The 230,686-nt window shown below is 73.1% G+C and carries 191 protein-coding genes, 2 tRNA genes and 1 pseudogene (2 of these 194 cut by a window edge); 100 read left to right on the top strand and 94 right to left on the bottom strand.

Going from position 1 to position 230,686, the window contains the following annotated elements:
* The 7 genes from ABZ459_RS20285 to ABZ459_RS20255 all read left to right on the top strand — a co-directional run.
* A protein-coding gene (locus ABZ459_RS20285) for an NAD(P)-dependent oxidoreductase (RefSeq protein ID WP_357972053.1) crosses the window boundary here: on the top strand, positions 1-366 show its 3' portion. The gene continues 558 nt to the left of window position 1, outside the view; 366 of the gene's 924 nt are visible here — the last part of the coding sequence; the start codon falls outside the window, past its left edge; it ends in the stop codon at positions 364-366.
* A gap of 82 nt (positions 367-448) precedes the next feature.
* Complete coding sequence (locus ABZ459_RS20280; protein WP_357972051.1) at positions 449-856, top strand: hypothetical protein; 408 nt, start codon at positions 449-451, stop codon at positions 854-856.
* Between the two features lie 79 nt (positions 857-935).
* The gene (locus ABZ459_RS20275) at positions 936-1,805 is read left to right on the top strand and encodes a hypothetical protein (RefSeq protein WP_357972049.1); all 870 of its coding nucleotides are present in this window, start codon (positions 936-938) and stop codon (positions 1,803-1,805) included.
* A 258-nt stretch (positions 1,806-2,063) separates the two neighbouring features.
* Complete coding sequence (locus ABZ459_RS20270; RefSeq protein WP_357972047.1) at positions 2,064-2,393, top strand: hypothetical protein; 330 nt, start codon at positions 2,064-2,066, stop codon at positions 2,391-2,393.
* A 171-nt stretch (positions 2,394-2,564) separates the two neighbouring features.
* Positions 2,565-3,980, top strand: coding sequence for a hypothetical protein (locus tag ABZ459_RS20265; RefSeq protein WP_357972045.1), 1,416 nt, complete (start codon positions 2,565-2,567; stop codon positions 3,978-3,980).
* 18 nt (positions 3,981-3,998) lie between these two features.
* Positions 3,999-4,072 (top strand) — tRNA-OTHER (locus tag ABZ459_RS20260).
* A gap of 256 nt (positions 4,073-4,328) precedes the next feature.
* Positions 4,329-5,396, top strand: coding sequence for a hypothetical protein (locus tag ABZ459_RS20255; protein ID WP_357972043.1), 1,068 nt, complete (start codon positions 4,329-4,331; stop codon positions 5,394-5,396).
* A gap of 299 nt (positions 5,397-5,695) precedes the next feature.
* On the opposite strand, the gene ABZ459_RS20250 is transcribed toward ABZ459_RS20255, so the two are convergent.
* The 3 genes from ABZ459_RS20250 to ABZ459_RS20240 all read right to left on the bottom strand — a co-directional run bounded on the left by ABZ459_RS20250 (position 5,696) and on the right by ABZ459_RS20240 (position 6,657).
* Positions 5,696-5,773: a hypothetical protein gene (locus ABZ459_RS20250; protein ID WP_357972109.1), complete on the bottom strand. Its 78-nt coding sequence runs from the start codon at positions 5,771-5,773 to the stop codon at positions 5,696-5,698.
* Positions 5,770-6,105, bottom strand: coding sequence for a DUF6461 domain-containing protein (locus ABZ459_RS20245; RefSeq protein ID WP_357972041.1), 336 nt, complete (start codon positions 6,103-6,105; stop codon positions 5,770-5,772). The genes ABZ459_RS20250 and ABZ459_RS20245 overlap by 4 nt, the downstream gene beginning before the upstream one ends.
* 231 nt (positions 6,106-6,336) lie before the next feature.
* Positions 6,337-6,657, bottom strand: coding sequence for a hypothetical protein (locus tag ABZ459_RS20240; RefSeq protein ID WP_357972039.1), 321 nt, complete (start codon positions 6,655-6,657; stop codon positions 6,337-6,339).
* A 181-nt stretch (positions 6,658-6,838) separates the two neighbouring features.
* Between ABZ459_RS20240 and ABZ459_RS20235 the strand changes: the two genes are divergently transcribed.
* From ABZ459_RS20235 to ABZ459_RS20200, 8 genes are all read left to right on the top strand, one after another.
* Positions 6,839-7,459 carry a serine hydrolase domain-containing protein gene (locus ABZ459_RS20235; protein ID WP_357972037.1) on the top strand — a complete coding sequence of 207 codons (621 nt, stop codon included), beginning with the start codon at positions 6,839-6,841 and terminating at the stop codon, positions 7,457-7,459.
* Between the two features lie 221 nt (positions 7,460-7,680).
* Positions 7,681-7,920 carry a hypothetical protein gene (locus ABZ459_RS20230; protein ID WP_357972035.1) on the top strand — a complete coding sequence of 80 codons (240 nt, stop codon included), beginning with the start codon at positions 7,681-7,683 and terminating at the stop codon, positions 7,918-7,920.
* A complete protein-coding gene (locus tag ABZ459_RS20225; protein ID WP_357972033.1) occupies positions 7,910-8,410 on the top strand; it encodes a DUF6879 family protein in 501 nt (166 codons plus the stop codon). The genes ABZ459_RS20230 and ABZ459_RS20225 overlap by 11 nt, the downstream gene beginning before the upstream one ends.
* Before the next feature lie 9 nt (positions 8,411-8,419).
* Positions 8,420-9,268 carry a helix-turn-helix transcriptional regulator gene (locus tag ABZ459_RS20220; protein ID WP_357972031.1) on the top strand — a complete coding sequence of 283 codons (849 nt, stop codon included), beginning with the start codon at positions 8,420-8,422 and terminating at the stop codon, positions 9,266-9,268.
* A gap of 61 nt (positions 9,269-9,329) precedes the next feature.
* Complete coding sequence (locus ABZ459_RS20215) at positions 9,330-9,734, top strand: hypothetical protein (RefSeq protein ID WP_357972029.1); 405 nt, start codon at positions 9,330-9,332, stop codon at positions 9,732-9,734.
* A 55-nt stretch (positions 9,735-9,789) separates the two neighbouring features.
* A complete protein-coding gene (locus tag ABZ459_RS20210) occupies positions 9,790-10,419 on the top strand; it encodes a hypothetical protein (protein ID WP_357972027.1) in 630 nt (209 codons plus the stop codon).
* A 251-nt stretch (positions 10,420-10,670) separates the two neighbouring features.
* On the top strand, positions 10,671-10,886 hold the full coding sequence (locus ABZ459_RS20205) for a DUF397 domain-containing protein (protein WP_357972025.1): 216 nt from the start codon (positions 10,671-10,673) through the stop codon (positions 10,884-10,886).
* Positions 10,887-10,957: 71 nt separating this feature from the next.
* Complete coding sequence (locus tag ABZ459_RS20200) at positions 10,958-11,353, top strand: hypothetical protein (RefSeq protein WP_357972023.1); 396 nt, start codon at positions 10,958-10,960, stop codon at positions 11,351-11,353.
* A 199-nt stretch (positions 11,354-11,552) separates the two neighbouring features.
* Here the strand turns inward: ABZ459_RS20200 and ABZ459_RS20195 are convergent, their stop codons facing one another.
* The 6 genes from ABZ459_RS20195 to ABZ459_RS20170 all read right to left on the bottom strand — a co-directional run bounded on the left by ABZ459_RS20195 (position 11,553) and on the right by ABZ459_RS20170 (position 17,158).
* Entirely contained in the window at positions 11,553-13,253 is a 1,701-nt protein-coding gene (locus tag ABZ459_RS20195) for a hypothetical protein (protein ID WP_357972021.1), read from the bottom strand.
* A 482-nt stretch (positions 13,254-13,735) separates the two neighbouring features.
* Entirely contained in the window at positions 13,736-14,659 is a 924-nt protein-coding gene (locus tag ABZ459_RS20190; RefSeq protein WP_357972019.1) for a hypothetical protein, read from the bottom strand.
* Positions 14,660-14,689: 30 nt separating this feature from the next.
* Positions 14,690-15,187, bottom strand: a complete 498-nt coding sequence (locus ABZ459_RS20185) for a hypothetical protein (RefSeq protein WP_357972017.1) — start codon at positions 15,185-15,187, stop codon at positions 14,690-14,692.
* Between the two features lie 698 nt (positions 15,188-15,885).
* Positions 15,886-16,122, bottom strand: a complete 237-nt coding sequence (locus ABZ459_RS20180; RefSeq protein WP_357972015.1) for an HNH endonuclease signature motif containing protein — start codon at positions 16,120-16,122, stop codon at positions 15,886-15,888.
* 390 nt (positions 16,123-16,512) lie between these two features.
* Positions 16,513-16,929, bottom strand: coding sequence for a hypothetical protein (locus ABZ459_RS20175; protein ID WP_357972013.1), 417 nt, complete (start codon positions 16,927-16,929; stop codon positions 16,513-16,515).
* A gap of 70 nt (positions 16,930-16,999) precedes the next feature.
* A complete protein-coding gene (locus ABZ459_RS20170) occupies positions 17,000-17,158 on the bottom strand; it encodes a helix-turn-helix domain-containing protein (protein WP_357972011.1) in 159 nt (52 codons plus the stop codon).
* A gap of 192 nt (positions 17,159-17,350) precedes the next feature.
* Between ABZ459_RS20170 and ABZ459_RS20165 the strand changes: the two genes are divergently transcribed.
* The 9 genes from ABZ459_RS20165 (at position 17,351) to ABZ459_RS20125 (ending at position 25,894) form a co-directional block, all read left to right on the top strand.
* The gene (locus ABZ459_RS20165) at positions 17,351-17,962 is read left to right on the top strand and encodes a hypothetical protein (protein ID WP_357972009.1); all 612 of its coding nucleotides are present in this window, start codon (positions 17,351-17,353) and stop codon (positions 17,960-17,962) included.
* 1 nt (position 17,963) lies between these two features.
* Positions 17,964-19,166, top strand: a complete 1,203-nt coding sequence (locus ABZ459_RS20160; protein ID WP_357972006.1) for a tyrosine-type recombinase/integrase — start codon at positions 17,964-17,966, stop codon at positions 19,164-19,166.
* A gap of 80 nt (positions 19,167-19,246) precedes the next feature.
* On the top strand, positions 19,247-19,900 hold the full coding sequence (locus tag ABZ459_RS20155) for a serine hydrolase domain-containing protein (protein WP_357972107.1): 654 nt from the start codon (positions 19,247-19,249) through the stop codon (positions 19,898-19,900).
* A 150-nt stretch (positions 19,901-20,050) separates the two neighbouring features.
* Positions 20,051-21,310, top strand: coding sequence for a hypothetical protein (locus ABZ459_RS20150; protein ID WP_357972003.1), 1,260 nt, complete (start codon positions 20,051-20,053; stop codon positions 21,308-21,310).
* 85 nt (positions 21,311-21,395) lie between these two features.
* A complete protein-coding gene (locus tag ABZ459_RS20145) occupies positions 21,396-21,980 on the top strand; it encodes an RNA polymerase sigma factor (RefSeq protein WP_357972001.1) in 585 nt (194 codons plus the stop codon).
* Positions 21,980-23,020 (top strand): CU044_5270 family protein, encoded by a 1,041-nt coding sequence (locus ABZ459_RS20140; RefSeq protein WP_357971999.1) that lies wholly within the window; start codon positions 21,980-21,982, stop codon positions 23,018-23,020. The genes ABZ459_RS20145 and ABZ459_RS20140 overlap by 1 nt, the downstream gene beginning before the upstream one ends.
* Positions 23,021-23,113: 93 nt before the next feature.
* The gene (locus tag ABZ459_RS20135) at positions 23,114-23,947 is read left to right on the top strand and encodes a hypothetical protein (protein WP_357971997.1); all 834 of its coding nucleotides are present in this window, start codon (positions 23,114-23,116) and stop codon (positions 23,945-23,947) included.
* Between the two features lie 140 nt (positions 23,948-24,087).
* Positions 24,088-25,317, top strand: coding sequence for a serine hydrolase domain-containing protein (locus tag ABZ459_RS20130; RefSeq protein ID WP_357971995.1), 1,230 nt, complete (start codon positions 24,088-24,090; stop codon positions 25,315-25,317).
* A 127-nt stretch (positions 25,318-25,444) separates the two neighbouring features.
* Positions 25,445-25,894: a hypothetical protein gene (locus ABZ459_RS20125; RefSeq protein ID WP_357971994.1), complete on the top strand. Its 450-nt coding sequence runs from the start codon at positions 25,445-25,447 to the stop codon at positions 25,892-25,894.
* A 491-nt stretch (positions 25,895-26,385) separates the two neighbouring features.
* Here ABZ459_RS20125 and ABZ459_RS20120 read toward each other — a convergent pair whose 3' ends face one another.
* Positions 26,386-29,352, bottom strand: a complete 2,967-nt coding sequence (locus ABZ459_RS20120) for a BTAD domain-containing putative transcriptional regulator (RefSeq protein ID WP_357971992.1) — start codon at positions 29,350-29,352, stop codon at positions 26,386-26,388.
* A 199-nt stretch (positions 29,353-29,551) separates the two neighbouring features.
* Here ABZ459_RS20120 and ABZ459_RS20115 point away from each other — a divergent pair, with 199 nt between their 5' ends.
* Positions 29,552-32,299: a LuxR family transcriptional regulator gene (locus tag ABZ459_RS20115; RefSeq protein WP_357971990.1), complete on the top strand. Its 2,748-nt coding sequence runs from the start codon at positions 29,552-29,554 to the stop codon at positions 32,297-32,299.
* A gap of 4 nt (positions 32,300-32,303) precedes the next feature.
* Here ABZ459_RS20115 and ABZ459_RS20110 read toward each other — a convergent pair whose 3' ends face one another.
* From ABZ459_RS20110 to ABZ459_RS20095, 4 genes are all read right to left on the bottom strand, one after another.
* Entirely contained in the window at positions 32,304-32,816 is a 513-nt protein-coding gene (locus ABZ459_RS20110) for a hypothetical protein (RefSeq protein WP_357971988.1), read from the bottom strand.
* Positions 32,813-33,463, bottom strand: a complete 651-nt coding sequence (locus ABZ459_RS20105) for a hypothetical protein (RefSeq protein WP_357971986.1) — start codon at positions 33,461-33,463, stop codon at positions 32,813-32,815. Before ABZ459_RS20105 ends, ABZ459_RS20110 begins: the two co-directional genes overlap by 4 nt.
* Positions 33,464-33,483: 20 nt before the next feature.
* Positions 33,484-34,941, bottom strand: a complete 1,458-nt coding sequence (locus tag ABZ459_RS20100; protein ID WP_357971984.1) for a cytosine permease — start codon at positions 34,939-34,941, stop codon at positions 33,484-33,486.
* A gap of 161 nt (positions 34,942-35,102) precedes the next feature.
* The gene (locus tag ABZ459_RS20095) at positions 35,103-36,263 is read right to left on the bottom strand and encodes a helix-turn-helix domain-containing protein (protein ID WP_357971982.1); all 1,161 of its coding nucleotides are present in this window, start codon (positions 36,261-36,263) and stop codon (positions 35,103-35,105) included.
* A gap of 237 nt (positions 36,264-36,500) precedes the next feature.
* On the opposite strand from ABZ459_RS20095, the gene ABZ459_RS20090 reads away from it, so the two are divergent.
* Genes ABZ459_RS20090 through ABZ459_RS20065 form a run of 6 tightly spaced genes read left to right on the top strand, consistent with a single transcriptional unit; the run spans position 36,501 to position 45,350 of the window.
* On the top strand, positions 36,501-37,334 hold the full coding sequence (locus ABZ459_RS20090; protein WP_357971980.1) for an alpha/beta hydrolase: 834 nt from the start codon (positions 36,501-36,503) through the stop codon (positions 37,332-37,334).
* Between the two features lie 25 nt (positions 37,335-37,359).
* Complete coding sequence (locus ABZ459_RS20085; protein WP_357971978.1) at positions 37,360-38,220, top strand: VOC family protein; 861 nt, start codon at positions 37,360-37,362, stop codon at positions 38,218-38,220.
* Positions 38,221-38,246: 26 nt separating this feature from the next.
* A complete protein-coding gene (locus ABZ459_RS20080; RefSeq protein ID WP_357971976.1) occupies positions 38,247-40,016 on the top strand; it encodes an FAD-dependent monooxygenase in 1,770 nt (589 codons plus the stop codon).
* A gap of 6 nt (positions 40,017-40,022) precedes the next feature.
* Positions 40,023-41,579 carry an FAD-dependent monooxygenase gene (locus ABZ459_RS20075; protein WP_357971974.1) on the top strand — a complete coding sequence of 519 codons (1,557 nt, stop codon included), beginning with the start codon at positions 40,023-40,025 and terminating at the stop codon, positions 41,577-41,579.
* 29 nt (positions 41,580-41,608) lie between these two features.
* Entirely contained in the window at positions 41,609-43,681 is a 2,073-nt protein-coding gene (locus ABZ459_RS20070) for an acetate--CoA ligase family protein (protein WP_357971972.1), read from the top strand.
* Positions 43,662-45,350 carry an AMP-binding protein gene (locus ABZ459_RS20065; RefSeq protein WP_357971970.1) on the top strand — a complete coding sequence of 563 codons (1,689 nt, stop codon included), beginning with the start codon at positions 43,662-43,664 and terminating at the stop codon, positions 45,348-45,350. The genes ABZ459_RS20070 and ABZ459_RS20065 overlap by 20 nt, the downstream gene beginning before the upstream one ends.
* 42 nt (positions 45,351-45,392) lie before the next feature.
* Here ABZ459_RS20065 and ABZ459_RS20060 read toward each other — a convergent pair whose 3' ends face one another.
* Entirely contained in the window at positions 45,393-48,527 is a 3,135-nt protein-coding gene (locus tag ABZ459_RS20060) for a BTAD domain-containing putative transcriptional regulator (RefSeq protein WP_357971968.1), read from the bottom strand.
* 124 nt (positions 48,528-48,651) lie between these two features.
* Here ABZ459_RS20060 and ABZ459_RS20055 point away from each other — a divergent pair, with 124 nt between their 5' ends.
* From ABZ459_RS20055 to ABZ459_RS20035, 5 genes are all read left to right on the top strand, one after another.
* A complete protein-coding gene (locus tag ABZ459_RS20055; RefSeq protein ID WP_357971966.1) occupies positions 48,652-49,797 on the top strand; it encodes a serine hydrolase domain-containing protein in 1,146 nt (381 codons plus the stop codon).
* Positions 49,798-50,074: 277 nt separating this feature from the next.
* On the top strand, positions 50,075-50,386 hold the full coding sequence (locus tag ABZ459_RS20050) for an acyl carrier protein (protein ID WP_357971964.1): 312 nt from the start codon (positions 50,075-50,077) through the stop codon (positions 50,384-50,386).
* Complete coding sequence (locus ABZ459_RS20045; protein ID WP_357971962.1) at positions 50,383-54,354, top strand: amino acid adenylation domain-containing protein; 3,972 nt, start codon at positions 50,383-50,385, stop codon at positions 54,352-54,354. The genes ABZ459_RS20050 and ABZ459_RS20045 overlap by 4 nt, the downstream gene beginning before the upstream one ends.
* On the top strand, positions 54,351-55,085 hold the full coding sequence (locus ABZ459_RS20040) for an alpha/beta fold hydrolase (RefSeq protein ID WP_357971960.1): 735 nt from the start codon (positions 54,351-54,353) through the stop codon (positions 55,083-55,085). The genes ABZ459_RS20045 and ABZ459_RS20040 overlap by 4 nt, the downstream gene beginning before the upstream one ends.
* The gene (locus ABZ459_RS20035; protein ID WP_357971958.1) at positions 55,064-56,083 is read left to right on the top strand and encodes an LLM class F420-dependent oxidoreductase; all 1,020 of its coding nucleotides are present in this window, start codon (positions 55,064-55,066) and stop codon (positions 56,081-56,083) included. The genes ABZ459_RS20040 and ABZ459_RS20035 overlap by 22 nt, the downstream gene beginning before the upstream one ends.
* On the opposite strand, the gene ABZ459_RS20030 is transcribed toward ABZ459_RS20035, so the two are convergent.
* The 12 genes from ABZ459_RS20030 to ABZ459_RS19975 form a co-directional block, all read right to left on the bottom strand.
* Positions 56,052-57,320 carry an MFS transporter gene (locus tag ABZ459_RS20030; protein ID WP_357971956.1) on the bottom strand — a complete coding sequence of 423 codons (1,269 nt, stop codon included), beginning with the start codon at positions 57,318-57,320 and terminating at the stop codon, positions 56,052-56,054. The two genes, ABZ459_RS20035 and ABZ459_RS20030, sit on opposite strands and share 32 nt — an antisense overlap.
* Positions 57,301-60,924 (bottom strand): amino acid adenylation domain-containing protein, encoded by a 3,624-nt coding sequence (locus ABZ459_RS20025; protein WP_357971954.1) that lies wholly within the window; start codon positions 60,922-60,924, stop codon positions 57,301-57,303. The genes ABZ459_RS20030 and ABZ459_RS20025 overlap by 20 nt, the downstream gene beginning before the upstream one ends.
* Positions 60,921-63,953: an amino acid adenylation domain-containing protein gene (locus ABZ459_RS20020; protein WP_357971952.1), complete on the bottom strand. Its 3,033-nt coding sequence runs from the start codon at positions 63,951-63,953 to the stop codon at positions 60,921-60,923. The genes ABZ459_RS20025 and ABZ459_RS20020 overlap by 4 nt, the downstream gene beginning before the upstream one ends.
* Positions 63,946-67,074 carry an amino acid adenylation domain-containing protein gene (locus ABZ459_RS20015; RefSeq protein ID WP_357971950.1) on the bottom strand — a complete coding sequence of 1,043 codons (3,129 nt, stop codon included), beginning with the start codon at positions 67,072-67,074 and terminating at the stop codon, positions 63,946-63,948. The genes ABZ459_RS20020 and ABZ459_RS20015 overlap by 8 nt, the downstream gene beginning before the upstream one ends.
* Positions 67,071-70,211 (bottom strand): amino acid adenylation domain-containing protein, encoded by a 3,141-nt coding sequence (locus tag ABZ459_RS20010; protein ID WP_357971948.1) that lies wholly within the window; start codon positions 70,209-70,211, stop codon positions 67,071-67,073. Before ABZ459_RS20010 ends, ABZ459_RS20015 begins: the two co-directional genes overlap by 4 nt.
* Positions 70,204-70,431, bottom strand: coding sequence for an MbtH family NRPS accessory protein (locus ABZ459_RS20005; RefSeq protein WP_357971946.1), 228 nt, complete (start codon positions 70,429-70,431; stop codon positions 70,204-70,206). The genes ABZ459_RS20010 and ABZ459_RS20005 overlap by 8 nt, the downstream gene beginning before the upstream one ends.
* Positions 70,428-75,839: an SDR family NAD(P)-dependent oxidoreductase gene (locus ABZ459_RS20000; RefSeq protein ID WP_357971944.1), complete on the bottom strand. Its 5,412-nt coding sequence runs from the start codon at positions 75,837-75,839 to the stop codon at positions 70,428-70,430. Before ABZ459_RS20000 ends, ABZ459_RS20005 begins: the two co-directional genes overlap by 4 nt.
* Positions 75,836-80,446 carry an amino acid adenylation domain-containing protein gene (locus ABZ459_RS19995; protein WP_357971942.1) on the bottom strand — a complete coding sequence of 1,537 codons (4,611 nt, stop codon included), beginning with the start codon at positions 80,444-80,446 and terminating at the stop codon, positions 75,836-75,838. The genes ABZ459_RS20000 and ABZ459_RS19995 overlap by 4 nt, the downstream gene beginning before the upstream one ends.
* The gene (locus ABZ459_RS19990) at positions 80,443-81,957 is read right to left on the bottom strand and encodes a thioesterase domain-containing protein (protein WP_357971940.1); all 1,515 of its coding nucleotides are present in this window, start codon (positions 81,955-81,957) and stop codon (positions 80,443-80,445) included. The genes ABZ459_RS19995 and ABZ459_RS19990 overlap by 4 nt, the downstream gene beginning before the upstream one ends.
* Before the next feature lie 584 nt (positions 81,958-82,541).
* Complete coding sequence (locus tag ABZ459_RS19985) at positions 82,542-83,831, bottom strand: phosphatase PAP2 family protein (RefSeq protein WP_357971938.1); 1,290 nt, start codon at positions 83,829-83,831, stop codon at positions 82,542-82,544.
* A 164-nt stretch (positions 83,832-83,995) separates the two neighbouring features.
* Entirely contained in the window at positions 83,996-84,442 is a 447-nt protein-coding gene (locus tag ABZ459_RS19980) for a DUF6463 family protein (RefSeq protein WP_357971936.1), read from the bottom strand.
* Between the two features lie 86 nt (positions 84,443-84,528).
* Positions 84,529-86,460, bottom strand: coding sequence for a fumarylacetoacetate hydrolase family protein (locus tag ABZ459_RS19975; RefSeq protein ID WP_357971934.1), 1,932 nt, complete (start codon positions 86,458-86,460; stop codon positions 84,529-84,531).
* A gap of 121 nt (positions 86,461-86,581) precedes the next feature.
* Between ABZ459_RS19975 and ABZ459_RS19970 the strand changes: the two genes are divergently transcribed.
* Both ABZ459_RS19970 and ABZ459_RS19965 read left to right on the top strand, forming a co-directional pair.
* Positions 86,582-87,307, top strand: a complete 726-nt coding sequence (locus tag ABZ459_RS19970) for a helix-turn-helix transcriptional regulator (RefSeq protein ID WP_357971932.1) — start codon at positions 86,582-86,584, stop codon at positions 87,305-87,307.
* A gap of 48 nt (positions 87,308-87,355) precedes the next feature.
* Positions 87,356-88,420: an FAD-dependent oxidoreductase gene (locus ABZ459_RS19965; protein WP_357971930.1), complete on the top strand. Its 1,065-nt coding sequence runs from the start codon at positions 87,356-87,358 to the stop codon at positions 88,418-88,420.
* Here ABZ459_RS19965 and selA read toward each other — a convergent pair.
* Entirely contained in the window at positions 88,398-89,708 is a 1,311-nt protein-coding gene (gene selA / locus ABZ459_RS19960) for an L-seryl-tRNA(Sec) selenium transferase (RefSeq protein ID WP_357971928.1), read from the bottom strand. The genes ABZ459_RS19965 and selA overlap by 23 nt on opposite strands.
* A gap of 126 nt (positions 89,709-89,834) precedes the next feature.
* Between selA and selD the strand changes: the two genes are divergently transcribed.
* The 3 genes from selD to selB all read left to right on the top strand — a co-directional run bounded on the left by selD (position 89,835) and on the right by selB (position 92,776).
* Positions 89,835-90,827 (top strand): selenide, water dikinase SelD, encoded by a 993-nt coding sequence (gene selD, locus ABZ459_RS19955; protein ID WP_357971926.1) that lies wholly within the window; start codon positions 89,835-89,837, stop codon positions 90,825-90,827.
* Positions 90,828-90,890: 63 nt separating this feature from the next.
* Positions 90,891-90,984 (top strand) — tRNA-Sec (locus ABZ459_RS19950).
* Positions 90,985-91,039: 55 nt separating this feature from the next.
* On the top strand, positions 91,040-92,776 hold the full coding sequence (selB, locus tag ABZ459_RS19945) for a selenocysteine-specific translation elongation factor (RefSeq protein ID WP_357971924.1): 1,737 nt from the start codon (positions 91,040-91,042) through the stop codon (positions 92,774-92,776).
* A 24-nt stretch (positions 92,777-92,800) separates the two neighbouring features.
* Here selB and ABZ459_RS19940 read toward each other — a convergent pair whose 3' ends face one another.
* From ABZ459_RS19940 to ABZ459_RS19905, 8 genes are all read right to left on the bottom strand, one after another.
* Positions 92,801-93,895, bottom strand: coding sequence for a hypothetical protein (locus ABZ459_RS19940; protein ID WP_357971922.1), 1,095 nt, complete (start codon positions 93,893-93,895; stop codon positions 92,801-92,803).
* Positions 93,892-94,395, bottom strand: a complete 504-nt coding sequence (locus ABZ459_RS19935; protein ID WP_357971920.1) for a SigE family RNA polymerase sigma factor — start codon at positions 94,393-94,395, stop codon at positions 93,892-93,894. The genes ABZ459_RS19940 and ABZ459_RS19935 overlap by 4 nt, the downstream gene beginning before the upstream one ends.
* Before the next feature lie 73 nt (positions 94,396-94,468).
* Positions 94,469-94,861 (bottom strand): MauE/DoxX family redox-associated membrane protein, encoded by a 393-nt coding sequence (locus ABZ459_RS19930; RefSeq protein ID WP_357971918.1) that lies wholly within the window; start codon positions 94,859-94,861, stop codon positions 94,469-94,471.
* Complete coding sequence (locus ABZ459_RS19925) at positions 94,858-95,400, bottom strand: hypothetical protein (RefSeq protein ID WP_357971916.1); 543 nt, start codon at positions 95,398-95,400, stop codon at positions 94,858-94,860. The genes ABZ459_RS19930 and ABZ459_RS19925 overlap by 4 nt, the downstream gene beginning before the upstream one ends.
* Positions 95,401-95,418: 18 nt before the next feature.
* Positions 95,419-95,592, bottom strand: coding sequence for a hypothetical protein (locus tag ABZ459_RS19920; protein ID WP_357971914.1), 174 nt, complete (start codon positions 95,590-95,592; stop codon positions 95,419-95,421).
* A gap of 9 nt (positions 95,593-95,601) precedes the next feature.
* On the bottom strand, positions 95,602-96,114 hold the full coding sequence (locus ABZ459_RS19915; RefSeq protein WP_357971912.1) for a hypothetical protein: 513 nt from the start codon (positions 96,112-96,114) through the stop codon (positions 95,602-95,604).
* Positions 96,111-96,626 (bottom strand): hypothetical protein, encoded by a 516-nt coding sequence (locus ABZ459_RS19910; RefSeq protein WP_357971910.1) that lies wholly within the window; start codon positions 96,624-96,626, stop codon positions 96,111-96,113. Before ABZ459_RS19910 ends, ABZ459_RS19915 begins: the two co-directional genes overlap by 4 nt.
* A gap of 1 nt (position 96,627) precedes the next feature.
* A complete protein-coding gene (locus tag ABZ459_RS19905; protein ID WP_357971908.1) occupies positions 96,628-97,377 on the bottom strand; it encodes a hypothetical protein in 750 nt (249 codons plus the stop codon).
* A 327-nt stretch (positions 97,378-97,704) separates the two neighbouring features.
* Here ABZ459_RS19905 and ABZ459_RS19900 point away from each other — a divergent pair, with 327 nt between their 5' ends.
* From ABZ459_RS19900 to ABZ459_RS19885, 4 genes are all read left to right on the top strand, one after another.
* Positions 97,705-98,232, top strand: a complete 528-nt coding sequence (locus tag ABZ459_RS19900; RefSeq protein WP_357971906.1) for a hypothetical protein — start codon at positions 97,705-97,707, stop codon at positions 98,230-98,232.
* A gap of 94 nt (positions 98,233-98,326) precedes the next feature.
* Positions 98,327-98,983, top strand: a complete 657-nt coding sequence (locus ABZ459_RS19895) for a CBS domain-containing protein (protein ID WP_357971904.1) — start codon at positions 98,327-98,329, stop codon at positions 98,981-98,983.
* A 75-nt stretch (positions 98,984-99,058) separates the two neighbouring features.
* Positions 99,059-100,753 carry a GAF domain-containing protein gene (locus ABZ459_RS19890; RefSeq protein ID WP_357971902.1) on the top strand — a complete coding sequence of 565 codons (1,695 nt, stop codon included), beginning with the start codon at positions 99,059-99,061 and terminating at the stop codon, positions 100,751-100,753.
* 125 nt (positions 100,754-100,878) lie between these two features.
* A complete protein-coding gene (locus ABZ459_RS19885) occupies positions 100,879-101,118 on the top strand; it encodes a PLD nuclease N-terminal domain-containing protein (protein ID WP_357971900.1) in 240 nt (79 codons plus the stop codon).
* A 24-nt stretch (positions 101,119-101,142) separates the two neighbouring features.
* Here the strand turns inward: ABZ459_RS19885 and ABZ459_RS19880 are convergent, their stop codons facing one another.
* Entirely contained in the window at positions 101,143-101,877 is a 735-nt protein-coding gene (locus ABZ459_RS19880) for an SDR family oxidoreductase (RefSeq protein WP_357971898.1), read from the bottom strand.
* Positions 101,878-101,958: 81 nt separating this feature from the next.
* Between ABZ459_RS19880 and ABZ459_RS19875 the strand changes: the two genes are divergently transcribed.
* Positions 101,959-102,507 (top strand): TetR/AcrR family transcriptional regulator, encoded by a 549-nt coding sequence (locus ABZ459_RS19875; protein WP_357971896.1) that lies wholly within the window; start codon positions 101,959-101,961, stop codon positions 102,505-102,507.
* 28 nt (positions 102,508-102,535) lie between these two features.
* Here ABZ459_RS19875 and ABZ459_RS19870 read toward each other — a convergent pair whose 3' ends face one another.
* The 3 genes from ABZ459_RS19870 to ABZ459_RS19860 all read right to left on the bottom strand — a co-directional run bounded on the left by ABZ459_RS19870 (position 102,536) and on the right by ABZ459_RS19860 (position 105,161).
* Positions 102,536-103,750: a cation:proton antiporter gene (locus ABZ459_RS19870; protein ID WP_357971894.1), complete on the bottom strand. Its 1,215-nt coding sequence runs from the start codon at positions 103,748-103,750 to the stop codon at positions 102,536-102,538.
* A 127-nt stretch (positions 103,751-103,877) separates the two neighbouring features.
* Positions 103,878-104,189 (bottom strand): nucleotide disphospho-sugar-binding domain-containing protein, encoded by a 312-nt coding sequence (locus ABZ459_RS19865; protein ID WP_357972105.1) that lies wholly within the window; start codon positions 104,187-104,189, stop codon positions 103,878-103,880.
* Between the two features lie 3 nt (positions 104,190-104,192).
* Positions 104,193-105,161, bottom strand: coding sequence for a glycosyltransferase (locus ABZ459_RS19860; RefSeq protein WP_357971892.1), 969 nt, complete (start codon positions 105,159-105,161; stop codon positions 104,193-104,195).
* 158 nt (positions 105,162-105,319) lie between these two features.
* Here ABZ459_RS19860 and ABZ459_RS19855 point away from each other — a divergent pair, with 158 nt between their 5' ends.
* Entirely contained in the window at positions 105,320-105,781 is a 462-nt protein-coding gene (locus ABZ459_RS19855) for a helix-turn-helix domain-containing protein (protein ID WP_357971890.1), read from the top strand.
* A gap of 7 nt (positions 105,782-105,788) precedes the next feature.
* On the opposite strand, the gene ABZ459_RS19850 is transcribed toward ABZ459_RS19855, so the two are convergent.
* Positions 105,789-106,121, bottom strand: coding sequence for an STAS domain-containing protein (locus tag ABZ459_RS19850; RefSeq protein WP_357971888.1), 333 nt, complete (start codon positions 106,119-106,121; stop codon positions 105,789-105,791).
* Positions 106,122-106,401: 280 nt separating this feature from the next.
* Between ABZ459_RS19850 and ABZ459_RS19845 the strand changes: the two genes are divergently transcribed.
* Complete coding sequence (locus ABZ459_RS19845) at positions 106,402-106,929, top strand: hypothetical protein (RefSeq protein WP_357971886.1); 528 nt, start codon at positions 106,402-106,404, stop codon at positions 106,927-106,929.
* Positions 106,930-107,019: 90 nt separating this feature from the next.
* Here ABZ459_RS19845 and ABZ459_RS19840 read toward each other — a convergent pair whose 3' ends face one another.
* The 5 genes from ABZ459_RS19840 to ABZ459_RS19820 form a co-directional block, all read right to left on the bottom strand.
* Positions 107,020-108,468, bottom strand: coding sequence for a non-reducing end alpha-L-arabinofuranosidase family hydrolase (locus tag ABZ459_RS19840; protein ID WP_357971884.1), 1,449 nt, complete (start codon positions 108,466-108,468; stop codon positions 107,020-107,022).
* Between the two features lie 31 nt (positions 108,469-108,499).
* Positions 108,500-110,512: an RICIN domain-containing protein gene (locus ABZ459_RS19835; protein ID WP_357971882.1), complete on the bottom strand. Its 2,013-nt coding sequence runs from the start codon at positions 110,510-110,512 to the stop codon at positions 108,500-108,502.
* Entirely contained in the window at positions 110,509-113,229 is a 2,721-nt protein-coding gene (locus ABZ459_RS19830) for a beta-L-arabinofuranosidase domain-containing protein (protein ID WP_357971880.1), read from the bottom strand. The genes ABZ459_RS19835 and ABZ459_RS19830 overlap by 4 nt, the downstream gene beginning before the upstream one ends.
* 505 nt (positions 113,230-113,734) lie before the next feature.
* Positions 113,735-115,195, bottom strand: a complete 1,461-nt coding sequence (locus ABZ459_RS19825) for an endo-1,4-beta-xylanase (RefSeq protein WP_357971878.1) — start codon at positions 115,193-115,195, stop codon at positions 113,735-113,737.
* Positions 115,196-115,460: 265 nt separating this feature from the next.
* The gene (locus ABZ459_RS19820; protein ID WP_357971876.1) at positions 115,461-116,282 is read right to left on the bottom strand and encodes a MerR family transcriptional regulator; all 822 of its coding nucleotides are present in this window, start codon (positions 116,280-116,282) and stop codon (positions 115,461-115,463) included.
* 373 nt (positions 116,283-116,655) lie between these two features.
* On the opposite strand from ABZ459_RS19820, the gene ABZ459_RS19815 reads away from it, so the two are divergent.
* A complete protein-coding gene (locus tag ABZ459_RS19815) occupies positions 116,656-117,822 on the top strand; it encodes a PQQ-binding-like beta-propeller repeat protein (RefSeq protein ID WP_357972103.1) in 1,167 nt (388 codons plus the stop codon).
* 52 nt (positions 117,823-117,874) lie between these two features.
* On the opposite strand, the gene ABZ459_RS19810 is transcribed toward ABZ459_RS19815, so the two are convergent.
* Complete coding sequence (locus ABZ459_RS19810; RefSeq protein WP_357971874.1) at positions 117,875-118,480, bottom strand: CBS domain-containing protein; 606 nt, start codon at positions 118,478-118,480, stop codon at positions 117,875-117,877.
* A gap of 204 nt (positions 118,481-118,684) precedes the next feature.
* Here ABZ459_RS19810 and ABZ459_RS19805 point away from each other — a divergent pair, with 204 nt between their 5' ends.
* Positions 118,685-119,866 carry an acetate kinase gene (locus ABZ459_RS19805; protein ID WP_357971872.1) on the top strand — a complete coding sequence of 394 codons (1,182 nt, stop codon included), beginning with the start codon at positions 118,685-118,687 and terminating at the stop codon, positions 119,864-119,866.
* A gap of 10 nt (positions 119,867-119,876) precedes the next feature.
* Here the strand turns inward: ABZ459_RS19805 and ABZ459_RS19800 are convergent, their stop codons facing one another.
* Positions 119,877-121,130: a hypothetical protein gene (locus ABZ459_RS19800; RefSeq protein ID WP_357971870.1), complete on the bottom strand. Its 1,254-nt coding sequence runs from the start codon at positions 121,128-121,130 to the stop codon at positions 119,877-119,879.
* Between the two features lie 221 nt (positions 121,131-121,351).
* Between ABZ459_RS19800 and ABZ459_RS19795 the strand changes: the two genes are divergently transcribed.
* From ABZ459_RS19795 to ABZ459_RS19785, 3 genes are read left to right on the top strand one after another with little or no spacing between them, the layout of a single operon-like run.
* The gene (locus ABZ459_RS19795; protein WP_357971868.1) at positions 121,352-122,209 is read left to right on the top strand and encodes a universal stress protein; all 858 of its coding nucleotides are present in this window, start codon (positions 121,352-121,354) and stop codon (positions 122,207-122,209) included.
* Positions 122,206-122,676 carry a CBS domain-containing protein gene (locus ABZ459_RS19790; protein WP_357971866.1) on the top strand — a complete coding sequence of 157 codons (471 nt, stop codon included), beginning with the start codon at positions 122,206-122,208 and terminating at the stop codon, positions 122,674-122,676. Before ABZ459_RS19795 ends, ABZ459_RS19790 begins: the two co-directional genes overlap by 4 nt.
* A 1-nt stretch (position 122,677) precedes the next feature.
* Positions 122,678-123,196 (top strand): flavodoxin domain-containing protein, encoded by a 519-nt coding sequence (locus tag ABZ459_RS19785; RefSeq protein ID WP_357971864.1) that lies wholly within the window; start codon positions 122,678-122,680, stop codon positions 123,194-123,196.
* Between the two features lie 45 nt (positions 123,197-123,241).
* Here ABZ459_RS19785 and ABZ459_RS19780 read toward each other — a convergent pair whose 3' ends face one another.
* A complete protein-coding gene (locus ABZ459_RS19780; protein WP_357971862.1) occupies positions 123,242-125,755 on the bottom strand; it encodes a cation-transporting P-type ATPase in 2,514 nt (837 codons plus the stop codon).
* Positions 125,756-125,992: 237 nt separating this feature from the next.
* Between ABZ459_RS19780 and ABZ459_RS19775 the strand changes: the two genes are divergently transcribed.
* The 4 genes and pseudogenes from ABZ459_RS19775 (at position 125,993) to ABZ459_RS19760 (ending at position 130,841) form a co-directional block, all read left to right on the top strand.
* Positions 125,993-126,553 carry a universal stress protein gene (locus ABZ459_RS19775; RefSeq protein ID WP_357971860.1) on the top strand — a complete coding sequence of 187 codons (561 nt, stop codon included), beginning with the start codon at positions 125,993-125,995 and terminating at the stop codon, positions 126,551-126,553.
* A 16-nt stretch (positions 126,554-126,569) separates the two neighbouring features.
* On the top strand, positions 126,570-127,418 hold the full coding sequence (locus ABZ459_RS19770) for a universal stress protein (RefSeq protein WP_357971858.1): 849 nt from the start codon (positions 126,570-126,572) through the stop codon (positions 127,416-127,418).
* Between the two features lie 273 nt (positions 127,419-127,691).
* Positions 127,692-129,987, top strand: a pseudogene (locus ABZ459_RS19765) (phosphoketolase family protein).
* Positions 129,988-130,121: 134 nt separating this feature from the next.
* On the top strand, positions 130,122-130,841 hold the full coding sequence (locus ABZ459_RS19760) for a universal stress protein (RefSeq protein ID WP_357971856.1): 720 nt from the start codon (positions 130,122-130,124) through the stop codon (positions 130,839-130,841).
* 1 nt (position 130,842) lies between these two features.
* Here the strand turns inward: ABZ459_RS19760 and ABZ459_RS19755 are convergent, their stop codons facing one another.
* Positions 130,843-131,754 carry a universal stress protein gene (locus ABZ459_RS19755; protein WP_357971854.1) on the bottom strand — a complete coding sequence of 304 codons (912 nt, stop codon included), beginning with the start codon at positions 131,752-131,754 and terminating at the stop codon, positions 130,843-130,845.
* Between the two features lie 223 nt (positions 131,755-131,977).
* Between ABZ459_RS19755 and ABZ459_RS19750 the strand changes: the two genes are divergently transcribed.
* Genes ABZ459_RS19750 through ABZ459_RS19740 form a run of 3 tightly spaced genes read left to right on the top strand, consistent with a single transcriptional unit; the run spans position 131,978 to position 134,874 of the window.
* Positions 131,978-132,817 (top strand): universal stress protein, encoded by an 840-nt coding sequence (locus ABZ459_RS19750; protein ID WP_357971852.1) that lies wholly within the window; start codon positions 131,978-131,980, stop codon positions 132,815-132,817.
* A gap of 40 nt (positions 132,818-132,857) precedes the next feature.
* Positions 132,858-133,703, top strand: coding sequence for a universal stress protein (locus ABZ459_RS19745; protein WP_357971850.1), 846 nt, complete (start codon positions 132,858-132,860; stop codon positions 133,701-133,703).
* A gap of 46 nt (positions 133,704-133,749) precedes the next feature.
* Positions 133,750-134,874 carry a M50 family metallopeptidase gene (locus ABZ459_RS19740; protein WP_357971848.1) on the top strand — a complete coding sequence of 375 codons (1,125 nt, stop codon included), beginning with the start codon at positions 133,750-133,752 and terminating at the stop codon, positions 134,872-134,874.
* A gap of 25 nt (positions 134,875-134,899) precedes the next feature.
* On the opposite strand, the gene ABZ459_RS19735 is transcribed toward ABZ459_RS19740, so the two are convergent.
* Entirely contained in the window at positions 134,900-137,803 is a 2,904-nt protein-coding gene (locus ABZ459_RS19735) for a pyridoxamine 5'-phosphate oxidase family protein (protein ID WP_357971846.1), read from the bottom strand.
* Positions 137,804-137,962: 159 nt separating this feature from the next.
* Here ABZ459_RS19735 and pta point away from each other — a divergent pair, with 159 nt between their 5' ends.
* Positions 137,963-140,026: a phosphate acetyltransferase gene (gene pta / locus ABZ459_RS19730; RefSeq protein WP_357971844.1), complete on the top strand. Its 2,064-nt coding sequence runs from the start codon at positions 137,963-137,965 to the stop codon at positions 140,024-140,026.
* On the opposite strand, the gene ABZ459_RS19725 is transcribed toward pta, so the two are convergent.
* From ABZ459_RS19725 to ABZ459_RS19715, 3 genes are all read right to left on the bottom strand, one after another.
* Entirely contained in the window at positions 140,015-140,869 is an 855-nt protein-coding gene (locus ABZ459_RS19725) for a sulfite exporter TauE/SafE family protein (RefSeq protein ID WP_357971842.1), read from the bottom strand. The two genes, pta and ABZ459_RS19725, sit on opposite strands and share 12 nt — an antisense overlap.
* Positions 140,866-141,438 carry a rhodanese-like domain-containing protein gene (locus ABZ459_RS19720; RefSeq protein WP_357971840.1) on the bottom strand — a complete coding sequence of 191 codons (573 nt, stop codon included), beginning with the start codon at positions 141,436-141,438 and terminating at the stop codon, positions 140,866-140,868. Before ABZ459_RS19720 ends, ABZ459_RS19725 begins: the two co-directional genes overlap by 4 nt.
* A 68-nt stretch (positions 141,439-141,506) precedes the next feature.
* Positions 141,507-142,895 carry an MBL fold metallo-hydrolase gene (locus ABZ459_RS19715; RefSeq protein WP_357971838.1) on the bottom strand — a complete coding sequence of 463 codons (1,389 nt, stop codon included), beginning with the start codon at positions 142,893-142,895 and terminating at the stop codon, positions 141,507-141,509.
* A gap of 177 nt (positions 142,896-143,072) precedes the next feature.
* Between ABZ459_RS19715 and ABZ459_RS19710 the strand changes: the two genes are divergently transcribed.
* The 3 genes from ABZ459_RS19710 (at position 143,073) to ABZ459_RS19700 (ending at position 147,167) form a co-directional block, all read left to right on the top strand.
* Positions 143,073-144,323: an MFS transporter gene (locus ABZ459_RS19710; protein WP_357971836.1), complete on the top strand. Its 1,251-nt coding sequence runs from the start codon at positions 143,073-143,075 to the stop codon at positions 144,321-144,323.
* Positions 144,324-144,487: 164 nt separating this feature from the next.
* Positions 144,488-146,323 (top strand): vWA domain-containing protein, encoded by a 1,836-nt coding sequence (locus tag ABZ459_RS19705; protein ID WP_357971834.1) that lies wholly within the window; start codon positions 144,488-144,490, stop codon positions 146,321-146,323.
* Positions 146,324-146,417: 94 nt separating this feature from the next.
* Entirely contained in the window at positions 146,418-147,167 is a 750-nt protein-coding gene (locus tag ABZ459_RS19700; RefSeq protein WP_357971832.1) for a hemerythrin domain-containing protein, read from the top strand.
* Positions 147,168-147,180: 13 nt separating this feature from the next.
* On the opposite strand, the gene ABZ459_RS19695 is transcribed toward ABZ459_RS19700, so the two are convergent.
* Positions 147,181-147,870 carry an ABC transporter ATP-binding protein gene (locus ABZ459_RS19695; RefSeq protein ID WP_357971830.1) on the bottom strand — a complete coding sequence of 230 codons (690 nt, stop codon included), beginning with the start codon at positions 147,868-147,870 and terminating at the stop codon, positions 147,181-147,183.
* Entirely contained in the window at positions 147,867-148,946 is a 1,080-nt protein-coding gene (locus ABZ459_RS19690) for an FtsX-like permease family protein (RefSeq protein ID WP_357972101.1), read from the bottom strand. The genes ABZ459_RS19695 and ABZ459_RS19690 overlap by 4 nt, the downstream gene beginning before the upstream one ends.
* Positions 148,947-149,094: 148 nt before the next feature.
* Here ABZ459_RS19690 and ABZ459_RS19685 point away from each other — a divergent pair, with 148 nt between their 5' ends.
* A complete protein-coding gene (locus ABZ459_RS19685) occupies positions 149,095-150,279 on the top strand; it encodes a sensor histidine kinase (RefSeq protein ID WP_357971828.1) in 1,185 nt (394 codons plus the stop codon).
* Positions 150,276-150,899 carry a response regulator transcription factor gene (locus tag ABZ459_RS19680; protein ID WP_357971826.1) on the top strand — a complete coding sequence of 208 codons (624 nt, stop codon included), beginning with the start codon at positions 150,276-150,278 and terminating at the stop codon, positions 150,897-150,899. Before ABZ459_RS19685 ends, ABZ459_RS19680 begins: the two co-directional genes overlap by 4 nt.
* 27 nt (positions 150,900-150,926) lie before the next feature.
* On the opposite strand, the gene ABZ459_RS19675 is transcribed toward ABZ459_RS19680, so the two are convergent.
* Positions 150,927-152,729 carry an alkyl sulfatase dimerization domain-containing protein gene (locus ABZ459_RS19675; RefSeq protein ID WP_357971824.1) on the bottom strand — a complete coding sequence of 601 codons (1,803 nt, stop codon included), beginning with the start codon at positions 152,727-152,729 and terminating at the stop codon, positions 150,927-150,929.
* A gap of 100 nt (positions 152,730-152,829) precedes the next feature.
* Between ABZ459_RS19675 and ABZ459_RS19670 the strand changes: the two genes are divergently transcribed.
* A complete protein-coding gene (locus ABZ459_RS19670; RefSeq protein ID WP_357971822.1) occupies positions 152,830-153,327 on the top strand; it encodes a potassium channel family protein in 498 nt (165 codons plus the stop codon).
* Here the strand turns inward: ABZ459_RS19670 and ABZ459_RS19665 are convergent.
* Positions 153,322-155,457 carry an NACHT domain-containing protein gene (locus ABZ459_RS19665; protein ID WP_357971820.1) on the bottom strand — a complete coding sequence of 712 codons (2,136 nt, stop codon included), beginning with the start codon at positions 155,455-155,457 and terminating at the stop codon, positions 153,322-153,324. The genes ABZ459_RS19670 and ABZ459_RS19665 overlap by 6 nt on opposite strands.
* 121 nt (positions 155,458-155,578) lie before the next feature.
* Between ABZ459_RS19665 and ABZ459_RS19660 the strand changes: the two genes are divergently transcribed.
* From ABZ459_RS19660 to ABZ459_RS19650, 3 genes are read left to right on the top strand one after another with little or no spacing between them, the layout of a single operon-like run.
* Positions 155,579-156,361 (top strand): carotenoid biosynthesis protein, encoded by a 783-nt coding sequence (locus ABZ459_RS19660; protein WP_357971818.1) that lies wholly within the window; start codon positions 155,579-155,581, stop codon positions 156,359-156,361.
* Entirely contained in the window at positions 156,349-157,788 is a 1,440-nt protein-coding gene (crtI, locus tag ABZ459_RS19655; protein WP_357971816.1) for a phytoene desaturase family protein, read from the top strand. Before ABZ459_RS19660 ends, crtI (ABZ459_RS19655) begins: the two co-directional genes overlap by 13 nt.
* The gene (locus ABZ459_RS19650) at positions 157,785-158,936 is read left to right on the top strand and encodes a glycosyltransferase family 2 protein (RefSeq protein ID WP_357971814.1); all 1,152 of its coding nucleotides are present in this window, start codon (positions 157,785-157,787) and stop codon (positions 158,934-158,936) included. Before crtI (ABZ459_RS19655) ends, ABZ459_RS19650 begins: the two co-directional genes overlap by 4 nt.
* Here the strand turns inward: ABZ459_RS19650 and ABZ459_RS19645 are convergent.
* Positions 158,875-159,483 carry a glycerol-3-phosphate acyltransferase gene (locus ABZ459_RS19645; RefSeq protein WP_357971812.1) on the bottom strand — a complete coding sequence of 203 codons (609 nt, stop codon included), beginning with the start codon at positions 159,481-159,483 and terminating at the stop codon, positions 158,875-158,877. The genes ABZ459_RS19650 and ABZ459_RS19645 overlap by 62 nt on opposite strands.
* Between ABZ459_RS19645 and ABZ459_RS19640 the strand changes: the two genes are divergently transcribed.
* A complete protein-coding gene (locus tag ABZ459_RS19640; RefSeq protein ID WP_357971810.1) occupies positions 159,455-160,162 on the top strand; it encodes a spheroidene monooxygenase in 708 nt (235 codons plus the stop codon). The two genes, ABZ459_RS19645 and ABZ459_RS19640, sit on opposite strands and share 29 nt — an antisense overlap.
* 5 nt (positions 160,163-160,167) lie before the next feature.
* On the opposite strand, the gene plsX is transcribed toward ABZ459_RS19640, so the two are convergent.
* Genes plsX through crtI (ABZ459_RS19625) form a run of 3 tightly spaced genes read right to left on the bottom strand, consistent with a single transcriptional unit; the run spans position 160,168 to position 163,489 of the window.
* The gene (gene plsX / locus ABZ459_RS19635) at positions 160,168-161,142 is read right to left on the bottom strand and encodes a phosphate acyltransferase PlsX (RefSeq protein WP_357971808.1); all 975 of its coding nucleotides are present in this window, start codon (positions 161,140-161,142) and stop codon (positions 160,168-160,170) included.
* A complete protein-coding gene (locus tag ABZ459_RS19630; RefSeq protein ID WP_357971806.1) occupies positions 161,139-162,038 on the bottom strand; it encodes a phytoene/squalene synthase family protein in 900 nt (299 codons plus the stop codon). Before ABZ459_RS19630 ends, plsX begins: the two co-directional genes overlap by 4 nt.
* Positions 162,035-163,489, bottom strand: a complete 1,455-nt coding sequence (crtI, locus tag ABZ459_RS19625) for a phytoene desaturase family protein (protein ID WP_357971804.1) — start codon at positions 163,487-163,489, stop codon at positions 162,035-162,037. The genes ABZ459_RS19630 and crtI (ABZ459_RS19625) overlap by 4 nt, the downstream gene beginning before the upstream one ends.
* A gap of 229 nt (positions 163,490-163,718) precedes the next feature.
* On the opposite strand from crtI (ABZ459_RS19625), the gene ABZ459_RS19620 reads away from it, so the two are divergent.
* The 3 genes from ABZ459_RS19620 to ABZ459_RS19610 all read left to right on the top strand — a co-directional run bounded on the left by ABZ459_RS19620 (position 163,719) and on the right by ABZ459_RS19610 (position 166,412).
* Positions 163,719-164,663 carry a MerR family transcriptional regulator gene (locus ABZ459_RS19620; protein WP_357971802.1) on the top strand — a complete coding sequence of 315 codons (945 nt, stop codon included), beginning with the start codon at positions 163,719-163,721 and terminating at the stop codon, positions 164,661-164,663.
* A 90-nt stretch (positions 164,664-164,753) separates the two neighbouring features.
* Positions 164,754-165,266, top strand: coding sequence for an RNA polymerase sigma factor (locus ABZ459_RS19615; protein ID WP_357971800.1), 513 nt, complete (start codon positions 164,754-164,756; stop codon positions 165,264-165,266).
* Positions 165,267-165,290: 24 nt separating this feature from the next.
* Positions 165,291-166,412: a prolyl oligopeptidase family serine peptidase gene (locus ABZ459_RS19610; protein WP_357971798.1), complete on the top strand. Its 1,122-nt coding sequence runs from the start codon at positions 165,291-165,293 to the stop codon at positions 166,410-166,412.
* A gap of 113 nt (positions 166,413-166,525) precedes the next feature.
* Here ABZ459_RS19610 and ABZ459_RS19605 read toward each other — a convergent pair whose 3' ends face one another.
* Entirely contained in the window at positions 166,526-168,145 is a 1,620-nt protein-coding gene (locus ABZ459_RS19605) for a zinc-binding dehydrogenase (protein WP_357971796.1), read from the bottom strand.
* An 89-nt stretch (positions 168,146-168,234) separates the two neighbouring features.
* Here ABZ459_RS19605 and ABZ459_RS19600 point away from each other — a divergent pair, with 89 nt between their 5' ends.
* On the top strand, positions 168,235-169,176 hold the full coding sequence (locus tag ABZ459_RS19600; protein ID WP_357971794.1) for an AraC family transcriptional regulator: 942 nt from the start codon (positions 168,235-168,237) through the stop codon (positions 169,174-169,176).
* A 17-nt stretch (positions 169,177-169,193) separates the two neighbouring features.
* On the opposite strand, the gene ABZ459_RS19595 is transcribed toward ABZ459_RS19600, so the two are convergent.
* Positions 169,194-170,177 carry a winged helix-turn-helix domain-containing protein gene (locus ABZ459_RS19595; RefSeq protein WP_357971792.1) on the bottom strand — a complete coding sequence of 328 codons (984 nt, stop codon included), beginning with the start codon at positions 170,175-170,177 and terminating at the stop codon, positions 169,194-169,196.
* Between the two features lie 147 nt (positions 170,178-170,324).
* On the opposite strand from ABZ459_RS19595, the gene ABZ459_RS19590 reads away from it, so the two are divergent.
* A complete protein-coding gene (locus tag ABZ459_RS19590; protein WP_357971790.1) occupies positions 170,325-171,086 on the top strand; it encodes a hypothetical protein in 762 nt (253 codons plus the stop codon).
* Here the strand turns inward: ABZ459_RS19590 and ABZ459_RS19585 are convergent.
* The 3 genes from ABZ459_RS19585 to ABZ459_RS19575 all read right to left on the bottom strand — a co-directional run bounded on the left by ABZ459_RS19585 (position 171,083) and on the right by ABZ459_RS19575 (position 173,828).
* A complete protein-coding gene (locus ABZ459_RS19585; protein ID WP_357971788.1) occupies positions 171,083-171,730 on the bottom strand; it encodes a hypothetical protein in 648 nt (215 codons plus the stop codon). The two genes, ABZ459_RS19590 and ABZ459_RS19585, sit on opposite strands and share 4 nt — an antisense overlap.
* Before the next feature lie 119 nt (positions 171,731-171,849).
* Positions 171,850-172,452: a cadmium resistance transporter gene (locus ABZ459_RS19580; protein ID WP_357971786.1), complete on the bottom strand. Its 603-nt coding sequence runs from the start codon at positions 172,450-172,452 to the stop codon at positions 171,850-171,852.
* Positions 172,453-172,877: 425 nt separating this feature from the next.
* The gene (locus ABZ459_RS19575; protein ID WP_357971784.1) at positions 172,878-173,828 is read right to left on the bottom strand and encodes a LysR family transcriptional regulator; all 951 of its coding nucleotides are present in this window, start codon (positions 173,826-173,828) and stop codon (positions 172,878-172,880) included.
* Positions 173,829-173,962: 134 nt separating this feature from the next.
* Here ABZ459_RS19575 and ABZ459_RS19570 point away from each other — a divergent pair, with 134 nt between their 5' ends.
* From ABZ459_RS19570 to ABZ459_RS19560, 3 genes are all read left to right on the top strand, one after another.
* A complete protein-coding gene (locus ABZ459_RS19570; protein ID WP_357971782.1) occupies positions 173,963-175,204 on the top strand; it encodes an MFS transporter in 1,242 nt (413 codons plus the stop codon).
* Between the two features lie 26 nt (positions 175,205-175,230).
* On the top strand, positions 175,231-175,836 hold the full coding sequence (locus tag ABZ459_RS19565) for a cysteine hydrolase (protein WP_357971780.1): 606 nt from the start codon (positions 175,231-175,233) through the stop codon (positions 175,834-175,836).
* A 70-nt stretch (positions 175,837-175,906) separates the two neighbouring features.
* Entirely contained in the window at positions 175,907-178,396 is a 2,490-nt protein-coding gene (locus tag ABZ459_RS19560) for a hypothetical protein (RefSeq protein WP_357971778.1), read from the top strand.
* Between the two features lie 28 nt (positions 178,397-178,424).
* Here ABZ459_RS19560 and ABZ459_RS19555 read toward each other — a convergent pair whose 3' ends face one another.
* Positions 178,425-179,201: a hypothetical protein gene (locus ABZ459_RS19555; RefSeq protein ID WP_357971776.1), complete on the bottom strand. Its 777-nt coding sequence runs from the start codon at positions 179,199-179,201 to the stop codon at positions 178,425-178,427.
* Between the two features lie 41 nt (positions 179,202-179,242).
* Entirely contained in the window at positions 179,243-180,067 is an 825-nt protein-coding gene (locus ABZ459_RS19550) for a phytanoyl-CoA dioxygenase family protein (RefSeq protein ID WP_357971774.1), read from the bottom strand.
* A 102-nt stretch (positions 180,068-180,169) separates the two neighbouring features.
* On the opposite strand from ABZ459_RS19550, the gene ABZ459_RS19545 reads away from it, so the two are divergent.
* Positions 180,170-180,991, top strand: coding sequence for a helix-turn-helix domain-containing protein (locus tag ABZ459_RS19545; protein ID WP_357971772.1), 822 nt, complete (start codon positions 180,170-180,172; stop codon positions 180,989-180,991).
* Here the strand turns inward: ABZ459_RS19545 and ABZ459_RS19540 are convergent.
* Together ABZ459_RS19540 and ABZ459_RS19535 are read right to left on the bottom strand one after the other, a co-directional pair.
* The gene (locus ABZ459_RS19540) at positions 180,951-182,066 is read right to left on the bottom strand and encodes a HAMP domain-containing sensor histidine kinase (RefSeq protein ID WP_357971770.1); all 1,116 of its coding nucleotides are present in this window, start codon (positions 182,064-182,066) and stop codon (positions 180,951-180,953) included. The genes ABZ459_RS19545 and ABZ459_RS19540 overlap by 41 nt on opposite strands.
* A complete protein-coding gene (locus ABZ459_RS19535; RefSeq protein WP_357971768.1) occupies positions 182,059-182,754 on the bottom strand; it encodes a response regulator transcription factor in 696 nt (231 codons plus the stop codon). Before ABZ459_RS19535 ends, ABZ459_RS19540 begins: the two co-directional genes overlap by 8 nt.
* A 141-nt stretch (positions 182,755-182,895) precedes the next feature.
* On the opposite strand from ABZ459_RS19535, the gene ABZ459_RS19530 reads away from it, so the two are divergent.
* Positions 182,896-183,432 carry a M15 family metallopeptidase gene (locus tag ABZ459_RS19530; protein ID WP_357971766.1) on the top strand — a complete coding sequence of 179 codons (537 nt, stop codon included), beginning with the start codon at positions 182,896-182,898 and terminating at the stop codon, positions 183,430-183,432.
* A 126-nt stretch (positions 183,433-183,558) separates the two neighbouring features.
* Here ABZ459_RS19530 and ABZ459_RS19525 read toward each other — a convergent pair whose 3' ends face one another.
* The 3 genes from ABZ459_RS19525 to ABZ459_RS19515 are packed head-to-tail and all read right to left on the bottom strand — an operon-like array spanning position 183,559 to position 187,921.
* Complete coding sequence (locus ABZ459_RS19525) at positions 183,559-184,308, bottom strand: class I SAM-dependent methyltransferase (protein ID WP_357971764.1); 750 nt, start codon at positions 184,306-184,308, stop codon at positions 183,559-183,561.
* A gap of 32 nt (positions 184,309-184,340) precedes the next feature.
* Positions 184,341-186,062 (bottom strand): ABC transporter ATP-binding protein, encoded by a 1,722-nt coding sequence (locus ABZ459_RS19520; protein ID WP_357971762.1) that lies wholly within the window; start codon positions 186,060-186,062, stop codon positions 184,341-184,343.
* Complete coding sequence (locus ABZ459_RS19515) at positions 186,059-187,921, bottom strand: ABC transporter ATP-binding protein (protein WP_357971760.1); 1,863 nt, start codon at positions 187,919-187,921, stop codon at positions 186,059-186,061. The genes ABZ459_RS19520 and ABZ459_RS19515 overlap by 4 nt, the downstream gene beginning before the upstream one ends.
* 66 nt (positions 187,922-187,987) lie before the next feature.
* Between ABZ459_RS19515 and ABZ459_RS19510 the strand changes: the two genes are divergently transcribed.
* Positions 187,988-188,575 (top strand): TetR/AcrR family transcriptional regulator, encoded by a 588-nt coding sequence (locus ABZ459_RS19510; RefSeq protein ID WP_357971758.1) that lies wholly within the window; start codon positions 187,988-187,990, stop codon positions 188,573-188,575.
* A gap of 102 nt (positions 188,576-188,677) precedes the next feature.
* Here ABZ459_RS19510 and ABZ459_RS19505 read toward each other — a convergent pair whose 3' ends face one another.
* Positions 188,678-188,920 (bottom strand): hypothetical protein, encoded by a 243-nt coding sequence (locus ABZ459_RS19505; RefSeq protein ID WP_357971756.1) that lies wholly within the window; start codon positions 188,918-188,920, stop codon positions 188,678-188,680.
* A gap of 108 nt (positions 188,921-189,028) precedes the next feature.
* On the opposite strand from ABZ459_RS19505, the gene ABZ459_RS19500 reads away from it, so the two are divergent.
* Positions 189,029-190,264 (top strand): MFS transporter, encoded by a 1,236-nt coding sequence (locus ABZ459_RS19500; protein WP_357971754.1) that lies wholly within the window; start codon positions 189,029-189,031, stop codon positions 190,262-190,264.
* Positions 190,265-190,315: 51 nt separating this feature from the next.
* Here the strand turns inward: ABZ459_RS19500 and ABZ459_RS19495 are convergent, their stop codons facing one another.
* Positions 190,316-191,131 carry an alpha/beta hydrolase gene (locus ABZ459_RS19495; protein WP_357971752.1) on the bottom strand — a complete coding sequence of 272 codons (816 nt, stop codon included), beginning with the start codon at positions 191,129-191,131 and terminating at the stop codon, positions 190,316-190,318.
* Positions 191,128-192,426 carry an MFS transporter gene (locus tag ABZ459_RS19490; protein WP_357971750.1) on the bottom strand — a complete coding sequence of 433 codons (1,299 nt, stop codon included), beginning with the start codon at positions 192,424-192,426 and terminating at the stop codon, positions 191,128-191,130. The genes ABZ459_RS19495 and ABZ459_RS19490 overlap by 4 nt, the downstream gene beginning before the upstream one ends.
* Positions 192,427-192,518: 92 nt before the next feature.
* Here ABZ459_RS19490 and ABZ459_RS19485 point away from each other — a divergent pair, with 92 nt between their 5' ends.
* Positions 192,519-193,547: a LysR family transcriptional regulator gene (locus ABZ459_RS19485; protein ID WP_357971748.1), complete on the top strand. Its 1,029-nt coding sequence runs from the start codon at positions 192,519-192,521 to the stop codon at positions 193,545-193,547.
* Here the strand turns inward: ABZ459_RS19485 and ABZ459_RS19480 are convergent.
* Both ABZ459_RS19480 and ABZ459_RS19475 read right to left on the bottom strand, forming a co-directional pair.
* Positions 193,535-194,593 carry a spore photoproduct lyase family protein gene (locus tag ABZ459_RS19480; protein WP_357971746.1) on the bottom strand — a complete coding sequence of 353 codons (1,059 nt, stop codon included), beginning with the start codon at positions 194,591-194,593 and terminating at the stop codon, positions 193,535-193,537. The genes ABZ459_RS19485 and ABZ459_RS19480 overlap by 13 nt on opposite strands.
* Entirely contained in the window at positions 194,590-195,342 is a 753-nt protein-coding gene (locus ABZ459_RS19475; RefSeq protein ID WP_357971744.1) for a DNA-formamidopyrimidine glycosylase family protein, read from the bottom strand. The genes ABZ459_RS19480 and ABZ459_RS19475 overlap by 4 nt, the downstream gene beginning before the upstream one ends.
* 177 nt (positions 195,343-195,519) lie before the next feature.
* On the opposite strand from ABZ459_RS19475, the gene ABZ459_RS19470 reads away from it, so the two are divergent.
* The 3 genes from ABZ459_RS19470 to ABZ459_RS19460 are packed head-to-tail and all read left to right on the top strand — an operon-like array spanning position 195,520 to position 203,589.
* Positions 195,520-195,804, top strand: coding sequence for a hypothetical protein (locus ABZ459_RS19470; RefSeq protein WP_357971742.1), 285 nt, complete (start codon positions 195,520-195,522; stop codon positions 195,802-195,804).
* A 20-nt stretch (positions 195,805-195,824) separates the two neighbouring features.
* Positions 195,825-199,322 (top strand): hypothetical protein, encoded by a 3,498-nt coding sequence (locus ABZ459_RS19465; RefSeq protein WP_357971740.1) that lies wholly within the window; start codon positions 195,825-195,827, stop codon positions 199,320-199,322.
* A 1-nt stretch (position 199,323) separates the two neighbouring features.
* Complete coding sequence (locus tag ABZ459_RS19460; RefSeq protein WP_357971738.1) at positions 199,324-203,589, top strand: hypothetical protein; 4,266 nt, start codon at positions 199,324-199,326, stop codon at positions 203,587-203,589.
* Positions 203,590-203,695: 106 nt separating this feature from the next.
* Here ABZ459_RS19460 and ABZ459_RS19455 read toward each other — a convergent pair whose 3' ends face one another.
* Complete coding sequence (locus ABZ459_RS19455) at positions 203,696-204,532, bottom strand: helix-turn-helix domain-containing protein (RefSeq protein WP_357971736.1); 837 nt, start codon at positions 204,530-204,532, stop codon at positions 203,696-203,698.
* Positions 204,533-204,875: 343 nt separating this feature from the next.
* On the opposite strand from ABZ459_RS19455, the gene ABZ459_RS19450 reads away from it, so the two are divergent.
* From ABZ459_RS19450 to ABZ459_RS19435, 4 genes are all read left to right on the top strand, one after another.
* Positions 204,876-206,753, top strand: coding sequence for an acyltransferase domain-containing protein (locus tag ABZ459_RS19450; RefSeq protein WP_357971734.1), 1,878 nt, complete (start codon positions 204,876-204,878; stop codon positions 206,751-206,753).
* 130 nt (positions 206,754-206,883) lie between these two features.
* Positions 206,884-207,210: a hypothetical protein gene (locus tag ABZ459_RS19445; protein WP_357971732.1), complete on the top strand. Its 327-nt coding sequence runs from the start codon at positions 206,884-206,886 to the stop codon at positions 207,208-207,210.
* 293 nt (positions 207,211-207,503) lie between these two features.
* The gene (locus tag ABZ459_RS19440; protein WP_357971730.1) at positions 207,504-208,148 is read left to right on the top strand and encodes an RNA polymerase sigma factor; all 645 of its coding nucleotides are present in this window, start codon (positions 207,504-207,506) and stop codon (positions 208,146-208,148) included.
* Positions 208,145-208,714: a hypothetical protein gene (locus ABZ459_RS19435; protein ID WP_357971728.1), complete on the top strand. Its 570-nt coding sequence runs from the start codon at positions 208,145-208,147 to the stop codon at positions 208,712-208,714. Before ABZ459_RS19440 ends, ABZ459_RS19435 begins: the two co-directional genes overlap by 4 nt.
* A 129-nt stretch (positions 208,715-208,843) precedes the next feature.
* Here ABZ459_RS19435 and ABZ459_RS19430 read toward each other — a convergent pair whose 3' ends face one another.
* From ABZ459_RS19430 to ABZ459_RS19420, 3 genes are all read right to left on the bottom strand, one after another.
* Positions 208,844-209,443, bottom strand: a complete 600-nt coding sequence (locus ABZ459_RS19430) for a hypothetical protein (protein WP_357971726.1) — start codon at positions 209,441-209,443, stop codon at positions 208,844-208,846.
* 65 nt (positions 209,444-209,508) lie between these two features.
* Positions 209,509-209,928: a DUF6294 family protein gene (locus tag ABZ459_RS19425; protein WP_357971723.1), complete on the bottom strand. Its 420-nt coding sequence runs from the start codon at positions 209,926-209,928 to the stop codon at positions 209,509-209,511.
* A gap of 74 nt (positions 209,929-210,002) precedes the next feature.
* The gene (locus tag ABZ459_RS19420) at positions 210,003-210,452 is read right to left on the bottom strand and encodes a cupin domain-containing protein (RefSeq protein ID WP_357971721.1); all 450 of its coding nucleotides are present in this window, start codon (positions 210,450-210,452) and stop codon (positions 210,003-210,005) included.
* A 102-nt stretch (positions 210,453-210,554) separates the two neighbouring features.
* Here ABZ459_RS19420 and ABZ459_RS19415 point away from each other — a divergent pair, with 102 nt between their 5' ends.
* The gene (locus tag ABZ459_RS19415; protein WP_357971719.1) at positions 210,555-211,178 is read left to right on the top strand and encodes a TetR/AcrR family transcriptional regulator; all 624 of its coding nucleotides are present in this window, start codon (positions 210,555-210,557) and stop codon (positions 211,176-211,178) included.
* 44 nt (positions 211,179-211,222) lie between these two features.
* Here ABZ459_RS19415 and ABZ459_RS19410 read toward each other — a convergent pair whose 3' ends face one another.
* Positions 211,223-211,459: a hypothetical protein gene (locus ABZ459_RS19410; RefSeq protein WP_357971717.1), complete on the bottom strand. Its 237-nt coding sequence runs from the start codon at positions 211,457-211,459 to the stop codon at positions 211,223-211,225.
* Between the two features lie 319 nt (positions 211,460-211,778).
* Entirely contained in the window at positions 211,779-212,180 is a 402-nt protein-coding gene (locus ABZ459_RS19405) for a DUF6223 family protein (protein WP_357971715.1), read from the bottom strand.
* A 217-nt stretch (positions 212,181-212,397) separates the two neighbouring features.
* Between ABZ459_RS19405 and ABZ459_RS19400 the strand changes: the two genes are divergently transcribed.
* Positions 212,398-213,522: a histidine kinase gene (locus ABZ459_RS19400; RefSeq protein ID WP_357971713.1), complete on the top strand. Its 1,125-nt coding sequence runs from the start codon at positions 212,398-212,400 to the stop codon at positions 213,520-213,522.
* The gene (locus ABZ459_RS19395) at positions 213,519-214,181 is read left to right on the top strand and encodes a response regulator transcription factor (protein WP_357971711.1); all 663 of its coding nucleotides are present in this window, start codon (positions 213,519-213,521) and stop codon (positions 214,179-214,181) included. Before ABZ459_RS19400 ends, ABZ459_RS19395 begins: the two co-directional genes overlap by 4 nt.
* 11 nt (positions 214,182-214,192) lie before the next feature.
* Here ABZ459_RS19395 and ABZ459_RS19390 read toward each other — a convergent pair whose 3' ends face one another.
* The gene (locus tag ABZ459_RS19390) at positions 214,193-214,864 is read right to left on the bottom strand and encodes a CBS domain-containing protein (RefSeq protein ID WP_357971709.1); all 672 of its coding nucleotides are present in this window, start codon (positions 214,862-214,864) and stop codon (positions 214,193-214,195) included.
* Between the two features lie 104 nt (positions 214,865-214,968).
* Complete coding sequence (locus tag ABZ459_RS19385; RefSeq protein WP_357971707.1) at positions 214,969-215,823, bottom strand: universal stress protein; 855 nt, start codon at positions 215,821-215,823, stop codon at positions 214,969-214,971.
* A gap of 201 nt (positions 215,824-216,024) precedes the next feature.
* On the opposite strand from ABZ459_RS19385, the gene ABZ459_RS19380 reads away from it, so the two are divergent.
* Positions 216,025-216,900 carry a universal stress protein gene (locus ABZ459_RS19380; protein WP_357971705.1) on the top strand — a complete coding sequence of 292 codons (876 nt, stop codon included), beginning with the start codon at positions 216,025-216,027 and terminating at the stop codon, positions 216,898-216,900.
* A gap of 16 nt (positions 216,901-216,916) precedes the next feature.
* On the opposite strand, the gene ABZ459_RS19375 is transcribed toward ABZ459_RS19380, so the two are convergent.
* On the bottom strand, positions 216,917-217,522 hold the full coding sequence (locus ABZ459_RS19375; protein ID WP_357971703.1) for a hypothetical protein: 606 nt from the start codon (positions 217,520-217,522) through the stop codon (positions 216,917-216,919).
* Positions 217,523-217,746: 224 nt separating this feature from the next.
* The gene (locus ABZ459_RS19370; RefSeq protein WP_357971701.1) at positions 217,747-218,625 is read right to left on the bottom strand and encodes a GerMN domain-containing protein; all 879 of its coding nucleotides are present in this window, start codon (positions 218,623-218,625) and stop codon (positions 217,747-217,749) included.
* Positions 218,626-218,868: 243 nt separating this feature from the next.
* On the opposite strand from ABZ459_RS19370, the gene ABZ459_RS19365 reads away from it, so the two are divergent.
* The 3 genes from ABZ459_RS19365 to ABZ459_RS19355 all read left to right on the top strand — a co-directional run bounded on the left by ABZ459_RS19365 (position 218,869) and on the right by ABZ459_RS19355 (position 222,030).
* Positions 218,869-219,843 (top strand): nitroreductase family protein, encoded by a 975-nt coding sequence (locus tag ABZ459_RS19365; protein ID WP_357971699.1) that lies wholly within the window; start codon positions 218,869-218,871, stop codon positions 219,841-219,843.
* Between the two features lie 28 nt (positions 219,844-219,871).
* Complete coding sequence (gene ppk2 / locus ABZ459_RS19360) at positions 219,872-220,666, top strand: polyphosphate kinase 2 (protein WP_357971697.1); 795 nt, start codon at positions 219,872-219,874, stop codon at positions 220,664-220,666.
* A gap of 173 nt (positions 220,667-220,839) precedes the next feature.
* The gene (locus ABZ459_RS19355) at positions 220,840-222,030 is read left to right on the top strand and encodes a MarP family serine protease (RefSeq protein WP_357971695.1); all 1,191 of its coding nucleotides are present in this window, start codon (positions 220,840-220,842) and stop codon (positions 222,028-222,030) included.
* A 27-nt stretch (positions 222,031-222,057) separates the two neighbouring features.
* Here the strand turns inward: ABZ459_RS19355 and ABZ459_RS19350 are convergent, their stop codons facing one another.
* Positions 222,058-223,554 (bottom strand): carboxylesterase family protein, encoded by a 1,497-nt coding sequence (locus ABZ459_RS19350; protein WP_357971693.1) that lies wholly within the window; start codon positions 223,552-223,554, stop codon positions 222,058-222,060.
* 167 nt (positions 223,555-223,721) lie between these two features.
* Between ABZ459_RS19350 and ABZ459_RS19345 the strand changes: the two genes are divergently transcribed.
* Positions 223,722-226,052, top strand: coding sequence for a molybdopterin-dependent oxidoreductase (locus ABZ459_RS19345; protein ID WP_357971691.1), 2,331 nt, complete (start codon positions 223,722-223,724; stop codon positions 226,050-226,052).
* Entirely contained in the window at positions 226,049-226,516 is a 468-nt protein-coding gene (locus ABZ459_RS19340; RefSeq protein WP_357971689.1) for a hypothetical protein, read from the top strand. Before ABZ459_RS19345 ends, ABZ459_RS19340 begins: the two co-directional genes overlap by 4 nt.
* A 16-nt stretch (positions 226,517-226,532) precedes the next feature.
* Here the strand turns inward: ABZ459_RS19340 and ABZ459_RS19335 are convergent, their stop codons facing one another.
* The 4 genes in view from ABZ459_RS19335 to ABZ459_RS19320 are tightly spaced (at most 27 nt apart) and all read right to left on the bottom strand, a layout consistent with a single transcriptional unit that may run on beyond the window.
* Positions 226,533-227,633 (bottom strand): alcohol dehydrogenase catalytic domain-containing protein, encoded by a 1,101-nt coding sequence (locus tag ABZ459_RS19335; RefSeq protein ID WP_357971687.1) that lies wholly within the window; start codon positions 227,631-227,633, stop codon positions 226,533-226,535.
* Entirely contained in the window at positions 227,633-228,550 is a 918-nt protein-coding gene (locus tag ABZ459_RS19330; protein ID WP_357971685.1) for a DMT family transporter, read from the bottom strand. Before ABZ459_RS19330 ends, ABZ459_RS19335 begins: the two co-directional genes overlap by 1 nt.
* A gap of 27 nt (positions 228,551-228,577) precedes the next feature.
* Positions 228,578-229,189: a glycerol-3-phosphate responsive antiterminator gene (locus ABZ459_RS19325; RefSeq protein ID WP_357971683.1), complete on the bottom strand. Its 612-nt coding sequence runs from the start codon at positions 229,187-229,189 to the stop codon at positions 228,578-228,580.
* Positions 229,190-229,199: 10 nt separating this feature from the next.
* Positions 229,200-230,686, bottom strand: the 3' portion of a protein-coding gene (locus ABZ459_RS19320; RefSeq protein WP_357971681.1) for an FAD-binding oxidoreductase. Its footprint extends 67 nt past the window's final position; 1,487 of the gene's 1,554 nt are visible here — the last part of the coding sequence; its start codon lies beyond the right edge, outside the window — the gene reads right to left on this strand; it ends in the stop codon at positions 229,200-229,202.

Raw genomic sequence — 230,686 nt, 5'->3', positions numbered from 1 at the left:
GCCGACCTGATGCGCAGGCGGGCGCCGGTGCTGCCGCGCGGCAAAACGGGCACCACCTCCTTCGTCCACGTGGACGACGCCGCGGCGGCCGCGGTCGCGGCCATGGAACGCGGCGGCGCGGGGCAGGCGTACAACATCGTGGACGACCGGCCGATGAGCTGGCGCGACTTCCTGACCGCGGTCGCCCGCGCGCACGGCACGCCGCGCCCCGTCGTGACGCCGAGATGGCTGGTCAGGCTGGCCGTGCCGTACCTGGGCTGCCTGCTGATGGACACCACGCTGCGGGTCTCGCACGCCAGGGCCACCCGCGACCTGGGCTGGACCCCGGTGCACCCGAGCGTGCCCGACGGGCTGAAGGCGCGCTGAGAACCCGCCCGGCCGATCGGTGTCACACGCCGCCGTCGGTGCTCGTCCTCTCACCAGAGCAAGCACAGGAAAGGGACACGACATGATGAACGGCTACAGCAGGCCGGCCAGGATCTTCGTCCAGGTGGCCGTGGCGGTCGGCGCGCTGACGATGCTGGTCTTCGGCGTGTGGATGCGCATCGACCCGGCGGGTTTCGCGGTCTTCGCCCGCTTCCCCAATCACGTGCACTTCCTGCACGACGCCGGGGTCTTCCAGATCGGCATCGGGCTGATGATGCTGAGCGCGCTGGTGTGGCGCGACGTGCTGTCGATCGTGCTGGTCGGGTTCCTCGTCGCCAACACGCTGCACGCGGTGAACCACGCGGCCGACCTGGACCTCGGCGGCAGCCCGGACAACTGGTGGCAGCTCGGTCTCGTCTCACTGCTGACCCTGGCCGGCCTCGTGGTGCACCGCAGACAACTCAGCCGCCGGTCACGGGCTCGCGGGTAGTCGTACGCCTGCCCGGCCCGCCGGGAAGTCCCGATAGTTTGCGACAACCCGCGCGACACGACATGAAGGAGCGTTCATCGTGACACCCGAGACGGTTCCGGCGACTGACCACAGCGAGTGGGAGACCGCGCTGGCCGATGCCTTCGCGATCCTGCTGGACGGACAGGCGGACGTGGACCCCGCCGCCGGGTACGGCGTGTACTACGCCTCGGACCCCTTCGACGAGTTCCTGTTCCCCAACCCCTGGGCCACCCCGGAGGCGCTGTCCGACGGGAAGGCCAGGCACCTGCCGGATCCGGACGGTGAGTACCCCTTCTCTCCGTGGACCTGGCGGTTCGACCTGAGCGAGTCGCTGTTCCGGTTCGACGCCGAACTCGTGGCGGGAACGGGGGCGTGGGGTGACGGCGGGCACAAGGGCCCGCGGCCGTTCGGTGACGCCTTCGTCGCGGACCTGCGGGCCGTCTCCTGGGTCGATGAGGCCGACGGCGTGCTGGTGCGCGGCGCGCAGCTCGGGCCGCTGCTGGGCCGTCATGGCGTCGACCTGACCGGCCAGGAGGCCGAGAAGCTGAACGGCTGGCTGACCGTGCTGCTGCGCGTCGCCACCGACGGCACGCCGGCCGATGCGATGCGGGCCGCCACGTTCACCGAACGTGGCCCCGGACATCTGGTGTCGATCTCCGACATGGGACGCGCCCGCTCCGCCGGCGAGCCCTGGGAAGAGAGGCTGGGCGCGGTCACGCATCCCGCGCTGCGCGACCACCTGCGCATGCTCTGCCTCAGCGAGGACGACGCGCGCAGCGAGGGCGGCTTCTACTGCGGCACCGGCCACTGGCCGTGGTCCGATGTCGTGGAAGCGGCCGGCTGCTCCGTCGTCGCGGGCTGGGGGTTCGGCGAGGCGCAGGCCGGTGCCGCCGTCGTGCGGTTGCCGGATGAGCCGGGAACGCGCTGAGCGGCCGCGTCCGACCCGACCGTGCGGCCCCGAAAGGGGCGCACGGCTCATCCGAGCCGTTCTCTCTTCACGAGGTGTCACGCCGGTCTGTTGCGTTTTTGTGCCAGATTTCGGCAGGACGGACGCCAGGGCCGATAATGAAAAGAGATCACGGGAAATAGGTTGATCTGCTGGAGGAGACCGATGAACGAGCGAATCCTGCCGTTACCCGCCATACTGCGCGCCGCGCGAACCGTCATGTGCGTTCAAGTGGTGCTGATGGCCCTGCCTCTCATCATCATGCTGACGGGCCTCGTGGAGCGGGCACTCGTCGGGATACTGCTGATCCCCATCCTGGTCAATGTCGTGATCGGCGCGGCCATCGGCCTGGTCGTGGCCAGGATGAGATCGCGGCAGCCGTGGGTCCGCTGGACGGGGGTGGCCGTCGAGGTGATCCTGGCGTTCAGCCAGCTCTGGGGACTGATCGGCGGACCGAGCATCCCGGGCCTCCTCGGCCTCGCTCTGGCCGCGGGCGTGATCTACTGCCTCCTGTCGCCACCCTCGACCGCCTGGTTCCAGCCCGCGGCCCCGGCGGCAGTGGCCCGCTGATCGCTGCCGGCCCTCCACGCCTGAGGCGTCCGTGAGCCCACCTGACGGGCCTGCCGTGCCCGGGGACGCCGAGCCGTACGAGGCACTGGACGACGGCGGGCAGCCCCTCCGAGCCCAGCGCCGGTGACACGCCAGGGCTGACCTCCCCATGACGCCTCAGGAGCCCTCACGATGACGGCCACGCCTCTGCTCGACCTGCACCGCTCGCTCGACCGCCGCATGCGCCCCGAAGACGTCGCGGACCTGATCTCGCTCGCCCTCGACGGCTCGCTCTCCGCACCGGAGCGACTCACCCTCGACCGGGCGGCAATGCACTCCTCCCGGCGCCGTGGCTACGTGACCTCCATGACGGAGGAGTTCACGCGGCCGCGGGGCGGCGGGCAGCAGCTCGCCGCGGTGGCACGGCTGTTCGCGCACACGGAGTGGACGGCGAGGAACGCCGACGACCCTGTGTCGCTGGCGGAGGTGGCGCAGCTCGCAGGGCAGGAGATCGGGTGGAGCCCGGACCGGGCCGACTTCAGGCACGGCCGGCTCAACCGGGCGGCCCGGCGGGAAGGCGGCATCGACCTGTCCAAGCGGCAGTACAACCGGAGGTTCCGCGCGCTCGGACGTCTCTCGGCCAAGGCTGCCAAGCTCGGTGACGGCCAGGAGTTGCGGCGGCTGGTGCTGGTCGGCCGCAGCGGCTTCGCCGCCGGCATCCCCCGGGACAGGTTCACGGCGGACACGGACGCTGCCTGCTTCGTGGCCTACTTCACCGCGCGCCGCAACCTGCGCCGCCAGTTCAGCCTGCGCGGCAGGGACAACCCGTTCGACGACATCGCGCAGATGCTCCTGGCCCGCTGCGAGAACAACCCTGACACCGACTGGGCGATGATCGCGGTCGCGTACGCCAAGCCGTCCGTCCTCGCCCGGCTGTCCGACGCCGAACGAGGGGAGATGCTGGGCGCCTGGTACACGGTGATGCGACAGTGCGCGGAGCGGCTGGAGAAGGTGTGGTCGGTCCGTCCGCTCGACCGGGAGTCGATGGTGGTGCGCCGCGGCGACGACTCCTCCACCTGGAACACCGTCGCTCAGGCGTACAACGCCGCCCGCGCCGGCTGGCTGGCCTGCCTCCAGTCGATGGACGCCCTGCCGCTGCTGGACGCCGCCTGTCCCGGCAAGGCGATGCGGCTCATGGCCGCGGACCTGGCCTGGTGGCACCAGCAGACCGGCGGCGACCTTGACCCGAACACGAAGGCGTGGGCGGCGCTGCCCCTGCCGTGGGAGGTGCTGTCCGGGCGGGTGACGTGCACCCGCGCGGATGTGGAACGGGCGTGCGGCGAGGCGGGGCTTGACCCGGCGGAGAGCGGCTGGACCGCCGGTCCCGCCGAGCACCGGGTGGTGCGGTTCAACCCCACGCCGGAGCTGGTGCACGGGGTGACGATCGCCGATCCGGTATGGGCGTCGCTGCTGCGCCGGGCCGGGGTGTTCGGCGGCAGGCGGATCAAGCCCGACATGGCCGATGACGCCGCTCACGGCCTGGCCGCCGGCGTGGTCGTGTCGGATCTCCCCTCGCGCCCGATTCCGGGTGACGGGCAGGAGCCCTGATACGCGATGATCGGAAGACTCGCTGTAGCTCAGTGGTAGAGCGCCCGGCTCTTCAGACCGGGTGGACGCTGGTTCGAGCCCAGTCAGCGAGACGTCAACGACCTGGACTGCCAGGGCGAGCACGTCCAGCAGGCTGTGGCTCGGCGCGCCCCGCACGTCAGGCTCGCACCAGCGGCACGGGCCACCGCGGCGACGGCGTCGCCTCTGCCCGTCGCCCGGGAGCTCGGCTGACGGCTTCCGAGGTCGCCCACGGACGGATGGTGACGTTCCCCTTCATGTCTTGGCGGCCGGCGATCGCGCTCGTATGTTGGTGATCGTTTTGCTGGCTCTTCGAACAGTGAGGTGATCATGAGTTCCACGCGCATGAACCTGACCATTCTGGCGAGCATCCTCCTCATGGCCGGACAGGCGGCGGGCGCGGGCCCGGCCGCGGCGGACGGCTGCCCGGCGATCACCGACCAGTGGGAGGTCACCGACCTGGGCGTCACCGGGAACGCACTCGACATCAACGACCTGGGACAGATCGCCGGCTCCAGCGTGAGCGCGACCGGCGAGCAGCGGGCGACCGTCTGGGACGGCGCGCAGGTGGTCGATCTGGGCAGTCTCGGCGGCGGCCACGCATACGCCGGCGCGCTCGACGAGGACGGCAACGTCGTCGGCAGCAGCTACACGGCGACGGAGAAGGGGCACGTCTTCCACTGGCGCGCCGGGACGATGACCGACCTCGGCACCTTCGCCGGCTACTCCGCCCAGGTCCGCGACGTCAGCGCGGGCGTCATCGTGGGCGAATATCGGTACCTGCTGCCCAACGGCACGGCCCGCTACCAGGCGTTCCGCATCCAGGACGGCGTCAGGACCGACCTCGCCGCCGTCTCCGGCAGCTATGCGGCGGCCGTCAACCCGGCCGGGCAGATCGCCGGCACCCAGCGCCGCCTCGAACCGCCCGGCCCGGCGAGCCAGCGGACCCACCGGGCCTTCCTCTGGGAGGACGGCGTCATCACCGAGCTCGGCACGCTCGGCGGCCAGTGGAGCCAGGCCGAGGGCATCAACGGCGACGGTCACATCGTCGGCCAGGCGGCGCTCGGCACGGACGGCGTGCTCGCGGGCGGCTACATCTGGAGTGCCGAGGAGGGCATGCGGCGCCTGCCCGACGCCGGCGGCGTGGCCGCGCCCAAGGCCGTCAACGACGACGACGTGATCGCCGGCACGCACACCTGCACGGGGGCCGGCACCGCCGCCCACGCGGCGGTCTGGACCGGGCCCGGCGCGGCGCCGGCCCTGCTGCCCGACCCGGCGACCGGCACCGCCACGATGGCCAACGCCATCAACGCGCAGGGCGAGATCACCGGGTGGGCCGAGGCCCCCGACGGCTCGCGGCGCGCCCTCGTGTGGCGGTCCGCGCCCGCGAGCCCCTGAGCATCACCCGGCCGGCGCGGCCGAGCCCGGGGAGCGGCCTCGGGACCGGCCAGGTGCGTGGGCAGGAACCCCGGCGCGACCTGCTGACCGCCCGGCTCACCCAGAGCAGGCGAGTCATGCGACGCCGCCTGTGGGCTCCCGCGCTCATCGCCACCCGTCCGCTGCCGGGCCCCAACGCCCTGACCCGCTCCGAACGTTTCCACGCCGCCCTTGCCGAGGCCGATCTGTCCGGCCCGGAACCGGTCACCGTCGGTGCCCTGTCGTCCCACGTCAACGGGGTTCGTCGCCGCCGAGAACGGTCAGTGCGGGTGCGGTGCGACCGCGCACAGGTAGGTCGGCGCCTCCAGGAGCTGCGCTGTCAGCCTGACCCCCGTCAGGTGCTCCGCCAGCGCGAAGACGGTCCCTGCACGGAACGCGAAGTCGTCGGCCGGGGCCAGCTCGTCCGGCTGGTCGACTCGAAGCTGAGCCGTATCTCGCCGTCTTCCACCCAGAAGAAGTAACTGACCGCGTTGACGTTGCGGTAGTGAGACACGAGCCGGGTACCGGCCGACAACCGTTCCATGATCCCTCGGGTGATCCCCATGCCGCCGTTGGGTTCGACGACGAGGCACCAGCCGTCGACCGCGACGGCCCCGAAGAAGTGGCCGGCCCAGGCACCGTGACGGCCTGGGCCGGAACAGGCGGCGCTGAGCACGTCGTCGAAGCTCATGCCGGAAGGCGCGCTTTCCGTTCGTGCACCGTCAGCGGCTGTCGCGATCGTCTGTCCATGCTGACAGCCCTGACCGACAGAGGATCATCGCCGAGACGATCGGGCCCGCCGCGACCCGGCGACGATCCGCGCCCCCGGGCGGCGGGGGCTGGGACGTCGATGTCTCGCAGGAGCGCGGGTGGCAGAACCCGGAGTGAGGGGTTGCGCGTGGAGAAGGCGGTGCCGGTGTCTCTAGCCGAACTTGACGAAGGTCGGGAAGGGCGCGGTGAAGGTCTCGAAGTTGCGGGAGCCGACGAATCCGGCGAAGACGGTGCAGTTGCTGTCGGTGTACATGGTGGCGTCGGCGTCGGTGTCGTTGTGGGCGTCGCGGGCGCCGCCGGAGACCGGCAGGCAGGCGCCGTTGGGCGTCGGGATGTTGAGGGTGGTCTCTCGTCCGTTGCTGGCCCTGGTGTAGAAGAACGTGCCGGTGGCGGCGTGGGCGGGGACGGGGAGCGAGACCGCGACCAGCGTGGTGGCCAGGGCGCTCAGAGCGAGGGCGGGAAGACGTGTCATGCCTTCAGGTTATACGTAGAGTAAATAAGTGACAACTCTGGGTAGCGGTAAGTTTCGGCCCTCCCTCGCGAGAGGCGACACACGCGTGCCGTCCCTTTCGGGACCGTTCATGACTCCTGTCATGTGCAGCCGATGACAGCCGGGACTGACCGCGAAACCGCGTTTGGATCATGCTTACGCCATGAACATCCGGACGCTTGGAAAGAACGCCTCGGCCATCGCCCTGACCGCCGGAATGGTGCTGGCGGCCAGTCCGGCCCAGGCCGCCCCGGCGCGGGAGACCGGGCTCGACCGGCAGGCGCTGCGGCAGTCGCTGGACGCCGTGCACGAGGCCGGCATGTACGGCATCTACTCGACCGTCCGCGACGGCGAGCGCGGCTGGCGGGGCGCCTCCGGCGTGGCCGACGTCGCCACGAGACGCCCCGTGCGCCCCGGCATGCTGCACCGGGTCGGCAGCATCACCAAGACGTTCACCGCGGTGGCCCTGCTCCAGCAGGTGGCCCGCGGCGCCGTCGAGCTGGACGCCCCCATCGCCCGCTACCTGCCCGACGTGGTGCCGGGCGAGCGCGGCCAGAAGATCACCGTGCGGATGTTGCTCAACCACACGAGCCACATCGCCGACCACGTGGGCCCGGCCTTCCCCTCGCTGCTCCAGGGCACGTTCGAGAGCCTCGACGACAACCGGTTCCGCACCTTCTCCCGCCGGGAGCTGGTCGAGCTGGGCCTGGCCGCCACGCCCACCGGCGAGCCGGGCGCCACGCCGGGGATCTACTCCAACACCAACTACCTACATCCGCCGTAGCATGCCAGGTCTGACCTGGTCAAACACAAGATAAAGCCCCAGCTCACAGCCTGAATCGTGAGTCTGGGGCTTCTTGTTGTTCCGGGTTGCTCATGCCTGTTGTCAGCACCGGTGCTGACGTTGTGCTGACTACGTTTCGACGGTCTCCCTTGACGGCTTCTCGTTCGCGGTTCAGGCTCACGGATGCAAGTTGGAGCACACTCGGAGCATCGGAGGGCACCATGGCGCTACGGTTCATCGGCATCGACCCGAACACGGACGGGAACAACTGTCCTTCTGTTTGGGTGGACGAGTCGGACGGCAGCATCGTCATACAAGGGTGGGAAGTGACCGGGCCGGAAGATCTTGCCCAAGTCGCCGCCCGTAGCCCGATCCCCGACAATGAGAAGATCGTCCGCGTCCCGCGACGTATGGCCAAGCTCCTGATGGAGGCATGTGATGGAGCCGCTCATGACCTTTGAGGAGATGCTGGCGAGCGCCCAGCACTCGGCGGTTCACCTGGAGATGCGGGACGCCTATGTCCCCGATGACCCGTCGTTCATCGCATGGCAGGGAGGGCCGCCGTACGACCGCACACAGCGGGAACGCGACTGGCATCAACTCATTGGGGAAGCCCGCGCAAGGGGTGTACTGGTTCGCCGGGCGCGCATCGTGTCTGAGCCCGTTACCGACTACATCCGGTTCGAGCACTCCGTGACCGATTCGATGAACATCAAGGCCGGGGAACTGGTCCGATGGCTCCCCCGGCGGCAGGCATCCGACCTGCTACTCCCCGGAAACGACCTGTGGGTGTTCGATGACCACCTGATTCGCTTCGGTCTGTTCGCCGGAGACGGGCGCTACCTCGGGGAGGAACTGGTTCGCGATCTCCATGTGATCAAGCAGTGCCTAACCGCCTTTGAGGCGGTCTGGGAACGTGCGGTTGACCATGCGGAGTATCGGCTCGTCTGATCCACACACATGCGTACCTCGCCATCTTCAAGCGCCCAGCAGGCACGCCAGGGCATCGCCCAGCGCCTACGCGAAATTCGCCTTGACGCCGGATTGACGGCCCGAGCTGTCGCACAGATGGCGGGGTGGCATGAGTCCAAGGCATCCAAAATCGAGCATGGCCGCACCGTTCCCTCGGAGTCGGACATCCGCACGTGGTGTGCTGCCTGTGGAGCCGAGGATCAGAGCACAGAACTGATCGCAGCGTCGCGAGCGGCCGACCTCATGTACGTGGAGTGGAAGCGGCTTCAAAGGACTGGGCTGCGTCAGCTTCAACTTCAAAAGATCAAGATGTATGAGCAGGTGCGGCACTTCCGTGTCTACTGCTCGAATGTCATCCCAGGTCTCTTCCAGACGGCCGCCTACGCCGAGTCGTTGCTGTCGTCCATCGCTGCCTTCAGAGAGGCTCCCAACGACGTAGCCGAGGCCGTAGCCGCGCGTGTAGCGCGTGCTCGGCTCTTGCATGAGGGAAGCCATCGCTTCGCGGTCTTGGTGGAGGAGTGGGTCTTGCGGAGTCGTATCGGCGACGCAGGGGTGATGGCGGGGCAACTAGGCCACCTGCTAGCGATCATGTCTCTTCCATCCGTGTCTCTCGGCATCATCCCGCGCGATGCCGACCGGCGGATGTGGCCAGTCGAGGCGTTCAACATCTTCGATGACACGTTGGTCCAGGTGGAGCTACTTACTGCGGAGATCAACGTTAACCAACCATCGGAGATCGCCCAGTACGTCAAGGGGTTCAACCATCTGTCGGAGTTGGCTGTCTACGGAACAGCGGCCCGACAACTCATCGCGGCAGCCATCGCCGAAGTTAGTTAATTACGAGCAAGTTCAAGCACACTCGTTGAGAGTGCTTCGCGCCCGCTCCTACCGTCGAGCCATGGCCCTCACGCACCCCACCCCCGCAACTGATGACACGGTAGGAGACTCGATCCCGGAGAACGCTGCGAACGCGCAGCGTGACGCGCTTGAACGGGTTCTTCCCCATCTGACGGTGTCGGGAGTGAACGCCCAGCTCGTCAAGCGCTGTTCCAGCAACCCAGGCCAGAGCGGGCCGGAGTCGCCTGCCGAACCGCTCTGGCATCCCCCGCAACTGGTCATCTACGCCGACGCCGGATGGAAGGTGGCCACTGTCACGCTGGGGGCGCGGTCGGGCAGTTACATGGTCGAGCTGGCGCGCGTGGCCGATGACAACGCGGCGCTTGCCGACCGCATGCGAGTGGTACCGGAGCACCGGCCCCAAGATGTCGCCCTGGAGATCGCCATGAGCATGGGGCACACATGACCAGCCTTGAGAAGCTGCGCCCGGCGTCCACCCCCGGCTATGACCGGGAGGCGTTGTGACGCTGATCACGAAGGTGTCGGAGACGGGTTTTCGCTACCCGTACGTGATCGGCTGGACAGGAGAGGCTCAGAACCCTCCGCTGAAGTGGGCACCGCGCCATGGCGGGTTGCGACTGAGCTACGCCGTGCCCCAACGGGGCGACTTCCGCAACGGTGCCCTCCTCCTGCGACAGGGCCAGAATCGCACGGGCCGACCCGACTTCACGACGGTCAACACGCTCAGGCAGTGGCGCTGCATGGAAAAGCGGTTGTGCCAGGTGTGCGCGCGGTCCGCTGTAGATCGGGACACGGGCCGGATCTGGTGGCTGTTGTCCGGTGACGGGGACGAGGGCGACGGCTACACCAATGCGCCACCCACCTGCCGTACGTGCATCCCCGAGGCGATCTCGCAGTGTTCGCACCTGCGGCGTAACGCTGCGGTCTTCACTGTGGCCGATTGCTCGCCGCATGGGGTGCGGGCGGATGTGTTTGTTCCTTACTTACCGCCGCTGGTGCCGTTCGAGAGAAACGCCGTCGTCAGGTTCGACGAGTACGACATGCATCACGTGGTGGCTCGTGAGCTGCTGATGCGGCTACATGACGTGCAGCCGGCCGTAACGGACCGTGAAACCCGGCGGGCCGCATAGGGGGCCCGTCTCCAGACAACCCCGGCTGAGAAACATTGACCGACCCGTCAAGCCTCAGCCGGGGTGCAGTATCCCCGGTGCTCTTTCTTCCCCGCCGGGGTGGGGGTCCTGGCCGTCCTTCCGCAGACACGTACCCCAGGTGGTACGGCCAGGGCTCCCCAAGTGACACGCGGCCGGTGGCTGACGAACCCCGCCACCAGCCGTGCAACCACCTCGGGCCATCCGGCCCGAGTGTGAAGGAGGGCAGACAGATGGACCTGTACGCCAAGGACCTCGGCCACCTGGAGTTCCGCCGCCTGTGCGGCGGCAACAACAACGAGGACGGCGAGGGCGAATCCTGCGTCGAGATCGCCCAGATTCCGGGCGAGACCGACACGTTCGCCTTGCGTGACTCGAAGAACCCGGACGCCGGGACTCTCCGGTTCACGGGACACGAGCTACGCGCCGCAGGGATGACCACCATCTAGTACCGCCACCGAGACGGCCCCTGCCCGCCTGAATCAGGCAGGGGCCGTCCCCATCGAATGTACGGGGAACGATGCACTGGCACGCATACACGTGGATCGGCAATGGCGCTGATCTGAAGCACGAGGCTGAGCGTCGGACCACTTCGGCAGATTTCGCCACCTCACCGCTACCGCCCATGCGGACAGGCGAATGGCTGGCCAAGCCACGATCGAGAATCGCCGAGACGTTCGTTGACGCGAACAAGGCCGGTGAGTGGATGGCGGCGGAGTATGCGGCACAACGGCCGGACAGTGACCGGATACCTGTGGTGGCGCGTCTGTCCACGGCTATCGATCTGCTGCCCCGTGGGGTGGATGTCCAGTGGGGCGAGTGGCTGCCCGGAGGACGGTTCCTCACGATTGGCATGGTCTGCTGCCCGAACCGACACGTGAACCATCCGTGCCCTCACCCGCCGGTGACGGCCTGATGCGCCGACGCGATCTCTACGTCCTTGCCCCGTTCTTCTTACTGGCGGGGGCACTCGGTTGGTGGCTGGCCGTCGCTGACTTCTGAGTCAGCCGCTCCGGCCGGTGGCCCTGTACGTCTGTGATTTCACGTACGGGGCTGACGTACCGATGGAACAGGCCCCCGGCCGTGAAGCCGGGGGCCTGGTGGTGCCGGGACTACTACGCGGCCACCTCGGGAGCCTGGAACAGCGCCTCAGGGGTGCCCTTGGCCCGGCTCCTGCGAGAAGCCTTGGTCACCGTGGCCGCCTGAGGAGCGCTGGCGGCGGCCTGCTTGGCCATCATGGTCATCAGGATTTCCTGAAGCATCTCCGCCCCCGCAGGGGAGGACAGATACGCCTTGACGGCCTCCTCCGAGACGGCAGGCTCCTCGGTGGTCTCCTCCACTGGCTCGGGCTCAGGGGCCGCCTCAGGCTCGGGCGTGACGCTCTGGGCGGCGTCGATCTCGTCCCACTCGTCATCGCTTAGGAAGGGCAGGAAGGCGGGAGCCTCCACGGGCGGAACAGGCTCCTCCTCCGGAACCGTCTCCTCGGTGGCGGTCGACTCGGCGGGCTCCTCCTCAATCTCGGCGGTGTCCTCCATGAAGATCTCGGGAAGCTCCTCCGAGTCGAGATCAGTAAGTTCATTCGAGCGCTCCGAAGTCTCTTCCGGGGCTTCGTAGCGGTAGACCAGGGCGGGCCTGCCCCCGCCCTGAGGCTGCACCTTGCCCATGGTCACGCTGGGGAGTTCGGCGATGATCTCGTTCATCTCGGCGGCCTTGCGGCCGAACTTGCGGAACAGGGCCGTGCTGTTGACGCCCTCAGGCCCAGCGGCCTTGATGAACTGCTCCACGCGCGTGGCGAGCGTCTCCTCAGCCGCCCCGGCACCGTGTGCGACCTCGGGCGACAGGTAGGTCACTGAGTCGCACATGTAGGAGACCAGGCCCACGGCGGCCTCCAGGTCCCGAGTCGTGATCTCGTCTCTCCGGTCGGCCAGCGCGTACAGGGCGCTGAGCCGCCACACGTAGTCAGCCGCACGTGCGGCGAACTGCTCCATTGCCTCACGCCCGAGCGTGAGAGCGTCGATCATCTCCGACAGCTTGTCATCCCACAGCGCCATGGCGCTGCGCGAGACCGTGATCTCCTCCACGTCCCTGGCATAGGCGACGGCGTTGCGGAACTCCCTGACGAGAGGCCGCATCAGGTCCGACCAGGCGCTTGCGCTGATCTGCTCCGAGAGCTTGATCTTCTTGGACCTCTCCACGTACAGGCACAGGAAGCGGTTCAGGGTGCCCCCGGCGCGGTCAGCCTTGCCGATGCTGGCCGCGAACTCAGCGGGAGTCACGTTCCCGATGATGGACACGTGGGGAGCGTCCACGTGGATCACGGCTTCCTTGGTGCGGTTGCTGATCGACGCACCTTCCCAGCTACGCCGGATGGCCTTACCGAACGACTTGTACCGGGCAGAGACCTTCAGCAGGTCGGCGAACTCCTCCTCGATCATCAGAGCGTTGCCGCTCATGTCCGCCAGGGTGGAGACGTAGGCAGGTCCAGACTGGGGGCAACCTTCCAAGACGGTGGACTTGGCCCAGTCGGGAAGCGCGCCCTTGACCACCTGGAGAGCGGCACGGGTGGCCGTCCCCTTGCGGCCCATGCCGGTGTTGCCGATGAGCACGATCCATGTGCTGAGCGTCTGAGACTGCGTGCCGTAGACCACCTGAGGGAGGTTGGTGATCGCTGAGCTGAAGGCGCTCAGCAGAGCGCCCAGGATGCCCACAGGGTCCGCCTCACTGTGCGGGGTGATGGTCTGCACGATCCTGCCCAGAAGGCCGCTGTAGACGATCGGGGAGACCTGGGGACGGGCAGCGACGGTGTTGGACTGCATGAGCTACGCTCCTTGATTGGGTAGCCCCAGAGCGCTTGCGACGACCAATCACTGTCGCTCTGGGGCTGTCTTGTGTCTGAAGCTGGTGAGTCGATCCCGAGTTTGTTTGTTTCGCAGTTCGGTTGATCAAGCCCAGCGATCAGCAAAGTGTCATAGGCGCGAATCTCGTGTCAATACTTCTGCTCGAATAAACTCCGAGAAAGTTAGTTAGAGCAGGTCAACGACAAGGGGTGTTGGGATGGTTAGTTAGAGGGCCGCCCAGGGGGTATGCACTTTTTGAAGACGGATTAGACCCCGTGGGGGGAGGTTCCTCCGACCAAGTACGGGTCTCGAACTTTCTAAGAAGGGCGCCATCTGTGCGCCGACCTGGAGTAACGCCTTCATGTGAGGGTGGAAGAAACTAACAAATCGGCAGCTCTGGAAACAAAAAACCCCCGAACCCATCACCTGGATTCGGGGATATTTGAGCCGTCGGAATGAATTTATGCGGCCCACTTCACGGCGGCCTTTACGAGGCCCTCAGAATTCTGCACGGCGACGTTGGGCGCGGTGGGCTGCTTGCCGCCAGGGAAGGACAGCACCCGCGCGCCGTAAAGGTGCAGGGCGTCAATCTGGTCACGCCGGTACTTCTCTACCGGCTGGCTACGGAAGTCGGTGAACTGGCTGGCGTACGTGGTGAACGACTTGTGCCCGGCCAGGATGTCAACACCGTTCGGCATGGCCGTGGTGGACAGCAGCGTGAACCCGGCCAGGCGGGCAACGACACCGTTGGCGGTGGCTCCGGCCTCACCCAGGGCGGCGGCGTTGGCCACGTCAGGGGCGCGCATCAGGTAGCGCTTGGCCGTAGGCGAGACGACCACGTATCGGCCTGCGGGTACGTCGCTGCCGTCAAGCTTCTCCATCATGTCGAAGATGGCTTCCAGCAGCGTCTCACCCTTCGCGACGCTTCCAGACAAGCCGCTGACGTCCACCTGAGGCAGGCTGGACGCAGACGCCGCGATGGTGACACCAACGAACGTGTCTGTCGAGGCCGCGAGAGCGCGGATGGACTCCAATGTGGCCGGCGCCGCCAAAGCGCCGGCTACCTGAACCGTCTCGATGTTGCGCACGTAGAAGGCCACGTAATCGGCCTCGGTGATGTCCACGTACTGTTCAACGGTCTTCAAGTCTTCGATCGTCATTCCGGCCACGTCGTTGTACTTGCCGACGTTGGGCCGGATGAGGCCGTTGACCACCATTCGGTCGCCCTGGGCGGTGATGTCGCCCTCATAGTCGGTGTTTACGACCAGAGGCGAGGCCCAGACCAGCAGAGGGTCAAACTGGGTGAGGAGCTCGCTACTCCACTCGGTGGGTACAAAAGTATGAGTCCCCGCATGTGCGTACGGAGGGATGGGGTTGATTGCCAATTAACTAACAAACCTTTCTTGGAGGAACGTCTACCGGCGTGCCCGTGCATCCAAGGGCACGGACTTGGGGCTGTCTGGCGGTCCGCCGCCCTGCGGGCCGATGCCCACGTTCTGAGGAAATCTCGGCTGGCTCGGGGCCGGTACGAGAGTGGCGATGAAATCAGTGATGGCGGCCGAGTCAACCTGTCCGGCCGCGTCGATGAACGATGACACGTTGAGTCGGCCGATGGCCTCAGGGCCAAGCTCTAGGCCACGGTCCTTGGCCGCATGGTCGAGCTGGATCACAGCAAGCTGATGCAGGTGCTCTGCCTGGCTGTCGGCAATGGCCTGTTGCAGTTCCGCGTTCTTAGCGGTCACGGCCTCCAGCTCGGCGCTGGCGGCCTTCCAGCGAGCTTCGTTGGTCCGACTCAGGCTCTTCCACTTATCGGCCTCAGAATCGAACTGAGAGCCTTCTACAGGCGCTTCGGCCACCTGACCCATTTCGGTGTCGGCGATGACGTCAGCGGAGTTGCTAGGCGAGTCATCCATTTCGGTTACTCCCTTCGATGGTCAATCGTCTGGTCCCCTGTGGGGCCTACCAGGTGCGCATGCGCAGCTCGTCATGCTCGGGCGTCGTCTGCCAGGCGTAGGTAAGCGACCTCGGGTTATCCAGGTCGCCGTTCACAGACACGATGCGAATAGTGGGGTCCAAATCGCCGTCACGCCAGGCGGCTAGGATCTCTAGGGCGCTCATATCCTCAAGCTGGGCATGGCTAATCATCAGTGTTCTCCCAAATGGTGTAGGGGTACGAAGAAGGCCCTCGGCACGAGGTCACCGAGGGCCTTCAACAGGCTTCACAAGTGGAGAGAGCCGAGGTATCTCTCTCCGCATCCTGTATTAGAGGGGGAAGCTTGTTATTTTGGCGAGAAATCTCACCTCACTAGGGTTCGCAGCTCCCAAAGAACTTCATCACAACGCGCCGAGCAGTATGGATGAAACTGCTCGACTTCGATCCTTGTACCGCACGACAGACATAAGCCGTTGGCAAGACGGTAGCGCTCCCGTGCTTGCTCACGGTCACGTACGCGCTTGGCGGCCTGACGACACCCGGCCGAGCAGTAGCGACGCCACGGGCCGGGGCGGCCCGCGCCGAGCTGGCGGGTCTCCCGAACCCGCTCACCGCAGTGCCCGCAGCGGAAAACCTGGGTGACATAGTCACCGGTCTTGCGACGCCCCAGTTCATTTCTCATGCCTTGGACCGCCGGTAGCGGTCCTGCAACGACTTGGCCGTATGGCACGCCCGATGGGCGCTACGAAGGTTGTCGTAATCCCAGCTACCGCCGTCGGCTACGGCGGTGACATGATCCACCTCGCTGGCACCAGCCAGCCCGCATAAGTAACAAACTCCGGCATCACGTTTGAGAACCGCCCTTCGGCGGCGGTTCCAATCCTTCGGCCGGAACAGGTTTCTCTTAGACGTCACCGCCCACGGCTTGCGGCGGTGGGCGGAACACTTTCCTTCGCCGCGTACGGCGATCTGATGACAACCACTCTCATTACAAATCTTGTTAGCCAGGGCCTACGGCCCTCCAATCGATATCTCATTGTCTCTCAATCCATGGCAGCCCCTCAAAGGGCTGCCATTAGGTCCAACTATTCGATGGGCCTTCCGGCTAGGGCCTCCAGGCCACCTAGATAACTGAACTAAGTGGGGCCAGCCAGCAAGCTGGCCCCACAACTATTTCTTCGCCTGGTTCGTCGTCTCTCCTCACCCGCCGAAGGGACATAAGAATAGAGAGGGCCTCGGATTGTCGCACGTCAGGAGCACAGTCGAGTCCAGAATATTCGGATCAACGAGTCCGGATTCTTAGGACTACCACGCTGGTCCTGCGCCGGAGGACTCTTCGCCGATATTCGAGGCATAGCCCGATTCCCAGGTTCGATGAACCGGACACATTGCCCCCTTGTCCAATCCGCGCGCCCAGAATTCCCTAGGCAGCCATACACAGGTTTCCCCGCCACCGGGGAGTACAAGCCCCGCCGCCCGCAGCTTTTTCAGAGCGCCATAAACAGTGGATCGAGAAGCGGGCTTTACACTTCCATCCAACTTTTCTCGGCTGAGGATCTGCCGCAGCTCTCCATCCTTGAATACTGCGTGGCCGGTGTTGTTGGCACGAGCAATAGCGGCCAGCAGAAGCCTGGCATCCATGGAAAGCTTGCGTCCTTCGCGGGCCACACCACCCGCATACCTTTGAAATACCTTGCCAAATTGATGCTCCGAAAAAGTCATCTAAGCCCCACTCTCATCCTAATTACCTGCTCAAACCTGTAGGTGATCACTTTCGCCCGGCCTCTGGCGCTCAAGGGATGACTTGGCGGTCAATCCAGGTTTCTACGTCGCGTTCCCTGAACATCAGGTAGCGGCCTATTCGATGCCCCCTCAGCCCCCAGGGCCTCCATCGGTCGTAGAGCGTGCTCTTGGACACGCCCAAGTAGGCGGCCACCTCGTCCACGCCCATCAGTCGGTTGCTTCCTCCGCTGGCCAATCGCTCTCCACGTGTGTCGTCGCTGTTCAGTTGTCGAGTGGCAGGCCCGAGCCGCCGTAATGCGACGGCTGGGCGTCTATCCATCGTCCCGTGTATAGGTGCAGACAGTCAAGCTATACATGAACAGGCTTCCGGCGTGACCGTGGATGCTGTAACGTTGTTGCTGTGACCGAACAACAGGAACCGCGCAGAAGCGCAGCGGAAGAGACGGCTCCCACCAGGCCGGGCTACCACCTCCAGCAGTGGTACGACGGCTGGCAAGTGGACATGTGGTGGTCCCCCAACAGCACAGGAGGCCCCACCGAACTACGCATCACCACCAACGACCCCGAACTGATGGCCCGAGGCATCACCACCGGCACGCTGCGGTCCATCCCCCTGGCCGACATCGCACGAGAGTTGAAGGGCGACCTCCAGCGCCTCAGCCGCGAGCAAGGCGTCTTCCACGTGCTCGAACCGCACACCGATTGGGCGATGCGGCACGTCCGGCAGACCGTCGAGGACAACCCCAAGCCAGGCCGCACCGGGCGGCCAGAATCCTTCCATCTCGCCGTAGCCGTCCTCTACGCCTGGTACGTGCTCATGCGTGAGCCCAACCCCGTACAGGACGTAGCCGAGATCGTGGGCGCAGAGCGCAGAGCAGCAGCCAACTGGATCTCCCTGGCCCGCAAGAACGGCATGCTCACCGAAGCCGCCGAACGCCAGTCCGGCGGCACCCTCACCGACAAGGCCATCTCTCTACTGAAGGCGATGAACGAGAGCGAGGAAACAAACTAACGTGGCCAGCCTGATCAAGAAATGCGAATGCGCCGACACCAAGGCCGGGCGCAGACTCGACCTCCGCAAGGCGGACGACCGCAAGACCGCCGAACGCGTGTGGGGCAAGTGCGGCCACTCCTGGACCGTCCGCTACCGACTCGGCGGACGAGGCACCAAGCAGCAAGAGCAGTCCTACCCCCACGCGATGAAGCGCGACGCTGAAGCGTTCATCCTGGAAATCAAATCCGACAAGGTGAGCGGCCTGCGCCGCACCATCGACCCCAAGGCGGGATCGATCACCTTCGCCGACTACGCGGCTAAGTGGCTGACCGCCAGAATCACGCTGGCCCCCAGCACCAGCACCGGCTACGCAGTCTCACTGAAGAACCGCATCAACCCCGCCATCGGCCACCTCCCACTGAACGCGATCACACGGCAGATGATCAAAGACCTGATCGCGGGCCTGATCGCGTCGGGCTACGCCCCCGGCACCATCCACAACACCTACCTCGTGTTGAACGCCATCTTCATAGAGGCCGCCAAAGCTGAACTGATCGGCAAGTCCCCCGTCTTCGACATCGAGCTACCCGAGATCACCCAAGTCCGCGACTTCTACGTCCCCACGTGGACACAGATCACCGCCCTGGCCGACGCCATGCCCGGCGATTGGGCGCTGACAATCTGGCTCATGGCCGGATGCGGCCTACGCATCGGAGAAGCCCGCGCCGTCGATCAGGACTGCGTGATGTTCGGCGGACGACGCTTACGCGTCCGGCAGCAAGTCACCCAGACACACGCCCTCGGACCGCTCAAGCACCGCAAGGAAGGCGAGCACCGAGACGCTCCCCTACCGCCCTTCGTCAACCAGCGCATCGCCGCCCACATCGACACACACGGCATCGCCGACGACGGCCTACTGTTCCGGGGACGGCGGGGCCGGTTCATCGACAACAACACCTACCGCGCGACCTTCGCTAAGGCGGTCAAGGCGGCCGGGCTCCCCGACGACTTCACCCCGCACGACCTACGCCACGCCTACGTCTCCATGCAACTGGCCAGCGGTATCCCCATCACCGACGTGTCCCGCTGGATCGGCCACAAGAACATCAACATCACCTACGCCATTTACGGCCACCTCGTTGATGAGTCCTGGGACCGAGCCCTTGACGTCATGCAAGCCCGCTTCGACGCAACCCCCATCAGCACGGCTGCTGCGTGCTGACCTTGTGCTGACGCCAGAGCCCTGCACACCCCCGTTTTCCTGGGACTTTTGCTCTCTAGTCGCACTTCAACACCAACTACCTGATCGCCGGCCTGCTCCTGGAGAAGGTGACGGGCGAGAACGCCGAGCGGTACATCACCCGCAACGTCATCCGCAAGGCGGGCCTGCGGCACACGTCCTTCCCGCGCACGCCGGTCATCCCGGGCCCGCACTCCAAGGCGTACGAGTCGATGTTCGGCTTCATCGACCCGCCCAAGGACTACAGCGTCTACAACATGTCGTGGATCACCACGGCGGGCGCCGTCGTGTCCACGATGGAGGACCTCAACCAGTTCTACCGGGTGCTGCTGCGCGGCGGGCTGCTCGGCCCGGCCGAGCTGGCCGAGATGCAGAAGACGGTGCCCGTGGTCGGCGTGTCAGGGGCCTACGGCCTCGGCATCTACGCCACCGACCTGCCGTGCGGACGGTTCTGGGGGCACAGCGGCGGCGTCTTCGGCATGGCCACCGACTCCTACACCAGTCCGGACGGCGCCCGCCAGCTCTCCATGGGCGTCAACCGCACGAAGTACCAGAGCCTGGACGAGAACGGCAACATCGTGATCAGCCCCATCGACTACGCCACCATCGACTACCTGCTGCTGGGGCTCTGCGGTCAGAGCCCGGCGCGCACGAAGGCGGCGCAGCCGGAGATCGTCCCGTTCGCCGTGGACCGGCTGGTCTCCGTCAAGCGCTAGCGTCACGTCGCTCAGCACGGTGCACGTCTCTGCCGCCGGCTCACCCCGGCGGCATTGACATGCCGTACGCGCACGTCACCGTGGATTGTCGGTGCGGTCGGCCATACTCCGCCAGGCCAGGATGATCACCAACAGGGCGAAGGCGTTGACATGGCACAGTTGCTGCGCAGGCTCGACGACGAGATCTACGTCGAGTACAACACGTTCGGGCTGGACGGCACCGACCTGCCGGCGTGGGGCTCTCCCACCGACGAGATCTACCACTTCGTCGCGGCCGTGCGCCTGGAGTCGTGGGACGCCGAGCCGGGGGCCGCCGACGCCTCGTGGACGCCGGTCAGCTCCGCGACGTTCGTCGCGGAGAGCGGCGTGGTCGCGATCACGTCGATGATGGACGGCACAGGCCACGACTTCCTCATCGGGCCGCCGCGCTTCGAGTACGGCGTGGACATGTACCTGCGTGAATCCGAGCCGGGCGACGGATATGCCACCGGCGGGTGCGACGAGACGTGGCTGCTGAGGTTCTGGCCGATCCGGGATGTCTTCGACCCGATCACCCACGCCGCGCCCTTCTCCTACATCGCGCGCGGCGTCCTGTACTACTCGATCGACCTCGAGCCCGAGCAGCTCGTGCAACCTCCGGCGCGGCGCGAGGTGCCGGTGCCGGTGCCGGTGCCGGTGTCGGCGGACTGGGCGTCGCTGTGCCCGGACCCGGACCTCGACACCTTCGACGGCCGGCTGCGCAGGATGCGCCACAGGGCGGAGGAGAGCGGCGTCACCGTCCACGAGCTGCTGCGCGCGGCCGGGATCGACATCGAGGACGGCGCGGACCTCACCCCGGCCTCCTGCCTCCCGCCGCGGGCGCGGGCGGGGCGGCGGTACCAGAACCCGCTGGTCGACCGCTACTACGATGAGCAGCGGCGGCGGCTCCGGCTGCCCGAAGGCGAGCCGAGCGCGGAGTGGCTGCGTGAGCGCCTCGACGGCGACCGCATCGCCAAGGAGTTGTGCCGCGCCGGCACGCGCACGTTCTCGGTGCCCGTCGAAGGCCGTGACGCCGACCACCTGCGGGCGGGTGTCAGCCGCCGCGTGTGGCGGTGGGAGGACGACCTGCTCGGCGGTGAGCTCCTGTACGAGGAGCTGACGGTGGACCGGCGGATCCTGGCCAGGAACGTGTGGAGCAGGCAGATCCTCGTCTCCGGCATCGTGACCGTCCTGCGCCGCGACCACGACAGGCCCGGCTGCGGCGACACCACCTGGTACGTGGTGCGCGACGCCGAGCCGCACGAGGCGGCCAGGGTCCTGTGCGCGGAGGCCACCTGGGAGGAGGACCAGGACCACCGCCGGGCCCTGGACGAGGTGGCCAGGGAGAAGCTGATCGAGCTGCGCGCCACCTACCGGAGCCGGGAGGGGTGAGGGCGTGCGGCCGCGCCGGAAACCGGCGTGAAGAAAATCCACCGAGCGGCGAACACTGGGAGACAGTCGCCTTCGGAAGGACGCCATGACGGCACCACCTGACGCCAACGATGTGATGGAAGACGTCACCGTGGTCGAGCGGTCGCTGGACGATCCCGAGCTTTTTGCCCTCCTGTACGACCGGTACTTCACGGAGCTCCACCGCTATCTGGCCGCCCGGCTCGGCGGCGAGCAGGCCGAGGATCTGGTCGCGGACGCCTTCCTGCTCGCCTTCCACGGCAGGCACTCCTTCGACCCGCGGCGGGGCACCGTGCGGTCGTGGTTGTTCGGCATCGCCACGAACGTCGTTGCCCGGCACCGCCGCAGGGAGGGCCGCCGCCTGAACGCGCTCAGCAAGGTGGCGGCCGAGGACTCCGCCGACGGGCACGAGGACCGGGTGACCTCTCAACTCGCGGCGCTGGCCAGCCGGCCGGAGCTGGTACGGGGGCTGAGAGGTCTGGCGAAGGGCGATCGCGACGTGGTGTTCCTGCTCGTTTTCGGCCGGCTGGGTTACGAGGAGATCGCCACGGCCCTGGACATACCGGTGGGGACCGTCGGATCCCGGATCAACAGAGCGCGCAGGAAGCTGCGCAAGGCCCTGGGCGACGTCAACCCGATCGGGGAGTGGTGATGGACGAGCTGAAGCTGGTCGAGACCGTGTTCGCGGAGCCCGAGCCCACGCCGGAGGCGGCGGCGAAGGGGCGTGACCGCCTCCTCCGCCAGGCTCGGGCGCCACGGTCCGGCCGTCCGCGGCGCACCGCGCTGCCGATCCGGCGCGTCGCCCTGGTCGGCGCCATGGCGGTGCTGCTCACCGGCGGCATCATCGTCAGCCAGGTGAGCCTGGGCGGCTCCGACCCGCATACCCCCGGGTATCTGATCGCTGCCCCTCCGGCCGACGCCAAGGCGCTGCTCACCCTGGCCGCGCGGGCCGCCGTCGGCCAAGGTGACACGGTGCCCGCCCAGGGCCAGTACGTCCACACCAGGACGCTGGCCCAGCGCAGCCTGCACACCAGGGACAGGTCGGGCACGACGCAGTACACCAAGGTGCTGGTCAGCGAGGAGCGCTGGGAGGCCGCCGACGTGGGCAAGCCCTGGCTGAGCCGCACACAGGGCCTGTCGGCCACGGGTCCGGCGCCCCGGCGTTTCTGGGACCACGGCGTCGAGGACGTCCTGTCGGAGTCGTCGGGCTGTCCCGGCCGGCCGGCCTACGCCCGGCTGGCCGCCTGGCCGACGGATCCCGCCCAGGTACGGGCGAGGATCGTGGCCGACACGGGCGAGGAGCCGCTGGGCGTCTGGCGGGCCCTCCAGGGCCTGGTCCGCGAGTCCGTGGTACGCCCCAGCCTGGGCGCCGCGCTGTACCAGGTCGCGGCCGGGCTGGACGGCATCGTGCTCATCGGCGACGCCGTGGACGCCGCCGGCCGCCCCGGACTGGCCGTCGCCATGGACGAGGGCGACGGCTCCCGGTCCGAGCTGATCTTCGATCGGGAGACCTACCGCTACCTGGGCGAGCGAACGGTGAACACCAGGGACCGTCAGGTGCGGGTGTCCTCCGGCGCCGAGTACACCGCGAAGAAGGGCACCGTGACCGGCACCGCCGTGCTCGCCGTCGACCTCGCCGGCGGCCTGCCCGAGGTGTCGCCGAAGGCGTCCCGGATGAAGATCCCCTGCTGAGACTTCTTCCCGCCTGATCCGGCCTTCCGGCCGCAGGTTCTGTTTCGCATGCCTTCCGACAGATCCGGCATGCCGTCAAAAAGGAGAATATTGATGTTCATCGCCAAGGCGATCGCGGTCACCCTGCTCGCCGGCTCGTTCGGCGGCCCCGCCTCGCCGCCGTCGGGCGCCACCGCCGCGCACGACACGCAGTCGAAGCTGGAGGCCGAGCGCGTCGCCTGCATGACGGAGCGGGGGCTGGACTACCTGGCCTCGCCGGAGCCGCGGCGCGAGTGGCAGCCCGGAGAGCGGGAGCGGCTCGCGGGTGACCTGGACGCGCTGCGGGCGTACCGGGCCAGATACGGCTTCGGCGTCTGGTCCCCGAACGTCTATCCGAAGGACAAGGTCGTCAACCCCGTCCAGCACGAGAACCCGAACAACGGGATGCTGATGTCGCTCTCGGCCGGCCAGTTGAAGAAGTGGCGCGCCGCCGACGACTCCTGCTTCTCTCAGGCGGTCAAGGAGGTGCTGGGCAGGACCGTCACCTCCCAGGACGACTACTACGACCAGCTCGAAGCGGCGATGGGGAAGTCGTTGAGCGTCCTCGACCAGGACAAGGAGCTCGTCCGGCTGGGCAGGCGGTTCGCCGCGTGCCTCGGCGTCGAACCGGCCGAGCCGACCGCGCTGGACGGCCTGAGCCGCACGAAGATCGTGCGGCAGGCGTCGGACGTCGCCAGGAAGGCGTGGAAGGGCGAACTGCCCAAGGCGCCCAGGGGCCGGACCATCACGTTCCGCCCGAACCTGAAGCCCGCGCAGGCCAGGCCGTACCTGGACAAGGAGATCAAGGCGGCGCTGAAGGACCTGGAGTGCGGTGAGGACTTCTACCCCGCCTACTCTCCCAGGGCCATGGAGATCAGGTCGCGGGTCGACCAGGAGTTCGGCCGGTAGGACGTCGGCACCCGGCCGTGTCAGCGGCGGCGTCAGTGCGGTGACGGCCCGGTGTCAGGGCTCTTCGCGAAGGTTGACCCATGGACGCCGGACCGGAACGGAACCGGCGGATCGACCACCGCGACAAGGAGACACGAATCATGGCAATCGGCGGGAACGGCTTCTCCGAGCAGGGGCTGCGCAGGCTGCGCGAGGTGCTGGCCCGGCACGTCGACTCGGGGAAGATCCCGGGCCTGGTCGCCCTGGTGAGCCGCGGCGAGGAGACGCACGTCGAGGCGATCGGCACGATGCGGCACGACGGCGGCGCGCCCATGCGTCGCGACACCATCTTCCGGATGGCCTCCACGTCCAAGCCCGTCTCGATCGCGGCGGCCATGGTGCTGGTGGACGAGTGCCGGCTGCGGCTGGACGACGTGGTCGACCCGTGGCTGCCCGAGCTGGCCGACCGGCGCGTGCTGACCAGCCCCGGCGCGCCGCTGGACGACACCGTCCCGGCCGGCCGGCCGATCACCGTGCGGGACGTGCTGACCTCCACCTTCGGGCTCGGCATGGACTTCACCGCGCTGGGCAAGCCGATCATGAACGCGATCTTCGAGCGGGGCCTCACCCCGAACCTGCCGGTCGAGATGCCCGAGCAGGACGAGTGGATGCGCCTCCTGGGCGAGCTGCCGCTGATGTACCAGCCGGGCGAGCAGTGGCAGTACCACATCAGCAGCGACCTGGTCGGCGTGCTCGTCTCCCGGGTCACCGGCCGGCCGTTCGAGGAGTTCCTGCGCGAGCGCATCTTCGAACCGCTCGGCATGACCGACACCGGCTTCCACGTGCCCGCCGACCGGATCGACCGGCTGCCGCCCCTGTACGCCCCCGACCCGGTCACCGGCGAGTTCCTCGTCTGGGACGAGCCCGAGGGCGGACGGTGGAGCACGCCGCCGGCGTTCCAGGGAGGCGGCGGCGGCCTGGTCTCCACCGCCGAGGACTACCACGCCTACTTCCGGATGTTGCTCAACGGCGGCACGCACCGGGGCACCCGCATCCTGTCCCGGCCCGCCGTCGAGCTCATGACCACCAACCGGCTCACTCCGCAGCAGAACGACGCCCGCACCGCCCTGGCCAGGAACAACGTGCACATTTCCTTCGGCCAGGGGCAGCAGGGCGGCTGGGGCATGGGCATGGCGGTGCGCACCTACCGCGGCGACTACGCCCCGATCGGCCAGTTCGGCTGGGACGGCGGCAGCGGCACCTCGGCCTACGCCGACCCGGCCAACCAGCTCACCGGCATCCTGCTCTGCCAGCTCGGCTACTCCGTCCCGAACCCGGCACACCTGATGAACGACTTCTGGACCACCCTCTACCAGGCCCTCGACGACTGACACCGAGCCGGCGGTGAGAGCGCGCCGACCGGCGGTGCAAGCGCGGGGCCAGCCCCGCGCAACAGCGGTCCTCTTTGCTGAGGCTGTCCGACGTCAGTCTCACAAGGGGGGACCAATGACCAGATCAATGACCAGAACGGGGAAGGCGGCCGGCGCGGCCGCCGCCGCGAGTGCGCTGCTGCTCGCGGTGGCATCGCCGGCGCAGGCCGCGACCGACATCAAGCTCGACTGTCACACGTACGGCAGCAAGGCGCTCCGGTACGAGCTCGACGCGACCGCCACCTTCGAGAACCTGCCGGGCGGGGGCCGCGCCTGGCACAAGCTGACCTTCCGCGTCAGCCACGGCGGGTCCACGACCGTGGTGAAGATGCGGATCAGGGACGGCTACCGGAACGCCTGGGCCTTCGAGCGCACCGTCGAGCCGGGGACGACCTACACCGCGCTGCCGCTGGTCGACGGCGGACGGCCGCTCGTCACGAACACCGACCGCAAGGACGACCAGGTCGTGTTCGCGGCGTTCTTCGCCACCGCCCAGGACCCCGCCCCCCGCTGCCTCGCCCGCTCGGCGCCGATGTAGCCGCCCGCCCATGGGGGGCAGCAGCGGTGCAACATTCCGGCAACCGGGCCCGCGTAGGCCTTGGTCCCGAGGACGACGGGACGGAACGTCGAAGGAGGCACCGAGATGGCAGCCGAACCGGCATCGCAGCACACCCCCGATCGGCGGACACCGCACACCCCCGGACGGGCAGCGCCCCGAAGGCCCGGTGAAGCGGCGCGGCGACGGCCCGGCGGGGGGTTGCCGCGGGAGCCCGGCGAGGGAACACCTGGAGCCGGCGAAGAGGTGCCCGGAGGCGGCGAAGAGGTGCCCGGAGGGGGTGAGGGAACGCCCGGAGGCGGTGAGGAGGTGCCCGGCAGTGGTGGGGGACCGGTGGAGGTCAGGCCGCCCGGGCGGCGGTTCCTCGCCGTCGGGTCAGGGGCGGCGCGGGCGTGACCGGCCACCGCGCCACCTCACGGCCCCCGCGCGGAGGTGACGTACCCCCGCGCCACCTCACGGCCGTCGCGCGGACGTCACCTCGCGGCCGCCTCGGCGCCGGCCAGGGCCGCGGTCACGGTTTCCGCGATGGTGCGGCGGCGGCCGGCGGTGTGGCGGGCCTGGTAGGCGCCGGCGCCGAGTGCCGCAAGCAGGCCGCTCTCCAACGCGGCGAGGTCGGCCGCCTCGCACGGCGGCACGGGGGCCGAGATCGTCTCGCGGATCGCCGCGGCGCCGCCGAGCAGTTCGGCCGCGGCGGCGTGGGAGCCGTCCAGGTGCAGGGTGCGGGCGATGGCCTCCACCACGCTCGACGACCGGCACAGGTCGCCCAGGCGGTGCTGGACGTCGAGCGCGCGGGCCAGCCGCCGGGCCGCGGCCCCGAGGTCCGCCCCGGACGGCCCGGCGCCGGTCAGGTCGGCCAGGGCCAGCAGGTTGTCGGCCCAGCCGAGCCCTTCGGGGAAGCCGACGTCCTCGAAGAGCGCCAGGGCCTCCAGCAGCAGGTCGCGCGCGCGTTCGGGGTCGCCGTCGTACAGGTCGCACGCGGCCAGGTCCAGCAGCGTCCAGCCGATGCGCTCCTTGTCGCCCAGCCGGACGAACTCGTCGTGCGCCTCCCGCGCCCGCGCCCGCGCCTCGGTGAAGCGCCCGGCCAGCCATGAGGCCAGAGCGAGCATCTCGACCTGGAAGGCCTCGCCCCAGGTGTCCCTGGCGGTCCGGTACTCCTGCCGCGCCTGCTCGTGGGTGCGCAGGGCGCGGTCGAAGTCGCCGGTCTCGCGGGCGATCTCGCCGAGCATGCTCAGCGCCCGCGCGACGCCGGCCGCGTCGCCGAGCCGCCGGCACGCGGCCAGTGCGCGTTCGGCGTACCCGGCGGCGGGCGTGTAGTCGCACTCGTAGGCGGTCAGCGTCGCGGCACCGCCCAGCGCCTTGGCCACGTACGGCTCCGGGGCGCCCCCGGCGTGCCGCAACGCGGTCTCCAGCCAGTGGCGGCCTTCGGAGTAGTGGCCCCGCAGGTAGCAGTAGCGCCAGACGGCCCCCGCGATGCGCAGCGCCACCTCGTCGGCGGCGCCGAAGGTGCAGGCGGCGCGCAGGTTGTCGTGCTCGGCGGCGATGCGGTCCAGCGTCGCGCCGAGCCCCGGCCCCTTCAGCTCGCCCTCCGTCTTCTCGGCGAAGGCCAGGTAGTACTCGGCATGCCGCCGCGCGATCCGGTCGCGCCGCTGCGGGGCGAGCTCCCCGGCGGCGAACTGGCGGATCGTCTGCGACATGCGGTACCGGGCGCCGGCCGGCGTGGGGTCGACGGTCAGCAGGGACTTGTCGACGAGCCGTCCCAGCAGGTCGAGAACGTCGGGCTCGGCCGAGACCGCGGCGGCCGCCGTCAGGTCGCAACCGCCGGGGAACACCGACAGGGCGCCCAGCAGCTCGCGCTCGCCGGTGTCGAGCAGGGCGTAGCTCCAGTCGATGACGGCCCGCATCGTCCGGTGCTGCGGGGGCGAGGTGCGCGGGCCGCCGGTCAGCAGCGTGAAGTGGTCGTGCAGCCGTTCGGCGATCTGGGGCAGCGTCAGCACCCTGGCCCGGGCCGCGGCCAGCTCCAGGGCCAGCGGAAGCCCGTCCAGGTCGGCGCAGATCAGTGACAGCGCGGCCCGCTGGTCGTCGTCCAGACCGGCGGCGGGGCCGAGCCCGGCGCGTTCCAGGAACAGCTCGGCCGACGGCGGCGCGCCCAGCGGCGGCACCCGCCACACCAGCTCGCCTCCCACGCGCAACGTCTCCCTGCTGGTGGCCAGGATGTGCACCGACGGGCAGCTCGTGAGCAGCTCGTGCGTCACGGCGGCGCAGGCGTCGGCCAGGTGCTCGCAGTTGTCGAGCACGAGCAGCACGCGCCGCGTCCCCAGGTGCTCGGCGAGCGCCCGCAGCGTGGAGTGGCCGCCCGTGGTGTGCACGCCGAGCAGGTCGGCGATCGCCGGCGCCACCAGCTCGGGGTCCTCGACCTGGGCCAGCTCCACGAAGTGCACGCCGTCGAAGCCCGCGTCCACCGACACGGCCATGGCCAGGCGGGTCTTGCCGACGCCGCCCATGCCGGTCAGCGTCACCAGGCGGTGGCCCTCGACGAGGGGACGCAGCTCGGCCAGGTCCGCCGCACGTCCGACGAGCCGGGTGATCGGGGCCGGGACGCCGGTGCGCAGGCCCGCCGGGGCCACCGGGGCGGCCGTCACCTGCCGCACGACCGGCGCGACGCCAGGAGGCAGCAGGTCCTCGGCGGTGAGCCGGCGGCACAGCACGTTCGCCTCGATCTCGCGCAGCGCCGGGCCGGGATCGACGCCGAGCTCCTCGTCGAGCACCCGGCGGGCCCGCTGGAAGGTGGCCAGGGCGTCGCCCTGCCGCCCCGACAGGGCATGGGCGATCATGAGCAGCTCCCACAGGTGCTCGCGCAGCGGATGCTCCACGACCAGGTGCTCCAGCTGTTCGGCGGCGGCCCGGTGCAGCCCCAGGCGCAGCCGCGCGGTCAGGACGTCCTCCGTCGCCGACAGCCGCATCTCCCTGAGCCGCTCCATCTCCCCGTGCGCCCAGCCGTGCACCTGGCAGTCGGCGAGCACGTCGCCCCGCCACAGCTCCAGCGCGCCCGCGAGCACGCCGGCCGCCCGGTCCGAGACCTCCTCCGCCAGCAGGCCGCGGCCGAGCAGCACCTCGGACTCGAAGACGGCGGCGTCGACCTCGCCGGGCACGAGCGCCAGCCGGTAGCCGGGCGCGCGGGTCTCCAGGACCTCGGGCAGACCGGCCTCGCGCAGCCTGCGGCGCAGGTGGGAGATGTAGGTGTGCAGCGTGCGCACGGCCTCCGCCGGCGGCTGCTCGCCGTAGAGGCCGTCCACCAGGCGCTCCACCGACACCACCCGGCCGGGCGTGAACGCCAGCAGGCCCAGCACCGCGCGCAGGCGGGATCGTGGCAGGCCGGTACGCCGGTGTCCGGCGACGAGCTCGACGGGTCCGAGTACGGCCACGCGCATGTTTGCGGCCACCGGGTGCTACCTCCGGGCAGGGGGCTGACATCGTCGACGACGAGTAAAGGCGCCGGGATCTGTCACGTCCTCAGGGAAACCCCTGAACCCGCGCGACATTTTCCCCGAGGATCATGGTTTGTTACGCTCCACGAGCCGTGACGGAACGATGCCCCCACCGTCCCGGCCGCGCCGAGGGGCGGTGCCACGGCAGGAGAACATGGGCGAACGCCTCCTCGGAAGAGACGCCGAGCTGGACTCGGTGCGCGCATGGCTCGGCCTCCGGCACGCCGGCCCCCGCCTGCTCATGATCAGCGGCGCGGCCGGCATGGGCAAGACGTCGTTGTGGACGGCCGCGCTGTCCACCGTCAGGGCCGGCGCTGGCAGGGTGCTCGCCTGCCGCCCGGGGGAGACGGAGACCGGGCTGATCTACTCCGGCCTCGGCGACCTGCTCGACGGGCAGCAGGACACTCCGGCGGTCCGCGCGTTGCCCGCGCCGCTGCGTGACGCGCTCGGGGTGGCGCTGCTCTGGCAGCAGCCCGGGCGCACGCCGCCGGACCAGCGGGCGGTCGCGCTGGCCGTGCTGCACCTGCTCAGACGGTACGCCGACGAGGGGCCGCTGATCGTCGGCGTGGACGACCTGCAATGGCTCGACCCGTCCACCGAGGCGGTGCTCGGCTTCGCGCTGCGCCGGCTGGAACAGCCCGCCGGAGTGCTGGCCACGGTGCGCACGGGCACCGGCGACCTGTCCTGGCCCCCGCTCGCCCGCGCCGTGCCCCCCGACCGGGTGGAACGCCGCGAGCTCGGCCCCATGGACGCCGACGCCATCGGCGCCCTGCTCACCGCCCGGTACGGCCGGCCGCCGCGGCCCGGTCTGCTGCGGGTCGTCCACGAGGCCGGCGGCGGCAACCCGCTGTTCGCGCTGGAGCTGGCCAGGACTCTGGACGACCGGCCCGGCCCCGATGCGCAGCCGCCCGTCCCGGAGAGCCTGCGGCACCTGCTGCGTACCGTGATGGACGGCCTGTCGGAGGCGGCGGCCGAGGTGGCGCTGATGCTCGCCTCCGCCTCCCGCGCCCGCGCCGGGCTGCTCGACGGGCTACCGGCGGGGCACGAGGGGCTGGCCGAGCTGGTCGCCCGGCACGTCGTCGTCACCGGCGGCCCGGTCCCGCGCTTCGCCAACCCCCTGTACGGCGCCGCCGTCCTGGAGTCGGCCGGAGCGGCGAGGCGGCGCGAGATGCACGCCAGGCTCGCCCGTACGGCGGCCGGGCCGGAGGAGCGGGCCCGGCATCTGGCCTTCGCCGCGACCGGTCCCGACGCGGTCGCCGCCGACGCCCTGCACGAGGCGGCGCGGGCGGCGGTGGCGCGCGGGGCGCCGTACACGGCGGGCGAGCTGGCCGAGTGGGCCGCCCGGCTCACCCCGCCCGAGCAGGACGACCTGGCCACCAGGCGGCGGATCGAGGCCGCGGCGAACCTGCTCACCAGCGGCGGCGCGTCCCGGGCCCGCGCGCTGCTGGAGGACGTCGTGGAGCGGTGCCCGTCCGGGCCGGTCAAGGCCGAGGTGCTGTTCCTGCTGAACCGGGCGATCTTCGGTGAGGGCGACTACGCCGGCGCGCTCGTCCCCAACCAGCGGGCCAGGCTGGAGGCGGGGGAGTCGACCGAACTGCTCGTGCCGATCCTGGCCGACCTCGCGTACTCGCGCATGCACGTCGGCCACCTGGCCGGAGCCGCCGGTCACGCCCGCGAGCTGCTGGCCGTGGCCACCCGCACCGGGGACGCCGCCCTGCGCGACGAGGCCACCATCGCCACGATCACCATCGAGTTCATGCGCACCGCCAGGCCGCCCGCCGCGGTGCCCGAGCCGTCCTACGACAACCCGCTGGACCGCTCCCCGTTCGCCGCCCTGCACGTGGCCGGCTACCTGTACCGCTCGCTCGGCGACCTGCCGGCGGCGCGGGCGGCGCTCGACACCGTCCGCACGGCGGCGGTGGCGGCCGGCGTCGAGGCCTACATCCCGTCCGCGCTGATGTGGGCCACCGAGGTGGAGTGCCTGGCGGGCGACCTCGACGCCGCCGCCGAACGCGCCGCGCTCGCCCGCCGCGCCGGGCAGGAGACCGGGACGCCGTCCACGTCCGCCCTGTACACCGAGGCGTTGGTGCTGGCCCACCGGCGTGAGCTGGACCGGGCGCGGCCGATCGCCGAGGAGGGGCTGACCGTGGCGTTGCGGTCCGGCATGGGCACGGGCGCGCTGTGCCTGCGGGCCCTGCTCGGTTTCGTCGAACTGGCGGCGGGCGACCCGGCCGAGGCGGCACGGCACCTGGAGCACATGGAGCAGGCGGCCACGGCCCTCGGAGCGGCGCTGGAAGTGGTGTGCCCGACCGCGGTGTCCGACCACGTGGAGGCGCTGGTGGCGCTCGGCCGCCTCGACCGGGCCGCCGAGCTGGCCGAGCGGGCCGCCAGGTCGGCGCGGCTCATCGGCCGGCCGCTGGCCAGGGGCGTGGCGGGCCGGGCCCGTGGCCTGCTGCTCGTGGCCACGGGCTCGCCCAAACGGGCCGCGGAGGAGCTGCGCGCCGCCTGCGCGGAGTTCACCGCCGGAGGCATGCCGTTCGAGCTCGGCCGCACGCTGCTGGCGCTGGCCCAGGCGCAGGCGCGGCAGCGGCAGCGGGCCGCGGCCAGGCAGAGCGCCGAACGGGCCGCCGCCGTGTTCGCCGGGCTCGGCGCGGACCGCTGGGCCGAGGCGGCCGCGCAGCCCGCCCGCCCGGCCGAGCCGTACGGGCTGACGCCGTCGGAGGGGCGGGTGGCGGTGCTCGCGGCGCGCGGCCGGTCCAACCGGGAGATCGCCGAGGAGCTGGTGATCGATGTGAAGACCGTGGAGACGCACCTGTCCAGCGCCTACCGCAAGCTGGGCGTGCGCGGCCGGACGCAGCTCGCGGTCCGGTTCGGCGACGACGCGGGCACCGGCCGCGCCTGACCGCTCACCTGTGCCGGGCCGCGGCGGTCAGCTCGCGCAGGCGCGCCAGGAACGCCTGCCCGGCCGGCCCGGTGTCGAGCGGCAGCAGGTACGAGCTCGCGTCCGACGACCCGAACCACCGCGCCTGCACGTCGACCCCCGAGGCCCGCCCGTACGGCGCGGGGTCGGCGACGCGCAGCGACACGTCCGCCAGCCTGGCGCCCAGCCGCACCTGCGTGCCCCGGTCGGTGACGGTGGCGATCACGATCACGCCCGGCGTGACGACGGCCGCCGTGGTGAACGGCCCGATCTCCAGCCCGGCCGCCCGGGACGCGCCGAACAGCCCGTCCAGCAGGCCGCGCCGCACGCGGCCCGGCGGCGGGACGGGGACGCTGCGGGTCTCCCAGCAGACGTCGGCCGTCTCCGCCAGGTCGCCGAGCAGCTGCTGCCCGGCGTATTCCGTGACCGCGGCCCGCAGACGGTCGTCCAGGCCGCTCACCGGGCACAGCCGGGTCGCTCGGGTGTAATCCAGGTTCATGACGCTCCCCTGATGAGATCGGGCAGATGGGCGCCCAGCGGCGTGCCCGCCAGCAGCCGGGCGGTGAGGTCGGTGTCGAAGCCGCTGAAGTAGCCCAGCAGCCAGGAAGCGTAGAGCCCGTAGGCGTCGAAGTAGCGCACCTGCCCCTCGTCGCCGGTCACGTACCGGTAGGCGGGGACGCGGCCGGTCTCGACCGCGGCCGCGTCCGGGGCGCAGCACGGGATCGGGCGGGGACGGGCGTTCTCGCCCGGCCGCCACACGACGGTCTCCGTGGACGGCCCGTGCGCCGGGTCGAACAGGCACGGCGGGCTCTTCCCCGCGCCGGGGGCGAGCCGCCGCCCGGCCTCCGCCAGCGCCTCCGTGCACGCCGCCACCTCCCGCCAGTACGTCGAGCCGTCCGCGGCCGAGGCGCGCAGCGCGTGACTCCCCGCCAGGCGGCGGTACTCGCGGGCGGCCTCCGCGCCCTGCGGCAGCCTCGCGTCCAGCATGCGCAGGTCCTGCTCCAGGCAGGCGCCGACCCACTCCTTGAGCTCGGCGAAGTCGCGCTCCGCCGCGGCGCCGGACGTCCCGAGCCGGTCGCGGACGAGCGCCCACACCGCGATCGGCACGGCGACCACCGCGATCGACAGGACGACGATGATCGTCATCTCCGTTCTCCTTCCAGGCTTCAGCGGCCGGCGGCGGGCCACAGGTACGTCTGCCGCCAGTCCGGGATCGGCTCGCCGGCCCGGTGCCCGGTGCCGAGCAGCAGGTAGACGCAGGCCGAGACCAGCGCGGACAGCAGGAAGCCGACGTCCAGGCCGCCGGTCAGGCCGACCAGCGGGCCGGTGTAGAGGGGGCTGTCGGCGTCCAGAAGGCCGACGGCGGCCCCCGCCAGCCAGGCGGCGCAGGCGCGCGGGTTCCAGCCGCCGGCATACCAGTAGCGGCCGCCCGACAGGCTCTTGTTGTGCACCTGCAGATCGCGCACGTCGTACACCCGCCCGCAGCGCAGGTGCCCGATCAGCGCGATGACCGCCCACGGCGTGGCCAGCACGGTCAGCACCACGACGAACCCGGTCACGGCCTGCTCCACCCCCACCGTGGAACGGCCCGCGAACACCAGCCCGACCGTGACCGCCGTCGCCACCGCCGCCCCCGCCGTCCTCGACGTGCGCGGGAACAGGCCGTGCAGCTCCAGCCCCATGTTGTACAGCGGCACACCCGCCGCGCCCAGGCACCCGGCCACGCCGGCGAACAGCAGCAGCGGCACGTACCAGGCCGGCGCCGCCCGTACCAGGCTCTCCAGGTACGCGCTCTCCGCCCGCGTCGAGATCGCCACGAAGGCGCCGAACAGCGTGGGCGCCAGCAGCCCGCAGAACAACCCGGCGGCCGACGACCACACCACGCTCGCCGCGCTGTGCCGCCTGGGCGACAGGTAACGCGTGTAGTCGCCGATGATCGTGGCGTAGGCGACGGGGCCGCTGATCCCGGCCGTGACCAGGGCGAGAATCCACGCCGATGCGCCACTCGGCCGACCTGCGGCGGCCGCGGACCAGGACGGGTCGAAGCCCGGCGCGTACGCGACCACCCCGGCGGCCAGCACCAGCGCCATCGGAGCCACCAGCAGCGCGCTGATCCGGGAGATCAGCTCGAACCCGCCGACGGCCAGGGCCGCCACCAGCACCGCGATGCCCGCGTAGGCCGCCGCGCGCGCCGCCTCGCCCGGAACAGCGCCCGGAACGGCGCCGCTCGCCCGGGCGAGCACCACCACGACGGCCTCGCCGCCCGTCCAGATCGCCACCGCCGTGTATCCCAGGGACAGCAGCAGCCCGATCAGCGAGCCCACCAACCGGCCGCGCACGCCGAAATGCGCGCCCGCGGCCACCGTGTTGCTCGTCCCGGCCCGGAACCCCAGCAGCGCCAGCGGCGCCGCCACCAGCAGGCCGAGCGCGGTGCCCGCCGTGGCGGCCACGACGATCTGCCACCAGCTCAGGCCGTACGTGACGGGCAGCCAGCCGAACACCGTCGCGCTGAGCGACAGGTTCGACCCCACGAGCACCCACGCCACGCTCGCGGGGCGGGCGGTGCGGCGGTGCTCGGGCATGGCGGAGACGCCGTGCCGCTCGATCACCCTGCGCTGTTCCATGGCGGCCGTCCCTTCCGATCGCGGTCCGGGACCACGATCGGCGGCGGCGGTTGCGCGCCGGTCGACGCCGGGCTTGCCGGTGGCGGGCAAGCGGGCGGCAACATGGCGGCAAGGCGTGCCCGCTCGCCTCCCGGAACGGTTCTACGGCGCTGTCACGGGGCTCACTCGTGCGGCCACAGCCCGGCGAGGCGCGCGATGCGGAGACCGGCGTGCAGTTCCAGGCGGATCGATCCGTCCGTGATGTCGCAGCCGATGACCTCGCGGATGCGGTCGAGCCGGTAGTAGAGCGTGCTGCGGTGGATGCGCAGCCGCCGTGCCGCGCTCTGGATCTCGCCGCCGCTGTCGAGGTAGCCCTCCAGCGTCGCCGCGAGTTCGACGCCGTGCGGCGCGTCCAGCAGGCGTCGCACTCCGTCGGGGAACTGGCTCGGCGTCAGCCGGTCGAGCGGCAGCTGCAGGAACAGGCGGTCGAGGCCGAGCTCGTCCCAGAAGACGCGCTTGCCGTACCGCTGCGGATCGAGTCGCGAAGCGCGGTGGGCGAGCCGGGCCTCGTGGTAGGAGTCGACCGCCTCCGCCAGCGACGGCTTCACGCTGCCCACACCCGCCACGACCGCCTCCAGACCGGGACCGGCGAGCGCGCGTTCGAGCCTGTCGTGATTCACCGGACGCGGGAAGAGCACAATTCCCTCGGCCCCGAGAACGGCGCCGACGATTTTCACGGTCGTCGATCTCGTGGTGAATTCCAGGGTCGCCTCGACGGCCAGCCGGGTAATGGATCTGGGCGCCGAGTCAGGGGCCCGGAGAACGAGCACGGAATAATGCTCGACATCGTCGATGAGATTGTCCCGCACGAGTTTCCCGGCCGCCTCCGCGCGTTTCTCCGGCGATTCTCCGAGCAATTCCGCGAGCAGCTGCCGCGAATTCTCCGTGCCGTGCCGGCGATCGGAGATGCGCAGCGACAGCAGCGCGCCCATTTCCGGCGCGGCCGATTCCAGCACCGCGAGGTCGTCGGCGCGCGGCGCCTCCCGGTCCTCGACGTAATAGACGTAGCCGAGCAGTTGCTGCTCATGACGCAACGGCAGCACGACCAGCTCGCCGTCGTCCTGGGGGACCCGTACGCCGTGCCTGGCCTGACGCAGCCGATGCTCCTCCACCAGCGACTTCGTCAGCGGGGCGGTCGAGCCGGCGAGCAGCCGGGCCAGCCGGGCGAGCCGCGCGTCGGTGTCGTGGACGCTGAACGCCGCGATCCTCAGGTCGCGATCGACCACCACGAGCGCCACGCCCAGGCGATCGGCCAGATCTTGCACGGCGTCATCAAGGCTCACCGGGGTTGCTCCTCTCCTGCGACACAGCGTCGGATCGGCGCCGACAACTAACGACAGATCGTACGAAGCGCATCAACGTGGTGTCCGTCTACGGTGGTGCGACAGCGCACAAGTTAGCAATGCGAGGGGTGCGGGTGGCAAGCCCCGCCGTCGCCCCGCGGGCCGATCACAGCCGTCCGCCCGATCAACAGATCATGCCGAGCAATGCCCGTACAGCACGGGAAGGAACCCATTCCAGTGACCGAGCGCACCGTCGAGACCAACGGCTATTCCACATTTTTCCTGGAAAGCGGCGACGACAACCGCGAGACCGTGATCCTGCTGCACGGCGGCGGCCCCGGCGCCAACGCGGTGTCGAACTGGAGCGGCTTCATGCCCGCCCTGAGCGACGACTACCACGTGCTGGCTCCCGACCTCGTCGGCTACGGCCGCACCGACCATCCCGAGGACATGCCGGGCAGCCTGACCGGCTGGATGCGCATGCGGGTCGAGCAGGTGCTCGCCCTGATGGACGCCCGCGGCATCGAGCGGGCGCACCTGGTCGGCAACTCGATGGGCGGCGCCCTGGCCATGCACCTGGTGATGACGGCGCCGGAGCGCTTCGCCCGGATCTCCCTGATGGGCAGCGCGGGCGGGCACTCGCAGCCGACGCCCGAGGTCATGCGGATGGTGTCCTTCTACAAGGACCCGACGATCAGCGCGCTGGAGAACCTCACCAAGTGGTTCGTCCACGACGAGGACGCGCTCGGCACGTCGATCTCGGAGATCACCGCGACGCGTTACCAGGAGGTCATGCGGCCCGAGGTGCGGCGTTCCTTCGAGCGCTTCTTCTCCTCCTCGCCCGCCGAGATGGCCGTGCCGCCGTCGGCGCTGCGCCGGATGCCGCACCCGTTCCTCGTCGTGCACGGCCGCGAGGACCGGTTCGTCACCCCCGACTCCAGTGTCTTCCTGCAGCAGCACCTGCCCAACGCGCAGCTGCACATCTTCCCGCACTGCGGCCACTGGGTGCAGATCGAGCGCGCCGCCGAGTACGCGGCGCTGCTGCGGGGCTTCCTCACCGACGCGTTCTGACCTCGTACGACAGGAGACATCAGGCATGGACATCAAGCAGCTCGGCTACCTCGGCCTGTCCGCGCGCGAGCCGGACGCCTTCACCGCCTACGCCACGGACATCCTCGGCATGCAGCGTGTCGCGGGGGAGGACGGCGCCACCCACTTCCGCATCGACGACGTGCACCACCGCATCACCGTCGAGGCCGGCGAGCAGGACGGCGGCGCCTACTACGGCTGGGAGGTCGCCGACGCCGGCGCGCTGAGCGCCGCGCTCGACGAGCTGAGCGACCACGGCGTCGTGGCCCACCAGGCGACCCAGCGCGAGCTGGAGATCCGCCGCGTGGCCGGCATGGCGCACTTCCTGGACCCGGCGGGCAACCGGGTGGAGCTGTTCCACGGGGCCTCGGCGGGCGAGGGGCAGTTCACCTCGGCGCGGGACATCGAGCGGTTCGTCACGGGCGACCTCGGCCTCGGCCATGTGGTGCTGGCCAGCCCGGACGTGCCGGCCCAGCAGCGGTTCTACACCGACGTCCTGGGCTTCAAGATCAGCGACACGATGCGCAGGCCGTTCCAGGCCACGTTCCTGCACACGAACCCGCGCCACCACAGCATCGCCTTCGTGGACGGCCCGTTCTTCGGCATCCACCAGCCGTTCCTGCACCACTTCATGCTCGAGGTCCCCGACATGGACCAGGTCGGGCGCACCTACGACCTCGTGCTCGACCGCGACGTCCCGGTCACCATGACGCTCGGCCGGCACAGCAACGACCAGATGTTCTCCTTCTACGCCGAGTCCCCGGTGGGCGTGCACACCGAGTTCGGCAGCGGCGGCGTGCTCATCGACGACGCGACCTGGCAGGTCACCGAGATCCCCGGCCCCGACCTCTGGGGCCACCGGCACTGACGTCCTCCCTTCTAGGAGCCATTGACATGGAAACCCTCACCCCCGTCGTGGAGACGGACGTGCTGATCGTCGGCGCCGGCCCGGCGGGCGCCACCGCCGCGGCGCTGCTCTCGACGTACGGCATCGCCAACGTGGTGCTCAACAAGTACGCCGGGGTCTCGAACACGCCTCGCGCGCACATCACCAACCAGCGCGGCGTCGAGGTGCTGCGCGACCTCGGGCTGGAAGGCGAGGTGACCAAGAACGCGACCCCGCAGCACCTGATGGGCGAGCACGTGTACGCCACCAGCCTCGCCGGCCAGGAGCTCGGCCGCCTGCGCACCTGGTACACCCACCCGCACTTCAAGGCCGAGCACGACCTGGCCAGCCCGTGCTCGGTGTGCGACCTGCCGCAGCACGTGCTGGAGCCCATCCTGGTCAACGCCGCCGCCACGCGCGGGTCGTCCGTGCGCTTCAACACCGAGCTGCTGACGTTCACGCAGGACGACGACGGCGTGACCGCCCTGGTCAGGGACAGGCTGACCGGCCAGGAGTACGGCATCCGCAGCAAGTACCTGATCGGCGCGGACGGCGGCAACTCGACCGTCGCCGCGCAGGCGGGCCTGCCGCTGGTCGGCAAGATGGGGCTCGGCGGCTCGATCAACGTGGTGTTCGAGGCGGATCTCACCCGCTTCGTCGAACACCGTCCGGGCGACATGTACTGGTTCGTCCAGCCGGGTGTCGGCCACGACGGCAACGGCATCGGCGTGCTGCGCATGGTGCGCCCGTGGACCAAGTGGGTCGGCGTGTGGGGCTACGACGTCAACGCCGGGCAGCCCTCGCTCACCGAGGAGGACGGCGTCCGCATCGCCCACCAGCTGATCGGCGACGACCAGGTGCCGGTGACGGTCGAGTCGATCTCCACCTGGGCGGTCAACGACGTCTACGCCACCGACAACATGGCGGGCCGGGTCATCTGCGTCGGCGACGCCGTGCACCGGCACTCGCCCATGAACGGCCTCGGTTCGAACACCTCCATCCAGGACAGCTACAACCTGTGCTGGAAGCTCGCCATGGTGTTGCGCGGCGAGGCCGCGCCGGCGCTGCTCGACAGCTACCGGGAGGAGCGGCTGCCGGTCGCCAGGCAGATCGTCCAGCGCGCCAAGCGCAGCGACGGGCTGATGCCGCCGATCTTCATGGCGCTGCGCCTGCCGCCCGCCTCGGGCGCGGCGGAGCTGCGCGACGCCCTCGACGGCCTGCTGCTGCCGACGGCCGAGGGCGGCCAGCGGCGGCAGGCGTTCGACGCCGCGATGCAGGCCACGATCATGTGCTTCAACACGCACGGCGTCGAGACCAACCAGCACTACACGTCCGGCGCGATCGTGCCCGACGGCACGCCCGAGCAGCCCGCGCCGCGGGACGAGGAGGTCTACCACTTCGCCTCCACCCGTCCGGGACGCCACCTGCCGCACGTGTGGCTGACCAGGGACCAGCAGCGCGTCTCCACCTTCGACCTGTGCGGCCGGGGCCGGTTCACCCTGCTCACCGGCATCGGCGGCGCGGCCTGGCGGGACGCGGCCGAGCGCGTCGCCGAGCGGCTGGGCGTGCCCGTCCGGGTGCGGTCGATCGGCCGCGGCTGCGACTACGAGGACAGCTACGGCGACTACCGCGCCCTGTCCGAGGTCGGGGAGGACGGGGTGCTCCTGGTCCGTCCCGACCACATGGTCGCCTGGCGGTCCGCGTCCATGGCGGACGATCCGGAGGCGGCGCTGAGCGCCGTGCTCGGCCGGATCCTCGGCCTGGCGACCAAGGAGTAGCGGGCCATGCGCATCGCGGTGGTCGGCGGCGGGCCCGGCGGGCTGTTCTTCGCCGCGCTGATCCGGCAGGCGGACCCGTCGTCCGCGGTAACCGTCTTCGAGCGCAACCGCGCCGACGACACCTTCGGCTTCGGGGTGGTCTTCTCCGACCGGACCCTGGAGGCGATCCACGAGGCGGACCCCGTGCTGCGCGCGGCCCTGGCCGAGCACGGCAGGCACTGGGACGACATCGAGGTCCGGCTGAAGGGTGAGCGGATCAGGTGTGGCGGCAACGGCATGGCCGCGGTCGTCCGGCGCACGCTCCTCCTGCTCCTGCAGGAACGGGCCCGCTCGGTCGGGGCGGAGCTCCGGTTCTCCACCGAGGTGACGCTCGCCGACCTGGCCGGCTACGACCTGGTGGTGGCCGCCGACGGGGCCTCCTCGCGGATCCGCGAGGAGCTCGGCCCCGGACTCGGCTCGCAGGTGGAGACCGCCACGGCCAAGTTCATCTGGTTCGGTACCGACCACCTCTTCGACGGGCTCACCTTCGTCCACGAACGCGGCCCCGACGGCGTCTTCGCGGTGCACGGGTACCCGATCTCCGACACCATGTCGACGTTCATCGTGGAGACCGACGAGGCGTCCTGGCGGCGGGCCGGGCTCGACGCGTTCGACGAGAGCCGGCCGCCGGGGGTGAGCGACCTGCGCTCCAAGGCGTACCTGGAGAAGCTGTTCGCCGAGCACATCGAGGGCGGCCGGCTGCTCACCAACAACTCCCGGTGGGCCGGCTTCCGCACCCGCCGCACCCGCCACTGGCACACGACGGCCCCGCGGCCCGTCGTGCTGCTCGGCGACGCCGCGCACACCGCGCACTTCTCCGTGGGCTCGGGCACCAAGATGGCCATGGAGGACGCCGTAGCGCTCGCGCGGGCGCTGGCCGGGCACCCCGGCGACCTGGCGGCCGCCCTCACGAGCTACGAGCGGGCCGCCCAGCCGCCGGTCCGGCACATCCAGGACTCGGCCCGGCCCAGCCTCGCCTGGTGGGAGAGCTTCGGCAACTACCACGACGCTCTCGACCCGTGGCAGTTCGCCTACCACTTCATGTCCCGCAGCATCTCCGACGCGCGCCTGGCCAGACGCGCGCCGCAGTTCGTCGCGTCGGCCCATCGCCGGTGGCGGGACCTGCACGGCGCCGCCCCCCTGGAGACGGGCTTCGAAGCGGCCGGCTGGTCGGCGTCCGGCCGGCTGCTCGACGTCCTGCCCGGCGCGGACGGCGGCCCCGCCGCCGTCCGGGGGAAGAACGATCTGCCGCTCTCCGCGACGCCGCTGCCCGGCGCGTGGGGCGCCCTGCTGGCGGCGCCGGACGCCGAGGACGGCCTGCCTGACCTGTCCGGGCCCGTCGCCGCCGGCGCGACCCTGATCGCCGTGCACGGCGGCACGGCACTGACCCGCACCCGGCTGTGCGAGGAGGCACGGATGCGCGCGGGACTGCCCGCACTGCTGATCGAACGGGAACCCGACCGCGACCGGGCGCTGACCACGGTGCTCTCCGGCCGCGCGGACCTGGTCGGAGTGCTCTCATGAACGGCCTCGGACCCGGTCGCAGTGCCCGCGTGGGCGGTTCCGAATCCGGTCGCAGTGCCCGCGTGGGCGGCCTCGGGCCGTTGTTCGGCCCGCGGGGTGTCGCGGTCGTCGGCGCCTCCCGGGACCCGGGCAAACTCGGCGCCGCCATGGCCCGTTCGCTGTCCGGTTTCGACGGGTTCCTGGCGCTGGTGAACGCGCGGGACGACGCCATGTACCCGTCCGTCGGCGCCGCCGCCGCGGCGGGCCCCGTCGACCTCGCGCTGCTCTGCGTGCCCGCCGCGGCCTGCGCCGGGGTGCTCGCCGAGGCGGCGGACGCGGGCGTGCGGGCCGCCGTCGTGTGCGGCGGCGGGTTCGCCGAGGCGGGCGGCGCCGGGATCGAGCACCAGCGACGGCTCGGCGCCATCGCCCGGGACTCGGGCCTGCGCCTCCTCGGCCCGAACACCAGCGGCTTCCTCGCCCCGCACGCGCGGCTGACCGCCAGCTTCGTCCCCGGCGCCCACCGGGTGAGGCCGGGCGCCGTCGCCGTCGTGGCCGCCAGCGGCGGCGTCAACCACGCCCTGGCGTTCGCGCTGACCGAGGCCGGGCACGGCGTCAGCCTCGCCGTCGGCCTCGGGAACGCGGCCGGCGTCACCGCCCCCGACGTCCTCGACCACCTCGCCGGCGACCCCCGCACCGCCGCCGTCGCGCTGCACGTGGAGTCGGTGGCGGACGGGCCCCGGCTGGTCGAGAGCGTGCGCCGCCTCACCGCGACCCGGCCGGTCGTCGCCCTGGTCGTCGGCCGCCACGACGTGGGGGCCTTCGCCGCCTCGCACACGGGGGCGCTGGCGACCTCCTGGCGCACCACGCGCGCCGCGCTGGCCCAGGCGGGGGCGGTCCTCGTCGACGACGAACGCGAACTCGTCGACGCCGTCGGGGCGCTCGCGGTGACGCGGGCCCGCCCGTGCGCCGACCCGGGGGTGGGTGTCGTGACCGCCCAGGCGGGTCCTGGCCTGCTGCTCCTCGACGACCTGCGCGGACGCGGGATCCGGGTGCCCGAGCTCGCTCCCGGCACCCGGGAGACCCTGGCCGGGCTGCTGCCGCCGCTGACCTTCCAGCGCAACCCGGTCGACACCGGCCGTCCGGGGCCCGAGCTGGGCGCGGTGCTCGCCGCCACCGGCGCCGACCCCGGCGTCGACGTCATCGCGGGGTACGTCCTGCACGAACCGGACGCGGTCGACGTCGTCGCCGCCGTCAGCGAGGGACTGACCGGCGGCGTCCCCGTCGTCCTCGGGCTGGCGGGCACGGGCGACGACGTCGCCCGCGACCGCAGGGCCCTGCGCGCGTCGGGCGTCCCGGTGGCCGCCGACGCCCGCGGCGTCGCCGCCGCCGCCGCCGCGCTGCTGGCCGACGCCCGCGCGCGGACGGCCCGCCCGGCCGCCTCCGTCCCGTGGCGGGCGCCGGCCGTCCCGGCCGGCCGGTACGACGAACACGCCGGCAAGGCCCTGCTCGGACGGCTGGGCGTGGCGACCATGCCACGCCAGGCCTGCGCGGACCGGGCCACCGCGCACGCCGCGTTCGACTCGTTCGGGACGGCGGTCGCCGTGAAGCTGCTGGACGCCGACGTCCTGCACAAGACCGAGATCGGCGGCGTGCACCTGGGCGTGTCCACCCGCGCCGGGCTGGACGCCGCGCTCGACGCGCTGGACGCGGCGGGCGCCCGCCGTTACCTGGTGGAGGCCATGGCGCCGACCGGGATCGACCTGGTGGCCGGCGCGCGGCGCGACCCCGTCTTCGGGCCCGTGGTGCTCGTCGGGCTGGGCGGCACGGTGGCCGAGGCCCTGGCCGACGTCGCCGTCAGGCTCGCCCCGCTGTCTCCCGGCGAAGCGGCCGGCATGGTCGCCGAACTGGCCGGGCGGGCCCTGCTCGCCGGGTGGCGCGGCGGCCCCGTCCTCGACCCCGACGACCTCGGCACGATCGTCTCCAGGCTCGGCGACCTGCTCGTCGCCAACCCGCTCCTGGACGAGGTCGAGGTCAATCCGCTCCGGCTCACGCAGCGAGGTCTGATCGCGCTTGACGCCGTCATCCTCACCAGGAAGGCCGACGATGCCCACACCGATCACTGAGCACACCGTGCCCTGGCCCGACGCCGACGTCACCCGTTTCACCGAGCAGGGCTACTGGGCCGGGGGCGCGATCGGCACCCTGCTGCGGGAGGTCGCCGACCGCGACCCGGACGCCACGGCGCTGGTGGACGGCCCGGGGCTGCGCCTCACGTACGGCGAGCTGGCCGATCGCGCCGACGCCGCCGCCGTGCGCCTGCGCGACCTCGGCATCGCGCCGGGCGAGCGGATCATCATGCAGCTGGGCAACTCGTGGGAGTTCGTCGTCCTCCTGCTGGCGTGCCTGCGCGCGGGCATCGTGCCGGTGATGGCGCTGCCCGCCCACCGCCGGGCCGAGCTGAGGTATCTGGCCGTGCACGCCGAGGCGGTGGCGATCGCCGTCCCCGACCGGAGCAGGGACTTCGACCACCAGCGACTCGCCCACGACCTCGCGGCCGACGTGCGCGCGGCCACCGGGGCCGGATGGCAGGTGCTGGTCGCCGGGGACGACGTCGAGCCCGGCAGCGTCGACCTGCGGGCCCTGTGCGGTCCGCCCACCGGCCGGACCGGCTCCGACCTGCCCGCTCCCAACTCCCGGGACGTGGCCGTCTTCCTGCTGTCCGGGGGCACGACGGGCCTGCCCAAGCTCATCGCCCGCACCCACGACGACTACGCCTACAACGCCCGGGCCAGCGCCGAGGTCGCCGGGGTCACCAAGGAGTCGGTCTACCTGGTCAGCCTGCCCGCCGGGCACAACTTCCCGCTGGCCTGCCCGGGGATCCTGGGCGTCCTGCTCGCCGGGGGCCGGGTGGTCATGCTGCCCTCGCCCGAGCCGGTACGGGCCTTCGCCACGATCGAGGCGGAAGGCGTCACGCACACCGCGGTGGTGCCCGCGGTGGCCGGCCGCTGGCTGGACCGGGCCGTCCAGCACGGCGCCGGACAGCTCGCCACCCTGCGGGTCGTCCAGGTCGGCGGCGCCCGCCTCGCGGACGAGCTGGCGCGCCAGGTCGAGCCGGTGCTCGGGGCGAGGCTGCAGCAGGTGTTCGGCATGGCGGAGGGCCTGCTGAACTTCACCCGCCTCGACGACCCCGTGGAGACGGTGTGCGGCACGCAGGGCCGCCCCCTGTGCCCCGCCGACGAGATCAGGATCGTGGACGAGCAGGACCGGGACGTGCCGGACGGCCAGGCGGGGCTCCTGCTGACCCGCGGGCCGTACACCCCTCGCGGGTACTACCGGGCCGCGGAGCACAACGCCCGCTCCTTCACCAGCGACGGCTGGTTCCGCACGGGGGACATCTGCCTGCGGACCCCCGAGGGCAACCTCGTGGTGGCCGGCCGCGACAAGGACATGATCAACCGGGGCGGGGAGAAGATCTCCGCCGAGGAGATCGAGAACCTCGTGTACCGGCTTCCCGCCGTGAGCCAGGTCGCCGCCGTGGCCATGCCGGACCCCGTGCTCGGGGAGCGCGTGTGCGTGTACGTCGTGCCCCGGGACGGCGCGACGGTCACGCTGGAGGAGATCCGGGCAGGGATGGAGAGCGCGGAGGTCGCCCGCTTCAAGCTCCCCGAACGGCTGGTCGTCGTCGAGGAGCTCGCCTGGACCAAGGTCGGGAAGATCGACAAGAAGGCCCTCAGGACCGACATCGCCGACCGCCTCAAGGCCGAGCTTCCGGTCGGCGCAGCCGAGGGATGACGGAGGGCGTCCCGGTTTCCATGGCCTGGGGGCGGCGCGCTCTCACGTCAGCCGGGCGACGGCCTCCTGCGGAGTCAGGGCGGCGCCCTGCCGGTAGGCGGTGTCGTAGCCGGTAGGGCCGAGACGTTCGGTGAGCGTGTCCGCCAGGGCGCGCAGTTCGACGTCGCCGTGGTCGAAGGTGCCGCGGATGGCCCGGCTCAGGCCGAGCGCGGTGGCCGCGCCGGCCGCATCGCCCTCCAGGAACAGCAGCCGGGCCAGCAGATGAGCGGCCGCGGGCGCGTCCATGGTCGCCTGCGCGGCCTGGACGGCCCGGGGCAGCAACGCCCGCGCGGGCGCGGCTTCCCCGGCGGTGAGGAGGTTCGACATCCTGGCGGGCGTCAGCAGGTTCTCGATCGTCTCCGCGGTGAGGCGGGCCTGGCGGGCGAGCGTCTCCATCCGGTCGAGTTCCCGTCCGGCGCGTCCGACGTCGCCGCGGCGACGGCACAGCTCGGCCCGGCTGCCCAGGACGTCGATCTCCAGGACGGGCTGACCCCGCTCCCAGGCCGCTCGTTCGGCGGCTTCGACGTCGTGCCCGGCGCCGGTGAGGTCGCCGGCGCGCATGCGGGCCGCGGCGAGCCCGAGCCGGGCCGAGACCTCGTCCTGCGAACCGAGCTCGGCGGCGATCGCGATGGCCCGCTCGTAGGCGGCGATCGCCCGGTCGTGCTCGCCGCCGACGGCGTGGATCTGCGCCAGCCCGTACAGCGCCTTGGCCGTCCACCACCGGTCGCCCGTCTCCTCGAACGCGCGCAACGCCGCCGCGATCGCGGTCGCCGAGCGCTCCCGGTCGCCGCGCTCCCGGTGCCGCATGGCCTCGATCATGAGGGTGCAGGCGATCGCCCAGCGGTCCGAGCCGCCGCGCACGAGGCTGATCTCCCGGTCGACCACCTCCTGCGGCCCGATCATCACCGCCACGGGCAGCACGACGGTCAGCAGCGCCGGATGACGCCGCAGCGCGCCCGTGCGCGCGCAGTCGTCGATGAGCGCGCGCAGGCGCTCGGGATCCCTGATCGGACCGCCCTCGCCGGCCACCAGGTGGATCGCGGTGAACGCGGCCCGGGCGTCGGCGGGCAGCGCGTCGCCGAAAGCGGCCACCTTGGCGACGTAGGCGTCGGCCCGCGCGTCGTAGCGGAGCACCACCCAGTACCAGTACAGCGGGCCGAGTAGCCGGGCGGCCGCGTGGGCGTCGCCGGTCTCGATCGCCGTGTGCAGGGCGAACATCAGGTTGTCGTACTCGGCCTGGAACAGCGGCAGCGCCCGCGCCTGTCCGGCCGAGCGCAGCAGCCGCTCGTGCTCCTCGGCCAGATCGGCGAAGTGCCGCACGAGCCCGCGCAGGACGGCTTCGGCCTCCCCGGCGCGGCGGAGCTTGCCGGCCGAATGGGCGCGGATGGTCTCCAGCATCCGGTAGGCGTCCCCGGCCCGCTCCACGATGGACTTGCCGACCAGCGAGTCCAGCAGGTAGGCGATCTCGCTCGCGGGGAGCGTCTCGTCCGAGCAGACCGCCTCGATCGCCGCGACGCCGGTCCGGCCAGGGAAGATCGAGATCCGGCGGGCGAGCGCGCGTTCCTGGTCGGTGAGCAGGTCCCAGCTCCATTCGATGACCGCGTGGAGGGTCTGCTGGCGGGGCTGGGCGGCCCGGTTACCGGTGCTGAGCAGCCGGAAGCGGTCGTCCAGCCGCCGGGCGACCTGCTCGGCGCTCATGGTCCGCAACCGCGCGGCGGCCAGTTCGAGGGCCAGGGGCAGCCCGTCCAGCCGGCGCACGATGTCGACGACCGCGGCCGTGGTCGGCGCGTCCATGGCGAAGCCCGGCTGGACGGCCGTCGCGCGATCGCGGAACAGGCGCACCGCGTCCGACCCGGCGGCCCGGGAGGCGTCGGCGTGTGCCGGCGGCAGGGCGAGCGGGCCCAGCCGGCACAGCGTCTCGCCCATCACCTCCAGCGGCTCCCGGCTCGTGGCCAGCACGGTCAGGTGCGGCAGACGCTCCAGCAGGTGCCCGGCGAACTCCGCGACGAGGCCGGCGACCTGCTCGCAGTTGTCGAGCACCAGCACGCCCTCGCCCCCGGCCAGCAGGTTGACCACCCGCTCCAGCGGCGTGCCGGAAGGCTGGACGTCGGCGAGGCTGAGCGTGCCCAGCACCGCGTCGGCCAGCCCTTCGGCCGTGGTCACCCCGGCCAGGAGCACGAGCCAGACGCGGCCACGCTGATGGGCTCGATGCCGGCCGGCCGCCTCGACGGCCAGCCGGGTCTTCCCGACGCCTCCCGGCCCCACGACCGTGACCAGCCGGGAGGTCTCCAGCGAACCGGCCAGCAGCCTCAGCTCGTCCGCGCGGCCGACGAAGCTGGTCAGCGGGGCCGGCAGCCGTCCCCGCACGGCCTGCGGCCGGGGCCGTTCCGGTTCGGGGCGCTCCGGCTCGCCGCGCAGCACCGCCAGGTGCGTGTCGCGCAGCCTCCCGGACGGGTCGATCCCCAGTTCCTCGGCCAGGGTGCCGCGGACCTGCTCGAACACGGCGAGCGCGTCGGACCGGCGGCCCGCCGCGTGCAGGGCGCGCATGCGCAGCCCGGCCAGCCGTTCACGCAACGGGTGGACGGTGGCCATCGCCGCCATGTCGGCCAGGATCCCGTCGTGGCGTCCCAGGCGCAGCTCCGCCTCGAACCGGTCCTCGGCGGCGGCCAGGCGCAGCTCTTCCAGACGCGGCGCCGCCGTGCCGGCGAAGGGGGCGTCGCGCACGTCGGCCAGCGCGTCCCCCCGCCACAGCGACAGCGCCTCGGCCAGCAGCGAGCCGGCTCGCCGCGCGGCGCCCGAGGCCAGTTCGCGGCCGCCGAGCTTCGCCTTCTCCTCGAAGCGGCAGGCGTCGACGTCCTCGGCGCGCACGTGCAGGCGGTATCCACCGGCCGTCCGCTCCAGGACCCCGGCCTCGCCCAGCGCCTTGCGCAGCCGGTGGACCAGCCCGTGCAGCGCGTTGACGGTGCCGCCGCGCGCGTGCTCCCCCCACAGGTCGTCGACGAGGGTGCCGACCGGCACGGTCCCGCCCTCGGCCAGCGCCAGCCGGGCCAGCAGCGCGCGCACCATCACGCCGCCGACGTCGATGGGCACGCCGTCGCCGGTGAAGGCCCGGACCGGTCCCAGCACCTCGATACGCACAACGGCCAAGGGTACGACGCCCTCGAAAGCGGTGCACTTCTGCTGAAAGGGCGTTCTAAGCGGCATCTAAGTGCTGGTCGCCACCGTGGAGGACGTACGGAGAAGACCACAGAGAGGCAGTGCGATGACAACGCGCGCAAGTGTTCAGCAGGTGCTCGACCGGGCGGTGGCCGAGGCCGGCATCCCCGGCGTCGTCGCCGAGGTCAAGGACGGCGACCGCACCTGGTTCGCCACCGCCGGCGTGGCCGACCTCGGGACCGGCGCCGCCCGCCGGCCCGGCGAACACGTGCACACGGGCAGCAGCGGCAAGGCGTTCACCGCGGCCGTGCTGCTGAGCCTGGAGGCCGAGGGCAGGCTGAGCCTGGACGACACGGTCAACACGTGGCTGCCGGGCGTGCTGGACGCCAACGGCTACGACGGCGACAAGATCACCATCAGGCACCTGCTGAGCAACACCGGCGGCCTGTTCGCCACCGGCCTGGCGCCCGAGGTCAGCCACCGCTACGCCACCCGCTCCGGGATGCTCCGGCACCGCTTCGACGCGTTCACCACCGACGAACTGCTGAGGCTGGCGATCTCCCAGCCTCCGGTCGGCGCGCCCGGCGAACGTTTCGAGTACTCCAACGGCGGCTTCCACATCGCCGGGGCGATCATCGAGAAGGCCACCGGCAGCACCTACGAGAAGGAGGTCGACCGCCGGGTCGTCCAGCCGCTCGGCCTGGCCCACACCCGCGTGCGCCCGCCCGGCGACACCGGGTACCCCGATCCGCACCCGCGCGCCTACTCCACCATGTTCTTCAAGGACGGCGTCGACCCCTCGACGATCACCCCGGAGAACTGGGAGTCGCTCATGGAGGAGCCCGGCCTGCCGCCCCTGGACGTCACCGAGTTCAACACCTCGCTCGGCTGGTCGGCCGGCAACGTCGTCTCCACGACCGGTGACATGATCCGCTTCCTCGGCGCGATGTCCACCGGCAGCCTGCTGCCGCCGGCCCAGCATCGGCAGATGTGGACCACCGTCTCGACCGAGGGCAGCCACTGGATGCCGTACACGCGTTACGGCCTCGGCCTGTTCGAGCTCGACCCGCGGGCGACCGGCGGCGTGACCCTGCGCGGCGTCGGCGGCAGCCTCTGGGGATCGTGGATGCTCGTGATCGGCACCTCCGACGGGCGGCACACCGTCGCCGTCCACACCAACACCGAGTGGAAGACGTGGGACATCATGTTCCAGCTCGTCGAGGCGGAGTTCGGCATCTCCGTCGGCAGGTGAGCCGGAACTGACGGGAGGGGGCGTCCGCGGACAGGCGCCCCCCTTCGGCGGCCGCCGAGCGCTTCGCGGCGGCGCGTACGGTCGGCGAGCGTTCGTGCTCGGTCCGTGCTCGTACGCCGCGTAGTGCCATGTCAGGCCCGGCGCCGTGGCTCCACGTAGTTTTTGCGTGACCGAAATCCCGATAAATACGGGCTTGTGGTGGATTACGGCGCTCGGGAAGGATGCTGGGAGGTGGACGGTGATCCCGTCCGATCGCAGGCGAGACGAAGGACGCCGGATGACCCAGGCCGACGCGGTTGCATCACTCGTGGAGCGCAGGTTAGGCCGCGCCCTCGATCCCGATCTCAACTTCTTCGAAGCCGGTTTCGACTCGCTCGCCCTGGTCGAGCTGCACGAGGAGATCACCGGCGCGCTGGGCCTGAAGCTGCCGGTCACCGCGATGTTCACCCACCCGAACCTGCGTGCGCTCTCGCACCTGATCGCGAAGGGCCAGACGCCCGCCCCGCCCAGGCAGGACGGCGCCCGCCGCCGTCCGCTCGGCGGCAGCCGCCGCGACGTGCGCGCCAGGATCCGCGAGGAAGGTCGGTGACCTCGCACGAACAGCCCGTCGCGGTGATCGCGATGGGGCGTCTCCCGCTGGAGCCCGGAGCGGCCGAGGAGGCCGGACACGATCCAGGAGCTCAGGTCGTCCGGGTGTACGGCGGGGTGGGCAAGGCCTGCGCGGCGCTGCTGGCCGGGGAGTGCGAGCTCGCCGTGACCGACTCCGGCGAGCTGCCGCCCGGAACGCTGCGCGGCACCCTGGTCCTGCGGCTGCTCGACCGGGCGTTGCTCGACGGCGACCTGGTGCACCGGGTGATCTGGCCCGACGACCTGGAGGTCGAGGAGGGCTACCCGCCGGTGCACGCGCCGGGCGACGGCCGCCCGCGGGTCGTGGTGTGGTCCGGCCGCACCCGGGAGGAGGCCGAGTCGATGCGGCGAAGCCTGGCAGGCTTCCTCGCCGGCCTGCCGGAGGACCGCTACGCCGACGTGGCGGGCACCCTGCAGCAGGGACGCGTCCACCACTCCGTGCGCGGCGCGGTGGTCTGCCGGAGCGCCGCGGAGGCCGCTCTCGCGCTGGGCCGGGAGCACACCTACGAGCAGGAGCCGGTGCGCCTGACCCTCCCCGCCGAGACGGCCGGTCTGTACGGCGTCGAGCCGGTGTTCACCGAGGCCGTGGACGTGTGCGAAGAGGTCTTCGAGGCCCGCGGCGTCGCGGCGCCACCCGCCCTCACCGCCGCCTACGGGCTGGCCGCCACCCTCGCCGCCTGGGGCGTCCTGCCGGACGTCCCGGACCCGGCGGCCCTCGCGGACGACCCTTCGCCGCACGAGACGCTCGCCGCCCTCACGCGGGCGAACGCCGGGGCCGAGATCGAGGCAGGTCACGACCGGGCGGGGTTGCTGGCCGCCGTGGCCAGGTTCTGGACGGGCGGCGGCCGGGTGGACTGGGCCGCGCTCGACCCCGACCATCCGCTGCAACGCGTCCCCATCCCGAGGCCGCAGCCGGAGCTGCCCGCCTCCGTGGAGGAGCCGCGCCCGCTGTCGGCGGTGCCGTACTCCTTCTGGGTGCTGGAGCAGCTCGCGCCGGACAGCGGCGTGTCGAACCTGGCGGTGGCGCTCAGGTTCCAGACCCCGCTGCGCAGGCTGCCGCTGCAGATCGCGGTGAACCGGCTGGTCAAGCGGCATCCGGCGCTGCGCCTGCGGTTCCCCGTGGTGGACGGGACGCCCGTCCGGCACCTGGTGGCGCCCCAGGACGCCCAGCTGAAGGTCGAGACCCGGGCCACCACGGAGGAGACGCTGGTCGCGGACCTGCGGTCCTTCCTGGACGAGCCCTTCGACCTGGGCCGCGACCTGCTCATCAGGGTGGGACACTTCACCCTGCCCGACGGCGCCGGAACCGTGGTGTGCCTGGCCGGCCACCACATCATCATCGACGGCACCTCCATGCAGCTCCTGGTGGAGGAGCTGGGCCGCTTCTACGACAGCCAGACCGGGCACGGCTCGCTGCCCCCCGAGCTGGCCGGGCCCGCGCCGATGCTGGAGCCGGGGGAGCCGTCGGAGGAGTCGATCGGCTACTGGCTCGACCGGCTCGACGGCGTCGACCCCAACGCCATGGTGCTGCCGGGGAGTCGGCACTCGCCGGGCCGTCCGACGTTCGCCGGGCACACCTGCTCCTGGCAGGTGGACGCCGAGACGGTGGCGGCCCTGGACGAGCTGCGCGCCAGGCTGCGCACCACCGGCAACATCGTGCTGGCCACCGCCTTCCTGCTGACGCTGCGCGGGCACGGCGCCGGCCCGGACCTGGTGATCGGCATGCCGGTCAGCACCAAGACGGGCGAGGAGCACCGGCGCGTCGGCTACGCCGTGAGCACCCTGCCGCTGCGCGTCCACGTCGAGCTGGACGACGACTTCGAGCAGGTCGCCAGGCGCGTGGAGGAGGCGTTCGCGGAGGGCGTCGAGCACGCCGGGGCCTCGGTGGAGGCGGTGCTGACCCGCCGTGGGCACGGCACGGACGACTGGCGCGTCCCGCTGTTCCGGCACATGTTCAACTACCGGCCCTGGAGCGACGAGAAGGTGCACATCCAGGGCGAGGTGCCCGGATACGTCGACAACCTGATCGACCGCAGCCGCCTGGACATGCAGTGCAACGTCATCCAGGAGCCGGACCGGCTCACCGTCCGCATGGTGCACAGCACCGAGGTGCACGACGAGGACGAGATCGCGGCGTTCACGGCCAGGCTGTGCGCGGTGGTGCGGCAGGCGGCCCGCGGCGGCGTGCCGGACGTGCTCTCCCCGGCCGACCGGGCGCTGCTCGACCGGGTCAACGACACGGGCCGCGCGTGGCCCGGCACGCTGCCCGGCACGCTGGCCGGGCGCATCCTGCCGGGCCCGGCAGTGGCGGTGCGCGAGGGCGGCCACGAGGTCACCTACGACGAGCTGCTGGGGCGTGCGGCCGGGGTCCGCGACCTGCTGCGCGAGCGAGGAGTGGGCGACGGCGACGTCGTCGCCCTGGCCCTGGGGCGCTCGGCGGACCTGGTGGCGGCGGTCCTCGGCGTGTGGCAGGCCGGAGCGGCGTTCCTGCCGCTGGACGTGCGGCAACCGGAGTCGCGCCTGGCCTTCCAGGTGGCCGACTCGGGGGCGCGGCTGGTCGTCGCGGCGGGCAGCCCGGACTGGGCGGGCAGGACGCCGGTCGTGCCGATGCCCGGCACAGTGGGGGACCACGTACCCGCCGAGACCGGGAACATCGCTTATGTCATCTACACCTCCGGCTCCACCGGGCAGCCCAAGGGCGTGCAGGTCACGCACGGCAACCTGACGAACCTCGTGCTCGACTTCGCCGACCGGCTGGGCGCGCCCAGCAGCGTCCTGTGGTCCACCACCACCTCCTTCGACATCTCCTGGCTGGAACTGCTGTTGCCGCTGGCCTCCGGCGGCACCGTGGTCGTGGCCTCCGACGAGGACCAGCTGCAGCCGGGCAGGTTCCTGGAGCTGATCGCCGCGAGCGACGTCCAGGTCGTGCAGGCCACGCCCACCGCGTGGCGGCTGGTCGCGCCGGAGGCCGGGCGGGAGCTGGCCGGACGCACGGTGCTGTGCGGCGGCGAGCCGATGCCCGCCGCCCTGGCCAGGGACCTGCTGGAGCTGGGCTGCCGGGTGTTCAACGTCTACGGGCCGACCGAGACGACCATCTGGTCCACCGCCGCCGAGCTGCGCGAGCCGCCGCTCGACCCGGTCCCCGCCGGGGAGCCGCTGGCCAACACCCAGATCTTCGTCACCGACGCCGCGGGCCGCGAGCTGCCGCCGGGCGTGCCGGGCGAGCTGTGCGTCGCCGGCGCGGGGGTGAGCGCGGGCTACCTCGACCGTCCCGAGCTGACGGCGCAGCGCTTCGGGCACCACGACCGGTACGGCAGGTTCTACCGGACCGGCGACCGCGCGCGCATCCGCCACGACGGCGGGCTGGAACTGCTCGGCCGCGACGACCGGCAGATCAAGCTGCGCGGTCACCGCATCGAGCTCGGCGAGGTCGAGGCCGCGCTGCACGAGCACGGGACGGTGCGCACGGCCGCGGTGATCCTCGACGGCGACCCGCAGACCGACGGACGGCTCGCCGCCTTCCTGGAGGTCACCGGCGAGACCACCGAGGAGCAGCTGTGGCGCTTCGCCAGGACGCGGCTGCCCGACTACGCCGTCCCCACCCGCTACATCGTCACCGACAGGCTGCCCACCACGGCCAACGGCAAGATCGCCTACCGCGAGCTGAAGGTGCCCGACGAGGGCCGCGCCCCGGCGCGCGAGGCGGGTGACGGGCTGATCCGGCAGGTGGTGGCGCTGTGGAGCGAGGCGCTGAAGCGCCCAGGGCTCGGGCCGCACGACAACTTCTTCCTCAACGGCGGCCACTCCGTGCTGGCCGTCCGGCTGATCGGCCCGCTGGAGGAGCTGGCGGGCCGCGCCGTCTCGGTACGGGCCGTGTTCGACCATCCGACGCCGGCCGAACTGGCCCTGCACCTGGGGGAAGCCCGATGACGCCGTGGTACGTCCAGGTCAAGGAGGGGGAGCGGGCGCTGGTCGCCTTCCCGCACGCGGGCGGCGGTCCGGCCTCGCTCGGCGAGCTCGCCGGGCACTTCCCGCCCGAGGTGGGCCTGTGGTCGGTCAACCTGCCGGGACGTCAGGCCAGGCTCGCCGAAGAGCCGCGGACCGACCTCGACGGGCTGGTCGACGACCTGGCGCGGGACCTGGCCGGGTGGCGGGAGCCGTACACGCTGTTCGGCTACTGCAGCGGGGCGTTGCTGGCCTTCCTCGTCTGCCGGCGCGTGGTCGAGCTGGGCGGGCGGCCGGAACGGCTGGTCGTGGGCTCGTTCGCCGCGCCGGACGTGACCCTGCTGATGCGCCGCCTGCCGTCGCTGCCGTCGTGGCTGTTCTGGGAGCAGCTGATCGAGCTCGGCGGCGTCCCGCCGGAGCTGGCCGACCGGGAGGCGCTCTGGCCGGTGCTGGAGCCGGCGCTGCGCGCCGACTTCGGGCTGCTGGCCGGCTACCACCACCGGCCGGGACCGCCGCTGCCGGTGCCGCTCTCCGTCCTGTACGGAGCCAGGGACGCCTCGCTGACCAGGGGCGGCCTCCTGGGCTGGCGGCGGCAGAGCGTGCACAGGCCCGCGTTGAAGGAGCTCGACTCCACCCACTGGCTGGCCGAGGAGACCCCGGACGCCCTGGCAGCCGCGATCGTTGAGGAGATGGGATGCGCCTCGGTTACAGCATGAGCTACTGGGGCGGCGCGGGCCTCGGCCCGGCCGACCACCTGGCGCTGGTCCGCGAGGCGGAGGCCCTCGGCTATTCGTCCGTGTGGGCGGCCGAGACCTACGGGACCGACCCGGCGAGCCTGCTGGCCTGGATCGCCGGCCAGACCGAGCGCATCGCGCTCGGCACCGGCGTGCTGCAGATGTCGGGACGCAAGCCCGTGGTCGCCGCGATGACGGCGGCCACCCTCGACCAGCTCTCCGGCGGCCGCGCCCGGCTGGGCGTGGGCCTGTCCGGCCCGCAGGTGGTCGAGGGCTGGCACGGCGAGCGCTTCGAGCGGCCGGTGGCCCGCGCCCGTGACTACCTCCAGGTGGTGCGCAAGGCGCTGGGCGGCGAGCCGGTGCGGCACGAGGGACCCACGATGACGCTGCCCCTGCCCGGCAGTGAGGGCAAGGAGCTGGCGCTGGCCGTCGCGCCGGTGCAGGAGCGGCTGCCGGTCTACCTGGCCGCGATGGGCCCGAAGACCGTCGCGCTGGCCGGCGAGCTCGCCGACGGCTGGCTGGCCATCCACTTCCCGCCCGACCACCTGGCCCGGACGGCCAAGCACCTGAACGGCGCCGACCTGGACGTCGCGCCCATGGTGCTCACGCTCGTCGAGGAGGACCAGGAGCTGGCCTACGACATGATGCGGCCCATGCTCGCCCTCTACCTCGGCGGCATGGGCTCACGCCGGACCAACTTCTACAACCGCCTGGCCGCCACGCTCGGCTTCGAGCAGGAGGCCGCCCGCATGCAGGAGGCCTTCCTGGACGGGCGGCAGGGCGAGGCCATGGCGATGCTGCCCGACGCGCTCGTCGACGCGATGACCATGTGCGGCCCCGCGGGCAAGGTGCGCGAGCGGATGGCGGCCTACCAGGAGGCGGGCGCGACCACGCTGATCGTCGGCCTGGTCACGCCCACCCGGCGGCTGCGCAGCCGTCAGCTGCGGCTCATTGCGAGTCTGGCTCCGGCATCCCGATGAGCTTGGCCAGCGGCGACCAGGCCATCGCCGCGATCGGCACCAGCGCGCCGATGGCGATGACCACCCACAGCGTCGTACGCGTGCCCACGGCGCCGGCCAGCAGGCCGGCGCCGAGCGCGCCCAGCGGGGCGGGGATCAGGCCCAGCGAGTAGATCGAGGCCACCACCCGGCCCTGGAGGTGCGGCGGGGTGACCGTCTGCACCAGGCTGGTGTTGGTGACGAAGAAGATCTGCGAGCTGACGCCGCTGACCAACTGCGCGACGACGAGCATCGCCACCGACACCCAGACCGGCCCGACGGCCAGCGGGATGAGGAAGAGCGCGAGGTTGCCGTACACCATCGACCACACCAGCACCTTGCCGATCGCGTAGCGCCGCATCACCTTGACGGCGACCAGCGCCCCGATGATCGCGCCCACGCCGCCGCCGGCCAGGATGCTGCCGAACCAGCCCGCGGGCACGCCCAGGTCGCGGATCACGTACAGGGCGTAGATCGAGTTCATCGAGCCCAGGATGAACAGCGAGTACACGGCCGAGGAGACGGCCAGCGGCCGGATCAGCTCGTGCCGCATCACCCAGCCCATGCCCTGCCAGATCGCCTTGTGCACCTGCCCGGGGGTGGTGTCGTCCGGCTCGGGCCGGGCCTCCGGCCGCTTGATCAGGGACACCGCGATCGCGGAGGCCAGGTACGACACCGCGTCGATGATCAGCAGCGCGGGCGCGGCGAGCACCTTCAGCAGCGCCGCGGCCAGGCCGGGCCCGAACGTCTGGGCGGCCGACTCGGTCAGCTGCAGTTTGGAGTTGCCCTCCATGAAGTTCTCCCGCGGCACCAGGAACGGGAAGTAACTCCGGTAGGCCGTCTGGAAGAGCGTGCTGAGCAGCCCGAGCGCGAAGATGACGCCGTAGAGCCAGGTCAGCGTGAGCAGGTCGGCGAACCAGGCGACCGGGATCAGCATCAGCAGCACGAAACGCGCCACGTCCGTCCAGATCAGGATGGGCCGCTTGCGCACCCGGTCGGCCAGCACGCCGAACAGGAGGAAGAACACCATCGGCAGCCGCAGCAGGAAGCCGACGACGCCCATCTCCGCCTCGGAGGCGTTCAGGACGGTGACCGCTATGACGGGGAACGCGAAGAGACTGATCGCCGAGCCGAACTGCGACAGGCTCTGGCCCGCCCACAGCCGCAGGAAGTCGGGGTGCTTCCAGAGGCTCGTCTGCTCACTGGTCGGGGATGCCATGATCCATCCACCTTCTGATCTCGGTGGCCGCTCCGGCGACCAGGGGTTCGTACAGGATCGGGACGCGTTCCTCGGGGATCGCGAAATGGGCGAGCCGCCCCTTGGCCACGGAGGGCCAGTTGCCGTCCTCGCGCGTGGGCGCGAAGAGCGCGACGTCGCCGTCGTAGGGCTCGTGCCGGTAGCCGCCGACCGCGTGCGCGTTGGCCCGGAACACGGCCAGGTAGCGGCGCGCCTGCTCGACCTCGGCGGTGTCGGGCGCCAGCCGGTCGGCGGCGGAGGCGGCGCCCATGACCGTGAGCAGTTGTTCCTCCGGCGGCCGGGCGGCGAGTTCGGCCGGGTCCAGCCCGAGGGTCTCCTCGGGGCCGCCGGCCAGCGCGTGGAACAGCAGGACCGTGTCGTCCTCCAGCGACGCCTCGGCCACGGGCTCCTCGGCGTTGGCGTAGAGGAGCACGACGAGCGGCACCTGCTCGCCGCGCTCGCGCAGGCGCCTGGCCACCTCCAGGGCGATGTTCCCGCCGATGCAGAACCCGCCCAGCACGTACGGCCCCGTCGGCCGCACCTCCAGCAGGTCGGCCACGTAGGCGTCGGCCATCTCGGCGAGCGTGGCGTGCGGCTCCTCGCCGGGCACGAGCCCGCGCGCGGCGATGGCGTACACCGGCTGGTCGGGGCCGAGGCGGCGGGCCAGCGGGTGGTAGCGGAAGACCTGGCCGCCGAGCGCGTGGATGAAGAAGATCGGCACGCGGTCGCCGTCCGGGTTGAGCGGCACGACGTGGCTCGGCGGCGCCAGGTCCTCGGGCTGGCGGAGCACCCTGGCCAGCTTGCTGATCGTCGGCGCGGTCAGCACGGTGCCCACGGGCAGGCTCCGCCCCAGCTCCTGGCGGATGCGGGCGGCCAGCCGCAGGGCGCTCAGCGAGTGGCCGCCGAGCTCGAAGAAGTCGTCCAGGATCCCGGCCGCGGGCACCTGCAGCACCTCTTCGTAGAGCGTGGCGAGGCGCGCTTCGACCTCGTCGCGAGGCGGCACGTACGGCCGGCCGCCCGCCGTCTCCGGCGGAGGCAGCGCGGCTCGGTCGAGCTTGCCGCTGCGGGTGAGGGGGAGCGCGTCCAGGCGCACCCACCGGCGCGGGATCAGGTGGTTGGGCAGGACGTCCTGAAGGTCGGGCACGTCGCCCACCACGTAGCCGACCAGGCTGTGCCCGTGCGCCGTGACGGCCGCGTCGCGGACCCCCGGCTGGGCGCGCAGGACGGCCTCGATCTCGCCGGGTTCGACGCGCATGCCGCGGATCTTGATCTGGTGGTCGGTGCGGCCGAGGTATTCGAGTTCGCCGGTGGGTAGCCAGCGGGCGAGGTCGCCGGTTTTGTAGAGGCGTCTGCCGTCGGGTGCGGGGAGGAAGCGTTCGGCGGTGAGTGCGGGTTTGCCGAGGTAGCCGCGGGCGAGTTGGATGCCGCCGATGTAGAGGTCGCCGGGGGTGCCGATGGGGACTTCGTGAAGGTTTTGGTCGAGGACGTGCAGGGTGGTGTTGTCGACCGGCCTGCCGATGGGGACGGTCGTTTCTCCGGGTTGGCAGGGGTGCCAGGAGACGTCGACGGCCGCTTCGGTGGGGCCGTAGAGGTTGTGCAGTCCGGGCAGGTCGTGGCCGGGTGGGAGGGCTTCGCCGGAGCAGATGATCCGGGGCGGGAGCTGGACGTCCTCTTCTTCCAGGAAGGCTTGGAGCATCGAGGGGACGAAGTGGGCGGTGGTGATGTTCTCGGTCTTGATGAGGTCGCGCAGGTAGGCGGTGTCGCGGTGGCCGCCGGGGCGGGCGATGACCATGGTGGCGCCGGTGATGAGCGGCCAGAACAGTTCCCAGACCGAGACGTCGAAGGTGGTCGGCGTCTTGTGCAGGACGCGGTCTTGCGGGGTGAGGTGGAAGGTGTCCTGCATCCAGCGCAGGCGGTTGACGATCGCGCGGTGGGAGACGCCCACGCCCTTGGGGCGTCCGGTCGAGCCCGAGGTGAAGATGACGTAGGCCAGGAAGTCCTCACGCACCAGCACAACGGACCACGCAGCCGGCCGTACGTCCGCACCGGTGACCATCAGGTCGGCGCCCGCGTCGGCCAGCATGCCACGCGTGCGCTCCGCCGGGTGCGCCGGGTCGAGCGGCAGGTAGGCGCCGCCGGCGGCCATCACGCCGAGGAGCACGACGGGCAGGTCCAGGCCGCGTTCCATGGAGACGCCGACCGGCTGGTCCACCCGCACGTCCAGCCCGGCGGCCACCGCGCGGGCTCGTTCGGCCAGCTCGCGGTAGGTCAGCCGGTCGCCCTCGAAGACCAGCGCCGTCGCGTCGGGGGTGCGCTCGGCCTGTTCGAAGACCAGCTCGTGCAGGGTTCCGCCCGGATGCTCCCGGTCGGTGGCGTTCCACCGCGAGAGCTGAGCCGCGTCCTGCGCCGAGATGCCGATATCTCCTGACAGTGCGCGCAGGTAGTGGTCCCGGATCGCCGCGATCTGCTCGGCGGGGAACTGCGTGGTGTCGTAGGAGATGGTCAGCGTCAGCCCCTGGCCCGGCGTCCGGACGAAGGCCGTGCTGAAGGCGAAGTCGGTCTGCTCGAAGAAGTCCTGGCCCTCGATGGGCGTGGCGGCGGCGCCGTTCACGTGGAAGTCGCGGAAGTCCACGTGCGTGTCCAGCAGGCGCGCGCGACCGCTGGCCCGCTGGATCTCGAAGAGCGGGAAGTGCCGGTACGGCAGCGCCGCCACCTCCGCCTGGAAGACCCGCTGGACCAGGTCGGGCGCGTCGGCCCGCACCCGCAGCGGGACGGTGTTGAGGAACAGGCCGAGCACCTCGTCGCCGGCCTCGCTCTCCGGGCGGCTGTGCGTGAGCATCCCCGTCAGGACGTCGGCGTCGCCGGTGAGCAGGGCCATGACGCGCACGTGCGCCGCGAGCACCACCGAGCGCAGCGGCACCCGGGCGGCGGCCGCCTGCTCGGCCAGCGCCTTCGCCAGATCGCCGGGGAGCGCCGTGGCGAGCACCTCGACCTCGCGCGGCCCGCCGGTGGGGTAGCCGGGCATCCGGGGCAACCGGCCCTCCGGCGCCTCGGCGATCGCCTCCCGCCAGAACTCCGCCGCCTCCGGCCGGGCGAGCATGGCCTTCTCGGCCGCCACCAGGTCACGGAAGCGCGCCGCCGGCGGCTCCACCGGCAGGCCGGGGGTCGCGTAGCGCTCCAGCAGCTCGCTGACCAGCCTCGCGACGCTCCACCCGTCGAGGATCGCGTGGTGGAAGTAGACGGTCAGCGCGAACCGGTCGGCTTCGGGCCGCACGTGGACGCGGAGCAGGGGGGCCCGCGTCCAGTCGAACGGCCCGTACTCCGGCTCGCCGCCGGAGACGGTCAGCGGGATCTCCGCGCGGTCGTGCACGAGCTGGACGGGCTCGCTGAACCCGGTCAGGTCGAAGGACGTCCGCAGCACCTCGTGCCGGGCCGACAGCTCGTCCAGCGCCCTGACCAGGGCCGCCTCGTCGAACGTGCCGCGCAGCGTGAGCGTGGTGTGGTCATGGAAGGTCACGCCGTCCAGCTCGCTGTGGTACAGCATCCCCGCCTGGAGGGCGCTGAGCGGGTAGGCGTCGATGATCATCGCGTGAGCCTCTCTCTGTCCGCCACGCTGAGCAGGTCGAAGGCTCCCGCCGTGGTCTCCGGTACGGCCTGCCGCGGCCGCAGCACGGCGGCCAGTTCGGCGACCGCCTGATGGGTGAACAGCTGCTGCAGTTCCACGTCGTAGCCGGTGGCGCGCAGCCGGGCCACGACCTTGAGACTGCTGATGGAGTCGCCGCCCACGGCGAAGAAGGTGTCGTGCCGTCCGGCCCGGTCGAGGCCGAGAACCTCCTGCCAGACCTGCGCGACGGCGCGTTCAGCGGCGCTGCGCGGCGGCTCCCACGGCAGGTCGGCCGGGCGGTCGGGCGCGGGGAGGGCGGAGCGGTCGAGCTTGCCGTTGGGGGTGACGGGCAGGCGGTCCAGCCGCACCCACGCCGTCGGGATCATGAAGTCCGGCAGCGCGTCGGACAGGTCGGGGACGTCGCCGACGACGTAGCCGACCAGGCGGCCGTTCACGAGCTTGGCCGCCGCCGCCGTGACGCCGGGTTGCTCGCGCAGCACGGCCTCGATCTCGCCCAGCTCCACGCGCATGCCGCGGATCTTGATCTGGTGGTCGGTGCGGCCGAGGTATTCGAGTTCGCCGGTGGGTAGCCAGCGGGCGAGGTCGCCGGTTTTGTAGAGGCGTCTGCCGTCGGGTGCGGGGAGGAAGCGTTCGGCGGTGAGTGCGGGTTTGCCGAGGTAGCCGCGGGCGAGTTGGATGCCGCCGATGTAGAGGTCGCCGGGGGTGCCGATGGGGACTTCGTGAAGGTTTTGGTCGAGGACGTGCAGGGTGGTGTTGTCGACCGGCCTGCCGATGGGGACGGTCGTTTCTCCGGGTTGGCAGGGGTGCCAGGAGACGTCGACGGCCGCTTCGGTGGGGCCGTAGAGGTTGTGCAGTCCGGGCAGGTCGTGGCCGGGTGGGAGGGCTTCGCCGGAGCAGATGATCCGGGGCGGGAGCTGGACGTCCTCTTCTTCCAGGAAGGCTTGGAGCATCGAGGGGACGAAGTGGGCGGTGGTGATGTTCTCGGTCTTGATGAGGTCGCGCAGGTAGGCGGTGTCGCGGTGGCCGCCGGGGCGGGCGATGACCATGGTGGCGCCGGTGATGAGCGGCCAGAACAGTTCCCAGACCGAGACGTCGAAGGTGGTCGGCGTCTTGTGCAGGACGCGGTCTTGCGGGGTGAGGTGGAAGGTGTCCTGCATCCAGCGCAGGCGGTTGACGATCGCGCGGTGGGAGACGCCCACGCCCTTGGGGCGTCCGGTCGAGCCCGAGGTGAAGATGACGTAGGCCAGGTTGTCCTCACGCACCCGCACCACGGACGCCGGAGCCGGCCGTACGTCCGCACCGGTGACCATCAGGTCGGCGCCCGCGTCGGCCAGCATGCCACGCGTGCGCTCCGCCGGGTGCGCCGGGTCGAGCGGCAGGTAGGCGCCGCCGGCGGCCATCACGCCGAGGAGCACGACGGGCAGGTCCAGGCCGCGTTCCATGGAGACGCCGACCGGCTGGTCCACCCGCACGTCCAGCCCGGCGGCCACCGCGCGGGCTCGTTCGGCCAGCTCGCGGTAGGTCAGCCGGTCGCCCTCGAAGACCAGCGCCGTCGCGTCCGGGGTGCGCTCGGCCTGCTCGAAGACCAGCTCGTGCAGGGTTCCGCCCGGATGCTCCCGGTCGGTGGCGTTCCACCGCGAGAGCTGCTTCCGCTCCTCGTCCGGCAGGATGTCCAGACGCCCCACCGGCACGTCGGGGGACTCCACCACCGCGCGCAACAGCGCGGCGAACCGCTGCGCCAGCCGCTCGATCGTCTCCGGCCGGAACAGCTCGGCGTTGTAGACGAACCGGCCCTCCAGCAGCTCTCCCCGCTCGGCGGCGTAGAGCTCCAGGTCGAACCGGGTGGTCGTGCTGTCCGGCTCGAAGCCCTCGCCGTCGCCGCGATAGCTCTGCAGCGCGAACAGCACCTGGACCAGCGGCGGGCGGCTGACGTCGCGTTCGGGGTCCAGCTCGGCGACCAGCTTCTCGAAGGGCAGCTCCTGGTGGCCGTAGACCTCGATCGCGCCGTCCCGCGTGCGGCGCAGCAACTCGGCGAAGCCGGGGTCGCCCGCCAGCCGCGCCCGCAGCGGGAGCAGGTTGACGAACAGCCCGACCATGTCCTCGAACTCCGGCCGGGTCCGTCCGGCCACCGGTGATCCCACCGCGAAGCCGGTCGTGCCGGACCAGCGGGACAGCAGCACCTGGAAGGCGGCGAGCAGCCCCATGTAGAGCGTCGCCCCCTCGGCCCGGCACAACTCGCGGAACGCGGCCACGTCCAGTTCCACGTCGTGCCAGCCGCCCCGGAAGCTCTGCCGGGGCGGGCGCGGTCGGTCCAGGGGCAGGTCGAGCACCTGCAACCCGTCCAGCTCGGCGCGCCAGAACGCCAGGTCGCCGGCCAGACGGTCGCCGCTCAGCCGCTCCCGCTGCCAGGCGGCGTAGTCGCCGAAACCCAGCCGCGGTCCGCTCTCCGGCGGTGTCAGCAGCTCGCGGAGGATGAGATCGGCCGACCAGCCGTCGGCGACGATGTGATGGACCGCCACCAGCAGCGCGTGGTCGTCGGGCGCGAGCCGTACCAGGGTGGCGCGCAGCAGCGGGCCGTCCGCCAGCTCGAAGGGGAGCGCGGCGTCGGCGCTGAGCACCTGCCTGGCCGCCGCCTCGCCCGTCACCTCCACCACGCGCAGCGGCACCCGCACCCGGTCCGCCACCCGCACCTCCGGCCGCCCGTCGGGGCCGGCGGGGAAGGTCATGCGCAGGCTCTCGTGCCGGGCGACCACGGCGTCCAGCGACTTCCGCAGCCGTTCGGCGTCGAGCGGGCCGCGCAGCCTGGCCGACACGGGCAGCACGTACGCGCTCGTCCCGGGGGCGAACTGCTCCATGAACCACAGCCGCTCCTGCGCGAACGACAGCGGCGGATCGCTGCCCTCGGCGCGTCGCGGGATCTGCTCCGCGGCGCCCAGGCCCGCGATCGCCTTGCGGAAGCGGGCCTGCACGCGCGCCTGCCGTTCATCCACGCTCGTCGGCCTCCTCGGCCAGGTGTTCCAGGGCCGCGGCCAGCAGGCGTGGCGTCGGGTGGGTGAAGGCCAGCTTGAGCGGCACGTCCAGCTCGGTGGCCGCGGCGATGCGCGCCGTGGTCCTGGTGGCCAGCAGCGAGTGGCCGCCGAGCTGGAAGAAGTCGTCCAGCGCGCCCACCCGCTCCAGCCCCAGCACCTCGGCCCAGACCAGGCAGACGAGCTCCTCGGCCGCGCCGGCCGGCGGCTCGTAGGCGGCGCTCCGCGGCCGGCCCGGCGCGGGCAGGGCGTCCCGGTCGACCTTGCCGCCGGGGGTCAGCGGGATGCGGTCGAGCGAGACGATCGCGCTGGGCACCATGTGCGGGGGGAGCTCGGCGGCGAGGTGCTCGCGTAACGCGTCCCCGGCGTCGTGGACGGCGTAGGCGATCATGCGGTCGTCGTGGACCACCACCGTGGCCTGCCGCACCGACGGGTGGGCGAGCAGCGCCGACTCCACCTCGCCCGGCTCGACGCGGTAACCGCGCACCTTCACCTGCCGGTCCAGGCGGCCGAGGATCTCCAGACTGCCGTCCAGGCGGAAGCGGGCCCGGTCGCCGGTGCGGTAGAGGCGCGAGCCGCCGGGGCCGGGGACGAAACGCTCGGCCGTGCGAGCGGGCGCGCCCCGGTAGCCGCGGGCCAGGCCGCCGCCGCCGATGTGCAGCTCGCCCGCGACGCCGGCCGGCACCGGGAGCCCGTCGGGGCCCAGCACCTGGAGCGTGGTGCCGGGCAGGGCGACGCCGACGGACGGGCGGCGCAGCGCCTCCGAGGGGTCCATCTCGGCGGTGGCGGCGATGATCGTGGCCTCGGTGGGGCCGTAGCTGTTGACCAGGCGGACGCCCCGGGGGCCGGACGCGTACCAGGCGGCCAGCGCCGGGCCGGGCAGCGGGTCGGCGCCCAGGATGACCAGCCGCAGGCCGGGCGGCCATTCGACGCCCATGGCCACCAGCTCCTGCCAGTACGACGTGGGCAGGTCCAGCACGGTGAGCGCGGCGCCCTCCGGGGTCTTCAGGAAGTCCGGCAGCGGCTCGTCCGGGCACAGGACGAGCTCCGCGCCGGCGGCCAGCGCCGGGTAGATCTCCTCGGCGTGCGTGTCGAAGCTCGGCGAGGCGAACTGCAGGACGCGGTCGCCCGGCCCGAGCTCGTAGTGACCGCGCATCCAGCCCACCCGCGACGCCAGCGCCTCGCGCGGCACCTCCACGCCCTTGGGACGCCCGGTCGAGCCCGAGGTGTAGATCACGTAGGCCAGCGAGCCCGGCCCCGCGACCTCGGCGTGCGGTGCCTGGGGCGACTCGCGGAGATCGTCCTCGTCCAGCACCAGGGCCGCGCCCGCGTCCGCCGCCATCCACCGCAGCCGCTCCGCCGGGTACGCCGGGTCGAGCGGCAGGTAGGCGCCGCCCGCCCGGCCGACGGCGAGCATCCCGGCGATCAGCTCCACCGAGCGTCCGGCGCGCAGGCCCACGACCGTGTCCGGGCCGACCCCGGCCGCGGCCAGGCGCCCGGCCAGCGCGGCGGCCATGGCGTCCAGTTCGGCGTAGGTGACCCGGCGGTCGCCGTGGCTCACCGCGGTCGCGCCGGGCGCCAGCCGTACCCGCTCCTGGAACAGGTCGAGCACGTCGCGCGCGGGCGGCTGCGGGGTGTCGAGGACCGGCGGCCGGTCCTCGGGCAGCATCATGGCCTCGCGCAGCGCGGACAGCGGCGTGCCCGGGTCGCGCGCGACCGCCTCCAGCACCCGCTCCCACCGCCGCAGCAACCGCGTCGCGGTCTCCTCCTCGAACAGGTCGCTGGCGTAGGACAACATCGCCCAGAGGGAGCCGTCGAACTGGGTGACGTCCAGCATCAGGTCGAACTTCGCCTGGGTCGCGCCCGGGTCGAACATCTCCGCCTCGATGCCGGGCAGCGGGAGGGCCCCGGCCTCCTTGTCCTGGATCACGAACATCGCCTGGAACAGCGGCGTCGTGCTCAGGTCGCGGCGGATGCCGAGGTCGTTGAGCAGGCGTTCGAAGGGGATGTCCTGGTGGGCGAAGGCGTCCAGGACCGTCGCCCTGGTCCGGGCGAGCAGCGTGCGGAAGGACGGGTCGCCGGACAGGTCGCCGCGCAGCACGAGCGTCTCGGGGAAGAAGCCGACGACGTCCTGGAGTTCCGGGCGGTCGCGGCCGGCGATGACCGAGCCGACCGTCAGGTCGTCGGCGCCGCAGTGGGCGCCCAGCAGGAGCTGGTAGGCGGCCAGCAGGACCATGAACAGCGTGCCGCGCTCGTCCCTGGCCAGCTGCTCCAGCCGGGCCGTCAGCTCGGGGCCGATGCGCCGCGCGCAGTAGTCGCCGCTGGCCACCCGTACGGCCGGCCGCGGCCGGTCCGTGGGCAGGTCGAGCGGCTGCACGCCGTCGAGCTTGGCGCGCCAGTAGTCCAGGGACTCCCGCGACGGCTCGCGGCCACGCTGCCAGGCCGCGAAGTCGCGGTAGTCGATCGACGGAACGCCCAGCCCGGCCGCGTTCCCGGTGTAGCAGGCGGCCAGCTCGGAAAAGATGATCTTCAGCGACCAGCCGTCGGCCACCAGGTGGTGCAGGACCAGGCAGAGCACGTGATCGGTGGCCGACAGCGTGATCAGGTGCACCCGCACCAGCGGCCCCGTGGCCAGGTCGAACGGCGTGTTGGTCAGCTCGGCCACGATCGCCGTGGCGCGGGCCTCGCGTTCGGCGGCGGGCAGGTCCGCGAGGTCCACCAGCACCGGATCGAGCTTCAGCGCCGGCTCCACGACCTGGACCGGGCTGCCCTCCACCGCGGGGAAGCGGGCCCGCAACATCGGGTGCCGCGCCGCCACGGTGGCCAGCGCCCCGGCCAGGTCACGGATGGACAGCTCGCCGCGCAGCCGCTGCACCATGTACATGTTGTAGGAGGCGTCGGCGGGGTCGAGCCGCTGCAGGAACCAGAGCCGCTCCTGCCCGTAGGAGAGCGGCGCCGGCGCGTCCGGATCGCTGCGCGGGGGGATCCCGGCGGGCCGGGCCTTCGGCTGCCGCTGGAGCCTGCGCTCCAGCGCCGCGCGCTGCTCCGGGCTGAGGCGGGCCAGCCGCCCTCTCACCTCGCTCATCCGTCCGCGTCCTCCGCCAGCAGATCGTCCAGCTCGACGTCGCCGAGCTGGAGTTCCAGCACGGCCAGCGCCTGCTCGGCCACCGTGGTGAGCTCGAAGCAGACCCGCAGGTCCATCTCGATCCCGTACGCCTCCCGATACCGGGTGATCAGCAGGACGGCCAGCAGCGAGTGGCCGCCGAGCGCGAAGAAGTCGTCCTCGACGCCCACCCGGTCACGGCCGAGCAGCTCGCCCCAGAGCGCGCACAGCTCCTCCTCCAGCGGCGTCTCCGGCGCGACATAGGTGGTGCCGAGATCGCTGCGGCCGGGCCCGGTGGGCGGCGGCAGCGCGGCACGGTCGAGCTTCCCGCTCGGGCTCAGGGGGAACTCGGTGACCTGCACGAACGCCTGCGGCACCAGCGCCGCCGGCAACGTGCGCGCCGGTCCGGTGCGCAGCTCGTGCGACAGCCGGCTCGGCTCGCCCGTCCAGTCCACGTAGGCCACCAGCCCGCGGCCGCCCGGCGCGTCGTCGCGCAGCGCCACGGCGACCCCGCGCACCCGCGGGTCCGCGGCCAGCGCCGCCTCGACCTCGCCCAGCTCGACCCGCCAGCCGTGCACCTTCACCTGGTCGTCGATGCGGCCGAGGAACTCCAGCTCCCCGTCGGCGCGCAGCCTGGCCAGGTCGCCGGTGGCATACAGCCGCGCGCCCGGCGGGCCGTACGGGTCGGGGACGAACCGCTCGGCCGTCAGCCCCGGCCGTCCCGCGTAGCCGCGGGCCACCTGGACGCCGCCGATGTGCAGCTGCCCGGGCACGCCGACGGGCATCGGCTCCAGGCGCTCGTCGAGCACGTGCAGGCGGCAGCCGGGCATCGGGCGGCCGATGGGGATCACCGTCTCGCCCGGCCGGCAGGCGTGCCAGGAGACGTCGACGGCCGCCTCGGTGGGGCCGTACAGGTTGTGCAGCTCCACGCCGGGCAGGCGCTCGAAGAAGCGGGCCGCCGTCCTGGGCGGCAGCTCCTCGCCGCTGCACACCACACGCCGCAGGGACGTGCACGACTCGATGTTCGCCTCCTCCAGGAAGAGGGCGAGCATCGACGGCACGAAGTGCATCGTGGTCACCGCGTGCCGCTTGATCAGGTCGCGCTGGTGGCCGGGGTCGCGGTGGCCGCCCGGCCGCACCGGGACGAGACAGGCGCCCTGCAGCAGCGGCCAGAAGAACTCCCACACCGACACGTCGAAGCTGGTCGGCGTCTTCTGCATCACCACGTCGCCGGCCGTCAGGCCGAACGTCTCCTGCATCCAGGCCAGCCGGTTGACGATGCCGCGATGGGTGTTGACCACGGCCTTCGGCCGGCCGGTCGAGCCCGAGGTGTAGATCAGGTACGCGGCGTCGTCCGGCCCGGTCACCGGGTCGAGGTCGCCGGAGCCGAGGTCGTGGTCGTCCTCCAGCAGCACCGCCTCGACCGGCCCGAAGGACGGCAGGTGGCGCTGGGTGAGCAGCACCCGCGCACCGGAGTCGGACAGCATGAACTCCAGCCGGTCCCGCGGGTACTCCGGATCCAGCGGCACGTACGCCCCGCCCGCCTTGAGCACGGCGAGCAGCGCGACGACCAGCTCGGGCGAGCGTTCCGCGCAGACCGCGACGGGCCGGCCGCGCTCCACGCCCATCTGCCGCAACCGCCGGGCCAGCCGGTTGGCGCGGCCGTTGAGCTCGGCGTAGCTGAGCGTGACGTCGCCGAAGAGCACCGCGGGGGCGTCCGGGGTCGCGGCGGCGCGGGCCTCGATCAACGTGTGCAGGGTGCCGGGCGCGGCCTGCGGCCCGCCGTTCCCGAGGGCCAGAACGCGCGCACGCTCGTCCGCGGCGAGCACGGGGAGCGTGGGGACCGCCCGGTCGGGGTCGGCGGCGGCCGACTCGACCAGCGTGCGCAGGTTCGCCTCGAAACGTTCGATCGTCTCGGGGTCGAACAGGTCGGTGGCGTACTCCAGGCGGGTGTGCAGCAGCCCGTCGCGCATGTTGACGTCGAGCTGGAGGTCCACCTTGGCGGTGCCGTTGGCGATCTGCCCCTCGTTGGTGCGGATCGCCAGGTTGAACATCACCTGGTAGAGCGGCGGCACGCTCAGGTCCCGGGCCGGCTGCAGGTCCTCCACGAGCCGCTCGAACGGCAGCTCCTGATGGTCCAGCGCCTCGGCCACCGTCGCCCGCACGCGCCCGGCCGCCTCGCGGAAGCTGGGCGCGCCCGACAGGTCCACGCGCAGCGGCACCGCGTTGACGAACATGCCGATGACCGGCTCGGTCTCGGGCAGCAGCCGGCCCGCGACCGGCGTGCCCACCACGATGTCGTCGATCCCCGACCAGCGCGACAGCACGGAGGCGTACGCGGTGAGCATCACCGTGAACAACGTCGTGTTGAGCTCCTTGGCCAGCCGCTCCACGCCCGCCGACAGCTCGGGGGAGTAGGCGCCGAGCCGGATCCCGCCCCGGTAGCTGCGGCGGGCCGGCCGCGGCCGGTCGCCCGGCAGGGCGAGGTCGGCGGGCACCCCGGCCAGCCGTTCGCGCCAGTGCACCAGCTCGGTTTCCAGGAACTCGCCGGACAGCCTGCCGCGCTGCCACACGGCGAAGTCGGCGAACTGGATCGGCAGCTCGGGCAGCTTCGGCGACCGGTCCTCGCCGAGCGCGTCGTAACACTCCTCCACCTCGTCCATGAACACCATGGAGGAGACGCCGTCGAAGATCGTGTGGTCGAAGACGACGGCCAGCCGCAGGTCGTCCTCGGCCAGCTTGACGTGCCTGCCGCGGTACAGCGGCGCCCGTTCCATGTCGAACGGCAGCACCGCGTCCGCCCTGGCCAGGCGGGCCAGCTCCGCCTCGGCGGCGGCCCGCGGAAGGTGGCTCAGGTCCGTCTCGGTCAGCGCCGTGGGCGGCGCGCCGGGGTGGACGATCTGCACGACCTGCCCGTCCCGGAAGTCGAACGTGGTGCGCAGCGCCTCATGACGCCGCACGACCAGGTCGATCGCCCGCTCCAGCCGGCGGGGGTCCACCGGCTGCCTGGCCGCCATCGGCATGACCATGCCGATGTTGTAGACGGCCAGATCGGGCTCGAAGCGCGAGAGGAACCACATCCGCTCCTGGCCGGAGGATGCGGGAAAGGCATCACTCACTGTCCATGGCCTCTCGCAGACTCTTCGGCCGCATGTCGGTCCACACCTGCTCGATGTGCGCCAGACAGGCGTCCTTGGTGCCGGAGAAACCGGCGTCGTACCAGCCGGAGGGGTTGTCCCGGCCGGCGGGCCAGATGGAGTACTGCTCCTCGTCGTTGCGTACGACCTTGGTGTCCGTGCTGATCTCTGTGCTGGTCTCTGGGCTGGTCTCTGTGCTCATGCGGAACTCCGGGGGAGGCGGGGGATGGTCTGGGTGGCGGGCCCGGCGGGGGCGGCCTCGGGGGACGCGGCCGTGGCGGCTTCGATCAGGGCGGCGACCCCGGCCACGGTCGGCTCCTCGAAGAGGTTGCGCATCGGCAGCCGGACCCCCAGCTCCTTGCGGATCAGGGCGATCAGCTGGACCGCGATGAGCGAGTTGCCGCCCAGCTCGAAGAAGTCGTCGTCGACGCCGATGTGGTCGCCGCCGAGCACCTCGCCCCACAGGCGGGCGATCGTGGCCTCGGCGTCGTTGCGCGGCGCGACGTAGCCCTCGGCGGGCGCCTTGTCCTGCCGGTCGGCGACCGCCGCCGGATCGAGCTCGCTCTCGACGGTCTCCTGGGTCAGCGAGCCGACCCCGGCGACGAGCTCGGCCACCGTACTGGCCGCCACCACGACCTGGGGGCCGAGCGGCGCGGCGAGCAGCCTGCGCAGGGAGAGGGCCCCGTCGGCCGGCCTGATGCCGACCTCGTCGTCGGCGGCGGCCGCGGCCGGGGCGGCGACCTGGGACCCGGCGCTGGAGCGGACCCCGGAGACCACGGCCTCGGTGTCGATCCTGCGCAGGACGTAGTCGGAGATCTGCACCAGCACCGTGCCGTCGGGCGCGATCAACGTGACGTCGACGACCAGGACCTCGTCGGTGTCGGTGCTGGTGATGCGCAGATGGCTCCAGAACGCCTCGGGCAGGCTCCCGAACACGGTGATGCGGCCGTAGCCGAGCGGCAGGTAGTGACCCTCGACCGCGACCCAGCTGAACGTGGTGGCGGCGTCGAGCAGGGCCGGGTGCAGCCCCCACCGGTCGAGGTCGGCCATCAGCGCGTCGTTGGCCTCGAACAGGCCGAGCGCCTCCTGCTGACCGACGTGCGTGGCGGTCAGGGTCCGGTGCCAGTGCGCGCCCAGCGTGAGCAGGCCCGACAGCGGGACGCCGCCCTGCTCGTCCGCCGAGGACACGCAGCGGTCCATGATGGCGCGCAGGTCCACGCGGTCGGCGGGCGGCGGGCTCACCTTGGCCGCGGTGCCCCTGGCATGGGTGCGGTGCGAGCCGCCGATGATGCTCTGCACCTGGAACTCGGCGCCGTCCGCCTCGGGGGTGAAGAGCACCCGTACCTCGGCGGTCGCGCCGTCGGCCACCGACAGCGGTTCGACGAACACCACGTCCCGCAGCTCGACGAGCCCGCCGCCGGGCAGCACCGCCTCGGTGGCCGTCCTGGCCAGCTCGACGTGGCCGGTGCCGGGGAGCACCGGCACGTCGGCGATGCGGTGCTCGTCCAGCACCCAGTGCGTGCCGGGCGAGAGCGTGCCGCTGCACCAGTCGAGCCCGCCGATCTCGCCGGCGTGCCGCGCGTCGAGTACCGGGTGGTCGAGCGCCTTGATCCGGTCGCCGCGCTGCAACGCGACGAATCCGGCGGGCACCGCCGTCTCCACCGCCATGCCGACTTCCAGCCATCTGCCCCAGTTGACGCTGACGATCTGAGCGGCGTTCCAGCCCCGTCCGGCGCGGGCGTGCGCGTCGAGGTAGTTGTTGGCCGCGCAGTAGTCGATCTGCCCGAACCCGCCGGCCACCGCGGTGATCGACGAGCAGAGCACCACGGCCTCCAGCTCCAGGTCGCCGAACGCCTCCTGCAGCGCCAGCGTGCCGAGCAGCTTGGGCCGGAGCACGGCCTCGGCCGCCTCCCGCTCCTTGATCTGGGCCATGCCGCCGCCGGGCAGGCCGGCCGCGTGCACGAGCACGTCAACCCGGCCGAAGGCGGCGAGCGTCTCGTCCCTGACCCGGCGCATGTCCGCCGGATCCGTCACGTCGGCGGCCAGGGTCAGCACCCGCGCCCCGGCGGCCTCCATCCGGCGGATCGCCTCGGCGGCGCGCGCCTCGCGGGCCGACCGCGGCGAGCCGCCGGGCAGCCCGCTCCTGGACAGCAGGACGATGCCGACGCGGGCCCGCGCCGCCAGGTCCTCGGCCAGCGAGATGCCGATGCCGCCCAGACCGCCGGTGATCACGTACACCTGGCCGTCGCGCGGCTCGCCCGGCTCGCTGTCCACCTCCACCTGCTCGTATCCGAGCAGCCACCGCTTCCCGCCGCGCAGGGCGACCGGGGCCAGCAGCCCGGCCTCGCCGGGCTCCGCCGCGCGGCCCAGCTCGGCGGCGACGCCCCGCACCGCCGCCGCCTGGTTCGCGGCCCCGTCCGGCGCGTCGATGTGGCGGACGCGCAGCCACGGCGTCTCCAGCGGGACGACCCGGGCGAAGGCGGCCAGCGTCGCGTGCTCCGGCCTGGTCAGGTCGCCGCCGACGACGTCCATCGTGCCCGCGGTCACCAGGTCGAGCTGCACCCCGCCCGGAGGCTGGGCCGCCGACAGCGCCTGCACGAGCCCCAGGACGCCGAAGAATCCGCGGTCCTGCGCCGCCCACGTCTGCTCGCCGCCGGTGAGTGCCCAGGCGTGCACGATCCGCTCGGGGATCTCGCCGACCGCCTCGAGCAGCGCGTCGTAGTCCTCCCGTACGGCCGGCCGCACCGTGAAGTGCCCGTCGAAGGCGCCGAACGCGGCACCCGGCCGCACCTCCAGGACCTCGGCCCCGGAAGCGCGCAGCGCGTCGGCCAGGGCGGCCGAGTCCTCGTCCACGAAGGCCAGGCAGCGCGCGACCGGCGACGGCGTCCCAGGACGGGCCGGCGCCTGGTGCCAGACGGGCACGCCGTACCACCGCTCGGGCGGCAGGGGGCCGTCGGCCTGCTGCGGGTGGGCGACGCCGCCGGCGAAGGCGCCCTGCGGGTCGGGGTCGATCCAGGCGCGCTGGCGCTCCCACGGGTAACCCGGCAGCGAGACGCGGAAACCGGGGGCGCCGAAGTCGTTCAGCTCGATGCCCTGCACCCACAGCGCGCCCACGGCCTGCGAGAAGACCGCGACGTCACCGGCCCGGTCACGCGGGCCGGGCAGCGACGGCAGCGGGGCGATCGCGCCGGTGGCCAGCTGGGTGCCCGCCAGGCCGCACAGCTGGCGGCCGGGCCCGCACTCGATCATGATCCATTCACCGTCGGCCAGGAGCGTCGAGACGCAGTCGCCGAAGCGGACCGGTTCGCGCACGTGCCTGGCCCAGTAGGACGGGTCGGTGGCCTCCGCGGCGGTGATCCAGGTGCCGGTCACGTTGGACAGGAACGGCAGGCTCGGCGCCGCCGGCCGGGCCGCCGCGACCAGCTCGCGGAACTCGCGCAGCATCGGCTCCATCATCGCCGAGTGGAAGGCGTGCGAGGTGCGCAGGCGCGTGCAGCCGATGCCCTCCTCCTCCAGCATCTCGGCCAGCTCCGCGATCGACTCCGACGGGCCGGACACGACGCACGTGCCGGGGCCGTTGACGGTGGCCACGGAGACGTCGTCGGGCAGCATCGGCGCGATCTCGTCGGGCATGAGCTGCACGGCCAGCATGGAGCCCGGCGGCAGCGCCTGGATCAGCCGCCCGCGCGCCGCGACCAGCCGCATCGCGTCGGGCAGGGTGAAGACGCCGGCGATGGTGGCCGCCGCGTACTCGCCGATGCTGTGGCCGATCATCGCGGCGGGTTCGACGCCCAGCGAGAGCCAGAGCCTGGCCAGCGCGTACTCCACCGTGAACAGGGCGGGCTGGGTGAGCGAGGTCTGCCGCAGCGCCTCGTCCGCCTCCTCGCCGGTGGCGAAGATCTGCTCGCGCACGTCCAGGACGGCCGCGCACTCGTCGATCGCCTCGCGGAAGATCGGCTCGTTGCGGTACAGCTCCGCGGCCATGCCGCCGTACTGGGAGCCCTGGCCGGAGAAGAGGAAGGCCACCTGCGCCGGCCGCTTCGGCTTGGCGCCGGCGACGATCCGCCTGGGGTCGGACAGCGCGGCCACCGCGTCGCCCGGTGAGGTGGCGACGACGACGGCCCGGTGCTTGAGCTCCCGGCGGCCCACGCGCAGCGTGAACGCGGCGTCGGCCAGGTCCGTCTCGGGATGAGCGGCCAGGTGCGCGGCCAGCCGGTCGCGCGCCGCGGCCAGCGCGGACTCCGTCCTGGCCGACAGCTTCAGCAGGTGCGCGGGCCGCTCACGGGGCAGCGGCGGGCGCGGCGGGGCCTCTTCCAGCACGGCGTGCGCGTTCGTGCCGCCGATGCCGAACGAGCTGACCCCCGCGCGGCGCGGGAAGTCGTCGCGCTCCCACTTCGTCGGCGAGGAGACGACGTAGAACGGGCTCGCCGGGAAGTCGATCTTCGGGTTGGGGCTCTTGAAGTGCAACGTCGGCGGGATGAGCTTGTTCTCCAGCGACAGCACCGTCTTGACCAGGCTGGGGATGCCGGCCGACTGGCCGAGGTGGCCGATGTTGCTCTTGACCGAGCCGATGCCGCACCACTGGGTGTCGCTCGTGTGCTGCGCGAACACGCTGGACAGCGCGGCCACCTCGATCGGGTCGCCGAGCGCCGTGCCGGTGCCGTGCGCCTCGACGTAGGTGACCGTACGGGGGTCCACGCCGCCGACGCCCAGCGCCTGCGCGATCACCGCGGCCTGCCCGTCCAGGCTGGGCGCGGAGAAGCCGACCTTGCCCGCGCCGTCGTTGTTGATCGCGTTGCCCAGGACCACCGCGCGGATGTTGTCGCGGTCCTCGATCGCCTCCGACAGCCGCTTCAGCACGAGGACGCCGCCGCCGCTGCCCCACGTCGTGCCGCCGGCGTCGGCGTCGAAGGAGCGGGTGTGCCCGTCGGGGGAGACGATGCCGTCCTGGTCGTAGATGTAGCCCTCGCCCTGCGGCAGGTCCAGCATGGCCGCGCCGGCCAGCGCCATGTCGCATTCGCCGTTGCGCAGCGCCTCGCACGCGATGTGGAAGGCCACCAGCGCGGTCGAGCACGCGGTGTGCACGGTGTAGCTGGGGCCGCGCAGGTCGAGCTTGTAGGAGGTGAGGGTGGCGCAGTAGTCCACGTGGTTGCCCACCATGACCGCCAGCCAGCCCGCGTTCTTGTGGGCCTGGGCGTTGCTGCGGATGTTGCGCCACTGGTAGGTGTCCGTCCCGGTGCCGGCGTAGACGCCGATCTCGCCCGGGTAGCGGAACGGGTCGTAGCCCGCGTCCTCCAGCGCCGTGTGCGACAGTTCCAGGAACAGCCGGTGTTGCGGGTCGCGGACCTCGGCCTCCCTGATCGACATGCCGAAGAACGCCGCGTCGAAACCCTCGTAGTCGTCCAGCGTCATGGCGGCCGGCACGAAGTTCGGGTCGGCCAGCAGGCTCTCCGCCGTGCCCAGCGCCCGTTGCTCCTCCAGGGTGTACGTGGTCAGCGACTCGACGCCGTCGGCGAGGTTGCGCCAGAACTGCTGCGCGTCACCCGCTCCCGGGACTCGGCACGACAAGCCGATGATCGCGATCGGCTCAGCCGTGGGCTCGTCCGTCATGGGGCAATCCCCTTCTCGTTGCGGTTCCTCAACCTGTCTCGCCGTGAGGCCAGGCGGCGCGCCGCCCGGTCCAGTCCCGGACTGCCGCCCGCTCCATCGAGATGGGCGGCCAGCGTCCGGATCGTGGGATGCCTGAACAGCTCCGTGATCGGGATCTCACGGCCGGTCGCCGCCCGCAGCCGGGCCTGCACGGCCGCCACGGCCAGCGAGTGGCCGCCGATCTCGAAGAAGTTGTCGTCGGGGCCGAGCCGCGGCACGCCCAGCACGGCGCGCCACACCTGGGCGACCGTCTTCTGGGTGGGGCCGTCGAGGCCGCCGCCGGCCTTCGGCTGCTCGACCGGCCGTCCGCGCAGCGCGGCGCGGTCCACCTTGCCGTTGGGCGTCAGCGGCAGCGCGGGCAGCGCCACCACCTCGCTGGGGACGGCGTGCTCGGGCAGCGCGCCGCGCAGCTCGTCCAGGACGCGATGCGCCGCCAGCCCCGGCCGGGCGGGCACCACGTAGGCGATGAGCGTGCCGCCCTCGACCCTGGCCGCGGCGGCGCGCACGTCCCGGCAGGCGGCGAGCGCGGCCTCCACCTCGCCCAGCTCGACCCGGAACCCGCGCACCTTCACCTGGTCGTCGGCGCGCCCCGCGGGGGTGATCGTGCCGTCGGGGTTGCGCCGGCCGAGGTCGCCGGTGCGGAACCGGTCGCCGGTGAAGCGCCGGCCGGTCAGCGTCGGATCCAGGTAGCCGGCGGCCAGGTGGCGGCTGCGGACGACCACCTCGCCGAGCTCGCCCACACCGGCCCGCCTGCCGTCCGGCGTCACCACGATGATCTCGCTGCCCTCGACGGGCCGCCCGATCGGCACGACCTCCGGGTACGGCTCCGCGAGCTCGTGCCACGCGTGCGCCTGCGGCGTCTCGGTCGTGCCGTAGAAGGCGACGATCCGGGCATTGGGCACGAACGCCCGCAGCCGGGCCGCCTGGGCGCCGGTGAACAGGTCGCCGCCCACGCCGGCCAGCCGCACGTCGGGCAGCGTGCCGCCGGTGCCCGCCAGCATCGCCGCGAGCTGCGGCGTCAGGTGCAGGACGGTGATCGCGTGCTCGCGCAGCCAGGTGACGAGCTTGCCGGGATCGCGGACCAGCTCGTGCTCGGGCACGAACAGCTCGGCGCCCGCCGCGGCCGGCACGAACATGTCGCGCAGCGCCGGATCGTGGGCCGGCCCGTGCAGCAGCGCGAACCGGTCGTGCGGCCCGACGGCGAAGGTGCGGACGTACCAGGACAGGAAGTGGGCCAGCGGCCGCTCGCCGGTGACGACCGCCTTGGGCTCGCCCGTGGTGCCCGAGGTCATCGAGAGGTAGCCGGGCCCCGGCAGCAGGGCGCCGCCCTCGCGCAGCTCGATCTCGCCGTCCCGCAGGACCGCCCGGGCTCCCGCCGCGGCGATCTGCCTCTCCTGGACGGCAGGGGGATAGGCCGAGTCGATCACCACCCACCGCGCCCCCGCCGCCAGCACGCCGAGCAGGATCCCCGGCAGCTCCGGCACCCGGGAGGCGACGACGGCCACCACGGCCCCCGGCTCGACCCCCGCGCTCCGCAGCGCCGCCTCGGTCCGCCGCCGTGCCCCGGCGTGCGCGTCGCCGGCCAGCTCCAGCAGGCCGGGCCCGTCCCAGGCCGGCAGCCCGGCGTCGGGGGGATCGGGGCGCACCTGTCCGGTCAGCAGCTCGCCGAGCAGCTCGACATAGCCGTCGACCAGCGCCGTCATGCGCTCGGCGGAGAACAGGTCGGGGTTGTAGACCAGCTCCAGCGCGTAACCGCCGCGCTGCTCGCCCACGTACATCGTCAGGTCGAACAGCGCGCCCGGCAGCCCCGGCCGCAGCGTCTCGCTCGCGCAGCCGGCCAGGTCCAGATGGGCCTGCGCGAAGTTGTACATGTTGAACATGACCTGCGTGATCGGGTTGCGGCTCAGGTCGCGCGGCAGCCGCAGCGACTCCAGCAGCTGCCCGAGCGGCACGTCCCGGTGCCTGATCGCCGCGTTCAGCTCGGCCGCGCACGCCGTCACCTGCTCGGCGAAGCCGCCCCGGGGGCGCAGCCGCAGCGGCAGGACCTGCACGCACATCCCCACCAGCGACTCGAACGCCACGTGCGGCCGGTCGGCGTAGGCCGCCCCCACCACCAGGTCGTCCCGTCCCGCGAGGGTGGCCAGCCGGCGTCCGAACGCGGCCAGCAGCACCGCGTACGGGGTGGTGCCGAGTTCCGCCGCCAGTTCGGCCACCCGGCCGGCCAGGTCCGCGTCCACCTCGCCCCGGCAGGCGGCGCCGCGGAAGGTCTGCGCGGGCGGCCTGGCGGCGTCCCTGGGCAGGTCCAGCACCAGCGGGGCGTCGTGCAGGCGCTCGCGCCACCAGCCCAGCGCCTGGCCGTCGCCGTTGCCGCGCAGCCAGCGCACGTAGTCGGCGAACGTGTGCTCGCCCGCCTCGACCGGCTCACCGCGATAGGCGGCCGACAGTCCGCGGAAGAGCACGTCCTGCGACCAGCCGTCGAACACCAGGTGGTGCGCGGTCAGGCAGAGCACGTGCTCGTCGGGGGCCAGCCGGAGCAGCCGCGCCCGGAACAGCGGCCCGGCGGCCAGGTCGAACCGCTCCCGCGCCTCCTTGTGCAGCGCCGCGTCCAGATCGGCGGGGGAGAGGTCGTCGACCGGCAGCGGGACGTCCCGCGGCGGTGCGACCGTCACGTCGGGGATCCCGTCGCGCGAGCCCACCCGCCAGCGCAACGCCTCGTGGGCCGCCACCACGGCGGTGAGCGCCCGCCGGAGCGCGGCGACGTCGAGCGGGCCCCGGATCCGCTCGGCCATCGCGATGTTGTGCGCGGCCGACTCGGGCGCCAGCTGCTCGACGAACCACATCCGGCGCTGGGCGGGGGAGAACGCGGGCGGGCTGCCGGTGGGCGGCGCGGCGGCGGTCGCCCGCTCCGCATCCGCCACGAGCGCGCGCAGCGCGCCGTAGGTCCTGCCCTCGTAGACGTCCTGGACCGACACCACCCGGCCCAGCTCCGCGCGTACCGCGGCCACCAGCCGCATGGCCCGCAGCGAGTGGCCGCCGCGCTGGAAGAAGTCGTCCTCGTCGTCCGGGACGGGCGCCTCCAGCACCCGCGCCCAGATCCCGGCCAGCCCGCTCGCCGTTCCCCGCTCCCGCTGGGACTGTGCCCGCAGGGCGGCGAGGTCCACCTTGCCCGAGGCGTTCAGCGGGAGGAGGGGCAGCCGGACCAGCCTGGTCGGCAGCATGTACGGCGGCAGCCGCACCGCCAGGTCCTCGCGCAGGGTGGCCAGGTCGGGCGCGTCCTCGGGCGTCACGTAGGCGACCAGCTCGCCCGCGAAGTCCACCACCGCCTGCCGCACCCCGGGATGGGCGCGCAGCGTCGTCTCGACCTCCCCGATCTCCACGCGCTGCCCCTGGACCTTCACCTGGCGGTCGAGGCGGCCCATGAACGCGATCTGGCCGTCCTCCTGCCAGGCCACGTGGTCGCCGGTCCGGTACAGCCGCGCTCCCGGCTCGTCGGAGAACGGGTCGGGCACGAACCGTTCGGCCGTCAGCGCGGGCCGGTCCAGGTACCCGCGGCTGACCTGCGGGCCGCCCACCAGCAGCTCGCCGGGGACGCCCGGCGGGCACTCGTTCATGTCCTCGTCGACGATGTACGCCCGGCAGCCGCCCAACGGCCGGCCGATCGGCAGCGGCCGCTCCCACACGCCGTGGAACTCGCCGCCCACCACGACGACGGTCAGCTCGGTCGGGCCGTACAGGTTGTGGAAACGCGTGTGCGCCGACCAGCGCGCCACCTGCTCGGGCGGGGGCGGCTCGCCCGCCGTCACCACGTCCCGCAGGTGCGGCAGCCGGCTCGGGTCCACCAGCGGCAGCAGCGCGGGCGGGAGGTAGCCCCAGGTGACGTCGTGCTGCTCCAGGAAGTGCTGCAACCGGGCCGGGTCCACGCGGTCCTCGTCCGGCACGAGCTGCACGCAGCCGCCGACGGTCAGCGGGAGCACCATGTCCATGATCGAGGCGTCGAAGCCGAGCGCGGAGAAGGCCATCGAGCTGCAGCTCGCGTCCAGGCCGAAGCGCGCGACGGTCGCGGTGACGAAGAAGACCGCGTTGGCGTGGCTCACCACCACGCCCTTGGGGCGTCCGGTGGAACCGGAGGTGTAGATCACCCACGCCGCGTTGCCCGCGACGGCGCCGCTCTCGCGGGGTTCGGCCGGCCCCGGCTGGAACGCGTCGACGAGCGTGGCGGCGCAGCCGTCCAGGAGCTCGTGGCCGCGCTCGTCCACGACGACCACCGCGATCCCGGCGTCCGCCAGCACCTCCTCCAGCCGCCGGCGCGGATGCCCCGGATCCAGCGGCACGTACGCCCCGCCCGCCAGATGGACGGCCAGCACCGCCACCGGCATCAGCGGAGTACGGCGGGTGCACAACCCCACCCGCGCCTCCGGCCCGACGCCGAGCTCGCGCAGCCGGGCCGCCAGCGCCCATGCCCGCTCGACCAGCTCGGCATAGGTGAGCACGTCGTCCCACTGCCGGACCGCCGGGGCGTCCGGGGTCCGCGCGGCCTGAGCCGTGATCAGACTGCTGAGGAGTGTCATCCTGCGGCCTCCACACCCGGCCGTACCAGCCGGCCTTGCCGTACCGTCTCGAAACGCAGCAGGAAGCGCGGCGCGCGCACGGCGATCGCGGCCATCGCCCGGCCCAGCGGCAGGTGCGTCACCCGCCACCCCGCCAGCCGCTCCGCCAGCCACTCCGCCGTCGGCGCCGCCTCTGGATCCACTTCTGGGCCCACTTCTGGGGACGCCTCGGGCACCCACGCCCGGCCCGGACGCTGCCCCGCGAACCCGAACCGCGCCGGATCCACCCGCAGCCCGTCGCCGGACGCCTTCAGCAGCGCCTCCTTGGCCGTCCACGTGCGCAACGCGCTGTGCAACCGCAGTTCCTCGGGCAGCGCGGCGAACTCGTCGCGCTCCCGCTCGTCCAGCATCCGCTCGAAGAACGTCTGCTCGTTCGCCGGCGGGCGGAAGCGCTCGAGGTCGGCGCCCACCTCCCGGCCGGTCGTCAGCGCGACCAGCACCAGCCCGCCCGACTGGCCGACGCTGTAGGTGAGCTCGGTCCCGCCGTACGGCAGGCCGCCGGACCGGCCGGGCGGCTCGGCCACGCCCGGCTCCGCCCCGTACTCCCTGAGCAGCCGCCGCAGCAGCACCGACCTGCCGACGAACCCGCGCCGACCGTCCTCCTGCCGGAACCTGGCCGCCCGCGCCGCCTCCCGCGGCGACAGCTCGTCGAGGGCCGCGCACATCTCGGGCAGTTCGTCGAGGTCGGCCAGCCACACGTGCACCTCGTCCGCGGCCAGGCTCCGCTCGGGGCCGGTCGCGATCGTCCGCGCCACCTCCTCACCGTGCGTGGCGAGGAAGAGGTGCGCGGCGTCGAGCGTGTGCAGGCGGAAGGTCGAGGAGGTGTGGCGGGCCCAGGCGAGCATGGTCGGGTGGGTGACCTCCTGGTCGTGCGCGCCGGCGAAGGCGACGATGGGCACGTCCAGGGGCTCCTGGCGGGTGAAGCGGTAGTGGCGCAGCCACTCCATGTCCGTCCGCAGGGCGGGGATGAGCAGGGCTTTGACCTCGGGCTGCGTTCGTAACTCCGCGGGCGCGCCCAGCCGCAGGATCAGCTCGTCGACCAGGTCCTCGTCGCCCAGGCCCGTCCACCGGCCCAGCGTCTCCTGGCGCTCCGGCGGGTGCGCGGCGCCGACGTAGAGGCATTCGGGCGCTCGTACGCCGAGCCGCCGCAGCTCGCGGACCACCTCGAAGGCGACCCGGCCGCCCATGCTGTGCCCGTAGATCGAGTACGGCGTGCGCAGCCGGGCGACGGCGGCGGCGACGGACCGGGCGATCAGCTCAGGGGAGAGTGCTCCGGGCTCGGCCACCCGGCCCTCCCGGCCGGGCAGCATGGCCACCCGGACGTCCAGGACGCCGTCGAACGCCTGCCGCCACGCCCAGAAGGCGGTGACGTCCCCACCGGCGTAGGGGAGGCAGAAGAGGGTCCGAGCGCCGGGCGGGTATCGCGTCAGCGAGGCGAACGGTGTCTCGGACAGCGGCTGTTCTTCTGGCATCGCGACGCGAAGTCACCCTCCGGCAGGTCTGCCGCGCCGGGCGAGGTCGTCGCGCGGGCAGCAGGAAATATGGGCCGCTCGCCAAGGTTCGACCTGGCGAGGGGCGGCTCACGGCTGAAGCCACGCCATTCCTATTATTTTGTCCGAAAGTCAGTCAAGGGATGAAATTTAAACCAATGATGGAATGCTGGTTTCGGGCATCGACAAAACCGGCTTCCGGTGGGTGTGTCTACGGACGGTGGACCTCCCCGGCTGGGCCGATGATCTCTGCCCGCCCTCGCGTCCTGGGGTTCTGCCACCCTGTGTGATGATCTTGTCCCTCTATGGAATGCCCGTAATTAGGGTTTCGGTCTGGTCCTCTGAAGGGATGCGCGTCCCTATTGACTGATTGAGTCGGGTCCGATTCTCCATATCGGTCAGATCGGCGGTCATCCCGCTGGCAGTGGCCTCGCGGGATGCTGACAGCCCCCGGGCCGCCTCCCGTCAAGGCCGGGATCAGAAAGACCTCCCCGTGCGGGACGAGCACGGGGAGGTCTCGAGATCACTGCGATTCCGGTCTCAGCGGACGGGCGCGTCGCCCGGCCTCACCGCTTCGGCCGGAAGTAGTGCCTGACCATGTAGGCGGTGACCTGGGCGCCGATCTTCGCGCCCTGCACGTCCGCCGTGCGGGTGTGGATGCCGCCCCACACGCGGGCCTCGATGACCTCGGCCAGGGCGTGCGAGAAGCCGCGGAAGCTCCTGGTGGTGCCCGAGTCGGAGCTGTAACCGCTGAAGGGGATGTCGTCCCTGCCGAAGAAGTGGGCCAGCGCCGACATGCTGGCCGCCGTGAAGCACGTGTGGCCGGAGGTGTAGTCGGGGTGCGGCGGGGTGACCAGCAGCGGCGTCCAGTCCGGGTCGGCCGCGGTGCGGGGGTTGCCGTCGGTGTCGGCCAGGCGGATCGCCGTGACCGGCCGCCAGAAGGCCCACGCCGCCTTCTCGTTGTAACAGGCGGTCGTGGCGTCGGCCTCGGCCAGGTCGACCATGGCGAACATGCGGGCCGCCTGGAGCGGGTTCAGCCGCCGCGTCGTGGCGAGCTGGCGTTTGATCTCCCATTCGGCCAGGTGCCGGTCGTGCCACCAGATCGCGGCCTGCGTCTGGTCCTGCGTCCTGGCCGTGCTGTTCGCCGCGCCGATGCGCTTGAGCTCGTTGACGTCCTTGGCGTAGCGGGAGCTGGTCAGCGCGGGCGGGCCCGAGGTGCGGAACATCGACGCGCTGGGGATGAGGAACGGCTTGAGGTCGCCGACCCAGGCCCCGTCCGAGGCGTTCGTGGGCGGCGTCGGCCGCCACTGGCCGGGCTGCGTGCCGATCGGCCAGGTCTGGTCGCCGAACGCGCCGTCGTTCTCCCTGGCGGCGATCATCGCGGCCGCCGCCTGCTCGCCCACGGCGACGCCGCGTCGTTTCGCGCCGCCGTCGGCGATCGTGGCGAGGTATTCGTCGTACTGGGTCGTCAGCCGGGTCTGCTGGGCGGGGAAGAGCTTGTTCAGCACGCGGAAGGCCGCGGTGGCGACGGCGGCCTCCGTCGACTCCCCGCCGTCGGCCCGGGGCGCGGTCAGGTACGGCTGGTAGGGGGTGCCGGCGATCGCGTTCACCGCGTCGTAGACGGCTCCGTGCACCATGGCGAAGCTGCGCGCCTGGACCTGCGGCTGCTGGCCGGCGACGTCCCAGATGGCGGTCTGGGCGTTGCGGTCCCAGACGACGACGGCGTTCTCGGGCGGTTGTGAGCCCGACGCGTACGCGGTTGACGAGCCCGGTCCCGCCGGGATGCCGGCGGCGATGACGAGGACGGCCAGCCATCGTGCGATGACCGGCCGTCGCCTACCAGGTGTTTGAGGCATTTGAGAAAATTACTATGTCGCCTCAAGGTCGTTAAGCGGCCGAATGGGCGAAAACCCGATAACGGCGCACCCGAAAACGGACCCGCCGTAACGGCGGCGGAGTGTCGCGCCGGGCCCCTCCTGCCGGCGCGCCCTCTCAAGGGGGCTGACGTCGAGTAACGCCGTCAGCTCGGTCGTGCTCCGCCGCGGACGGCACGCCGGTCGCGTCTCTCCCGCACGGCGATGACGTTCGCCGCGATGAGCAGCCCGGAAGGGACGATCGCGGAAATGAAACCGCTCATTCCGATCAGGCCGACGCCCGTCGCTCCCCAGGCGAGGATCGCCCAGCCGACATATCCGGGAACCTGCTGCCCCTGCCGCCCAGCCCGCGCCACCAGCAGCCCCAGCAGCGCCAGCACCACGACGAATCCGCCGGGCAGCGCCCAGAAGACAGCCTTCGACTCGCCGTCGGCGAGGCCGTTGCGCAGGTCTCCCGCGAGCCAGCCGGCCCAGGGGGCGAGGGGGGCGAACACGGCGACGTGCGCCAGGGCGATGAAGATCATGGCTCGCCCGGCCCAGATGGTGAGCCGGTTCGGCGGTGTGGCCCTCGCGAGCGGGGCGGAAGTGCTCATGACTGCCAGCCTTTCCCGGGAGCCCTCCGGCGTGCTCCCGCGCGAGGGGGATGCCCCTCCCTCTGCCGGGGCGGTCTCCGGCGGCCTCACGACAGCGCCTTCTCGGCCATCATGGCCATCAGCGTCATCTGGTCCAGCTGGGGTGTGCCGGCGGGGTCGAGCTCGCGGTAGCGGCGGTGCAGGTTGACCACGATCCGCTCGGTGTCCAGCCAGGTGGCGTACTCGTCCAGGTCCACCGTGCTGATCGCCTCGGGGAAGGACAGGCCGCGGGCGTGGGCGGCGTCCGCCTGGTCGACCACGTGGGCGAGGTAGCCGCGCACCGCGCGGATCCCGTCGGGGTCGGTGACCGGGCCGTGGCCGGGGACGATCGTGTGGGCGCCGGTGGCGATCATCGCGTCGCAGGCGTCGATCCAGTTGGCGATCGGGCCGCTCCACACGATCGGCGTGCAGCCGACGAACAGCAGGTCGCCGGCGAAGAGCACACCCGCGTCCGGCACGTGCACGACCGTGTCGGCGCTGGTGTGGGCTGGGCCGAGGTCCATCAGGCGCACCTGTCGGCCGCCGATGTCGAGGGTGAGCTCCCGGTCGTAGGTCCGGGTGGGCAGCCGCAGGCGGATGCCGCTGAAGTCGAAGGCGCCGAAGCGTTCGCGGAAGTAGGGGGTCGCCGGGCCGATGTCCATCACCTGGGTGGCGGTCAGCAGGTCGGGACGCATCTCGTGCCGCATCTCCGCCCGGGTGCCCGCCGCGGAGACGATGTCGACGTGCTCGCCCAGCAGCTGGGTGCCGTGGCAGTGGTCGCCGTTGGAGTGCGTGATGGCGGCGTGGGTCAGCGGATGCCGGTCGGTGATCTCCCGCATGGCGTCCAGCATCTCGGCGGTCAGCGGCAGGTCGAACAGCGTGTCCACCAGCAGGGACGCGCCCTCGCCGGCGACGAGCCCGGCGTTGCTCAGGCCGTACCCGCCGTCGGGCAGCAGCCAGGCCCACACGCCCGCGCCGACCTCGTGCAGGCCGCGGGTGTAGGGCAGCCTGGAGCGGGCGCTGTTGACGCGCGGGCGCGGCGGGCGGCGGTCGGGGTCGTGCCGCGGCGTCAACGGGTACGGCCTGGCGGACGCGCGGACGGTCTGGCGGGTCCGGCCCAGCCCCTCGACCGTCAGCTCGACGACGTCGCCGTCCCCCAGCCAGCCGGGGCAGGCGGACGGGTCGGCCATCGACAGGTGCTCGACGAGACAGCAGCCGGGCACGGTTCCGGAGCCGAACACGTCGCCGGGCAGCAGGTCCACGCCGCGCGAGGCGTAGGAGACGACCTCGCCGAAGCTCCAGTCCATGGTGTCCGTGCGGCCCGAGCCGACGATCTCGCCGTTGACGGCGGCCTCGACGCGCAGGGCGAGCCGGCCGTCGCGGCGGTAGGGCGCCAGCTCGTCCGGGGTGACCAGGAACGGGCCGAGCGTGGTCGCGCCGTCCTTGCCCTTGGCCTGGCCGATCGCCAGCGGCGACTCGCGCAGCTGCAGGTCCCGCGCCGACCAGTCGTTGTAGACGGTGTAGCCGATGATGTGCTGCTCGGCCTCTTCCGGCGTCAGGTCCCGGCCGCCCGGTCCGATGACCGCGGCGATCTCCAGCTCGAAGTCGAACCAGGCGCTGCCCGGCGAGATCGTCACGTCGTCGTACGGGCCGACGACCGTCGAGGGGCAGGCGAAGTAGAAGGCCGGGACCTGGTACCAGGCGTCCGGCAGGGTGCGCGGCTGACCGGCGGCCTGCCGGCAGTTGCGCATGTGGTCGAGGAAGCACAGGCAGTCGCGGATCGACGGCGGGCGCGGGACGGGCGCCCGCAGCCGCGCCTGGGCCAGCGGAACCGGCTCCGCCGACGACGCGAGCGCCTGCTCGCCCGCCGCGCGCAGCGCCTCGGCGCCGCCGCCGATGAGATCGAGCAGCCTGACACCTGGCGCGACGGGGTGGATCAGGTCCTCGCCGAGCACGCCGACGCGGTCGCCGGTGTCGGTCGCGTAGGTCACCCAACGCATGGGGAGCTCCTTCGTCTATGTTGGTTGACACAGGCTATAGCGAACGACATTCGCTCTGTCAGTCGGCATACAGGTTCGCGTGGCATCATCGCCGTATGGCGATCGATGACCGTGGCGGCGCGTGAACGCGCCGAGCCCGCCCGGACGGCGGGGATGGGCGGCGATCACGCCCGGCCGCCTGTACTACGCCGGGCACGTCGGCGCGGGCGGCATGCACGCCCACCATGCCGTGCAACTCCTGGTCGGCGACGGCCTGGTCCTGCGCGGCGGCACCGGGTCGGCGCACGAGGTGTCGGCCGCGCTGATCCCGGCCGACACCCCGCACGAGATCGTGCGCGGCGCCGACGACGCCCTGCTCGTCCTGATCGACCCGGCCCAGGCGGGGCGGCCGTCCCGCCGGCCGGCCACCGGTTCGGCCGCCTCGTGGAGCCTCGGCGTCCGCCCGCCGGCCCGTCGTGACCTGCCCGGCCTGGCCGCCCTGGCCGACGAGCTGACGGGCACGGCGCCGCCCCCACCCCTCCACCCCGCTCTGGCGCACGCGATGCGGCTGGTCGAGGCGGCCCTGCCCGCACAGGTACGGCTCGCCGCAGTGGCCGACGCCGTGCACCTGTCCGAGAGCAGGCTGGCCCACCTGTTCCGGCAGGAGGCGGGGCTGCCGTTCCGGCCGTACGTGTTGTGGATGAGGCTGCGGGTCGCGCTCTCCTCACTGTCGCGGGGAGCCACGCTGACCGGCGCCGCGCACGCGGCCGGCTTCTCCGACGCCGCCCACCTGACCAGGACCGTGCGCCGCATGATGGGCGACGCGCCCTCGGCGCTGGCCACCGGGGTGCGGTGGCTGGAGGGATAGCAGGTTCGTTCAAGACCGCCGGCCGCCGGGCAGGCCAGGCTGGTCCATGTGATCATCATCATCGGCGCCGGTCAGGCAGGGCTCGCCGCGGGCCGGGAACTGCGCCTGGCCGGGCACGACGTGCTCCTCATCGAGGCCCATCCCCGCGTCGGAGAGTCCTGGCGGCGCCGCTGGGACTCCCTGCGCCTGTTCACCCCCGCCCGGCTCAGCTCGCTCCCCGGCCTGCCGCTGCCCGGCGACGGCGACCGCCACCCCGGCAAGGACGAGGTGGCCGGCTATCTGCGGGACTACGCGGCGCACTTCGAGCTGCCCGTTCGACTCGGCACCTCCGTCTCACAACTGCGCCGCGCCGCGGACGGGACGTTCGAGGCGGTCACCGACCGGGGCGTGCTCACCGCCGACGGCGTCGTGGTCGCGACCGGCCCCTTCCAACGGCCGCACGTCCCCGGCCTGCCGCTCGGACCGGAGATCGTCGCCCTGCACAGTGCCGACTACCGCAACCCGGGCCGGCTGCCCGACGGGCCCGTGCTCGTGGTCGGCGGCGGCAACTCCGGCATGCAGATCGCCGCCGAGCTGTGCCTGGACCGGCAGGTCACGCTCGCGGTCGGCAAGCGCCAGCCAGTGCTGCCCCAGCGTGTCCTCGGCCGCGACGTCTTCGCCTGGCTGCAGGCTCTCGGGGTGGTCACCGCCCCGGTCACCGGGCGGTTCGGCCGCTTCGTCCGCGAGCGCGACCCGTTGATCGGCGTCGGCCCCGGGGAGCTGCGCCGCCTGGGCGTCCGCGTCGTCGACGGCGTCGTCTCCGCCGACGGCGGCCGGCTGCGCACGGCCGGCGGGCACACCGTCACGCCGTCCGTCGTGATCTGGGCGACCGGCTACCGCCCCGACTACGGCTGGCTGCGGGTGCCCGGCGCGCTGGCCGGCGGCGTGCCGCTGCACACCGGCGGCATCAGCCCGGTGCCCGGCCTGACGTACGTCGGCCTGCCCTTCCAGCGCAACCGCGGCTCCGCCCTGCTCGGCTGGGTGGGACAGGACGCGGCCCTGGTGGCACGGAGCTACCCGGGCACGGCGCGGTCGTCCGCGGCGGGCCCGATCAGCCCTCCGGCAACGCGGTGAGGACGGCGGCCAGCAGCGTGTCGTCGTGGCCGGGCGGCACCGCGCGCAGGTCGAGCAGGCAGCGGCCGTTCTCCACGCGGGCCAGCACGGGCGGCTGCGCCCGGCGCAGGACGGCGGCCGCCCGCCGGTCCAGCGCGACGGCGGCGCTCGGCAGGGACACCCCGGGCGCGCCGCCGCCGCCGACCACGCTCCGGCTGTCGACGGCCTCGGCGTCGATCCCCTTGTCGCGCAGCCGGGCCGCCAGGTCCTCGGCGCGGGAGCGCAGCGTGACGTGATCGGCGTGCAGGCTCTCCCAGGTCGGCGTCGGCGGGCCCGCGACCGTGGCCTCCAGCGCGGCCAGCGTGATCTTGTCCACCCGCAGCGCGCGGGCGAGAGGATGGCGGCGCAGCCGGTCCACGAGGTCGGCGCGGCCGAACAGCAGCCCGCATTGAGGGCCGCCGAGCAGTTTGTCGCCGCTGGTGGTGACGAGGTCCGCGCCCTCGGTCAACCAGCTCGTGACGTCGGGCTCGCGGGGCAGCAGCGGCTCGTGGGCCAGCAGCCCCGAGCCCGCGTCGGCGACGAGGGGAACACCCCGCTCACGGCACAACGCCGCCAGCCGCGACACCGGGACGTCGGCCGTGAACCCCTCGATCCGGTAGTTGGACGGGTGCACCTTCAGCACCATGCCCGTCTCCGGCCCGATCGCGCCGGCGTAGTCGGCCAGGGCGGTGCGGTTGGTCATGCCGACCTCGCGCAGCCGGGCTCCCGTGGAGACGAGCAGGTCGGGAAGGCGGAAGCCGTCCCCGATCTCGATCAGCTCCCCCCGGCTGACCAGGATCTCGCCGCCCGCCGCCAGCGCGGTGGCCGCCAGCACGAGTGCCGCCGCGTTGTTGTTCACGACGTGGACCGCCTCGGCCGCGGGCACCGCGGCGGCCAGGGCGGCCAGCGCCGTACGCCCCCGTCTGCCCCGGCCGCCCGTGTCGAGGTCGAGCTCGACGTCGGTGACCCCGGCGGCCAGTTCCACCGCCTGGCGGGCGGCGTCCGACAGCGGGGCGCGGCCCAGGTTGGTGTGCAGCAGCACGCCGGTGGCGTTGATCACCGGCCGCAGGCCGGCGGCGGAGTCGGGCAGTGCCGCCAGCGCCGCGGTCAGGACGTCCTCCGGCGCGAGCTCTCCCTCCCTGGCCCGCCGCTGCGCCGCGACGACCACGGCCTTGACCTGGGCGTGGCCGAACCGCCGCCGGGCCTCGACCAGCCGGGGGTCGGCGAGCAGCGCGTCCGTGCGCGGGATGGATCGACGATGGTCGGTCACGCTAGGGATGTCCGTTCAGCGTGAGAAGCACGATGTCTCCAGGTCTCATACCGGGCCGATCAGGCATCATATGATCATCCGCCGGAAAAGCGATCATGGCGGTCGTGATCGCCCTAAGGTGTGATCATGAAGAGGCTCACGCAGTACGCCCAAGGCGGTGGCTGCGCCTGCAAGATCCCCGCGGCGGACCTGGAATCGCTGCTCGGCAGCTCACGAATGCCGTTCCCGCGTGACCCCGAGGCGGAGCTCGTGGTGGGGCTGGAATCCGGCGACGACGCCGCCGTGGTCCGCACCCAGGACGGATCCGTGCTCATCAGCACGGCCGACTTCTTCACCCCGGTGGTCGACGACCCCTACGACTGGGGCCGCATCGCCGCGGCCAACGCCCTCTCCGACGTCTACGCCATGGGCGGGCGCCCCGTGGTCGCGCTCAACCTCCTGTGCTGGCCTCCCGATCGCCTGCCCTACGACCTGGCCGCCGAGGTGCTGCGGGGCGGCGCGGAGGTGGCCGCCCAGGCCGGCTGCCATCTGGCCGGCGGGCACAGCGTCGTGGACGCCGAACCCAAGTACGGCCTGGCCGTCACCGGCGTCGCCGACCCCGACCGGCTGCTGCGCAACGACGCCGGCCGCCCCGGCCTGCCGCTGTCCCTGACCAAGCCGCTCGGCCTGGGCGTGCTCAACAACCGGCACAAGAACACCGGCGAGGTGTTCCCGCACGCCGTCGAGACCATGACCCGGCTGAACGCGGACGCCTCGCGCCAGGCCCTGGCCGCCGGCATCCGCTGCGCCACCGACGTCACCGGCTTCGGCCTGCTGGGCCACCTCCACAAGCTGGCCCGCGCCTCCGGCGTCACCGCCGTGCTGCACGCCTCGGCCGTCCCGGTGCTGGACGGCGCGGCGCAGGCCGTGAAGGAGGGGTTCGTCCCCGGCGGCTCCCGGCGCAACCTCGACTGGGTCGCCCCCCATCTCGATCCCGGCGACGTCTCCGAGGAGACCCTGCTGCTGCTCGCCGACGCGCAGACCTCAGGGGGGCTGCTGGTCGCCGGGGAGATCCCCGGCGCCCCCGTGATCGGCGAGCTGATCGAACACACCGGGCACACCGTCGTCATCCGTCCCTGAACGGGCCCGGTGCCGGGTACTTCGCGGGAGTTCGACGTCGTCCGCAGGTTTATGATCTCTTTCGGAGGCGTTTAGGAGTCTGGTGATCCTCCTGGTCTTCAAAACCAGTGGCGCCGAGCATCTCGGCGCGGCGGGTTCGATTCCCGTCCGCCTCCGCTGATCAGCGAATCGGGGGATGGTTTGCGCACGGATCGACGCGCCGCGGAGCACGCATGCACGTGATCGCGACGGCCGGGCACGTCGATCACGGCAAGTCGACGCTGGTCCGGGCGCTGACCGGCATGGAGCCCGACCGCTGGGCCGAGGAACGCCGCCGCGGCATGACCATCGACCTCGGCTTCGCCTGGACCACGCTCGGCTCCGGGGAGCGCATCGCGTTCGTCGACGTCCCCGGGCACGAGCGGTTCGTCACCAACATGCTGGCCGGAGTCGGGCCCTGCCCCGCGGTGATGCTGGTGGTGGCCGCCGACCAGGGGTGGCAGGCCCAGTCGGCCGAGCATCTGGCGGCGCTCGACGCCCTGGGCGTGCGGCACGGCCTCGCGGTCGTCACCCGGGCCGATCTCGCCGATCCCGAGCCCGCCCTGAGCCAGGTCCGCGACCACCTGGCGGGAACCGGCCTGGCGGGGATCGACAGCGTGGTCGTCAGCGGGCGCACCGGGCAGGGGCTCGGCGAGCTGAAGAGCGCCCTGGCCCGGCTCGCCGCCGCGCTTCCCGCGCCGGACACCGAGGACGCCGTCCGGTTGTGGATCGACCGGGTGTTCACCGTCACCGGAGCCGGGACCGTCGTCACCGGAACGCTGACCGGAGGGACCCTCCGCGTGGGCGACGAGCTGGAGGCCGGCGGCCGGCGGGTCAGGATCCGCGGGCTCCAGACGCTCGGCGAGAAGGCGGAGCGCGTCCCGGCGACCGCCCGCGTCGCCGTCAACCTGCGCGGCGTCGACCGTGACGAGCTGTCCCGGGGCGCGGCGCTGGTGACGCCGGCGGCGTGGCTGCCGGCTCAGGTTGTGGACGTGCGGCTGAACCCCGGTGTGGAGCGCCGGAGGCAGGCCGCGCACCTGCATCTCGGGTCGGCCGCCGTTCCCGTCCGGGTCCGCTTCCTGGGCCCCGACACCGCCCGGCTCACCCTCGGCCGTCCGCTGCCGCTCCGGGTCGGGGACCGGGGCCTGCTCCGCGACCCCGGCAGGCAGGAGATCGTCGCCGGAGTCCAGGTGCTGGACGTCCGTCCCGCCGCGCTGCGGCGCCGGGGGGCCGCGGCGGCCAGGGCGGCCGCGCTCGGCGCAGCGCCGCTGCCCGACGCCGCGGCACTGCTGCGCTGGCACGGGCTGCTGACGGGAAACGAGCTCAGGGCGATGGGGTGCCCGCCCGCCGGATCGCCGGTGGCCGGCGACTGGCACGCCGACCCCGAGCACTGGTCGTCGCTGACCCGACGGCTCGCCGAGCACGTCGCGCGGCGGCCCGCGCTCGATCCGGGGATCACCGTGGAGGCCGCGGCCCACCTGCTCGGACTGCCCGACCGGCGGCTCGCCGAGGCGCTCGTCACGCCGCCGCTGGTGGTCGAGGGCGGGCGGATCCTGCCCGCCGGCAGGTCGCTGCCGCCCGCCATCGCCAGGGCGGTCGCGCGGCTCACCGCCGATCTGGCCGAGCGGCCCTTCGACGCCCCCACGGCCGAACGGCTGGCGGAGCTCGGCCTCACGGGCAAGGCGCTGGCGGCCGTGCTCCAGTCGGGGGCCGTGCTGTCGATCGGCAAGAACGTCGTGCTCATGCCCGACGCCCTGGACAGGGCCGCGGAGACGCTCGCGGGACTGCCCGCGCCGTTCACCGTCAGCGATGTCCGGGTGGCCCTGGCCACCAGCCGCCGCGTCGCCCTTCCCCTGCTGGAGTGCCTCGACGCCCGGGGGATCACCCGGCGCGTCGACAACGACCGCCGAACCCTGCGCCCGCCCCGCTGACGCCGGGCGGAACCTCCGGGCCGCCTAGTGCCGTGCTCCGCCCGGCAGGACGACGGCCGCCAGGCCGGGCACGTCGAACAGCGGCCGGCCGCCCGAGAGGGAGAGCACCTCCAGCTCCTGCCGCCCACGGGCCTGGTCCTGGGGCACCTGGACGACGGCGAAGCCGCCGTCCACCGGCCCGACCGGGAACCGGCCGGCCGGCAGCGGCAGGCGGGCCACCTGCCGCCCCGTGACGTCGAACTCCAGGACCGTGATCCGGTCGCCGGAGTACTCCAGGGTGAAGATCCGCTCGCCGCTCACCTGGACGGACAGCCCGTGGTCGGTGTCGCTGAGCACCCCCGCGCCGGACGTCAGGGTGAGGGTGCGCCCGGTGCCGGCGTGCTCCAGCGTGACGCGGTCGAGCGGCGGCCTGCCGTACCGGCGGGCGTCGAGGAGGAGCGGCTCGCCCGACGGCAGCAGGCCGACCGGCTCCTGCCCGGACGGCAGGTCGAGCTCGCGGGCGCGGCCGCTCGGGAGCTCCAGCGTCCGGTAGGAACGCACGTCCCCGCTGGCGTGGTAGCCGACGATCAGCCGCCGGGAGTCCGCGGACCACGCCCATGGACTGTACGCGCTGTCCGCGCCGCCGCCGGCCGGCGGTTCGAGCCGGTGGACCGCGACCCCCAGCAGGTCTCTGACCTCGTACCCGCCCCCGACGGGTTGCCCTAGCCAGCGCCCGTCGGGGGAGAGCGTGATGTTGCCCGGAGGGCTGACGGTCCGCGCGCCCAGCAGGAACTGCCGGCCGTCGGCGAGCAGCAGGAAGGTGGGGCACTGCGACTGGCAGGCGGTGTACACCAGGACGCCCCGCCCGGCCGGGCCGGTGGCGGGCAGCGCCGGCGCCTGGGCGGGAGGCTGGACGGTGTGCGGCGGCGCGGCCACCGTCACGGCGGCGTCCGGACCGGCGGGCGAGCGCGCCTGGTAGGCGGCGAGACCGCCGACGGCCATGATGACGGCGGCCGATCCGGCGACCAGCGCCCTGCGGGTCCTGCGGGTGCGCAGCGTGCCGAGCGCCCGACCGGCGTCGGCATAGTCACGCGCGTCCCGGCCGAGCTGCTGGAAGGCCTCTCCGAGGGCCCGGTTCATGAGCGCACCTCCGCTTCGAGCAGTCGGGGAGCCACCTTGCGCAGGCGTTTGAGCGCGTCGTGGGTGTGCCGTTTGACCGTGCCGACGGAGCAGCCCAGCTGGGCGGCGACCGTGCTCTCGGAGAGGTCCTCGTAGAACCTGAGATAGAGCACGAGCCGCTGCTTCGTGGTGAGCACGTTCAGCGCCCGCGACAGCGCGATCTTCAACTCCGCCTGCGCGGACTCGTCGGCGGACGGCGGCGACTCGGGCAGCTCCGCGGTCGGGACGAACGCCAGCCGGCGGGGCCGCCGCCACGTGCGCAGCTGATTGATCATGACCTTGCGGACGTAGGGTTCCGGGTCGCCGCGCTTGGTCAGCTTCCGCCATCGTGCCGCGACCTTGACCAGCGTCTCCTGCACCAGATCCTCGGCGAGGGCATGATCCCCGGTGACCAGGTAGGCCATGCGCGACAACGCCAGGCCACGCGCGGCCACGAACTCGCCGAACCCGTCGTCGGTCACCGGCCCAACCCTCCGTCGTGGACGCCTCACCTACAACACTCATCGAGGCCGGCGAAAGGTTGAGCCGGTTTTCTCAGACCGCGGCGCCCCACAGTGCCAGCCCCATCAGCAGGACCAGCGCCGCCCGGCCGAACGTGCGGACCGACGCCCGCTCCGCCGTGCCGAAGCACAGGCAGGGAGCCGCCTGCTCGCCCATGACCAGGAGATACGTCTGCGCCACCGTGAACGACAGGCCCAGACCCGTCCCGGCCACGCCGACGAGCACGTCGCCGGCGACGGGGGAGAAGGCGGCGAGCGCGACGAGCGCCTCCACGGTCACCACCGTGAAGGCGCCCGCCCGGGCCACCCGTCCATGGAGCCCGAAGGCCGCCAGGCCGCTCCGGAAGGCGCCGAAGTTGCGCGCCTTCCCGAGCGCCGCCAGCACCAGGACGAGGCCCAGCCCGTAGCGGGCGACGAGGGCGATCACCCGATCACCAGCATCGCCACCACGGGCACCGCGAGCACGACGAACAGGACCTTCATCTTCGGCAGCGTGAAGTAGAACGCCGTGTCCGCCTCCATCCGGTCCCGCGCGAGGGCGAAGGTCAGGAGCATCATCGCCCGCGCCGCCGCGAAGCCGGCGCCCGCCAGGAGCGCCTCCTGCCAGGACGCCAGGAACAGGATCGCGATCGCCATGATGTGCGGCAGCCCTGTCGGCGAGTACGTGCGCATCCCCGTGCCCATCTCGGCGCCGAACTGCACGGCGCCCCAGAAGGGAATCCTGGTGACGAACTGCGGCACGAGCCGCGCGTTCTGGAGCAACGGGAAGGAGAGCACGTCCAGCTCGCGCAGCAGGAAGATCACCGCAGCCGCGGCGACCATGATCTGCAGAACCACTGTCGGGAACGGAGCCCGCAGCACGGAGCCGACGACCACCAGCACGAACGTGACGGCGCCCGCTCCCAAGAACAACCCGGCGATGAAGCCGGCGACATCAGCACCCCGCCGGACCGACGAGGACAGCACCCAGGCGCTGTTCAGGCTTCAAACGGAGCCCGAGAGGGAGAAGCCGGCGACGAGGGCGGCCACCAACCAGGTGAAGCCCTTCGTGTCCGCGCCCGCAACCCTCGAGTACAGCACCAGGGCCTCCGCCGCCGCGATCAGTGCCAGTCCGGGCACCAACAGGCGGACGGATCTTCTGGTGGCGGAGTCGCTCATGGACTCGGGTCAGATCGCCGTACGGCAGATGGAGAAGCGGGAGACGTTGCCGCCGCCGCAGTCGTGGTACTCGTACCAGCCGTCGGAGCACATGCGCCGGGTGCTGGTGGTGCTGCCGCCGTACCACTTCCACGCGTTGTTGCCGTCGCAGCTGGAGGGGTTGTGGGTGTAGCGGAGGTTGTAGCAGGTGCCGGACGCGCCGTCGTTGCGGTGCCAGGAGCCGGAGCAGTTGCCCGAGTAGAGCGCGGTCGAGGGCACGCAGACGGAACTGGCGTTGGCGAAGCCGTGGCAGGTGTCCCACGCGGTGTAGGCGGCGGCCGTCGCGCCGCGCGGCTTGGACCAGGGCAGGAGGTCGAGAACGCCCAGCCCCGTCGCCACGGCGGCGCCGGTGGCGATGCCGAGCACGCGCCGCCTGCTCCAGCCTTCGCGCGTGGCGCCCACGCGCGTCGGCAACGCCTGCTCGGGCATCTCCTCGGCGCTGGGTATCTGGTCGAGTATCGAGGTCCGCTTCTCGGCCTTCACAGCTTCACTCCCTTTCTGTTTGCAACCGCTCGCTCGACGATCTCCGTGAGCGCCTCTCCCGACCCCACCGGAGCCGTGAACACCACGACGCCGTTCTCGTCCACGACGAGCAGGGCCGGGCTGTAGGGCACGCTCGCCGCGCGCCAGATCGCCGGGTCCTTGATCACCCGGATGGAGCCGGGCAGGGACTTGTCGAACCCGGGGTCGTCCGACAGCACGGTGAACGACAGGTCCGAGGGCAGGTCGGCCGCCATCCCGGCGGCAGCGAGCAGGACGTCGTCGCAGATGGGGCAGCGACGGTTGACCTTGATGACCATGGTCGTGGCACCCGGAACGGCCAGCCCGTTCGCCTGGGCCTCGGGCCCGGCCGCGGCTCCGGCGAAGCGCACGCCGACGCCGTTGTAGGTGGCCAGTTCCAGTTCGCGTACCCGCCGGTAGAGCCCGGCCCCCGCCGCGAACAGCAGAGCGACCAGGACGGCCAGGATGATGACCACCGCGGTCAGCGGTTCCACGTCAGGCCCGCCACTCGACGCGCTTGACCTTGTTCAGGAAGTCGGCGGCGGTCTCCGGGGTGCCCGCGGCCGAGCGGGCCGCCACGCCTGCCTTGTTGTAGTTCGGGGCGTTCCAGGGATGCAGGGTGACGATGGCGGTGTCCGTGACCAGGAGGAAGGGGGCCACCGAGTCGGACGGAGGCGCGGGCAGCCGCCACAGCTCGCCCGACTGCGCTCCGAAGCCTCGCCACTTGGGGATGCGGTGGATCCCCGCCTGCTTCGGCTCGACCGTCATGGTGCCGACGCCCGCGATCGAGATCGCGTAGAGCTCCATGGAGACGTCGAACCGCTTGCCGCCGTCGGCCATCATGCCCTCGGGGGTGTCCTGCCACGTCACGCGGCTGAACGTGTCGACGATGTCGGCCGACTCCCACTCGGGGGCGTAGAAGAGCCCGTGCACCATGTGCCAGGGACCGAGCCAGGCGGCCCACCTGGCGTCGGACGGGTCCCCGCAGTCGTAGACGACGACCTCGCCACCGGCCAGGGAGAAGCGCTCTCGTTCGCGTCCGCGGACCGAGTTGACGCCTGCCGTCAGGGAGGACAGGGGAGCCAGTTCGAGCCCCCAGGTTTCCGTGGTGGTGTTCCGCGACCCGTATTTCGGGGTGTAGCGGACGTGGCCGGTCCAGGAGGCCAGCGAGGCGGCCTCGGCGTCCTCGACCTCGAGATGGAGGAACGAGTTCTTGACGGTACGAAGAGAGGATAAATGCGCCATTAAGCCCCAGCCTTTCGTGGCAGATCGCGGGCGCTAGATCATTTGGCTCGAAGCCTTACACGCGTCATCACCCAGGTCAAGACACAAGATCCACCCGTTTTTCTGCTGGTAAATTCGGGAGAAAGGTGCCATTACGGCCCTGTCGCTTCGGCGTTGACAAATGGCCATATTCCCGTCATCAGCGGCGGCGTCGATGACGCTCCCGGCAGGGCGGCGAGGACCAAGGTCCTTCGACCGACGGTCGTAGGGCACTGCCGTCGGAGCGCGGAAAACGGTGCGATGGAGGCGCGGAAGAGAACGACGAACCATCGCTGAAAGGGGATCGTCATGGCCGCCACGATCGACAGGCCCGTCACCTGCACGAGCATCACCGCCGCCGGACGCCGTCCGGTCGACTACGTCTGGGCGGTCGCCCGGATCGCGATCGGCTGGATCTTCCTGTGGGCGTTCCTGGACAAGACGTTCGGGTGGGGTTTCGCGACGCCGGCGGGCAAGGCGTGGGTCGCGGGCGGCAGCCCGACGACGGGGTTCCTCAAGGGCACGGGCGAGAACGCGCTGGGTGGGCTGTTCTCGAGCCTGGCGGGTCAGGTGTGGGTGGACTGGCTGTTCATGGCCGGCCTTCTCGGTATCGGGCTGGCGCTGGTGCTGGGTGTCGGCACCCGGATCGCGGCGGTCGCCGGCACGCTCATGCTGGCCCTGATGTGGGCGGCCGAGCTGCCGCTGGCCACCAACCCGTTCCTGGACGAGCACATCGTCTACGCGATCGTCCTGATCGGCCTGGCCATGGCCGGTGCGGGCGCCACGCTCGGGCTGGGCAACCTGCCGATCGTCCGCCGCAACGCCTGGCTCAGGTAGTGCACAGGAAGCGCACGCCCGCCCCGCACCCGGGGGCGGGCGTTCCGCCGGTCCCGGGAGGAGCAGGATGGAGAGAGTGGCAAGGAGGTACACCATGTCGATCGAGGTCAAGGACGTCATGGGCCGGGTGGCCATCGCCGTGCTGGCGGACGCGTCGTTCGCCGACGTCCTCAACGCGATGAAGCGGTACGCGGTGGGCGCGGTCACCGTGATAGACGCCGACCGGCGCCCGGTGGGCGTGGTCTCCGAGGACGACCTGCTGCTCAAGGAGATCGACCCGGTACGGCACAGCGTGTCGATGTTCGAACCCCACGACAGGCGGGACGAGCACCACCGGGCGATGGCCGTCACGGCGGCCCAGCTCATGTCCACCCCGGCGATCAGCGTCACGCCGGGCACGTCCGTGCGCGAGGCGGCCAGGATCATGCACGACCGGCGCATCAAGCAGCTCCCGGTGATCGACCCGGCCGGCGGGCGCATCGTCGGCACCCTGCACCAGCGCGACGTGCTGCGCGTCTTCGCCCGTCCGCGGGCGGAGCTGGAGGCCGATGTCCGGAGCGTGCTCCCGGCGTCCGGGGCGATCACCGCCGAGATCGAGCAGGGCGTGGTCAAGCTCAGCGGGCGGGTGGAACGCCGGTCGCAGGCGATCGCGGCGGTGGAGGCCGTCCGCGCCGTCGAGGGTATCGTCGACGTCACCAGCGAGGTGACCGCCGACCACGACGACCTGGTCACGGTTCCGCCGCCGCGGTAGAGCGGGGGAGCGCGCGGTCCTCGTCCGTGAAAGCAGGGCTTTGCGGGCCGTTCTCCGGCTGCCAGACTGATCATCATGGAAGGCGCGCACCGACCGTTGATGCCGCAGATGCGGCTCGATGAGCTGCTGGCCGAGCTGCAGGTGCGGCTGAGCGCGGTGCTGGCCACCCGTGACCGGGTGCACGCGCTGCTGGAGGCCGTCGTCTCGGTGGGCAGCGACCTCGACCTGGAGACCGTGCTGCGCCGGATCGTGGAGACGGCGGCCAGGCTGGTGGACGCGAGTTATGGCGCGCTGGGCGTGGTCGGCGAGGAGCAGACGCTCCTGCAGTTCATCCCGGTCGGGTTGAGCGAGGAGGAGATCGCCCGGATCGAGCACTGGCCGCACGGGCTGGGCCTGCTCGGCCTGCTGATCAAGGACGCCCGTCCGCTGCGGCTGGGCCGTATCTCCGACCACCCCGAGTCCTACGGCTTCCCGCCCGGCCATCCGCCGATGGGCACCTTCCTCGGCGTGCCGGTGCGCGTGCGCGACGAGGTGTTCGGCAACCTCTACCTGACCGAGAAACGCGGCGGCGGCGACTTCGACGAGGAGGACGAGGCCATCGTGATCGCGCTGGCCACCGCCGCCGGCGTCGCCGTCGAGAACGCCCGCCTGTACGAGGAATCGCGCCGGCGTGAGACCTGGCTGCAGGCGTCGTCGGAGGTGACCACGAGCCTGCTGTCCGGTGCGGACCCGCACCAGATGCTGACCGTGGTGGCCGCCCGCGCCCGCCAGATGAGCGACGCCGACCTGGTCCAGGTATTGCTGCCGGACGCGGCGAAGGAGTCGCTGGTCGCCCGGGTCGCGGAGGGCGAGGGCGCCGAAGGGCTGCGGGGGGCCGTCTTCGAGGTCGCGGCCACGCTCGCGGGCGACGTCTTCACCCGGGGCGAGCCGATGTCCGACGCAGACATGCGCAGCGCCCCCTACCCGGCCTCGCCGCTGCGGCGGCTGGGCTACGGCCCCGGGCTCATGATCCCGCTGGGCGCGGCGCCGGCCGTGCGCGGCGTGCTGATGCTGGCCAAGCGGGGCGGGCGGCTGCCGTTCAGCAGGGCGGACCAGCAGATGCTGCACGCGTTCGCCGGTCAGGCGGCCCTGGCGCTGGAGCTGGCCGAGGCCCGCCGCGACGCCGAACGGCTCGGCCTGCTGGAGGACCGCGACCGCATCGCCAAGGACCTGCACGACGTCGTCATCCAGCGATTGTTCGCGACCGCGATGACGCTGATGAGCACCGTCCGGCTGGTCGAACGGCCGGAGGCGGGCAAACGGCTGCAACACGCCATCGACGAGCTGGACGAGACCATCCGGCAGATCCGCTCGTCCATCTTCGCCCTCCAGGGCCCCGTCGAGGGCGCCGCGCCCGGCCTGCGGAGCCGGATCGTCGGCCTGGTGGAGGGCGCGGGCGGCCATCTGGGTTTCATGCCTGGCCTGCGGATGGAAGGGCAGATCGACACGCTGGTGCCCGAGGCCGTGGCCGAGCACCTGCTGGCGGTGTTGCGCGAGGCCCTGTCGAACGTGGTCCGCCACTCCCGCGCCGGCCGCGCCGAGGTGTCCGTCGAGGTGGCCTCCGGCAGTCTCACCCTTGTGGTCTCCGACGACGGCGTCGGCCTGGACGAGCCAGGTCGCCGCAGCGGCCTGCGCAACATCGAGGAACGCGCGAGCGGCCTCGGCGGCACCTCCGAGCTGGCGAGCCCGGAGGGCGGAGGCACGCGGCTGCTCTGGCAGGTCCCCCTCTGATCCCGCGCGGGCATGTCGTGACCCGGAAAGAGCACCAAGTCCCGCCGGGTCATGACCTCCGGCTCGGGCGGCAGAGGCCCGGACGCCGTCATCCTGGTGCCCAGGACCGGAGAGAGGAGCCCTCCATGCGTTGGGACGAGATGTCGAACAGGCGCCGGAGCTCGCTGCTCGTACTGGCGTCCGCGGAGTTCGCGGTCACCGCGGCCGCGGTGGTGGATCTGTGGTGCCGTCCTCAGGCCGACGTGCGCGGGCGCAAGGCGCTGTGGTGGCTCGGGATCTTCGTGCAACCGGTCGGCCCCCTCGCGTACCTGCTGTGGGGCCGGCTTCGCGGCGAGCGACCGGAGTCGGCGCCGACCGTCGGATGACCGCCTCCGGCCGGAACCGGGACGTCAGGCGGTCGTTCCGGCGTCGACGGTGATGGACGTGCCGGTGATGGTACGGCCGGCGGGGCCCGCCAGATGGAGGACGGTGGCGGCGATGTCGTCCGGCGTGCTGTAGCGGCCGAGGGCGGTGTAGGAGCGTTCGGCGTCGGCGTCGGGGCCGTCGGCGGGGTTCATCTCGGTGTCGGTGGAGCCGGGGTGGACGAGGTTGGCCGTGATGTCACGGGGGCCGAGATCGCGGGCGAGGCCCTTGGTGAGGCCGATCAGTGCGGACTTGCTCATCGAGTACAGGGTCCAGCCGGGGTAGGGGACGCGTTCGGCCAGGCTGCTGCCGATGTTCACGATCCGCCCGCCGGCCCGCATGTGACGTGCGGCGGCCTGCGACGTGATGAAGGCGGCTCTGGCGTGGATGGCGAGGGTGCGGTCGAGTTCGTCCAGGGAGACGTCCTCCAGTGGGCCGAAGGGCGCGATTCCGGCGTTGTTCACCAGGATGTCGAGGCGGCCGAAGGCGGAGACGGTGCGGGCGACGGCTGCCTGGAGCGCCTCGGCGTCGGTCGCCTCGGCGGCCATGGCCAGGCTGCGGCGGCCGAGCGCCTCGATCTCCTCGGCCACGGTCTCCGCGCGGCTCGCCGCCGTCGCGTAGGTGATCGCCACATCGGCGCCCGCCGCGGCCAGGCGGCGGGCGATGGCCGCGCCGATGCCCCTGCTGCCACCGGTGACGAGTGCGCCCTTGCCGTTGAGCATGTGTCCTCCAATATGCGGAATCGGTTCCGGTTGAGAGTATGCGGAACGCGTTCCGCTTTTCAAGCCGATAAGGTGAACCCCGTGGCACAGGAACGGGCCGATGCCGCCAGGAACCGGTCGAAGATCCTCGCGGCGGCCGCGGAGATCGTCGCCACCGCGGGAATGAAGGGGCTGGCGATGGCCGACGTCGCGGCCGCCTCGGGCGTCGGCATCGGCACGCTGTACCGGCGGTTCGGCGACAGGTCGGGCCTGGCGTATGCGCTCATCGACGAGAAGGAGCGCGAGTTCCAGCAGGCGTTCCTGACCGGCCCGCCGCCGCTGGGCCCCGGGGCGCCGGAGATCGAGCGGCTACGCGCCTTCCTCCACGCGCTGACCGACCGCACCTTCGCCCAGCTCGACCTGCTGCTGATGGCCGAGACCGCGGGGGAGTTCACCCGTTTCGGCGGGGCCTACGAGGCGTACCACCAGCACCTGGTCATGCTGATCGCGCAGATCGAGCCGGAGGCGGACGCGGGGTTCCTCGCCGATGCCCTGCTCGCGCCGCTCGCGGCCAACCTGGTCGTCCACCGGGGGCGTACGGCCTCCGAGGTCAAGGCGGGTCTCGACGCGCTGCTCACTGGCCTGCGCTAGCGACGCCTTCCTGCTCGGCGAAGGCGTCTCATGACGTCTGCTCGCGTCTGCGGAGGCGGCCGAACCAGGCCGGGACGTCGTGCTCGTCGTCGAAGCCGCGGGCCACCACGATGTCGGTGGAGGAGTGGAGCAGGATCGAGGCCACGATGGTGACGGCGACGATCTGGAACACCTGCTGCGCGGCGGCGATCCCGGAGGCGAGCACGAGCAGCCCGTACACCACCGAGGCGAACCCCTTCGGGCCGAACCAGGCCACCGCCGCCTGCTCGCGCACCGTCAGCCCGGAACGCAGGAACGACAGCCAGATCGCCACCGGCCGCGCCACCACCAGCGCCAGGATCGCGAACAGCCACCCCCGCCAGCCCACCGAGCCCAGCAGCGACGGCGTGATGAGCGCCCCGAACACCAGCAGCGCCGCCAGCTTGAAGATCTCCGCGATGAGCTCGCCGAAGTGCTCGAACGATTCGCGCTGCCGCTGCCCGAAGGTCGCCACCGTGATCCCGGCCGAGAACGCGGCCAGGAACAGGTTGCCGTGCGTGGCCTTGCCCACGGCCAGCACGAGCAGCCCGATGGCCAGGGCGTTGAGCGGCTCGTAGGCGGTGGAGGCGGCGAACCAGCGGGTCTGCTCCAGCTTGATCGCCGCCCACGGGATGGCCACGCCGATGAGCACGCCCAGGCCGAGCTCCAGCCCCAGCTCGCCGAGGTGCAGGTCGGCCGAGCCCGACGCGATCGCCAGGAACAGGATCACGAACGGCAGCGCGAGCCCGTCGTTGACGCCGGACTCGACGTTGAGCAGCTGCCGCAGCCGGGGCGGCACCTTCTCGTTGCCGACCAGGGCGGCGGCGAACACCGGGTCTGTCGGGGCCAGGATCGCGCCGATCAGCAGCGACTCGACCCAGCCCAGCCCGAGCAGGTAGTGCGCGCCGGCGGCGGTGATGACCAGGGTGAGCGGCAGGCCCCAGCCGAGCGCCCGCCCCGGCAGCCGCCACGCGCTGCGCAGCTCGGCCCAGCCCACCCGCATCCCGTCGGTGAACAGCACCGCGAACAGCGCCAGTTCGGCCAGCGTCGCCACCAGGTCGTCGCCGGGCTTGAGCGAGACGATGCCGAGCACGCCGTCGCCCAGCACGAACCCGGCCACCAGGAACAACGCCGCCGTGGACAGCACGGTGCGGTGGGCCAGGCTGGACAGCAGCACCGCCAGCAGCAGCAGGCCCGCGAACGCGGTCAGCAGGGCGCCCGTCACGCGGCCACGCAAACAAGGATCATGGAAAGGGGCTCCGGTCGTCGTCGTACACGTTGCCGACCAGACTTCCCGGCGCACCGGCGATCACCCTAACAGTTCCGCCGGGGCGGCTTCCCCGGCGACGCGATCAGCTCAGGGATTCCAGGACCGTGACGGCGCGGTCGAGGCCGTTCTCGGCCCGTACGCGCCGGCCGAGCTCGGCGGCCGTGGCCGCCATCCGGGCGTCGGTGGCGGCCAGGCCGATGGCGGCGGCCAGACCGTCCGGGGTCAGGCGCCGCTGCGGCTGCGGCGGCACGGCCACGCCCGCGGCGTGCGCGCGGGACGCCCAGAACGGCTGGTCGGCGACGAACGGGCAGATCACCTGCGGGCGCCCGGCCAGCAGGGCCGCGGCGGTGGTGCCACTGCCGCCGTGATGCACGATCGCGGCCGTGCGCGGCAGCAGCTAGTCGTGCGGCGCCTGGTCGAGCAGGTGCACACCGTCGGGCAGGTCGGCGGCCTGGATGCCGCCCCACCCGGTGGCCAGCACGGCCCGCACCCCTGCCCGCCGGACGGCCTCGGCGACGATGCGGCCGAGCCGCCGCGGGTCGGTGCCGGCCATGCTGCCGAACCCGACGTACACCGGGGGCGGCCCGTCGGCCAGGAAGGCGGCCAGCTCCGGCGAGGGCGTCCAGCCGGGCGGGGCGGGCAGGTACCAGAAGCCGGTGGTGTGCACCCATGCCGGATAGTCCAGACCGCCCGGCACGTCGTGGGGGAGCAGGTGACGGCTGAAGGCGTGCAGGACGGTCGCCGGACGGCCGTTCGGGCGGCGCAGGATGTCGTGCCGGCCACGCCGTCGTGGCAGCTCCAGCCGCGCGCGCAGGTCGTCGGCGATGCCCGCGAAGGAGCGCAGCATCAGCTTGATCGGCAGGTAGGAGGCCCGGTTCAGCGCCTTGGGCAACGGCAGCGGCAACATCGGGTTGCGGAAGGCGGCGGTGGGCACCCACACCGGCTGCAGCGCGGCGGGCACCGCGGGCACGCCGAGCCGCTCGGCGACGTGGCCGCCCGGCATGCCGGGCGCGTGCACGACCAGGTCGGCGCCCTGGCCGGGGCCGTCCAGCAGCACGTCCGCCATGTCGGTGAAGACCTCGGCCATGAGGGGCCTGCTGCGGCGCATCACCTGCAGGGCCACCTTCTTGCCGCGCAGGCCGCGGTAGTTGGTCTCGACCGCCTGGCGGATGCCGGGGTCGTCGATGAGCGTGTTCGGGCCGTCGTGCAGCGGCGCGAAGTCGATGCCGTGCGGAGCGGCCAGGCCGCCCATGGCGGCGGGGGCCGCCAGGACGGCCTCGTGCCCGGCCCGCTTCAGGGCGAGGGCCAGGGCGGCGTACGGCTGGACGTCGCCGCGGGTGCCGTGGGTGAGGATGAGGACCTTCATCGGCGCTCCTTGCTCGAAAAGGACTGTTGCGCTCGCCGACCAGGCTTCCCGGCACACCACCGGCCCGATGAGGGACCGAATACCCGCAATATAGCGATATTTCAGAAATTTCTGAACTCTCGGTAGTACGGCTATGATCCGAGCAAGGAGGTGAAGGGATGGGCGACCAGGAACGGTGGCAGGCCGCCGAACGGCTGGCACTGGTGCTGACCGAGGGCGGCCTGCAGCGCATGTCGGCCAGGGTCCTCGCGTTCTTCCTGTTCACCGATGCCGACACGGTCACCATGGGCGACATCGCCGACCGGCTCGGCGTCAGCGCGGGCTCGGTGTCCGGCGCGGTCAAGGCGCTGCTGGCGACCGGCCTGATCGAGCGCCTGCCCGCGCCCGGCAGCCGCCGTGAGCACTACCGGCTACGCGAGAACGCCTGGCCCACCCTGTTCTCCACCCAGAACACCATGGTGCGCGTCATGCTGCAGGCCGCCGAGACCGGCATCGCCACCACCGCCTCCGGCGACCCGGCCCACGCCCGGCTGGCCGGGATGCGTGACTTCTACCAGTTCCTGCTGGCGGAGCTGCCCGGCCTGCTGCACCGCTGGGAACAGACCCGCACGTCCCGCTGACCGCCGTTCACGCGGCGGGGCGCACGTCCGCGAGGGAGACCGGTGAGAACGTCCGGTCGAGACGGGTCACCTCAAGCAACCGCAGGACGGCCGGCGTCACCCCCGTCAGACGGAGGCTGCCGTGACGGGCGGTCGCCATGTCACGCGCGGCCACCAGCGCGGCAAGCCCGCGGGCGTCCATGAAGGTCACCCCGCTGAGGTCGAGGACGAGACGCGTGCCCTGTCCGGCGAGGGCGGCGGCGATCCGGGCGCGGAACCCCGCCTGCGTGGCCAGGTCCAGGTCGCCGGAGACCTTCAGCACCGCCCGCCTGCCCGTGCGAGGCCGCGCCTGAGAACTCATGTCCGTCTCCTTACCTTCGGCGGGCGGCCGGTGGCCGGCGTTCGTCAGCGGAAGCACAATGCCCCCGACGCGAAGCTACGAGAACGCCGGCCACCGGGCTAGGGCCCAAAGTCCCACCTCCGGCAGCCGAAGGACCGAGGCCGGGCGGAGCCGGGACGGACGGCCCCTGAGGACCAAGGTCCTTCCCGTGAGGGGCCTACGACACTGACCGGGAGCGGGCGGGCGCAGTGGAATAGGGGTGAACAAGGACGTACACCCCCCACTGAAAGGGAGGCCCGCCATGGCCACCACCATCAACCGGCCCGTGATGGACGTCGCCCCCGTGAAGGCGGCGCGTACCCCGGTCGAGTACGTCTGGGCGGTCGCCCGGATCGCGATCGGCTGGATCTTCCTGTGGGCGTTCCTGGACAAGACGTTCGGGTGGGGTTTCGCGACTCCGGCGGGCAAGGCGTGGGTCGCGGGCGGCAGCCCGACGACGGGGTTCCTCAAGGGCACGGGCGAGAACGCGCTGGGCGGCCTGTTCTCGAGCCTGGCGGGTCAGGTGTGGGTGGACTGGCTGTTCATGGCCGGCCTTCTCGGTATCGGGCTGGCGCTGGTGCTGGGTGTCGGCACCCGGATCGCGGCGGTCGCCGGCACGCTCATGCTGACCCTGATGTGGGCCGCCGAGCTCCCGCTGGCCACCAACCCCTTCCTGGACGAGCACATCATCTACGCCATCGTCCTGATCGGCCTGGCCATGACCGGCGCGGGCGCCACGCTCGGGCTGGGCAACCTGCCGATCGTCCGCCGCAACGCCTGGCTCAGGTAGCTCGGACCCGTCACGGGCCCACCCCTCGGCGGAGGGGTGGGCCCGTGGCATTTTTCAGGTGGGAGCCGCGAGGGTCACCGGCTCACGGCGTCAGCGCTGCAGCGTCAGCAGCCCCGGACGGTAGGGCAGGAGGCCGTAGTCGCCGCCCGAGCTGGGGCTGCGGCCCTGGTAGAGGAGTTGCAGGTTGCACGGGTCGACGGTCATGGTCTGGTCGGCGCCGGTGCGGACCAGCTCGCCGTGGCTGATGTCGTTCGTCCAGGTGGCGCCGCTGTTGGCCTTGCCGGCGAACGGGTTGCCCTCGGTCGCGGCCTGGGGCGTCCAGGAACCGTTCAGGCTGGTGGCGGTGAACGAGCGGAAGTAGCGGCCCTGCGCGCCGATCGCCTCGACGATCATCAGGTACCGGGTCTGGCCCTGGAGCTTGTAGACCTGGACGGCTTCGAACAGGTTGTTCGTCGTGTCGCTCATGACCACGGTCGAGGCCGTGCCGAAACTGCCGGGGAAGTTCCCGATGGGCATGCTCGCCCGGTAGATCTTGCCGTTGTCCCCGGCGAAAAACAGGTACATGTCACTGTTGTCGCCGATGACCGTCTGGTCGATGGGGCCCGTCCCGGACCCCGAGATGCTGCCGGAGAAGAGCGTCTGCGGCGCCGACCAGCTGTTGGGGTTGGCGGGGTCGGTGGAGGTCCGGTACGAGAAGGCGGGCCCGCCCCACTGGTAGGCGAGCACCCAGACGTTCTTGGGGGCGAAGAAGAAGAGCGTGGGGGCGACGGCGGAGAAGGACATCGTGTTCTGAGTCGCCGAGGCCATGTCGGACCAGTTGGCGAGCGGGCTGAAGTTCATCGACCCCCACCTCGTCCCCGTGTCGTGGGTCGTGGCGTAGACCAGATGCCGCCCGTTGTAGGGGGCGACGGTGAAGTCCTTGAGCGAGACCCAGCCCGCCTTCGGGGTCGCCAGCGGGCCGGTCGAGGTCCAGCGGTAGGTCGAGGGGAGGTCACACATGCCGGGGTTACCGCCGTCCGTCCGTACGAGTTGCCATTGCTGGTTGGCGCCGCCCCAGTCGTCGTATTGGACGATGTTGGCGCCGTCGGCGGTGGAGGCTCCTTGGACCTCCAGGGCCTTGTTGCTGTGGCGGGAGATGAGTCTGACGTGGCCGTCGGGGCTGTCGGTGAGTTTCCATTGCTGGTTGGTGCCGTTGAGGTCGGTCCATTGCACGATCGGGCCGCCGTTGGCGGTGGAGAAGTTGTGGACGTCCAGGACCTTGCCGGAGTGGCGGGACTTGATGCGGTAGTAGCCGCCGCCGGAGTCGACGAACTGCCATTGCTGCTGGTTCTGGTTGTTCCTGGTCCATTGGGTGATGCGGCCGCCGTCGGCGGTGGACAGGTTGTAGACGTCCAGGGCCTTGCCGCTGTTGCGGTTGACCAGGACGTACCAGGCGTTGGTGTCGACGGTGGCCGCGCCGGCGGGCTGGGCGGCGACGAACAGGCTCGCCAGCAGGACGGCCACCGTCGCGAGGACGGTCAGGGGACTGTGTTTCTGCACCAGTTTCTTCACCATGTGCTCCGATGCCGTGTCAGGGGGTGGTCAGGTCGAAGCGGCGCACGGTGCCCGCGCCGCCGAGGGACTTGGTGGCGTAGTTGAAGATGCCGAAGCGGTAGCCCATGAAGAACTGCCAGGCGTTGTTCAGCGTGAAGGCCGGGCCGAGGCCCACGAAGGTGCTGCCGTCGGTGCTGTAGGAGAAGCGGGCCTGACGGCCGGACCCGGGCCGGATGTCGGCGGTGACCCGCAACCAGATCCGGCCGCCCGGGACGTTCGCGCTCGCCGCCTCGGCGCCGGTGCCGGTGGTCTGCCACGAGCCGTTCATGGTCAGGCCGTTGGTCATCACGACCCGGCTGACGCCGTTGTCGCGTTTGACGCCGATCCAGGCCGACTGATCGCGCAGCATCGCCAGCCCGGCGCGGTCGCCGTCGGCCATCTGCGAGTGGTCGAGCTCGATCGTCGCCGTGGAGGACGGGCCCTGGATGCGGTGGGTCAGCGTGTTCCGGGCGGCGTAGAGGTCGCCGGTGACGGTCGCGGTTTGCAGGCGCAGGCCGTTGCCGGTGGAGAAGCGGCCGGTGTCGGGGTTGTGGTTCCACTCCCAGCGGGGGCCGAGCGTGGCCGAGGTGAAGGTGTCCGGGCCGATCATGGACGTCACGGTCCGGCTGGTCTGGATGTTCGGCTTCGGGTAGTTGACGCCCCAGCCGCCGTTGACGGTCTGCACGACCGGCCAGTCGCCCGTCCAGGTGATCGGCGCCAGAGCCGGGACGCGTCCGCCGGGGTAGGCGTCGACGAACGCCATGTAGTACCAGTCGCCGTTCTGCGTCTGGACGAGGCCGCCCTGGTGCGGGACGCCGCCGCCGGCGATGGGGCCGGGCAGGTCGAGCAGGACCTGGCGCATCTCGTACGGGCCCCATGGCGAGGTGGAGCGGAGCACGTACTGGCCGTTGGCGGGGCGGGTCAGCCAGATGTAGTAGTAGCCGTTGCGCTTGTAGAAGCGGGACCCTTCCAGGGTGCCGACGTTGCTCGGGGTCTGGAACACCTGCTGGGCGCGCACCTGGCTGAGGCCGTCGGCCGAGAGCTGGGCGACGCTGATGGTGCTGTTACCGTAGGCGACGTACATGGTGTCGTCGGAGTCGACCAGCAGGCCGGCGTCGTAGTAGCAGTTGTTGATCTGGGAGCGTTTGGTCCACGTGCCGTCCACGGCGGAGGCGGTGTAGACGTAGGTCCGGTTGAACTCGACGCAGCCGAGCCAGTAGAAGGTGCCGTTGCCGGGCCGGTAGTTGAAGGCCGAGGCCCAGATGCCCTTCACGTACGCCCGGCCGCCGTTGAGGTCGTAGGCGCCGGAGCCGAAGTCGAGCCTCGGCACGGAATGCCCGGCGTACTCCCAGTCGACCAGGTTGTACGAACGCAGGATCGGCGCGCCCGGCGAGTAGTGCATGGTCGAGGCCGAGTAGTAGTAGGCGTCTCCCACCCGGATGATGTCGCCGTCGGCGAAGTCCTGCCACACGACCGGGTTGGCGTAGTCGCCGTTGCCGTTGACCGGGACGAGTCGCCATTGCTGGTTGGCGCCGCCCCAGTCGTCGTACTGGACGATGTTGGCGCCGTCGGCGGTGGAGGCTCCTTGGACCTCCAGGGCCTTGTCGCTGTGGCGGGAGATGAGTCTGACGTGGCCGTCGGGGCTGTCGGTGAGTTTCCATTGCTGGTTGGTGCCGTTGAGGTCGGTCCATTGCACGATCGGGCCGCCGTTGGCGGTGGAGAAGTTGTGGACGTCCAGGACCTTGCCGGAGTGGCGGGACTTGATGCGGTAGTAGCCGCCGCCGGAGTCGACGAACTGCCATTGCTGCTGGTTCTGGTTGTTCCTGGTCCATTGGGTGATGCGGCCGCCGTCGGCGGTGGACAGGTTGTAGACGTCCAGAGCCTTGCCGCTGTTGCGGTTGACCAGGACGTACCAGGCGTTAGTGTCGACCGTCGCGGCCGACGCCTCCTGGGCGGTGAGCAACACGCCCACGAGAAGCAGGGCCGAGACAGCCGCGAGGACACGTCTCACAGGAACCTCCAGAGGTTGTCGTCCGAGCCGTTGTCGTCGGCGAGCACGACCTGCGCGCCCTGGGCCGAGCCGGCGACGCCGAGGACCCGGCCGCCGCCCGCGCACTGGACGCGGAAGGCGGCGCCCGATCCGTGGCGCAGCCGCCAGCGATGATCGGCGGTGCCGTTGTCGGCCCACTGCACGACCCGCGAACCGGCGGCGGTTCCCATGTTCTCCACGCCCAGCACCTTCTGGCTGTGGGAGTTACGCAGCCGCAGGTAGCCGCCGGTGTCGGCGATGGCGGTCCACAGGTGGTCGGCGGTGCCGTTGTCGCCCCACTGGACGACGGGCGCGCCGTCGGCCGTGGACATGCCGGTGACCCCGAGCACCATCCCGGTGCCCACGTTCTGGACCCGCCGCGCGCCGTTCGGCAGGAACCGCCACTGGTTGTCCGGGCTGCCGTCGTCGGCGTCCTGGATCACCTGGGCGCCGTTCGCGGTCGAGCCGTTCAGGATGCCGAGCAGCTTGGAACTGTGGACGTTGCGGATCTTGACGGAGCCGTCACCGACGTCGGCGACCGTCCAGCGGTGGTCGGCGGTGCCGGTGTCGCCCCACTGGAGCACCCGGGCGCCCGCGGCGGTCGACATGTTCTCGACGCCGAGCACCTTGCCGCTGTGCGCGTTGCGGAACCGCAGGGCGCCGCCGTCGACGATCAGGACCCAGTCGTGGTCGGCGGTGCCGCTGTCCGTCCACTGCAGGGCCGGGCCGCCGTCGGCGGTGGACATGTCCCTGATGCCCAGGACCAGCCCGCTGGCCGCGTTGACCAGCCGGAAGCTCGCCGTGCCGGTCCCGCCCTGGACGTTCCAGTAGACGACGTAGTTGTGGCCGGTCGCGTCGTGGAAGGGGCCCAGCCGCACCGGCGCGCCGTCGGCCGTGGCCGTGAAGGCCAGGGAGGAGCCGCCGGTCCGGGTGATCGAGGAGGGGTTCAGGGCCGGGGCCGACGACAGGACGGCGTCGCCGTAGTCGCCCGACAACACGACCGGACCGTAGGTCACGGCCTGCACGCCGGGGTTGTCCGCGGCGGCCTTCATGACCACCCGCATGGGCAGGCGCACGGTCACGGTGTCGCCGGACGACCACGACCGGGTGAGGGCGGCGTAGCTGCCCGGGGCGGCCGCGATGTCCTGCCGGACCCCGTTGACGCTGATCGTCGCGCCCTGCGTCCAGGCCGGGATCCGGACGCGCATCGTCCACGACCCGCTCACGGTTCCGGTGACCTGCAGCGACGTGGTGTCGCTGACCGGATAGGAGGTGGTCTGGGTGACCGTGATGCCGCGCCGGCTCCAGTCGAGGACGGAGGGCACGAACAGGTTCACGAACAGCGTGGTGTCGTCGTGGAAGTAGATCGAGTCCGTCAGCTTGGTGTTGGTCTCGATCCCGGTGCCCTGGCAGCACCAGAACGTGCCGTAGTCCGTGCTCCAGGTGCCGCCGCCCCAGGCTGGTCCGACGCCTCGCCGTCCACCGGGGTTGAGCGGGGTGAAGTAGGTGACGTGCCCATGCGCGTCGGCCGGGTTCTGCTGACCGAGCAGGTGGTTGAGCAGGGCGTTCTCGTAGTAGTCGAAGTAGTCGGCCCGGTCGGGGGACAGCAGCCACAGCTCCCGGGTCAGTTTGAGCATGTTGTAGGTGTTGCACGCCTCGCCGGTGTCCCTGGTCAGGTAGGAGGCGATCGCGCCGGGAGCGCGGAAGTGCTCGGCCTGGCTGTTGGAGCCGTTCACGTACGTGTGCGCGCCGACCGTGATGTCCCAGGCGTTGACGGCGATGTCGCGGTAGCGGGTGGCGCCCGTCGCCTTGTACTCGCGGGCCGCGCCGATCCACTTGGGCACCTGGGTGTTGGCGTGCAGGCCGTTGAGCCGGTCCTGGCCGGCGGCCAGCGGGTCGAACGCGGCCACGTGGTCGAACCGCTGGGCCGCGGCCCACCAGCGGGGGTCGCCGGTCGCCTGGTACAGGTCCGTCAGCACGGCGTTCATGCCGCCGAACTCGGTGCCGAGCATGGCCTGCGCCTGGCCGGCGGACAGTCGCGACGTCCGGGCGTCCACCCAGCCCGCCAGGGCGAGCAGCACGGTCCTGGCCTGGGTGTCGCCGATCAGCCGCCAGACGTCCAGCAGCCCGGCCAGGGTCTTGTGGACGCAGTAGTAGGGCACGTTGCCGTTGGTCAGGGTGCGGTTCTCCAGGGCCGTGAAGTCCGATTCCGGGAAACCGGACAGATAACCGCCGGTGAACCCGGCGGCCGGGTTGTTCGCCTGGCACCTGGCCAGTTCCGCCACCATGTAGCGCGCCTTGTCGCGGCAGGTGGTGTCACCGAGCACGGCGTACGCCTGCGCCCACGCCGTCAGGAAATGGCCCTGCGCGTGCGACCGGAACGGGAAGCCGGGCGCGTCCCAGCCGCCGTTGGACGCGGCGCCGCCGGTGGACAGCCGGTGGTTGGCGCGGAAGACGTACAGCAGCCGGTCGACGTCGACGAAGCGCAGGTAGGCGAGGGCGCGGTTCTGGTTGTCCAGCAGGCGGCCGGAGGTCAGCCGGACCTGGCCGAGGTCGAACTCGTAGGCCGAGACGCCGATGTCGGGCCTGCTCCAGGGGACTGCGGCCAGGGCGGGGGACGCGCCGGCCATCTGACCGACGACGGAGAGCGCGGCGGTCGCGCCCGTGGCCTGGAAGAGCTGACGGCGGCTCAAGGACATGCTGAGCTCCTTGGGATGGGGGGCGGTGAACGGTCCGGGGCCGGTCACGGGGGTCAGCAGGTCAGGGCTTTGGAGAGGCCGTGCCTGGTCTTTGGGCGCCTTTTGTTAGCGCTAACAACTGGCTGAGCGGGTCACCGTCGTGTCCCGGGCCATCGGTGGTGGCATGTCACGGCTCCTTGGCGGGTGGCGTATGGATCTGTTAGCGCTAACATCATCCTGCCGATGGGACTGCTCCGTAGTGAGGGAGTACATCCGACGGTTCGTTCCGGCGTCAACGAGGGGATCGCTCGCCGAGCTGGGCCTTGTCCTGCGGACGCCTTCCCGCCTGGAGTTCTGCCTTCACGGAGGCGGCGTCGCACGGCTCGTCACCATGAAAGTTTCATGGGAGTCACCTGTCGACAGGGGCATGGATGCGGGGGGCGACCCCTCCCCCGGGCCACGCCGGGCCGGGGGAGGGGGTGCGGTCAGCGGGCGAAGCCGGGCCGGAGCGACGGGCCGGAGACGCTCACGCGGCGGCCGCGTTGTAGGTCCACTTCTGGTTGCTGCCGCCCCAGCAGCTGTACAGCTGCAGCCCCGTGCCGTTGCCGGTGCCGCCGCCCACGGCGTCCAGGCACAGCCCGGACTGCACGCCCACGATCGTGCCGTCGGAGTTGACGCGCCACTTCTGGTTGTCGCCACCCCAGCAGGAGTAGATCTGGATCCTGGCGCCGTTGCCCGTGCCCCCGGCGTCCAGGCACTTGTTGCCGTACACCTTCAGCTCTCCGGCCGAGGTCCGCGTCCACTGCTGGTTGCTCTGACCGTTGCAGTCCCACAGCTGCACCGCGGTGCCGTCGGTGGTGCTGGAGCTGGGCACGTCGACGCAGCGGCCGGCGGCCGTGCTCCTGATCTGCCCCGCGTCGCCGCCGCCGGGCGGTGGTGTCGTGCCGCCGCCGTTCAGCGCGTTGAGCACCGCCGTGTAGGCGGCCTTCTTGTTGCCGTTGCCGTCGAAGAGCAGTGGGGTGGCGCCGGCGCCGAGCCAGGAGTCGCTGTCGCGAACGCCCCAGGTGGTGATGCCGGTGCAGCGCGGCACCGCCAGGCAGTCGTTGACGACGTTGGCGTACGTGGTGGCCGAGCCGCCCTGGATGTCCAGCTCGGTGATCTGCACGTCCACGCCCAGCGCGGCGAAGCTCTGGATGGTCGTGCGGTAGTTGCTGTTGTACGGGCTGTTGCCGTTGAAGTGCGACTGCAGGCCGACGCAGTCGATCGGCACGCCTCGGGCCCTGAAGTCCTTGACCATGTTGTAGACGCCCTGCGTCTTGGCCCAGGTCCAGTTGTCGATGTTGTAGTCGTTGTAGCACAGCTTGGCGGCCGGGTCGGCGGCGCGCGCGGTGCGGAAGGCCACCTCGATCCAGTCGTTGCCGGTGCGCTGGAGGTTGGAGTCGCGCCGGCCGCCGCCGCTGTCGGCGTAGGCCTCGTTGACCACGTCCCAGGCGTAGATCTTGCCCTTGTAGTGGGCCATGACGCCGTTGATGTGGTCGATCATCGCCTGGCGCAGCGAGCTGCCCGACAACGACTGCATCCAGCCGGGCTGCTGGGAGTGCCAGGCCAGGGTGTGCCCGCGTACCCGCTTGCCGTTCTGCACGGCCCAGTTGTAGACCCGGTCCCCGTTGGTGAAGGTGAACTGCCCCCGGTTGGGCTCGGTGGCGTCGATCTTCATCTCGTTCTCGGGCGTCACCATGGTGAACTCGCGGTTGGCGATCGTCGTGTAGGCGGAGTCGCCGAGCTTGCCGGCGGCGATGGCGGTGCCGAAGTAGCGGCCGCTCTGCGCGGCGGCCGCGCCGAGCGTGCTCGCCGCGGCATCGGCCGGAATCGCCGTCGCCAGTGCCGTGAGCAGGCCGAGCGCGCCGATCGCGCCGGTGATCAGTGCCCGGCGGCGCGCGCTGGGCGGCCGTCCGGCGGTCGGTGAGGGCATGGCGGTGCTACGCATGCTTGAGCCTCCGTACGCGAATCATGGGAAAGGTCGTGCGGACGCACTTCGGAGGGGTGCGCCCAAGGCGCTCGGGAGCGGGTGGGGAAGCCGGCCTCGGGCACTCAGTGTGTGGATCACGCCGAAAGCTGTCAAGAATCTGATAAAACTTTCGGGATCGTCTTGGTCAGTATGGGCGCTCGTCCTGGGTCTATGACCTTGAAACATTTCGGCCGGGCTTGGCCGGTGGGGCCGTGAAAGTTTCACGTCCCCGGGGGGCCGTCGCTCAGGAGGGCGGCGCGAACGGGGCCGCGACGTCGGCGACGTGTTCCGCCGGGCCCGCCGTCTCCCAGTTCGGGTGGTAGATCTCGCGCATGGACAGCGCCGGGTCCAGCCCGTGGTCGTCCAGCCAGGCCCTGAGCGTGTCGTACGCCGGCAGGATCGCCGGATAGTGGCACCGCTCCTTGCTGACCTCGACGTACGCGGCCCGGTGGGACGGCTCCAGCCGCACGCCGATCCGGCCGGCGGGCTCGATCGGGCCGCCGGTCGGCAGGCACACCTCCACCGGGCCGTTCGAGTCCTCGCTCACCGTGCCGTGGAAGACGGCGAACGGCGGCCCGGACAGGCACCCGCCGGCCGCCCCCAGGTGGGCGAAGAGCGCGGCCGAGGCGTTCGTGATGAAGTCCGCCAGGCCGGAGGCGTGCGCATGGCCGTGGATGAAGATCACGCGCTGCTCGGGCACGTCCCGCAGGCGCACCTCGTACGCGGGGGTCGCGTCCTCCAGGAAGACCTGCCGGATGTAGGCCAGCAGCGACTGGCGTGCCCGCCACTGCTCCTCGCGGTGACTCCAGTGCCTCGCGATGGCCTCGACCGCCGCGGGCCCGTCCAGCCGCAGCACCCTGCCGACCTCGGCGAGGGGCATGTCGATGGCGCGCAGCAGCGTGATGCGCCGGGCCGCGGCGAGCTGCGCCCGGCCGTAACGGCGGAAGCCGGTGCGGGGGTCGACCTCGGCGGGCGGCAGCAGCCCCTTGGCGTCGTAGAGCCGCAGCGCCTTGAGCGTCAGGTTGGACCGCGCGGCGAACTGTCCAGTGGTCATCAAATCGGACACCGCATGAGTATGGGGTCTGCCCCTGGGGCGGAGACAAACGACGCGCGGGTCTCGTGCCCGGCAGCCGTCCGGCGATCGGCCATGTCTGCGCGGACACCATCCCGGCGCCCGCCCAGGAGGCGGGCAGGGCCGTCCACGGCCGGACGGCCGACCCGGTGCGGGCCCGCAGCGAGGCCGGGGTCCGGGGCCTGTTCGGCGAGTTGACCCCGGCCTGGTGCCGTCGGGCGACTGGCGGTCGTACGACGGCGGCCCCCATCCCGAGCAGGCCGCCGAGCCCCTTCCCGGGGTGTGTGTACTGAATGAGCGGTCGGCCGGGTGATTTTTCGGTTTTGTCGTACAGGTCGCGCTCGGCAGGCATGCTGGGACTGTGCGGATGATCCACATCGTGTCGTGTGCCGTCGTCAGCGTCCTGCTGCTCGGTCTCGTCGGCCTGCCGGGCGAGAGCATGACGTCGGCGGGGAAGTCCTCCCATCCCTGGCGTCCGGTGGGGTGGGGGACGCCGGCGATCGACGTCGTCGGCAGGGTCTCCGCCATCGCAGACGTCTACGGTGACGTGGCGGTGCGCCCGCTGTGGGACCCGCACGCCGAAGGGCTGGCAGCGGAGCGGATCACGGACGGATCCCCGGTCTGGCGGTACGAGAACGCCTGGGCCGACGACTCGGTAGGCCACGTACGGGTGGACGACCGCCGGATCGCGGCCGTCCGGCGGGACGGCCGGGTCAGCCTCGTCGACGTGCCGGACGGCCGCATCGTCTGGCGGGCCGACCTGCCGCAGGGCCCGTACCACGAGGCCAACCGGGCCTACGACGAGGAATGGGGGGCGGCCTGGGAGATCTCGGTGGCCAGGGACGGCTCCGTGCCCCTCCTGGTGATCCTGCACGAAGGCCGGCTCGACGTGCTGGACGGACGCACGGGAACCATCCGCTGGTCCTTCCCGTCCGGATCGTCCGCCTCCTGCCCCACGGGGGACTCCGACCTCGGGGCCCGCGGCGAGGGCGAGCTCGTCCTGCTCTTCCGGGACTGCGCGGGCGCGGAGTCCAACGTCGCGCTCCGCGCCGCGGACGGCAGGCGGCTGTGGGGGTTCGACGGCGGGAGGTTGTGGCACGCGCGTGCGCTCGGCGCCGAGCGTCTGGCGTCCGTGGACGGCGGCGGCGCCCTGGTCGTCCGCGAGGTCCGGGACGGGAAGGTGCTGTGGCGCGTCCCGTCGGCGGGGCTGCGGGACAACCCGGACGGGAGCGCGATGGGGGTGTCGGACGAGCTGCTGACCGTGCGCTCCAAGACCGCGGTGACCGCCTACCGGATCGCCGACGGCGAGGTCGCCTGGCGCCGCGACCTGGACACGGCGCGCGACGGCACCGTGCTCACGGACGGCGTGCACACCTACGTCGCGCAGGACGCGACCACGCTGGTCAAGCTCGACGCCCGCACGGGCCGCGTCGTCGACCGGCGTCGCTTCGAGGACGACGTCGCCCCGCGATGGCTGCGCGACGGCCTGGCCACGATCGGCGTCGGCGCCGGCGACGACGTGCTGGTCGGCTGACCCGGCGGAGAGTGACCGCCGGGGTGAGGACCGCGTCCTGGACGGACGGTTCTCACGGCGACGGCCGGACATGTCTGACCCGCACGATGCCGGGCACCGTGCGGGCCAGCACACCGGCGACGTGATCGGCCTGCTGCCGGGACGGCCCGCGCAGCTCGGCCACGCCGTCGCGGACGGCGACGTCCCAGCTCGGGCCCGCCGGGTACTGCTCGCGCAGCGCGGCCTCGACCGCCTGGCGCAGGTCTTCGTCGGGCCGGGCGAGCATGGCCATCAGGTCGCGGCGGCTGACCATGCCGGCGATCCGGCCGCCGTTCACGACGGGCAGGCTCTTGACCCGCTCGCGGACCATGAGGTCGATGGCGACGGTGACGTCCGTGGTCTCGGTGACCGTGACGACGTCGCGGCTCATGACGTCCATCACCTGGCGGGGCAGCGGCTCCTCGGCCGGCGCGGCCGGGCGGACGGTCGCGCGGGGATCGGGCCCGAACTCCCCCCGCAGCAGGTCCAGTTCGCTGACCACGCCGACGAGCCGGCCGTCGTCGTCGACGACGGGCGCGGCGGTGATGTCGTGGCCGTGCAGGACCCGGACGGCCCGCCGCACCGGATCGGTGTCGCGGACGGTGACGGCCGGGCTGCTCATGACCTCGCGGACGAGCATCGCTGTCTGGCCTCCCACTCGGAGTCGTCGGTCTCGCAGGTCAGCTTGCCACGACGGTCGTCTCCACGGCCCGCTCCGTCCGGGGGTGGCGGCCTCGTGGCTCTCCCATCACAACCCGGGGCGCGGCCGGTCCGGTAGGGCCGGAAGTCCCGAACGAGATCCGTGCCGCCACCCGACCCCCGGAACGGACTTAGGGTCTTGGGCATGGCCGACCCCATTCTCGTGCTGAACACGGGATCCTCCTCCATCAAGTACGAGCTCGTCGATCCGCACACCCGCGAGCGCGCCGCCAGAGGGCTGGTCGAGCGCATCGGGGAGGAACACGGGCGGATCACGCACCACGGCGGGGACGGGCCGCCGTACGTCCGTGAGCGTCCCTTCCCCAGCCACGGGGACGGGCTGGAGGCGATGCTGGCGGCGTTCGCCGCCGCGGGGCCCGAGCCGGCGCCGGTCGCGGTCGGGCACCGGGTGGTGCACGGCGGCACCCGGTTCGCCGCGGCGGTGCTCATCGACGACGAGGTCATCGCCGCGATCGAGGAGCTGGCCCCGCTCGCGCCCCTGCACAATCCGATCAACCTGACCGGCATCCGGCTGGCGCTCAAGGTGTTCCCGGACGTGCCGCAGGTGGCCGTGTTCGACACCGCGTTCCACCGCACGCTGCCGCCCGAGGCGTACACGTACGCGGTGCCGCGCGAGTGGCGTGCGCAGGGCGTGCGGCGCTTCGGCTTCCACGGCACCTCGTGCGCGTACGTCTCCCGCCGCGCCGCGGCCGTCCTGGGCCGCGACCTCGACGATCTCAACCTGATCGTGCTCCACCTCGGCAACGGCGCCAGCGCCACCGCGATCTCCGGCGGGCGCAGCGTCGACACCTCCATGGGCATGACGCCGCTGGAAGGGCTGGTCATGGGCACCCGCTCGGGCGACGTCGACCCGGCCCTGGCCGCGTACCTGGCCCGCACCGGCGGCCTGGACGCCCAGCAGGTGGAGCACGAGCTCAGCCACCGCGGCGGCCTGCTCGCGCTCACCGGGTCCGGCGACATGCGCCAGGTACGCGCCCGCGACGACGACGAGGCCAGGCTGGCCCTGGAGATCTACACCCGGCGCATCCGCAAGTACGTCGGCGCCTACCACGCGCTGCTCGGCTGCCGGGTGGACGCGATCGTGCTCACCGGCGGCGTCGGCGAGCACGACGCCGCCACCCGCGCCGCCTGCCTGGCGGGGCTGGAGCGGCTCGGCATCGCGGTGGACCCCGTGCTCAACGCCGCGGGGGCGTCCGGTGAGCGTGCGGTGTCCGTCCCCGGCGCCGAGGTGCCCGTCCTCGTCATCCCCACCGACGAGGAGTGGGAGATCGCCCACCAGACGTTCGCGCGGCTGACGTCCGGCTGAGCGGGCCGCGCTACGCGCCCTTGTCCGTGGTCCGGTTGAACGGGGAGAGCGTGGTCAGGTCGCGGGCGGCGGCCAGGTGGGAGGCGAAGTTCGGGTCGAGGAGGCCCAGGAGGAGCACGACGGCCCAGGCCACGACGGCGATCATGGCGCCGTCGTCGAAGGGGGACGGGAGCCGGAGGCCCAGCCGGTCGGCGGTCACCAGGCCGGCGACCGGGAGCAGGGCGATGACCAGGGTCCGGACGGTCTCCAGGACGCGGGCGTGCCACGTCCGGCGGGTGTCCTCGGGGGTGGTGTCGCGGGTGGGGAGCCGGTCGTACTCGCCCGTGATGACGGTGCGGGTCAGCTCGGCGACGCGGGTGCGGAGGTCGTCGTAGGCGGTCGGCGACGGCAGCGCCACCCACAACTGGAGGTCGATGACGGCCCTGGACGCCTCGACCGCGCGGGCGCGGACGACGGCCCTGGTCAGCGGGGTCCCACCGCGGGCGACGGTCGGGATGCAGACCCGTAGCAGGAAGGCGACCTTGCCCAGCAGACCGAGGATCTCCCTGCGCGCCTCCGGCGGGAGCTGGCCGCGGCGGCCGGGCTCGGCGCGGGCCAGGATGGCCGCCAGCTGCTCGAAGAGCGGCTCGGTGGGCGGGGTGCGGGACTCGCGGTCCCACTGCCACATCACCACCTTGACCGGGATCATCCCGACGAGCAGGGCACAGCAGGCGGCGCCGATGCTCTGGGGGATCGGCATCCATTCCCGGTTCGCCAGGTCGACGGCCCAGGCGGGGCCGGTCGCCTGGCGGAGGTACAGGGCGGCCGGGAAGCAGGCCACCCCCACCACCGTGATCAGCGGGTCGAGGACGTAGCGGAAGAGCGGGCGATGACGCCGGTTCTCGATCCAGACGGCGATCGGTATGTAGACCGCGAGGCCCAGGACGGCCAGGAAGATCCTCTGCACGGAGGTGACGGAGAACACCGACACCACGAAGACGACGGCCGCGCCGAGCATGGGCAGCAGGATCCAGCCGCTCACGTTGTCCTCGACGTGCCTGCGCCGCACCGACCACCGGGCGGTGGACGCGGCCACCGCCCGGTAGCGGCTGCGCAGGAGCGCCGGGTCGTCGCCGGGCCCCAGGCTGCGCGCGAAGACCGGCCAGGTGCCGTCCAGCTTCTTGGCCAGGGCGAACATCTCCGCCAGCTCGGGTTTCTCCAGCAGGCCGCCGGTGCGGGCGGGCGCGACGGGTTCTGCGACGGGGGGAACCGCTTCGTCGGTCATGAGGACGTCCTCACGTTGAGCGGGCTACTGCGCGAGGGTCGCCTCTCGACACTACAGAGCGTGGGAAGGCGAGGCGGTGGCGTGACCGGATCGTGCCAGAACTTCCCCGCCAACCCGATGAGGACCAACGGCCCTGCCGGGCGGGACTTCCTCCTCCGGCGCCGCGCCGCCCGCCGGAGGAGCCTGATGGTGAGAGCTTCGACCGGTGAAGGAGATGCGCGATGAGCACTCACATCGTCGTCGGTGTGGACGGGTCCGTCCCGGCGACCGGAGCGGTGGAATGGGCGGCCGGCGACGCGCGGCGGCGGGGCCTGGACCTGCGTCTCGTGCACGTCGGCCCGCAGTGGCTGCACGAGGGGAACGCCGAGCACTGCGCCCGCCTGCTGGAGGAGGCCGCCGACCGGGCCCGCGCGCTGGCCGGCGGCGTCAAGGTGACGACGGAGCTGCTGTCCGGGAACGTGGCCGGGGAGCTGATCCGCGAGTCGGCGACGGCCGGCGGTGTGGTGCTGGGCAGCCGGGGGCTCGGCGGGTTCGCCGGGATGACGGTCGGCTCGGTGAGCCTGGCGGTGGCCGGGCACGCGTCGGGGCCGGTCGTGGTCGTCCGCGCCCCCGCCGCCCCCGCCGCCCCCGCCGCCCCCGAGCACGGCAGGGTGGTGGTGGGCTACGACGGGTCGCGGGACGCGCAGGCGGCCATGGAGTACGCCGTCGAGCAGGCCAGGGCCCGCGGCGCCCGGCTGCACGTGGTCTCCGCCTGGCAGATGCCCGTCTTCTCCCCGTACGCGGTCACGTACAACACCCTGATCCAGGACCTGATGCGCGAGGAGACCGGCGCGGCGCGCGAGCGGGTCGTCCCCTGGCGGGAGGCCAACCCGGACCTGGTCGTCACCGACGAGCAGCCGTGCGCCCACCCGGTCACCGCCCTGATGCAGGCGGCCGGATCGGCCGACCTGGTCGTCGTGGGCTCGCGCGGCCGGGGCGGGTTCGCCTCCGCCGTGCTCGGCTCGGTCAGCCACGGCGTGCTGCACCACGTGACCTGCCCGGTCGCCGTGGTCCGGCCGGGCGAGGAGGAGCGGTCATGAACGGGTCGCCGACGGCGGGACAGGTCATGAGCCGCGTCCTGGTGGCCGTCAAGGCCGAGGAGTCGCCGCTGATGGCGTGGGAGCTGATGCGCCGGGCCGGCGTGCACCACCTGCCGGTCGTCGACGGAGGGCGCCTGCTGGGCATCCTGACCCGGGAGCGCCTGGCCGCGTCCTGGTCCGGCGGGCCGCAGGAGCAGTCCGGCCGCGAGGTGCGGGACCTGCTCGGCGGCGCGCGCACGCCCCGGGTGGGGCCGGGCACCCCGCTGAGCAGGGTCGCCGCCGCCATGCTGGACGCCGACGTGGACGCCGTGCCCGTGCTGTCCGACGACGGCCTGGTGGGCCTGATCACCGCCCGGGACGTCCTGTCGGCGGTCGCCGGACGGATCGAGCCGCAGCCCGAGCCGAGCGAGGTGGTGACCGGGATGTTCCACCTCGAACCGATCCTGCCGGAACGGCGGGAGGCGTGAGATGAAGGCACTGGTCGTCTACGAGTCCATGTACGGCAACACCGAGCGGATCGCCCAGGCCGTGGCGGAGGGGCTGGCCACCCGGATGCGGGCCACGGTGGCGGAGGTCGGCTCGGCCCCCGCGCACGTGGGGGACGAGGTCACCCTGCTGGTGGTGGGCGGCCCGACGCACGCCTTCTCCATGAGCCGGGCCTCCACCCGCGACTCGGCCGCCCAGCAGGCCGCCGGGCCGCTGGTGTCGCGGGGCAGGGGCGTGCGCGAGTGGCTGGCCTCGCTCAGCACGTCGTCGGCCGGGCTCTGCTCGGCGGCGTTCGACACCCGCGTGGCCAAGCCCCGCCTGCCGGGGTCGGCGGGCCGGGCGGTCGCCAAGCGGCTGCGCCGTCTCGGCGTCAGGCTCGCCGTGCCGCCGTGCAGCTTCTACGTGACCGGCACGCAGGGGCCGCTGGTGCCGGGCGAGCTGGAGCGGGCCAGGCAGTGGGGCGAGAGCCTGGCGGCGTCCTTCCCGGTGCCCGCGTCCTGACAGCCCGCCGAGAACGGCGCCCGGCGGTTTCCGCCGGGCGCCGTTTCAGTGCCGCGCGGGCGTGGGGGACGGGTGCAGGATCCGGTCCAGGCGGGCGGCGGCGTAGCCGAGCGCGGACAGCGCGACGACCACCAGCAGGTCTCCAGGCGCCAGCGGCCGGGTGCCGAGCAGCTCGCGCAGCGGCGGCAGGTAGATCCCGGCCAGTTGCAGGACGAACGCGCCGCCCACGGCGAGCAGCAGCATCGGGTTGGCCAGGGTGCCGGGGCGGGTCCTGGTGCCCAGCGCCACGCCGAGCTGGGTGGCGCCGAGGGCGAAGAAGGCCATGCTCTGCCAGGGCCGCCCAGTCATCGAGCCCCAGACGGCGACGCCCAGGGTGACGGCGGTGAGCACCACGGCGATGCGCACGACCCGCTGCCACAGGCCCGCCCCCATGATGCTCTGGCCCGGCGGACGCGGCGGCTGCGACATGGTTCCCTGCACCGCCGGCTCCCCGCCCAGCGCCACGCCGGGCAGGCCGTGGGTGAGCAGGTTGATCCACAGGATCTGCGCGGGCAGCAGCGGCAGCGGCAACCCGACGAACGGGCCCAGCACCATCACCGCGATCTCCGCCGCGCCGCCCGACAGGCCGTAGACCAGGAAACGGCGGATGTTGGCGTAGACCCGGCGGCCCTCCTCGACGGCCGCGACGACGGTGTCCAGGTTGTCGTCGGCGAGCACGAGGTCGGCGGCCTGCCGGGCGACCTCCGTGCCGCGTTTTCCCATGGCCACGCCGATGTCGGCGCGGCGCAGGGCCGGGCCGTCGTTGACGCCGTCGCCGGTCATCGCCAGGACCTCGCCGCGGCTGCGCAGTCCCTCGATGATGTCGAGCTTCTGCTCGGGGGTGGCCCGCGCGTAGACGCCGGCCGGGCCCGCGGCGAGCGCGCCGGGCTCGCGGCAGTCGACGACCCGGTCGGCGGCGCCGATGATGCCCAGGTCGGCGGCGACCGCGCGGGCGGTGCCGGGATGGTCGCCGGTGATCAGGACCGTCCTGATGCCGGCCCGTGCGCAGTCGGCCACGGCCGCGGCCGCCGCCGCACGCGGCGGGTCTTGGATCGCGACGAGCCCGAGCAGCCTCAGCCCGTCCTCCCGCACGGGTCGCGGGACGGCGCCGAGGTCGGCGCTCGCCACCGCCAGCACACGGTAGCCGTCCCGGGCGAACCGGTCGGCGCGTTCGGCGGCGCGGGCCCGCAGCTCCGGGGCGTCGGTCAGCACGTCCGGGCGGAGCAGCGCCTCCGGGGCGCCCTTGCAGATCAGGCGGACGCCGCCGCCCGGCAGCAGGTGCACCGTGCTCATCCGCTTGCGGTCGCTGTCGAAGGGCAGCTCGGCGGCCCTGGGGAAACGTTCCTGGAGGCCCGCGCGGTCGATGCCGAGCCGGGCGGCGGCGGCCAGCAGCGCGGCCTCGGTGGGGTCGCCCAGCGCCGTCCATTCCTCCCCGGTCTCCTGGGGTGGGCGCAGGCGGGCGTCGTTGCACAACGCCGCGGCGGTCAGCAGCGCGGCGAACTCGTCCGGGTCCCGGCCGGCGGCGAGCCCGCCGTCGGGCGCGTAGCCGGAACCGGTGACCGTGGCCTCGGCCGCCGGGGTCCACAGGTGCCGGGCGACCATCCGGCCCTCGGTGAGGGTGCCTGTCTTGTCGGTGGCGAGCACGGTCACCGAGCCCAGCGTCTCCACGGCGGGCAGGTTGCGGACGAGCGCGTCGCGGGCCGCCATCCGGCGGGCGCCCAGGGCCAGGCTCAGGGTCACGACCGCGGGCAGGGACTTGGGCACGGCGGCGACCACCAGGCTGATCGCGGTCACCACCATCAGCTCGACCGGCTGGCCGCGGACCAGGCCCAGGACCAGCACCAGAGCCGACAGCAGCACCGCGACACCGGCCAGCAGCCGTCCGACGCCGACCAGACGGCGCTGCAGCGGCGTGAGACCGGCGCCCTTGACCATGAGCGCGGCGATGCGCCCGCTCGCGCTCGCCGCGCCGATCGCGGTGACCACCGCCCGGCCCCTGCCGCGCGCCACGACGGTGCCCGAGGAGACCGCCGCGCCCGCGTCCTTGTCCACCGGGACGGACTCGCCCGTCAGCGCCGACTCGTCCACCAGCAGCGCGGCCGACTCCACCACTTCGGCGTCGGCCGGGACGATGTCGCCCTCGGCGAGCACCAGCAGGTCTCCGGCCACGACGTCACCCGCGGGGATCTGCCGCTGGTGGCCGTCGCGCACGACGCGGGCCTCCGGGGTGGCCAGCTCGGCCAGGGCCGTGATGGCGCGGTCGGCGCGCACCTCCTGCGTCACGCCGACGGCCGTGTTGACCACGATGACCAGCGCGATCACGGCGGCGTCCGTCCAGTCGCCGGTGCCGACGGTCAGCGCCGCCGCGATCAGCAGCACGATGATGAGCGGATCGCGGAGCTGGGTGACGACGCGCCGCCACAGCGGGGTGGGCGGTTTGCGCGGGAGCAGGTTGGGGCCGTCGCGTTCCAGGCGTACGGCTGCCTCCGCCGACGACAGGCCAGAGGACGAGGGCGTCACGTGGGTGTCCTTCCTGCCCGCCGTGGCCTTCGGGTCGGCGGAGTCATGCCAAGTGTCTTCAGGATCTAGTCTTCGCCCTGCTCAGGGCGGTAAACGTGCAGGTCTGCCGGCTCTGCGGCCGGCCGTCCCGCTCCTCCAGCCTCCGGAGGCCGGCCGGACGGCGGCAGGGTCGAAAGTCACCGGGAGAGGGGCCTTCGGCACTGTTCCGTCCCGGTCTCGCGGCCGGATCGTGGAGGTATGAGCATTCGCCTGATCGTGGCCGGGACCGACGGCACCGAGGACTGCGAGGCCGCGCTGCTGTGGGCCGCCGACGAGGCGGGCCGTCGCGGGGCGCGGCTGGTCGTGGTGCACGCCTGGGAACCCTCGATCGAGCACAGGGCGCCGTACGCGCCGTGCCCGTCCCGGCCCGCCGGGTTCGAGGAGGCGCGCGCGAGTGTCGTGCTCGATCAGGCGGTCGCCCTGGTCATGGACCGGTTCCCCGGTGTCGCCGTCGAGGCGCGCCTCGTGCGGGGCCGCCCCGAGACGGCGCTCGCGGACCAGGCGCGCGGGGCCGGCCTGCTGGTGCTCGGTTCCGCCGCGCGGCCCGCCGGGGACGGGCGGCTCGGCGCGGTGCTGCTGTCGTGCCTGCGCCTGCCGCCGTGCCCCGTGGTCGTGGTGCGGCCCACGGCGACGGACGGCGGGACGCCGTCGAGGCCGCCCGCCTTCGCCGGACGGCATCGGGGAAGGCTCTTCGGCCATGGCCCGGCCGACCTTCGGCTCTGCGAGGGGCGGCGGGAGGCCGGGTCTCATGGAAGGTGACGAAGGAGGGAACATCATGATCGTTGCAGGAGCCGACGGCTCGGCGGCCTCGCGCGCCGCCGTCGCATGGGCCGCGGACGACGCCTTCCGCAGGCGGCTGCCGCTGCGGATCGTGCACGCCGTGGACCGCACGCCGTACCAGATCCACCGGTTCTCCCCGGGCTGGGTGCCCGACCTGCTGTGGGACGAGGGCGAGCGCATCCTGCGGGAGGCCGAGGAGCTGGCCCGGGAGCGGCAGCCGTCCGTCGAGGTCACGACGCAGGACGTCGAAGGTCTGCCGGCCGTCGTGCTGCGCGGGCTGGAGAAGGAGGCCACCGAGATCGTGCTCGGCAGCCGCGGTCTCGGCGGGTTCGCCGGCGCGCTGCTGGGCTCGGTCGGCACGCACGTCGCCGGGCACGCCCGCTGCCCCGTCGTGGTGGTGCGCGGCGAGCGGCAGCAGGTGCGCGGTGAGGTCGTGGCGGGGGTGGACGACTCACCGGAGTGCGTGCCCGCCCTCGCCTACGCCTTCGAGCAGGCCCGGCTGCGGGCCGCCACGCTGCGGGTGCTGCACGCCTGGCAGCTGCCCGTGCACGCGTTCGCGCCGGAGGCCGCCTACGCCATGGACGAGGTCCGCGCGGCACAGCAGCAGGTCGTCGACGACCTGGTGAACATGTTCGCCGCCGACCACCCCGAGGTCGACGTCGTGCGGGAGACGCCGTCGGCGCACCCCGTGGACGCGCTCACCGCGGCCTCCGACCACGCCGACCTGCTGGTGGTGGGGTCGCACGGGCGCGGCGGGCTGGGGTCGGCGCTGCTCGGGTCGGTCAGCCGCGGCGTGCTGCACCACGCCCGCTGCCCGGTGGCGGTCGTCCGGCCGCAGGACTGACGGCCCCTCGTCGCGTTGGCGCGGGCGTTGGGACGGGCGTGGAGCGCCTTTGCCCTTGTCTTGGCGGCGGGCCGGTAACCAGAACCAGGGGAGGCCGAGCGGGAAGGCCGGGACTCGCGGTCGCCGGCGCCCTGGGCCTCCAGCCGCTTCTGCGGGGCGGCCCGGTGGAGCACGGTGGCCGCCGCCCTCGCCGCCGGACGTCCGCCCTCCGCCCCCCGAGAAGGGGACCAAGGTCCCTAGGGCGCGGGAACGCATCGGGAAATCATCGTCATCATGACGACGATGCAGCACATCGATGCCTACTGGCGCGCGGCGAACTACCTGTCCGTCGGGCAGATCTACCTGCTGGACAACCCGCTGCTCACCGAACCGCTGCGCCCCGAGCACGTCAAGCCGCGGCTGCTCGGCCACTGGGGCACCACCCCGGGGCTGAACTTCTGCTTCGCCCACCTCAACCGGATCATCGCCGAACGCCGGCAGGACATGATCTACATCGCCGGTCCGGGACACGGCGGGCCCGCCGCCGTCGCCCATGCCTGGCTGGAGGGCTCCTACTCGGAGAAGTACCCCGAGATCTCCCAGGACGCCGCCGGGATGCGCCGGCTGTTCCGGCAGTTCTCCTTCCCCGGCGGCATCCCCAGCCACGTCGCACCCGAGACCCCCGGCTCCATCCACGAGGGCGGCGAGCTGGGCTACTCGCTCGCGCACGCGTTCGGCGCGGCCTTCGACAACCCGCGCCTGGTGGTGGCCTGCGTCGTCGGCGACGGCGAGGCCGAGACCGGCCCGCTGGCCGCCAGCTGGCACTCCAACAAGTTCCTCGACCCCTACCGCGACGGCGTCGTCCTGCCGATCCTGCACCTGAACGGCTACAAGATCGCCAACCCGACCGTCCTGGCCCGCATCCCGCAGGACGAGCTGGTCAAGCTCATGGAGGGCTACGGCTACCGCCCCCACCTCGTCGGCCCCGACCACGAGGAGATGGCGCGCACCCTCGACACCGTCTTCGACGAGATCGCCGCCTACAAGGAGGGCCGCCTGGAACGCCTCCCCATGATCGTCCTGCGCACGCCGAAGGGCTGGACCGGCCCGCGCGAGGTGGACGGCAAGCCGGTCGAGGGCACCTGGCGGGCCCACCAGGTGCCGCTGTCGGGCGTCCGCGACAACCCGGCGCACCTGGCCATGCTGGAGGAGTGGATGCGCTCGTACCGGCCGCAGGAGCTGTTCGACGCCGAGGGCCGCCCGGCGCCCGTCCTGTGGGGGACGGTCCCGGAGGGGCCGGCGCGGATGAGCGCGAGCCCGCACGCCAACGGCGGCGAGCTGCTGCGCCCGCTGGCGCTGCCCGACTTCCGCGACCACGCGGTGGAGGTCAAGTCGCCCGCGGCGCAGTCGACCGAGCCGACCAGGGTTCTGGGCGCCTTCCTGCGGGACGTGATCGCCGCCAACCCGCACAACTTCCGGCTGATGGGCCCGGACGAGACCGCCTCCAACCGGCTGCAGGCCGTGTTCGAGACGACCACGCGGGCCTGGAACGCCGAGGTAGAGCCGGCCGACGAGAACCTGGCGCCGGGCGGCCGGGTGATGGAGGTGCTCAGCGAGCACCTGTGCCAGGGCTGGCTGGAGGGCTACCTGCTGACCGGCCGGCACGGCCTGTTCAACTGCTACGAGGCGTTCATCCACATCATCGACGCCATGTTCAACCAGCACGCCAAATGGCTGCAGTCGGCGAAGAGGATCCCGTGGCGGCGGCCCGTCGCCTCGCTCAACTACCTGCTGTCGTCGCACGTGTGGCGGCAGGACCACAACGGCTTCAGCCACCAGGACCCCGGCTTCCTCGACGTGGTCGTCAACAAGAAGGCCGAGGTCGTCCGGGTCTACCTGCCGCCGGACGCCAACACCCTGCTCTCGGTGGCCGACCACTGCCTGCGCTCGCGCGACTACGTCAACGTGATCGTGGCGGGCAAGCAGCCGGTGCTGGACCTGTTCACCATGGACGAGGCCGTCGCCCACTGCACCCGCGGCCTCGGCGTCCTGCCCTGGGCGTCCTCGGACGAGGGGGCCGAGCCGGACGTCGTGCTGGCCTGCGCGGGCGACGTGCCCACCCTGGAGACGCTGGCCGCCGCGGCCACTCCTGCGCGAGCACCTGCCCGAGCTGAAGGTCCGCGTCGTCAACGTGGTGGACCTGATGCGGCTGCAGCCGCCGTCGGAGCATCCGCACGGCATGCCGGACGCCGAGTTCGACGCCCTGTTCACCACCGACAGGCCGGTCGTCTTCAACTTCCACGGCTACCCGTCGCTGATCCACCGCCTCACCTACCGCCGCACCGGCCACCCCAACATCCACGTGCGCGGCTACAAGGAGGAGGGCACCACGACCACGCCGTTCGACATGGCCATGCTCAACGACATCGACCGCTACCACCTGGTCATGGACGTCATCGACCGGGTGCCCGGCCTGGGCGCCACCCAGGCGCACCTGCGCCAGCGCATGGCCGACGCCCGGCTGGCGGCCCGCGCGTACACCCGCGAGCACGGCGAGGACGCCCCCGCGGTCCGCGACTGGACCTGGTGACGCACCGACGACGCCGGCCCCGCGCGGCCGGAAAAGGAGGGCCAAGGTCCCGTCAAGCAGGGCCGCTCCACCGCGGGCGGCCGGCCCCGCGGGACCGAGGCTGAATCCCAGCGACCTCTGAAGGGACCACGGACATGGATCGCATCGTGCTCGGCTACGACGGCTCGGACTTCTCCGTGCAGGCCCTGGACTGGGCGCTGGACGAGGCCGAGCTCAGGAACCTGCCGCTGACCGTCGTCCACGCCTGGCAATGGCCGTACGGCGAGGCGGACGAGGAGGCCAAGGCCCATCTGCGCAAGGCGGCCGAGCACGTCCTGTGGCACGGCGCCGAGTGCGCCCGCTCCACCAGCTCGGGCATCCGCGTGGAGACCGACCTGTACGAAGGTTCGGCCGCCCAGCGGCTGGTGGAGCTGTCCGGCGACGCCACGCTCGTCGTGGTCGGCTCGCGAGGGCTGAGCGCGCTGCCCAGGGTGGTGGTCGGTTCGGTGGCCGGGTACGCCGCCGCGCACGCCGAGTGCCCGGTGATCGTCGTACGCGGGCCGGGCCCGCTGCCCAAGGCCACCCGTCCCGGCCCGGTCGTCCTGGCCGAGCGGGAGCCGGACGCGGCGGTCGTCGAGTTCGCGTTCGCCGAGGCGGCCATGCGCGGGCTGCCCCTCGCGGCCTCCGCCGACCTGGGGGAGTGGGCGGCTCGCCGTCCGGAGGTCCACGTGGAGCAGGGTGAGCCCCACGAGCGGGCGACTCTGGTCGTGGTCGGCCGGACGCGGGCCGCGCACCTCGGCACCGCGAGCTCCCTTCCGCAGCACGCGCCCTGCCCCGTCGCGGTGGTGCCGGCGACCGCCCCTGAGACCTCCTGAGTCACCCGGACGCGGGCGGCAGCCGCGGATTCAGGACGGCGCCGGGCGCCACCGCGACCGGGCACCTGGCCTCCAGCAGGGCGGCCTGCGTCACCGCTCCGAGCAGCAGGCAGGGAGGGGCCTCGTTCCCCCGGTTGCCGAGCACAAGGAGCGTGGCGTCCTTGGAGGCCTCGATCAGCACGCGCTGGGGGCGTTCGGTCAGGAACTCGGTGACCACCGTCACCTCGGGACGTCTGCGGGCCAGGTGGGCGACGACTTCGCGGAAGCGGTTCTCCGCGCCCTTGCGCAGCGCGTGCGAGTCCACGAAGGGCAATGGCTCCTGCCAGGACGACGACCCGCAGTCGGTCCAGCAGCACAGGGCCGTCACGGTGCCCTCGCGCAGGGCGGCCTCGTCCAGGGCGAGGTCGAAGGCGGCCAGGCTGGCGGGCGAGCCGTCGAGGCCGACCACGACCCTGACGTCCTGGCGGGTGGGCGGCTGAAGCGGCGGCCGGACGACCACGACCGGCGTGACGCTGTGCGCGGGCACCTGGACGGCGGCCGACCCCACCTGAAGGCCCTCGAACCCGCCCTGCCCGCGGGATCCGAGCACCGTCAGCTCCGCCTCGCGCGCGGCCTCCAGCAGCACCGCCGAGGGGGTGCCCCGGCCCAGGAGCGGCTGGACGTCCAGCTCCGGTGCCAGCTCCCTGGCGCGCCGGACGCCTTCGTCCACGATGCCGAGCGCCACCGGTTCGACGTGCCGGATGATCTCCTGGGCGACGGGCCTGGGGGCGTAGGGCCAGTGCAGAGCGTGGCAGACCAGGACGGGCAGCCCGCGCAGGCGCGCGTCGGCGACCGCCCAGTGCAGCGCGTGGCGGCTCTCGGTCGAGTCGTCGTACCCGACGAGCACGGGCCGGCCGGCGGGTTCGTCGATCACTGCCGCCTCCGGGAGCGAGATCTGTCCGGTTTACCTGCCCGGATGAGCCTTCCCGCGACCGGCGGGACGAGCCCCACGGTTGCGGAAATTCTTGGCCTGGCCTGCTTGCCCGTCGCACGCGGCGTCCCGAAGTTGGAGGTGACAGCGGCGACTTTTGGTGTGTTTACGCCCCTTATATCCGTTATGGCGGGTATGGGGACCTGGCAGGCGTGAAGGAGGGAAGATGCGCGGACGGATCGTGGCCGCGGTGGACGGCTCCGCGTCATCGACCGCCGCGGTGGAATGGGCCGCCGGCGACGCGCAGCGAAGAGGGCTGCCGCTCCGGCTCGTGCACGTGTGCGAGCAGTGGGTGCTCGGCGTGGACGGCGCCCGGTACTGCGTGGGCGCGCTGGAGGCGGCAGCGGGCAGGGCCCGCGCGATCGGCGGCGGCGTCGAGGTCACCGCCGAGATGCTGGCGGGCAACGTGATCGACGCGCTGATCGTCGAATCGGCCGCGGCCGACAGCCTGGTGCTGGGCAGCCGGGGCATGGGCGGCTTCGCCGGCATGGTGCTGGGGTCAGTGGGCAGGGCGGTGGCCGGGCACGCCGCGGGGACCGTCGTGGTCGTCCGCGGGGTGGTCGCCGTCCGGCACGACCTGGTGGTGGCCGGCGACGACGGCTCGGCGGGGTCGCGGCAGGCCCTGGCGTACGCCGTCGAGCAGGCCCGTGCGCGCCGCGCCCGCCTGCACGTGGTCTACGCCTGGCAGGCGCCGGCGGTCTCGCCGTACTGGGCGGCCTACAGCCACCTGCTGGCCGACTCCTTCCAGGAGGAGGCGCGGGCGGCGCAGGCACGGGTGAACCCGTGCCGGAGCGAGCACCCCGACGTCGTGATCACCGACGAGCAGGTGCGCGGGCACCCGGTGGCCGCGCTCGCCGAGGCGGCCGCCGCCGCGGACCTGGTCGTGGTCGGCTCGCGCGGACGGGGCGGCTTCTCCTCCGCGGTGCTCGGCTCGGTGAGCCACGGCGTGCTGCACCACGCGGCCTGCCCGGTGGCGGTGGTACGGCCGCGTGCGGAGAAGGGATGACGGGACCGGAGGTGTTCCGAGTGTCGGACGAGGGGGCGTCATGGCCGGTCTGATCGTGGTGGGAGCCGACGGCTCGGCCCCCGGCGCCGCGGCGGTCGGATGGGCCGCCGACGACGCCGCGCGGACGGGCGCGGAGCTGCGGATCGTGCACGCCCTGGACCGGCAGCCGTACGCCGTCACCAGGTTCCCCGACTACGGCCAGGGCAACTACCTGCTGATGGCGGCGGCCAAGGTGCTGGAGGCGGCCGAGACCGCCGCCCGCGACCGGCAGCCGTCGGTGCGGGTGCACGCCGAGGTCGTCGAGGGGGCGCCCGCGGCCGTCCTGCTGGACCAGGCACGCCAGGCGGACGAGCTGGTCATCGGCAACCGGGGGCTGGGCGGGTTCGCCGGCGCGCTGCTGGGATCGGTGACCATGCACGTGGCCGGGCACGCCGCCTGTCCCGTGGTGGTGGTGCGCGCGGAGGGTGGCGGGCCGGTCGGCGAGATCGGCGTCGGGATCGGCGACTCCGACGTCTGCCAGCCGGCCATCGGCTACGCCTTCGAGCAGGCCAGGCTGCGTGGCGCCCGGCTCCGCCTGATCCGCGCCTGGCAGATCCCCGTGCACGCCTTCGCCCCGGAGATCGCCTACGACCTGGGCGAGGTCCGGGCCGCCCAGCACGGGGCGGTCCGCGCCCGGACGGCCGGATGGCGGGAGAGGTGTCCCGAGGTGACGGTCGTGGAGGACGTGCAGAGCGCGCATCCGGTCGAGGCGCTCACCGGCGCCCCCTGCGACCTGATCGTGGTCGGCTCCCACGGGCGGGGCGCGTTCGGTTCGCTGGTGCTCGGCTCGGTCAGCAGGGGAGTGCTGCACCACGCCAGAGGCGCCGTCGCGGTGGTCCGCCCCTAGAGGTCGTCCCTGGTCAGAAGGGTCGAGAAGCATGCAAGCTGGAAGTATGAGGCAAACCCTGCGCTTCGGACGGGTGGCGGGCATCCCCGTCGGCGCTCATTGGTCCGCGTTGGGCATCGTCGCGCTCGTGGCGGTGGCCTTGGGCTCCGGAGTCCTGGCCGTCGCCGCCCCGGGGGCGGGCAGCACGGCGTACTGGGTCGCCGGCGTGCTCACCGGGCTGTTGCTCATGGTGTCCCTGCTCGCGCACGAGCTGGCGCACGCGCTGGTGGCCAAGCGGTGCGGCATGGAGGTGGAGTCCGTCACGCTCTGGGCGCTGGGCGGCGTCACGCAGTTCCGCGACGAGGCGCGGACGCCCGGGGCCGAGGTGGCGACGGCGGCCGCCGGCCCGCTCGTGAGCCTGCTGCTCGGCGGTCTCGCCCTCGCCGTCACGGCCGTGCTGCCGCCGGGCGTGCCCAGGGCCGCCGCCGCGTGGCTGGCCATGATGAACCTGATCCTGGGCGTGTTCAACCTGCTGCCCGGCAGCCCGCTCGACGGCGGGCGGGTGCTGCACGGCCTGCTGTGGAGCCGCCACGGCGATCGCGCCCGCGCCGACGCCAGTGCCGCGCGGGCCGGTTACGCGATCGGCCTCGTGCTGACCTTCACCGGGTTCGTCGTGATCTGGGTGTGGAACCCGCTCGGCGGGATGTGGGTGGTGATCACCGGCTGGTACATCGCGGGCGCCGCCCGCGGCGAGATCATGAGCAGGGCGGCCCGGCGCGGCCTCGGGGGAGTGCTGGTGCGGGACGTCATGACGGCCACGCCGGACCTGGCCCCCGCGTGGCTGACCGTGCAGGGGCTGGTCGACACGGTGGTGCTCGGCTCCCACCAGTCGGTCTTCCCCGTCGTGGGGCTCGACGGGGCGCCGCTCGGCGTGGTCTCGCTGGAGACCCTGCTCGCCGTGCCCGCCGACCGCAGGGGGGACACCAGGGTGGAGACGCTGGTCGCGGCCCAGAAGCCGCCGCGCGTCCTGTCGCCGGGCGACGACGCGGCCGCCCTGCTGGAACGTCCTTCGCGGGTGGGCGGCCTGTCGGCGGTGGTCGTCGAGGGCGGCGTGGTCACCGGCATGATCACCGACGCCGACCTCGGCCGGACGCTGCAGCAGGCGCTGCTCCGGCCCGCCACCCCCCTGTGAGGCCCGCGTCACGACGGCGGCCGGCTCACAGGCCGTGCACGCGGCGTCCCGTGACCTGGTGCGGGACGATCCGGATGTAGAGATGACGTTCCCCGCCCGCCCAGGGCGTGACGCCCGCGTCGGCCAGCTTGGCGACCTCGTCCTCGGGCACGTGGTGGGCGGGCCCCTGGATCAGCACGCTCCAGCCCTCCTTGCGCACCTCGTCGATCCGGTCCACCTGGAAGCCGATCATGATGTCCACGCCCTCCAGGCCGGTGCGCAGGTCCTGGTCCATGGGGCCGCCGCGGGACGTGCGGAACAGCACGGCGCCCTCGTGCAGCCGGTAGTTGACGGGCAGCACCGTGGGCCCGTGCGAGCCGTTGAACGCGATCCGCCCGATCCCGCCCGGCGCGACCAGGCGCAGGCACTCCTCGGGGTCGAGGACCTCCATGACCGGCTCGTCCGGGCCGGCGCCGGGGCCCGGCGGGCGGTCGCGGCCACCGCCCAGCAGGTCCTGTGGGGTCGTCTCCAGGGCGGTGGCCAGGCGGGTCACCGTGTTCCTGTCGGGGATGCCGAGGTGGCCCTCCAGGTACGTGACGTACCCGGGGGACATGTCGGCGCGCTCGGCCAGCTGGTCGACGGTGAGCCCCAGCCGGTCGCGGTGGTGGATCACCCGGCGTCCGAAGTCGCCACTGTTCGTCATGATCATCTCCTTCTCCGTGAGGACGAGGCCCACACCGCCCGGCACGGGGACGCCGTCGACCCGCGTGCCGTCGTGGTCGGCCTCGACGGTGATCCGGCGGCCGCGGAACAGGACGGGCAACGAGAGCGTGCCGAGCCGTCCGGGCAGCAGCGGGTCGAGCAGCAGGCCCTCGGGCCTCGGCTCCAGGCCCAGGTAGCAGCGTTGCAGCATGTCCACGGTCCCGGCCATCGCGCCCAGGTGCACGCCCTCGGCGGTGGTGCCGCCCTGGACGTCGTGCACGTCCCCGACCAGCGCCTCGGCGAAGAACTGCCAGGAGCGCGCCCGGTCGCAGCGCGACAACACCCAGGCGTGCACGACGGCGCTCAGCGTGGAGCCGTGGCTGGTGCGGTCGAGGTAGTAGGTGGTCGTCCGCGGGATCAGGCCGGGGTCGGCCGGGTAGCCGAGCCGGTCGAGGATCGCCAGCAGTTCGTCGGCGCCGAGCAGGTAGAACAGCATCAGCGTGTCGGCCTGCTTGGACGCCTTGTAGCGGTTGACGTCGTCGCCGTCGGCCTCCAGGGCGCGGTCGAGGCGGCGGACGCCCGCGTACCGCTCCCAGTCCAGCTCGGCGAGCCCGGCGTAGCCGGTGAACTGGCTGATGACGCCGTCGTGGAAGTCCACCCGCATGCGGCGGGTGATGTCCTCCCACCGCGTCGCCTCCCGCGCGCCGGCCGCGCCGAGCCGGAGGGCGTGCCGCAGCAGCCATACGGTCATGACGTTGGTGTAGGCGTTGTTGGCCAGGCCCGGTTCGGCGGCGCCTGGGTAGGCGGTGTGGTACTCGTCCGGGCCCATGACGCCGCGGATCTCGTACCGGCCGGAGACGGGGTCGAGCACGGCCAGCGAGGCGAAGAACCGCGCGATGCCGATCAGCAGGTCGGCGCACCACGCCGGCATGGAGCCGGTGGCCAGGCGGTACTGCCACACGTTGTAGGCGATGGCGAGGCCGACGTGGCGCTGCAGGTGGGAGACGTCGGGCAGCCAGCGTCCCGAGTCGGGGTTGAGGTGGTAGGTCTGGGTCTCCTCGCGGCCGTCGCTGCCGCTCTGCCAGGGGAACATCGCGCCGTCGTACCCGGCCGACCGGGCGGCCGCGCGGGCCTCCGGCAGGCGCCGCCACCGGTAGCGCAGCAGGCCGCGGGAGATCTCGGGGAAACGCAGGTTGAGCCAGGGCAGGACGAACAGCTCGTCCCAGAACACGTGCCCCCGGTACGCCTCCCCGTGCAGACCCCGCGCCGGCACCCCGGCGTCGAGGTCGGTGGTGTGCGGCGACAGGGTCTGGAGCAGGTGGAAGATGTGCAGGTGGACGATCTGCGACAGCTCCGGCCCGTCCACGTTCAGCTCGGCCCGCTCCCACAGCCGCTCCCAGGCCGCGGCGTGCGCGTCCAGGAGCTCGGCGAAGCCCGGGGCCGTGGCCGCGCGCCGCAGGGCGGCCGAGAGCGGGTCGTGCACGGCGGGATCGCGCGAGGTCAGCAGGGCGACGACCTTCGTGAACGTCACCGGCGTGCCCTCGGCCACCACCAGCACGTGCTCGCTGGTGACATGGTCCGGCTCCATGGAGGGCGAGCCGGGGGAGGGGGCGTCGGCGCGGGCGGCGAGCGCGACGGTGACGCGTGAGGAGCGGGTGGTCGCGGTCAGCCAGGTGAGCTCGTCGCGGTGGCCCGTGGCGTGTCCCGTCAGGTGGTCGCCGCGCAGGGCGCGGTAGCGTTCGACGCCGCTGTTGGTGACGCGCCCGTCCAGCCCGGCGCGGACGCGCAGCGGGCCCGACCAGTTCTCCGCGGTGAAGGTCGTCTCCAGGGCGGCCAGGACGGGATCGGCCATGGAGACCAGGCGGCGTTGCCGCACCCGGGTGACCCGGCCCCGCGCGTCGCGCCAGCGCAGCTCCCGCCGCAGCACCCCGTGGCGCAGGTCGAGCTCCTGGGTGTAGCCGAGCAGTTCGGCCAGCTCCGGGCTGAACCAGTCCTGGCCGGGCGTGGCGAAGCCGAGCGGCAGCCAGTCAGGCAGGTTGACCAGGTCCTCGTTGACGACCGTCCGGCCGCCCACCTCGGAGGCCAGACGGTCGTAGCAGCCCGCGTGGTAGGTGCCGGGCGTGCGGATCCGGCCCTCGGGCGTGGCGCCGCGGGTGGCGAAGCGGCCGTTGCCGAGCGTGCACAGCGCCTCGCGCAACCCGGCCGAGGCCGGGGCGAAGCCCTCGTACGTGAGCGTCCACGGGTTCATCGCGACCCCGCGGAGCAGGTCAAGGCGGCCATGCCGATGACGCTACCCACCTGCCTCATCCCCAAGACAGGGACGTTGGTCCCTGCCACCGGGGGCGTACGGCACTGATCCGGGCCCGATGGCGTTCCGGACCCGGCGAGGGCGTCGAGAATGAGTGTCATGACACGAGCTGTGTATGTCGCCGCCGGCGAAGCGGGGAGCAACAAGGGGACCGTCGCCCTGGGGCTGGTCGAGCTGCTGTCCCGGCAGGTGGGAAGCGTGGGCGTGTTCCGCCCCGTGGTCCGGGCCGGACGCGAGGACGGCCTGGTCAACACCATCCGCAGCCGGTTCCAGCTCGCCCTGCCCTACGAGGCGTGCGCGGGGGTCACCTACGACGAGGTGCACGCCGACGTCGAGCGGGCGGCCGGGGACATCGTGGCCCGCTTCCGCGCGCTGGCCCGGCGCTGTGACGCGGTCGTGGTGGTCGGCACCGACTACACCGACGTGGGCGCGCCGACGGAGTTCGGGTTCAACGCCCGGCTGGCCGCCGACCTGGGCACGCCCGTGATCAACGTGGTGAGCGGCCGGGGCCGGACGGCCGCCCGCGTCGCCGCGGCGGTCGAGGTGTCCTCCAGGGAGCTGGCCCACCATCACGCCCAGGAGCTCGCGGTCGTGGTCACCCGGTCGACCGGCGGGCCGTTCACGGCCGGCCATGCGACGCCCGTGTTCGTGCTGCCGGAGACCCCTTCGCTGCGTGCGCCGACGGTCGCCGACCTGCTCGACGCGTGCGACGGCTGGTTCTTCCTCGGGGAGCGCGACGGGCTCGGCCGAGAGGCGAGCGCGCTGATGGTGGGCGCGATGTCGCTGCCCGGGATCCTGGAGCGCCTCACCGAGGGCGCGGCGGTGATCATCCCGTCCGACCGGGCCGCCGCGCTGCTGCCCGGCCTGATCGCCGCGCACACCTCGCCGGGCTTCCCGTCCCTGTCGGCGGTGGTGCTCACCGGCGGCACGGAGCTGCCCGGCTCAGTGGAACGGCTGCTGCGCGGCATGGAGATCCCGCTGCCGGTGATCGCCACCGGTCACGACACCTTCGACACCGCGACCCGGCTGTCGGCCGTGGAGGGGCGGTTCACGCCCGAGGCGGGCGGCAAGATCGACACGGCGCTGCGCCTGTTCGCCGAGCACGTGGACGGCCCGCTGCTGCTGGAACGGCTGGACATCGCCAAGACCGACGTCGTCACGCCGCTGATGTTCGAGTACGAGCTGCTGGACCGGGCGCGCGCCCGGCGCAGGCACATCGTGCTGCCCGAGGGCGAGGAGCCGCGCATCCTGCGCGCGGCCGACATCCTGCTGCGCCGGGACGTGGCCGACCTCACCCTGCTCGGCGACGCCGAACGCATCAGGGTCCAGGCCGCCCAGCTAGGCCTCGACCTGGCCGCGGCCAGGGTGCTCAGCCCGTTCGACCCGGAGCTGCGCGAGCGGTTCGCGCACGCCTACGCCGAGGCGCGGGCGCACCGGGGGATGACCGTCGAGCTGGCCCGCGACACCGTCACCGACGTCTCCTACTTCGGCACGCTCATGGTCCACGCCGGCCTGGCCGACGGCATGGTCTCGGGCGCGGCGCACACCACCGCGCACACGATCAGGCCGGCGTTCGAGATCCTGCGGCTGGGGCTGGTCTCCAGCGTGTTCTTCATGTGCCTGGCCGACCGGGTCCTGGTCTACGGCGACTGCGCGGTCAACCCCGACCCCACCGCCGAGCAGCTCGCCGACATCGCGATCGCCTCGGCCCGCACCGCGGCGATGTTCGGCGTCGAGCCCAGGAGCGCGATGTTGTCGTACTCGACCGGCGCCTCGGGCGCGGGCGCCGAGGTCGACAAGGTGCGCGCCGCCACCGAGCTGGTCCGCGAACGCCGTCCCGACCTCCAGGTGGAAGGGCCGATCCAGTACGACGCCGCGGTGGACCCGGCGGTGGCGCGGACCAAGATGCCCGGCAGCCAGGTGGCCGGGCACGCCACCGTCTTCGTGGTGCCCGACCTGAACACCGGCAACAACCTGTACAAGGCCGTCCAGCGCAGCGCGGGGGCGGTCGCGGTGGGGCCGGTGCTGCAGGGGCTGCGCAGGCCGGTCAACGACCTGTCCAGGGGCGCCACCGTGGCCGACATCGTCACCACCGTGGCGGTCACCGCCGCCCAGGTGCGCGACGAACCGGCGCCCGCGGCGGAGGCGGCCTCAGGCTCCTGAGCCGGGACGGGCGCGCCACCGCCGGGCGGCGACCGCGGCGGCCAGTACGGCCACCAGCCCCGCCCAGGTGACCGGATGGCTCCAGACGGCGGCGCCGGCCTGCTGGACGAGCACGAACACGCCCATGACGACGACGAACCAGCCGAACGCCGTGCGCAGCGCGTCCTGCGGGATGCGGCCCGCGAGCCGGCCGCCGGCCAGACTGCCGATCACCGCGGACGCCGTCACGATCAGGGCGAGGCGCCAGTCGATCGCGACGCCCGCCAGGTGCCCGGCGAGCCCGGCGAAGGACTTCATCGCGATGACGAGCAGCGACGTGCCGACCGCGACGCCCATCGGCAGCCCGCCCAGCAGGGCCAGGGCCGGGACGACGAGGAAGCCGCCGCCGGAGCCGACCAGCCCCGTCACGGCCCCGACGACCAGGCCCTCCGCCGCGATGTGCGTCAGGGGCAGGTCGCCGTGGGCGGGCCGCGCCCGCTTCCTGGGCTGCCGGGGCCTGCGGAGCATCGCGACCGCCGTGGCCAGCATCATCAGGGCGAAGGCGACGAGCAGCGCCGTGCCGGGGACGTACTCGGCCAGACGCCCGCCGCCGTACGCGCCGGCCATGCTGAACGCGCCGAAGAGCAGCCCGGTCCGCCAGCGGATCCGCCGGGCCCGCGCGTGCGGGACCAGCGCGGCCAGGCTGGTGACGCCGACGACGAACAGCGAGGTGGCGATCGCCTCCTTGGTGTCCTGGCCGGCCAGGTAGACCAGGATCGGCACGGTCAGGATCGAGCCGCCGCCGCCCAGCACGCCGAGGCTGACCCCGACGAGCAGCGACGCCGCGACGATCAGCACGGTCACGGGGTGCTCCGCAGGTCCGCGAGCACCGTGCGGATGTCGGTGCGCGGCCCGCGGTTGTAGGGCAGCCGGGACAGCAGGACGCCCATGGCACAGGAGTTGCTGACGGCCGCGTACGTCAGGCCGGCGCCGATCGCGGTGCCGATCAGGTGCGCGCCGGGCAGGAAGATCCCGGCCAGACCGGTGACCAGGACGACGGAACCGGCCACGAGCCGGACCTGGCGCTCGATGTCCCACCGCTCGGGCCCCCGCTCCAGGGACGCGCCGGCCGTCTCCCACGCGACGATGCCGCCTTCCAGGACGCGCAGGTTCGGCAGCCCGGCCTCGGCGAGGGACTGCCCGGCCTGCGCGGCCCGCGCCCCGGAGCGGCAGACGAGCACGACGTCCTCGTCCAGGTGGGCCAGCAGCTCGGCCCGGTGCTCGCGCAGGGTGTTCAGCGGCACGTTGTACGAGCCCGGGATGTGCGCCGTGCGGAACTCGCCGGGCGTGCGCACGTCGAGCAGGCGCGGCGCCCGCCCTTCCTGGACGAGCCGCTGCAGCACGGGGGCGGTGAGGACGGAGGAGGTGTTCATGGATCGTTCCTTTGCCAATACCCCGGGGGGTATCGCGTAGACATACGGAAGGGATGGGGACAGTTCGGTCAGACGCCGGCCGGCTCGGCCGACAGGGCCCACGCGGCGTAGCCGCCGAGGACGTCGGAGACGTCCTGGAAGCCGCGGTGCCGCAGCAGGCTCGCCGCGACGGAGGAGCGGTGACCACCCGCGCAGTGCAGGACGACGGGCCGGTCGGCGGGCAGCTCGCCGCTGCGGGCGGGCAGTTCGCTCAGCGGGATGTGCAGGGCGGCGTCGATGAAGCCGTTCGCCTCGCGCTCGCCGGCGGTGCGCACGTCCACGACGACGGGCGGGGCGTCGCCGGCGAGTGCGGCGCGCAGCTGCGCGGCGGTCAGGCGGCCGGCCGGGGCGACCTCGGCGGCCAGGGCCACCAGCGCGTCGTCGGGGTTGCGCAGGTAACCCGCGACGCGGTCGAAGCCGATCCGGGCCAGGCGGGTGACGACCTCCTCCTCGCGATTCTGCGGCGCCATGACGACCAGCTCGGCGGCCGGGTCGAGCACGGTGCCCGCCTGCTCGGCGAAGCGCCCGTCGGCGGGCACGTTCACCGCGCCGCGCAGGTGCCCGGCGGCGAAGTCCTGCGGATCGCGGGCGTCCACCACGACCGTGCCGGCGGCCCGCAGGCGGGTGAACCCGTCGAGGGTCAGCGGCACCGGCGCCGCCGAGGCGTCGTGGCGGGCCCGGTCCCTGCGGTTGAGGTCGGCGTCGTAGGCGAAGTAGCCGGGCGCGGCGGGCTGTCCGGCGGTGACGAGCGCGACGAACGTCTCACGGTCCATCGGGGCGCACGCGTAGTTGGTGGCCCGCTGCTCGCCGATGGTCGACTGCTTCTCGGCCGAGAGGTTCTTGCCGCAGGCCGAGCCGGCGCCGTGCGCGGGAAAGACCCGCACCTCGTCGGGCAGGGCCATGAGCTTGTTCTGCACGCTGTCGTACAACATCGCGCCCAGTTCCCCGGGGGTGACGCCGACGGAGGCCAGCAGGTCGGGGCGGCCGACGTCCCCGATGAACAGGGCGTCGCCGGTCAGCACCCCGTACGGGACGTGGTCCTCGGCGCGTTCGTAGACCAGGACGCTGATCGACTCCGGGGTGTGACCGGGCGTCTCCATGATCTCCAGGGTGACGTCGCCGAGTGAGATGCGCTCGCCGTCGCCGAGCTTGCGGATGGGGTACTCGGTCTCGGCGCGCCGGCCGTAGCCGATCCAGGCGCCGGTGCTGTCGGCCATCTCCAGGTGGCCGGCGACGAAGTCGGCGTGGAAGTGGGTGTTGACGACGCCGACGACGGTGAGGCCGTGCGCGCGGGCGTCGGCCAGGTACTCGGAGACGTCCCGCCGGGGGTCGACGACCACCGCGCGGCCGGTCCTCTCGTCCGCGATCATGTACGACGCCTGCGAGAGGCAGTCCAGGTAGTACTGCGTGAAGAACACGGCGATCCCTTCGTACGAATACCCCGGGGGGTATGACCTACCCGACAGTAGGTTCTTCTCGGAAAAGATGTCAAATACCCCCGGTGGTATTGCTCACGATACCTAGGGGGGTATGGTGACCAGGACATATCCACCCGGCAATCGCGACCTCGTCCCGGGCGTGAAGGGACCTCAGCCGTGCAGAACACCTCCGCGCCCGCCCCGCCCGTACGCCTCGGGCTCCGGGCGAACGCCCTCCAGTTCTCCCTGCTGGTCGTCGTCAACGTCGCCGTCGGCGGCCTGGTGGGCCTCGAACGCACCACCGTGCCGCTCATCGGCGCCCACACCTTCGGCCTGACCAGCGACCTCGCCGTCTTCTCCTTCATCGTCGCCTTCGGGCTCACCAAGGCGGTCACCAACCTGGCCGCCGGCGCCCTGACGGCCCGGTTCCGCCGCAAGCAGCTCCTGGTCGCCGGCTGGTTGATCGGGATCCCCGTCCCCTTCGTCCTGGGCTGGGCGCCCTCCTGGGGGTGGATCGTGGCGGCGAACGTCCTGCTCGGCCTCAACCAGGGCCTGACCTGGTCGATGACCGTCAACATGAAGATCGACCTGGTCGGGCCCGCCCGGCGGGGGCTGGCCACCGGCCTCAACGAGGCCGCCGGGTACACCGCCGTCGGCGCCACCGCCCTGCTCACCGGCTACCTCGCCACCCGTCACGGCCTGCGTCCCGTCCCCGAGCTCGTCGGCGTCGTCTTCGTCGCGGCCGGGCTGGCCCTGGCTCTGGTCGTCCGCGACACCGCCGCCCACGTGGCCCTCGAACTCGACCGGCACCCCCGGCCCGCCGGGGAGAACGCCGGTCCGGCGGCCGTGTTCGCCCGCACGTCCTGGCGCGACCGCTCGCTGCGCGGCGTCAGTCAGGCCGGCCTGGTCAACAACCTCAACGACGGCCTCACCTGGGGCGTCTTCCCCCTCCTGTTCACCGACCACGGCCTGGGCCTGGCCGCCGTCGGCCTGATCAAGGGCCTGTACCCGCTCCTGTGGGGCGTCGGCCAGATCCCCGCCGGGCACCTCGCCGACCGCCTCGGCCGCAAACCTCTCATCGTCACCGGCATGCTCGTCCAGGCCGGCGGTCTCCTCCTGGCCGTCGCCCCGCTGGGCGACGCCCTGCTCGCCGGGGTCCTGTCCGCAGTGGTCCTCGGGCTCGGCACCGCCATGGTCTACCCCGCGCTCATCGCCTCGGTCTCCGACCACGCCCACCCCTCCTGGCGGGCCAACGCCCTGGGCGCCTACCGCTTCTGGCGCGACGTCGGCTACGCGGCGGGAGCCCTGGTCGCCGGGGTGCTCGCCGACGTGCTCGGTCTCGGCGCCACGGTCGTCGCGGGCGCCGTGCTCACCGCCGTCTCCGCCCTGCTCGCCGCCCGCTGGATCAGCGACCGTACGCGGGGCTGACGGCGGGAGCCCGTCCCGGGTCAAGCGCGCCTCAAGGTGCGGTCGGCATTGATCGCGCGGCCGGGAACGGCGGAAGCCTCCCTTGATCCACTTCTGGTTACAGTCCGTAGTGTTCGGCTCGCTCTGGGGGGAAGATGAAGAGTGTTCGCGTAGTCGCCGGCAGGATGGCGAAAGTGTTGTGCGCCGGGCTGCTCGCGGTCCCGTCGTCCCCGCTGGTCGTGCCCGATCCGTCGCCGGACACGTCGGTGGTGACGGTGCGCACCGGCGGCGACCGCACCGGCGACACCACGGTGGGGCCGCTGGCCGGGGTCGAGCTCGGCCTGTTCACCGCGCCCGACGCGGACGTCCCGGTCGACGCCGGCTGGGGCGTGTGCGTGTCGGACGCCGACGGCGACTGCAGCTTCGTCGTCCCCGGGACCGAGCCGGGCGGCGCCAACGCCGGCGCCCGCTTCTACGTCAAGCAGCTCTCCGCCCCCGGCGGCTGGTACACCAACCCGGAACTGCGCACCGGCCGCGGCAGCGGGTCGAACTCCGTCGCCACGCCGTACGTCTTCCGGACCCCCGCGCTGGAGAGCGGCACCACGTACTCCTCCACCGGCGACTTCATGATCAACGACACCCGCGGGGACGCCACCGCCTCGACCGGGATCTGGCAGCAGTCACGGGTCAACCCCCGGCCCGACCCCACCTGCGGCCTCGACGTCGCGCTGCTGCTCGACCTGTCGGCCTCGGTGGGCAGCGCGCTGCCCGACCTGAAGGAGGCCGCCGACACCTTCACCGACGCGCTGACCGGCACCCCGTCGCGGATGGCGCTGTTCACCTTCGACCGCAACTCGCCCAGCGCCGGCACCACGAACAACCCCGAGCTCATGCCGGTGTCCACGGAGGCGGGCGCCGAGGCGTTCAAGGACCAGTACGCCGACTGGCAGCTCGGCAGCGGCACCAACTGGGACCGCGGCCTGTGGGCGGTCGCCGGGGCCGCGCCGCGCTACGACCTGCTGGTGGTGCTCACCGACGGCAACCCCACCTACTACGACAGCCTGCTCGGCGACGGCGGCAACACCCGCATCGCCGAGGTGGAGGCCGGGATCTTCTCCGCCAACGCGGTCAAGGCGGAGGGCACCCGCGTGCTGGCCGTCGGCGTCGGCAACGGCGTGACCGGCCTGACCGCGCTCAACCTGCGCGCCATCTCGGGCACCACCGCCTTCGACGGCTCCAACGCGACCGCCGCCGACTACTTCCAGACCAGCGACTACGCCGCCGCCGGACAGGCGTTGCGGGAGATCGTCCGCGCTCAGTGCGAGGGGTCGCTGTCGGTGATCAAGCAGCTCGTCCCGTCCGGCAACACCGGTGAGGACGTCACCGGTGCCACCCCGGCCGGCCCCGGCTGGGACCTCACCGCCGAGACCACCACGCCGGGCATCGGCGGGCTGCCCGCCACCGAGTCGACGACCGACGACGGCACGGGATCGGTCAACTTCGACCTCACCTTCAGCCAGACCCCGTCGGCCGACGTCACCGTCACCGAGACCCAGCACCCCGGCCACACCCTGGTCACCCAGGACGGGCGGAACGCCGTCTGCCGCCAGATCGACACCGGCGTCGAGGTGCCGGTGACCAACAGCGGCGGCCTCGGCTTCACGGTCGAGGTACCGAGCGACGCGGCCGTCAGCTGCACCGTCTACAACCGCCCGCCCGCGCCCACCCCCAGCCCGACCCCGACGCCCACGCCCACGCCCACTCCGACCCCGACGCCCACTCCGACCCCGACGGTCACCCCGACGCCCACGGTCCCGCCGACCGTCACCCCCACGCCGACCCCGACGCCCACGCCGACGCATCCGGAGCACTGCCACGGCGGGCATCCGTCCTGGGACCACTGCGAGGAGCACCCGGGCTGGCACGACGTCTGTCACAAATCGGCCTTCGCCTGCCCGCACCCGCAGGAGTGGCCCCACCCTGACGACGCATGGGACGAGGAGTGGCAGCCGGCCGCCTGACGCGTTTCCGGCACAAGGATTACCCGCGCCTTCGCGTCGGAACGCCGGCCGACGGGCAGCACCTGGGAGGACGGCTCAGGGACGGGGGCGGGCGATGAGGGACGAAGCAGGCAGCGGGCCGGCGGGCGTGCGCCGCCGCGAGATGCTGGCCATGCCCGTCGCCCTGGCCTGCGGATCGGCGATGCTGACCGGCTGCGACACCACGCGGCCGGCCCGCAGTGCCACGACGGCCAGCCCCGCCCCCGGCCCGGAGCAGGCCCGGGAGGTGCCGGTCACGCCGCCGGAGGACCTCATGCGCGAGCACGGGGTCCTCAAACGCGTCCTGCTGGTCTACCGGGAGGGCGTCCGGCGGATCGGCGCCGGGGAGCGGGTGCCGGCAGGCCCCCTGCACGCCGGCGCCGGGATCATCCGCACGTTCATCGAGGAGTACCACGAGCGGCTCGAAGAGCGATACGTCTTCCCGCGCCTGGTCGGCGCGGGAAAGCTCACCGACGTCGTCCCCGTGCTGATCCGGCAGCACCGGCGCGGGCGCGTCCTGACCGGCCGCGTCCTGGACGCCACCGCGAGGCCCGTCCCCCAGAGCGTGCGCCGCGGCCTGGCCGCCGACCTGGCCGCCTTCGTCCGCATGTACGAGCCGCACGAGGCCCGCGAGGACACCGTGATCTTCCCCGCCATGCGGGCCGTCATCCCGCCCAAGGAGTTCGCCGAGCTGGCCGAGACGTTCGAGGACGAGGAGCACCGCCGTTTCGGCGCGGCCGGCTTCACCGGCGTGGTCGCGCAGGTGGCCGACATCGAGAAGGCGCTCGGCATCTACGACCTGGACCAGTTCACCCCCCGCGGCTGACCCGGCCCCGTGGTCAGGCGACCCGGGTCGCGGCGCGTTCGCCGAGCCGGCCGTCGTCCATGGTCAGGACGGTGTCCACCTGGTCCAGGGTGGCCAGGTCGTGCGTGACCATGACAGTGGCCAGGTCGTTCTTCCTGGTGAGGTCGGCCAGCAGGGAGACGATCCGCTCGCCACGGTGGTGGTCGAGCGCGCTGGTGGGCTCGTCCACCAGCAGCACCTCGGGGGAGTTCATCAGGGCGCGGGCGATGTTGACGCGCTGGCGTTCGCCGCCGGACAGCTGGTGCGGGCGTTTGTGCTCCTTGCCGCCCAGGTCGACGGCGAGCAGCAGCTCCCGCGCCCGCGGGGCGGCGGCGCGCGGGGATTCGCCGGCCAGGTGCGCCATCACCAGGAGCTGGTCGAGCGCGGTGAGCGAGGGCAGCAGGTTGGCCTGCTGGAACACGATGCCGACGTGGTCGCGGCGGACCCTCGTGCGGGCCGCCTGGCCGGCTCCGGAGACGTCCTGCCCGGCGATGATCACGCTGCCCGCGGCGGGCGTGATCAGGGTGGCGGCGACGGCCAGCAGGCTCGACTTGCCCGAGCCGGACGGGCCGACCACCGCGGCGAACTCGCCCGCCGCGACGGTCAGGCTGACGTGGTCGAGCGCGGTCAGCGTACGGTCGCCGTCGGGATAGGTCAGGACGACGTCGGTCAGCTTCAGTGTCATCGGGAGGCTCCCAGGGCGGTCAGCGGGTCGACAGAGGTGATCTTGCGGATGGCCAGCGCGGCTCCGGCGGCGCCGAGGAGGATCAGCACGGCCACCGGCGCCACGGTGGTGGCCGCCGACAACACGAACGGGACCGTGCCCTCGGCCAGCGCACCGAGGCCCGCGCCGAGCAGGCCGCCGGCGCCCGCGCCGCCCAGCAGCACGATGACCGCCTGGGCGAGCGCGTCCCGCAGCAGGTAGCCGGAGCTTGCGCCCAGAGCCTTCAGCACGGCGACGTCGCCGCGCCGCTGGATCGTCCAGACGGTGAAGAAGGCCCCGATGACCAGGGCCGAGATCGCGAACAGGAACCCGCGCATGAGCTGGAGCGACCCGTTCTCGGAGGAGAACGAGCCGATCGCGGCGGGCGCCTGCGGCAGCGGGACCGTCGTGGTGCCGAGCCGCGCGTCGGCCGCGGCCAGGCCGCCGGACGGCAGCGCCGTGCCGCTGTCGGGCAGCGCCAGGACGGTCGCCACACTGTCGGAGCCGGCCTGGCGGCCCATCCGCTCCCAGTCGTCGATGCCGATCCAGACGACGGGGGTGTGGCTGTAGGACGCCTGGCCGCCGACACCGGAGACGGTGAAGTCCCTGCCCGCGATCCGTACCGTGTCCCCGGCGCCCACCCCGGTGTCGGCGGCCAGCGCGGCGGAGAGGACGACCTTCCCGGTGTCCACGGGCCGCCCCTGGGCGAGGGAACCGCCCGGCTGGACGCCGAAGAGCGCCACCCCCGCGCTCCCGTCGTCGCCGTGGCCGAGCCGCGACATGGAGACGCCCAGCCGCTCGGCGGCGCCGCCGGTCGCCCGCCGCCACTCCTGCCAGATCCGGTCGGTGACGCGGCTGTCGGCGAAGGACGGTTTCCCGTCGCCGGCGAAGACGAGGTGCCCGGCGGGCAGGCCCTCCACGGCCGAGATGTTCTCCCGTGCCAGCCCGGCGGTCAGGCCGGACAACATGGTCACCAGGAGGGTGATGAGGAAGACGACGGCGCCCATGAGAGCGAACCGTCCCTTCGCGAAGCGCAGGTCTCTGAGCGCCACGAACACGGCGCGTCCCCCGTTGCGGTTGAAGGTCATGTTGACGTCCTCCAGCGTGCGCGCCGCCGGATCGGCCGGGCATCGTGCATGCGGTCCGCCCGTAATACTTCTTTCGGACGATTTGTGGCGCAGGGCCGTCGCATACGCTTGGTGAGAGATGTCTGACTATCCGTTCCCGCCCGCCCTCCGCCTGCTGCGCTGGACCGTGCACGGCACGTTCGCGACCCTCCTGGCGATCGCGCTGGCCGGCGTCGCCGGGAGCGGACGGCTCGCGCCGGTGCTGGGCGGAGCGCTGCTCGGGGCCCTCTACGTGGCGGGCATCACGATCGAAGAGCGGCTGCCGCACTTCGGCGGGCCGACACACCTGCTGCTGGGCCGGATCTGGCTGGTGCTGACCACGGCCGGGTGGGTGCTGCTCGCCCTGGCCGCGCCGCAGTTCGTCTGGCTGGCCTTCCCGCTCTTCTTCGCCTACCTGCACCTGCTGCCCCTGGCGGTCGCGCTGCCGGGCGTGGCGGCGCTGACCGTCGCGGCCGTCCTGACCGCCGCCTGGCACGAGGGCCGACTGACCGCCGCCCTGGTCATCGGCCCGACGATCGGCGCGGCGGTGGCCACCCTGATGGCGATGGTCTACAAGGCGCTGCACGCCGAGAGCGAGCAGCGCCGCCTGCTGATCGACGACCTGGTCCGCACGCGGGGGAAACTGCTCAAGGCGGAGGGCGACGCCGTACGGCTGGCCGAGCGGGAACGCCTGGCCAGAGAGATCCACGACACGCTGGCACAGGGCATGTCCAGCATCATCCTGCTGCTGCGGGCGGCCCGGCGAGACCTGGCCGACGACCTCCCGGCCGCCGAGCGCCGCATCGCCGAGGCGGCGGACGCGGCCAAGGAGAACCTGGAGGAGGCCAGGAACTTCGTCCGCGGCCTGGCCCCCGCGGCGCTGCGGCACTCGTCGCTGGCCGCCGCGCTGCGCAGGGCCGGTGACTCCGCCGTGGCGGGCACGCCCATCCAGGCGCGCTTCGAGGTCTCCGGCACCCCGGCGCCGCTGCCCGCCGATTATGACGCGACGCTGCTCCGCGTCGCCCAGGGCGCCCTGGGCAACGTCAGTCGCCACTCCGGCGCCGGCCACGCCGGGGTGACCCTCACCTACCTGGACGACGTGGTCATGCTGGACGTGTACGACGACGGCCGGGGGTTCGACCCCGGACGTTCGGCCGGCTTCGGCCTGCGCGCGATGCGCGAACGGGTGAGCGCCCTGGGCGGCAGCCTCACCGTGGAGTCGGCCCCCGGCGAGGGCACGGCCGTCGTGGCGACCCTGCCGCTGCCGCCCCTGGAGGGGCCGTGATCCGGATCGTCCTGGTGGACGACCATCCCGTCGTCCGCTCCGGCCTGCGCGCCATGCTCGCCGGGCAGCCCGACTTCGACCTGGTCGGCGAGGCCGCCACGGGGCAGGAGGGCGTGCGGCTGGCCGCCACGCTCGCCCCCGACGTCGTGCTGATGGACCTGCGGCTCGGCACCGGCATGCACGGCAGCGAGGCGACCCGCCGGATCGTGGCCCTGGACGGCCCCCGCGTCCTGGTGCTCACGACGTTCGACACCGATGCCGACATCGTGGCCGCCATCGAGTCCGGCGCGACCGGCTACCTGCTCAAGGACGCCCCGTCGGAGGACCTGCACGCCGCCATCCGGTCGGCCGCCGCGGGCGCCAGCGCCCTGGCGCCGAGCGTGGCCGCACGCCTGCTGGGCCGGGTCCGGGCCCCCGACACCACGCTCAGCCCGCGCGAGCTGGAGGTGCTCGGGCACGTCGCCGCCGGCCTGTCGAACCGGCAGATCAGCAAGGTGATGTTCCTCAGCGAGACCACGGTCAAGACCCACCTGGCGCACATCTACACCAAGCTGGACGTTGACTCCCGCACCGCGGCCGTCGCGGCGGCCTCGAAGCGGGGCCTCATCCGCTCGCCCTGAGCGCGCGGTCGCCCGCCTCCCGTGGTCTCAGGCGGTGACGATGGCGAAGTCCGGCCTGGGCTGCTCCAGCAGGGAGAACAGGCGTCCCAGAACGGTCAGGTCGCCGTCGTGGTCGAGCCCGTCGCCGTCGCCGTCACCGGAGAGCAGGGTGAGCAGGCGTTGCCGGGTGAGCCGCAGCGTCAGGCCGGCGCCGTCGCCCGAGGGTGACCGCTGGTGGATGAGGGCGCCGTTGGACATCGTGGTCCGGTGGCGTTCGTCCAGGTCGGTGAGGTGCCAGTCGATGGCGAAGCGCTCGTTCCAGGCGTCGGGGCCGTTGACCCGGATGGCCAGGGAGTCGAAGATCTGCTCGCTGGACAGCGCGGCGAGCATGTCCGGCGAGGTGGTGTCGGTGGCGCCCGGCGCGGGGCCGTCCTTCAGCTCGGCCGCGCCGGTGAGGTAGAAGTTGCGCCAGGTCGCGTTCTCGGCGCCCTGGCCGAGGCGGGTGTAGACCTGGGCCAGCAGCCTGCGGGCCGAGGCGTCGTTCCCGTCGGCGTACACGGCGTGGTTGAGCAGGGTCGCGGCGAAGCGCAGGTCGCCCTCCTCGACGTAGCGGCCGGCCAGGGCCACCACGGCCGAGGTGCCGCCGAAGGACTCGACGTAGCGGCGGGCCAGCTCGACGGGCGGGTGCTCCCACAGGTGCGCGGGGTTGCCGTCGAACCAGCCCAGATAGCGCTGGTAGACGGCCTTGACGTTGTGGCTGACCGAGCCGTAGTAGCCGTGGGTGTGCCAGACCTGCTCCAGCGCGGGCGGCACCTGCACGACCTCGGCGATCTCGGGGCCGGTCAGGCCCTGGTTGAGCAGGCGGAGGGTCTGGTCGTGCAGGTAGGCGTACAGGTCGCGCTGCTGGGACAGGAAGGTGACGATGTCGTCCTTGCCCCAGGTGGGCCAGTGGTGGGAGGCGAAGGCGACGTCGGCCCGGTCGGCGAAGAGCTCGACGGCCTCGGTCAGGTAGCGGGCCCACATCCGGGCGTCGCGGACCACCGCGCCGCGCAGGGTGAGCACGTTGTGCAGGTTGTGGGTGGCGTTCTCGGCCAGGCACAGGGCACGGTGGTCGGGGAACAGGAAGTTCATCTCGGCGGGGGCCTCGGTGCCCGGCGTGAGCTGGAAGACGAAGCGCACGCCGTCGATCGTCTCCTCCTGGCCGGTGCGGGTGACGTCGACGGTCGGCGGGATCAGGGAGACGGTGCCCTGCGAGGTGCCCATGCCCAGCCCGCAGCCGAGCTGGCCCTCCGGGGACCGGGGGAGGAGCTGGCCGTACATGTACAGGGCGCGGCGGTTCATGGCGTTGCCGGCGTAGACGTTCTCGGCGACGGCGTGCTCCATGAAGCCGGTGGGGGCCACGATCGGCACGTTCCCGTCGGTGACGCCGCGCACGCCGCCGAAGTGGTCGACGTGGCTGTGGGTGTAGACGACCCCGGTGACCGGGCGGTCGCCGCGATGGTCGCGGTAGAGCCCGAGCGCGGCGGCGGCGCATTCGGCGGAGACCAGCGGGTCGATGACGACGACGCCGGTGTCGCCCTCCACGAGGGTCATGTTGGACAGGTCCAGGCCGCGCACCTGGTAGATGCCGTCCGTCACCTCGTACAGGCCCTGCCGGGCGCACAGTTGAGCCTGCCGCCACAGGCTCGGATGAGCGGTCGGCGGGCAGTCGCCGGCCAGGAAGTCGTAGACGTCGTTGTCCCAGACGACCTCGCCCCCGGACGTCCTGACCACGCCGGGGGTCAGCCTGGCGACGAAGCCGCGATCGGCGTGCTCGAAGTCCGTCCGGTCCTGGAAGGGAAGGTCTGCCATGTGACCGTCCTGCCCTCGGCCGTCTTCGACGAGGGCAAGGAGAACCCCAAGAAAGAGCATTCCCGGCGATGAGAGCGCCGGGCCGAGGAACGTTCATCACATGTGTGCTTCTCCGGCCGGCGTGCTGGCATGGGTGCGGAGCGCGGCCGCGGCGGCCGTGATCACCGGCGTCTACTTCGTCGTGCCGCTGCCGACCGAGCAACTCCAGGACGGCTCGCCCGAGCTGCGCGCCCTGGGCTGTCTGGCCGGGGTGATCGTGCTGGCCTGGCTCCTGGGGCGGCAGGTGGGGCGCGCGCTGCGGCCAGGACGGTCCCTGGCGGAACAGCTGGCGATGTTGCTGACCGTCGTCACCGTCGTGGTGGTCTTCTTCGCGACGCTGTACTTCCTGATGGCCGCGCAGTTCCACGGCCTGCGCACGCGGGTGGACGCGCTCTACTTCTCGGTGATCACCCTGGGCACGGTCGGCTACGGCGACGTCGTCCCTCTCGGGCAGGGGGCGAAGGCCCTGGTCATCGTGCAGGTGATCTTCGATCTGATCGTCGTGACGTCGGCGCTCGCGCTCATCGTGGGCGTGTGGCGCTCGAACGAGTCGTCATGAGGGCTCTCCCTCCAGGCAGGGGGCCGGGGACGCCGTGGTGGCACGGGGATGCGCGGCCAGGTAGTCCTGGAGCTCCCGGTGGCGGAACTGGTAGGCGATTCCGGAGATCCGCAGCAGCCCGGCGTCGTAGCACCGGTGCAGGAACCGTCCCAGCCGCCACGGCAGCCGGCCCCGCGTGGCCAGCAGGAGCCCCAGGTAGCGGCGCGCCAGCAGCGGCGACCAGGACGCCACCAGGGACATGCCGAACACCGTGCTCACGGCCACCGCGGCGGTGACCGTGACCCCGTCCAGCACCATCACGAACCAGATGCCCAGGATGAACCCGAATCCGGGGCCGAAGGTGAGCGCGGCCACGAGCGTCGAGACGACCTCGTTCCGGATGACCGCCCTGGGGTCGGCGCCGTCCCCGGAACCGGCGTACCGGCTCTCGCCGTCCCCGCCGCTCGCCATCCCGACCCCGAACAGCAGGCCGAAGACGACCGGCACCCACAGCGGCAGGGCGGCGTCGAACTCCATGACGACCGCCGCGCCCGCCACGCAGCCGCACAAGGCGGCCAGCACGCCGTCCACCACGCTCTTCCTGCGGCCGCGTCCGCCGCGGAACCGGCGCAGGACGCCCTCGTCCGCCGGGGACCACACCTCCCGCCAGGCCCTGACGGGCTCGATCAGCAGGCCCGCCGCCACCATGCCGGGCAGCGCGAGAAGGACGAGCGCGGTCACCGCCGCGCCAGAGATCCGGCCGTCCACGATCTCCACCTGCGAGAACACCACGACGGCGGCGACGGCGACGGCGGCGACCCCGGGAAGGCAGGTCGCCAGGACCACCAGCGCGCCGAGGAACCGCGCACGGTCGCCCGCCAGCGGCCACAACTGGTGCAGCACGAGGTCCGTGCCGGACAACACGCGCCCGTGGAACGGCGGCCGGCCCGTGTTCGCGCGCAGATGACCGGCCAGGACGGCCAGGTAGGCGTGCGTCCGCTCGATGCCGGGCCCCTTCCCCGCCGGGTCCGCCGCGGCCAGGCGGGCGGGGATGAACAGGCCGAGGAGATGCTCCCGTACGGACTGCTGGTCGGCGAAGCGCGTGAGGACCTCGGGGGAGCGCACGTAGCGACCGGTGACCGGGTCGCGTTGCTCGTAGACGCTCACCGCCAGGGTCAGCCGCCACGGCGTGTTCAGCGCCTCGGCCAGGACATGGCCGTCGCGGGTCAGCGCGTCCAGGACCGGCCGCCAGCGGTCGGGATCCTCCTGGTCGGTGACGGCCTGGATGAACCGCCACGCCTTGTCGCTGGTCACCTTGCCCACGTCGACCCGGACGACGCCCCGGGGGACGGCCCGGTCGGCGGCCAGGGCGTCGTACTGGTCGGTGCGGCAGGTCAGGACCATGCTGCAGCGGTCCAGCCCGTGTTCGTACTCCTCCAGCGCGCGCAGCGCCCGGGCGGCCCGCGAACCGTAGCCCGGCTCGTCGGTCTCGTCCATCTCGTCGAGCCCGTCCACGACGGGCAGGATCCGCTCCGCGTCCACGAGCGTGCGCGCGGTCACCGGCTTCAGGCCGTACGCGGCGGTCAGGTGCCGGGCGAGCATGTCCCGCACCGGCACGTCGGGATCCAGGCTCGCCGCGGAGATCCGCACCGGGACGCGGTCGCCGGGCCGCCGGTCGCCGAGCAGCCGGAGGATCAGCTCGATGGCGAGGACGGTCTTGCCCGAACCCGCCACCCCGGTGATCACCAGCCGCCCCGGTCCGCCCAGCTCGCGGAAGTAGGCGGCCACCTGCTTCAGGTTGCCGGCCGGCGGCGCGGAGACGGCGCCGCCGGTGGGGTGGAAGGAGAAGTCGACGTCGATGACGGCGTCGCTGCCCTTGCCGCCCAGCAGCTGGGCCCGCTGGGCCCGCTCCTCGGCCAGCACCCGCCCGGCCAGCAGCGCCCCGGCCGCCTGCACGTCGGTGTCGGCCAGCCGCTGCGCCTGCCACCAGGACATCGCGGCGATGCCGGTCCCGGCCAGCGCCAGCCCCGCGCCGACCGGGTCGACGTCGCCGGGATAGAGCGTCCACAGCCGCAGCGCGGCGGCCACCAGCATGACCATCCCGGCCGCCACGCCTGCCCGGAACCACCATGTCCTCGTCCGCCGGCTCACGGTCCAAGCATTTCAAAGCGGGCACCCGTCGTGTGCGGGGAACGCGACAAAGATCCTCTTCATCCCGTACCGGCTCGCGGCACGTGCAACCCCGCGGGCGGCACCTGCGAAACACAGGTATGTGGAACGCACACCAGGCCGGCAGGTGACGGGCGCGGCCCTGAGATCGGCGCTGCGGCCGGCACGCGCGCTCGGCGTGCTGTCGGTGCTGGCCATGATGGTCTGCCAGGTGGCGTCCGGGCTGGCCGCGCGGCCCGAACGGCTCACCGGAGTGATCGTCGTGCTGCTGGCGGCGTGCGCCCTGGCCTTCGCCGCGGACGCCTGGGGCGCGGCCAGGGCGGCGGCCGCCTTCGCCGGCGCGGCGCTGACCGGGTACGCGGCCGAGCTGGCGGGGCTGCTGACCGGGTTCCCGTTCGGCTCCTACAGCTACAGCGACGCGCTGTGGCCGCAGGTGGCCGGGGTCCCCGTGGTGGTCGTTCTGGCGTGGGGCGGCATGGGGCTGGCGGCCCACGCGGTGGCGGTCGCGGTCGTGCCGTCCGGCGGGGTGGCCCGGGTGTGCGCGGGCGCGGGCGCGCTGACGGCGTGGGACCTGTTCCTCGACCCCCAGATGGTCCGGCTCGGCCTGTGGACGTGGGCGCGGGAGGGCTTCTACCGCGGCGTTCCGCTGAGCAACTTCGCCGGCTGGCTGCTGGTGTCGGCGCTGGTCATGGTGGTCGTCGGGCGGATCGTCCGGGCCACCGCCCCGGCGCGTGGGCTGCTGGGGCTGTACACGGTCATGGCGGTGATGGAGACGGTGGGCTTCGCGGCGGTGTTCCAGCCACCCGACCTGCTGGTCGCCGCCGCCGGAGGGATCACGATGGGCGCGTTCGCCGCGCCGGCCTGGAGGCGTTCATGGCCGAGGTGACGGTGATCGGCGGGGGCATGGGCGGCATGGCGTGCGCGCTGCTGCTGGCCCGCCAGGGTCACGAGGTGCGGCTGTACGAGCGGTTGCCGCGGCTGGGCGGCAAGCTGGCCGAGCATCGCCGTGACGGTTTCATCTTCTCCCTCGGCCCGTCGCTGCTCACCATGCCGCGCGTGCTGCGCGAGCTGGGGCTGGACCGCGAGCTGGTCGAGCCCGCGCTGCTGTGCCGGTACCGCTTCGCCGACGGCACGGTCCTGGACGCCCACCGCGATCCGGCGCGGATGGCCGCCGAGGTGGAGCGGCTGGCGCCGGGCGAGGGGCGGGCCTGGACGGCCTTCCACCACTGGGCGCAGGGCTGCCTGCGGGCGGCGGAGCGGACCGTGTTCGCCGGGCCGCCGATCCGGCGGCAGGGCAGGCCGCGGCTGTCGGACCTGACCGCGGTGGCCCCCGCCCGCACCCTGGCCGGGCTGGCGCGGCGCCACTTCCGCGACCCCCGCCTCCACCAGTACGTCGGCCGCTACGCCACGTACGCCGGATCGAGCCCGTACCGGGCGCCGGCGGCGCTGGGCTGCGTCCCGGCGCTGGAGCACGGGCAGGGCGTCTGGTACGCGCCCGGCGGTCTGGCCCGGCTGGCCGACGACCTGGCGCTGCTGCTGAAGGCGGCCGGGGTGGAGATCTTCCTGTCCGAGCCCGTCGCCGCCGTCGAGGCCGACGCGTCCAGGGTCACCGGGGTACGGCTGGCGAGCGGGCGCCGGGTGCGGGCCGACGTCGTCGTGGCCGGTACCGACGCCGCCGCCCTGTACGGCCGCCTGTCGCCGGACCGGCGGCGGTTGCGCCGGATCGCCCGGCTCGGGACCTCGTCCTCGGCCTTCCTGCTGCTGGCCGGGGTGGAGGGCCGCACGCCGGGGCTGCCGCACCATTCGGTGCTGTTCTCGGCCGACTACGAGCGCGAGTTCGCCGACATCTTCGACCGGGGGCGTCCGCCCCTCGACCCGACGGTCTACGTCGGCTGCTCGGCGGTGGACGACGCCTCCCAGGCCCCGGCCGGGGCGGAGAACTGGACGATGCTGGTCAACGTGCCCGCCCGGGATCCGTCCCGGTGGGGGATCGGGGTCGAGGCGTACCGGGACCTGGTGCTGGAGCGGCTGGCCGGGCGCGGCTGCGACCTGGCCGGCCGGCTGCGCTTCGTCGACGTCCTCACCCCCGCGGACCTGCGGGATCGGTACGGCTCCTGGGGCGGCGCGATCTACGGCAGCGCCTACCGGGGCAGGCTGTCGTCCTTCGCCCGGCCGGGCAACCGGGGGCCGAGACGCGGGCTGTACCTGGTGGGCGGGTCGGCCCACCCCGGCGGGGGGCTGCCGATGGTGACGCTGGGCGCCCGCATCGTCGCCGGCCTGGTGTCCCAGGACCTCGCGGGGGGTTCGCGATGAGGGCGCTCACCGTCGCGCAGGGCGTGGCGGCGGCCGTCGTGGCGGCCCGGCTCGCGCGGGGGCGGCGGCGGCTGCCCGCGCTGCGGCCCCGTCCGGTCGCGGGCGAGCCGGTCTCCGTGGTGATCCCCGCCCGCGACGAGGAGGCCAGGATCGGCCCGTGCCTGCGCGCCGCGCTGGCCGCCCCCGGCGTGCGCGAGGTGATCGTCGTGGACGACGGCTCCCGGGACGGCACGGCGAAGCTGGCGGCCTCGCTGGGCGCCACCGTCGTCACCGCCGATCCGCTGCCGCCCGGCTGGGTCGGCAAGCAGTGGGCGCTGCGGCAGGGGGTGGCCGCCGCCCGCGCCGGCGTGGTGGTCACGCTGGACGCCGACGTCCGGCCCGCGCCCGGCCTGTTCGGGGCGCTGGCCGCGGCCCTGGACCGCTACGACCTGGTCAGCGCCGGCCCCCGCTTCGTCTGCGACGGCGCGCTGGAGCAGGCCCTGCACGCCTCGATGCTGGCGACGCTGGTCTACCGCTTCGGCCCCGTCGGCCCGCCGACCCCGCCGCCGCCGCACCGGGCGATCGCCAACGGCCAGTGCATGGCCTTCCGGCGGTCCCGGATGACCGCGGCGGACGGCTTCGCGCTCGTGCACGACCGGATGACCGACGACGTGGCGCTGGCCCGCCGCCTGGCCGCCCTGGGCTGGTCGGTGGGCTTCCTGGACGCCGGCGGCCTGCTGGAGGTCGACATGCACGACTCGGCGGGCGAGCTGTGGCGGGAGTGGGGCCGTTCGCTGCCGCTGGGCGACGTGACCGGCCCCGGCTGGCAGGCGGCCGACCTGGCGGTCATCTGGCTGACGGCGGCGCTGCCCGTGCTGCGGCTGGCCGCGGGCCGGCCGACCGGCCTGGATCTGGCGCTGCTGGGGCTGCGGGTGTCCCTGACGGCCGCGTTGCGGGGCAGCTACCGGCGGCCGGGGGCGGGGCTGCTGCTGTCGCCGCTGCTGGACCCGGCGGCCGCGTTCCGCCTGACGCAGGCCACCGTACGGCCGGTGCGTAGCTGGCGCGGACGCACCTACGGCGACAACGGCGGCGGCGTAAGCCGTGGGGTCAGCGGTGGGGCGAGCGGCGGCGGCCGGCCAGCGCGGCCTGCCCGAAGCGCAGCCCGATGAGGCACATGAGCCCGCCGGTGGCCGCCACCAGCTCGGCCGGCATGAACAGCAGCTGCAGCAGCGGCACCCCGAACACCGCCAGGCGCGCGCCCGCCGCGAACGACCGCGTCGCCAGCGCCGCCAGCGTCAGCGCCGCCACGGCCAGCCCGAACGCCGGCGGGCAGATGACCGCGACCCCGCCGGCGAAGGTGAGCACGCACCGGCCGCCCCGGAAGCCGGCGAACAGCGGCCAGGCGTGCCCCGCCATGGCCGCCGCCACCGCCAGGTACACCGGCGCCACGCTCGCCCCCGACACCACGCCGAAGGCGGCGGTGTGGCCGCCGCCGACCAGCAGCCCCGCCAGGGCGGCCAGAGCGCCCTTCAGCGTGTCGCCGGCGAACACCGGCACGCCCGCCCACCGCCCGAGCTGCTCCTTGACGTTCCAGTACCCCGGGTTGCGGTCACCGACGTCGCGCGGATCGACGCCGTGCGCCCGCGCCGCCAGGACCGCGACCGGCACCGACCCCAGCAGGTAGCCGATGACGACCGAGACGAGCACCTCAACCATCGCGTCGTTCCACCTCGTCCGGTACGGCGGCAGGGGGGCGATGAAGCACATGGCCTTCGACCGGCCGCTGCTGCGCCGTCCCGGCGGCCCGCGTTTCTGGCGGCTGCTCGGCACCGGCAGGGGACGCTCGATGTCGCTGGGCGCCGACCTGCGGCGCTGGGCGCTGTTCGCCGTCTGGCGGCGGGAGAGCGACCTGGAGGAGTTCCTGCGCGACTCGCCGATCGCCGCTCGCTGGCGGAAGGAGTCGGCGGAGCACTGGCAGACCCGGCTGGCCCCGCTCGCCTCGCGCGGCGCGTGGGGCGGCCGTGACCCGTTCGGCGGCGTGACGGCCTGCGACGACGGCGGGCCCGGCCCGGTGGCGGTGCTCACCAGGGCGTCCATCCGGCCCGGCCGGCTGGTCGCCTTCTACCGGTCGGTCCCGCCGGTCGAGGAGCTGCTGCGGCGGCAGGACGGCTGCCTGGCCTCGGTCGGCATGGGGGAGTGGCCGCTCGCCCGGCAGGCCACCTTCTCGCTGTGGCGCGACCGGCGGGCCGTACGGGACTTCGCCTACCGGGGTCAGGCCCACCGGCGGGTCGTCGAGCAGGTACGGGCCCGTGACTGGTACGCCGAAGAGCTGTTCGCCCGCTTCGTCCCCTATGCCAGCGAGGGCCGCTGGGACGGGCGGGACCCGCTGAGCTGACCCCCTCATCCCGCCGCCGTGACCTCGGTCGTCGCGATCCCGGCCGCCGGATCCCGCTCCGCCAGCGTGCGGGCCACCACGCAGGCGCGGGCGATCGTGGCCGCCCGCGAGGAGCCGTGCGCGACCACGACGGTGCCGCGCAGGCCGAGCAGGACGGCGCCGCCGTGCGTCTGCGGGTCGTAGCGGCGGGCCACCTCGGCGAGCCGGTCGGGGGCGGCGATGCCGGCCTCGGCGACCATGGTCAGCGCCGTGCGCACGCAGCCTTCGACGTTCTTGAGCACGACGTTGCCGGTGAAGCCGTCGGTGACGATCACGTCCACCGTGCCGGCCAGGACGTCGTGCCCCTCGACGGGCCCGTGGAAGCGCACCGGCAGCTCGCTCAGCAGCTCTTCGGCCTGCCGGGCCAGCCGGTTGCCCTTGCCCGGCTCCGCCGCGATCGACAGCAGCCCCACCACCGGGTCGGCCACGCCGAGCACGGCCCGTGCGTACTCCACGCCGAGCAGCGCGAACTGGGCCAGCATGGCGGGGCTCGGATCGGTGATCGCGCCGGCGTCCACCAGCACGCTCGCCCCGCCCGGCAGCGACGGGAGCGCCACGGCCAGCGCGGGCCGCAGCACGCCGGCCGCCCGGCCGATGCCGCGCACCGCGCACGCGACCACCGCGCCGGTGGACCCGGCCGACACCAGTGCCCCGGCCTCGCCCCGTCCGAGCAGGTCGCAGCCGATCGCCAGGCTTGAGGCGGCCATCGCGGTCGCGCCCGCCCCCCGCTCGGTCATGGGCACGGCGTCCGCGGCGTGGGCCACCGCGATCTCGCCCGCGGCGCCGTGCCGCCGCAGCTCCTCGTCCAGCCGCGGCGCCGGGCCCGCCAGGACGACGGGCACGCCGTGCTCGCGGCAGGCCAGCACCGCCCCCGCGACCACCTCGGCGGGCCCGTGGTCGCCGCCCATCGCGTCCAGGACCACGGGGGCCGCGCCGGTCACGGCAGCTCCACGCGGACGCGCCGCTCGGCCCGGCCCGACCCGGCGGAGGCCAGCAGGTGCCGGGCGAAGACGGCGGCCTTGCGCCGGCGCGGCACGCGCACCCGCCCGGCCAGGACGTCGAAGCCGCGGCGCTCGATCTCGGTGAGGATGCCGCCGTACAGCTCGAAGGCGGCGCGCACGCACGGCCGCGAGGAGGCGACGAGCAGGCCGATGCCCTCGTCGGCGGCCCGGTAGTGCTCGCGGGCCCGCCCGGCCTCGAAGGCCAGCAGGTCGCGCACCGCCCGCCGGGTCCGCCGCTCGCCCAGCATGCCGGGCACGACGCCGAACTTGTCCAGGTCCTCCATCGGCAGGTAGACCCGGCCGCGGGCGAAGTCCTCGGCGACGTCGCGCAGGAAGTTGGTGAGCTGGAAGGCCAGGCCGAGCTGGCGGGCCGGCTCGCGGGCCCGCTCCTCGTGGCCGGACGCCGGCTCCAGCACCGGCAGCATCATCGTGCCGATCGCGGCGGCCGATCCCGACATGTACCCCAGCAGGTCGTCGTAGGTCGCGTACCGCCGCACGGACAGGTCGGCGCGCATCGAGGCGAGGAAGGCGCGGACGTCGCCGTGGTCGATGCCGAAGGAGTGCACGGTGTGCAGGAACGCGGGCAACATCGGATCGCCGGTCGCCGCCCCGGCCAGCCCCGCCTCGACCTTGGCGGCCAGCTCGTCGAGCGCGCGGGCGCGGTCGCCGGTCATGGTGAAGGAGTCGACGATCTCGTCGGCGTAGCGGGCGAAGCCGTACAGGGCGTGCACGTGCCGGCGTTTCCACTGGGGCAGCAGGCGGGTGGCCAGGTAGTAGGAGCGGCCGTAGCGGGCGTGGAGTTGTCGGCAGCGTTCGTAGCTGGCGGTGAGCGTCAACGGGCCTCCTTCATGATGCGTTCGGCGGCGAGCCGGCCGGAGATCAGCACCGGAGGGATCCCGACGCCGGGGGCGGTGTACATGCCGGCGAAGTGCAGTCCCGGCACCCGCCGGGCGACGGCCGAGGGCCGCAGCCACGCCGTCTGGGTGAAGCGGTGGTCCAGCGCGAACGGGGTGCCCGCGCTGTGCCCGCGCGCCGCCCAGGCGGGCGGGTCGAGGACCAGCCGGGGCGCGCCGGACAGGTCGCCGTGGCCGAGCGCGGCCAGGCGGCCGAGCAGCCGCGTCTCCAGCTCCGGCCGCAACCGGCCCCAGTCTGCGGTCCGCAGGTTGGGTGCGGGTTCCAGGACGCTGAGCGTGGCCCGGCCGGGCGGCGCCGCCTCGCCGTCCGGCTCGGGATGGGTGATCAGCAGGCTGGGATCGGGTTGCGGACGGCCCGCCGCCAGCGCCGTGAAGGTCTCCCGCCAGGCTCGTCCGAAATGCAGGGTGTGGTGGGCCTGGCCGTCCAGGGGACGGTCCAGGCCCACGTGCAGCACCAGGCAGGAGGGGGAGTGGTGGGGGCGGCGCAACCGCCAGTCGGACGCCGGGCCGGGCAGCAGCCGCCGGGCGGCCAGGCGGTCGCAGGCCACGACCACCTGCCGCGCCGCGAGCCGCTCGCCGCCCGCCAGCAGCACCCCGGTGACGCCGTCGGAGTCCGTCTCGACCTTGTCGGCGCGGGCGCCGTAGCGGATGTCGGCGCCCAGCTTCGCCAGCAGGGCCGCCATGGCCGAGGGGATGGCGTGCATGCCGCCGCGCCGCGGGAAGTACACGCCGCCGACGGTGTCCATGTGCGCGATGACGGCGTAGATGCCGAGCGCGCGCTGCGGCGCGAGCCCCACGTACAGGGACTGGAAGGTGTGGGCCTTGATCAGCCGGGGGTCGCGCAGGTGGCGGGCGGCCAGGCGGTCCAGCCGCCGGAAGCCGCCCAGCCGGGCCAGCCGGAGCAGCGCGGCCGGCCGGGCCAGGGCGCGCAGCCGGCTCACGTCCGCGTCGATGAACGTCGGCCACTCCACCCGGAACAGCTCGTCGAGCAGCGCGCGGTAGCGGTCGTAGCGCGCCGCCTCGGCGGGCCCGCACACCGTCCGCACCTGCTCGGCCATCGCCTCGCGCTCGGGCAGGACGTCCAGCCGCGAGCCGTCGTCGAAGACCATCCGGTAGGACGGGTCCAGGCGGCGCAACGGCAGCCAGTGCCGCAGCTCCTGCCCGGCCGCGCCGAAGACCTCGGCGAGCACGCCCGGCATGGTCAGCACCGAGGGGCCGGTGTCGAAGCGGAACGGCCCGAGACGGGCGGTGCCGCAGCAGCCCCCGGGCTCGTGGAGGGCCTCGACCACGGTGACCTCACGGCCGGCGGCCGCCAGGTGGACGGCCGCGGCCAGCCCGCCCAGCCCGGCCCCGACGACGACCACCGGGCTCATCGGGCGGCCTCCGGCCGGTCGGCCGGCCCACGCACGTGCCCGGCCTGCGAGGTCACCGTGTCCATGCACGCAGCTCCTTCTGTCGCTATGAACAGCTTTCGTGCCAGGAGCGCGCCCGGTTGCACGGCACCGGACAACGGGATCAAGCCGGACGCGCCCCGCCATGCGCCCAAGGACCCCCTCAACCGCGAAAAGATAGTCGGACACGTCGAGCGGCAGCGGGAACACCATGGACGAGGACACACCGGTCAGCGAGGGGGACGCGGGGTTCGGCATCGGAGCCGTCTCCCGGCGCCTCGGCATCCCCGCGCCGACGTTGCGCACCTGGAACCTGCGCTACGGCCTGGGCCCCAGCCGCCGCAGCCCCGGGGGCCACCGCCGCTACGGCGCCGCCGACGTGCGGCGGCTGGCCGAGATGAAACGCCTGATCGCCACCGGCCTGGTGCCGGCCGAGGCCGCCAGGCTCGCCCTCTCGCTGCCCGACACCCCTGCCGCGCAGCCCCCCGGCATGCGGACGACACCCCTCGCCTCCGGCCGGCGGACGGCGCAGCCTCCCGGCGGGCGGCCCGCGCCGCGGAAGGTCGTCGCCGCGCTGGCCCGCGCCGCCGTCATGCTCGACGGCCGCGCCGTCGCCGCCCTGGTCGAGGAGACGCTGGCCGCGCAGGGCGTGGTGTGGACATGGGAGCACCTCTTCCTGCCCGCGCTCGACGCCGTCTGCCGGGGCCAGGACGCGACCGGGTCCGGCATCGACGCCGAGCACCTGCTGTCCGGCCACCTTCAGGCGGCGCTGCACCGGCTCGCCGGTGACGTGCCGCCGCGGGCGGACCGGCCGGTGCTCCTGGCGTGCGCCGAGGAGGAGCAGCACAGCCTTCCGGTGCACGCCCTGGCCGCCGCGCTCGCCGAACGCGGCGTGCAGACCCGCGTGCTCGGCGCCCGCACCCCCTACACGGCACTGGCGCACGCGATGCGCCGGCTCGGCCCCGCGGCCGTGTTCGTCTGGTCGCAGCGGGCGGAGACCGGCGACACCGCCCCTCTCGCGGCCCTGCCCCAAGTGCGTCCCGCCTGCCGGGTCGTCATCGGCGGGCGCGGCTGGCAGGGCCGGACCCCGGCGGGTGTCGTCCGGGTGGCGACGCTGCCCGACGCCGTCGCATGCGTCATGTCGACCCTGATTTGAGCCGCCCTTTCCCCCGATGAGCTTGTGACCGCCTGCCGTGCCTCGGTATGAATAAGTTTTGAATAGGTTTTTGCGGTGAGGGGCAGGCGCATGGACACCAGTGACGAGGAAGCGCTCGGCGAGTGCTACCGCACGCACGCTCCCTCCGTGCGCTCCTACCTGCGTCGGTTCGTGCCCGCCCAGGAGGTGGAGGACCTGCTGCAGGTCGTCTTCGCCGACGTCTGGCGTTCGCGCCGGCGGTACGACCCCGGGCGCAGCCAGGCCGCGTGGGTCTTCGCCATCGCCCACCGCCGCGCCGTCGACCATCTGCGGGTGCGGCGGTTGCTGACCGTGCCGCTGCAGGAGGCGGGCGATCTGCCGGGACGCGCCCGGCCGGCGCCCGACGCGCTCGGCGACCGCGACCAGATCGACCGGGCGCTCGCCGAGCTGTCGGACGCCCAGCGGCAGGCCATCGAGCTGGCCTACTTCGCCGACCTGACCCAGCGGGAGATCGCCGACCACCTGCGCGTGCCCATCGGCACCGTCAAGGCCCGCATCTCGCGCGGGCTGCACCGGCTCTCGGCCCTCCTGGAACAGCACGAGCCGCCGATGTATACGCCGTAAACGCCCATAGTTTACTCTGTATACATGCGAGCACTGGTGAAGAGGCGGCTGTGGATCGCAGGTCTGGCGACCGTCGTCGTCATGGGGGCGACGGGGGCCGGGGCCTGGTTCGGCAGCGAGCAGTCGATCGGCGTCGTCCGCTACGGCACGGGCAACACCGAGGTCCTGGCCGTGCGGGGCGACCTGGTGACGCTCACGCGGACACCGGAGACCGGCAAGCCGGGCACGTACTGGCTGGAGTGGACCGGCTCGTACGCCATGCTCGGGGACGTCGTCCCCGGCGCGGGGGACCGGGTGACGCGCAAGGTGCTGCGCGGTCACGTCCCCTCGGCCGGCACGCCCGGCTGGTTCGGCAACGTGCCGCCCGGCGATCCGGAGGTGGCCTGGGGGATCGGCTACACCGAGATCATGGTGCCCACCGAGCTGGGGCCCGCGCCGGCCTGGTACGTGCCCGGCGAGGGCGACACCTGGGTCGTCGCCGTCCACGGCCAGAACGGGCGGCGCAAGGCGGAGCTGAAGGTCCTGCCCGTCGTGCACGGGCTGCGGCTGCCCTTCCTGGACATCAGCTACCGCAACGACCAGGGCGCGCCCGCCTCACCCGACGGGCTGCTGCACCTGGGCGACTCGGAGTGGCGCGACCTGGAGGCCGCCCTGCGCCACGCGCGGACCATGGGGGCACGGCGGTTCGTCCTGTACGGCACCTCGATGGGCGGCCAGGTCGTCGGGCAGTTCCTGGACCGGTCGCCGCTGGCGGCCCTGGTCGACCGGGTCGTCATGGACGCCCCCATGATCGACGTCGGCATGACCGCCGAACAGGGCGTCAGGACCCACCACCTGCCCGCCTTCATGGCCGGGCTGTCGAACCAGGTCGTCCGGTGGCGTACCGGGGTCGATCCGGACCGGCTCAGCCTGATCCGGCGTCCGCCGCGGGTCCGGCCGCCGCTCCTGCTGATCCACACCGTTCCCGACACCGAGCACCCGATCCAGGAGGCTTACGGTCTCGTGGCCGCGGGCAGGCGGCTGGGGTGGGAGATCCGGTTCGAGCCGTTCGAGCGGGGCGGGCACACGGAGGCGTGGAACGTCGACCGCGCCCGCTACGACCGCCTCGTCCGTGACTTCCTCTCCCCGGGCGCCTCCCCGACCTGAGCCCCCGGGCGGGACGCCGGTTCGACCTGGGCGTCGTCGCCGTCCCGCTGGTCACCTTCCTCCTCGCCCGCGCCCGGACCCGGCGCGCGGTGCGGCCGGATGACCGGGCGCGATCATCTGCCCGGCGTCAGCGTGATCTTGCCGCGGACGAGACCGCGCTCGGCCTCGCGGTGCACGTCGGCCAGCGACTCCAGCGGGCGGACGGCCGCCTCGACGTCCACCACGCCCTTGTCGATCAGCGCCACGAGCTCGGCGAGCTGCCCCGGGTCGTTGCGGGCCACGAACCGGACGGCGCGCGGGTGGTCGATCGGCAGGGTGATCGAGACGAACTCCTCGGCCAGCTCCGTCACCGCGGCGGGCACGTCGGCCACCAGGTTGATCAGCACGTCGTTGCCGCCCGGCAAGGGGCCGGCGGTGTAGTCCACGACCTCGTCCGCGCCCAGCGCCCGTACGGCGGCGGCGCTGCGTGGCCCGGCGGTGGCCACCACGTACGCGCCCGCGTGCTTGGCCAGCTGCACGGCGAACAGCCCGACGCCGCCGCCCGCGCCGTTGATCAGCACCCGGCTGCCAGGGCCGATGCGGGCGTGCTCGAAGACCGCCTGCCAGGCGGTGAGCCCGGCCACCGGCACGGCGGCCGCGGCCGTCAGCGGGATCCGCCGCGGCGCCCTGGCCAGCATGCTCGCCTTCGCGACCGCGTACCCGGCCGCCGCGCCGTCGATGAGCCCGATCACCCGGTCGCCGGGGACGAGGTCGCCCGCCCCGGTGAGCACGGTGCCCGCGACGTCCCAGCCGAGCGTGTGCGGCAGGGTGCCGCCGAACACCTCCCGCAGCATGCCCGCGCGCAGAGCCACCTCCGAGGGGTTGAACGACGTGGCGGCCACCTCGATGAGCACCTCGCCAGGTCCGGGCCGCGGCACCGGCGCCTCCTCCACCCTGATCACCGAGGCGTCGCCGTACTCGTGCACGCGGGCGGCCCGCATGGTGCCGAGGAAGTCCGCGGCGTGCTCGCTCGCCCACGTCCCGAAGTCGCTCGCGGGCACTCCGGTGACCTCCTCCACGGTCGGGGTGGACGGGCCCGGCTCGGTGAGCGCACTCAGCATGCCGTCCACGGCAGAGGCGGGCCACCCCAGGCCGAGCAGCCGCCGCCTGGCCTCCTCGGGAGGCTCCTCCGCCCACCGCACCGGCCGGCCGATCGCCTCGCCGATCAACCGCGCCTGCTCCCGCTGGGTCAGCGGCCGCGGTCCGGTCAGCGTGTGGACCGCGCCGTGGTGCCCTCCGTCGAGCAGCGCGCGCACCGTGACGGCCGCGACGTCCCGCTCGTGGACGGGGGAGAAGACCGCCTCCCCGTACGGCTGCCGCACGACGCCCGTCCGGACCTGCCCGGCCCACCGCAGGGCGTTGGCCGCGAACGCGTGCGGGCGCAGCACCGTCCATTCCCGGGCGGTCCCGGCGATCAGGCGCTCGATCTCGACCTCGTGCGGACGCGCGGCGGCCGAGGACAGGTAGACCACCCGCCGGGCGCCGATCAGCTCCAGCACCTCGCGGGCCCCCTCCGCCGAGGCGAACGGCCACAGCAGGAACACCGCGTCCACCCCGTCGAGAGCGGGCGCCAGCGCGGCCGGGTCGGTCAGCTCCCTCGTCACCGTGCGGACGTCGGCGCCCGCCTCCTTCAACTGCTTCACCAGCGGACGGCCGATCGTGCCGGTCGCCCCGCTGACCAGGACTCTTGTCATGCCGTCAACCCTAGGAGCCATCAATGAGGCGTCCAATGAGTCTGCGTGCTGGATTAATACGCGATCGTCTTCCACACTAGACTCCCGCCATGGACGTACTGAGCGACGTGGTCGCCTCCATGCGCATCGGCGTGCCGCGCTCGGCGCGGGTCGAGTGGCCGGCGCCCTGGGGGCAGCGCTTCCCGTCGGTGCCCGGGTCGGCGGGTTTCCAGGTCGTGCTGCGCGGCTCGTGCTGGGCGATCCCGCCGGAGGGCGAGCCGTTCCCGGTCGGCACGGGCGACGTGCTGTTCTTCCCCCACGGCCACGGCTACGGGCTGGCCGACTCGCCCGACCGAGCCCTCCCGGAGCCCGACTGCGACCCCTACGCCCCGGCCGAGCTGTTCGCCTCGGCCTCGATGGAGGGCGCCGGGCCCGTCACCGTGACGCTCTGCGGCGGCTACCGGCTCGACGCCGGCCGGGCGCATCCGCTGCTCGGCGGGCTGCCCGAGATGATCCACCTGCCCACCGGGCTGGGCCGCAACACCGACCTGCGCGCCGCCGTCGAGCTGCTCGGCAAGGAGATCGACGACCCGCGGCCGGGCGCCGACTTGGTGGTCCCGGCGCTGCTGGACATGCTGCTGCTGTACATCCTGCGTGCCTGGTTCGACGCCTCGGCCGACCACTGCGAGGGGGGCAACTGGGCCGCCGCGCTGGCCGACCCGGCCGTCGGCGCCGCGCTCGACGGCATCCACCGCGATCCCGCCCACCCCTGGACGGTCGAGTCGCTCGGCCACCGCGCCCGGCTGTCGCGCGCGGCCTTCTCCCGCCGCTTCACCCAGTTCGTCGGCCGGCCGCCGCTGAGCTACCTGACCTGGTGGCGGCTGAGCACGGCCGCGCGCATGCTGCGCGACTCCGACGCCGCGCTGAGCACGGTCGCCGCCGCGGTCGGCTACGGCTCGGAGTTCGCCTTCGCCAACGCCTTCAAACGCGAGTACGGCATGCCCCCCGGCAAGTACCGCCGCGTCGGCTGCCCGGCCCCCGGGAGCGGGTGAGCCCGTCCGTACCGGGGTCAGCCGTTGGCCGCCAGCAGGCGGGCGCCGAGGGCGGTCAGGTGGTGGTGGACGGCCTGGCCGTTGCGGCGGGTGGCGATCAGCCCGGCGTTGCGCAGCACGGTGACGTGCTCGGAGGCGGTGGAGGCGCTGACCCTGAGCCGCCCGGCCAGTTCGTCCGTACGGCAGCCGTGTCCACCGACGGCCCGCATCACCCGCGCCCGCGCCCGCCCGACCAGCGCGGCGAGCGTGTCGAAGGCCGGGGACGGCAGCACCTGGCGGTCGCCGTCGGGGATCGGGACCGTGAGCACCGAGCTGCGCCGGTCCCGGGTGGTGGCGATGCCCAGGTAGCGGGGCGAGGCGCCGGAGATCGGATGGAGCAGCAGGCCGCGTCCGCCCAGATCGACCGTGATCGGCGGGCCGCCCGCGACGACCATGCCGCCGCCGTCCCAGGACAGCCGCGGGCTCAGGGTGCTGAGCGCGGAGCCGAGCCCGATCCGCGCCACCGTCTCCTGGTAGGCGGCCAGGCGGGTTTCGAGCCTCCGGCGCATGCCGGGCCATTCCGGAGCGAGGAAACGGTGGAAGAGCACGTACATGCTGTCGGCCAGGGCCCGGCGGAACCGCGCCGGGTCCATGTCGAGGTCGGGCCGTCCCGGCACCCCGCTGAAGCGCCACAGGTCGCCGCCGAACTCGCGCTCCTCGGGTGGGGTGTCCAGGGCGGCGAGCGCGTCGAGCTCGTCGGAGAGCGCGGCGGTCTCGATCGGCGGGGCCACCTCGGAGGTGACCAGCCCCTCGTGCAGGGTGACGCGGGAGGCGCCGCGGTTGAGTATGTCGAGCAGCGGCAGCGTCCGGCGCGGCACGGTCCTGGCGATGTCCCGCCAGATCGAGCCCTTCTCGGTCAAGTCGGGATGGTGGACGCTGAAGGCCGCGAAGATCGCGTGGGTCAGGGGCGAGACCACGAACCGGGTGGCCGCGAGGTCGCCCACCTGGAAGTTGAGACGCATGCGCCAATCGTCGCCTGATGATCGATTTCAAGCAATCGTCCGGTTGACGGGGGAGCTCTTCGGTGCCCGGCCGAAGAGATTGTGCGCACCCCGGCGCGCCCCGACCATGGCAGCGAACGGCCCGCGCCCGCCGCTGAGGAGAACAACATGCGAAGACACCCCCGGACGTCCGGCACGACAGGCCGGCGGGCCCGCCGCGGCCTGTGCGCCGCCGCCGCTGCCCTCCTGGTCGCGGCCACCTCGACGACCCCGGCCCACGCCGCCGACAACGGGGCCCACAACGAGGACTGGGTCTACCGTTCGGACTCCCTGTGCGTCCTGGTCTACGCCGAGATGCTGGACCTCTCCCACGTCAACGCCGGCTCCTACCAGACGTCCGCGGCGAACGTCTTCGGGCCGAACGACGGCATCCCGTGCGGCCGTGGACGGGCCGTGCCCGCCGGCCATCTCGCGATACGTCAAGTCGTGCTCGTCTACAACCTGAACACCCAGGTCTGGGGCGCCTGCCTGGGCCTGGACTCCGACTGGCGTTACACCCCCAACACCACCTCGCACGCCGACTGGTACATGTGGAGCGGCGAGGGGTCCAACCCCGCCCCCTGCGGCACCGCCTGGTACGCGACGCTGGCCTTCGGATACGTCTGGGACGGCGGCTGGAACGGCGGCTCCCTGCCGTCGGGCAACGTGTGGCTCACCGCCAAGTACGGCCTCCAGGCGAAGACGCCACCGGCGCAGCCGTCGCGCCCGTCCTGGATCACCGGCACGGGCGCGGTCGACCCGAGCAGGCTCCCGGACCACCTGCCGCTCATCGGCGCCGACGGCGAACCCAAGCGCACGAGCTCGGGCGACGCCGCCACCGTCGACACCGCCACCTTGTTCGGACCGCCGTCCCAGCCGCCGCCCGGCTAGACCTGCTCCTCCGGGTCGCCGTCCGCCGCCGGGGCGATCTGCAGCGGTGCCGTGGCCCCGCCGGTGAGCTCGCGCCCCTGGCCCAGGACATGGTCGAGCTGCCTGGCCAGCAGCGGGACGGTCGCCGGCGGCAGGTACGCGTCCGCGCCGGCGTCGAGCAGCCGCCGGACCGGGCCGTGGTACCGGACCCCGAGCTCCGGGTCCTCGATCTCGGTGACGACCACGCGGGCCTTCGGGAACATCGACCGCAGTCCGGCGATCAGCTGCGGGCTGCCGGCGGGCACCAGCAGCACGTCGGCCGTCGCCGGGGCGGCGTGCATGTCGAGCACCACGTAGTCGGCCCCGAGCCGGTCGGACAGCGCGACCCGGGCGGCGTTCGACAGCTCCATCGCGGTGGCCACGACCGTCACGTCGTCATGGCCGACCGGCGGCGGATCGTCGGGCTCGTCCGGCGCCCCGCGGTCGACGACGGCGCCCTGGACCACGTCGACGGTGCTGGAGATCGTCGCGATCGACGCGCCGTCACGCGTGAGGACCAGGCTCTCGCCGGGTTCGAGGGCGTCGACGAGCGCGACGACGTCCTCGGGCAGGCGGGCCACGTCGATCCGCGGCGCCGGACGAGCGGCGCGTCCGCGCCTCACCATGCCCGCGCCCCCGAGGCGCCGCCCGAGCGGACCAACATCCGGACCCCCTTCCGATGCCGTGATCTTGTTGGACGCCCCCGCCCGGCCGATGGTTCGGAGCCGCGCCCAAGTTCCCGGACCTACCGGCCGAAGGCGCCGCCCTCGACGAGGATGAGCAGGCCCAGGCCGATCAGGACCACGGGCAGCAGGACGTGCCCCCACCGGCTCAGGGCGCGGGCGACCAGGGGACGGGTGGCGAAGAACCGTCCGGCCGCGCACCACACGCCGACCAGCACGAGGAACACGACGACGTACCCGCCGGTGCCGGCCGGTCCCGCGGTGGCGAAGACCGGCACGTACACGCCGATGTTGTCGCCGCCGTTGGCGAAGGTGACCGCGGCGACCTCCAGCGTCCTCGGGCCGCCGGGCGGCTCGCCGTCCGGTTCGCCGTCGTCACCGTCGCGGTGGTTCCGCCACGCCTGCCAGGCGGCCTTGACGCCCAGGGCGAGGGGGAGCAGCCCCAGGTACGGGATCAGCGACCCGGGCAGGAAGGTCGCCCCGAAGCCGGCCGCCACGGCCACCGCCACGAGGGCGAGGAAGCCCAGGTACTGGCCCGCCACGATCCGCACGGCGACGCCCCGCCGGCCCGCGCCCTGGGCGAAGAACAGCGCCAGGATCAGGATGTCGTCGATGTTGGTGACGGCGAACAGCCCCGCGGCCTGCCCGACGATGCCCAGGTTCACCAGAGGGTCCTTCTGTCCGGAGGATGCCCGGATGACCCTATCGGGACGTAGGCGGGCCCGGGAGCCGCCGACGTGGCGTCCCGCACCGGACGGGTCCGGCCGGGTTCGGCCGAGCTGGGCCGGCGCACGCCGGGCCGGGCGTTCACCCGCGGGCGGCGGCGGACGGCCCGTGCCAGGGCGAGCAGATCCACCGCGTCGGCGGCGGCGTCATCAGGTACGAGCAGTTCGGGGCGCGGTCCGTCTGCCCGGCCGGCACCTACCAGCACTGGCACCAGGTCCACATCCGCTGCGGGATCGAGCCGGAGCGCCCCGGGCCCATGGTGGGAGGCACGTCCGTCTCGGAGGAGTGGTGCCCCAAGAACACCCTTCTCCACGACTACTGGGTCACCCAGGGGCCTCAGGAAGGCTGACCGGGAACCGGCGGGTCAGCCCACCCGGCGGCCGCCTGCTGCCCGAGCCCAGGCCGGGGCCCATGTCCCGGCCTGGCGCTCGGCCGCCGTGGCGGCGAGGTGGGCGCGAAGGGTGGCCAGCGCCGGGTGCGGGTTGTCGCGGTGCCACAGGAGCGAGTGCGGGTAGACGGGCGTGGGGCCGGTCACCGGGATGCGGCGCAGCCCGTGACCGGCGGGCCAGACGAGCCGGGTCCGGTCACCCATGAACGTGGCCAGGGCCGGGGTGTCGGCGATGGTGTCGAGGAGCACGTCGGAGCCGAAGTTGGGGCCGGTCGCCTCGATGGTGAGGCCGAACTCGGCGACCAGGTCGTCGTAGAAGGCGGTCCACTCCGTGCCGGGGGTGAGGCCGGGCATCCAGATCCGGTGTCCGGCGAGCTGGGCGAGGGTCACCGAGCGGGCGCCGGCCAGCGCGTGGGCGGGGCCGGTGAGGAGCTGGAGGGCCTCGTCGACCACCCAGGCGGACTCGACGTCCTCGGGAAGGGGCCGGCCGGGCACGGCGACGGCGCGGAAGGAGGCGTCGATCGTGCCGGACCGGATGGCGGCGATGGCCGCGTCGATGTCGAACAACATCACCACGTCGAGGTCGATGCCGGGGTACGCGTGATGGAAGCCGCGCATCAGGCCCGACCCCACGCCACGCGAGGCCAGCACGTCGACGCGCAGCGGACGGCTGCCCGCCCGCACGGACGCGACCGCCCGCTCGGCGACCCGCAGCAGCTCGCGGGCGTGCGGCAGGAACGCCTGCCCGTCGATGGTGAGCTTCGTGCCGCGCGGGGTGCGGGTGAACAGCCGCACCCCGAGGTCGCGTTCCAGGGCGGCGATGCGCTTGGAGACGGCCTGCTGGGTGACCGCCAGGTCGGCGGCGGCCTCCTGGAACTGCCCCGCCTCGGCGGCGGCGACGAAGGTCCGGACGATGTCGAGGTCCATGCGCACACCTTACGGACACAACCACCGGTTGTGCGGATCGGGCCACCCGGTTGTTTGATCTCCTACTGGCTTGCCCGATTGGATGCTCCCGATCGCGTATCGGTTGTACTGGCGAATGACGAGGAGCGTCGGACATGAGGAACGGGCACCGGCTGGGCCGCCGGTTCGGCTGGTTGTGGGCGGCGTACGGCACCAGCGCGCTCGGCACGTGGCTCGCCTTCGGCGCCTTCCCGCTGATCGCCGTCCAGGTGCTGCACGCCGGGCCGGCGGAGGTCGCGGCGTTGTCGGCCGTGGGCGCGGCGGTGGGCGCGGCCGTGGCGGTGCCGCTCGGCCCGTGGGTGGAGTTCCGCCGCAAGCGGCCCGTGCTGATCGGGGCGGACCTGGTGCGGTTCGCGGCGCTGCTGACGATCCCCGCCGCGTTCGCGTTCGGCGCGCTCACCTTCGTCCAGCTCCTGCTGGTCTCGGTCGTGGTGGCGGCGGCCGACATCACCTTCCGCGCCGCCTCCGGGGCGTACCTCAAGACGCTGCTGCCGAGCGAGCACCTGCTCGTCGCGAACGCCCGCCTGGAGTCCACGACCTGGACGACCACGATCGTCGGACCGCCGCTGGGCGGCGCCGCCATCGCGCTCCTCGGCCCGGTCGCGACGGTGGTGGCCGACGCGGTCAGCTACCTGCTGTCGGCCCTGGGCGTCCGCGCGGCGGGCGGCGGCGAGCCGCGCCCCGAACGGCGGGAGCCCGCGCGCATGCGCGCCGGCGACCTGCTCGACGGCTGGCGGTACATCCTCGCCGACGCCGCGCTGCGCCCGCTGTTCCTCAACACCGCCCTGTTCAACGGGCTGCTGATGGCCGCCGACGCGCTGCTGGCCGTCCTGATGCTCGGCCGGCTGGGGTTCACCTCGTGGCAGTACGGTCTCGCCTTCGCCGTGCCCGCGGTCGGCGGGCTGCTCGGGGCGCGGCTGGCCCGTCCGCTGGTCACCCGGTTCGGCCAGCACCGCGTCCTGGTCGTGACCGGGACGCTGCGCGCGGTGTGGCCCGTCGGGCTGGCCTTCGTGGGGCCGGGCACCGGCGGGCTGCTGCTGGTGATGGGCGTCGAACTCGGGCTCATCTTCTGCTGCGGCGTCTTCAACCCCGTCTCGGCCACCTACCGCCTCGAACGCACCGCGAACGACCGGATCACCCGCACGTTGTCGGCCTGGTCGGTGACGACCAAGGCGTCGACCGCGCTGCTGACGGCCGCGTGGGGGGTGCTGGGCGCCCTGCTCGGCCCCCGTACGGCCATCGGCCTGGCCGGCGTGCTGTTGCTGGCGACCCCGCTGCTGCTGCCCCGGCGCGCCGCGGCGGCCCTTCCCGAGCCGGTGCCGGCGTCCCACGCCTGAATCCCCTCAACACCAAGGAGACAACGATGACCGTCACGTCCCCCGAGCTCGATCCCCGGACGGCCGCGCTGCTCGTCCTGGACCTCCAGCAGGGCGTGCTCGCCTCGCTGCCCGGCCTGGAGGAGCAGGAGGCGCTGCTGTCCCGGGTGGCCGACGCCGCCGCCGGCATGCGCGCGCACGGCGCCCTCGTCGTCCACGTGCGGCTCGGCTTCACCGAGGCCGACTGGGCGGCGATCCCGGCCGCAAACCCGACGTTCTCGTTCATCGGCCGCGGACGCCTGCTGCACCACGAGGACCCCGGCACCGACTTCCACCGGCGGGTCGCCCCCGAACCCGGGGACCTCGTCGTCCGTAAGACCCGGGTCGGCGCGCTGTCCACGACGGACCTCGACCGCCGGTTGCGGGAGCGCGGGATCACCACCCTGGTCGTCGCCGGGCTCACCACCAGCGGCGCCGTCCTGTCCACCGTCGCCGACGCCGCCGACCGCGACTACCGGCTGCACGTGCTGTCGGACGGGGTCGCCGACCCGGACCGGCACGTCCACCGGACGCTGATGAGCGGCGTGTTCCCGAGAACGGCCCACGTCATCGACACCGCCGGGCTGCGTTCGCTCCTGCGCGAGAGCCGATGACCGCCAACCGTTCGATTTCACTTTCGTATCGCGGGCGGGCCGAATTACCCGTGGCCTCAATACTGGATGCATGGCTCCCTCGAACGGCGACTTCGACGCGTTCGCCTCGATGATCGACGAAAGAGTCACGGCACGCGGGACCGCTCCGGCGCTCGTCGTGAAGATCTATAAGGGCACCCGGGCGGCCGCCCCCGGCGTCGTGGTCAAGGCGCTCGCCCGCCGGCTGCGCACGGCGGACGACCGGCCCCTCGTCCCGTACGCCGAGGTCGACGAGGCCACCCGCCCGGGCGGGATCGTCGTCCAGCTGGGGAACACGACGCCACGCGGCTGGGGCACAGTACGTTTTCCTCGTTATCGAGCCTTGAGCGCGATAAGGGATGGCGAACGGGCAACCGGCGCACTAGAGCTGGCATTTCACGACCTTCACCCAAATCTCGCCTATTTCGTACGGAGTGCCAACCAAGTAGGCGGATTGTCGTTGTTTTTCCAGGTTCTCCTGTTCGTCCTGGCGGGCTGGGCGATCCGCGGAGTTTTCCGCTGGTCGTGGCGCCGCCGGACCCGCGCCTGGTTCCCCGGCTACATCGGGCATGACAGGGCCGACTTCTTCCCGGAAGCCGGCCGGCTCATGTGGGGTCCCGACCGCGAGAAGCAGGAGGGAGCCCTGCTCCGGGCGCTTCTGTGCGACCTGGAGGCGGCCTTCACCCCCAGGCTGTCACCGTGGCGGCGGCGTCGCCGGAGCAGGTTCGTGCTCTTCGTCACCGGCGACGCCGCCCTCACCGACCGCGTCGCCGAAGCCGCGCGGGACACCCGCGTACGTCGCACGGTCGTGATCGCCGCGCCGGCCTCGGACGTCAAGGCCACCGACCCGGACCTCAGGTGGGCGGCGAGCGCTCTCGGCGAGGCGGCCCTCGACACGACGGAGGGCGTCATCCAGGGGACCGACGGCCTCGACGCCGCCACCCTGGCGGGCCGGACCAAGATCCCCGTGCGGCTCGGCAGCCCCGGGCTCGCCGCGACGGAGGCCGTGGCGCAGGGCCTGGCCGCCGTCGGCCTGGCGGCTGTGCTCGCGATCCCCTGGCTGCCCCCGATCCGGCCGCCGGACACCTCCTGCCTCGCGCAGCCCGCGCCCGGCCCGGCGAGCCCGCCCGCCCCGGTCCCGGACGCCGCCGGGGCGCAGAACCTCTACGCCGCGGACAAGCAGCGGATCGAGACCGAGAACGCCAGGGTCGAGGCCAAGGAGAAACAGGGATACACCGTCAAGACCGTGGTGTACCTCGGCTCCGGGGTCGCCACCTTCGAGCACCCCGAGTACAACGGCGTGCTCCCCGAACTGCGCGGGATCGGGCTGGCCCAGCAGAAGATGAACGACATGGCGGAGGCCACCCCGCACAGCCGGCGCAACTACGACGGCAACGTCTTCGTGCGGGTGAACGTCCAGGAGGCCGGTGCCGGGTACGCGAAGGCGCCCGAGATGGCGCGCCGGATCGCGGCCCAGCCGGACCGGAAGGTGCTCGGCGTCATCGGGCTGGGCGAGAGCAGGAAGGAGACGATCGAGGCCCAGCGGATCCTCGGCGAGGGCGGCCTGCCCATGCTGGGCATCGGCGCCACCTCGGAGACCTTCCAGTCGCACCCGCTGTATCACCAGGTCTCCTACGACAACCCGGAACAGGCCCGGCTGATCGCGGCCTTCGTCAGGAACGCCGGCGTCATCCCCGCCGGGGACGGCACGTGCGCCCCCGCCGCGTCGGCCGTCATCCTCGGCGACCCCGATGACGACTACAGCAAGACCCTCAGCGACGACTTCGCCGCCGTGTTCCGTCCGAGCACCCAGCTGTGGTTCTCGCCGTCGAGCAAGAGCCCCCAGCCCGGCGGCAAGACGGTGTACAGCCTGTCGGCGCTGGCCGACGAGACCTGCGCGATCGTCGCCAAGGACCCGCGGCGCACCCTGGTCTTCTGGCCGGGACGGGCCCAGCGGCTGCGCGACTTCCTGCAGACCGTCAAGGGCAAGAACGCGTGCCCGAGCGCCCTCACCGTGCTGGCCGGGGCCGACGTCACCACCACGGTGACGCGCGCGCAGCAGCTGTCCTTCGACGGCGTCACGCTGTACTACTCGGCGCACGCGCTCCCCAGCAGGCCGCCGAACGAGATGGGCAAGGAGTACCTCGCCCGCTACTCCGCCGCCTACGGCCACGACGCCTGGTACGACCACTGGCGCGGGCCGCTCGCCTACGACGCCCTCATGACCATGGCCACGGCCGTCAACACCGTCTGCCAGCTCAACAAGGCGGCGGGCTGCGGACGGGGCTCGGTGCAGGTCCTGTCCTCCTTCGGCGTCGGCGGGGACGCCGGCCTGCGCGGCGCGACGGGGACGATCGTCTACCCGAGCGATCCGCGCAACGCCTCGGGCGCGGTGACCGTCGTGCCGTCCGACAAGAGGTTCCTCATCCTCCGGGAAACCCCCCAAGGGCCGGTGGTGGCCATGGAGTGCGGCCGCCGCGACGGCGGCGACGTGAAGACCACCTGGGGCCCGCACGACGAGTTCGCCTGCCCCCGGCGCTGACCCCGGGCGCGGGCCCGTCACCTCGGGATCAGGCGCCGCTCCTGGTGCGCAGGACGAGGCCGCCGTCGCCCGCGGACCCGAACCCGACCTCCCGCAGCTCGGAGACGTCGATCGCGGTGACCACGCCCAGCGCGCCCGCCTCGGCCACCTCGCGGACCGCGAGGAGGGCCAGCGCCAGGCGCACCCCGGCCGGGACGCCGGGCAGCACGTACAACACGTCGAGGCGGGCCAGGGTGTGCCGCTCGTCCTCCCAGGACGCGGCCGCGTGGCCGACGAAGGGCTTCCCACGGGCGTTGTCGACGTAGGCCTGGAGCCAGCAGGCGAGCCTCGCCTCGGCGATCAGCCGCCGGGGGACGCCGACGTCCAGCCCCTCCCTGGCCAGCCAGAACCCGGCGTCGGCGGCGGGCGCGTCGTCGTCGAGGGGGACCTCGCCGACGAAGTACCCGGCCGGCCAGACGTCCGGGGCGTCGCGGGTGTCCAGCAGGACCCGGCCGTCGCGGACCGTCCGGCGGCTCCGGCGGACCAGCCCGGTGTCCAGCTCCTCCATGAGGAGGAACTCGACGTCACAGGCCCACTCGGCGGCCGAGGACACCGGAAGGCCGGTCCACGCGCTCTCCGGCGCCGCCGGGAACCCGATCCGCAGGGCGTAGGTGTTCGGGTCGCGCCGCCAGCGGAAGGCCACCAGCATGCCGTCGCCCTCCGCCACGACCTCGACCCCGGCGAACCCCGCCGTCACGGCGCCCGGACGCAGCAGCCGCGCCCGGACGGCCGCGAGCACATCGGCCCTGAACCACTCGGCAGTCACGCCTCCAGGCTGTCACACCCGCTCGCGGGCGTGACCGTTCCTCACCTGTCGCCGGGCTCCGCGGGGCAGGGGTCGCCGACGTGGACGCGCGGGACCGGGTAGAGCACCTTGCGACGCTGCTCGGTCAGCCCGCCGAGCCAGGACTCGTCGTAGACGTAGCCGTACCTGCTGCCCGCCCACACCGGGCCGTAGCGGTAGATGACCACGCGGCGCTCGCCGGGGTTGGTACGGGTGGAGCCGCCGTGCATGAGCCCGTCCACGAAGAGCAGCGCGTCGCCCTTCTCCAGGTGGACGGGGATCGCGCCCGGCAGGGTGTCCATGCGGTCGCCCCTGGCGTAGTCGCCGCCCAGCGGGTGCCGGAAGTTCGACTTGTGCGAGCCGGGCACCACCATCGTCGCGCCGTCGCCCTCACCGACGTCGGTCAGCGCGAGGATGATGTTGACCTGGCCGCAGCGGAAGACGCCGTGGTCGTAGCGGTAGCCGCAGCGCAGCGCGGTGCGGTAGCCGCCGGAGTGCACGGGGTGGTGCCCGCCCGACTCGCGGATCGAGGCGATCGTCTCGTCGACGAAGACCCCGGGGATGTAGCTGTCCTCCTCGCCCGCGTAGTGCCTGACCAGGTCGAACCAGCTCGGGTGGTCGACCAGTTCCTCGAACGGCCGGCCCGCCGCGACCGCCTGGTGCAGCTCGAAGCCGGTCTCGGGGGTGTAGTCGCGGCGCTGGGCGCCCCGGTACCACTCGCCCCTGGCGAGGTGGCGGGGGAAGGCGTCGAACTCCTCGTTGAGCCGCCGCAGCAGATCCGCGTCCACGGCGTTCCTGAGGATCAGGTAGCCGTTGAGGTCGAACATGAAGTCGTCCAGCTCGGACATGGTGGAACCTCCGGGGGTGTGGTGAGATGCCGCTACTCTGCCTCGGCGACCTCATTCCGGTCATCCACCCGGAAGATCCGAGATGTCGCATATCCTCAAGGTGTGCGATCTCTGGCCCAGGTCATCGGCCTGCAGGCATTCCACGTGACGTCGGGCCCCATGCCCCGCTCCCACATCCACCCCGAGGTCGAGTTCAACCTCGTCCTGTCGGGCACCGCCAGGTACGCGACCGTCGGCGGCGAGGTGGACCTGCCGCCCGGCCGTCTCGCCGTCTTCTGGGGCGGCTACCCGCACCGGCTGCTCACGGCCGAGGGCGTGGACTTCCTCTGGGCCACCGTCCCCCTGAGCGCCGTCATCGGCCACGACCGGCTGCGCGGCGCGGTCGAGCGGGCGCTGTCGGGGGAGTTCCTGTACGGCACCGCCGCCGAGGGCGAGCACGACCGTTTCCTCATGGGCCGCTGGGACCGGGAGCTGCGCCACGAGCCGGCCCCCGCCGTGGCCGAGGTCTGCCTGCTGGAGATGCACGCCCGGCTGGCCCGCCTGACCGGGGGGCCGCGCGAGGCGGCGCCCGCCGAAGCGGCGGCGGCCGGATCGGCCGAGCGGATGCTGGCCGTCGTCGCCCGCCGCTACACCGACCGGCTGTCGGTCGAGGAGATCGCCGAAGCCGCCGGGGTGCACCCCACCTACGCGGCCCTGGCCTTCAAACGGGCCCTCGGCATGCCCGTCTGGCAGTACGTCACCCGGTTGCGGGTCGCCCACGCGTGCCGGTTGCTGCTGGTCACCGGCTGGGGCGTCGACAGGGTCGCACACGCCAGCGGCTTCCAGACGAGGTCGAGCTTCTACCGGGCCTTCGGCGAGTCGACCGGCCTGACTCCCACGGAGTTCAGGCGGCGGGCGATCGCCGACGGGGGGTGCCCTCCGTGACGCCCGCCGGGAGGCGCACGGTGACGCGGAGGCCGCCGGACGGGCGGGGGACGAGCTCGAGGGTGCCGTCGTGCGCCCGGACGATGCTGCCGACGATCGCCAGGCCCAGCCCGACCCCCGCGTGGTCGGCGCGGACGCGGTCGGTGCCGCGCCGGAACGGCTCGACGAGCGTGGGAACCACGTCCGGGGGCAGCTCGTCGCCGGTGTTCTCGACGGTGAGGACCACCGTCCCGGCGTGAACGGCGGTCGTGACCCACACCGTGCCCTGGCCGGGCAGGTTGTGGACGATCGCGTTGTGCACGAGGTTCGTCGTCATCTGGAGCAGCAGCGCGGGTGAGCCCGTGGCGGGGGTCAGGTCGCCGGAGGTCTCGACGGCGAGGCCGCGCCGCTCGGCGAGGGACAGCAGCGTCTCGACGGCCTCCTCCGCGATGAGCGACAGGTCGACGCGCTCGCGCGGGAAGGACCGCTGGTCGGCGCGGCTGAGCAGGAGCAACGCCTCGGTGAGGTCGATCGCCCGGCTGTTGACCAGATGGAGGCGGTCGACGAGCCCGGCGGGGTCACGGGTGGGGTCGGTGCGGGCGACGTCGAGGAGCGTCCGGGCGACGGCGAGCGGGGTGCGCAGCTCGTGGGAGGCGTTGGCGGCGAACCTCCGCTGCTCGGCGACGTGCGCTTCGAGCCGGGCGAGCATGGTGTCGAAGGCGTCGGCGAGCTCGCGCAGCTCGTCCGCGCGGCCCGGCAGCCGGATGCGGTGGGAGAGCGAGCCGCCGGTGGCCCTGCGGGCGGCGTCCGTGATGCGGGTCAGGGGCGCGAGCATCCGGCCGGCCAGCAACCACCCGCCCACGAGGCCGAACACCAGCAGGAACGCCAGCACGAGAGCCGCGAACGGGGCGAACGAGCGCACGATGGCCGACCGGTTGACCAGGAAGTCGCCGGTGGAGTAGATGGCGTCATCGGGCAGACCGCGCATGTAGTAGACCCCCACCGCGCCGAGCGGCAGGAGGCCCGCGACCACGAGGAACCCGGCGTAGCTCAGGGTGAGCTTGAGCCGCACGCTCAGGCCGGGGGTCCTACCCATGGTCCTCCCCCTCGCGCCCGGCGGCGGGCGCCGTGTCGATGCGGTAGCCGACCCCCGCCACGGTGGCGATCACCCAGGGCTCGCCGAGGCGCTTGCGCAGGGACGAGACCGTGATGCGGACGGCGTTGGTGAAGGGGTCGGCGTTCTCGTCCCACGCCCGCTCCAGGAGCTCTTCGGCGCTGACGACCCCGCCCTCGGCGGCGACGAGGACTTCGAGCACGGCGAACTGCTTGCGGGTGAGCGGAACGTAGCGGCCGTCGCGGAAGACCTCGCGGCGGAACGGGTCCAGGCGCAGGCCCGCGATCTCGCGCACCGGCGGCCTGCTGTGGCCGCGCCGGCGGTCGAGCGCTCTGAGGCGGAGCACGAGTTCGCGCAGCTCGAAGGGTTTGGTGAGGTAGTCGTCGGCGCCGAGTTCGAACCCGCTGGCCTTGTCGTCGAGCCGGTCGGCGGCGGTGAGCATGAGGATGGGCATGCCGCTGCCGGAGGCGACGATGTGCCCGGCGATCTCGTCGCCCGAGGGGCCCGGGATGTCGCGGTCGAGGACGGCGATGTCGTAGGCGTTGACGCTCAGCAGCTCCAGGGCGGTGTTCCCGTCGCCGGCGATGTCGGCGGCGATCGCTTCCAGGCGCAGGCCGTCGCGGACGGCTTCGGCCAGATAGGGCTCGTCCTCGACGATCAGTACCCGCATACCCCTGACCGTACGGCCCTGGGCCTATCGCCGGCATATGAAAAATCCCATACGGGCCGGCAACGGCCCGCTGCCTTGACTGGCCGCATGATACCCAGCGGACCAGCACGAACGGCAGCCCGCCGGACCCGGTCGGCCCTGGTGGCCGCGCTTGTCGTCCTCGGCGTGGCGCTCGCCGCCGGCGTCGTCGTCCACCAGGCGGTGACGTCCCTGACCGCCTCGGCGTACGACGGGGCCGAGGGGGCCGTGCCCGAAGGCGTGACGGTGTTCGACGACGGGATCCCGGCCGTCGCCGGCCTCGACGCCGATCTGCTCGGTGCCCTGCGCCGGGCGGCGGCCGAGGCCGCGGGCGACGGGGTCGAGTTCGTGGTCAACAGCGGCCGGCGTTCCCCCGCGTACCAGGAACGGCTGCGCCGTGAGGCGGTCGCCCGGTACGGCTCGGAGCAGGAGGCCGCCCGATGGGTGGCCTCCCCGGACACGTCGTTGCACGTGTCCGGCGACGCGGTCGACCTGGGGGCCGCCGCCGCCGGATGGTTGTCGGCGCACGGCGCCGCGTACGGGCTGTGCCAGATCTACCGGAACGAGCCCTGGCACTACGAACTGCGTCCGAAGGCCGTCGACCGCGGCTGCCCGCGCATGTACGCCGACCCCACCCGCGACCCGAGGCTGCGGCGCTGACCGGCGTCCCCCTCAGGACAGGGGCACGCCGCGGTAGGCGCGCCAGAGCGCCAGGTCGTAGCCCAGTCCCAGGGCCGCGCCGAGCAGCAGCCCGGTACGACCGTCCTCCGCGGCGCCGCCGCCGGGTCAGGTGGCGGGTTCGAGGTGGACGTGCAGGTCGGTGGCGTGGGCGGGTGCGGGGGCGCCGTCCGGGTCGGTGACGGCGGTCACGGCCAGGCCGGCGGTCGCGGCCAGCTCCTCGAACACCTCGCGGGAGTACCAGTGCAGGACCCACGGGCGCTCGGCGACGCTGACGTCCGGGCCGTGGTGGCGTTCGTAGCGCAGGACGGTCGTCTGCGTCCGGGCGGTCTCGTCGCGTCGCTGGGAGACGACCGACACCCGCAGGTCGGCGCCGTCGGGGGCGACGGCCGTGCGTGCCCGGCCGATCTGGTCGGCCGGGGCCGGGTCGGGGGTGAACAGGGGCACCAGCGCGGCGCCGCCCTCGTCCAGGTGGGCGCGGATGCCGCGCAGGGCGGCCAGCGCCGTGGCGTCGTCGGGGAGCAGGGTGAAGGTCGGCCCGGCGAGGAAGATCGCCCGGTAGCGGCGGGGCAGGCTCAGGCTCTCCATGCGCTGGTGGAACAGCGTCACGGACACGTCCAGCTCGCCGGCCCGGCGCCGGAGCCGGGCCAGCATGTCCGCCGAGGAGTCGACGCCGTCGACCTCCAGGCCGCGCCGGCGCAGCTCCAGCAGGGGATCGCCGTCCCCGCAGCCCAGCTCCAGCGCGGGGACGCCGGCGCGCTCGACGAAGGCGGCATAGGGCTCCGGGTCCTGGGAGACGGACTTCAGCGGTCCGTAGAGCTCCGCGACGATGCCGGTGTAGAAGTCAGCTGGATCCACCTTCGCCACAGTACGCACATGATCCAGAAGGTTCACTCCATTATCGAGTCCGGGACGGCCGTCGAGACGTGCCAGAAGCCGGCGTACCGGCCGCCGCGGCGCAGCAGCTCGTCGTGGCCGCCCGCCTCCACGATCCGGCCGCCGTCGAGGAAGACGACGCGGTCGGCGCGCCGGACGGTCCGCATGCGATGGGCGACCATGACCACCGTGCGCCCCGCCATCAGGCGCTCGACGCCCTCGTGGACGGCCGCCTCGTTCACCGGGTCCAGCGCGGAGGTCACCTCGTCCAGCAGCACGATGGGGGCGTTCTTCAGCAGCGCCCGCGCGATCGAGACGCGCTGGCGCTCACCGCCGGACAGCAGCGCCCCGCCCTCGCCGACGTTCGCCGCCCATCCGCCGGGCAGCCGCTCGACCACCTCGTCCAGCCGGGCCGCGGTCGCCGCCGCCCGCACCTCGGCCTCGTCGGCGTCCGGACGGCCGAGCCGCACGTTGTCCTCGATCGTGCCGTCGAAGAGGTAGACGTCCTGGAAGACGACGGCGATCCGGCTCATCAGCGCCTCGGTGCTGATGTCGCGCACGTCCACGCCGCCCATGCGGACCGCGCCCGCGTCCACGTCGTGGAAGCGGGCCAGCAGTTGCAGCAGGGTGCTCTTGCCCGCCCCCGACGGCCCGACCACGGCCAGCCGCTGCCCCTCGGCCACGGAGAACGACACGTCGCCGAGCACCGTGCGGTCGCCGTGCCGGAAGGCGACGGACTCGAACGCCAGGTCGTGGCGTACCGGCTCGACCGGTTCGCGCGGCTCCGGCAGCGGCTCGGTGCTCAGCACCGCGTCCAGCCTGGCCAGCACGGAACGCGCGGCACGCAGCTTGCCCCCGACCTCCGACAGCGACAGCAGCGGATCCGCGCAGCGGGCGGTCAGCACCAGCACCGCCAGGACCTCCGCCACGCCGATCTCCCCGCCCAGCGCGAGGTAGGCGCCCAGCGCCAGGATCACGCTGAACGCGACCTGCACCACCAGCGCCAACCCCACCACACCGGGCAACGTCGAGACCACCGTACGGCGGGAGGCCCGCCGCACCTCGCGCAGCGAGTCGTCGAGCAGCGCGAACCGTTCGCCGGTGCGGCCCGCGGCCCGCAGCACCGGCTGGGTCTGGAGGAACTCGACGACCCGCCCCGCGGCCTCCTTGTCACCCTCGTGGCGCTCGGCGTCGGCCGCTGCCGTCGAACGAGCCGTCCAGCTCTGGACCGCCGCCACGACGGGCGCGGCGGCCAGCGCGGCCAGCCCCGTCCGCCAGTCGACGGTGAACATCACGGCGACGATGGTCAACGGCGTGACCAGCGCGGAGACGAACGGCGCCAGCAGGTGGGCGATGATGCCCATCGCCTGCAACAGGCCGCGGCTGGCCATGACGGACACCTCGCCGACCCGGTCGGCGTCGTACCAGCCGAGGGGCAGCCGGGCCAGGTGCTCGCCGAGCCGGTGGTACATGCCGCGCAACATCGAGGTCCCCACCCGCATGCCGGCCAGGTCGCTGGTGTAGCGCAGCGCGGCGTAGACCGCGACCGCGGCCCCGAAGGCGCCCAGCCAGGGCCAGGCGTCGGCGGGCGCGCCGCCGAACAGCGCCCGCAGCACGGGCACCAGCAGCACGTAGGACAGCCCCTCGGCCACGGCGGTCGTCGTCATCAGGGCCACGGTGCGGCGCGCCGGCCCGGCGTACCGGTGTCCCAGCACACGCAGCAACATGCGGATCATCGGGATCGTTCTCCTTGCGGCACGGCGTCGCGGACTTCGGTCTCGTCGGTGAGCGCCGATCGGTGGGACCGCCAGAACGCGGCGAACCGCCCGTTCCGCGCCAGCAGGTCGGCGGGCCTGCCGCGCTCGACGATCGTCCCGTCCTCCAGGACGGCGACGGTGTCGGCGTCGATGATGGTCTCCAGGCGGTGGGCGATGACCAGGATCGTCCGCTCGCCCTCCAGCGTCGCCAGGGCGCGGCGCACCGCCTGCTCGGTCTGCGGGTCGGCGAAGGCGGTCGCCTCGTCGAGCACCAGCACGGGCGTGGCGGCGAGCAGCGCGCGGGCGATCGAGATGCGCTGCGCCTCGCCGCCCGACAGGCCGGTCTCCTCGCCGATCACCGTGTCGTACCCGTGCGGCAGTTCCAGGACGCGGTCGTGGATCTGCGCGAGCCGGGCGGCGCGCACGATCGCCTCGCGGCCGGCGTCCGGCACGCCCAGGGCGATGTTGTCCGCGACCGACGCGCGCAGCAGGCGGACGTCCTGGAAGACGAAGGAGACCCGCCGGTAGAGCTCCCGGCTGCCGATCTCGCGCAGATCGACCCCGCCCAGGACGACCGAGCCGTGCGTCGGGTCGAAGAACCGCGGCAACAGCCGCACCAGCGTGGACTTCCCGCCGCCCGACGGCCCGACGACCGCCGTGACCGTGCCGGGCTCCAGCTCCAGATCGATCCCGCGCAGCACCTCGCGGCCGTCGTCGTAGCCGAACCGCACGTCCCGCAGCTCGATCCGGTGCCCCCGGGGAACGACCGGACGGGCGGGCTCCGGCAGCGGCGGCGCCGCGAGCACGTCCTTGATCCGGCCGACCGCGCGCCGGGCGGCCTGGAAGTCGTCGAAGCCGTGGCCGAGCGCCGCGACCGGGGCCGTCAGGCCGAGCCCGAGCAGCAGGAAGGGCAGCAGGTCGGCCGGGGCCAGGCCGCCGCCCGTGATCAGGGCCGCACCGCCGGCCAGCACGACCAGCAGCACGAACGGCGGCGACAACACGACCTGCATCCCCGCCGCGATCAGGGACATGCCGCGCGCCCACCGGCTGAAGATGCCGGCGAAGTCGTCGGCGGCGCGCAGGAAGGCGCGGTGGGCGCGCCCGGAGCCGCCGAACGCCTTGACCACCGCGATGCCCTGCACGAACTCCACGACGGAACTCGCGATGCGTCCCATGGCGGCGTCGAACTCCTCCTGCTCGCGCAGCCGCGCGGGCCGCATCATCAGCGGCACCAGCGCCAGGGCCAGCGCCACCGGGATCAGCGTGATCAGGGTGAGCCGCCAGTCGACGGTCAGCAGGTAGACCAGCGACACCGCCGGCACCACGAACGCCGTGGCCAGGTCGCCGGGGGCGTGGGCGATGAACGGATGCACCGCGCTCACGTCCTCGCCCACCACCTTGGCCAGCTCGCCCGTACGGCGGGTGGACAACCAGCCGAGCGGCACGCGCCCGAGCCGGTCCGCCAGCCGCCGTCGTAACGACAGCTGCACCCGGCCGTCGAGCACGTGCCCGAGCCCCGACGACGCGCCCGTCAGCAGCAGCCGCACGAACAGCCCCGCCACGCCCACGAGCACCGCGAGCCGGACGCGACCGGCGTCCACCGGGCACGGCGACAGCAGGACGCGGCCCACCTCGACGACCGCCAGCAGCGGCGCCAGACCCGCGACCGCGCCGATCACCTGCGACACGACGACCATGACGAACGCCGGGACGTGCGGACGCAGCAGCCCGCCCGCGCCCGGCTCCGGCGGTGGGACGGCCTCGGGCGGCTCGGGGACGGTCTCTGGCTGCTCGGGGGCGGGCCGGTGTCCCCGGCTCGGATCGCGGCTGCCGGTCATGGGTCCTCCAATTCCGCTACCTGAAGTATCGATACTTACGGTAGCGCAATAAGTTATCGTTCAGGCATGACCCGAGCGAGCACTTCCGTCAGACCGCCCGGTCGCCCGCGCTCCGGCGTCAACGCCGAGGTGTTCGCCGCCACGTTGCGCACCGTCCACGAGCTCGGCTACGCGCGGGCCACCGTCGAGCGCATCGCCGCCGCGGCCGGTGTGGCGAAGACGACGGTCTACCGGCGCTGGCCGACGAAGGGCGAGCTGATCGTCGACTGCCTGCTCGACGCGTTCGGCCCGGCGCCGCTGGAGGGCGCCGACCGGGCCGAGATCATGTCCTCGACCATCCGCTGGATCGCGGGGAAGATCAGCGAGCCGGGCACGGGTGACGCGTTCGCGGGCGTGTTCAGCGACGCCGTCAGCGATCCCGCCCTGCGCGAGGTCCTGTCCACCCGGTTCCAGGACCCGTACCGGCTGGCGCTCCAGGAGGCGCTCGGCGAGCCGGAGCAGCGCGTCCTGCTCTACATCGACGTCGTCGTCGGCACCTTGCTCCACCGGATGGGCATGACCGGCGAGCCGATGGTCGCGGCCGACGTCGACGCGCTGATCGAGATGGTTCTGCGGCACTTCGCCGACGGCCCCAGGAGCACGCCCGGCGCCTGATCCGGATCGGCTCCGCGGGCGGTCAGGCTGCGGGTTCCGGCCGGAGCGGACGGGCCGGGCGTCGCCGTACGCCGACGCCCGGCGCCTTGGCCGGTGAGGGGGTCACGACACCCCGAAGGCGCTCTTGTTCGGCAGGCCCTGACTGCGGGCGGCGTCCTGGACGGCGTTGTGGACGTGGGCCGTGCCCGCCGGGGCCGGCCAGGCGGGGCCGAAGCCGGGGTAGGGGTGGGGCAGCGGTACGGGAGCGGCCGCGCGGGCCGGGCCGGTCAGCGCGGCGGAGGCCAGCACGCCGGCCACTGCTGCGGTGATCGTGAGGGCGGCCGATGCGCGTCTTCTCTTGAACATTCGAGGTCCCTTCGATGTGGTCGGGAAGGACCGCCGAGAGTAGCAGATTGTTATGACTCAAGTACAGAAAGTCACAAGGCGTGGTGTGAGGCAGTAGCGTGACCGCACGTGAGCGATTACACAGTGTCACCATCGGTTGAGGCCCGGTCCCTGCGGCGATGGGTCGTGCTGCTGCTCTGCTGGGCCTCGCTCACCATGACCTCCGTCGACCGTTCCACCTGGGGGCCCGCGTCGCTGCAGGCGGGCGAGGCGCTGGGGGTGTCGCTGGCGGGGCTGGGGGCGTTCGCGACGGCGTACTACGTCGGTTACGTGCTGTCCAACATCGGCGGTGGGCTGCTCGGTGACCGGATCGGCAGCCGGGTCGTGTTGTCGGGGTCGCTGTTCACGGCGGGCGGCTTCATGATCGTGTTCGGGTCCGTGCCGTCCGCCGGGGCCGGGATCGCGGTGCAGGCGCTGATCGGGCTCTGCGCGGGGGCCGACTTCGCGGCGGGCGTCAAGCTCATCGCGTCCTGGTTCGGCGACCGGGAGCGCGGGCTGGCGATGGGCGTGTTCACCATGGCCTCCTCGCTCGGCACGATGATCGCCAACGTGCTCGTGCCCCGGCTGATCCAGTGGTACGACTGGCGGGTCTCGTACCACCTGTTCGGGATCGTGTCGATGGGGCTCGCGCTGGTGTGCCTGACGCTGCTGCGCGACCGGCGCGAGCCGCCGGCCGCGCGCCCGTCGCTGCGCGGCCTGGCCCGCGACCGCGACCTGCTGCTGATCGGCCTGGCCGGCTTCGGCGGGCTGTGGGGCACGTACGGCTTCGTGACCTGGTCCAACACCCTCATGGTGAAGGGGCACGGGCTCGACCCGGTGGCCGCGGGCACGGTCGTCGTGGTGTTCGCGGCGGCGGGCGCGGTGGGCAAACCGGTCATCGGCCTGGTCACCGACCTGGCCGGACGGGGACGCAAACGCCCGGCGGTCGCCGTGCTGGTGGCCTTCGCCGGCTGCCTGCTGCTGTTCGGCGGCATGGAGACGGAGACGGCGTTCCTGGTGACGGCCGGGTTCGCGGGGCTGGGCGCGTACCTGTACTCGCCGCTGCTGATCGCCATGGTGCCCGGCCTGTCGGGGACGGCGCTGGCCGGCTCGGCGGCGGGCGCGACGAACGCGGTGGCGCAACTGGGCAGCGTGACCGTGCCGGTCGTGGTGGGCGCGGTCTACCAGGCCGGCGGCTCCTTCTCCGCCGCGTTCGCCACCCTGGCCGCCGGGCCCGTGGCGGGCGCCGTGGCCCTGTCCTTCGTCCGCGAGGCGCGCGGCCGGTCGCGGACCGGCCACGCGCCCCAGGTCGGTTCGCCGGCGTGACGGCGCCGCCGGGCCGGTAGGCGGCCGGCGTGCCGCGCCGTCGCCGGGGATTCAGCGCAGCCGGTCCAGCACGGTCCGCAGCACGGGCGCGAACGCGTCGGGGGCGTCGGCGAAGCCCGTGTGGTCGCCGGGGAACAGGACGGGGTCGAGCCCGAGCGCCAGCCCCAGGGCGCGGGAGGCGCGGTCGCACAACTGCCCGGCCGACTCCTCGCCGATGCCGATCACGAGACCGGGCGCCGAGCGCAGCCGGTCCAGGTCGGGCACCCAGTGCGTGGTGGCGTGCAGCTCGTGGGCGAACCAGCGGCGCTCGTCGGCGACGTCCTGCGGGTCGCGCGGGCCGCCGAACATCATCTCCAGCGCGCCGTCGGGCACCGTGATGCCGGCCTGGCCCATGAACCCCGCCCAGGCGCCGATGACGTCACCGCTCAGGTAGGCGGCGATGAGCTCGTCGGTTCGGCGGTGCAGCTTGTCGCGGTCCGGAAGGAGCTCGATCAGCGGCGGTTCGTGGGCGATGACGCCGCGCAGCTGCTCGGGACGGGTCTGCGCCAGGGCCAGCGCGGTGACGGCCCCGCCGCTGGAGCCGAGGACGACGGCCGGCCCGGCGTCCACGTGCGCCAGCAGGCGGGACAGGTCGTCGGCGCGCAGCCGCGGCGTGGAGTCCTGGGCGGGGTCGTCCAGGAGGCTGTGCCTGATGCCGCGCGGGTCGGTGGTCAGCACCGTGTGGTCGTCGGCGATCAGGTCGGCCAGCGCGGCGAAGGAGCCGGCGTCCATCGGCGCGCCGACGAGCGCGACGAGCGGGCCCTGGCCGCGTACCTCGAAGTGCAGGCGGGCGCCCGGGACGTCGAGCGTGGAGACGGTCGTGGTCATGATGTCCTCCTGGAAGCGACGGCCCTGACGTGGGCCGCCGGATGGTCGGCCGCGGCCGCGGTCGTGACGACCGCGTCCAGCAGCGGTGGTGCGGCGACGGCCACGAGCAGCGCCAGGGCCGCCGGGATCACCAGGGCGAGGGGCAGCGACGCCGTCGTGGCGACGTACCCGATGAGGGCGGGGCCGGCGAGGCCGCCGCCGTAGCTGACGGTGGTGACTGCGGACAGGCCACGCGCGGACCCGCCCGCGGCTCCGAGCAGGCTGGCCACGACCGGCCAGACCACGGCCACGCCCGCGCCGGACAGCGCCCAACCGGCCATGGCGCAGCCCAGACGGGCGGCCGCCCCCGCGGGCAGGACGCCCGCGAGCAGGACGAGCCCGTAACCGGCGGTGGCGGTCACGCCGGCCAGCCGGATCGTGACGCGGACGCCGAGCCGCGTCCTGACGGCGTCGCCGGCGAAGCGGACGAGCGTCATCGCCACGAAGAAGACGGTGTAGACGAGCGACCCGGTGGCCGGGTGGGCGCCCAGGACGCGGGTCGCGTGCACCCCGGCCCAGTCGGTCGCGGCGCCCTCGGCGACGAACGCGGCGGCGCCGATCACGCCCAGCATGGCCAGCAGCCCCGGCCGCAGCCGAGCCGCCCCCCGCGACTCCGTCCGCTGCGCCGCACCCGCGTCCCCACCGGTGGCCCCGACAGCGCCCCCAACGGCGGCCCCGGCAGAGGTTCCGGCGGTGGTCCCGGCAGCGGCCCTGGTGGTGGCCATGGCAGCGCCCCCGACGGCGGCCATGGCGGCGGTCAGGACCGTCGCGCCCACGAGCATCAGCACCCGCACGTCGGCCCCCGCATGCAGGGCCGCGGTGACGAGCGCGCCGCCCGCCACCGCGCCGAGCGTCCACGTGCCGTGCACCGTGGCCATGATCGGCCGCCCGAGCCCGCGCTCGACGGCCACCGCCTGGACGCTCAGGGCCACGTTCAGCAGGCCGGAGAGCACCCCGAGCAGGGCGGCGGAGACCATCAGCGGCCCGGCGCCGGCCGCCAGGGCCGGACCGGCCAGCGCCAGCGCCGCCGCCGGGGCGCAGACCCGCAGCAGCCCGCCCCCGGACCACCGGTCGCACAGCCGTCCGGCCACCGGCATGGCCACGAGGGCGCCGGCGGCCAGCACCATCAGCACCGCGCCGAGCCCGCCGGGCCCGAGCCCGAGGCGCGCGTCGGTGGCGGGCAGCGTGGCGGCCCACACCGCGTTAGTGACGCCCGTCAGCCCGTAGCACAGCGTGATCGTTCCTCGTCCGGCCATGTCCTGATCCTGGCGGTGGCGCGGTGCCCGGGTCCAACACCTGTTCGAACGCGATTCACGCGCCTGCTGTGTGAATCAGGTAGGAAGGTGGCATGCCGGACGACGTCGAGATCCGCCTGCTGCGCCACTACGTGGCCGTCGCCGAGGAGCTGCACTTCAGCAGGGCCGCCCAGCGCCTGTACGTGGCGCAGCAGGCGCTCAGCCGCGACGTCCGCAAGCTGGAGGACCGGGTGGGCCGCCGGCTCCTGGAGCGCACGACCCGCAAGGTCGCCCTCACCCCTGAGGGACGCCTGCTGCTGACCCGGGCCCGGGAGATCCTCGCCCTGTACGACGCCACCATGCTGGACCTGCGCGGCCGGCCCAGGTCGCTGACGGTCGACGTCGTCGGCGCCGGTCTGACCCCCGCCCTGGTGCTGGCCGCGGCCCGCGCCCACGCGCCGGGGGTGGAGTTCTTCGCCCGCTTCCACAGCGGCACCGAGGCGGCGGCGCCCCTGCTCGCCGACGGCCGCCTCGACGTCACCTTCGGCCGCGGCCCCGAAGCGCCCGGCCCAGGAACGTCCGGCCCCGGAACGCCCGATCTCGGAACGTCCGGGCTAGGAGCGTCCGGCGCCGGAGTGCCCGGTCGCGTGCGGTGGCGGCCGGTACGCCACGAGCGCATCGCGGTGCTGCTGCCCGAGCGTCACCCGCTGGCCCGGCTGCCCGCGATCCCCCTGGAGTCGTTGCGCGGCGCGAGCCCGTGCATCCGTGCCGGCGACCACGCCACGCCCGGCTGGGAGCACGCCGTCCTGCAGCTGCTGGCCCCCTTCGGCGTCGACGCCGCCCTGGCCCACCCGCACGTGCGCGGCGGCGACGAGCTGGCCCAGCACCTCCGCGACCGCGACGCGCCCATCCTCACGCTCACCACGCAGCCCGACATCCCCGGCGCGGTCCTGCGCCCGCTGGTGGACCCGGTCGCGATGTTCCCCTGGACGATGAGCTGGCGCGCCGACGACGACCATCCCGGCCTGCGCGCCCTCCACCAGGCCGTGGACGAGCTGGCCGCCGCCCACGACTGGCTCGGCGTCCCGGACGGCGCCTGGTTCCCCGGCCCCGAGGCCGGGCCTGGCCGTCAGAAGGCGTAGCGGATGCGGCAGTAGGGGAGCCTGGCGGCGATCAGGCCGGTCAGGGCGGCGACGTAGCGGCCCTTGTGGCCGTTGCGGTAGCGGACGTTCCAGCCGCCCGTCTCCGACCGTTTGGCCTGCTGCAGCTCAGGCCGCCACAGCACCTCCTCCGCCTTCGGGTGCCAGCCCAGGTTGACCTGGTGGAGCCGGTCGTTGTGGGTGAGGAAGATCACCTCGGCGGCGAGCTGGGCGCGGGCCTCGGGCGACAACGCGTCGTCGAGCCGCTCCAGCAGCTCGGCCCAGTCCGCCAGCCAGCCGTCCCGGACCACCACCGGGCTCAGGTTGACGTGGACCTCGTAGCCGGCCGCGACGAAGTCGTTGATCGCGTCGATGCGCTCGGCGACCGGCGAGGTGCGGATGTCCAGGAGCTTGGAGTCGGCGGGGGGCATGAGGCTGAAGCGCACGCGCGTACGCCCACGCGGGTCCCAGCCGAGCAGGTCGCGGTTGACGTACTTGGTGGCGAAGCTGGCCTTGGCGTTGGGCAGGTCGCGGAAGAGCTCGACCAGGTCCCGGACGTTGTCGCAGATCGTGGCGTCGAGCGAGCAGTCGGAGTTCTCGCCGATGTCGTACACCCACAGGCGGGGATCGACCTGGTCCGGCTGAGGCTTGAGGCCCTGGCGGCCGGCGTGCCGCCGCAGGTAGCCGGTGATCTGGTCGATGTTGGCGAACACCGTGATCGGGTTGCTGTAACCCTTGCGGCGGGGCACGTAGCAGTAGGCGCACGCCATCGCGCAGCCGTTGGCCGTGGAGGGCGCGATGAAGTCGGCCGAGCGGCCGTTGGGCCGGGCCGTCAGCGACTTCTTGACGCCGAGCACGAGCGCCTCGGTCTTGATCCGCACCCAGCGGGCCACGTTCGTCTCGTCGCCGTACAGCTCGGGGATGCGGTGGTGGCTCTCGACCTCGACGATCTCGGCGCCGGGGAACCTGGCGAGGATCTCGCGCCCGCGCGGCAGCGCGGCAGCCGCGGGCTCGGCGTAGATCCGCCGGACGTCGAGGAGGCCGGTCACGGCCGCTCCGGCTGTTCCATGGGGCAAGAGTATGCGGTCCGGGACGCGAGTTGCCAGGTCAGCACGGGTGCGCCGCAGCGTCGGCAGTGCTCGCGCCGGTACACCCAGCGCTCGGAGGGGGCGTCCGGGTCGCTCACCACCTGCCCGGCGTCCCGGCCGAGAGCGAGATGCCTGACCGCCGTGTCCCACAGCCGCCCGGCGGCCTCGGCGGAGACGCCGCGGGCGTTCGGATGCAGGCCGACGAGGAACAGCAGCTCGGCCCGCCACGCGTTCCCGATGCCCGACCACACCCGCTGGTCCAGCACGGCCGCGCCCACCGGCCCGCCGAACGCGGTCAGCCGGGCCACGGCCTGCTCCGGCACGGCGTCCGCGCGCAGCGGATCGGGCCCGAGCGAGCCCCGCAACGCCGCCACCTGCCCGCGGGTCAACGCCTCGCACCGCGACGGCGCGATCAGGTCGTAGGCCACCTCGCCGGTCGCCAGCCGCAACCGCGTGCCGGGCCGCGGCGACGTCCCCGGATCGTCGTACCGCAGGAAGATGCCCCGCATGCCCAGGTGGACGTGCACGGTGGGCGCGTCCGCGAAGTGGTACAGCAGGTGCTTGCCGACCGCCTCCACCTCCGTCAGCACCCGCCCGTCCCACGGCCGCGCGTCGAACCGCCCCTGCGGCCCCGCGGCGAGCACCGTCCGCCCGGCCAGGTCCGCGTGCTGCCCGGCGGCGTGCCGGTGGATGAGATGTCCTTCGGGCATGCCCCGGGCCATACCCCGTGAGCTGCGCCGACGCGCCGCGGGCAGCCGGTCCACTGAGTGGACCGAACGTTGCCCGCCCGCCCTCCACACCAACAGCATGGACGCGACGTAAGCGATCGCTCACCTGGAGCGACGATCGCTCGGGCGATCACGTCGTCCCACGGAAGGACGAGCACGATGAACGACAGATCGGCGCGGGCCCTGTCCCGGGCCCTCATCGCGATGGTGGTGACGGCGCCCGGCGTGGCCGCCGCGAGCAGCGTCCGGGCCACGCTCGACCCCCTCCCCGGCAACGTCCGGTGCGCCGCCATCCACCTCCAGAACGGGCAGACCGCGTTCTGCGGCACCCGGAGCGTGCCCGACGACAACCCCTTCCAGTTCGACCGCGCCGTGGGGTCCGTCCAGGTCACCGACCTGGTCCACCGGGAACAGTTCGCCTTCTCCTCCCCCTTCGTGGGCTGAGCGGAAAGGGTGGTGAAGCCTTGACCGGTCCCGCGGAGAAGCCGGAGCAGGTCCGCCTGGTCCGCACCGCCGACCTGGCGGATCTGCGCTTCGGTTTTCCCGGCCTGTCGTTCAAGCGCCCGTCGGCCCGCCGGATCCTGATCAGGGCCGTGCCGGACCGCGAGGGGCTGATCGTCGTCACGTTCGCCGCGCAGCACATCGTGGAGCAGGCGTTCTTCGAATCGGCCGGGGCCGGGCTGCCCGATCCCGTCCCGGTGCAGCCCCACCCGGCGCCTCCCGTCGTCTCCCGGATCAGCGGGCGCACCGTGCTGGTCTTCGTCGTGGGGCCCGACGACGAGGTCCCTTACACCGCCGAGGGCCTGCTGGCGGCCATGAAACGGCTGCCGCTGCGCACGGTGGGCGACCAGGGCCCGGCCGACCCGCTGCGCGACCCGGCGGGGGATCCGCGGACCGCGATCGAGCTGCCGTACCGGCTGCTGCTGTCACCGCCCCCGGACGTGCGCTGGACGCACCGCACGGCCCCCGCCGACGACGCGGAGCGGGTGGAGCTGTGGCACACGCGGGTGCGCGACACGCGGGCCAGAGCCGTGTGGACCAGGGACTTCCCCGGCGACACACCGGTCGATCCGCCGCCCGACCCGCTCACCACGTCGCTGACGCCCGCCGACCGGGCCGCGCTCGTCCACCTCACCAGCGACCGCGGGCTGTTCACCGAGCCGGGGCACCAGCCGTACGTGCCGGTGCCCGTCGAGGTCGGCCACCTGATCCTGTCCGCCCTGGGTGGCTGGCTCGACGCCCTCGGCAGCTGGGACCCCCGCCCGGCGATCACCAACGTCAGCCAGTGGCGGCACCGCGCGGCCATGGGCCGCGACCACTACGTACGGGTGCTCTACTCGGGCTATCTGTGCCCCTTCGGGCACCGCGCGGACCTGGTGAAGGTGACCGAGCGGAAGTTCGACCCCGATCGCCCGGAACATCCCGCCTACCTGGCCCAGCGCATCTTCATCACCTGCCGCGAGCCGGTCAGGGACTTCCCGCCCGGCACGGTCCGCCGCGACGACGACGGCGAACGGCTTGACGCCCTGTTCCCGTTCCGGCGGGTCGAGCTGCTGACCCTGGTCACCCCCGACCTCTCGCCGCCCGCCGAGGTCCTGCCGGTGCGTGAAGGGCAGTACGCCTTCTTCCCCGCCGTCCGCGACCAGGATCCGTTCCTGTTCAAGGTGCGCGCGACCGACCTGGCCGGGCGGGAGACCGAGTTCAGCACCCCGCTGCTGTTCCTCACCGAGAACTTCAACAAGGGCGCCGACCTGGCGGCGGCGGCAGCGGCGTACAACGCCCTGGACCCCGGGCCGTCGGAGACCCCGCCGGACCGGCTGAGCGCCGCCCTGCGCGGCGCCCGGGTCGCCGTCGCGGCGCCCGCCGCGCCCGACGACACCACCGTCGAGGCCGCGACCCTCGTCTGGGGGGCCGCCCTGCCGACGGACCGCGACGACCGGTTCTACCAGCGGATCCCCGGCTTCCTTCCGGTGCTGCGCTGGGCCTCGGCGGTGGTGCCGGCCGTGAGCAGGCTCACCGGCGCGCCCGGACCCCGCCCGGTCCGGTACGCCCAGCGCTACCGGCTGGCCGCCTTCGACCGGACGCCCGACAGGCCCGGCGACCCCGTCAACCCCGGCGAGGTCTTCCTGGAGCTGGTCACCGGCACGTCCCCGCTGGTCATGGACTTCGACGACCAGCGGGACCGCGCCGGCGGCCTGGCCGCGCCCACGTTCACCGTCGCGGGCCTGTCCCGGCTGACCGGGCCGGTCAGCGCCGCCAGAACGCCCGCCGCCAGAACGCCCGCGGCCGGGACGCCCGCCGCGGCGGCGGACCCGCTCGGCACGGTCGCCGACGGCACCTTCCGGCCCTCGGACTTCTTCGACGCGATCGGCGCGAAGCTGTTCGGCGTCATCCCGCTGTCCGCCCTGGTCAAGGCGGCCGGCCTGGACCAGGAGCTGAAGGCGCCGCGGTTCGTCACGCAGACCGTCAACGCCGCCACCGCCTTCCTCAGCGACCTGCGCCGCGCCGAACGCCAGCTCGTCGGCGTGGCCGCGCGCTTCCCGGCGGTCGCCGCCGCGGCCGGGCGGGTACGGACCACCGCGCTGACCCTCGCCGCCACCGTCGAGGCGTTCATCGCGGGCACGGCCGACCTCGGCCAGGTGGACGCGGCCTTCCGCGACTTCAGCGCCGCCCTGGACGCGCTCGGCACCGGCCTTCCCGCCGAGGTGGACCACGCCGTCGTCACGCTGCTCGGCCACCTGCGACAGGCCCTCGCCATCTGGGACGACGCCCCCGCCGGGGTGCTGCCGCTGCGGCAGGCGATCGAGACCGCCAAGGCCGGCCTGCGGCTGCCGGAGTCCGTCGCCGCCCGGCTGGAGTGGACGCCCGACATCCAGCCCTGGTCGTTGCGGGAGGGCGAGCAGCCGGTCTTCGTCCCGCACGACGGCCACGGCGACCCGGCGCGCGAGGGCCGCTTCTCCGTGGTCGTCGACCTGCGCGCCGGGCTGCGGCCGGACACCCGCCCGGCCGCCGACGTCACCTGCACGCTGGAGGAGTTCGACCTGGTGCTGCTGCCGGGCGTGCTGGAGGCGATGCGGCTGGACTTCCGGCGGATCAGGTTCACCGTGCGAGCCGGTGAGAAGCCCGACGTCGAGGTGGCGTTCCGGAACGTCGAGTTCATCGGGGCGCTGTCGTTCGTCGAGACGCTGCGCCGGATCATCCCGCTCGACGGGTTCAGCGACCCGCCGACGCTCGACGTCTCCCCGCGCGGCGTGCTGGCGAGGTACGGGATGCCGCTGCCGAACCTGGCGATCGGCGTCTTCAGCCTGGAGAACATCTCCCTGAACGCCTACCTGGACCTGCCGTTCGCGGGCACCCGGCCGCTGGAGATCGGGTTCGCGTTCTGCCGCAGGGACGCGCCGTTCCGGCTCACCGTGTCGTTGTTCGGCGGCGGCGGCTGGTTCGGGATCGTGTTGTCGCCCGACGGGGTCCGCGCGCTGGACGCCGGCCTGGAGTTCGGGGCCGCGGCGTCCGTCGACTTCGGGGTGGCCAGCGGCAGCGTGTCGGTGATGGCCGGGATCTACTTCCACCTCGACGCCGCGACCGGGCAGGCCGTCCTGTTCGGCTACTTCCGCGCCCGCGGCGAGGTGGACGTCCTCGGCCTGGTCTCCGCCTCGATCGAGCTCTACCTGGAGCTGGGGTACGAGGGCGGCGACGCGGTCGGCCGGGCGAGGATCACGATCACCATCGAGATCGGGTTCTTCGAGGAGTCCGTCGAGATCAGCTGCGAGAAGCGGTTCGGCGGCGCCCGGTCACTGGCGGCCGCCGCGGAGCTCGCCGAAGCCGCGGTCGTGGACGGCGGCGAGCCGGCCGGTTCCGCCGCGACCTTCGCCCAGATGATGGCGCCGTACCGGGATCCGGTCACCGGCGCGCGACGAGACCCGGTCGCCGAGTACTGCGGCGCCTTCGCGGAGGTGGCCTGACATGAGCGAACGGACCGGACAGAGTACGGGGGAGCGCATGGGCACGTTCAAGGTTCTGTGGACGGCGTTGCCGGCCGGGCCGGCCGGACCGGGCGAGGTGCGGCTGTCGGTCGCCGTCGGGCCCCGGCTGGAGGCGCCGCGCGGCCGGCTCGACGACGTCGGGGAGTTCACCGACTGGCCGAGGACGTTGCGCGAGACGGTGCTGCCGGCCCTGCGGGTCGTGTGGGACGGCCACGCGGCCCCGGTCGTCCCACACCCCGACCCGAGATCCCCGGCCCCCGACTCCGACCTGTGGGGGAGACTCTTCCCGGCCGCCTCGCCGGTGCGGTCGCGCTCCCTGGCCGCCGCGGGCGCCCTCGGCACGGCGGTCGCGGCGGGCTCGCCGGGCGTGCGGGTGTTGCGGTCGTTCCCCGCGGCGCTGGTCCACGAGCGGATCGCCACGCTGTACGACCAGATCGGCCAGGCCGTGATCAGCGACCGCCTCACGCCTCCGGGAAACGGCGAAGCCGCACTCGGCCGGCGCGGGGACGGCACCCTGCGACGGCCCTGGCGTCAGCCGTACACCGGTCTGGTCCGTGAGCTCCCGGTGGTCGGCGAGATGAGCAGGTTCAGCGGCGACCCCCAGGCCGCCTACCGGGCCATCGACGGCATGATCGGCGGGGGCGTCCGCGCCGCCGCCGACCTCGGCCCCGCCACCCTCGACCGGACGAGCGCGGCCTACCGGGGCGACGAGACGAGGTTCGCGCTGGCCGAGGCCGTCCGGTTCTACGACCGGCCCAAACCCCCGGGCGGCGGCGGCCCGGCGGGCGCGCAGGCCGTCCAGCCCCGGCCGGACCCGCCCGACGTGGAGTTCCACGGCGTCTGCGGCTTCCTGGCCGACTATCCGGAGCTGTGCCGCCGGCTCGGGCTCGTCCTCGACCTCGTGGTCCCCGTGCCTCCGGGGCTCGCCGCCGCCGGACGGCTCAGGGTGGCGTTCGAGGACGTGCCCCCGCCGTTCGACACCGACCGGCTGCGGCCGTGGACGCTCTTCGACTTCGCGCCGGAGGAGCGCTTCACCGCCGCCTCGCCGCCCGGGCACCCCGTCCAGGGCGGCTGGCTCGGCCTCGGCGGCGACGACTGGACGGTCACCGACGCCGACGTCGACGGCGCGGCCATCAAGGCGGCCGACTTCACCGCGCTGATCGAGCGCATGCACGGGCTGAGCGGGCCGAGCGGCCAGCCGAGCGCCCAGCACCTGGGCACCGGCACGACGGCGCTCCAGGGCGCCGGGCTCACCGTCTTCCACCGCGGACGCGACGCGTGGCTGGCCGCCCAGATCGGCGACGACGCCGCCCACCAGCGAGGAACGGGCGACCAGGTGCCCGAGCTGCACGCCGGGCACCTGGTCCGCGGGTTCCGCGTGGACGCCGGGGTTGTCGGCCCCGGCGGCGCGGTCACCGGCTGGCTCTCCCTGTGCCGCCGCCGGGGCTCCTACCTCATCCGCCGCGGCGGCCAGCCGCCGTACTGGATCGAGGGGATCGCCGACGACGAGGGCGCGGTCCGGGCGAGCGCCGTCACCCGCGACGCCACCAGGACCGACGAGCTGTACGTGCACCAGGCGCTGTTCGGCTGGGACGGCTGGAGCCTGGCCGCCCCGCTGCCCGGCCGCACGCTGGACAGGTTCGGCCGGCCGGTCGTCGCCGATCCGGAGGTGGACCCGAACTTCCCGCTCGACACCAAGTTCACGCCGGTGCCCGGCTCGCTGCCGGCGCTCCGGTACGGGCGCACCTACCGGCTGCGGGCCCGCGTCGTGGACCTGGCGGGCAACGCCCTGGACCCGGCGGCGCAGGCGCCCGCGTCCGCGCTGTCGCGGGCGATCACGTACTCGCGGTGGGAGCCGGTGCCGCCGCCCGTCATCGTCGAGCGAAAGCCGTTCAACGAGGGCGAGTCCAGCCAGTGCCTGGTCATCCGGAGCACCGTCACGGCCGCCGGACGCGACGTGCCCGCCTGGGAATGGGCCCTCGACCGCCAGAACGTCCCCGGCCACACCGACCACCCGCCCGCCGCCGACGGGCTGAGCCGCCGGTACGTCTACTACGACGAGCGGTTCGTCGCCCCGCCCAAGACGTCGCTGCAGATGGCCGAGCGGCACGGCCGGTTCGACGACGCCATCGGCGGCGACCGGCCGCAGGAGGTGCGCAGAAGGTTCTTCACGGCCGCCGCGCGCGAGTCCGGCACGTTCCTCGACACCGTGGTCAGCTACGCCGACGACCCGCGCCGCACCCGCGACCTGCTGTTCTTCGGCGAGATCGCGGTCGCCAAGCACGACCCCGCCGACCCCGAGCCGGTCACCCAGCTGCCCGTGACGCGCGGCGCCGGGCTGAAGCGGGGCGAGTTCGTCGTGCACACCGCCTCCGAGCTGATCCTGCCGTACCTGCCCGACGTCCTGGCCAGGGGCGTCACGCTGTACGGCCTGCCGGGCGCGCCGCCCATCCACCCCGTCTCCTTCTACGACGGCTTCCACGACGTCTGGCCGGACGCGGCGCCGTTCACGCTGCGGATCGAGGAGGGGGACGGGCCGCCGCGATGGCAGGACATCCCGCGCCGGCTCACCGTCCACCTGCCCAAGGCCGAGATGGCGACCGTACGGCTCAGCTGCCGGCTCACCGCGGCCGACCTCGCCCTCCTGCCCGTCTGGCAGCGCCTGCTCGTCTCGGACTTCTGGCGCGACCTGACCGACGCCGAACGGGAGCTGATCGCCGAGGAGACCGTCGCCGGGCTGAACTGGCTGCTCACCCCGTACACGGAGCTGCGCCTCGTGCACGCCGTCGAACGCCCGCTGTCGCCGCCCGCGCTCGCCGGGCTGGACTTCGATCGCGAGCCCGAACAGACCTTCGCCGACCTGCGGGGCACACTGCGCTCGCACCCCCGCAGCACCGGTCACGTCGACATCGACGCCACCTGGACGCGCTGGATCGACGACGTCACCGAACCGGCCCCCCGCCGGATCAGGGAGCACGCCCACGTCGGCCGGGTGGAGCTGGCACACTCCGACCGCGACGAGGTGCGCCTGCCGCACTCGGCCACCCCGGTCCGCCACGACTTCGGCGACACGCTGCACCGCAACGTCGCCTACCGGCCGACCGCCACCACCCGGTTCCGCGAGTACTTCCACCCGTCGATCACCGCCGATCCCGGCCTCGTCACCAGCACCGGCGAGCCGAGCGCCGGGCCGTCCGGGCGGGGCTGGCCGGTGCCCGCGAGCAGGCGGCCGGAGCCGCCGAAGCCGTCGTACCTGCTGCCCACCTTCCGGTGGAGCCGGCAGGAGGACCGCCGCGACCGGCGTTTCGTGTCGGTACGCGACGGGGCCGGCGTCCGGGTGCACCTGGACCGGCCGTGGTTCTCCTCCGGCGACGACGAGTTGCTGGCCGTCGTCCTCGACCCGCCCGGGGGCGACGCGCTGCCCGGCCGGCTGGCGACCCGGTGGGGCACCGATCCCGTCTGGTCGGACGCGACCGTGCTGCCCCCGCCCGCTCCCGGCAACTTCCCCGGACCCGTCACCGCCGTCGGGCTGCGGCTTGCCGAGTCGGGGGAGGGCCGCGAGCTGACCGGGGCGGTCGTGGCGTACGAGCCGTCGTACGACGCGGCCAAGCGCCTGTGGTTCGCCGACGTGGACGTGGACCTGGGCGCGGCCGGGCGGGAGTCGGCCTGCTTCCCCTACCTGCGCCTGGCCCTGGCCCGCTACCAGCCGCACGCGCTGACGGGGCTGGAGCTGTCGCCGGTGGTGCAGGCCGAGTTCGCGCAGCTGGTGCCGCGCCGTACGCTGACGGTCGAGGAGGTGTCCGGCGGGGGGCTGCGCGTCGTCCTGGCCGGGCCCGCCGCCGCCACCGAGCTCGGCGCGCAGGCCGGTGCCGGGCTGCCCGGGGTCGCGGCGAGCCACCGCGTCACCGCGACCGTCCAGCGGCGGCCCTTCACCAGCGCGGAAGAGCTCGACTGGACGGACACGCCGATCACGGCCGAGCTGACCTGCGGCACGGCCCAGACCGGCTACCAGTGGTCGGCGGTGATCCCGCCGGCGGTGCTGGACATCGTCTGGCAGTACCGCCTCCTGGTGGAGGAACGCGAACGCTACCGCACCGACCCCGGCACGGCCGACGCGACAGTCGTCATCGACGCCGCCGGGGGCGGTGTGCAGGAGCGGATCCCGGTGGGCGAGCGGCTCGCGCACGCCGACAGCGTCCCGCTGCGCGCCCGGCTGGGGCGGCTGGTCATCGACTTCGACGCCTAGCCGGGCCGCCCGGCCGTGACCGGCGGCGACGACCGCCGGTCACGGCTCCCGGGGGGCGTGGCTCATGGCCTCGGGGCGGCCGGGGCTCACCGGTCGGGTGGCGGGCCTACCGGTCGGGTGGCGGGCCTTCCGGGGCGGCCAGCAGGCTCAGGGCGCGGCCCGCTCCCGGCACGCGGGCCAGGTTGGCGCTGATGCACGCCGCGGTCTCGCGTACGGCGTCGGCCAGCAAGGGCAGCCGGTTCGTGCCGACCACCACGACGGCCGCCGCGGCCACCACGGCCCCCGTCGGCGCGCGCACGGGGGCGGCCACACATCCCAGGGGCGGCAGGGCCGCCTCGAAGTCGAACGCCACCCGCCGTTCGCGGGCGTCACCGATCCGCCGCGCCCATTCGGCCGGGGAGTGCCCCTCCGGCAGGCTCCAGCCGGGCTCAGGACGGCGGCCCGACGCCGGGTTGCCCACCGCCAGCACGACCTCGGCGGCGCTGGCCACCGGCAGCACCAGGCCGGGACGCATGCGGAAGACCTCGTCCACGGCCGGGTCGCCGATCCCCGAGACGACGATGACGTCGTCGCCGTCCCTGACCGCGATGGTCACCGCGCATCCCGCGGCGGCCAGCCGCCGCATCGGTCGTACGGCGGCCGTGCTCAGCACCTGGGCCGGTGACCACCGCTGACCCCAGCGGAACATGCGCGTGCCGATGCGGTAGCGGCCGCCGTCCTCGCGGTGGACCAGGCCGAGGTCGGTGAGCCGGCACAACAACCGGTGGGCGGTCGCCTTGGGCAGGCCGGTGGCCACGGCGAGCTGCGTCAGCCCGGCCTCCTCCACCCGCGCGAGCTCCTCCAGCACCGCGAACGCGCCGTGCAGCACCCCGCGCCCGGCGGCGGGCCCGGCTCGTCCGTCGTCCCCGTGGCCGCCGCCGATTTCTTCCGGGCAGAATTCCATCGCGCACCCCCCGGGTCGCACTGACCCACCCGTTCGTATCACCGGGACGGATGCGCTCCACAGATTCCCGACCGCTATATGTGACTAACCAATCACTCCAAGTGACGACGCGAGGCGAGTGCGCACTTCGGAGCCTGCGTCGCAAGGGGTGTGGACGGCTATAGGCGAGTTTCTCCGTCGATAGGGTGACGTGTCGCGATGACACGACTACTTATCGTGTGCGAGCGGTATCAGTCGTTCGGCCGGACGAGCACCGGCGACGGGTGCGAGCAGTTCGCGGAGACGCGCCCTTCGCCGGTCCTTCCCCGTGTGCCGCAAAGCCCCGCCTCCAGGAAGGGACTACATGCGCAGCAAAGTCGTCGCGGTCTTCCCGGGCACCGCAGCCATGCCCTCCGCCGGGGTGCTGGCGCCCCTGGCCGCCCGTACGCCGGCCGTCTCGGAGCTCCTGTCGGAGATCGACGCCGTCGCCGCCGAGTACGGCTCGCCACCGCTCAGCGCCTACCTCCTCACCCCGGACGCCCCCCGCCCGCCCGGCCCCGAGAGCCACTACCTGGCCCTGATGGCGGTGTCGTCAGCCACCTTCGACACCCTCGTACGGGAAGGGCTCCAGCCGTACGCGCTGGTGGGCCACGGCCTCGGGGAGTTGTGGGCCCTGGTCGCCGCCGGGGTCCTGAGCGCGGGCGACGGCGCCCGCCTGGCCTGCGCACGCAGCCGCGCACTGACCGGCCTGGACTGGCCGGGCGCGATGATGTCCCTCGACGTCTCCGCCGTGCAGGCCCGGCACCTGGTCGCGCTGCTCGACCATCCCCATCTCGTGGTCGGCTGCGACGACACGCCGCGGCGGTGCGTACTGTCGGGGCCGCGCGAGCTGATGCCGCCGGCGGCCCGGATCGCCGGACACCTGGGCTGGACGAGCGCCGCACTCCAGGTCCCGCACCCCGCCCACACGCCCGCGGTCGCCGCCGCGGCCGCCGATCTGAGAGGCCGCCTGTCCGGCGTCAGGACGGCCCCGGCGCGCTGGCCGGTGTTCTCGCCGACGCTGGGACGCCTGCTCACCCCCGACGACGACCCCGTCGCCGTCACCGCCGACGCCATGGTCGTCACCGTGCACTTCCACCAGGCCGTCAGGGGGCTGGCCGCCCGCGGCGCGGAGGTCTTCCTGGAGTGCGGGGCGGGCGAGGACGCGGTCACGCTGGTCCGCGCCATCGTCCCCGCCGCCACCGCCGCCTCCCCGCTCGCCGCCGGCGGCCCCTGGCGGCCGGGCGAGTCGTCCCGCTCCGCCGTCCTGGACATCCCCGAACCGGCGCCGAACGGCTCCGCGCCCACACCGGCTCCCGCTGTACACGGCGGCCCTGCCTTCTTCGTCGACCAGATCGAACCGTCGTGGCGCGACGGACCCGCAGAGATCGATGACGGCCCCGTGGAGCTCGGCCGGCGCGGCGAAGCGGCGGAACGCGTCGCGTTGCCGCAAGCCGGCGCCGGGCTCGTGCCCGCCCCGAGCCGTCCGGGGGACGCCGATCAGGAGACGGGCCGGTCGGGGGTGGCGGGTGTCGCGCCGCTCGGGCAGGTGGCGGGGCGGTCGGGGGTGGCTGGTGGCGCGGGGCTCGGGCAGGTGGCGTGTCCGCGGCTTGCCCCTGCGCCGCCACTCGCGCCGCCGCTCTTCCCGCCCGTCGACCGCATGTTGCCCCCGGCGACACTGCTGCTGTGCGGCGGGGCCGACGTCCTGGCGTTGCGGGCGCTGACCGACGATCGCGACGACGTGGTGGTGGCCGACGCCGACACCATCGACTGGACCTGGCTCCCCCTGACGCCCCGGCACCTGCGGGTGGTCGCCCGCCCAGGCCCCGACGCCGGACCGGTGCACGAGGCGATGATCGCCACCGCGGCGCGCTTCCCGCACCTCCACAGCATCGCCGCCCTCGTCATGGACGCACTGCGCCAGGAGGTGGCGCCGCACCCGATCGCCGGCCTGTTCGCGGGGGCGATCCAGCCGCTGGCCGCCGAGCTGGCCGGCTGTGCCTGCGTCGCGGTCGCGACCGCGGACGTCGACCTGCCCGCCGCGCTCGACGTCCTGGCCGCCGAGCTGGAGGCGGCGCCCCCGCTGCTGGCCGCCTTCTACCAGGGCCCGCAACGGCTGCTGTACGAGCTCACCCCCGCCTTCGGCGAACAGTCGTGGCAGGGGAACGGACGGTCGTGGCCCTCGGCGACCAACACGGCATGAACGCCGCGCCTCCCCGTCGCCGACATTCCGGGGAAGCGACTCCTGACGAGACCGCGCCTTCCGTCTCCGCGACTCTTTGCGTACGCTGCATGACGGTAAGTGACAGGCAAGCATTCGTTCAGGAGGGGCATTGCGCAAGACAAGGCATGTCGCGGCGGTCGTCGCCGGGTCCGTCGCCCTGCTGTCGCTGGGGCTCACCACGCCCGCGTCGGCTGCCACGGTCCTCGACTGCGACACCTTCGTCCACAACAACGACAACTATCTCGGCATCGCGATGTGCAGCAATCCGACGGGCGAGACCTGGCGGTTCCGGGCCGTGGTCACCTGCGGCTGGGCGCCCGACGTCGTCGGCGACTGGGTCGACCTCCCGCCGGGTCGTTCGGGCCAGTCCCAGGGCGTCTGCGGCCGGCTCGGCACGGGCGTCGGCGCCGTGGGCGTCGACGAGCGCCGCGTCTGAACCGGACAGATCGCGAGCCGCCGGTGAGGAACTCTTGACCACGGCCGAGAGCCCTTCACCGGCGAAGCCACCCTCAGCCGCCGCCGACGTGCGGCCGTGAGGATCGGCCGATGCCCTCTCCGTGCGGCGTGCGGGCATCGGTCCGTTCCTCCGGGTGGCCGTCGAACGGCGGGGTGCCGGTCACGATGGCGCTTCCAGGTGGACGCGGTGCCGGCGCCTGCGCGAGCTCGATCGGGGTCACGGGCCGGGAACTCGAGGTGCCGGGCGGACAGTATTGGTATGTGGATATGTCGATGCGTGCCCGGATTCGTGCTGGGGATCAGACGGCCTTCTCGTGGCTCTTCGACGAGTACGCCAAGGCCGTCTACAACCATGCCTTCCGCCTGACCGCCAACTGGAGCGAGGCGGAGGACGTCATGGCGTTGACGTTCCTGGAAGCCTGGCGATTACGAGCGAGGATCGACCCCGAGGGCGGCTCGCTGCGGCCGTGGCTGCTCGGCATCGCGACCAACGTCTCCCGCAACGTCCGCAGGGCCGCCCGCCGCCACGACGACGTCCTGGCCAGGATCCCCAAGGGCGAGTCGGTGCCCGATTTCGCCGAGGAGGTGGTCGGGCGCATCGACGACGCAGAACGGCTGGCCGCGGTCAGGCGGGCGTTCGGCAGGCTACGCAAGCAGGAGCAGGACGTGTTCGCGCTGTGCGTCTGGGCCGCGCTGGACTACGCCCAGGCGGCCGAGGCGCTGGGCGTCCCGGTGGGCACCGTCAGGTCCCGTCTGTCGCGGGCACGGAAGAAGCTCACGGAGTTCGCGGAACGCGAAGGACTCACGGACCCCGGGAAACGCGGGAATCTCGGCGAAGTCCCGGGATTCGGGGAACTCGCCGGGACGAGCCGACAGGTAACAGGTGACCCAGGCCCCGCCAAGGAGGAGATCCGATGAACATGCCGGTTGAGCGTGATCTTTCCGAGGGCCGTCGCCAACTGCTCAAGGAGTTCGTGATGACCGAGATCGAGAAGGCGCCCCGTACCCGTCCGTCCAGGGTCAGGCTGCTGGCTCCCGTCGGCGCGCTGGCGGCCGCCGGGGCCGTCGCCGTCCCGCTGCTCTTCGGCGGCCCGGCGTACGCGGTGTCCAGGGCGTCCGACGGGTTGATCGACATCAGCTTCAGCGAGGCGCGGGACCCCGAGGGGCTGCAGGCCGAGCTGCGGGCCCTGGGGGCGAACGTGGTGGTCAGCTACGTGCCCGACGGCAAGAAGTGCGGCCCGGAGCCGCGCGCGGCCCGCTTCCTGAGCAAGGAGGAGGCGCCGCTGTCGGTGTTCCCGCGGCCCGAGGGGCATGAGGCCGGCTTCGTCATCGACCCCAAGGTGATCAAGGAGGGGCAGACGGGCGTGCTGGAGTTCAGTGTCAGCGAGGAGAGGAAGGTCGCCGGGATCTGGGCGCGCGTCGCCGAGGGGCCGGTGGCCGACTGCGAGCTGGTCGACACCACGGACGCGCCGCTGTCGCACTGACGCCACGCTCCGGCCGTTCCCCGCGGGGGAGGTGCCCCACGCCGCGCGTCGAAGTCGATCATCACGGCATGCTGGAGGGCGGGGACGACACTTCGGGCCGTCCCCGCGACCGTCCGGCGGCGATCCCGGTCAGTGGGCGAGGCCGATGGAGGTGGGGATGCTCCAGGGGCCGCAGTCGGAGCCGAAGGTGCCCTTGTCGCAGCCCTGGACGACGAAGGCGAACGTGTTGACCTCGTGGCCGTTGGTCGTGGTGCCGACGCCGTCGCGCACGTACGGGGCCATCACGTACTGGCCGCTCCAGGCGGTCAGCCGGCCCGTCCGGACCTGGGTGGCCTTGCCGCCGTCCTTGCTCCAGCGGACGTTGAAGAAGTCCCAGTCACGGCCGAGGCCGCTCCACTTGAAGACGAGGTTCTGGCCCTTCTGGTAGACGCGGACCAGGGTGCCGTCGCCGAGGTTCGGGGACCAGACGATCTTGCCGTTGGTGAAACGTTGCCAGGAGCCCTTCTTGTCCGGGTATCCGTACTCCTTGGTGGTGGGGCAGCCGTACACGCTCCGCTCGCCGCCGTTGGCGCGCCACAGGCCGCCGATGAGACTGCCGCCCGGCGCCACCAGCGACGGATCGCACGCGCTGCCGGTCGCCGCCGCGGGCGCCGGTGTGACGAGGCAGAAGGTCGCCGCGAGTACGGCGGCGGCCGGGCCGGTTCGGGATGGTGAAGCCGCGCGGTGCATGGGCGTCCTCTCGTCGAAGGCGTCGGGGCGTGCGATGGGGACCGTTCCGGGAGCCTTCGGGTGACTCAGCAGTGCTTGCTCAGCGACATGCGCTTGACCAGGTCGAACAGGTCGGGGTCGAACTGTCCCTTGGCGATCCAGCGATAGGTCCGGCGGTCGTGCAGGTTCTTGACGAACTTGGTGCTGGTGCTGCCGTACACGCGTATGTCGCCGAGCAGGGCGCCGGCGCCGTCCTTCAGGTGCGCCCACATCAGCCAGGCGTCCTCGTCGCCGAGGCTGGAGACGGTGGCGTCCAGGCGCGCCGTGCCGTTCGAGTACAACGTCCAGGTCGCGCCGGGCTCGATCGTGCAGGAGCCCGCCGACAGGTAGCCGCGCCAGACGTACGTCTTCTGCTCCAGGGCGGACGCGCCGGCCGTCGCGGTGACGGACGACGCCAGGACGACGGCGGACACGAGCACGCCGGTGATCTTGCGGACGCCTCTCATGAGGACTCCTCGGGACGTGGGGGGAAGGGGGGTACGCCGAATCGGACCCCGGGTGACCGGGACGGCGGGGGAGGTCAGACGGCGTTGTCCGGGGGCGGGCCGATGACCTGGTAGCCGTGACGGGCGGCGACCTCGGCCAACTGGGCGAGATCGGCGTCCCCGGCCGCGACTTCGGCGGCGAAGTGTTCGAAGCCGGCGGGCCAGGTGAGCTGGAGCAGGCGCAGCGGAGCCTCCTGGCCGTTGGCGAAGGCGTGCGGCACCCGCCGGGGGAGCAGGACGAAGGCCCCCGCGGCGACCTGCCACGACCGCTCGCCGCAGTACATCCGAGCCGTTCCCGACAGCACGTAGAACGCCTCGTCGTCGTCCCGGTGCACGTGCAGGGGCGTGGCGAAGCCCGGCGGGCATTCCTGCTCGATGACGGTGAGCCGGTCGCCGGTCGCCGCCCCGCCCGCCTTCACGGTCATGGTGGTGCCGAGGAACGCGTGGACGGCGCCGCCGCCGGCAGGCAGATGGAGCGCGCTCAAGACCGTCTGGACAGGGTGTGGCGCCGGATCGATGGACGTCATGCCTCACCACCTTTTGTAGCCTCACTCTAAAGTGCTACTCTAAAGTGGTACTCTAAATCGATGGACGACGTCAAGAGCCCCAAGCGGCGCTCGGCCCAGACCAGAAGCCGGATCGTGACCGCCGCCCAAGGGCTGTTCGTCGTGCGGGGCTACGCCGGCACGACCTTCCAGCAGGTCGCCGACGCGGCCGAGGTCTCGGTGCAGACGGTGTACTTCCACTACGGGACCAAGAGCGGGCTCCTCAAGCACGTGGTCGACGTCGCCTCGGCCGGGGACGACGAGCCCGTGCCGCTGCTGGAACGTCCCTGGTTCGCGGCCTTGCAGGCGTCGCGGGACCCGGTGGAGGTCGTACGGGGGTGGGTGCACCAGAGCGGCGTCATCCTCGGCCGCGTCGCCCCCGTCCTGGCCGTGGTCCGCGACGCGGCGGCCACGGACGCCGACATGGCCGCCCAGTGGGCCGTCAACAGCGAGCAGCGGCACACCGCCCACGGGCAGGTCGTCGCCATCCTCGACCGCCTGCGCGCCCTGCGGCCCGGCCTGACCGCCGACCGGGCCACCGACATCACCGTCGGGCTGCTGTCACCGGACCTGTTCCTGGTGATGACCCGCGAGTGCGGCTGGACGCCGGCGCAGTGGGAGGACTGGAGCGCCGACCAGCTCTCCCACGCCCTCCTGCCCTCCTGACCACCCGGCAGATCGTCAGGGCGGGCGGGTGGCCGGACGGATGGTCAGTCGGTCGGCTCCACGTCCGGTTCCTCGTTCTCGCCGGACTCCTCGGCCACCTCGCGCCGCTCCTGCGCGACCTTCTCCTCCGGATCGGGCGGTGGCTCGACCGGCTCCGCGGGGATCGGCCGAGGAGTGTCCCGCACTTCGACCCCCGCCCGCGCGGCGGTGGTGTCGCTCTCCCCGTTGACCCGTCCGACCGCGGGCGGCATGTCCTCGGGCAGCTTGTCCTGTTCGTCCATGACCCGCAACTGCCCTGACCTTGACCTCTTGAACGAAGAGCGCCCTGCTCGGCATCTGAGGCGGCCGTGGCCCGCGGCTCACGAGCGGAGCCATTCGGCCAGTTCCTCGGGCCCGGGTGGCTGCATGCCGCGGCGCAGCAGAGCGGCGTGCAGCGCCAGGACCGCCTGCTTGAACGCCTGCTGGTCCGTGCAGCGCGACCGGGCGGGCAGATCCGGGCGTTGCGCGCTGACCGCGCGTAGTGCGCTGGGCCTCTCGCGGCGGGTCGTGACGCACGTCCCGGGGAAGCCTTCGCGTCACGGAGGTTCCGCTGTTCGGCGGTCAGGCCGCGCGGCGGGCGCGGTTCAGGACGAGGGCGCCGAGGACGATGGCGGTCAGGCCGAGGATCAGGTCCAGGTAGCCGCCGACGATGCCGTAACCGGTGCCGGGACCGCCCTTGGCGGCGGCGATGACCCAGCCGCCGATGACCATGCTGGTCACCCCCGTGGCCAGGGCGACGACGGCCCCGCGCTTCCCGGTCGCGGCCACGGTGCCGGTCCCCGTGCCGGTGCCGGGGGTGGCGCGGCGGCGGAGGCGGCCGGTGGAGCGGGCCAGGGTGAGGCCGCCGGCGGCGACGCCGGCCAGGCCCAGCCCGGCGGCGATCAGGGACCACAGCCGGCCGGTGGTCATGGCGTAGGCGGCGACGGGGTCGGCCTGGGCCGCGAGGAGGTGGTCGATGAACATGAGGGGTTCCTTTCGCCTGGACGTCGACGTGGGAAGAGCATGGCCGCCGGGCCCGCCGCCGGTCGTCCGGCGGGAGCGGGTTTCTCGGGGTGCCACCGGTGCCGCAGCCGGCTACCGCACGGGCGGCAGGGAAGCGCGGACGTACCGCGTCCGCGGTAGGCGGCGGGTGATCCTCCTGCCCGAGTCGTACGGCCGGACATGCGGCTATGGTGCGCGTATGAGCACAAGGCGGCTCGGCGTCGGGGCCGGGGTGATCGACTGGCTGATCGCGGCCGGCGTGGCGGCGGCGCTGGTGGTCACCGGGTTGTCCGGGCAGCCTTCCGCCACCCACCTCGCGCCGCTCGGCTACGCGCTGCTGGCGGGCGGCGGACTGGCGCTGGTCGCGCGCCGCCGGGCGCCGGTCCCCGTCCTGGCCGTGACGGGGTTGTGCGCGGTGGGGTACCAGGCGGCCGGGTTCGACGTGCCGGCGGTGGCGTACCTGTTCGCGGTGTACGCGGCGATGCGGGCCGGAAGACGGCTGGTCACCGTGGCCGCGAGTGTGATCGTGCTGGCCCTGCTGCCGCTGGCCGCGATGGCCTCCGGGCTGCACGACACGGGCGAGGCGTTCGCGCAGGCCAGGGGGGCGCTGGAGCTGGCCTGGCTGGTCGCGGCCGGCGCCGCGGGCGAGGCGTTGCGGCAGGCGGAGGGACGGGCGGAGGAGGCCGAGCGCACCCGGGAGGAGACCGCGCGGCGGCGTGCCGACGAGGAGCGGCTGCGCATCGCGCGGGACCTGCACGATTCGCTCACCCACCAGATCTCGGTCATCAAGGTGCAGGCCGAGGTGGCCGTCCACGTGGCCCGCAGGAAGGGGGAGCAGGTGCCGCAGGCCCTGCTGGTGATCCAGGAGGCCGGCCGCGAGGCGACCAGGGAGCTGCGCGCGACCCTGGAGGCGCTGCGCGACGACACGACTCCGCCGCACGGCCTCGACCGGGTCCCCGAGCTGCTGGAACGGGCCAGGACCACCGGCCTCGACGCGACGCTGACGATCGAAGGACAACGACGGGACGTGCCGGCCGCGGTGGACCGGACCGCGTACCGGATCGTCCAGGAGTCCCTGACCAACATCGCGCGGCACGCCGCCGCCGCGAGCGCGGAGGTCCGCATCGACTACCGTCCCGACGCGCTGGCGATCCGCGTGGACGACGACGGCACGGCCACGCCGGACGCCGCCCCCGTGCCCGGCGTCGGCCTGATCGGGATGCGCGAACGCGTCACCGCGCTCGGCGGCAGCCTGCGGGCCGCGCCGCGCGGCGCGGGCGGCTTCACCGTCCAGGCCGAGCTGCCGATGGACCGCACGCCGTGATCCGGGTCCTGCTGGTGGACGACCAGCCGCTGCTGCGCGGCGGGTTCCGCGCGCTGCTCGACCTGGAGGACGACATCGAGGTGGTCGCCGAGGCCGCCGACGGCGCGCAGGGCCTGGCCCTGGCCAGGGAGCACCTGCCGGACGTCGCGCTCATCGACATCCAGATGCCGGTCGTGGACGGCATCGAGGCGACCCGCCGCATCGCCGCCGACCCGGCCCTGGCCGGCGTGCGCGTCGTCATCCTGACCAACTACGGCCTGGACGAGTACGTCTTCAACGCGCTGCGCGCCGGCGCGGCGGGGTTCCTCGTCAAGGACGTCGTACCGGAGGACTTCCTGCACGCCGTGCGCGTCGCGGCCCGCGGTGACGCGCTGCTCGCGCCGTCGATCACCCGCATGCTGATCGACCGGTACGTCACCCGGCCGCCCGCCGCCACCGCCGGCGAGGAGCTGCGGGAGCTGACCAACCGCGAGCGCGAGGCCGTCGCCCTGGTCGCGCGGGGGATGTCCAACGACGAGATCGCCGCCCACATGGCGATCAGCTCCATGACCGCCAAGACCCACGTCAACCGGGCGATGGCCAAGCTGCGTGTCCGCGACCGCGCCCAGCTCGTGGTCCTGGCCTACGAGTCGGGGCTGGTGACGCCGCGCACCTCGTGACGCGCCGGGAGTCAGGCGGGCACGTCGTCCAGCCGCCAGCACAGCTCGTCCACCACGCCGACGACGCCGTTGACGCCGCAGGTCCGGCGGACGGCGTGCGCGGCGTCGGACCTCCGGTCCATCCGGCCCGACAGCGTGACCACGCCCTGCCGCACCGAGACCCGCACGTTCCGGGTGTCCATCCACAACGCCCGGTGCAGGACGTCGTCGCGGACGACGGCGGCGATCTCCTCGTCGCCGCGCAGGAACATCCTGACCAGGTCACCGCGGCTGAGGATGCCCACCAGGCGGCCGTTGTAGTCCACCACGGGGATCCGGCGCACGTCGCGGGCGTTCATCAGCCGGGCGGCGGTGACCGCCGACCTCTCGGCGGTGATCGTGACCGGCGGGCTCGTCATCAGCTCCGCGGCCGTGACCGCGGTGGTCTTCCTGCTGCCGGGCCGGTGGCGCACCCGGGACAGCAGCGGCGGCCGGTAGTCCTCGCCGGGGAACCGCTCGCGGAACTCCTCCTTGCACAGCAGGTCGGACTCGGAGACGACGCCGATGACGTGCCGGTCGTCGTCGAGCACCGGCACGGCGCCGATCCCGCGGCCGGCCAGCGCCTCGGCGATCTCCTTGAACGGGGTGGCGGCGCCGACGGAGACGACCTCGCGGGTCATCACGTCCTCGACGGTCAGGTTCATCGTTCACCTCGGGGGTTCTCGGTCCTGCCTCCATCCCATCCGGCGGGGCGGCCCCGCCATAGGGGCGTAGGTCCCTGGACGGCGGGCCGGGAGTCCCCGCCGGTTCAGGGGCGCTCGCGCACCACCGCGACGGTGCAGCGCGCGTGGTGCAGGACGCCGCGCATGACCGAGCCGAGCACGAACGAGCCCAGCCCGCTCCTGCCCTGCGAGCCGAGGACCAGCAGGTCGGCCCGGTCGCCCGCGGCGACGAGCGTCTTGACGGGATGGCCGCACTGGACGTCCGCGATCACCCTGACGTCGGGATGCCGTTCCTGCCAGGGGGTGAGCTGCTCCCTGGTGATGCGCAGGTGGCTCTCCCGCAGGGCCTCGATGTCGCAGGAGAAGTCGGGCGCCAGCGCGAACGGCAACGGCCAGGCGTGCACCGCCCGCAGACTGCCGCCGCGCAGCTCGGCCTGCCGGAAGGCGTAGTCGAGGGCCGGCTCGCAGGCGGGGGAGCCGTCGACGCCGACGACGACCTCGTCGTGGGAGGCGGCGTCCCCGTCGCGGACGACGACCACCGGGCCCGGCGTCTGACCGGCCACGCTCATGCTGACCGAGCCGAGCACGGCCCCGGCGAAGCCGCCCGCCCCCCTGCGCCCCACCACCAGCTCGGCGGCCTCGGCAGCCTGCTCCCGGAGGGCGACCGACGCCTTCCCGGCCATGACCCGCGTGCTCACCTCGACCGTGGGCCGGCGTTCGCGGGCGATCTCCTGCGCCTTGGCCAGGATCTCCCGCGCGCGTTCGGTCATCGAGCTCTCCCACTCGACGGCGGCGATCTGCGGAACCTGGTACGGCCAGGTCTCCACCACGGACACGATCCGCAGCGCGGCCCCCGCCCTGCAGGCGTCGTCGGCAGCCCACGCCACGGCGTCGAACCCGGACGGCGATCCGTCGACACCCACCACGACCAGCTCAGACATCGCTCATACCTCCCCTACTCATTCAGCCGTCCGGGAGGTGAGCGGACAGGATCGCCAGCCCCAAAACTTGGAGAAATCTGGCGGCGGGGACGAGCGCGGGCGGCCCCGAACGGCTTCCGGCCCGCGAACTTGGGGTTTCTTCGCCGGCTCCTGACTTTGGGCAGGCGGTGGCCGAGGAAGATCCACGGCCGGGAGGGCATCATGCCGGGACGGATCATGGTCGGCGTGGACGGGTCCGCGCCGTCGGACGCCGCGTTGGGCTGGGCCGCCGACGACGCGGCGCGTACGGGCGCGGAGTTGCAGATCGTGCACGCCCTGGACCGGCAGCCGTACAGCGTGGGCAGGTTCCCCGACTTCGGGCAGTGGAACAACCTGCTGCTGGCGGCGTCCAGGGTGCTGGAGCGGGCCGAGGCGGCCGTCCGGGCGCGGCAGCCGTCCGTGCCGGTGCACGCCGAGATCGTGGAAGGGACGCCCGCGGCCGTCCTGCAGGATCAGGCGCGGCAGGCGGACGAGCTGGTCATCGGCAACCGGGGGCTGGGCGGGTTCGCCGGAGCGCTGCTCGGGTCGGTGACCACGCAGGTGGCCGGTCAGGTGCGGTGCCCCGTGGTGGTGGTGCGCGCGGACCCGCCGGAGCGGGTCGGCGAGGTCGGCGTCGGGATCGACGACTCCGGCGTCTGCGAGCCGGCCATCGGCTACGCCTTCGAGCAGGCCAGGCTGCGCGGCGCCACGCTGCGCCTGATCCACGCCTGGCAGATTCCGGTGCACGCCTTCGCGCCGGAGATCGCCTACGACGTGGAGGAGGTCCGGGCCGCCCAGCGTGCGGTGATCAGGACCAGGACGGCCGGATGGCGGGAGAGGCATCCCGACGTGACGGTCGTGGAGGACGTGCAGAGCGCGCATCCCGTCGAGGCGCTCACCGGCGCCCCCTGCGACCTGCTGGTGGTCGGCTCCCGCGGCCGGGGCGCGTTCGGCTCGCTGTTGCTCGGCTCGGTCAGCAGAGGGGTGCTCCACCACGCGCACTGCCCGGTCGCGGTGATCCGTCCCGCCGACGACGCCGGGGGTCACGAGCCGCGGTGACGGGAGGGCGGCGCGATCAGGGGCTGCGCCGCCGCCCCCAGTCCTCGCCGGCCCGCGCCCACTGGATCTCCCACTCCTGGTAGCGCCGCCGGTCCGTCCACCACCGGAACCCCGCGAACCCGCCCGCGGCGGCCAGGGCGATCACGGACATGAGCAGGAGCCCGGTCACCACACCCCTCGCCCGCAGGACCGTACGGGCGGTGGGCGGCGGCACGGGCCGGCCGGCGGCGTCGATCCACAACGGGACCGTCGAGCCGGCCCTGGCCACCCCGGGGACCGGCACCGGGCCGCTTCGCGCCGCGCCCGAGGACGTCGTCCAGCTCGCCATCGCCCGCTGCTCGCCCACCGGCATCTCGGTGAGGGCGACGCGGGCGGCCGGCGCGTCGGCCAGCAGCGTCGCCCTGACCTGGTGCCGCCCCACGGCGTGCGCGCTCTCCTCGTGGAGCGCGCCCTCGTAGGCCAGCCGGCCCACGACGACGGCGGGCCAGACGCCCGCCAGCACCACGAGCCCGGTCACCAGCACGGCGAGCGCCTCCAGCCGGTCGGAACGGCGGCGCAGGGGATTGCCGTCGGGACGGTACAGGCGTACACGCCGGGCCAGAAGGTCGATCAACGCTTTCAACGGACACCTCCTTGAAGCACTGTGCGGGTGCCCCGGCGGGGACGGCAGGGGCGGGCGGCTCTTGACGGGAGGACCTTCGTCCCGAGTCCGTCAGGACGGACCGGGCGGCCCGGCGTTCGGATCACGGAGGACAAGGCGTGGTCACCCCGCCATCATGAACGAACCAAGAAGATCAACATGGCCGTTCTCCTGGGAAGACGTGCCAAGAGACCGCCCCGGCCGCCTCAGCCCGGCTCCAGCGAGCGGGGGATCGAGTCCGACGGCCCGGCGGGATGCCCGGTACGCCCCGCCGCGTCATAGATCTTGACCCACCGGATCCCCGGGAACTGCTTGAGCGTCGGCCTGATCTGGTCGGCGATCGTGACGGCCGACCCGCCGCCGTCGACGGGGCCGGTCAGGTGGACCCTGGCGATCCCGTCCGCGACGGTCAGCCGGCCGAAGCCGGTGGCCTTGGAGCTGACGAAGCGCAGGCCGCGCGCATGCTCGGCCTCGGTCGGGCCGGCGAACAGCCGTTGCAGCGCGCCGTAGGCGGTCGCCGGCGGGGCCACCGGGCGGGTCACCGCCGCCGTGCGCGGGCTCCGGCCGGTGGTGTCGAGGAAGTGGTCGCGTACGGGCACGGTCCGGTAGGACGTGGTGAGGTCGACGACGACCCGGCTGGGCCGGGTGAGGGTGCGTACCTGGTAGGGCACCCGTCTGGCCAGGCCGACGCCGAAGGTGAGCGTGGCCTCGAAGTCGCCGGTGTTGACGACCTGGACGACGCCGGGCAGCGCGTAGGTCCGGCGGGTGGGGCCGTAGCTGACCCGGCCCCGGCGGTCGTGGCCGTCGGCCTGGTCGAAGCGGACCTGGAGCAGGGCGTCGCCGACCGCGCCGACCGTCCGTCCGGAGCCGTCGGCGATCAGCCGGGACACGTAGCGCACGTCGTGCCGGGCCGGGACGGGGCCGCGGAACTCGAAGACCAGCCGGTCCAGGCCGGGCAGGTGCGCTGCCCGGATGCCGACCAGGACGGGGACGGCGGCCTGCCGCGCGGCCCGCGCGGGTAAGGCCGGCACGCCGGTGACGGTCACCGCCAGGGCGACGGCGACGAGGGAACGGATCGGGACCATGATCATCATCTCTTTTCCCGTGAACGATCCTGGTCCCAGACTGACGCGCGCGACCGCGGGGCGACACCGCCGGACGTCCTGAACTCCGTGGCCTTCCGGCTCCGGCACCGGAAGTGTCCTTGGACCCTCGTGGCGCGGGTCCTCCGGCCCTGTGGCGGGCGGCCTGGGAGGTCCCATCCTGGTGGGGTAGGCCGGACAGAGAAGACCGGACGTCCCGACGCGGTCGTCTTCTGGAGGTGGACCATGAGCACGTGCTCGCCGAGACAGGCCATGGACGCGGCGGTCGAGGCCGGTCGATGGGCCCCTTCCGTGCACAACACCCAGCCGTGGACCTTCTCCGTCTCCGACGTGGAGATCGGGTTGAAGGCCGACACCGGCAGGCAGCTCAAGGCCGGTGACGTGGCCGGGCGGGAACTGGTGATCAGTTGTGGCGCGGCGCTGTTCACGATGTGCGTCGCGATGCGATGTGCGGGGTTCGAGCCGGTCGTACGGGTTCTGCCGGATCCCGATCGGCCCGGGTTGCTGGCGACGGTCAGGCCGGGCCGGGAGAGCGAGCCGGACGAGGTGACGCGGGTGCTCGGGGGCGAGATCGAGCGGCGTCACACGCATCGGGCGGGTTTCGCCGACGTCCCGGTCCCTGATCGGTTCGTGGAGTCGCTGGTGAGGGCGGCGATGAGCGAGGGGGTCCGGTTGACGCCCGTCCGGTCGGCGGCGGCGGTGGAGGTGCTGGCCGCGCTGACCCGGGCGGCGCAGGGCGTGCAGGAGCAGGACCAGCGGTTCGGCCTGGAGGTCGTGCGGTGGGCCAGGCCGCCGGGCAGCACGCGGGGCGACGGTGTGCCGGCCGGGAGTTACCCGCGGGAGGGCGCGCCGACGGAGGCGGTCTTCCCCCAGCGTCACTACGCGTGGCGGCAGGGCTGGGGCGCGCCGGGCGGCCAGGACGAGACGGCCGTCGGGGTGGTCGCCGTGCTGACCACGCGGGCGGACGACCGGCGGGAGTGGCTGGCCACTGGCCAGGCGCTGCAGCGGGTTCTGCTGCAGGCCTCGGCGCACGGGGTCAGTGCCGCCTTCCACACGCAGGCCCTGGAGCTGGAGCTGTTGCGGGAGTTCCTGCGGCTGGAGCTGTTCTCGGGGGAGCACCCGCAGATGATCATGCGGCTGGGAGTCACCTTCGAGGAGAAGGGCACGCCCCGGCGTCCGCTCGCCGACGTCCTGGAATGAGCGGAGCGCCCTTCGAGAATCCGCAGGCATGGGGACCGACAGGCTGCGCCGCAAGCCGTACGAGAAGGAACTGCTCCGCCTCCAGGCGGAGCTGGTGGAGTTGCAGGAGTGGGTGCGGGCCGAGGGGCGGCGCGTCGTGGTGATCTTCGAGGGGCGCGACGCCGCGGGCAAGGGCAGCACGATCAAGCGGGTGACCGAGTACCTGAACCCGCGGGTGGCCAGGATCGCCGCGCTGCCCGTCCCGACCGACCGGCAGCGGTCGCAGTGGTACTTCCAGCGGTACGTCGAGCACCTGCCGGCCGCGGGGGAGATCGTGCTGTTCGACCGGAGCTGGTACAACCGGGCCGGTGTCGAGCGGGTGATGGGGTTCTGCACGCAGGAGGAGTACACGCGCTTCCTGCACCAGTGCCCGATCTTCGAGAGGCTGCTGGTCGAGGACGGGATCCTGCTGCGCAAGTACTGGTTCTCGGTGAGCGACGCCGAGCAGGAGCGGCGCTTCCGCGACCGGCTGGCGGACCCGATGCGCCGGTGGAAGTTGTCGCCGATGGACCTTGAGTCGATCACCAGGTGGGAGGAGTACTCCCGGGCCAAGGACGAGATGCTGGTGCACACCGACATCCCCGAGGCGCCCTGGTACGAGGTGCAGGGCGAGGACAAACGGCGGGCCAGGATCAACATGATCGCGCACCTGCTGTCCACGATCCCCTACCGGCGGGTCGTGCGGGCGCCGCTGGAGATCCCGCCGCGACCGCCCGCCACCGGCTACCGGCGTCCGCCGCTCCGCCCCGGGGGGTACGTCCCCGACGTCACGGCCGACCTCTGAGCGGGCCGGCCTCCCGCGCCGACGTGGCCCGCGCCATGCTCGCCGCGCTGGGCCGCCCGGAGGCGGTCCGGCAGGTCGTCGGCGTGGCGAACCGACCCGGCTCGCCGATCAGGGAAATCCGGCGTACCGGAACGGATCCTCCCTTGTGGGGGAAAAGATGATTGTCTTTGCTTGTGTCCGGTGATCTGCTCGACGTCGTCCTGGTCGTCCTGGTGGTCGGGTTCGGCGTGGCGGGGTTCCGGCAGGGCTTCGTCGTCGGGGTGACGAGCTCGATCGGGTTCGTCGCCGGATGCGTGCTGGGCATCTCCGTCGCCCCCGCCGTGACGAACGCGCTCGTGACCGGCGACGTCCCGCAGACGGCCCTGGCGGTCGTCATCGTGTTCCTGATCGCGCTGGTCGGCCAGTTCGCCGCGTCCACGCTGGGGGTGCGGTTACGCACGTACCTGCGCGGCGAACCGGCCTGGATCCTGGACTCCCTGGGCGGCGGGCTGGTCAACGCCATGTTCGTCCTGCTGGTCGCCTGGCTCGTGGGCAGCCTGCTGGTGTCCGGCCCGTGGACGCTCGTGGTGGAGCAGATCCGCGGCTCGGCGCTGCTGTCCACGCTCGACGAGGCGGCGCCCCAGGCGGCGCGGGACTGGCAGCGGCCCTTCAAGCAGTTCATCGACCGGTCCGACTTCCCGCCGGTGCTCGACGCCATCGCCGGGCTGAGCCCCGTCCGGGTGCCGCCGCCGGACGTGGCCGTGCTGCGCAGCCCGGCGCTGCGGCAGGCCAGGACGGGCATCCTGCAGGTCCAGGGGACCGCCTCCTCCTGCGGCAAGCGCATCACCGGCACCGGGTTCACGTACGCGCCCGACCACATCATGACCAACGCGCACGTCGTGGCCGGGGTGGACACGGATCTGCAGGTGGTCGACCACCAGCAGCGGCCGCACCCGGCGCAGGTCGTCTGGTACAACCCGCGGCGGGACGTCGCGGTCCTGTACGTCCCCGGCCTCGGGCTGCCCCCGCTCTCCTTCGACACCCGGGCCAGGGAGGGCCAGGACGCGCTGGTCGCCGGCTACCCGAACGGCGGCGGCTTCACGCCGGAGCCCGCCCGCGTCGCCGTGCGGCAGCGGGCCGGCAGCCCCGACATCTACCAGGCCTCGCAGGTGACCAGGGACGTCTACCTGGTCCGGGGCAAGATCCAGCAGGGCAACTCCGGCGGCCCGCTGCTGGCCGTGGACGGCCGCGTGCTGGGCGTGATCTTCGCCGCCGTCGCCGGGCAGGTGGAGACCGGCTACGCGCTGACCGCCGGCGAGGTCGCCCCCGACGCCCGCCAGGCCGCCACGGCCACGACCCCCGTCAGCACCCAGTCCTGCGACTGACCCGGGCCCGCCCGCGGTGACCGGCGCTCACGCCCGCCCGGACGCCGGCAGCGGGAGCGGGTCGAAGGCGTGCCCGGCCCACAACCGACGGGACGCCTCCTCCGGGTACGCCGCCGTGCCCGGCTCGGTGTCGACGATCCAGGTCAGCCGCTCGCGCGGCTCGTACGCCGGCCAGCCCGGGTCGCCGGTCGCGGCGAAGGCGGTCCACGCCGCCCGCACCCGGGCCGACAGCTCGGCGGCCTCCGGCGGCGGCTCCTGGCCGAGCAGCAGCCCGGCCACGCCCGCGGTCAGGTTGCCGAACGCCAGCGGCAGGCCCAGCCCGTGACAGGCGCCGAGCATCCCGCCCATGCCGGGGGCCGGCCAGGTCAGCTCGTACAGGTGGGCCCGGCCGTGCCGCCCGTGGGCCTCGGCCAGCCGTACGGACGGCATCCGGAACAGCCAGTCGGAGTGGACCAGCTCGTACAGCCGCTCGTCGCCGGCCTCCGGGTGGGCGGCCCGGTAGGCCGCCGGGTCGGGGGCCAGCGTCCGCAGCGCGGCGGCCGCCTGCTCGGCGGTGACCTGGCCGAGCTCGCCGTTGAGCGCCATGAACAGCCGGTACTCGTCGCGGTTGTGCCCCACGAGCAGGTCCACCTCGCCCACCGGTGACCGCCAGGGCGTCGCGGGCAGCACCTCGCCGTCCACGACCGGCGCGAACGGCGTGCGGACGTGCGCGGCCAGTCCCCAGCGCGGGCTGCCGTCCATCCCGGCCGCCACCGCGTCACCGGCCTCGATCAGCCGTTCCGGCGACAGGCGCGCCAGATCTTCGGCGTGCGGGGCCGCTCCCAGCTCGGCGGCCACCGCGGCGGCGAGGTCGGCGGCCAGCTCGGGAGTGAAGAACAGACTCGGCACGCTCTGCGCGATCGCCCGGTGGAACAGGCCGGCCGCGCCGGGCATCGTCATCAGCGCCGCGATGCTCCCGGCTCCGGCGGACTCGCCGAAGACGGTGACCCGGTCGGGGTCGCCGCCGAAGGCCGCCGCGTTCTCGCGCACCCAGCGCAGGGCGGCCACCTGGTCCAGCAGCCCGCGGTTGGCGGGCGCGCCGCGGAAGTGCCCGAAGCCCTCGGCGGAGACCCGGTAGTTGACGGTGACCACGACGGCGCCGTCCCGGGCGAGCACGCCGCCGTCGAAGAGCGGGTCGCCGGACCAGCCGTACATGTAGCCCCCGCCGTGGATCCACACCATCACCGGCAGCCGGGCCGCGCCCAGGTCGGGGCTCCACACGTTGGCCGTCAGCCAGTTCCCGTCCGTGCCGGCGCCGCCGGACGCGCCCAGCAGCCTGGACTGCGGCGGCGGCGGGCCGAACGCGGCGGCCTCGCGCACGCCGTCCCACGCCTCGGGCGGCGCAGGGGCGGCCAGGCGCAGGCCGTCCACCGGCGGGCGCGCGTACGGCACGCCGCGGAAGACGGCCACGCCGCCCTCGATCCGGCCGCGCAGCCGGCCCGTACGCACGGTGACCTGCGGGTGAGCGGTTTCGGCGGCGCTCATGGCACGCTCCTCGTCCGGGGGACGGCTCTGACGGCCGTGCGCGGCCATCCTCACCCCGGACGCGGGCCGGCCGCATCCCGTTTTCGCCGGCCGGGCCACGGCGCAGGCATGGGGCGAGCACGTGAGGGTATGCGGTCCGGATCTCCCACCCGGAAGGAGCCGCCGGAATGCCTGACCGCATCGCCGACCCGTGGGGTTCGCGCACGCCGTACGGGCCGCGCGAGGACGGCAGCGCCGAGGACTGGCCGGTCCGGGTGGACGCCTGCCTGGAGGAAGGGCTGACCGAGCAGGACGTCGAGTCGTGGGCCCAGTCGGCGTCCGTCCTGCACTCCAACGGCGACGCGATGGACATCGCGGTCAGGGGCGGACGTATCGTCGGCGTGCGCGGCCGTGCGGTGGACCGGGTCAACCACGGCCGGCTCGACCCCAAGGACCTGTACGGCTGGCAGGCCAACAACAGCCCCGACCGGCTGCTCCGCCCGCTCGTCCGCGAGGGCGGCACGCTGGTGGAGACGGACTGGGAGACGGCGATGGGCCGGATCGTGGCCCGGTCGAAGGAGCTGCTGCGGGGCCCCGGCGGATGGGGGCACTTCGGCTTCCACACCAGCGGGCAGCTCTTCCTGGAGGAGTACTACACGCTCGCCGTGCTCGGGAAGGCCGGCCTCGGCACCCCGCACATGGACGGCAACACCCGGCTGTGCACGGCGACGGCCGCCGCCGCGCTCAAGGCCGGCTTCGGCACCGACGGGCAGCCCGGTTCGTACACCGACATCGACCACTGCGACGCGATCGCGTTGTGGGGGCACAACGTCGCCGAGACCCAGGTGGTGTTGTGGGACCGGATGCTCGACCGCCGCCGCGGCCCGCGCCCGCCCGCGATGATCGCCGTCGATCCCCGCGCCACGCCCGTCGCCCGCGAGGCCGACGTGCACCTGCCGGTACGCTCCGGCACGAACCTGGCCCTGATGAACGCCCTGATCCACCGGCTGATCGAGCGCGGCTGGCACGACCGCCGCTACGTCGAGGAGCACACGATCGGGTTCGAGCGGCTGTGCCGGGTGGTCGAGCAGTGCCCGCCGGAACGGGCGGCGGAGATCTGCGACGTGCCCGTGGCCCTGATCGAGCAGGCCGCCGAGATCCTCGGCACGAGCGAGCGGCTCGTCTCGACCGTCCTGCAGGGCTTCTACCAGTCCAACCAGGCGACGGCCGCCGCCTGCCAGGTCAACAACATCCACCTGCTGCGCGGCATGCTGGGCCGTCCGGGGGCCGGGGTGCTGCAGATGAACGGCCAGCCCACCGCCCAGAACACCCGCGAGACCGGCGCGGACGGCGACCTGCCCGGCCTGCGCAACTGGGACAACCCCTCGCACATCCGCGAGCTGGCCGAGCTGTGGAACGTCGATCCGTCCGTCATCCCCCACTGGGCGCCGCCGACCCACGCCATGCAGGTCTTCCGGTACGCCGAGCAGGGGTCGGTCAAGCTGCTGTGGATCTCGGGCACGAACCCGGCGGTCTCCCTGCCCGACCTCGGCCGCGTCCGCCGCATCCTGGGCCGGGACGAGCTGTTCGTCGTGGTGCAGGACCTGTTCCGCACCGAGACCGCGGAGCTGGCCGACGTGGTGCTGCCGGCGGCGACGTGGGGGGAGAAACCGGGCACCTTCACCAACGCCGACCGGACCGTGCACCTGTCGGAGAAGGCCGTGGAACCGCCCGGCGAGGCGCGGGCCGACCTGGACATCTTCCTCGACTACGCCCGCCGCATGGACTTCCGCGACCGCGACGGCAAGCCGCTGATCGGCTGGCACGACGCGGAATCGGCGTTCGAGGCGTGGAAGGCGTGCTCGGCCGGCCGTCCCTGCGACTACACCGGCATCACGTACGAGAGCCTGCGCGGCGGCAGCGGCGTCCAGTGGCCGTGCACCCCGGGTTCGGGCGGCACCGAGCGCCTGTACGGCGGCGGCCGCTTCAACACCGACCCGGACTACTGCGAGACCTACGGCCAGGACCTCGTCACCGGCGCCGAGCACACCCGCGAGCAGTACCTGGCCCAGGAGCCCGGCGGCCGGGCCTTCCTGCGGGCCGCGGCCTACCACCCCTCGCCCGAGGTGACCGGCGACGACCTGCCGCTGCTGCTGACCACCGGCCGCACCGTGCACCAGTTCCACACCCGGACCAAGACCGGCCGCGTCCCGCAGCTCGACGCCGCCGCCCCCGAGCCGTGGGTGGAGCTCAACGCGGCCGACGCCGCCGGGCTCGGCATCGGCGAAGGAGACCTGGTGCGGGTGGAGTCACCGCGCGGCCGGCTGGAGGCGCCGGCCCGGATCACCGGCATCCGGCAGGGCGTGGTGTTCGTGCCGTTCCACTACGGCTACTGGGACCTGGAACCGGGAGCGGCCCCCCGGGCGGCCAACGAGGTCACGAACACGACCTGGGACCCCGTCTCCAAGCAACCGATCTACAAGGTCACCGCGGTCCGGGTGACCAGAGCGGGAGGATGACCGTGCTGCTGGCGCACTACCTGGGACTGCTGCACCGATCCGAGGAGGAGCTGGCGGCGGCGTACCGCGAGGTCGCCGCAGCCCACGGCGACGAGCCGGACGTGGTGCACATCTGCCGGCGGCTCGCCGAGCAGTGCGACGAGCACGTACGGCGGCTGCGGCCGTTCGTGGCACGCTACTCCGAGGACGCCCCCGACGAGCCGGAGCGGCTGCACTCGACGCTCTTCTCCGGCTCCCGCGGCGGCGGCCTCGGCCTGCTGCGCGACCTGCACGACCTCTACCTCATGGCCGCCGAGTGCGACGTCTGCTGGACGCTGATCGGCCAGGCCGCGCAGGGCGCCCGCGACGAGGCGCTGCTGGCGGCGGTCCGCGGCTGCGAGGACGAGACCGCCACCCAGATGGCGTGGGCACGCGGCCGGATGAAGCAGGCGGCCCCCCAGACGCTGGTCGTCGCGTCGGGGTAGCGCCCGGCCCCGGCGGTCAGCTGTCGAAGACGATCAGCTGGCGCAGGGCGGCGCCGTCGGCGAGCTGGTCCATCGCCTCGTTGACGGCCGCCAGGCCGATCCGCGCGGAGACCAGCCGCTCCACCGGCAGCCGGCCCTCGCGCCACATCCGCGCGAACACCGGGATGTCGCGGGCGGGCAGCGCCGAGCCGAGGTAGCTGCCGATGATGCTGCGCCCGCCGGCCACCAGCGCGAGCGGCGAGATCGAGGCGCGGGCGCCGGGCGCGGGCAGGCCCACGCTGACGGTGCGGCCCCCGGGGGCCGTCGCGGTCACCGCGGTCTCGAACGCCCGCGTGCTGCCCGCCGCCTCCACCACGACGTCCGCCTGGCCGGGCAGGTCGTCCGGGCCGTACACCTCGTGCGCGCCCAGCTCGCGGGCGGTGGCGAGCTTGGCCGGGTTGGCGTCCACGCCGATCACCCGGACGTCGTCGAGGGCCAGCGCGGTGAGCAGCGCCGCCATGCCCACGCCGCCCAGCCCGACGACTGTGACCGTCTGCCCGGGGCGCGGCCGGCCGGCGTTGAGCACGGCGCCGCCGCCGGTCAGCACGGCGCAGCCGAGCAGGGCGGCGACCTCGGCCGGCACGTCGGGATCGACCGGGACGACCGAGCGCCGGTCGACCACCACGTGCGTGGCGAACGCCGACACCCCGAGGTGGTGCAGCACCGCGACGCCGTCCCTGTGCTGGCGGACCGCGCCGCTCAGCAGGGTGCCGTCGTTGTTGGCGGCGCTGCCGGGTACGCAGGGCGTCACGCCCTCGGTGGCGCACCCGGCGCAGCCGCCGCACCTGGGCAGGAAGGTCATCACGACGCGCCGCCCGGGGGCGAGGTCGTCGACGCCGGGGCCCGTCCGCTCCACCACGCCCGCCGCCTCGTGGCCGAGCAGCATGGGCACGGGACGCACCCGGTTGCCGTCCACCACCGACAGGTCCGAGTGGCACACGCCGGCCACCTCCACCCGCACCAGCAGCTCGCCCGGCCCCGGTGGATCGAGTTCGAGGTCGCAGACCGTCAGGGGCCGCGACCCGGCGTAGGGCCGGGACCGGCCGATCTCCTCCAGGACCGCGCCGCGAATGCGCATCAGTTCGCCCTTCTTCGTGTCGAGAGGTTGGCCAGCAGCACCCCGCAGCCGCCCAGGACGAGCCCGGCCACGGCGAGCGGGGGCAGCGGCTGCCCGGCCAGCGACCAGGCCAGGACGGCGGTCACGGCCGGGGTCAGGAAGAACACCGTGCTCACCCGGCTGGCCGGGGAGCGCAGCAACATCCGGTTGAGCAGGATGAACGCCGCGATGGAGTTGACCAGCGCCATCCAGCCGACCGACAGCCCGAACGCCGTCCAGTCCGACACCCGGACCGGGCCGAGCGCCAGGCAGGCCAGCCCGGCGGCGGGGGCGCTGACCAGCAGTTGCACCGCGGTGCCGCTCAGCGCGTCCATGCGGGGCGCGTACCGCTGCTGGTAGAGGGTGCCCGCGCTGAGCCCGGCCAGCCCCAGCAGGCACAGCGCCACCCCGGAGGCGGACAGGCTGATCCGGTCGGCCACCGCCAGGACCACCCCGGCCAGGCCGAGCGCGAACCCGGCCCACTGCCCGGCGCCGACCCGCTCGCCCAGCACCCGGCCGACCAGCAGGATGACCACCGGGTTCAGCCCCTGCACCAGGGACACGACCGCGGCCGGCAGGCCCGCGCCGAGCGCGCTGTAGAAGGCGCCGAACTGCACGGCCTGGATCAGCAGCCCGGCCACGGCCACGTGCGCCAGGTCCCGGCCCCGGGGCCACGGCACCCGCCTGACCAGCGCGTACGCCCCCAGCAGCACCCCGGCGACGGCGAACCTGCCGAACATCAGCAACAACGGCGGCGCCGCCCTGACCCCCGGGATGCCCGCGATGAACGCGCTGCTCCACAGGACGACGAACACCCCGGGCGCCACCGGCCACCGCCTCCCGGCGCGCCGGGCGGGCACCGTGGGGGCGGCGGTCTCCCGCACGCGGGCAGGCGTCATCGCAAGGTCCTTCCGGATGAAGACGGATCAGGAGGCGCGCAGGGCCGAGCGGCGCAGCCCCCACAGCTCCTCGTCGGAGGTGCACACGCCGACGGCCCCGTGCCGCAGCGCCTCCACCACGTCGTCCGCGCTCTGCACGAACCCCGCGGCCAGGCACGGCACGCCGACCGCCCGCACCTGCCGCTCGACGTGCCGCAACACCATGGCCGGCATGAGCTGCACCAGGTCGGGCCGCGACCGGGTGATGGACTGCATGCTGCGCCGCAGGTTCGACCGGTCGGTGACGAACACCTTCTGCATGGTCAGCAGCCCGAGCCCGGTGGCCCGCTCGATCATCGCCTGCCGCGTGGAGACGATCCCGACCGCGCCGATGCTCTGCAGGTACGCCAGCGCCCCGGGATCGTGCCCCAGGCCGGGGGTCGAGTCGATGTTGACGAATCCGATCTTCTGGGCGGCCACCGTGCGCTTGACGGTGGCCGCCAGGTCGCCGAGCGGGATCGAGGCCAGGATGCCGATCGGCGTGGGGGAGGAGGTGAACCGCTCGACCATCTCCACCCCCACCAGCGACGCGGCGACGGGATGCTCGGCCAGGGCGGCGAGCAGGCGCTGATCCAACGGGCCCTTGTGGCGAGAGTTCACCGCATCCACCTTAGTGCGCCGTGTTTTCGAAGGGCGCGGGCAGGCCCAGCTTGCCGGGGTTCATGATGCCCCGCGGGTCGAGCGCCTGCTTGACCGCCACCAGCGTCGGATAGCCGGTGCCCAGCGCGTCCCGCATGTACGGCGAGCGCAGCAGGCCGACGCCGTGGTGGTGGCTGATCGCCGCGCCGTGCCTGACGAGCACCTCGGCGGCGGCGTCCCAGGCGGCCCGGTACCAGGCGCGCCGCTGGTCGCGTTCGACGTCGCCGCGCAGCGAGAAGTACAGGCAGGCGCCGTCGGTGTAGGCGTGCGACTGGTGGGCCGAGGCGCGCAGCGTGCCGGGGACGGCCTCGATGGCGGCCACGACCTCGTCGTACAGGGCGGGCAGCGCGGCCCACGGCCCGGCGATCTCGCAGGTGTCGGAGACGAACCCCGGCCCCCGGACGAAGCCGTCGGCGGCCTTGCCGACGATCATGCGCTCGTCCAGCCAGCGGGCGAAGACGGCCGCGCCGTCCAGTTTCACCGACGCGCGTTCGGCGCAGACCTCGTCGGCGATCTTCATGACGGCGTCCACCAGCACCGGGTCGCCCTCGTCGGCGACGAGCAGCAGGTTGGTGCCCGGCTCGCCGAAGTGGGTGCCGCTCTCGTGCGCGTCGTACAGGCGCAGCGCGGCCGGGGTGGCGCCGCGCTGCAGGATCTCCCGGCAGGCGTCGAGCCCGGCGGCGAAGGTGTCGAAGCCGTAGGCGATGCCCACCGCGTAGTCGGGCAGCCGGTGCGTACGCAGCCGCAGCCGGGTGATGACGCCGAGCGTGCCCTCCGAGCCGATGAACAGCTGCCGCAGGTCGGGGCCCACCGCGGCGCGCGGGTAGGTGCCGTAGCTGGCGGTGGTGCCGTCGGGCAGCACCACGTCCAGCCCGACCACCATGTCCTCGATCTTGCCGTAGCGGGTGGAGAGCTGGCCCGCGCCGCGGCAGGCGGCCCAGCCGCCGACGGTGGAGATGGCGAACGCCGACGGCCAGTGGCCGGTGGTGGCGCCGTGCGTCTCCTGCAGCTCCTTCTCGAACAGGTCGCCGAACATGCCCGCCTGCACCTCGACGATCATGGACTCGGCGTCGAAGGACAGGATGCGGTTGAGCCGGCACACGTCCAGCACGACGCCGCCGTGCACGGGCAGCGCGGCGCCCAGCACGTTGCTGCGGCCGGCCGAGACGGTCAGCGGGATGCGGTGCTCGTGGCAGATCCGCACCACGGCGGCCACCTGCTCCTCCTCGTCCACCTCGACGACCACCGCCTCCGGCGTGGCCGGGCGGCCGTCGGTCTCGCCGATGGAGGTGCCCGCCCACCAGTCACGGGTGCGCAGGACCACCTCGTCCCGCTCGGTGTGCACGGCGGCGCCGAGCGCGCGCAGCTCCGCCACCACGCTCTCGGGGACCGGCACGACCTGGCCCTGCAGGCTGGCCGGGCCCTTCCCCGGCGGGCAGTCGGCGGCCCAGCGCGGCG

The organism is Nonomuraea sp. NPDC005692, assembly GCF_040631115.1.
Taxonomy (GTDB): Bacteria; Actinomycetota; Actinomycetes; order Streptosporangiales; family Streptosporangiaceae; genus Nonomuraea.
The sequence above is the reverse complement of the archived record's forward strand: the minus strand, read 5'-3'. Positions and strand labels throughout refer to the sequence as shown.

Coding starts and splice junctions, on each gene's coding strand:
- ABZ459_RS20105 (WP_357971986.1), bottom strand. CDS start 33,463: ATGACGATCATCGTCGTCCTGTCGATCGCGGTGGTCGCCGTGCCGATC.
- ABZ459_RS19805 (WP_357971872.1), top strand. CDS start 118,685: ATGGCCGACCCCATTCTCGTGCTGAACACGGGATCCTCCTCCATCAAG.
- ABZ459_RS19770 (WP_357971858.1), top strand. CDS start 126,570: ATGATCGTTGCAGGAGCCGACGGCTCGGCGGCCTCGCGCGCCGCCGTC.
- ABZ459_RS20265 (WP_357972045.1), top strand. CDS start 2,565: ATGACGGCCACGCCTCTGCTCGACCTGCACCGCTCGCTCGACCGCCGC.
- ABZ459_RS20150 (WP_357972003.1), top strand. CDS start 20,051: ATGGCACAGTTGCTGCGCAGGCTCGACGACGAGATCTACGTCGAGTAC.
- ABZ459_RS19470 (WP_357971742.1), top strand. CDS start 195,520: ATGAACGACAGATCGGCGCGGGCCCTGTCCCGGGCCCTCATCGCGATG.
- ABZ459_RS19365 (WP_357971699.1), top strand. CDS start 218,869: ATGAGCACGTGCTCGCCGAGACAGGCCATGGACGCGGCGGTCGAGGCC.
- ABZ459_RS19845 (WP_357971886.1), top strand. CDS start 106,402: ATGGCCACCACCATCAACCGGCCCGTGATGGACGTCGCCCCCGTGAAG.
- ABZ459_RS20230 (WP_357972035.1), top strand. CDS start 7,681: ATGGCGCTACGGTTCATCGGCATCGACCCGAACACGGACGGGAACAAC.
- ABZ459_RS20135 (WP_357971997.1), top strand. CDS start 23,114: ATGTTCATCGCCAAGGCGATCGCGGTCACCCTGCTCGCCGGCTCGTTC.
- ABZ459_RS19855 (WP_357971890.1), top strand. CDS start 105,320: ATGGGCGACCAGGAACGGTGGCAGGCCGCCGAACGGCTGGCACTGGTG.
- ABZ459_RS19995 (WP_357971942.1), bottom strand. CDS start 80,446: ATGACACTCCTCAGCAGTCTGATCACGGCTCAGGCCGCGCGGACCCCG.
- ABZ459_RS20110 (WP_357971988.1), bottom strand. CDS start 32,816: ATGAACCTGGATTACACCCGAGCGACCCGGCTGTGCCCGGTGAGCGGC.
- ABZ459_RS19345 (WP_357971691.1), top strand. CDS start 223,722: ATGCCTGACCGCATCGCCGACCCGTGGGGTTCGCGCACGCCGTACGGG.
- ABZ459_RS19490 (WP_357971750.1), bottom strand. CDS start 192,426: ATGGCCGGACGAGGAACGATCACGCTGTGCTACGGGCTGACGGGCGTC.
- ABZ459_RS19975 (WP_357971934.1), bottom strand. CDS start 86,460: ATGCGTTGGGTGACCTACGCGACCGACACCGGCGACCGCGTCGGCGTG.
- ABZ459_RS19515 (WP_357971760.1), bottom strand. CDS start 187,921: ATGACCGGCAGCCGCGATCCGAGCCGGGGACACCGGCCCGCCCCCGAG.
- ABZ459_RS20080 (WP_357971976.1), top strand. CDS start 38,247: ATGGAAACCCTCACCCCCGTCGTGGAGACGGACGTGCTGATCGTCGGC.
- ABZ459_RS19430 (WP_357971726.1), bottom strand. CDS start 209,443: ATGCACCGCGCGGCTTCACCATCCCGAACCGGCCCGGCCGCCGCCGTA.
- ABZ459_RS19520 (WP_357971762.1), bottom strand. CDS start 186,062: ATGATCCGCATGTTGCTGCGTGTGCTGGGACACCGGTACGCCGGGCCG.
- ABZ459_RS19350 (WP_357971693.1), bottom strand. CDS start 223,554: ATGAGCGCCGCCGAAACCGCTCACCCGCAGGTCACCGTGCGTACGGGC.
- ABZ459_RS19615 (WP_357971800.1), top strand. CDS start 164,754: ATGGACACCAGTGACGAGGAAGCGCTCGGCGAGTGCTACCGCACGCAC.
- ABZ459_RS19735 (WP_357971846.1), bottom strand. CDS start 137,803: ATGAACCCGTGGACGCTCACGTACGAGGGCTTCGCCCCGGCCTCGGCC.
- ABZ459_RS19860 (WP_357971892.1), bottom strand. CDS start 105,161: ATGAAGGTCCTCATCCTCACCCACGGCACCCGCGGCGACGTCCAGCCG.
- ABZ459_RS20055 (WP_357971966.1), top strand. CDS start 48,652: ATGACAACGCGCGCAAGTGTTCAGCAGGTGCTCGACCGGGCGGTGGCC.
- ABZ459_RS19485 (WP_357971748.1), top strand. CDS start 192,519: ATGCCGGACGACGTCGAGATCCGCCTGCTGCGCCACTACGTGGCCGTC.
- ABZ459_RS19885 (WP_357971900.1), top strand. CDS start 100,879: ATGCGTTGGGACGAGATGTCGAACAGGCGCCGGAGCTCGCTGCTCGTA.
- ABZ459_RS19890 (WP_357971902.1), top strand. CDS start 99,059: ATGGAAGGCGCGCACCGACCGTTGATGCCGCAGATGCGGCTCGATGAG.
- ABZ459_RS20185 (WP_357972017.1), bottom strand. CDS start 15,187: ATGGATGACTCGCCTAGCAACTCCGCTGACGTCATCGCCGACACCGAA.
- ABZ459_RS19435 (WP_357971728.1), top strand. CDS start 208,145: ATGAACATGCCGGTTGAGCGTGATCTTTCCGAGGGCCGTCGCCAACTG.
- ABZ459_RS20085 (WP_357971978.1), top strand. CDS start 37,360: ATGGACATCAAGCAGCTCGGCTACCTCGGCCTGTCCGCGCGCGAGCCG.
- ABZ459_RS19380 (WP_357971705.1), top strand. CDS start 216,025: ATGCCGGGACGGATCATGGTCGGCGTGGACGGGTCCGCGCCGTCGGAC.
- ABZ459_RS19810 (WP_357971874.1), bottom strand. CDS start 118,480: ATGCTCGTCCGCGAGGTCATGAGCAGCCCGGCCGTCACCGTCCGCGAC.
- crtI (WP_357971804.1), bottom strand. CDS start 163,489: ATGAGCCCGGTGGTCGTCGTCGGGGCCGGGCTGGGCGGGCTGGCCGCG.
- ABZ459_RS19830 (WP_357971880.1), bottom strand. CDS start 113,229: ATGTCCTTGAGCCGCCGTCAGCTCTTCCAGGCCACGGGCGCGACCGCC.
- ABZ459_RS20145 (WP_357972001.1), top strand. CDS start 21,396: ATGACGGCACCACCTGACGCCAACGATGTGATGGAAGACGTCACCGTG.
- ABZ459_RS19740 (WP_357971848.1), top strand. CDS start 133,750: ATGAGGCAAACCCTGCGCTTCGGACGGGTGGCGGGCATCCCCGTCGGC.
- ABZ459_RS20175 (WP_357972013.1), bottom strand. CDS start 16,929: ATGACTTTTTCGGAGCATCAATTTGGCAAGGTATTTCAAAGGTATGCG.
- ABZ459_RS19475 (WP_357971744.1), bottom strand. CDS start 195,342: ATGCCCGAAGGACATCTCATCCACCGGCACGCCGCCGGGCAGCACGCG.
- ABZ459_RS20075 (WP_357971974.1), top strand. CDS start 40,023: ATGCGCATCGCGGTGGTCGGCGGCGGGCCCGGCGGGCTGTTCTTCGCC.
- ABZ459_RS19695 (WP_357971830.1), bottom strand. CDS start 147,870: ATGACACTGAAGCTGACCGACGTCGTCCTGACCTATCCCGACGGCGAC.
- ABZ459_RS19895 (WP_357971904.1), top strand. CDS start 98,327: ATGTCGATCGAGGTCAAGGACGTCATGGGCCGGGTGGCCATCGCCGTG.
- ABZ459_RS19880 (WP_357971898.1), bottom strand. CDS start 101,877: ATGCTCAACGGCAAGGGCGCACTCGTCACCGGTGGCAGCAGGGGCATC.
- ABZ459_RS19795 (WP_357971868.1), top strand. CDS start 121,352: ATGAGCACTCACATCGTCGTCGGTGTGGACGGGTCCGTCCCGGCGACC.
- ABZ459_RS19850 (WP_357971888.1), bottom strand. CDS start 106,121: ATGAGTTCTCAGGCGCGGCCTCGCACGGGCAGGCGGGCGGTGCTGAAG.
- ABZ459_RS19400 (WP_357971713.1), top strand. CDS start 212,398: ATGAGCACAAGGCGGCTCGGCGTCGGGGCCGGGGTGATCGACTGGCTG.
- ABZ459_RS19335 (WP_357971687.1), bottom strand. CDS start 227,633: ATGCGCATTCGCGGCGCGGTCCTGGAGGAGATCGGCCGGTCCCGGCCC.
- ABZ459_RS19750 (WP_357971852.1), top strand. CDS start 131,978: ATGCGCGGACGGATCGTGGCCGCGGTGGACGGCTCCGCGTCATCGACC.
- ABZ459_RS19390 (WP_357971709.1), bottom strand. CDS start 214,864: ATGAACCTGACCGTCGAGGACGTGATGACCCGCGAGGTCGTCTCCGTC.
- ABZ459_RS20065 (WP_357971970.1), top strand. CDS start 43,662: ATGCCCACACCGATCACTGAGCACACCGTGCCCTGGCCCGACGCCGAC.
- ABZ459_RS19425 (WP_357971723.1), bottom strand. CDS start 209,928: ATGAGAGGCGTCCGCAAGATCACCGGCGTGCTCGTGTCCGCCGTCGTC.
- ABZ459_RS19550 (WP_357971774.1), bottom strand. CDS start 180,067: ATGTCCGAGCTGGACGACTTCATGTTCGACCTCAACGGCTACCTGATC.
- ABZ459_RS19990 (WP_357971940.1), bottom strand. CDS start 81,957: ATGCCAGAAGAACAGCCGCTGTCCGAGACACCGTTCGCCTCGCTGACG.
- ABZ459_RS19440 (WP_357971730.1), top strand. CDS start 207,504: ATGCGTGCCCGGATTCGTGCTGGGGATCAGACGGCCTTCTCGTGGCTC.
- ABZ459_RS20130 (WP_357971995.1), top strand. CDS start 24,088: ATGGCAATCGGCGGGAACGGCTTCTCCGAGCAGGGGCTGCGCAGGCTG.
- ABZ459_RS19575 (WP_357971784.1), bottom strand. CDS start 173,828: ATGGACCTCGACATCGTCCGGACCTTCGTCGCCGCCGCCGAGGCGGGG.
- ABZ459_RS20025 (WP_357971954.1), bottom strand. CDS start 60,924: ATGATCATCGACGCCTACCCGCTCAGCGCCCTCCAGGCGGGGATGCTG.
- ABZ459_RS19455 (WP_357971736.1), bottom strand. CDS start 204,532: ATGGAATTCTGCCCGGAAGAAATCGGCGGCGGCCACGGGGACGACGGA.
- ABZ459_RS19410 (WP_357971717.1), bottom strand. CDS start 211,459: ATGGACGAACAGGACAAGCTGCCCGAGGACATGCCGCCCGCGGTCGGA.
- ABZ459_RS20270 (WP_357972047.1), top strand. CDS start 2,064: ATGGCCCTGCCTCTCATCATCATGCTGACGGGCCTCGTGGAGCGGGCA.
- ABZ459_RS20215 (WP_357972029.1), top strand. CDS start 9,330: ATGGCCCTCACGCACCCCACCCCCGCAACTGATGACACGGTAGGAGAC.
- ABZ459_RS20040 (WP_357971960.1), top strand. CDS start 54,351: ATGACGCCGTGGTACGTCCAGGTCAAGGAGGGGGAGCGGGCGCTGGTC.
- selB (WP_357971924.1), top strand. CDS start 91,040: ATGCACGTGATCGCGACGGCCGGGCACGTCGATCACGGCAAGTCGACG.
- ABZ459_RS20240 (WP_357972039.1), bottom strand. CDS start 6,657: ATGACACGTCTTCCCGCCCTCGCTCTGAGCGCCCTGGCCACCACGCTG.
- ABZ459_RS19675 (WP_357971824.1), bottom strand. CDS start 152,729: ATGGCAGACCTTCCCTTCCAGGACCGGACGGACTTCGAGCACGCCGAT.
- ABZ459_RS19905 (WP_357971908.1), bottom strand. CDS start 97,377: ATGGCGCATTTATCCTCTCTTCGTACCGTCAAGAACTCGTTCCTCCAT.
- ABZ459_RS19815 (WP_357972103.1), top strand. CDS start 116,656: ATGATCCACATCGTGTCGTGTGCCGTCGTCAGCGTCCTGCTGCTCGGT.
- ABZ459_RS19980 (WP_357971936.1), bottom strand. CDS start 84,442: ATGAGCACTTCCGCCCCGCTCGCGAGGGCCACACCGCCGAACCGGCTC.
- ABZ459_RS19825 (WP_357971878.1), bottom strand. CDS start 115,195: ATGCGTAGCACCGCCATGCCCTCACCGACCGCCGGACGGCCGCCCAGC.
- ABZ459_RS20220 (WP_357972031.1), top strand. CDS start 8,420: ATGCGTACCTCGCCATCTTCAAGCGCCCAGCAGGCACGCCAGGGCATC.
- ABZ459_RS19620 (WP_357971802.1), top strand. CDS start 163,719: ATGGACGAGGACACACCGGTCAGCGAGGGGGACGCGGGGTTCGGCATC.
- ABZ459_RS20115 (WP_357971990.1), top strand. CDS start 29,552: ATGGGCGAACGCCTCCTCGGAAGAGACGCCGAGCTGGACTCGGTGCGC.
- ABZ459_RS19585 (WP_357971788.1), bottom strand. CDS start 171,730: ATGGTGAGGCGCGGACGCGCCGCTCGTCCGGCGCCGCGGATCGACGTG.
- ABZ459_RS20200 (WP_357972023.1), top strand. CDS start 10,958: ATGCACTGGCACGCATACACGTGGATCGGCAATGGCGCTGATCTGAAG.
- ABZ459_RS19340 (WP_357971689.1), top strand. CDS start 226,049: ATGACCGTGCTGCTGGCGCACTACCTGGGACTGCTGCACCGATCCGAG.
- ABZ459_RS19405 (WP_357971715.1), bottom strand. CDS start 212,180: ATGTTCATCGACCACCTCCTCGCGGCCCAGGCCGACCCCGTCGCCGCC.
- ABZ459_RS19610 (WP_357971798.1), top strand. CDS start 165,291: ATGCGAGCACTGGTGAAGAGGCGGCTGTGGATCGCAGGTCTGGCGACC.
- ABZ459_RS20030 (WP_357971956.1), bottom strand. CDS start 57,320: ATGGCATCCCCGACCAGTGAGCAGACGAGCCTCTGGAAGCACCCCGAC.
- ABZ459_RS19590 (WP_357971790.1), top strand. CDS start 170,325: ATGCGAAGACACCCCCGGACGTCCGGCACGACAGGCCGGCGGGCCCGC.
- ABZ459_RS19570 (WP_357971782.1), top strand. CDS start 173,963: ATGAGGAACGGGCACCGGCTGGGCCGCCGGTTCGGCTGGTTGTGGGCG.
- ABZ459_RS20280 (WP_357972051.1), top strand. CDS start 449: ATGATGAACGGCTACAGCAGGCCGGCCAGGATCTTCGTCCAGGTGGCC.
- ABZ459_RS19785 (WP_357971864.1), top strand. CDS start 122,678: ATGAAGGCACTGGTCGTCTACGAGTCCATGTACGGCAACACCGAGCGG.
- ABZ459_RS19775 (WP_357971860.1), top strand. CDS start 125,993: ATGAGCATTCGCCTGATCGTGGCCGGGACCGACGGCACCGAGGACTGC.
- ABZ459_RS19760 (WP_357971856.1), top strand. CDS start 130,122: ATGGATCGCATCGTGCTCGGCTACGACGGCTCGGACTTCTCCGTGCAG.
- ABZ459_RS20255 (WP_357972043.1), top strand. CDS start 4,329: ATGAGTTCCACGCGCATGAACCTGACCATTCTGGCGAGCATCCTCCTC.
- ABZ459_RS19720 (WP_357971840.1), bottom strand. CDS start 141,438: ATGAACACCTCCTCCGTCCTCACCGCCCCCGTGCTGCAGCGGCTCGTC.
- ABZ459_RS19700 (WP_357971832.1), top strand. CDS start 146,418: ATGAGGGACGAAGCAGGCAGCGGGCCGGCGGGCGTGCGCCGCCGCGAG.
- ABZ459_RS20205 (WP_357972025.1), top strand. CDS start 10,671: ATGGACCTGTACGCCAAGGACCTCGGCCACCTGGAGTTCCGCCGCCTG.
- ABZ459_RS20140 (WP_357971999.1), top strand. CDS start 21,980: ATGGACGAGCTGAAGCTGGTCGAGACCGTGTTCGCGGAGCCCGAGCCC.
- ABZ459_RS19670 (WP_357971822.1), top strand. CDS start 152,830: ATGTGTGCTTCTCCGGCCGGCGTGCTGGCATGGGTGCGGAGCGCGGCC.
- ABZ459_RS20000 (WP_357971944.1), bottom strand. CDS start 75,839: ATGACGGACGAGCCCACGGCTGAGCCGATCGCGATCATCGGCTTGTCG.
- ABZ459_RS19600 (WP_357971794.1), top strand. CDS start 168,235: ATGGACGTACTGAGCGACGTGGTCGCCTCCATGCGCATCGGCGTGCCG.
- ABZ459_RS20015 (WP_357971950.1), bottom strand. CDS start 67,074: ATGAGCGAGGTGAGAGGGCGGCTGGCCCGCCTCAGCCCGGAGCAGCGC.
- ABZ459_RS20225 (WP_357972033.1), top strand. CDS start 7,910: ATGACCTTTGAGGAGATGCTGGCGAGCGCCCAGCACTCGGCGGTTCAC.
- ABZ459_RS19645 (WP_357971812.1), bottom strand. CDS start 159,483: ATGGTTGAGGTGCTCGTCTCGGTCGTCATCGGCTACCTGCTGGGGTCG.
- ABZ459_RS20245 (WP_357972041.1), bottom strand. CDS start 6,105: ATGAGCTTCGACGACGTGCTCAGCGCCGCCTGTTCCGGCCCAGGCCGT.
- ABZ459_RS19650 (WP_357971814.1), top strand. CDS start 157,785: ATGAGGGCGCTCACCGTCGCGCAGGGCGTGGCGGCGGCCGTCGTGGCG.
- ABZ459_RS20125 (WP_357971994.1), top strand. CDS start 25,445: ATGACCAGAACGGGGAAGGCGGCCGGCGCGGCCGCCGCCGCGAGTGCG.
- ABZ459_RS19450 (WP_357971734.1), top strand. CDS start 204,876: ATGCGCAGCAAAGTCGTCGCGGTCTTCCCGGGCACCGCAGCCATGCCC.
- ABZ459_RS20195 (WP_357972021.1), bottom strand. CDS start 13,253: ATGCAGTCCAACACCGTCGCTGCCCGTCCCCAGGTCTCCCCGATCGTC.
- ABZ459_RS19900 (WP_357971906.1), top strand. CDS start 97,705: ATGGCCGCCACGATCGACAGGCCCGTCACCTGCACGAGCATCACCGCC.
- selD (WP_357971926.1), top strand. CDS start 89,835: ATGAAGAGGCTCACGCAGTACGCCCAAGGCGGTGGCTGCGCCTGCAAG.
- ABZ459_RS19565 (WP_357971780.1), top strand. CDS start 175,231: ATGACCGTCACGTCCCCCGAGCTCGATCCCCGGACGGCCGCGCTGCTC.
- ABZ459_RS19745 (WP_357971850.1), top strand. CDS start 132,858: ATGGCCGGTCTGATCGTGGTGGGAGCCGACGGCTCGGCCCCCGGCGCC.
- ABZ459_RS19415 (WP_357971719.1), top strand. CDS start 210,555: ATGGACGACGTCAAGAGCCCCAAGCGGCGCTCGGCCCAGACCAGAAGC.
- ABZ459_RS19505 (WP_357971756.1), bottom strand. CDS start 188,920: ATGTTCAAGAGAAGACGCGCATCGGCCGCCCTCACGATCACCGCAGCA.
- ABZ459_RS20035 (WP_357971958.1), top strand. CDS start 55,064: ATGCGCCTCGGTTACAGCATGAGCTACTGGGGCGGCGCGGGCCTCGGC.
- ABZ459_RS20005 (WP_357971946.1), bottom strand. CDS start 70,431: ATGAGCACAGAGACCAGCCCAGAGACCAGCACAGAGATCAGCACGGAC.
- ABZ459_RS19535 (WP_357971768.1), bottom strand. CDS start 182,754: ATGCGGGTACTGATCGTCGAGGACGAGCCCTATCTGGCCGAAGCCGTC.
- ABZ459_RS19640 (WP_357971810.1), top strand. CDS start 159,455: ATGACGACCGAGACGAGCACCTCAACCATCGCGTCGTTCCACCTCGTC.
- ABZ459_RS19370 (WP_357971701.1), bottom strand. CDS start 218,625: ATGGTCCCGATCCGTTCCCTCGTCGCCGTCGCCCTGGCGGTGACCGTC.
- ABZ459_RS19705 (WP_357971834.1), top strand. CDS start 144,488: ATGGCGAAAGTGTTGTGCGCCGGGCTGCTCGCGGTCCCGTCGTCCCCG.
- ABZ459_RS19940 (WP_357971922.1), bottom strand. CDS start 93,895: ATGAACCGGGCCCTCGGAGAGGCCTTCCAGCAGCTCGGCCGGGACGCG.
- ABZ459_RS20170 (WP_357972011.1), bottom strand. CDS start 17,158: ATGGGCGTGGACGAGGTGGCCGCCTACTTGGGCGTGTCCAAGAGCACG.
- ABZ459_RS20050 (WP_357971964.1), top strand. CDS start 50,075: ATGACCCAGGCCGACGCGGTTGCATCACTCGTGGAGCGCAGGTTAGGC.
- ABZ459_RS19790 (WP_357971866.1), top strand. CDS start 122,206: ATGAACGGGTCGCCGACGGCGGGACAGGTCATGAGCCGCGTCCTGGTG.
- ABZ459_RS19540 (WP_357971770.1), bottom strand. CDS start 182,066: ATGGGTAGGACCCCCGGCCTGAGCGTGCGGCTCAAGCTCACCCTGAGC.
- ABZ459_RS19920 (WP_357971914.1), bottom strand. CDS start 95,592: ATGAGCGACTCCGCCACCAGAAGATCCGTCCGCCTGTTGGTGCCCGGA.
- ABZ459_RS20235 (WP_357972037.1), top strand. CDS start 6,839: ATGAACATCCGGACGCTTGGAAAGAACGCCTCGGCCATCGCCCTGACC.
- ABZ459_RS19985 (WP_357971938.1), bottom strand. CDS start 83,831: ATGCCTCAAACACCTGGTAGGCGACGGCCGGTCATCGCACGATGGCTG.
- ABZ459_RS19560 (WP_357971778.1), top strand. CDS start 175,907: ATGGCTCCCTCGAACGGCGACTTCGACGCGTTCGCCTCGATGATCGAC.
- crtI (WP_357971816.1), top strand. CDS start 156,349: ATGGCCGAGGTGACGGTGATCGGCGGGGGCATGGGCGGCATGGCGTGC.
- ABZ459_RS19595 (WP_357971792.1), bottom strand. CDS start 170,177: ATGCGTCTCAACTTCCAGGTGGGCGACCTCGCGGCCACCCGGTTCGTG.
- ABZ459_RS19510 (WP_357971758.1), top strand. CDS start 187,988: ATGACCCGAGCGAGCACTTCCGTCAGACCGCCCGGTCGCCCGCGCTCC.
- ppk2 (WP_357971697.1), top strand. CDS start 219,872: ATGGGGACCGACAGGCTGCGCCGCAAGCCGTACGAGAAGGAACTGCTC.
- pta (WP_357971844.1), top strand. CDS start 137,963: ATGACACGAGCTGTGTATGTCGCCGCCGGCGAAGCGGGGAGCAACAAG.
- ABZ459_RS19605 (WP_357971796.1), bottom strand. CDS start 168,145: ATGACAAGAGTCCTGGTCAGCGGGGCGACCGGCACGATCGGCCGTCCG.
- ABZ459_RS19685 (WP_357971828.1), top strand. CDS start 149,095: ATGTCTGACTATCCGTTCCCGCCCGCCCTCCGCCTGCTGCGCTGGACC.
- ABZ459_RS19330 (WP_357971685.1), bottom strand. CDS start 228,550: ATGACGCCTGCCCGCGTGCGGGAGACCGCCGCCCCCACGGTGCCCGCC.
- ABZ459_RS20100 (WP_357971984.1), bottom strand. CDS start 34,941: ATGGAACAGCGCAGGGTGATCGAGCGGCACGGCGTCTCCGCCATGCCC.
- ABZ459_RS19385 (WP_357971707.1), bottom strand. CDS start 215,823: ATGTCTGAGCTGGTCGTGGTGGGTGTCGACGGATCGCCGTCCGGGTTC.
- ABZ459_RS19495 (WP_357971752.1), bottom strand. CDS start 191,131: ATGACCACGACCGTCTCCACGCTCGACGTCCCGGGCGCCCGCCTGCAC.
- ABZ459_RS19800 (WP_357971870.1), bottom strand. CDS start 121,130: ATGACCGACGAAGCGGTTCCCCCCGTCGCAGAACCCGTCGCGCCCGCC.
- ABZ459_RS19460 (WP_357971738.1), top strand. CDS start 199,324: ATGAGCGAACGGACCGGACAGAGTACGGGGGAGCGCATGGGCACGTTC.